Below are 230,686 nucleotides of genomic sequence, written 5' to 3' on the forward strand. Positions count from 1 at the left end.
CAACGTGAAGGTGGTCCAGGCCGGCCAGTTCGGCGGCACGCTGACCGTCCCCGGACTGCACAGCTACCAGAACTGAGCCCGTCCACAAGCCCGTTCGGGAGCCGCGAAGGAGCAGTGCCCCGCCGAGTACCCACTCGGCGGGGCACTGCTCTGTCCGGTGCGCAGTTGTCCACCAGGGAGGACGGATGATCGACTTCGCCTTCGAGCCGCGTGCCGACGACGACTCCTGGTCACCTGACTGGCGACCACCGTCCGCGGACCTGAACGCCTCGGACTTCTGTCTGCTGTACTTCAAGGCCGACCTGCGGCTGGTCGTCCACGGCGTGCAACTCGGCGTGCGGCTGCTGGGAGAACCCGTGGTCGACATCGCCCTGCTGCTGGACTACGCGGTGCGAGAGCTGGAGACCAGCGCTGACATCGCGGTCGAGGCCTCCGTCACCCAGCACGTCTACTCCTTCCACCGCGACGCGGGCACGGTCACTCTCACGACCGAGTGGCCTCCGGCCAAGGTCGAACTGAGCTGGGAGGAACTGCGCGGGCTCGTGGAGCGGGCGAAGGCGGAGGCCGTACGGCTGATCACCACCGCCCACCCCGCGCTGCGCGCCAACACCTGGCTCAGGGAAACGGTAGGAACACCCTCGGCCGCGTGAGCCGACTGCGGACGGACCGAGGGCGCCCCCTGTCGCAGGGGGCGCCCTCAGCGCCGTACAAGAGCCTTCAGCGGTACGTCAGTTGCCCTCGCCGCCGCCGAGGTGGTGGACGCGGAGCATGTTCGTGGTGCCGGCCACGCCGGGGGGCGAGCCGGCGGTGATGATGACGGTCTCGCCCGGGTTGAAGCGGTTGATCTTGGCGATCTCGCCGTCGACCATGTCGACCATCTCGTCCGTGCTGTTGACGAACGGCACCACGTGCGACTCCACGCCCCAGCTGAGCGTCAGCTGGTTGCGGGTGCTCTCGTCGGTCGTGAACGCGACGATCGGCTGCGAGGCGCGGTAGCGGGACAGCCGGCGGGCGGTGTCACCGGACTGCGTGAACGCCACCAGGGCCCGGCCGCCGAGGAAGTCGGCGATCTCGCACGCGGCACGCGCGATCGAACCACCCTGCGTCCGCGGCTTCTTGCCCGGCACGAGCGGCTGCAGGCCCTTGGAGAACAGCTCCTCCTCGGCCGCCTGGACGATCTTCGACATCGTCTGCACGGTCTCGATCGGGTAGGCGCCCACCGAGGACTCGGCGGACAGCATGACCGCGTCCGCGCCGTCCAGGATCGCGTTGGCCACGTCGGAGGCCTCGGCGCGCGTGGGGCGGGAGTTGGTGATCATCGACTCCATCATCTGGGTCGCCACGATCACCGGCTTGGCGTTGCGCCGGCACAGCTCCACCAGGCGCTTCTGCACCATCGGGACCTTCTCCAGCGGGTACTCGACGGCGAGGTCGCCACGGGCCACCATCACCGCGTCGAAGGCCGCGACCACGGCCTCCATGTTCTCGACCGCCTGCGGCTTCTCCACCTTGGCGATGACGGGGACCCGGCGGCCCTCCTCGTCCATCACCTTGTGGACGTCGTACACATCGCTCGCGTCGCGGACGAAGGACAGGGCGACCATGTCGCAGCCCATCCGCAGCGCGAAGCGCAGGTCCTCGACGTCCTTCTCGGACAGCGCGGGCACGTTGACCGCCGTGCCGGGCAGGTTGATGCCCTTGTGGTCGGAGATGACGCCGCCCTCGATGACGATCGTCTTCACGCGGGGGCCTTCGACGCTGAGGACCTTCAGCTCGACGTTGCCGTCGTTGATGAGGACCTGGTCGCCGCGGGAGACGTCACCGGGCAGGCCCTTGTACGTCGTACCGCAGATGGTCTTGTCGCCCGGGATGTCCTCGGTGGTGATGGTGAACTCGTCACCGCGCACCAGCTCGACGGGACCCTCCGCGAAGGTCTCCAGGCGGATCTTCGGGCCCTGCAGGTCGGCGAGGACGCCGATGGCACGGCCGGTCTCCTTGGCCGCGGCACGGACGCGGTCGTACCGCCCCTGGTGCTCGGCGTGGGTGCCGTGGCTGAAATTGAAACGGGCCACATTCATACCGGCCTCGATCAGCGAGACCAGTTGTTCGTGGGAGTCGACCGCGGGGCCGAGAGTACAGACGATTTTCGAACGGCGCATGGGACGATCCTATCGGTTTGTTTCGCTACGGAATATTCCGTCTGGCGGAAGATACAAATGGGCGGGCATGCGCTCAGGCGTTGTAATTTCCGACCAGTGCATAGGTCTGTGTCGCGATCTCCAATTCCTCGTCCGTCGGCACCACCGCGACCGCGACCCGCCCGGACGCCGACGAGATCAGCCGCGGCTCATCACTCCGTACGGCGTTCAGCGCCCCGTCGACCTCAAGCCCCAGCAGCTCCAGGCCCGCGACGGCGGCTTCCCGCACCGCGCCCGCGTTCTCCCCGACCCCCGCGGTGAAGGCGACCGCGTCCACCTTGCCGAGTACCGCGCAGTAGGCACCGATGTACTTCTTCAACCGGTGAATGTAGATGTCGAAGGCGAGTTCCGCCTGTTCGTCGCCCTCGTCGATCCGGCGCCGGATCTCCCGCATGTCGTTGTCCCCGCACAACCCGATCAGACCGCTCTTCTTGTTGAGAAGAGTGTCGATCTCATCGGTGGACATTCCGCCAACACGCATCAAATGGAAGATGACGGCCGGATCCAGGTCTCCCGACCGCGTCCCCATCACCAGCCCCTCCAACGGCGTCAGCCCCATGGACGTGTCCACACACCGCCCACCCCGCACGGCCGAGGCGGACGCCCCGTTCCCGAGGTGCAGCACGATGACATTGACGTCCTCGGGCGCCCTGCCGAGCAGCTTCGCCGTCGCCCGCGACACATACGCGTGCGAGGTCCCGTGGAACCCGTACCGCCGAATCCGGTACGCGTCGGCGGTCGCCACGTCGATCGCGTACCGCGCTGCCGACTCCGGCATCGTCGTGTGGAACGCCGTGTCGAACACGGCCACCTGCGGCAGATCGGGCCGCAACGCCATCGCGGTCCGGATCCCGACGAGGTTCGCCGGATTGTGCAACGGCGCGACGGGGATGAGCCGTTCGATCTCGGCGAGCACGGCGTCGTCGATGACGGTGGGCGCGGTGAAGCTCTGCCCACCGTGCACGACCCGATGCCCGATGGCGGCCAACTCCGGTGAGTCCAGGCCGAGTCCGTCTTTCGACAGCTCTTCGGCCACGGCCTTCAGGGCGGCCTCGTGATCGGGGATCGGGCCGGTGGACTCCCGTACGGCACCGGTCGTGACGCAGGTGTGCTTGAACCGGGAGGTCTCCTCGCCGATGCGCTCGACGAGTCCGAGCGCGAGGCGGCTGCTGTCCGCCATGTCGAGCAGCTGGTACTTCACCGACGAGGAGCCGGAGTTGAGGACGAGGACACGGGCCGGGGCGGGGGCGGGGCTCACTGGGGGGTTGCCTTCTCGGTCGGGGACTGCGCGGGGGCCTTGAGGTGTTGCGCCGGGGTCTTGGGGTGCTGTGCCTGGATCGCCGTGATGGCGACGGTGTTGACGATGTCCGAGACGAGGGCGCCCCGGGACAGGTCGTTGACCGGCTTGCGCAAGCCCTGCAACACCGGGCCGACGGCGATCGCGCCGGCCGAACGTTGCACGGCCTTGTAGGTGTTGTTGCCGGTGTTCAGGTCGGGGAAGATCAACACGCTTGCCTGACCGGCGACTTCGGACTCCGGCATCTTGGTGGCGGCGACGCTCGGCTCGACGGCGGCGTCGTACTGGATCGGCCCCTCGATGCGCAGGTCGGCCCGCCGCAGCCGGACCAGTTCGGTGGCCTCGCGCACCTTGTCGACGTCGGCGCCCGAGCCGGACGTACCGGTGGAGTACGACAGCATCGCGATCCGGGCCGCGACGCCGAACTGCTCGGCGGTGGCGGCCGATTGGATGGCGATGTCGGCCAACTGCTCGGCGTTCGGGTCGGGGTTGACGGCGCAGTCGCCGTACACCAGCACCTTGTCGGCGAGGCACATGAAGAAGACGGACGAGACGATGTCGGCGTCCGGCTTCGTCTTGATGATCTCGAAGGCGGGCCGGATGGTCGCGGCGGTGGAGTGCACGGCGCCGGAGACCATGCCGTCGGCGAGGCCCTCCTGCACCATCAGGGTCCCGAAGTAGTTCACGTCGGCGACGACGTCGTAGGCGAGTTCGACGGTCACGCCCTTGTGGGCGCGGAGCTTGGCGTACTTCTCGGCGAAGCGGTCGCGGAGTTCGGAGGTGGCCGGGTCGATCAACTGGGCCGCGGAGAGGTCGATGCCGAGGTCGGCGGCCCGCTTGCGGATCTGGTCCTCGGGGCCGAGCAGGGTCAACTCGCAGACACCGCGCCGCAGTAGGACCTCGGCGGCGTGCAGGACGCGGGGTTCGGTGCCCTCGGGGAGGACGATCCGGCGCTTGTCGGAGCGGGCCCGCTCCAGGAGCGTGTGCTCGAACATCATCGGGGTGAGCCGGTCGCTGCTCGGCGCCGAGACCCGCTTGAGCAGGTCGCTCGTGTCGACGTACCGCTCGAAGAGACCGAGCGCGGTCTCCGCCTTGCGCGGGGTGGCCGCGTTCAACTTCCCTTCCAGGGCGAAGAGTTCGCCGGCGGTGGGGAAGGAGTTCCCGGCCACCGAGACCACCGGGGTGCCGGGCGCGAGGCGGGCGGCGAGGGTGAGGATGCCGTGGCTGGGCACCTCGTTCAGGGTGAGCAGGACGCCGGCTATCGGCGGGGTGCCGGCACTGTGCGCGGCCAGCGCGCCGATGACGAGGTCGGCGCGGTCGCCCGGGGTGACGACGAGGCAGCCAGGGGTCAGCGCCTTGAGGAAGTTGGGCAGCATCGCCCCACCGAAGACGAAGTCGAGCGCGTCCCGGGCGAGCCCGGAGTCGTCCCCGAGGAGGACCTTGCCGCCGAGGGCGTGGGTGATCTGGGCGACGGTCGGCGCGGAGAGCGCGGGCTCGTCCGGTACGACGTAACAGGGCACCGGCAGCCGGGTGGTGAGCCGCTGGGCGATCTCGTCCCGGTCCTCGCGGGCGACCCGGTTGGTGACCATGGCGAGGACGTCGCAGCCGAGGCCGTCGTAGGCGCGATAGGCGTTGCGCGTCTCCGCGAGCACGGACTCGGCGGTCTGCTTGCGGCCGCCGACGACGGGGATCACGGAGGCGCCGAACTCGTTCGCGAGGCGGGCGTTGAGGGACAGCTCGTCCGGGAACTGGGTGTCCGCGTAGTCGGTACCCAGGACGAGGACGACGTCGTAGTCACGGGCGACGAGATGGAACCGGTCGACGAGCGTCGACACCAGTTCGTCCGTCCCCTGCTCGGCCTGGAGGGCGGAGGCCTCGTGGTAGTCCATGCCGTAGACGGTGGCCGGGTCCTGTGAGAGCCGGTAGCGCGCACGCAGCAGTTCGAACAGGCGATCGGGGCCGTCGTGGACGAGGGGTCGGAACACCCCCACCCGGTCGACCTGGCGGGTCAGGAGTTCCATGACCCCCAGCTCGACGACCTGACGGCCGTCGCCGCGGTCGATCCCGGTCACGTACACGCTGCGGGTCACGCGTGGTCTCCTCTTCCGGTTCCGGCAGATTCTGACGGTTTCCGGTTCTCGGGGCTTCTGGTTCTCAGGGTTTCTGGCTGCCCGTTTCGACGGTCATAAAAATCGCCCACCTGGGTGAGCGGAACCCTCTTGACAATACCTCCGGGGGTGGTTAAGGCGCCCGTCAGTCCGGTGGGAGCGGCGACGCCCTGGGGGACGTGAAACAATCGGGTCCGGCTCACCGGTCTCAACAGCGAGCAGGAGACACAGCACGATGCGCATCGGAGTTCTCACCGCAGGCGGCGACTGCCCCGGCCTGAACGCCGTGATCCGATCGGTCGTGCACCGAGCGGTCGACAACTACGGCGACGAGGTCATCGGCTTCGAGGACGGCTACGCCGGACTGCTCGAAGGCCACTACCGCAACCTCGACCTGGACGCGGTCAGCGGCATCCTCGCCCGCGGCGGCACGATCCTGGGCTCGTCCCGACTGGAGCGGGACCGCCTCCGCGAGGCCTGCGAGAACGCGCTGGACATCGCGCGCGACTTCGGGATCGACGCGCTGATCCCGATCGGCGGGGAGGGGACGCTGACGGCGGCGCGCATGCTGTCGGACGCCGGCCTGCCGGTCGTAGGAGTCCCCAAGACGATCGACAACGACATCTCGTCGACGGACCGCACATTCGGGTTCGACACGGCGGTCGGGGTCGCGACGGAGGCGATGGACCGCCTGAAGACGACGGCGGAGTCGCACCAGCGGGTGATGGTCGTCGAGGTCATGGGCCGGCACGCGGGCTGGATCGCGCTGGAGTCCGGGATGGCGGCGGGCGCGCACGGCATCTGCCTGCCCGAGCGCCCCTTCGACCCGGCCGACCTGGTCAAGATGGTCGAGGAACGCTTCGCTCGCGGCAAGAGGTTCGCCGTCGTGTGCGTGGCCGAGGGCGCGCACCCGGCCGAGGGTTCCATGGACTACAACAAGGGCGAGATCGACCAGTTCGGCCATGAGCGCTTCCAGGGCATCGGCACGGCGCTGGCCTACGAGTTGGAGCGCCGCCTCGGCAAGGAGGCCAAGCCGGTCATCCTCGGCCACATCCAGCGCGGCGGCGTACCGACCGCGTACGACCGGGTGTTGGCGACGCGCTTCGGCTGGCACGCGGTGGAGGCTGCGCACCAGGGGGAGTTCGGGCGGATGACCGCGCTGCGGGGGACGGACGTGGTGATGGTGCCGTTGGCTGAGGCGGTCACCGAGTTGAAGACGGTGCCGAAGGATCGGATGGACGAGGCGGAGTCGGTTTTCTAGGCTCCAACTCCTGGCTTCTGGCCGGGTTTTGGCGCCGGGGCACCGGGTGTTCAGTAGGTGCTCTTCTCGACCATGGACCAGAAACGGCTGATGATCTGGTCGAGGAAGTCCCGGCCGGCCTCGTTCGCGTCGACGGCGGAGTTGCCGCCGCCCCAGTTGAGGGTGGCGACCATCTGCGCCTGGTAGTCCTCGTGCAACTCCTGGAGGGAGTCCTCCAGGAGTCGCCGGTCCAGCGACACCATCTTGCCGATCTGCCGTACGTAGGCCTGCCAGCGGGTGGTCATGGCGCTGCGCAGAAGTTCCGCGAGGCGGGTGTCGCGGCCGGTGACGCTGATGAAGTCGGGCAGCGAGAGGTCGAGCAGATCGGCGAGCGCGGAGGACTGGCGCTCGGTGCCGCGCCACTGGTCGTGCTCCTCCATCCGTAGATACGCGAGGAGTTCGAGCCCGACGGCACGGGCGACGTCCTCCGGCGCGAGTCCCCGGGCGAGGCGGTGCTCACGCAGCGTGCGTGGCTTGCCGATGAGTTCGGCCGGGGAACACCACAACACACCGGACAGCGCGGTGAGTTCGGGACCGGAGGGCGCGGTGAGTCCTCGCTCCCAGGCGATGACCAGGTCAGGCGTGACGTAAGGGAGCCCGTACGAGGCACGCATGCCGTACGCGACGTGTTCGGGACCCATGTTGAGCGCGGTACGTAGCCGCCGGGCGGCGGGCGCGTCGAACGGCGGGGTGGGTGGCGTGGGCGGCGTGGACTGGCTGGGTTGAACTGGGGGTCGGCGCACGGGGCACAAGCTAGGGGCGCCGGAGTGCGGTTACTACGGTCTGTTCGGCCAGGATTACGGATTGTAGGAACGTACGGATTCGGTCGGGTGGCAGCCGTGGAGCGCGGCCGGGGTGGGGGAGATCGGTGACGCTGAGTGGTGGCGGCGAGGGGTGAGGGGTGGGCAGGGGGCGGGTGCCGGTCTATGAATATGCCTCCCTACCTTGCCATTTGCCGGTGCGGCGGACTTCGGGGGTCGTTCTGTCGGCGTCCTGTCGGCGTCGGGTGTGTGGGCGGGGATCGAAGGGGAGTGCGTTTGTGGTGGGGGTGGTGATCGGGTGTGGGGGGAAGTGGGGGGCGGCGCAAAGTCGTCGGTGGGTGGGTGGGGGGGGGGTGTTCGGTGGGCGGGGGCGGGTGGGTTGTTCAGGTGCGGGTTGCGGCTGCGGCCGCATCTAGCACCAGTCGCCAGGGGAACTCCTTGGGCCTGCCCTGCCCGGGCTGGTTCGGTACGAAGCCGCCCTCGCCGTACAGGAGTTGGACGCCCATGGCGCGCAACTCGGCTGCGCTGCGCTCGAATTGCCGGTGCTGTACGTAGGCCGAGTTGACGCAGGGCATCGCGATGATGGGGATGCGCTTGCCGATGCCTTCGGCGACGACACCGACCACGAAGTCGTGAGTGAGTCCCAGCGCCCATGAGTTGACCGTGTTGAAGGTCGCCGGTGCGAACGCGATGACGTCCGCCTTCGGCCAGACGTCCGGCTCGCCGGGCATCTTGTACTCGCTGCGGACGGGGTGGTCTGTCAGCCGGGCCAGTTCGCTGAGTTGGGGTTCGAGCCAGCGGGCTGCGGTGGGGGTGAGGCCTAGGCATACGTCGAAGTTGCGGGACTGGGCGTCCTTGATGACCTTGGCGATGTCGAGGGTGGGGGGTGCGGCGGAGGCGAAGAGGTAGAGGACAGGGTTGGTCGTGGTCATGGGAGCCATCCGATCACACACAACGGCCCCTGCTCGGGAGGGAGTCGGGACGGAAGCGCGCGCCTGAGTGGCCCGGCCTGGGTACTGTTCCGGTGGCCGCTCAGAACGGAGACCGGTATGCCCTCACTGGACGACAACCACACGGGCGCCCGTATCAGGGAACAGCGCAGACTGGCCCGACTCACCCAGCGCCAGCTCGCCGCTCGGCTGCCCTATTCCTACAGCCTCCTGAACCAGGTGGAATGCGCCGCCCGACCGGCCACGGCCGACTTCGTCGCCGCCGTCGCCCGCGTACTCCAGATCGACGTCACCGTGCTCACCGGGCAGCCGTACGTGACCGAGTTGCAGCGCGACCGGCTCGCCGAACTGGTACGGCCGATCCGGGAGTCCCTCGACCTCTACGACCTCGGCCCGAACCCGGATCTGACGGTCCGGTCGGCGGATCAGCTCATGGCTGGGGCCGATCACCTGTGCGCGGAGGTCCGGGCCACACGCCTGCGCAACGCGGCCCGCGAACTGCCGGGCCTGGTCGCCGAACTCACCCACAGCGCTTGGTCGACGCCCTCGACCGAAATGTGGCAGGCACTGGCCTCGACCTATCGCACGGCACACGACATCAGCGTGAAGCTCGGCTACTACGACCTCTCCTCGGTCGCCCTGGACCGTATGGCCTGGGCGGCGGAGCGCGCTTCCGACGCCTGCCTGGGCGCGGTGCGCCAGTACATGCGGGCGCTGGTCTACTTCCGTGAGGGGGAGTACGGGATCGGGCAGCGGCTGATCGCCTCGGGGCACACTGTGGTCGGCCAGGCTGCCAAGACCCGTGAGGCCTTGGCGGTCACCGGACAACTCCATCTCGGAGGCTCCGTCATTGCCGCGCGCGCTGACGACGAGGCAGGCGTCGGTCGGCACATCACCGAGGCCCACAGGATTGCGAAGCGCATCGGAGACGCTTCCGAGGTGCACTGGCTCAGTTTCGGGCCAGCCAACGTCGCCCTGCACAAGATGTCCGCCGCCGTCGAGATGCGGCGCTACGACGACGCACTCAAGCAGGCTCGGACGATCAGGCTGCCTTCGCAACTGGCGACTTCCCGCCGCGCGCACTTCCTGATCGACCAGGCACGCACCGAGATGGAGACCGGGCACACCGAGGCTGCCCTGAAGTCACTGGTCGAGGCGCGTCGTCTGGCTCCCGAACAGACTCGCTACCACCCGGCGGCCCGGGACACGATCACGGGTCTGGTGCACCTGTCCCGGCGGACGCCGGACACGCTCAGCCACATGGCGGCGTGGGCCGGCTTGTAGCCCGACTGCGATCCCAACGCTCACAGATCCGTGAGCGTTCCGCTCCGCTCGCAGCGTCACGATGTACTCACACCTGGTCAACGCCCTTGCTGTCGGACCTCGTTCGACGCGGGGTGCGCTTCGGCAGTCGAGCGAACGACTCCGGGGCCGGCCAACGCTGCTGAGGAGCGCCGACATGACGAACGGTACTGCCCTGCGAAAGCCGGAGGTCAAGATGACCATCCGGGTGTACTCGGTGAACGGCGACGGCATAGTCACCGAGGATCGGGGCGTCGTGAACATCCTGGAGGGGCAGGAGCTGCCGCTGGGCTCTGGCGTCCTGCCGTGCCGGTGCTACTGCTGCACGGCGCAGGGAGACCAGCTTGCCAAGCCTTCACGCCCGGAGGCGTCGCCTGACATCGCGCGCATGCGGGCCGACGCGGTCGAATTCCTCGACGTGTGCGTGCCGTTGCCACGCTACGAGGATGTGCAGAACGCCGCGGCCGACTGCCATCGCAACCTGCTGAAGCTGATCCCCGAAGTCGAGCAGCTCGCGGGACGCCTCCCGGATGACGACATCCCGGCCAAGGTCGCGGAGGCCGGAGTCGTAGAAGCCCGGCGCCGCCTCTACGAGATCGAGGCCGTGGGCCTGGACGGTGAGGTCAAGCGAGTCCAACGGTTGGCCCGTTCCGTCCTCGCACTCTGCGATCACCATGACTCTCTGACCGGCCTCACGATGTGCCTGGTCTGTGACGACCCGATCCAAGACGGCGAAGAATCCCAGCCGTACGACAAGGTCAGCTCCTCGGGCGGCGTGGCGAGGGCGGGACGTATCCATGCCAAGTGCGCCAACAGGCTGCTCCATCGCTGACGAAGATCTCCCCGCCCCCAACAGGGGCCCCATGGCAGCCGTTTCGGGTCAGGGCGGCGCCGAACCCAGGCTCCTCTCGTAAGAAGGGAACACCCGTGACCGCTACCCTCGACCACCCCGCAGGCACTCGTACCCGGGACCCGCAGCAACTCCTCAACGCCGTCGCCCCGCACATCACCGAACTGACCATGAACATCTTCGACTCGGGGATGAGCATCTGGGACCGCGAGACAGCCCTGCTGCTACGAGACCACACGATGGTCCGCGACATGGCCGAACGCATTCTGGGCAACGCCGTCATGTACGTGATGGGCTCCATCGAGAACCCGGACGTGCACCTCGGTGTCGGCAAGTTGGTCGACATCGGCGTGCACCAACTCATCCTCGACACGCACGACTGGTTCGGCATCTGCCGTCTGTACAACGGTGCCCGGTACAAGCACCATGCCCCGTTCATCCAGCGCCGCAACGACGGCCTGTGCCTGCGCACCGGAGACTTCCTGAAGAGCCAAGGCTGGCCCGTGGACGAGGAGTTGTGGGCCATCGACGGCACGGACTGCTCGCCGTGCGACGACAAGGTTCCGGACAGCCACTGACCGCCCGCTACAGTCGGCCCCCGTTCTCCCGTTCCCAGGGGAGAGCGGGGGCTCCAGCACCCCGACACGATGCAGAGGAACGACGCCGTGCCCGTACCCCACGACATCCCGGCCGAGACCGAACTGTGGGACGCCTACGCCGAGTCCGCGTTCAAGGGCGAGGCCGAGCCCTCGTTCTGCTGGACGCAGTACGCCGGTCACGGCCCCGGCCCCGAACTGCTCGGCGACCCGCGCAGCGTGCTGGAGATCGGGTGCGGAACCGGTCGTGCCCTCGCGTACCTTGCGGGGCGGGGTGTCAGCGCGCAGGGTGTCGACCTTTCGCGGGTCATGGTCGAGAAGGTGAGCGAGCGGTGGGGTGACACCGGCGCCGAGTTCGCGTGCGGTGAGGTCCTGGAGTACCTCGCCTCGTGCGATGACACGTACGACGCGGTCTACTCGATCTTCGGTGCGGCCTGGTTCGTCGACCCGGGGCGGCTGTTTCCGCTTGTACGGGCGCGGCTCAACCCGGGCGGTGTCTTCGTGTTCTCGCAACCGCCGGCGATCCCCGGTGCGTACGGGCCGCAGGGCATGTACAAGGGGGGCTTCGCGGGCAGGGCCATGTTCACGTACCGGTACAGCTATCGGCCTGCGGTTTGGGAACGGTTGCTGACTCGGGCCGGGTTCTCGTCGGTTGTGGCGGCCGTGCTTGATGCGCCTGAGCCTGGACATATTGGGACGTTGATTGTGCGCGGCGAGGCTTAGTGGCAGTCCGCGACGAACCGGACGGGTATGCGGGGCGCTTCTCTCGCCGGTTGGCGACGGCCTTCCGTGCGCGAAGGCAGACGGTGCTGCGGGTTCTGGGGTGCGTGGTGCGGGAGTGCGCGGTGGAGTGGGGGCTCGGGAGTTTTCGGGGGTGTGGGTTGGGAGGAGGTGACGCGGGGTGGGGTGGTGGTTATTGCTGCTGCTCGGCCCAGGTGCGGGCCTGGTCGGCTTCGGGGATGTCACCGGCTCGGGCGTAGGCGTCAGAGGCCTGGAGCCAGCAGTCCCGGGCGTCGGCGGGACGGCCGGCGCCCGCATGGACGAGGGCGAGGTTGTGGAGGACCCCGCCTGTCCCATACCAGTCCTCGAACTCCCGGTAGACCTCCAACGCCCGGCCGTACCCCTCGACCGCCTCCTCCGCCCTGCCAGCCGCCTCCAGGGCGACGCCGAGGTCGTTCCACGTGCCCGCCTCGCCGTGGCGGTCCCCGACGGCTTGGTACAGGTCAAGGGCCCGGGTGTGCGCCTTGATCGCCTCTTCCACCCGGCCCGCCTCCCCCAGAGCGATGCCGAGTCCGTGCCACGCGCGGGCCTCGCGGAGGCGGTTCCCTAGGCCCTGATGCAGGTCACGGGCCCGGGTGTGCGCCTCGATGGCCTCCTCCACCTGGCCCGCCTCCCGCAGGGCGATGCCGAGGTGGTCCCACGCGATGGCCTCGTCCGATCGGTCCCCAAAACGGCGAGAGCCCTCCACCGCGGCCTGGCCCACAACGACCCAGTCATCGAAGTACCGCCGCCACTCCAGGTATTCCCCCAGGCATACGGCCAGCCGCATCGCCCTCCCCGCGAACCGCTCCCGCTCCGCCCACCCCACCGCAGCCACCAAACCCGACCGCTCCCCGTCCAACCACCCCAACGCCTCCACCCGCCCCCCGAACCGCTCCGGCACCTCAACTCCCGGCAACCACCGCAACCAGTCATCAGCCGCATCCGCCCACCCGACATAGAAATCCAGCACCCGCCCCCGAGCCACCTCCCCCTCCTCCACCCACCCCACATCCCCCGCCACCACACCCACCCCAAACACCCGCACCAAGTCATGCAACCGCCACCGCACACCTCCGTCCGAACCCTCGTCAGCCCGAACCGGCGTCACAAGGCACGCAGCGGCCAGGTCCTCCAGGAGGCTCAAGGCGTCCTCCGTGTCGAGGTCGGCCAAGGCGGCCACCGCCTCCGTGCCGGTCTCCGCGCCCGGGGCGAGGGAGAGCAGGCGCAGCAGTCGGGCCTGGTCGGGTGGGAGTCGGCGGTACGACGTCTCCAGGACCGGGCGGAGGACGAGGGAGCGGCCGTACTGGTCGGTGCCGCGCGTGCCGTTGTCCAGGGCGGCCATCGCGTCCCCGGCTTCCTTGATCTCGGTCACCAGCGAGGCGATCCCGCGCGTACGGCGTCGGCGCAGCATCGCGGCGGCGATCTGGAGGGCGAGGGGCAAGTGGCCGCAGAGGGAGGCCAGTTCGCGGAGGGCGGCCGGTTCGCGGGACGGGCGGTCGTCGCGGTCGTCGGCGTCGTGGAGGGCGCGGGTGATGAGGGCGGCGGAGTCGTCGGGAGGGAGGGTCTCCAGGTCGATGAGGCGGACGCCGGTGAGGGAGTCCGGGCGGTCGCGGGAGGTGATCAGGACCCGGTGGCGGTCCGTGCCCGGCAGGAGGGGGAGGTACTGGGCCGGGTCCGAGGCGTTGTCCAGGATCAGCAGCATGCGGTGCCGGCGCTCGGCGAGGAGGCGGCGGTAGGCGTCGTACTGGCGTATGGCCGATGCGGGCAGGTCCGGGCCGCGTACCCCGAGTGCGTCCAGCAGCGCCAGGACCGCCTGGTCGGCGGTGACCGGATCGTCGTCGTAGCCCCGCAGGTCGACGAAGAGTGTCCCGCCGGGGAACCAGTCCCGTGCGCACGCCTGGTGTGCCGTCTCGACCGCCAGTGCCGTCTTGCCGATGCCGCCCATGCCCGTGACGGCGAAGATGAGGAGGGGGAGTTCGGGGGTGCCGTTCGGGGCGGGTTCGAGGTGGGGCAGCAGGCGGCCCAGTTCCGCCGAACGGCCTGTGAAGCCGAGGGGGCGGGACGGGAGTGTGGCGGTCGCTACCGGTACCGGGCCGTGGGCGGTGAACGGTCCCGCGGACTGGCTACCGTCCGGAGTTGTTGTCGGAGCGTCGGTCGACCGACTTGGCGGTGAAGGGGGAGTTGAAGGTGCTGCCTCGAAAGTCGAGGTGGTCTCCTCCGTACGTGGAGCCGCGAAAAGGACTCTCCCGGGGGTCGGGGTCCGCCTGGCCGGGGGCCACCGGCTTCGGGTCCAGTTCGTGGAGTACGGCGATGGCGGCTGCGGCGGCGTTCGCTGCGGCGCGGGGCTGGGAGCCCTCGGCGTCGGCGGTGGACTTCTCCGCGTTCGCCTTGTCGCTGATGCCCCGGATGATCAACGCGCCTGCCTGGCCGGCGAGGTGCACCGCGTGGGCGACGCCCGAGCTCTCCATCTCGATGGCGACCGCGTCGTTGTAGCCGGTGCGGATGCGGGCGGCGAGTTCGGAGTCGGAGTCCGCGAGGACCACGTCTCCGACCGCGATCGGCTTGAAGTGCGCCTTCCCGCGCAGGGCTTCCTTGGCCGCCTGCTCCAACTCGTGCGAGGCACGCCAGGCTTCCGGGCGGACCATGAATCCGTCGGGGGTCTGCTTGCCGCCCTGTACGGCGTACACCTTGGTCGCCACGACGACGTCGCCGAGGTTGATGTCGTCCTTCAGGCCGCCCGCGACTCCGACGAACAGCACCGCCTCGGGCTCCAGCCACGACAGCACGCGTTCCGTGAGTGTCGCCGCCGTCAGCGTTCCCTCGCCCATGTCGACCAGGGCGACGTACCAGGGGGTGCCGGAGAGCCTGCCCCGCCGGGCGCGGGTGCCGTAGCGGGGGTGCTTGAGTTTTTCGACGTCGGTGAGGTGCGTGAGGACCGCGTCGTATTCGAGCGGAAGCGCGGTGAGGATCGCTACGGTGGGTTTTGTCTCCGGCACGGGCTCAACGGTACTGCCAAGTGGGCTGGGGAGACCGGGTATTGGGGGGTGCGCGGTGAGTGGGTACGGCGGGGATCATCTCGACTTCCGGGGAGGGGAGTTCAAGGGATCCTTCACGGCGAAGGCGGAGTACCGCGAGCATGCGCCGGCGCCCAGCGCCCTCGACGCCCTACCCGCGCGGGCGGTTGGCTTCACCGGCCGGGAGCCCGAACTCCGGGAGCTGCTCGCCGCGTTCGACCCCGCAGACCCCTCCGAGTCCTGTGCCGCGCCGGAGGCCGTGGTCGTCGCGGCGGTCTCCGGGCTCGGCGGTATCGGCAAGACCGCGCTCGCCGTCGAGGCGGGGTACGAGGCGTGCGGGAGGGGCTGGTTCCCGGGTGGGGTGCTCTTCGTCGATCTGCACGGGTACGACGAGGAACCCGTCACCGCCGGACAGGCACTGGAGGCGCTGCTGCGGGCGCTGGGTACGGAGCCGGAGCACATCCCGGGCGGGGCGGATGCGCGGGCCGCGCTCTATCGGTCTGCTCTCGCCGCCCGAGCCTGCGAGCGGGGCGCGGTACTGATCCTGGCCGACAACGCGTCCTCGCCCGCCCAGGTACGGCCCCTGCTGCCTGGCGGAAAGGGGCACCGACTGCTGGTCACCTCCCGCGATCGACTGCCCCAACTGGGCGCCAGGCTACTGGCGTTGGGCGAACTGACGCCGGAGGAGTCGTACGACCTGCTGGACCGCGCCCTGCGGATCGCGCGCCCCCACGACAGCCGCGTCGCGGATGACCGGGAGGAGGCCGCGCTCCTCGCCGTCCTCTGCGGGCATCTGCCGCTGGCCCTCCAGGTCGCGGCGGCACTGCTGGTCGTGGACCTGGGCAAGCCGGTCGCCGAACTCACCGCTGAACTCGCCGCGTCCCGCGACCTGCTTGGCCACCTCAACGACGGCGAGCGCGACGTCCGAGCGGCCTTCGACCTGTCGTACCGACGCCTGACGCCCGAGCAGGCTCGCGTGCTGCGTCTCCTGGCCCTGGCGCCGGGGCCGGACGCGAGCGATGAGGTCGTCGCCGCGCTCGTCGGGGCGGATGCTCCTCCGGTCCGGGACCTTGAGGCCCTGGTTCGCGCACATCTCGTCGAGCGGGGGCGGGAGAGCGGGCGTCGGCGGTGGCGGTTGCATGACTTGGTGCGGGCGTTTGGGGTCGGTGTGGTCGCGGGGGATGCGGGGTGGGTGGAGGAGGGGGATGCGGCTCGGGGGCGGGTGCTGGACTTCTACTACGGGTGGGCGTGGGCGGCTGATGAGTGGTTGCGGTGGTTGCCGGGGAGTGAGGTGCCGGGGTGGTTTGGTGGGCGAGGGGAGGCTCTGGGGTGGCTGGATGGGGAGCGGTCGGGTTTGGTGGCGGCGGTGGGGTGGGCGGAGCGGGAGCGGTTCGCGGGTGCGGCGGTGTGGCTGGCCGCTTGCCTGGGTGAATACCTGGAGTGGCGGCGGTATTTCGATGACTCGGTCGCTGTGGGCCAGGCCGCAGTGGAGGGCGCTCGCCGTTTCGGGGATCGCTCGGAGCAGGCCATTGCGTGGAACAACCTCGGCGGTGCCCTGCAGGGAGCGGGCCGGGTAATGGAGGCGGTCGAGGCGCACACCCGGGCCCGTGACCTATACCAGGCCGTCGGGGACCGCCGCCGCGAGGCCGGTGCGTGGTGCAACCTCGGCCTCGCCCTGCTGGAGGCGGGCCGGGCGTCGGAGGGGGTCGAGGCCCTAACCCGGTCCCGAGACCTGTGCCAGGCTGTCGGAGACCGCAGCCGCGAGGCCATTGCGTGGCACAACCTCGGCATCGCCCTTCGGGTAGCGGGCCGGGTAGTGGAGGGGGTCGAGGCGCACACCCGGGCCCGTGACATGTACCGGGCTGTAGGAGACCGTCACGGCGAGGCCCGCGCGTGGCACGGTCTCGGCAGCGCTCTGGAGGAGATGGGCCGGGTGGAGGAGGCGGTTGAGGGGTATGGGCGGGCACTGGAGGTCTACCGGGAGTTCGAGGACTGGTACCGGGCGGGCCAGGTTCTCCACGACCTCGCCGTCGTCCACGAGGAGGCAGGCCGTCCCGCCGAGGCCCGTGCCTGCTGGCTCCAGTCCGCCGACGCCTTCACCCGAGCTGGTGACACCGCCGAAGCCGACCGGTCCCGCACCTGGGCCGAGGAGCAGCAAGAACCACCACCCACCCCACCCCTCACCCCTTAACAGCCCCACCCAAAGCAAACCCCCCGCCCAACCGCCGCGCCACCAGCACATACAACAAAATCACCGGCGTCGAATAAACAACCGAGAACGCCGCCAACTGCCCATAAGCCACCATCCCCCGGTTCCCGAAGAACTCGTTGATGCTCACGCTCGCCGGCATCTGATCCGGCGTCAGCAGCAGCATGAACGGGACGAAGAAGTTCCCCCACATCATCACGAACGAGAAGACGGTCACCACCGCCACCCCCGGCCCCATCAGCGGAAGAACGATCCGCACGAGTGACTGAAGCGACGACGCCCCGTCCGTCCAGGCCGCCTCCTCCAACTCCTTCGGTACGCCGTCCATGAAGTTCTTCATCAGCCAGATGCCGAAGGGGAGTTGGGACGCGGCGAAGAAGAAGATCGTGCCCTGCATGGTGTCGATCAGGTTCACCTGCACGAACAACGCGTACACCGGGACCATGATCGCCGTGATGGGAAGGCTCGTCGCGAAGAGGATCGTCAGGAGGAACGGGCGGTTCAGGCGTGACTGGAACCGTGACAACGGATACGCGGCCAAGGCCGAGCACACCACCGTCAGCAAGGTGCCGCTTCCGCACAGGATCAGGCTGTTGAGGAGAGGGGTGAAGGTGATGTCCGGTTTCAGGATCGCGTGGAAGTTGTCCAGGGTCAGGCCGTCGGGGGCCTTCACCTTCAGGTCCGCGTGCGGGTCGAGGGAGGAGAGGATCACCCAGAGCAGCGGCAGCGCGAACGTGGCCGCGACCACCAGCAGCCCCGCATCCGCCGCCAGGCGACGGCTCGTTCGGCGCGAGGAGCGCGAGGAGCGCGAGGAGCGGGAGGTGAGGGAGAAACGAGACGAGAGGGGGAGTGCCATGCGGTCAGACCTCCGTTCGCAGCAGGCGCAGGTACAGCACGGAGAAGAGCGAACCGACCAGGAGCAGCAGCAGGGCGACCGCCGTGCCGTAGCCGATCATGCTGTTCTGGAAGGCCTGTTCGTACATGAAGAGGGGGAGGGTCTGGCTCTTGTCGCCGGGGCCGCCCCGCGTCATCACCCAGATCAGGCCGAAGACGGAGAGGGTCTGGAGGGTGTTGAGCATGAGGTTCGTGCCGATCGAGCGGCGGATCATCGGGAGCGTGATGTGCCACATGCGGCGCCAGCCGCCCGCGCCGTCGACCTCCGCCGCTTCCGTGATCTCCTGGGGGATCTCGTTCAGGGCCGCTGAGTAGACCAGCATCGAGAACGCCGTTCCGCGCCAGACGTTCGCGAACGACACCGCCAGGATCGGGAGCGTGAACAGCCAGTTCTGGGACGGGAGATGGAGCCAGTCCAGGATGGCGTTCAGGGTGCCCTCGCGGCGGAAGAAGGCGTAGAGGAGGAAGCCCGCCACGACCTCCGGGAGTACCCATGCCGTGATCACGATCGCGCCCGTGAGCGTCCGGATCGGCTTGGACGCGCGCTGCATGAGGGTGGCGAGCGCCAGGCCGAGGGTGTTCTGGCCGACCAGGGACGACAACACCGTGAACACCAGCGTCAGCCATACCGCGTTGAGGAACTCCGCGTCCTTGAAGGCCGTACGGAAATTCTCGAAGCCTACGAAGGACGAGTGGGCCTGGCCGGTGAGTTGGAGGTCGGTGAAGGCGATGTAGGCGCAGTAGCCGATCGGGACGGCCAGGAAGAGGAGCAGGAGGATCAGGGCGGGGGAGAGGGGGAGGAGGTGGTGGGTGAGGATGCGGATGCGGGCTCGGGGGCGGGTGCTGGTGCCGTTGTGGGGGTGTTGCTGGTGGGGGGTCGGGCCCGGGGTGGTCTTCGGTGCGTCCGGGCCCGCCGCTTGCCGGGGTGCGGTGGTCACTTCTGGGTGACCTGGTTGTCCGTGGCCGACTTGAGCTCGTCGTCGTACGAACTCGCCGCCTTGTCCACCGACATGTCGCCCGTCGTCACACCCTCCATCGCCTCCTGGATGGCGGTGGAGACCTTCGGGTACGCCGGGTAGGCGGGGCGGTAGTGGGTGCTCGCGACCAGGTCCGTGAAGAACTTGATGCCGGGCTGGGCGGTGGCGTAGGCGGGGTCGGCGGCTACGTCTTTCCGTACGGAGATACCGGAGTTGGCGATGTACCACTTCTCCGCGTTCGCCTTCGTCTGCATCGTCTTGATGAAGTCGAAGGCGAGGTCCGGGTTGCCGGCCTTGGAGGGGATGGCCCAGGTCCAGCCGCCGGACATGCTCACCTTGCCGGGCGCCTGGCCGTTCTGCGTGGGCATGTACGCGAGCCCCAACTCCGTTGACCAGTCCGGCCATTCGTGCCCGCTGCCCTTCAACCAGGCCTGGGGCAGCCATGATCCGTCGAGTGCGATGCCGAGTTTGCCCTTGGGGAGCAGCTCACCGGCCACGTAGGTCTGGATGTTGGGGTCGAGGGCGTCGGACACGTCCGGGCCGAGCTTCTCCTTGTAGACCGTGTGGACGAAGGAGAGGGCGTCCTTGAAACCCTGGCCGCCGGCGATCCACTTCTTCGTCGACTTGTCGTAAAGGGGGTCCGTGGAACCGTCGTTGGTGCCGTAGAGCAACATCTCGAAGCCCTGCATGGTGGCGGCTTCGCCGGCCGGTTTGCCGGTGTAGACGTTGAGGGGGGTGACGTTCGGGACCTTCTGCTTGATCGTGCGGGCCGCGGCGAGGACGTCGTTCCAGGTCTTGGGTTGCCAATTCGCCGGTAGGCCGGCCTTCTTGAAGATTCCCTTGTCGAACCAGAGGCCTCGGGTGTCCGTGCCGTCCGGGACGCCGTACGTCTTCCCGTCCTCGGCCTTGGCGGCGGACTTCGCCGTGTCGATGAACTGGTTCCAGTCCGGCCACTTGGCGAGGTAGGAGTCGAGAGGCTTCAAGTACCCGGACGTGATGTCGCTGTTGATGAGGAACGTGTCCTCGTAGACCAGATCCGGGGCCGTCTTGGGGGAGCGGAGCATCTGCTGGAGCTTGGTGTAGTACTCCGAGTCCGGGGCCTTGATCGGGACGAGCTCGACCTTCTTGCCGGGGTACTGCTTCTCGAACTGCTTCTTGATGTCGGCGAGGTAGGTGTCCATCACCTTGATGGAGTTGTCCGTCGACTGCTTGAAGGAGATCTTGACGGTGTCCGGGCTGCTGCCGGATCCGCTGCTGCAGGCGGTGAGAGTCGTCGCGGCGAGGGAGAGGGCGGCGAGAGCAACTAGGGGTGTGAGTACGGCAGTTCGGTGGGGGCTGGCGGCGGTGGGGCGCACGGGCACGACCTCCTACGGGCTCACTGCGGTGTGGCCTGGGCGGATGGCTGCCCGGTGAAGGTAAGTGGAGTGGTCTAGTCAGGTCAATGAGTCTGCGTGGGATTGGGCGTAGGCAGCTTCGGTGGGGGCGTTGGCTCGGATGAAAGCGGCGGCGGATTGGAGGTAGGCGCTGCGGGCTTCGTTGGGTTGGTGGGCGGCCTTGTGGGCGCGGGCCAGGTTGCTGAGGGTTCGCGCCCTGCCGTACCAGTCGTCGAACTCCTCGCGGATCTCCAGGGACTTGCCGTACGCCTCGATTGCTTCCTCGATCCGGCCCGCCTCCCGAAGGGTGCTGCCGAGGTTGTTCCACGTGATGGCCTCGCTATGGCGGTCTCCGGAGACCTGGTGCAGGTTGAGGACGTGGGTATAGGTATCGATCGACTCTTCTGTCCGGCCTGCGTTGTGCAGGGCGTTGCCGAGGTTGTTCCAAGCCTTGGCCTCAAAGTGGTGGTGCCCAGCGCTCCTGAATAGGTCACGGGCCTGCGTGTGGGCCTCGATCGACTCTTCTGCCCGGCCCGCGCTCTGCAGGGCGTTGCCGAGGTTGTCCCATGCGATGGCTTCATGGAAGTGACCGACGGCTTGAAGCAGGTCACGGGCCTGTGTGTGGGCCTCGATCGACTCCTCTACTCGGCCCGTCTCCCGTAAAGCGATGCCGCGGTGATCCCACGCCCGGGCCTCGGCCACTCCATCGCCGGCATGGTGGGCGCCTTCTCGGGCAGCCTCCGCGATGGCGCTCAGGTCGTCGAAATACCGCCGCCAGTACAGGTACTCCACCAGGCAATCGGATAGCTGTACTGCCATGGACGCGAACTGCTCTCCCCGGGCCCACCCCACTGCTGCGACCAGCCCCGCCCGCTCCCCGTCAAACCAGCCCAACGCTTCCGCACGGTCCCCGAACCGCTGGGGCTCTGCCATACCAGGCAGCCACCGCAACCGATCATCAGCCGCATTCGCCCACAGGTAGTAGAACGCCAACACCCGCTCCCGCGCCGCCTCTCCCTCCTTCCGCAACTCGGCATTCCCCGCCACTACACTTGCCCCGAACGCCCGCACGAGGTCATGCACTCGCCACCGCACCGCGAAAGTTGTCCCAGCCGGGCTTCGCACAGGCATGACGAGATGAGTCGTCGCCAACTCTTCCAACAGGGAGAGCGCAGGCTCGAGTTCGAAGTCAGCCAGCGCGGCGACGGTCTCCGCCCCGGTTTCAGTCTCAGGAGCAAGACACAACAGCCGCAGCAGCCGCGCCTGTTCAGGCGCCAGTCGGCGATACGACGTCTCGAGCACAGGACGCAGGACCAGTGACCGGCCGTACAGGTCCGTCCCGGGGCTGCCGTTGTCGAGTACGACCGTTGGGTCCCCGGCCTTCCGGATCTCGGTTACCAGCGAAGCGACGTCACGTGGTTTGCGCACGCGCAGCATCCCGGCCGCGATCTGGAGAGCCAGTGGCAAGTGGCCGCACAGGTCGGCCAGTTCGCGCAGCGCATCTGGCTCCCGCTCTGGCCGTTTGTCCCGCTCGTCGGTGTCGTGCAAGGCACGGGTCACCAAGGTGACGGACTCCGCCGGGTCGAGCGTCTCAAGGTCGATGAGGCGTACCGAAAGGGCGTGGGGACGGTCCCGGGACGTGATCAGCACCCGGTGATGATCCGCCCCCGGCAGCAACGGCACGTACTGCGAAGGATCCGACGCGTTGTCCAGGATCAGCAGCATCCGCTCCCGCCGCTCGGCGAGAAGCCTCCGGTACAGGTCGTGCTGCCGCTCCGCAGTCGGCGGCAGATCCTGCCCCCGTACACCCAACGCGTCGAGCAACGCCAGTACCGCCTGATCAGCCGTGACCGGATCGTCGTCGTACCCGCGCAGGTCCACGAAGAGCGTCCCACCAGGGAACCAGCCCTGCGCCCGAGCCCGATGCGCCGCCTCCACCGCCAGCGCCGTCTTGCCGATGCCGCCCATGCCGGTGACGGCGAAGATGAGAAGCGGCAGGGTGGACGCGTCGTCCGTGTCGGGGGCCAAGTGCGGGAGCAGCCGGTCCAGTTCGGCCGAGCGCCCGGTGAACCCCAGCGGCCGTGGCGGCAGGGTCGCACTCGCCCGCGGAACCGGCCCGTGAGTGGTGCCCCTACCTCTGCCCCCGCCCGTCGACCCGCTTCCCGACGACGGGACCGTGAAAGGTCCCGCCCCGGAAGTCGATGTGGTCGCCACCGTAGGTCGCTCCGCCGCCACCCCGATGGGGCTCCTCCTCGGCGCCGGCGGAACCCTCGCGCGGCCGGTGCTTCCGCAGCAGCGCCACCGTCACCAACGCCGCCTGCTCGGCCGCCCGTTGCTGCGAACCCGAGGCATCGGCATCGTGCTTGGCGGCGTCAGCTCGATCGCTGATGCCACGGACGACCAGGGCATCCAACTGCCCGTTCAGATGGGCCGCTTGGAGAGCCCCCGAGCCCTCCATCTCGATCGCGCCGGCGTCGTTGTAGTTGCTGCGGATGAACCGGGCGATCTCGGACTTGGCGTCCGCCAGCACTACATCGCCCGTCGCAATCGGAACGAAGTGCGCACGGACATCCGGCATGTCCCGTACAGCGGACCGCGCCGCCTGCTCCAACGCGTGCGACCCCGGCAGAGCCTTCGGCCGGACCAGGAAACCCTCCGGCGTCTGCTTCCCGCCGTGGATCTCGTACACCTGCGTCCCCACGACGACGTCCCCGATCTCGACGTCGTCCTTCAGGCTGCCCGCGACCCCGACGAACAACACGGCTTGTGGACGCAGCCAGTTGATGAGCTGGGTGGTGAGCGAGGCCGCCCGGTCGGCGCCTACGCCCAGTTCACTCAGGGCAACATGCCATGGGGTGCCGGGGAGTTGGCCCCGTTCGGCGCGGGTTCCGTCGCGGTGGACGATTTCCTCTCGCTCCTCGACGTACGCGCGAACGGCGGCGTATTCGAGAGGGAGTGCGGTCAGGATCAGGACTGTGGGCTGCGGCTCCGGCACACTCATAAGGTACTGCGGGGGAAGGGAATCGAGTGCCGGAACAGGACGTGACGGTCGGGCAGTTGCTGCTCGCCGAGTACCAGAGCATCAAGGACGAGCAGAAGGCGCGGATCGGGTTCCGGGACAACCTGCTCTACGTCACGTTGGGCGTCGTCGCCGCCGTCATCGCCGCCGCCGCGCAGGCCAAGCAGGCGTCGATGCTGCTGGCGTTGCCGCCGGTGTGTGTCGTGCTCGGGTGGACGTATCTCGTGAACGACCAGAAGATCTCGGCGATCGGGGCGTACGTCCGCGACGAACTCGGGCCGGGGCTCGCGGCGTTGGCCCAACCGGGCGGTGGGTTCGAGGCGTTCGGGTGGGAGACCGCGCATCGGGGGGACCGGCGGCGCAGGTCTCGGAAGGCGGTTCAGGTCGCGGTTGATCTGACGGCGTTCTGCGTGGTGCCGCTGGCCGCGCTGGCGGTGTTCTGGGTGGATGCGGGGAGTGGACTGCTCGTTGCCATCTCGGGGGCGGAGGCGCTTGCCGTGGCTGGGCTGGCCTGGCAGGTCCTCTGGTACGCGAAGGCCGCGTGAATTCCCGTCCCAGCCCCTACCGTTGATGCACTGGGGGCAGGCGGCGTGAGCCTGGTACGGAACGGTGGGACGAGTGCATGAAAGCTGCGCTGTTGGAGGCTCTGTCCGCCGGGGCCGGTGGGGACGCGGGGCGTTGTGCGGTGGCGGAGCTGGCGCGGAAGTTGGGGCTCGATGGTGGGGCGTCTGCGCGCGAGATCGCCGAGGCGGCGAATGATCCCGCGTGGCGCGATGCCGTACGGGAGTGGGGTGAGGCTCTGGCTGAGCTGCTCTCCGCTGATCCGGATGGTGCTGCCGGTGCGGTTGCGCGGGCCATGGGGAGTGGGAGTGCAGCTTCCTGGTACGACGGGGACCACGCCGATTTCAGGGGCGGGGTGTTTCTGCGGGAGGTCGTCGGCGTACAGGTCGTGATTCAGCGGGGTGGCGCCGCCGTACCCGAGGCGTTGGCCGGGTTGCCGCCGAGGCCTGGTGGGTTCACCGGGCGGGAGGGCGAGACGGCGGCGTTGCTGCGGGCGCTGGACCCGGCGGTTACGTCGGCGGAATCACCGGCGGTACTCGTCGCCGCCGTGTCCGGTCTCGGTGGCATCGGCAAGACCGCGCTCGCTGTCGAGACCGCACATCTGGCGTGCGAGCGGGGCTGGTTTCCGGGCGGAGTCCTCTTCATCGACCTGCACGGATACGACCAGGAGCCGGTCACCGCGGACCGGGCGCTCCAGGCGTTGTTGCGTGCCCTCGGCATTCCGCCGGAACACATTCCCACCACGGCGGATGAACGCGTCGCGCTCTACCGTTCGACGCTGGCGGTGCGTGCGCAGGAGCGCGGTGCGGTGCTCGTCCTGGCCGACAACGCCTCGTCGCCGGATCAGGTGCGGCCTCTTCTGCCCGGTGACGCCCGGCACCACGTCCTGGTCACATCCCGGGACCGGTTGCCTCAACTGGGCGCGCGGCTCGTCCCGTTGGACCAGCTCACGCCGAAGGAGGCGTACGAACTCCTCGACCGTGCTCTGCGGATCGCCGACCCGGGCGACACACGGGTCGTCGACGACCCCGATGCCGCCGAGCAACTCGCTGCCCTCTGTGGACACTTGCCGCTGGCTCTACAGATCGCGGTCGCGTTGCTCGCGGAGGATCCGGGTCAGCCGGTGACCGAACTCGTCGCGGAACTGGGCGAGTCGCGTGATCGGCTCGGTCATCTCGACGACGGGGAGCGGAGTGTCCGTGCCGCCTTCGAACTCTCCTATCGTCGGCTGTCGCCCGAGCAGGCCCGGGTGTTGCGGTTGCTCGCCCTCGCGCCGGGGCCGGAGGTGAGTGACGAGGTCGTTGCCGTGCTGGTCGGGGTCGAGGCGCCTCCCGTGCGGGAGTTGAAGGCTCTGGCGCGGGGGCATCTCGTCGAGCGGGGGAGCGGGCGTGGTTGGTGGCGGTTGCACGACCTGGTGCGGGTGTTCGGGGTTGACGTGGGGTCGCGGGAGGAGGGGGACGTAGCGAGGGAACGGGTGTTGGGGTTCTATCTGCGGTATGCCGATCTGGCGGACGACCGGCTGAGGTGGCTGCCGGGGATGCCGGTTCCGGAGCGGTTCGGGGACCGGGCGCAGGCGTTGGCGTGGTTCGACGGGGAGCGGGCAGGCCTGGTCGCTGCGGTGGGGTGGGCGCGGGAGGAGCGGTTCGCGGACGATGCGGCGCGGCTGGCTACGTGTCTTGTCCAATACCTGGACTGGCGGCGGTATTTCGACGACATGGTTGCCGTGGCGGAGGCGGCGCGGCAGGGCGCCCACCGCGTCGGAGACGGGCTGGGCGAGGCAATGGTGTGGCACAACATGGGTGTCGCTCTATGGCGGGAGAACCGGGCAGAGGAGGCGATCGAGGCCCAGTCCCATGCCCGGGACCAGTTCCAGGCCATCGGAGACGGTCTGCGCGAAGCGATCGCGTGGAACAACCTCGGCCTCGCGCTAAGCCAGGGCGGCCGGTTACAAGAAGCGATCTTGGCCCACTCCCGCGCCCGCGACCTAAGCCGAACCGCCAACGACCGCCGCCGCGAGGCCACCGCGTTGACCAACATGGGCCTGGCTCTCGAAACGGTGGGCCGGACAGCGGAGGCGATCACGGCTCACACTCGCGCCCGCGACCTGTTCCGCGCTGTCGGTGACCGTCACAACGAGGGGCGGGTGTGGAACAGCATCGGCAAAAGCCTGGCCGACGATGGCCAGGTGGACGAAGCCATCGAGGCGTATCGCAGGTCACGGGAGATGTGCCGGGAGTTCGAGGACTCGTACGGCGAGGGACATGCCCTCTACAACCTGGCCCGTGTCCACAAGGCAGCCCACCGCCCCACCGAAGCCCGCACCCACTACCTCCAGGCCGCCGACGCCTACATCCGAGCCAACGCCCCCACCGAAACCGCCCAAGCCCGCACCCAGGCCGCAGCCCTAACCGACCCCCCACTCACCCCTTAACCCACCGATACTGCAACTCAGGCCGCCCCACAGTCCCGTACTGCGGACTACGCGCCGCTCGCCCCGCCTCAACCAAATGCTCCAAATACCGCCGGGCAGTAATCCGCGAGATCCCCACCGCCTCCGCAACCCCCGCCGCAGTAAGCCCCTCCCCACAATCCCGCAGAGCGACAGTCACCTTCTCCAACGTCGGCGCACTCAACCCTTTGGGCAACGCCGCAGGCGACGGCGCCCGCAACGCGGCCAACGCCCGGTCGACCTCGTCCTGACCGCTCGCCTCACCCGCCGCCGCATGGAACTCGGCATACCGCACCAGCCGATCCCGAAGCGTGGCGAACGTGAACGGCTTCAGCACGTACTGCACGACCCCCAGCGACACCCCCTCCCGCACCACGGCCAGATCCCGCGCCGAGGTCACCGCGATGACGTCGGCGTGATACCCGGCCGCCCGCAACGACCGAGCCAACTGCAAGCCATGCGCGTCCGGCAGATGCAGATCCAGCAGCAGCAAATCCACCTGCGTCCGCTCCAACGCCCGCCGCGCCTCCGCCCCCGTGTGCGCCTTGCCCACCGCCACGAACCCCGGCACCCGGCCCACGTACATCACGTGCGCGTCGGCGGCGACGGGATCGTCCTCCACGATCAGGACGCGGATCGGTTCGGCCGTACTCATGAGCTGCCACCTTTGGAAACAGAACCCTGGGACGAAGCCCGCGCCCGACCCGAACTCCCACTCGAATCCGAATCCGAATCCGAATCCGCACCCGAATCCGAACTCGCACCCGCACTCGCCCCAGAACCGGCCCCCGCGCCCGCCCCCACCCCCCACAAAGGCAACCGCACCTCGAACACCGCCCCGCCCCCCTCCGCCTCAGCCACCGTCAACGTCCCCTCATGCCGATTCACCGCCTGCCGCACCAACGCCAGCCCCAACCCCCGACCCCCGGGCCCGGCCGGCTTCGTCGAGAAGCCCCGCTGGAACACCGCCTCGGCGTGCGCCGGATCCACCCCCGAACCCGTATCCGCGACCCGCAGCACCAGCGCGGACCCGTCCGCCCCCGCCTCCGTGTACGCCGTCACCGTCACCCGCGCCCGCAGGCTCCCCTGAGCCGCGTCCACCGCGTTGTCGATCAGGTTGCCGAGGATCGTCACCAAGTCCCGCGCGGACAGCGAATCCGGCAGCAGACCGTCGTCCATGCTGCTGTCCTCGGACACCACCAACTCCACGCCCCGCTCGTTGGATTGGGCCGTCTTGCCGAGCAACAGGGCAGCCAGCACAGGTTCGTTGACCGCCGAAACGACCTGGTCGGTCAGCGTCTGGGCCAGCTCCAGCTCGGCCGTCGCGAAGTCCACCGCCTCCTCCGCGCGCCCCAGCTCGATCAGCGAGACGACCGTGTGCAGGCGGTTCGCCGCCTCGTGGGCCTGTGAGCGCAGCGCCTGCGTGAAGCCGCGCTCCGAGTCCAACTCGCCCATCAACGACTGGAGTTCGGTGACATCCCGGAGCGTCACCACCGTTCCGCGACGCTCACCGCCCGACACCGGCGAGGTGTTCACCACCAGTACCCGGGACGCCGTCAGATGGACCTCGTCCACCCGCTCCTCCGACGACAGCAGTGCGCCCGTCAGCGGAGCGGGCAGGCCGAGGCTCGCCACGGACCGTCCCACCACATCCCCCGTCACCCCGAGCAGTTCCCGCCCGCCGTCGTTCATCAGCGCCACCCGGTATTGACCGTCGAGCATCAGCAGCCCTTCGCGCACCGCGTGCAGCGCGGCCTGGTGGTAGTCGTGCATGTGGCTCAGCTCGGTCGCGTTCATGCCGTGGGTGTGGCGGCGGAGGCGGGCGTTGACTACGTACGTTCCTACGGCACCCAGTGCCAGGGCGCCGGCCGCCACCCCGATCAGCGCCGTGACCTGGTCCTGGACCCGCTGGGTGATCGCCTCGACCCGGATGCCGGCGCTGACCAGGCCGATGACCCGGGTGTGGCCGGTGTCGTAGACGGGGGTGACCGCGCGGACGGACGCGCCGAGGGTGCCGGTGTAGGTCTCGGTGAAGGAGTCGCCCTTCAGGGCGGGCTTGATGTGGCCGAGGAACTTCTTTCCGATCTGCTTCTTGTCCGGGTGCGTCCAGCGGATGCCCTGCGTGTTCATGATCGTGACGAAGTCGACCTGGGTGTCCCGCTGGACCTTCAGGGAGTACGACTCCAGGTGCGCGGTGGGGTTCGACGTACCGATCGCCGCGATCACCGACGGCGAGTCCGCGACCGAGCGCGCCACCGCCATCGCCTGGCGGCCGGCCGCGTCCTCGGCCTGGCTGCGGTCGCTGACGTAGGTGAACAGCGCGTACCCGGCGACGACGACCGCTATCAGCACGGCCTGCATGCCGAAGAGCTGGCCGGCGAGGCTGCGGGGGCGGGGGACGCGGGGAATGCGCATGGGATCAGTGTGCCTCCCCGTCTCTCCGCAGCTCACCCCTCTGATTCCCGTATCTACGCCCGGTGGGTCACGCATGAACTAATTGGCCTCTCCCGACTCCGTGGAGGGGGACTCTCCGACTCCGCGCCGCTGTCCGGCGCTCCTTCGAAGACTTCCTGCTTCAGGCACCGGCCGCCCGCCCGGAGACTCGCCGTGGACTTAATGAACGTAAGGGTGACCGCTCTCACAAGCCGGGAGATAGTCACCGCAACCCCCGGAAGCAGCCGCCTCCCGGACCGGCCCGCAGAGAGAGCTGTGTGGAGATCCCATACGGAGATCCACACGGAACTCCGTACGGAAATCCGCACGGAGATCGGCGCGGACCGCTTGAATTCCCCAAACCCCGGACGTGAGCCGCACTCGCAGCCAGGGTTCCGCCGGTCGTGAGCCGCACGCCGGATGATGCCGACGACGTCGTCAAGGAGGGCAGCCGTGGCCAGCACCCCCGCACCCGCACCTGCCGCACCCGCAGCACCGCCCGTGAAGCGGGACCGCACCCACTACCTCTACATCGCGGTGATCGTCGCGGTCGCCCTCGGCATCGCCGTCGGGTTCGCCGCGCCGGACTTCGCCAAGGAGCTCAAGCCGCTCGGTACCGGCTTCGTCGCGCTGATCAAGATGATGATCTCGCCGATCATCTTCTGCACGATCGTGCTCGGCGTCGGCTCGGTCCGGAAGGCCGCTCAGGTCGGCAAGGTCGGTGGGCTCGCGCTCGCCTACTTCATCGGGATGTCGTTCGTGGCGCTGGCCATCGGCCTGGTCGTCGGCAACATCATCCACCCGGGCAGCGGCATGCACCTGACCGAGGCCGTCAAGGGCGTCGGACACACGCAGGCCCAGGCCGCCGCCGAGGGCCCGGTCGACTTCCTGCTCGGGGTCATCCCGACCACCTTCGTGTCGGCGTTCACCGAGGGCCAGGTCCTCCAGACGCTGCTGATCGCGCTCCTCGCGGGCTTCGCGCTCCAGGCCATGGGCCGGACCGGTGAGCCGGTGCTGCGCGGTGTCGAGTACATCCAGAAGCTGGTCTTCCGCATCCTCGGCATGATCATGTGGGCCGCGCCCGTCGGTGCCTTCGGCGCCATGGCCGCCGTCATCGGCGAGACCGGCATGGACGCGCTCAAGGCGCTGGGCACGATCATGCTCGGTTTCTACGTCACCTGTTTCCTGTTCATCGTGGTCGTGCTCGGCACGCTGACCAAGCTGGTCGCCAAGGTCAGCCTCTTCCAGCTGCTGAAGTACCTCGGCCGTGAGTTCCTGCTGATCGTCTCCACCTCCTCCTCCGAGTCCGCGCTGCCGCGGCTCATCGCGAAGATGGAGCACCTGGGTGTCAGCCGCCCGGTCGTCGGCATCACCGTGCCGACCGGCTACTCCTTCAACCTCGACGGCACGATGATCTACCTGACGATGGCCTCGCTGTTCATCGCCGACGCGATGGACCAGCCGATGAGCATCGGCCAGCAGATCGGTCTGCTGCTCTTCATGATGGTCGCCTCCAAGGGCGCGGCCGGTGTCTCCGGCTCCGGTATCGCCGTACTCGCCAGTGGTCTCCAGTCGCACAAGCCCGCGCTGGTCGACGGCGTCGGCCTGATCATCGGCATCGACCGCTTCATGAGCGAGGCCCGCGCGGTCACCAACTTCGCCGGCAACGCCGTCGCCACGCTGCTCATCGGCACCTGGACCGGCGAGGTCGACAAGGAGCGGGTGGACCGGGTCCTCGCCGGTGAACTCCCCTTCGACGAGAAGACGTTGCTCGACGAGAAGGACGGCGACGACCACCTCGACGGCGTGCCCGAGCAGGGCGGCGAGAAGGAACTCGCCAAGGCCTGAGCGCTTCCTGCTCAAGCGTGGCGCCCGGGCCGACCTGAACACGGTCCGGACGCCCCACGCACTCCGGGCGGCTGGGTGTCCCCCCGTCGCTCAGCCGCCCGGTCCTTACAGGGACGTAGTAGGCCAGTCCTTACAGAGACGTAGTAGGGATGTACTAGCGTGCCGTGCCGTGCCGGAAACCTCCGGCGCCGCACGGCACGTTCACGTTGGGCAGGAGTCACGGGGGCCATGGGCATGAAGATCGACTGGGACCGGCGGCACTGCGCACGGCACGGGCACGCGACCTACGCGCCCGATGAGACGGCACTGCGGGAACGGCTGCGCGCCGAGACCGGGTTCGGGGAGGCCTGGCGCTGTCTGCGCTGCGGCGACTTCGTCCTCGGCGAACCGCACGGCTCGGGGCCCGCCGACCACGCCCCGCTGGTACCGCGCGGCAAGGTGCTGCGGGACCTGTTCATCCTGCGGTTCCTCGCCATCGAGCGGGCCGTGCGCGGGGTGTTCATCGTGCTGGTCGCCGCCGCCGTATGGAAGTTCAGCAACAGTCAGGACGCGGTACGCAAGCTCTTCGACGACTATCTGAACGTCTTCCGGCCCGTCTTCAAGCACTTCCACTACGACCTCGACCACTCGCCGATCGTCGGCACCATCCAGAAGACCTTCGGCTACAAGCACTCCACGCTGGTCCTGGTCGCCGTACTGCTGCTGGCGTACGCGCTGATCGAACTCGTCGAGGCCGGCGGGCTCTGGTACGCCAAGCGCTGGGCGGAATATCTGACGGTGGTCGCCACCGCCGCGTTCCTGCCGCTGGAGATCTACGAACTCACCGAACACATCAGCTGGTTGAAGATCGCCACCCTCGTCCTCAACATACTCGCCGTCCTCTACATCGCCCTGGCCAAGCGGCTGTTCGGGCTGCGCGGCGGGCGGAAGGCTTTCGACGAGGAGCGGGAGAGCGCGTCCCTGCTGGAGGTGGAGACCTCGGCCGGGGTCATGGTCTGACGTCCTGACGTCCGAGGGGATCCCGGTCTGTCACTCTGGTCCGAAACGTCGGAACCTGGGCACTACGGAGGCAGACATGGGCGAACCGGGCGGAGTGGAGTTCGTGAGCGAGGCCGAGTACGAGCGCAGATACGGCGCCGAACGCGAGGCCTCGCCCCTCTCGTTGCAGCAGATCAGCGAACTCTTCTACCAGTTCCTCGCCGCGGTCGCCCGTCCCAAGACCAAGGACTACGACCCCGCCCGCAACCTCACCGAACGCCTCCGCGCGCACCTCGGCACCGCCCCCGGCGACCGGCCCGTCGTCAAGGCCGCGTATCCGCCTTACGACCTCCCGAACGTGCAGCTCGCGCTGGAGAAGTGGTTCGCCGGGGACGGCCGCTCCTACGAACTCGTCGGCATGCGCGGCGCGCAGAACCGCACCGACCTCACCCTCGGCGACATCCTCGAAGCCGCCGACCGCCACGACCGGTTCACCATCGGCGCCGTCGACTACGCCCACCTTCCCATCTCCCCCGACGCCGAACTCGCCTGTGTCTCCTGCGGGTTCTACCTCGGCGTGGACGGCGAGGACCGGTTCGCGGTGCTGCTGCGCGGGCCGGCCGACGAGTACGGGCACAACAAGGTCGAGATCGAAGTCCTCGCGCAGGACAAGGAGTTCGCGGACCGGCTGCTCGCCGAGATCGACGTGCTCGTGCGGGAGCACAACATCTTCCGCGGCCAGGTGCTCTCCTTCGAGGGCTCCGAGTTCGGCCACGGCCTGGGCCCGTTCCGCTTCCACCGCCGCCCGACCCTGACCCGCGACGACATCGTGCTCCCCGAGGGCCTCCTGGAGCGCGTCGAACGCCAGGTCGTCGGCGTGGCCCGCCGCCGCGAACAACTCCGCGCCGCCGGCCAGCACCTGCGCCGCGGCCTCCTCCTCTACGGCCCGCCCGGCACCGGCAAGACCCACACGATCCGCTATCTCCTCTCCCACCTCCCGCAGTTCACGGTCGTCGTCCTCTCCGGCACCACCATCGAGGCGATCGGCCCCGCCTGCGCCCTGGCCCGGATGCTCCAGCCCGCGCTCGTCGTCCTGGAGGACTGCGACCTGATCGCCGAGGCCCGCGACCACGGCAGCGGCGAACAGCCCCTGCTCTTCCAGATCCTGAACGAGATGGACGGCTTGGGCGACGACGCCGACGTCGCCTTCCTCCTCACCACCAACCGCGCAGACCTCCTCGAACCGGCCCTGGTCCAGCGCCCCGGCCGTGTCGACCTCGCCGTGGAGATCCCCCTCCCGGACGCCCCGGGCCGCGCCCGCCTCCTCGGCCTCTACGGCACCGGCCTGGACCTCGACGAGGAGACCACCGCCGAGGTGGTGACCCGCACGGAGGGCACGACGGCGTCCTTCACGAAGGAGCTGGTACGCCGGTCCGTCCTCATCGCGGCCGAACGCGAGTCGGCACGCACGGAACCCGCCGACCTCCGCGCGGCCCTCGACGAACTCCTCTCGGACCAGGACCAGTTGACGCGCCGGTTGCTCGGGGTGTCGTCCCCGGCTACCGAACCGTCCCCGGCAGCCACTCCCGAGCCCGAGTGAAGGTGTAACCGAGCCGCGTGGCACGGGAGTTGTCCATCCCGTAGGAGCGGGCGAAGGAGAAGGGGGAGGTGGTCTCGCCCTCCTTCGCCGTCCTGAACACCACTCTCCCGGACGGGAGTCGGGCGGCGAGCGCCGCGCACAGGTCCTCGGTGGTCAGCGGGTCGTGGGAGGCCGCGTTGACCGGGCCGGTGAAGTCCTGGCCGGCCGTCCAGAAGAGGAAGTCGGCGATCTCGTCGACGTGGATGTACGTCGCCGGGTGGTTGGTGGCGGGGACGGCGATCGGCTCGCCGGTGCGGATGCGGTCGGTGTAGTGGTCCAGGCGGCCGGTGAAGTCGTCGGCGCCGCCCAGGACATGGGCCACGCGGACCGCCGTGTACGGGAACTCCGGCCCGGCCGCCGCGAGCACCGCCTCCGCCTGCCGCTTGCCCTCGCCGTAGTGCGCGTCTCGGAACTCGAGCTGGTCCCAGGGGAGTTGGAGATCCACGGTCACGTCGAGCGGATCGACGGCCCCCTCGCTCACGAGCGCGGGCGAGTCCTCGTACTCGTACACCTCGACCGTCGAGGTCATCACATAGCGGGCGGTGTGGCCGGTGAACACGCGGCGGGCGATCGCCGCCTGGCGCGGGGTGTAACAGACCTGGTCGACGACGACGTCGAAGGTGCGCGGGCCGAGTGCGGCGCGCAGCGCGTCCTCGTCGTCGCGGTCGGCGATCAGGTGCACCACCCCGGCGGGCGGCGCCGACGAACCCCGGTTGAGGACCGTGACCCGGTCCCCGGCGGTCAGCAGCCGCGCGATCAGCCGCTTGCCGAAGTAGCGGTTGCCGCCGATGACCAGGACGTTCCGTGCCTTTTCCATGACCATAATTCTTCGGGCGTACGAGCAGGATCTGAAGGGGGAGACATGGGAGTTCGGGCCACCGCACCGAAAGAACCACGGCATCCGCGAGCGACCGCCGACGAAACACCGGTGGCCTTCGACGGAGTGGACCGGCAGATCCTCCACCTCCTCCAGACCGACGGCCGGATCAAGCTCAGCGAGCTCGGACGACAGGTCCGGCTGAGCCCGGCGGCGGTCACCGAGCGGGTCCGACGACTGGAGGCGGCGGGCGTGATCAACGGCTACGGCGCCCATGTCGTCCCCGGCCGGCTCGGCTACGGCATCCAGGCGTTCATCCGGGTCGACCCGCACGGCGGCTACACCCTGAAGCATCCCCGCACCCTGGAGCTGATCGAGCGGCCCGAGATCACCGAGGTGCACCATGTCGTCGGCGAGGACTGCTGGATCCTCAAGGTCGCCGTCCGGGACACCGTCCACCTGGAGGCGGTCCTCGAAGCGGTCTCCGCCCTCGGGCGCACCACGACCTCGATCGTGCTGACCTCCCCGGTGGAGCGGAAACCGCTGTTGCCCTGACGCCGACGTCAAGGATTACCGTCGTGGACATGCGAATCGGCGAGCTGGCCGCGCGGGCCGGGACCACGACGCGGGCGTTGCGGTACTACGAGTCACGGGGGCTGCTGCCCGCGCGGCGCGGCGGCAACGGGTACCGGACGTACGACGAGGCTGATCTGAAGCTGCTGCGGCAGATCAGGACGTTGCAGGACTTCGGGTTCGACCTGGAGGAGACGCGGCCCTTTGTGGAGTGTCTGCGGGCCGGGCACCCGGAGGGCGACTCGTGCCCCGCGTCGCTCGCGGTCTACCGGCGCAAGCTGGCCGAACTGGACTCCCTGATCGGGGAGTTGCAGGCCGTGCGGGCGGAGATCGGGGTGCGGCTGGCGACGGTCGAGGAGCCACCACCGTTGTGCGAACTGGGAGGGCATGAACTGTGATCGACGTGACCCATGTAATGGACGTGACGGACGAGAATTTCACGGCGGAGGTGATCGGGGCCGAGTTGCCGGTGCTGGTGGAGTTCACGGCGGACTGGTGTCCTCCGTGCCGGCAGATGGCACCGGTGCTGCGCGCCCTTGCCACGGAGGAGGCCGATCGGCTGAAAGTGGTGCAGTTGAACGTCGATCAGAATCCGGAGATCACGAACGCCTACAAGGTTCTCTCGATGCCCACGTTCATGGTCTTCCGGGGCGGTGAGCCGGTGAAGGCCATGGTGGGGGCCCGGCCCAAGCGGCGGCTGCTGGAGGAGCTCTCCGACGTGCTCTGATCCCACCCGCATACGCAAAGAAATCCCCCGAGCAATTGCGCTCGGGGGATTTCTTTGCGTATATTCAATGGTTCGCGACTTCGCAGGAATTGAGTCGCAAAGAGGCTTAGTGAGCACAGTATATATGTCCGGGAGTGGAATTGTCAAACAGCGATGAAATTCACGGTGAGCAGGAATTCATCGACGGTCTGTACGCACGCGTGGACGCGCTGCGCGGCGCCACCGAGGACTCCGTCACGGACGCGCTCGGGCAGGGCAACACGCCCATGCAGGCCCGGCTGGAGCGGGACATCCTGGTCGCCGAGCGCTCGGGGCTGCTCGCCGCGCTGAACGCCGTGGACGGTTCGCTCTGCTTCGGCCGGATCGACCTGACCTCCGGCGTCAGCCACCACATCGGCCGTATCGGCATCCGCTCCGACGACGCCGACCTCACGCCGATCCTGATCGACTGGCGGGCCGACGTCGCCCGACCCTTCTACCTGGCCACCGGCCACACCCCGATGGACCTGCGCCGCCGTCGGCACCTCACCACCGACGGGCGCCGCGTCACCGCCCTGCACGACGAGATCCTCGACCTCGGCGACGCCACCCGCACCGGCCACGAGGACCCCAGCGGCGACGCCGTCCTGCTCGCCGCGCTCAACTCCGCGCGCACCGGCCGGATGAGCGACATCGTGCAGACCATCCAGGCCGAACAGGACGAGATCATCCGCGCGCCCCATCGCGGGGTGCTCGTCGTCGAGGGCGGGCCCGGCACCGGCAAGACCGCCGTCGCGCTGCACCGGGCCGCGTATCTCCTCTACGAACACCGGGAGTTGCTCGCGAAGCGGGCCGTCCTGATCGTCGGCCCGAACCCCGCGTTCCTCGGCTACATCGGCGAGGTGCTGCCGTCCCTCGGCGAGACCGGCGTGCTGCTGGCGACCGTCGGCGAGCTGTTCCCCGGCGTGAAGGCGACGGCGACCGACACCAGGGCGGCGGCGGCCGTCAAGGGGCGGGCGGACATGGCCGACGTCCTCGCCGCCGTCGTACGCGACTGGCAGTCGCTGCCCGACCCGGTCATCGCGATCGAGCACGACCGCGAGATCCTCATGCTCGACGACGGCCTGGTACGGGTGGCCCGCGACCGCGCCCGTGAAGCCCAACTCCCGCACAACGCGGCCCGGGAGCACTTCGAGGGCCACATCCTCAACACGCTCACCGAGATGGTCGCCGAACGCATCGGCACCGACCCCTTCGACGGCAGCAACCTGCTCGACCCCAGCGACATCACCCAGATCCGCGACGAACTCGCCGAGAACCCCGAAGTCTGGGCCGCCATCGACCAGTTGTGGCCGCGCCTGACCCCGCAGTACCTAGTCGCGGACTTCCTCGCCGACCCCGTGGGCTACGTCTCCGACGACGACGCGGACGCCATCCGCCGCCCGGTGACCCGCGCGTGGACCGTGGCGGACGTACCGCTGCTGGACGAGGCCGCGGAGCTGCTCGGGCGGGACGACCGGGTGCGGCGGGCGCGGGCGCAGCGCGAGCGCGAGGAGCAAGTGTCGTTCGCGCAGGGTGTGTTGGACGTGTCCTTCGCGTCCCGGACGTTCGAGTTCGAGGACAAGGAGGAGGGCGATCCCGAGGGTTCCGAGGTGCTGTCGGCGCACGACATCATCGACGCGGAGCGCTTCGCGGAGCGGCATGAGGAGGAGGATCACCGCAGCGCCGCGGAACGTGCGGCGGCTGACCGGACCTGGGCGTTCGGGCACATCATCGTCGACGAGGCGCAGGAACTCTCGCCGATGGCCTGGCGGTTGCTGATGCGGCGGAGTCCTACGCGGTCGATGACCCTGGTCGGAGACCCCGCGCAGACGGCGGAGGCGGCGGGTGTGGGGTCCTGGTCGGGGATCCTCGCCCCGTACGTCGAGGACCGCTTCGACCACCGTCGCCTCGGCGTCAACTACCGCACCCCCGCCGAGATCATGGACCTCGCGGCGGCGGTCGTCCGCGCGGAGAATCCTGACTTCGAGCCGCCTAGTTCGGTGCGAGCCACTGGCGTGCGGCCTTGGGTGCGGGCGACTGACGATCTGCCGGGGGCTGTTGCCAAGGCCGTGGGTGAACTTGCCCCTGCGGAGGGGCGGTTGGCGGTTATCGCGCCTCGGGATCTGCATCGGCGGTTGGCTGCGCGGCTGGACGGGGTGACGGCCGGCGCCGAGCCGGATCTGACGCGGAGTGTTGTGCTGCTTGATCCTCGGCAGGCCAAGGGGTTGGAGTTCGACTCGGTGTTGGTTGTCGAGCCGGGGCGGTACGGGACGAGTGATTTGTATGTGGCGTTGACTCGGGCTACGCAGAGGTTGGGGGTGTTGCATACGGGGTCGCTGCCGCTGAGCTTGGCGGGAGCGGGGACGGTGTGAGGGCGGCTGGTGTTGGTGGCCGGTGTTGGTGTGGGCGTTGCTGGGGGCTTCGCCCCCAGACCCCCGTCGGCCCTGAAGGGGCCTCGTCCTCAAACTCCCCCAGAGGGGGGACCCCCAACGGGCTGGATTTTGCCGGCCTGGGTCAGCAAGTGCCGGATGGGCTGGAATGTGGCGGCCGGGGTTGAAAAGGTCCCGACCGGCGCTGTGAAGGTGCCGGCCGGGAACTGGAGTTGTGGCTGTTACGCCGGGCGCAGCCAGACCGTCGCCAAGGGGGGCAATGTCAGGCGGATGCTCGTCGGGCGGCCGTGCCACGGTTGGGGTTCGGGCTTGATGGGGTCCGGGTTGGTGATGTCGCTGCCGCCGTAGCGGGCGGTGTCGGTGTTGAGGGTTTCGTGCCAGGCGGGGATGTCGTCGGGGGTGCCGAGGCGGTAGTCGTGGCGGACGACGGGGGAGAAGTTGCTGACGGCGAGGAGGGGGGAGCCGTCGGTGTCGTAGCGGAGGAAGGCGAAGACGTTGTCCTCTGAGGCGTCGCCGGTGATCCATTGGAAGCCGGAGGGGGATGTGTCGAGCTGCCAGAGGGCGGGGGTGTGGCGGTAGACCGTGTTGAGGTCGCGGACCAGGTCGCGTACGCCTCGGTGGTCGGCCTCGGCGCCGTAGGAGGGGTCCAGGAGCCACCAGTCGGGTCCGTTTGTCTCCGACCACTCCGCGCCCTGGGCGAACTCCTGGCCCATGAAGAGGAGTTGCTTGCCGGGGTGGGCCCACATGAAGGCGAGGTAGGCGCGGAGGCTGGCGCGTTGCTGCCACCAGTCGCCGGGCATCTTCGACACCAACGAGCGCTTGCCGTGGACCACTTCGTCGTGGGAGATGGGGAGGACGTAGTTCTCGCTGTAGGCGTAGACCATGGAGAACGTCATCTCGCCGTGGTGGTGTTTGCGGTGGACGGGCTCGTGCGACATGTAGTCGAGCGAGTCGTGCATCCAGCCCATGTTCCACTTCAACCCGAAGCCCAGGCCGCCGAATCCGCCGGGTCCGACGTGGTCCGTGGCGCGCGTGACGCCGTCCCAGGCGGTGGACTCCTCGGCGATCGTCACGACACCGGGCACCCTGCGGTACACGGTCGCGTTCATCTCCTGGAGGAAGGCGACCGCGTCGAGGTTCTCCCGGCCGCCGTGCTCGTTCGGGGTCCACTGGCCCGGCTCGCGTGAGTAGTCGAGGTAGAGCATCGAGGCGACCGCGTCCACGCGCAGGCCGTCGATGTGGAACTCCTCGCACCAGTAAACGGCGTTCGCCACAAGGAAGTTGCGGACCTCGCGGCGGCCGAAGTCGAATTCCAGGGTGCCCCAGTCGGGGTGCGCGGCCCGGAGCGGGTCCTCGTGCTCGTACAGGGGGCGGCCGTCGAACTCGGCCAACGCCCAGTCGTCGCGCGGGAAGTGGGCCGGGACCCAGTCCATGAGGACGCCGATACCGGCCTGGTGCAGGGCGTCTACCAGGAACTTGAAGTCGTCGGGGGTGCCGAGGCGGGAGGTCGGGGCGTAGAAGCCGGTGACCTGGTAGCCCCACGAGCCGCCGTACGGGTGCTCGGCGACCGGCATCATCTCGACGTGGGTGAAGCCCAAGTCCTTGACATAGGCGGGGAGTTGCTCGGCGAGCTGGCGGTATGTCAAACCCGGTCGCCAGGAGGCGAGATGGAGTTCGTAGATGGAGAGGGGCGCTTCGTGGGCGGGGAGTTCGACGCGCTGGGCGAGCCATTCCGCGTCGTTCCACTCGTAGTGCGAGGCGTGGACGATCGAGGAGGTGGCGGGCGGGACCTCGGTGCGCCGGGCCATCGGGTCGGCGCGCATCGTCTTCGACCCGTCGGGCCGGGTGATCTCGAACTTGTACAGCTCGCCCTCGCCGACGCCCGGCATGAACAGTTCCCAGACGCCGGTTCCGCCGAGTGAGCGCAGCGGGGCGCCCGTCCCGTCCCAGAAGTTGAAGCTACCGGCGAGGCGCACGCCCTGAGCGTCCGGCGCCCACACGGTGAACCGGGTGCCGGTGACCCCCTGATGCGTCATCGTCCGCGCCCCGAGCGCCTGCCACAACTCCTCGTGCCGGCCCTCACCGATCAGGTGGAGATCCAGATCGCCGAGCGCGGGGAGGAACCGGTACGCGTCCTCGACCTCCTGCACGGTGCCTTCGTAGGCCACGGCGAGCCGATACTCCGGCACGCCCTGGAGCGGGACCAGTCCTGAGAAGAACCCGTCCCCGTCGTCGTGCAACTCGGCCTTCAACTGCCCTGCAACGACGGTCACTCCGAGCGCGAACGGCCGAAACACCCGGAACGCCACTCCGCCGGGGACCAGGTGGGCGCCGAGGACGGAGTGGGGGGCGTGGTGGGTTCCGTGGAGGAGGCGGTCGCGGTCTGGGGCGTCCAGGGCGGGGGAGATGGTGATGGTGGGGGGAGTGGGTGGGGTCGGGTTGGAGGTGAGGGTGGGGGAGGTCGGTGGGGTGGGCTGTGTGGCGGACTCCGGGGCGTCGGCCGGGGCCACTGCGGTGGGCGGGGCCGAGGGGGTGGCCAACTGCGGGGTGGTGGCGGCCGCTGCCGGCGGAGCCGATGGGGGCGTGGGTGTAGTCGGCTTCGGTGCGTCGGCGGAGGCCGATGGTATGGGCGCGGTCGGTGCGGTGGCCGGCGTCGGTGGGGTGGTCGGCTCCGGGGCGTCGGTCGATACCGGCGGTGTGGCCGGAGTCGGAGTGGTCGGTGAGGTGGGCGGGGTCGGCGGTGTGGCCGGCTTCGGCTTCGGGGTGTCGGACGGGGTCGGCGGTACCGCCGGAGTCGGAGTGGTCGGTGAGGTGGGCGGGGTCGGCGGTGTGGTCGGCTTCGGCTTCGGGGTGTCGGACGGGGTCGGCAGTACCGCCGGAGTCGGAGTGGTCGGTGAGGTGGGCGGGGTCGGCGGTGTGGCCGGCTTCGGCTTCGGGGTGTCGGACGGGGCTGGCAGTACCGCCGGAGTCGGAGTGGTCGGTGAGGTGGGCGGGGTCGGCGGTGTGGCCGGCTTCGGCTCCGAGGTGGCGGCCGGAGTTGGCAGCACAGCCGGAGCGGTGGGCGAGGTCGAGGACGCGGTCGGCTCCGCGGCCTCGGTCGTCAGCGGCGGCGTGGCCGACTTCAGGGTGGGACCCGATCCCGGAGTGGCACCTGACTCCGAGGGGGCACCCGGCTCTGAGGTGGCACCCGGCTCTGAGGTGGGACCCGGTTCCGGGGCGGACGTGATGCCGGAAGTGGCATCAGCCTCCTCCGGTGTGGCAACGCCCTGGTCCGGTGCGGCGGCCACCCCTTCTCGTTCGGCAACCTCTGCCTCCGGCGCGGGAGAAGCCGCCCCGGAATCCATCCCCGAGTCCATCCCCGTGTCAGCGGTCACCGTCCGCCGCGTGGACTTCTCGTCAGCCGCGATCGTCTTCCTGGCCAGGCCTTTCTTCGCCGAGTTCTTCTTCCCGGCACCCTTCTTGGCGGCGACCTTCTTGGTCACGCCCTTCTTCGCTGCGACCTTCTTCGTCACGGTCTTCCTCGCGCCGCCCGTCTCCGCCACGACTTCTTCCGCCGAACCCGTCTCCGCCGGGACCTTCGCCGTTACCTTCGTCCTCTTCGCCGTACCCGTCTTGGCGGCGCCCGTCTTCGTCATGGCCTTCTCCGTCGCAGCTCTTGTCGCCGAGGTGTCTTCCGCCGAACCAGTCATCGCCACGGCGTTCTTCTTCGTCGCTTGCTCGGCCGCGGCCTTCTTGACCACGGCGTTCTTCGCCGCTGCCTTCGTTGCCGCGGCCTTCTTCGTACCGGCGTTCTTCTTCGTCGCCCTCTTGGCGGCGGCCTTTCCGGGCTCAGCCGTTTCACCTGGCGTGTTTTTCGGCGCCGTCCTCTTGGCCGAGGCCTTCCCAGGCTCAGCCTCTTCAGCCGGCGTGCTCTTCTTCGCCGCCTTGGCTCCGGCCTTTCCAGGCTCAGCCGTCTCAGTCGGCGTGTCCTTCGCCGCCGCCCTCTTGGCCCCGATCTTCACGGCGGCCTTTCCGGGCGCAGTCGTCTCAGCCGCCGCCTTCTTCGCCCTCTTCGCCCCTGCCGTCTTCGCAGCGGCGCTCTCCACCCCGCCGCCCTCCTTCTTCAGCGCCTTCTTCCCAGCAGCCCCCTTGCCCACCGTCCCCTCACCCGCACCCTTCCCCACAGCCCCCGCGACCTTCCTCACGCCGCCGCCCCCGCCCCCGTTCTCCTCAGGAGCCGTCGGCTGCACTGCCGTACCGCTCTTCTCCTCGGCCGGTTTCTTCCTCGGCTTCGGATCAGAACCGTTGGACGGGGGACGCGGGGTCACGGGCGGAGCCTCCTGGGCGGGATGAGGGCGGGATGCGGGCGGGGTGGGTCAGATGGTGGAGTCGGGGGCGGGGTCGGCCAGGCGGCGGACCGCTGACAAGGGGACCGGGAGCCAGTCGGGGCGATGGCGGGCCTCGTAGAGGACTTCGTAGATCGCCTTGTCCGTCTCGTACGCGCGGAGCAGGACCGGATCAGTACGCGGATCCACCCCCGTCACCTCCGCGTACCCCGAGCAGTACGCCGCCCGGCACAGGTCCGCCCAGCCCGGCACCGCCGGTGTCGTCGAGTGGGCCGCGTAGTCGAAGGAACGGAGCATCCCCGCGATGTCCCGCACCGGAGGCTGGGGCATACGGCGTTCCGCGAGGGGCCTGGACGGCTCGCCCTCGAAGTCGATCAGGGACCACTCCCCGGACGGCGAGTGCAGGCACTGGCCCAGGTGCAGGTCGCCGTGGATGCGTTGGGCGGTCCAGGTCTGGCCCTCCGCCGCCAAGTTCGCCAAGGCCGAGAACGCCGAGTGCAGGCCGGGGGCGTACGGGCGGAGGGCGGGGACCGCCTGTGCTGCCGCGTCCAGGCGCTCGGTCATGCCGTTCACCAGTTGTTCCAGTTGCGCGTGGCCCAGCGTCATCGTCGGCAGCGCTCGGGCCAAGGCCACGTGGACCTCCGCCGTCGCCCTGCCCAGCGACCTCGCCTCCGCGCCGAAGTCCTCGCCCTTGGACAACTCGCTCAACGCCAGTTCCCAGCCGTCGGCAGCGCCCTGCACGAACGGTTGGAGGACTCCCAGGACGTACGGCTCGTCGGCGAACTCCGCTCGTAGCCACGCCGTCGGGGCCGGCACCCGGGGGCAGCCCTCCAGGGCCAGCGCCAGCGGGAGTTCCAGGTCGGGGTTGGTGCCGGGGACGATTCGGCGCAGCAGCTTCAGGATGTACGTATCGCCGTAGACCACCGATGAGTTGGACTGTTCGGCGGTCATCAGGCGCGGGGTCAGGCCGGCGCCGATGTCCGGGGCGTCCGGGGCCCGTTCGAAGCGCAGCCCGCCGATGCGGGCCTGGGTGCGCAACGCCTCCAGGAGCACCTCGGCGGGCCGGGGGTCGTACAGGGCCTCGTACACCGTGTGACCGGCGAGCGGGCCGTCCTCCACATGTCCGATCAGCGCGGGCGCGAGCCGGGGTGGCAGCGCCTCGCGCACGCCTATGAGGAGCTGGTAGCAGTCGCCGGGGGCGGGGGACTGGTGAGCGCGGACCAGGAGGTGGTAGAGGCCCAGCGCGCCGTCCAGCGGGAGCAGCTCCGTCGCCGCCACCAGCGCGAAACCCGTGACGGGACGGCCCTTGCCCGCGAACCACCGTTGCCTCGGCAGCCACTCCCGCAGGAGGGGGTCGAGTGACGCGAGGAGGTCCGGACCGGGACCCGGACTGGTCCGGCCGGAGATTGTGACAGTTTCCGCCATGGTGTCACGTTCCTTTCCCCGGGGTGGTCGGGGTGTCACTGTTGCGTGCCCCCGGCGGGGCGGGGGAAACCGAAACCGCCCCGCCCCACCGGGATCCAGCACGGATCCGGCAGCGATCTAGGCGGCTTCCTTGCGGAGCCGGAACCAGTAGAAGCCGTGGCCCGCCAGCGTCAGCAAGTACGGCAGTTCGCCTACGGCCGGAAAGCGCACCCCGCCGAACAGTTCGACCGGATGCCTTCCATTGAACGCCCGCAGGTCCAGTTCCGTCGGCTGCGCGAACCGGGAGAAGTTGTTCACGCACAGGACGAGGTCGTCCTCGTACTCGCGCAGGAACGCGATCACCGCGGGATTCGACGACGGCAGTTCCCGGTACGAGCCGAGGCCGAACGCCAGGTTCTGCTTGCGGATCTCGATCATGCGGCGCGTCCAGTGCAGCAGCGAGGAGGGCGACGACATCGACGCCTCGACGTTGGTGACCTGGTAGCCGTAGACGGGGTCCATGATGGTCGGCAGCGACAGTCGGCCGGGGTCACAGGACGAAAAACCTGCGTTGCGATCCGGTGTCCACTGCATCGGCGTGCGGACGGCGTCGCGGTCGCCGAGCCAGATGTTGTCGCCCATGCCGATCTCGTCGCCGTAGTAGAGGATCGGCGAGCCGGGGAGCGACAGGAGCAGGGCCGTGAACAGCTCGATCTGGTTGCGGTCGTTGTCCAGGAGCGGGGCCAGGCGTCGCCGGATGCCGATGTTGGCGCGCATACGCGGGTCCTTCGCGTACTCCGCCCACATGTAGTCGCGTTCCTCGTCGGTGACCATCTCCAGGGTCAGCTCGTCGTGGTTGCGCAGGAAGATGCCCCACTGACAACTCGACGGGATCGCGGGGGTCTTGGCGAGGATCTCCGAGACCGGATACCTCGACTCCCTCCGGACCGCCATGAAGATGCGCGGCATGACCGGGAAGTGGAATGCCATGTGGCACTCGTCCCCGCCGCTCTGGTAGTCGCCGAAGTAGTCGACGACGTCCTCGGGCCACTGGTTCGCCTCCGCCAGCACCACCGTGTCGGGGTACTGGGCGTCGATCTCCTTGCGCACCCGACGGAGGAACTCGTGGGTTGCCGGAAGGTTTTCGCAGTTGGTGCCCTCGGCCGCGAACAGGTACGGGACCGCGTCCAGGCGGAAGCCGTCGATGCCCAGGTCCAGCCAGAACTTCAGCGCCGAGATGATCTCTTCCTGGACGGCCGGGTTCTCGTAGTTGAGGTCCGGCTGGTGGGAGAAGAAGCGGTGCCAGAAGTACTGCTTGCGGACCGGGTCGAAGGTCCAGTTGGAGGCTTCGGTGTCGACGAAGATGATGCGGGCGTCGGGGTACTGCTTGTCGTCGTCGGCCCACATGTAGTAGTCGCCGTACGGCCCGTCGGGGTCTTTTCGCGACTCCTGGAACCACGGGTGCTGGTCGCTGGTGTGGTTCATGACGAAGTCGATGATGACGCGCATGCCCCGCTGGTGGGCGGAGTCCACGAACTCCACGAAGTCCGCGAGATCGCCGAATTCGGGGAGTACGGCGGTGTAGTCCGAGACGTCGTAACCGCCGTCCCGCAGCGGGGATTTGAAGAACGGTGGCAGCCAGAGGCAGTCGACGCCGAGCCACTGGAGGTAGTCGAGTTTGGCGGTGATGCCCTTGAGGTCACCGATGCCGTCGCCGTTGCTGTCCTGGAAGGAGCGGACCAGGACCTCGTAGAAGACGGCGCGTTTGAACCACTCGGGGTCCCGGTCCTTGGCGGGAGTGTCCTCGAAGGTGTCCGGGACGGGCTCGTTGACGATCATATTGTGGGTGACCCTCCGATCTGCGGGGACGGTCGCAGGACGGTGAGGATGTGTGCGGGCCGGTTACCCGGTTCCAGGCGCACATAGTTGGCCCTGCCCCAGTGATAGGTCTCACCGGTGAGCTCGTCGCGCACCGGTACCGACTCGTGCCATTCCAGGCCGAGTTGCGGCATGTCCAACGAGACCGTGGCCTCCTGGGTGTGGTGCGGGTCGAGGTTGACGACCACCAGAACCGTGTTCGAACCGTTCCGCTTCGAGTACGCGATCACCGCCTCCTGATCCGTCTGATGGAAGTGGAGGTCACGCAGCTGCCGCAACGCCGGGCTGCGGCGCCGGATGTCGTTCAACTTGCCCAGCAATGGCGCGATGCTACGTCCTTCCCGCTCGGCCGACACCCAGTCGCGGGGACGGAGTTGGTACTTCTCGGAGTCCAGATACTCCTCGCTGCCGGGCCGCAACGGTGTGTTCTCGCACAACTCATACCCGCTGTACACCCCCCAGGTGGGAGAGAGGGTCGCCGCCAGTACCGCGCGCAGTTCGAAGGCCGGGCGACCGCCCTCCTGGAGGAACTCGTGCAGGATGTCCGGGGTGTTCACGAAGAAGTTCGGCCGCATGTAGGCAGCCGCCTCGCCCGACAACTCGCTGAGGTACTCGGTGAGTTCCTCCTTCGTGTTGCGCCAGGTGAAGTAGGTGTACGACTGCTGGAAGCCGATCTGCGCGAGGGTGGCCATCATCGCGGGACGGGTGAACGCCTCGGCCAGGAAGATGACGTCCGGGTCGGCGCCGTTGATCTCGGCGATGACCCGGTCCCAGAAGACGACGGGCTTGGTGTGCGGGTTGTCGACGCGGAAGATCCGCACCCCGTGGTCCATCCAGTGCCGCAGCACGCGCACGGTCTCCGCGATCAGGCCGTCCATGTCCCGGTCGAAGGCGATCGGGTAGATGTCCTGGTACTTCTTCGGCGGGTTCTCCGCGTACGCGATCGTCCCGTCGGGGCGGTGATGGAACCACTCCGGGTGCTTCTCCACCCAGGGGTGATCGGGGGAGCACTGGAGCGCGAAGTCCAGCGCGATCTCCATGCCCAGCTCGGCGCCCCGCGCGACGAACGCGTCGAAGTCCTCCAGCGTGCCCAGCTGCGGGTGGATCGCGTCGTGCCCGCCCTCCGGCGAGCCGATCGCCCACGGGACGCCGACGTCCTCACGCCCTGCCGAGAGGGTGTTGTTCGGGCCCTTGCGGAAGGTGCTCCCGATCGGATGGATCGGGGGCAGGTACACGACGTCGAAGCCCATCGCCGCGATGCCGGCCAGCCGTTTCGCCGCCGTACGGAAGGTGCCGTGGGGCTGGGCCGGAGTGCCCTCGGAGCGGGGGAAGAACTCGTACCAGGCGCCGTAGAGGGCCCGCTCCCGTTCGACGAGCAGCGACCTGGGCTCGGAGGTCGTGACCAGTTCCCGCAGCGGATACCGGGCCAGTACCCCGTCCACCTCGGGTGTCAGTGCGGCGGCGAGGCGGGACGCGGGTGGGCGGGTCTCGTCGCGGAGGGCGGTGACGGCGGTGCGGAGGACGGGGCGGAGGCCCTTGCCCTTCGGTACGCCGGGGATGGCGCGTTCGTACAGGCGCGCGCCCTCCTCCAGGACCAGCTCCGTGTCCATGCCGGCCGGGATCTTGATCCGGGCGTGGTGGCGCCAGGTGGCGACCGGGTCGCTCCAGGCCTCCACGGTGTAGGTCCACCGGCCCGGTTCGCCGGGTGTGACGGTGGCGCCCCAGCGGTCGGTGCCCGGGGCGAGCTCCCGCATCGGGGTCCAGGGGCCGGGGCGGCCCTCCGGGTCGTAGAGGACCGCATTGGCGGCGACCGCGTCGTGGCCCTCGCGGAAGACGATGGCCGAGACCTCGAACGCCTCGCCGGTCACCGCCTTGGCGGGCCGGTGGCCGTGCTGGACGACCGGCCGGACATCGAGGACGGGGATGCGTCCGATGCCGGGAGGTGTGCCGTCCGCGGAGGGTGGCTCCGGGGCGGGTGGTGCCGTGCCGGCGGGGCGCACGGGGGGCGTGGCCGTGCCGGGTGTCGGGGGTGGTGACGAGTGGTGCGTGGCGGGCATGACCGCTCCTGTCCGCGTCAACGTGGGTGTGGGCGGATGGATGTGGGGAGGTGGGTCCTGCGAAGAAGATCCCGTGGTCCGCTGGGGGGCGTACCGGTGGAGCCTTCCCACCCTATTCGGGTTAGCAATCCGGCAGGTTGCTAACTACTTACGCGCAGATCTCCACAGAAAGATCCGGCCCCGTCCAGGGCGAACGGGGCCGGAGCCGTCACTCCCGCACTACGACCGCGGTACTTGCAGAAGTTTGTCCGGCGAACCGGGCCCGGCGCCGGACACCTTCCCGGAAACCGCCCCCGCGACGAGCGCCCTGGACACCTGTGCCGGTGTGGCACGCGGGTGGCCGGCGAGATAGACCGCCGCCGCGCCGGCCGCGTGCGGGGACGCCATCGACGTACCGGAGAAGGTCGCCTTCGCCGTGTCGCTCGTGTACGACGCGGAGGTGATCGCGACGCCCGGGGCGAACAGGTCGACGGCCCGGCCGATGTTCGAGAAGGCGGCCCGTGCGTCGTTCCGGTCGGTGGCGCCGACCGTGATGGCCTCCTTCACGTCCGCGGGGGAGTACAGGCCGGCCTGTAGCCCGTCGTTGCCCGCCGCGACCGTGTACGTGACACCGGAGGCGATCGAATTGCGTACGGCCGCGTCCAGCTGGGCGTTGTGGTGGCCGCCCAGGCTGAGATTGGCGACCGCCGGTTTGTGCGCGTGCTGGGTGACCCAGTCGATGCCCGCGATGACCTGCGAGGTCGTACCGGCTCCTGCGTTGTCCAGGACCCGTACGCCGACGACCTTGGCCTTCTTGGCGACGCCGTACGTGGTGCCCGCGATCGTGCCGGCGACGTGGGTGCCGTGGCCGTTGCCGTCCTGGGCGGTGGTGTCGTTGTCGACGAAGTCCCAGCCGTAGCTCGCCCGGCCGCCGAAGTCCTTGTGGGTGATCCGGATGCCGGTGTCGATCACGTACACCGTCACCCCGCTGCCCCCGGACGTCGGCGAGGTGTAGCTCTTGCTCAGCGGCAGGCCCGGCTGGTCGAGCCGGTCCAGCCCCCAGGACGGCGGATTGCGCTGAACACGGTCGGCGGCGCTACGGCCGCCGCTGTCCAGGGTGATCCGGGTGTCCTGGGTGACGGAGACGACCTGCGCGTCCGCCGCGAGGCGCCTCGCCTGTCTCTCGTTCGCCTCGATGGCGTAGCCGTTGAGGGCCGTGCCGTAGGTGTGGCTTATTTTCGCTCCGTACTTCGCGGCCAGGTCCTTTCCGGCGGCCGACGGAGCCTTTGTTCCCCCCTTGAGTGTCACCAGGTAGCTACCGCTGACGGAGCCGGGTTCACCGGCGCCGAGTATGGTCCCCTCCGGTGCGGCGTGCGCGGGCAGGGTGATGGCCGAAAACACCACGACTGTGGTGACCGCGGTCAGACCCCCCACCCGGCGCAGACGCCGCGTGCGCGTCCGTGCCATGTCGAGTTTCCCCTCCTTCAACTCTCCACTGCGCAGCCTCTCGTGAGGCGCGAAGCACCACAAGGGCGCACGAGGGCGCCTTTTCAGTACATGCCGGTTCAACTTCTTCAGCGCAGGTCGGCAATGACTAGCCCGTTGGGGGTCCCCCTCTGGGGGAGTTTGAGGCGAGGCCCCTTCAGGGCCGACGGGGGTCTGGGGGCAGAGCCCCCAGCGAGGGCGACACCATCGCCGGTACCGTCATCACACACGACGACACACATAGCCGTGTGTCATCCAGCGAAGCGCCGAGGTGGAGCTGTGAAGGCGATCCGTCGATTCACCGTCCGTCCCGTTCTCCCCGAACCCCTCCGACCTCTCAGTGATCTGGCGCGCAATCTGCGCTGGTCCTGGCACGCCGACACGCGTGATCTCTTCCAGTCCGTCGATCCCGAGCGCTGGGCCGCCTCGGAACACGATCCCGTACGACTCCTCGGCAGCGTCTCCGCCGAGCGGCTCGCGGAGCTGGCCGAGGACAGCCGTTTCCTGCGCCGGCTCACCGAGGTCGCCGGTGACCTCGCCGACTACGTGGGCGGTGACCGCTGGTACCAGACCCACCCCGGTGAACTGCCCGCCGCCGTCGCCTACTTCTCACCGGAGTTCGGTGTCACGGCCGCCCTGCCCCAGTACTCCGGCGGCCTCGGCATCCTCGCCGGCGACCATCTCAAATCGGCCAGCGATCTCGGCGTACCGCTGATCGGCGTCGGACTCCTGTACCGGCACGGCTATTTCCGCCAGTCGTTGTCCCGGGACGGCTGGCAGCAGGAGCACTATCCCGTCCTCGATCCCAACGAACTCCCGGTGGCGTTGCTGCGGGAGGAGGACGGCTCCCCGGCCCAGGTCTCCCTGGCGCTGCCCGGCGGCCGTTCGCTGCGCGCCCGGATCTGGCTGGCACAGGTCGGCCGGGTGCCACTGCTGATGCTGGACTCGGACGTCGAGGAGAACGACGTCGGCGAGCGCGGCGTGACCGATGTCCTCTACGGCGGCGGCAGTGAACACCGGCTGCTCCAGGAGATGTTGCTCGGCATAGGGGGTGTGCGGGCGGTACGGACGTACTGTCGCCTCACCGGTCACCCCGAGCCCGAGGTGTTCCACACGAACGAGGGACACGCGGGCTTCCTCGGCCTGGAGCGGATCGCCGAACTCTGCGACGCGGGGCTGGACTTCGACGCGGGCCTGGAGGCGGTGCGGGCCGGCACGGTGTTCACCACGCACACCCCCGTCCCGGCCGGAATCGACCGTTTCGACCGGGAGTTGGTGGCCACCCACTTCGGTCCCGAGGCCGAACTCCCGCGCCTGGACGTCGGAAACATCCTGCGGCTGGGCATGGAGACCTACCCGGGCGGCGAGCCGAACCTGTTCAACATGGCCGTGATGGGCCTGCGGCTGGGTCAACGGGCCAATGGCGTCTCCCTGTTGCACGGTCAGGTCAGCCGCGAGATGTTCTCCGGTCTCTGGCCCGGGTTCGACGCCGAGGAGGTGCCGATCACCTCCGTGACCAACGGGGTGCACGCGCCGACCTGGGTGGCCCCCGAGGTGTTCCGGCTCGGGGCGCGGCAGATCGGCGCCCAGCGCACCGAGGACGCGCTGACGGTGGGTGGTTCGGACCGTTGGGACGCGGTCGCGGAGATCCCGGACCAGGACATCTGGGAGCTGCGCCGCGATCTGCGCGAGCAACTGGTGGTGGAGGTACGGGAACGGCTCCGCGTGTCCTGGCGGCAACGCGGCGCGGGATCGGCGGAGTTGGGGTGGATCGACGGTGTGCTCGACCCCGACGTCCTCACGATCGGGTTCGCGCGCCGCGTCCCGTCGTACAAACGCCTGACGTTGATGCTGCGCGACCGCGACCGGTTGATGGATCTGCTCCTGCACCCCGACCATCCGATCCAGATCGTGGTGGCGGGCAAGGCGCATCCGGCGGACGACGGGGGCAAGCGGCTGGTGCAGGAGTTGGTGAAGTTCGCGGACGATCCGCGCGTCCGGCACCGGATCGTGTTCCTGCCCGACTACGGCATGGCGATGGCGCAGAAGCTGTACCCCGGCTGCGACATCTGGCTCAACAACCCGCTGCGTCCGCTGGAGGCGTGCGGCACGAGCGGTATGAAGGCGGCGCTCAACGGCTGCCTCAACCTCTCTGTCCTGGACGGCTGGTGGGACGAGTGGTTCCAGCCCGACTTCGGCTGGGCCATTCCCACGGCGGACGGCACCGGCACGGATCCCGACCACCGGGACGACGTGGAGGCCGCGGCGCTCTACGACCTCCTGGAGCAGCGCGTCACCCCGCGCTTCTATGAGCGCGGCCAGGACGGGCTGCCGGACCGGTGGATCGAGATGGTCCGTCAGACGTTGACGTTGCTGGGGCCGAAGGTGCTGGCGGGGCGGATGGTCCGGGAGTACGTGGAGCGGCTGTACGCGCCGGCCGCGCATGCCCACCGGGCGATGACGCCGGACGCGGCGCGTGAACTGGCCGCGTGGAAGGGGCGGGTGCGCTCCGCTTGGCACGGGGTGACCGTCGACCACGTGGAGACATCTGCGGCTACGGCCACCGCGGAACTCGGTACGACGCTGAATCTCCGGGTGCGGGTGGGGCTGGGTGGGCTTGCTCCGGACGATGTGGAAGTGCAGGTGGTTTCGGGGCGGGTGGATCCGGAGGATCGGATCGGGGATGCGGTGACGGTCCCCTTGAAGCCGGCGGGTTCGGATGCGGAGGGGCACTGGCTGTACGAGGGGCCGCTTGCCCTTGATCGCACCGGGCCCTATGGGTATACGGTCCGGATTCTGCCTGCGCATCGACTGCTGGCGTCCGGTGCGGAGTTGGGGCTTGTGGCGGTGCCGTCGGAGGACGGGGTGGAGGGGGCCGGGGTGTTGATGAGGTAGTGGTAAGTCCGGTGCTTTGGCTGCGGGTCCGGTGGGGGCTGGTCGCGCAGTTCCCCGCGCCCCTAAAGGGCGCGTCCGCTAGCGCCGGACTTCCCCTGCCCCCTTTGCACCTCCGAAAAACCGGACATCGGCTGGTTCCCGCCTCACACCTCCGAATACGGTGCGCACATCTCCCGCAGCGTGCTGCCGATCTTTCGGGCGTACGCGTGTTGCAAGCCTCTCGTCGCCGGGCCGCCCAGGCGGGCGTACCACTTTGCGCCGCGGCTGAAGGCGGAGACCGTCAGCCAGACCGTGCCGTCGCCCGTGCGGTCGACCACGAAGGCTTCCTCGCCGCATTCGGGGTGGCCGGGGAGGGTGCCGTAGGCCCAGCCTGCTCTGCGGTGTTCCTCTACCGTCCAGACGATGCGGCAGGGGCCCTTGATGAGGCCGGCGAGGGTGACCGTTACGTCTACGCCGGGGGCCGCCTTTTCCGCGGTTGCCTCGATGCCTACGCCCATTTCGCGGTGCATTTCCCAGGTCAGGACCGCTTCGGCGGCTCGGCGGAAGACCTTCTCGCCCTCGCCGATCCGGGTGCGCACATACAGGGGGTGGAAGCCCGGGGGGCAGAAGCCGCGTTCGCGGGTCGCGCCGACGTCGTCGTACGTGAAGGACATGGAACCCAAGAGTAGGGCGGTACCCGGAATTGCCTTCGCTCCGGGTACCGCCCTAGTCACTTGGCTGTCAACTCGGCTGTCGTCAGCTGACGTTGACGGCCGACCAGGCTGCCGCCACCGCGTTGTACTCGGTGGAACCGGAGCCGTACAGCGCCGCCGCCGCCGAGAGGGTGCCGGTGCGGGCGCCCGCGTACTTGGTGGTCGACGTGAAGTACGTCGTCAGGGCCTTGTACCAGATCTGCAGCGCCTTGGCGCGGCCGATGCCGGTGACGGTGGAGCCGTTGGACGTGGGCGAGTTGTAGCTCACGCCGTTGATGGTCTTCGCGCCGCTGCCCTCGGACAGCAGGTAGAAGAAGTGGTTGGCGACACCCGACGAGTAGTGCACGTCGAGGTTGCCGACCGAGGAGGACCAGTAGTTGGCGGAGCCGCCGTCCTTGCTGGGCTGGTCCATGTAGCGCAGCGGGGTGCCGTCGCCGTTGATGTTGATCTTCTCGCCGATGAGGTAGTCACCGACGTCGGAGGAGTTCGCCGCGTAGAACTCGACGCCCGTGCCGAAGATGTCGGAGGTCGCCTCGTTCAGGCCGCCGGACTCGCCCGAGTAGTTCAGGCCCGCGGTGTTGGCGGTGACGCCGTGGCTCATCTCGTGGCCGGCCACGTCCAGCGAGGTGAGCGGGTGGGTGTTGCCCGAGCCGTCGCCGTACGTCATGCAGAAGCAGCTGTCGTCCCAGAACGCGTTCACGTACGAACTGCCGTAGTGCACGCGGGAGTAGGCGCCGACACCGTTGTTCTTGATGCCGCTGCGGCCGAAGGTGTTCTTGTAGAAGTCCCACGTCTCCTGGGCGCCGTAGGCGGCGTCCGCGGCGGCGGTCACGTCGGTGGTGGAGCTGGAGGCGGCGCCGGTGCCCCACGTGTTGGTGGTGTTGGTGAACAGGGTGCCGGTGCCGGACGTCCCGTGCTTCAGGTTGTACGTCTTGTGGCTGCCGCGCGTGGCGTCGGTCAGGCTGTACGTCGTGCCCGACAGGGTCGTGTCGAGGCTGACGGTGCCCGAGTACAGGGTCTTGCCGGTGCCGGTGGCGTTCTCGATGCCCTGGTACTCGAAGAGCTTCTTGCCGGTGGCCGCGTCGGTGATGACGTGCAGCTGGTTCGGGGTGCCGTCGTCCTGGAAGCCGCCGACGATCGTCTCGTAGGCGAGGACGGGGGTGCCGGAGCCGGCCCAGATGACCTTGCGAGCACCGTCGGCGGCGGTCTTGTCGGAGCCGGCGGCCTTGGCGATGGTCAGCGCCTGCTTCTCGGCCTTGGCGGTGGAGATCTTCGGCGTGACCGTGGCGACCTTGATGGTCGCCGAGTGCGCCTTGGTGACACCCTCGGTCTTGCCCGACGGCGCGGTGTGGACGACCAGGTCGCCACCGAGGACCGGGAGCCCCGCGTAGGTGCGCTCGTAGCGGGTGTGGACCGTGCCGTCGACGTCCTTGACGACGTCCTTGACGACCAGCTTCTCCTTGGTGCCGAGGCCTATCTGCTGGGCCGTCTCGGGCGCTGCGGCCTGCTTCTCCTGGACCAGCGCGGTGCGCGCGGAGTTGGAGAGGAGCTGCGGGGCGGCCGCGAGGGGGGCCGGCTTGGCGGCGGCGGGCTGGGCTGAGGCACCGGTGCTGACACCGGTGGCGAGCAGGGCGCCTGCGGCTACCGCGGTGGCGATGGCCAGGGTGGTGCGCTTGTGACGCGCGTAGAGGGGGGTCACGCAAGCTCCTCTGTGGGGGAGTCCGGACGGTGTGGGGTTACCGACCGGAGCGATTGTGAATTGGCTGTGCTGAAGCGGCGTGAGGGAAGAGTGGCATCAGGGGCGCGTACATGTCAGGACCCCCAAGTGATGTTGGCCGAAAATCGACTGTCCGGGAAACATTGCGGCCATGTAAACGCCCACAACAGGGCGCCGCCCCGGAGTTGAAACCCCGAGGCGGCGCTCAGTTCGTGCGGCCGGAAGTGGACGACTGGTTTTTACGGGAACGTAAGCTTCCAGCTGTTGATGTAGCCGGTGTCCTGTGCCGCCACGTCCTGGACCTTCAACTTCCAGACGCCGTTGGCGACTTCGGAGGACGCGTTGACCGTGTAGGTCGCCTGCACGTTGTCCGCCGAGTCGGACGAGCTGGAGTTCTTCAGGCGGTACGTCGACCCGTCCGGAGCGACCAGGTCGATCACCAGGTCACCGCGCCAGGTGTGCACGATGTCGACCGCGACAGCGAGGTTCGTCGGCGCGTTGCCCGTCCGCCCCGACACGGTCACCGAGGACGTGACTGCCGCCCCGTTGTCCGGAATCGACACGTCGGCCGTGTTCTCGAACGAGGTGCCGCCACCGCCGCCGCCACCGGAGCGCGCACCGACCGCGACGGCCGCCCACGCGTCCTGCACCGCCTTGTATTCGGCGCCCGTCGTGCCGTACAGCTCACCGGCCGCGGCGAGCGTCCCGGTGCGGGCCGCCGCGTAGTTGGTGGTGGACGTGAACTTCGTGGTGAGCGCGCGGTACCAGATCTGCAGCGCCTTGTCCCGGCCGATGCCGGTGACCGGAAGTCCGTCCGAGGTGGGCGAGTTGTAGCTGACGCCGTTGATGACCTTGGCGCCGCTGCCCTCGCTCAGCAGGTAGAAGAAGTGGTTGGCGATGCCCGACGAGTAGTGCACGTCGAGGTTGCCGACCCCCGAGTACCAACTGTCCGCGCTGCCGCCGTCCTTGCTCGGCTTGTCCATGTAACGCAGCGGCGTGCCGTCGCCGTTGATGTCGATCTTCTCGCCGATGAGGTAGTCGCCCACGTCGGTCGAGTTGTTGGCGTAGAACTCCACGCCGGTGCCGAAGATGTCGGAGGTCGCCTCGTTCAACCCGCCTGATTCACCGGAGTAGTTGAGCCCGGCGGTGTTGGAGGTGACGCCGTGGCTCATCTCGTGCCCCGCCACGTCGAGGGCCGTCAGCGGGTCCGCGTTGCCGGAACCGTCGCCGTACGTCATGCAGAAGCAGCTGTCGTCCCAGAACGCGTTGACGTACGAATTCCCGTAGTGCACACGGGAGTAGGCGCCGACACCGTTGTTCTTGATGCCGCTGCGGCCGAAGGTGTTCTTGTAGAAGTCCCAGGTCTCCGCCGCGCCGTAGTGCGCGTCGGCGCCGGCCGTCGCCGCGTTCGACGTGGTGCTGTTGCCCCAGGTGTTGCTGGTCTGCGAGAACAGCGTGCCGGTGCCGGACGTCCCGTGGTTCAGGTTGTACGTCTTGTGGCCGCCGCGGTCGCCGTCGGTCAGGTTGTAGTTGGAGCCCGACTGGGTCGTCGTCAGCGAGACCTGGCCGCTGTACTGGGTGTTGCCGACCCCGGTGGCGTTCTCGATGCCCTGGTACTCGTAGAGCTTCTTGCCGGTGGCCGCGTCGGTGATGACGTGGAGCTGGTTCGGGGTGCCGTCGTCCTGGAAGCCGCCGACGATGGTCTCGTAGGCGAGGACGGGCTTGCCGCTCGCCGCCCAGATCACCTTGCGGGCCGAGTCCGCGGCCGACTTGGTGGAGCCGAGGGCTTTGGCGCGGGAGACCGCCTGCTTCTCGGCGGCGGCGGTCGTGACGTCCGGGGTGAGGTCGGCGACCGCGATGGTGGCGTTGGTCGCCTTGATGACGCGCTCGGTGGCACCGGACTTGGCGGTGTCGACGACCAAGTCGCCACCCAGGACCGGGAGTCCGCCGTAGGTGCGCTCGTAGCGGGTGTGGACCGTGCCGTCGGCGTCCTTGACGACGTCACGGACGACGAGTGCCTCCTTGGCGCCGAGGCCGATGTCCTTGGCCGTCGAGGTCCGCGCCGACGAGGCGTCGCGGAGCAGCTCGGCGCGCTGCGAGGGGGAGAGCGAGAGGGCCGTGTGCGCCGGATTCCCCTTGCCCGCAAGGGGGTTGGCCGGAGCGGCGGAGGAGGTCGCGCCGGCCTGGACGGCTGCGGCGAGCAGAGCGGTGACGCCGGCTACGGCGACTATGTGGGAGGTGCGTCTGCGCGAGGAATTGCTTCTCAACACTGACTCCTTCAGGACGGTCGCGGATCGCGCGACCAGGGGAGATCACAGGGATCGCAGTGATCACAGGAGTGAAGCTGTGGGGTTGCTGTGAAGCGCCAGTGGGAAGAGTGGCAGCAGTCCGCGCTTTCTGTCAGGAGCGCGTCAGGAAGTTGGCCGGAATTCGTTCGTTGACCGGGTGTTCAAGTCCGTTATCCGGAGCGTCGCTTGACGCTTCTTCGACCGTGAGCGGGCGGGCTGTCGTCCGGCGCCTTCGTCCGTGAACTGCCCGACGGATGCCTACCAGGTCGTGAAAGCGAGCGTCATCGGATCGGGGCTTGTCTCGCCCATGAGGTAGCCGCTGCCCGTGTGCAGGAAGAACCGCCCGTCGTCGTACAGCATGGGCTCCTTGACATCGGTGCTGATCAACGAGTGCAGCGTGCTGTTGAGTGACAGCTCGTTGGGCATCTCCATCAACGTGGTGCTCTTGCCGGTGGCGGGGTCCAGGCGCAGGACCCGGGCGGGGGTGGTGGGTTCGGCCTCCTGCGCGGCGACGAGGGCCTTGCCTTCGGCGCGCACCGGAACGAGGGTCGAGTCGTCCGGGGCCGGGAAGCTGCGGATGGCCTTGCCGGTGGTCAGGTCGAAAGCGGTGATCCGGTTACCCGCGGAGTAGTTGTGGGGGTCGCTGCCGAGGTAGGCGGTGTCGCCGCTCACGACCGTGGCGCCGCAGCCGCCGGTCTCACCGCACCCCGCGACGTAGTCGTCGCCGAGCGGGATGGTGGATTGCACCTTGCCCTCGTCGGAGACGGTGACCAACTGGTCGGCGTCCAGGCCGTCGTCGTTCTGGAGCAGGCCGAGCACGAGCGGCTCACTGGACACCAGCCAGGCGCCCCTGGCCTTCGGCACCTCGTACCGCCACGTCGCCTTGCCGGTGCCCGGATCGCGCTCGCCGACGCGGAACTTCATGCCGGCGGAGGTCTTGCAGTAGGACAGGGTGAGGAGTTCCGCACCGCCGAGGTGCTCCTCCTGGGTACAGCCGTCGGCCGGGGCGGTCCACGCGGGGGCGCCGGTGGAGGTGTCGTAGGCGGCGGACCCGTCGGGCCAACCGGCCGCCGCGACGGTGTCGCTGATCGCGACGTTCAGCCCGAGCCCGAGGCTGACGCTCTCGTCGGTGATCGGCTTCTCCCACACCTTGACGCCCTTGTTCACGTCGATCACCGCGAACCGCGTGCAGCGACCCTTGACGGTGTCCTCGGTCTGGAACACGACGGCGACGAGACCGGCGGAGGTCACGTTGCGGGAGGCCCCGCAGAGCCCGCCGGAGAGCGGGACGGTCCAGGCACGCTTGCCGGTGGTCAGGTTGTAGCCGGTGACGGCCTGCTCGGCGCCGGTGGCGTAGACGCGGGAGGTGAGCCAGGCTCCGGGAGTCTGGATGTAGTCGCTGTCGCTCTTCGGCTTGGGCGGGTCCACGTTCAGGAACTCCCGGCCGTTGATGGTGGTCGGGGTGGGCGTGGGGGTCGGGGAGGTGGCGCTCGTCCTGCCGTCCGAGCGGGTGGAGTCGTCGTCGCGGAGCATGAGGACTGTGCCGGTGGCGAGGAGAGCCAGGACGGCGGCCACTGCGCACAGCACGAGCGGCAGGCGCCGTGTGCGGGTGGGCGGTTGCTGAGGCGGGGGCGGGAACTGGGGCTGGGCATAAGGATTCTGAGCGTGTGGCAGAGGGCCCGGCTGAGGGGGCTGGTAGGGGCCGTAGGACTGAGGGGGCTGATACGGCCCGGCCTGCTGGGGGTACGGGGGCGGCTGCGGAGGCCGGCCTTGCGAGGGAGGCGGCACTGGCGGCTGCGACATGGGGTGCTGTTCTCCTTCGCGCGGGCACATGGCTACGCGGGGCGCGCGACTCGGCGTGGCTGACGGGAACATGTTCGCAGGTGCGATCATCCCGACGCCACGAGGGTGGCCGGGTGCCGGCGCCCCAACTGCCGGACGGGGCCCCGTCTTTCAGCCCGTCCGGCGCTTGAGGACGAGGCCGTTCAGGCCGACCGGGGTCTGGGGGTGGAGCCCCCCAGGGACGGGACAGGAAGGGGCGGAGGGGGCGAGAACCGCCCGGCGTCAGCCACCCGACGCCCGCCCGTCCCCGTGCCACGAGTTCCACAGCGCCGCATAGGCGCCCCCCGCCGCCACCAGCTCCTCATGCGGCCCCAGTTCGGTCAGCAGGCCGTGTTCCATCACCGCGACCCGGTCCGCGTCGTGGGCGGTGTGCAGGCGGTGGGCGATGGCGATGACGGTGCGGCCCTCCAGTACGGCGGCCAGGGCACGCTCCGTGTGACGGGCGGTGGCCGGGTCGAGCAGGGCCGTCGCCTCGTCCAGGATCAAGGTGTGCGGGTCGGCCAACACCACGCGGGCCAGGGCGAGTTGCTGGGCCTGCGAGCCGTCCGTGGCCGAACCGCGGGGGCCCAGGCGGGTGTTCAGACCGTCCGGCAGGTCCCGGACCCACTCCTCCGCGCCGACCGCCGCCAGCGCCGCCCACAACTCCTCGTCCGTGGCGGTCGGTTCGGCGATCAGGAGGTTGTCGCGGACCGAGCCCAGGAAGACATGGTGCTCCTGGGTGACCAGTACCACCTGGCGGCGCAGTGTCTCCGGGGCAAGACCGGAGACCGGGACCCCGCCCACCGTCACCGTGCCCTCGGTCGGCGCGTCCACGCCCGCCAGCAGCCGGCTCAGCGTGGTCTTGCCGGCGCCCGACGGGCCGACCACCGCGAGCCGTTCGCCCGGCCGTACGGTCAGGTCGACGCCGTGCAGCACCTCGCCGCCGCGCTCGTAGGCGTACCGCACGCCCGTCACGTCGATGCGGTCGTCCGCCGGGGCCGGGCCGTCGTCGTCGCCCTCCGCGCGGGGCGCCCGGGCGAGTCCCTCCACGCGGGCGAACGAGGCGCCGCTGCTCTGGAGTTGCTCGATCCGCATCAGGATCTCGTCCAGCGGGTCGGTGAACTGCCGCAGATACAGCGCCGCCGCCACCACCGCGCCCAGGCCCACCTCCCCGCGCCCGTGCAGCCAGCCGCCGACGAACAGCACGCCCGCCACCGGGATCGTGTACGACACCTCGACCGCCGGGAAGAACACCGTCCGCAGGAACAGCGTGTACAGGCGGCTTCGCAGCGCCGTCCGCAGCGTGTCGCGGCTCGCGGTGACCCGTCGCTCCTGGAGCCGGAACGCCTCCACCGTGCGGGCCCCGGCCACGGTCGCCGTGAGGCTCTCGGCGACCTCCGAATTGGCCGCGCCCTCCGCGAGATAGCCGTCCCGGGCCCGGCGCAGATACCAGCGCAGCGCGAACCAGATCGGCGTCAGACCCAGCACCCCGAACAGCCCGAGCAGCGGGTCGAGCGCGAACACCGCGCCCATCACGAACAGCGCCTGCACCGAGCAGACCAGCAGTTCGGGTCCGACATCGCGCAGGGTCGTGCCCACGATCGCCACGTCCGCCGTGCCGCGCGCGGTCAGGTCACCCGTCCCGGCCCGCTCCACCACCGACGCGGGCAGCGCCAGCGCCCGGTCGACGAAGTCCTCCCGCACCCGCGCCAGCGTGCGCTCACCGAACCGGTACCCCACGTACCGCGCCCACCGCGCCAGCAGCAACTGGGCCAGCGCGCACGCCACAATGACGAGGGCCAGCCGGTCCACCGTGCTCACCCCGGCCCCGGCCCGCACCTCGTCCACGATCCGCCCGAGCAGCCAGGGCCCGACGAGCCCGGCCCCGGCGGCCAGCGCGTTCACCACCAGGACGACGGCGAACGCCCGCCGGTCCACCCGTACCAGCCGGAGCGCGGCCCGCCGTACGTCCGCCCGTTCCGCGACGGGCAGTTGACCCTTGGCCAAGGAGGACTGGGTCCCCTTGGCCGGCGAGGACTGCGTCACCGTACGACCTCTTCTTCTTCCGTGTCCCGGGCCACCAGCGCGCGGTAGCCGGGCTCGTAGTCCAGTAGCCCGCGGTGGGTGCCGCTGGCCGCGACCTTGCCGTCGACCAGGTAGTGCACGGTGTCCGCGTGGTCCAGGACCAGCGGGGACGTCGTGGTCACCACCGTCGTACGGCCCGTGCGCTCTTCGTGCAGCCGTCGCGCGACCGCCGCCTCCGTGTGCGCGTCGAGCGCCGAGGTCGGCTCCACCGCGAGCAGCACCTCCGGCTCGGCGAGCAACGCCCGTACCAGCCGCACCCGTTGACGCTGTCCCCCGGAGAGGCTGCGTCCCTGCGCGGCCACCGCCGAGTCGAGACCCTCCGGCAACCCCTGCACGATGTCGTCGGCGGCGGACGCGCGGACGGCCTTCGCCACCGCCTCCGCCGACCGCTCGTGACGCCCCGACACGACCTCCGTCAGCGGTCCGGCGAACAGGTCGGCCTCGTTGTCGGCGACCAGGATCCGCGCCCGCACCTGCTCCAGCGGAATCCCGTCGAGCCGCACCCCGCCCCAGGTCGCCAGTGACGGCGCGTACCGCCCGAGCCGGTCCACCACGGCCAACGTGTCGCCGGGCCGCGCCCCGACCAGCGCGGTCAGCCGCCCCGGCAGCACCCGCACCCCCGAGTCGGGATCGTGCAGGTCGGCCGGTTCGGCGGGAGCGGCCAACTCCCCCTTGTCCGGCGTGGGTTCGAGCCGCAGCAGCTCTACGACCCGCCGCGCGGCCACCACGCCCCGGCTCAACTCGTAGACCATCTGCACGAAGAACGCCACCGGGCCGATCAGCACCGCGACATAGCCGTAGACGGCGACCAACTCGCCGATGCTGAGCTGCCCTTGGGCCGCCAGCCGGGCCGCGAGCCAGGTCACCACGGCGAGGAACAGCGTCGGCAGCCCGACCCCGATCGCCTGCACCCAGCTCGCCACCGCGCCCACCCGGTAGCCCTGCGCGCGCAACCGCTGCGAGTCACCGCGGAACGCGTCCGCGAACAGCCCTTTGCCGCCAAGGCCGTTGAGGACGCGCAGGCCGCCCGCGAGGTCGCCGATGCGCGCGGTCAGCACGCTCTGCCGCTCCCGGTACTCCGTCTCCACGCTCTGCAACCGCAGCGTCAACGGCCCCGCGAGCAGCGCGATCACCGGCACGCCCAGCAGCACTACGGCGGCCAGCGGCGCCGAGATCGACAGCAGCACGCCCGCGACCACGCCGTAGACGACGAGGGCGCCGAAGCCGGGGCCGACGACGGTGAGGGACTGGGCGATCGTCCACACGTCGCCGACGCCGGTGGTGATCACCTCGCCGGCCTGCGCGCGTCGTGACAGCACGGCGCCGAGCCGGGCCGTCTGGCCGACGATCAGCTTGACCGTGCGGAAGTTGGCGTCGATCCGGACCCGGGTCATCGTGCGGTGCCGCATGATGCTCAGCCAGGAGTTGACCGCACCGACCACGAACAGCACGCCGGTCCACCAGGCCAGCGCGCCCATGTTCCCCGGCACCAGCCCGTCATCAACAGCCCGGGACATCAGATACGGCGCCGCTGCCATCAGCACCATCCACACACTCGACAGCAGTGCCCCGGACACCGCCCGCCCCGGCTGCCGCCGCACCAGCCACCACAGGAACCGCCAGCCGCCCCGGCAGTCGGGTGTCCCGGGATCCTCGTACGCGTCGATCATGTGCCTCCTTGCTCGGGCTGCCGGGCGCGCGCAGCCGTGAGCGATCCGGGGGTGGTTGGAGGCAACGAAGATTACCGAGCGTGAGCGCGGTTGCCCATCGAATATCGCGCGCCCACAGGCCAAGGGGCCGGCACGCGGGATACGCGTACCGGCCCCATCAGGTGTTCGTCCGTTCGTCCGCTCGTCCGCCGGGAGTTACCCCTGGGCGGCCCTACGGCGGCGCATCCACCACACGAGCACTCCGCCCGCCACGGCGAGGACGCCGGCGATGCCCGAGATCAGGCCGATCGGGGCGTCGTTGCCGGTGTGGGCGAGGTCCCCGCCGGGGTCGTTCGGTGCGGGTGTCGTGGGTGCCGGTGCCGGGGTACTCCCGCCGCCTCCGCCACTGTGGGTCGGGGTGGGTGTCGGCTTCCCGGTGTGGGTCGGGGTGGGTGTCGGGGTCGGGGTGGGCGAGGACGTGCCGGTGTCGTCGGCGGCCGTGTTCGCGCCGAGGAGCAACTGCCCCGTCGTGTCGGTGTTGTCGGTGAGGGTCTTCACACTGGTCTGCGTCTGCCGCGGCAAGTAGCGGTGCTGGGCGGTGAACTGGACCTTGCCGACGTTCTGCTTGGGCTGCTTGGAGAGGTCGACGCCGCCCACGATGTAGACCTGCACGGTGCCGTTCGCGTCGGGGACGTCGTAGGTGAACTCGCCGTGCGTGTAGATGTTCCGGTACTTCTGGAACAGTGCCTCGCGGGTCCAGTTCTGGTTGGGGGCGCGCAGCGGCCAGCGCGTGGCGTCGCCGCTGTTGATGATGGGGTGGTAGTCGGTGGGCGACTTGGCGTCCTGCTGGCGGATGTACTCGGCGGCGACGCGCGCGGTGTAGACGCGGCGCAGATCGGCGTACTGGGGCGCGGAGTTGATGGTCTTCTCCACCGCGGGCACGATCATCTGGTCGATGACCCGCTGGGCCGCCTTGGTCGTGGCCTCGTCCGGGGTGCAGATCGGCTCGCCGGGACCCTGGGTGACCGTGGTCTGCGCGGTCGACTTCAGGCGCAGCGGGGTGTCGAGGATGTAGATGCCGCCGTCCTGCTCACGGACCTGCGCGGTCTTCGGTTCGATCCAGTTGCGCAGACCGGGCATGCAGGGCTTGCCGTTCTCCTTGGGGAGAGCGGCCCAGTAGCGCTTGCCGAGGTCGGTGGCGGGGTCCATGGCCTTGTAGAAGTCGTGCTTCATCTGGAGATCGGCCTCCAGCAGCACCCGACCGGCGTCCGTCCTGCCGAACTTGGCGTCCATGATGCGGTCCGGCTCGTCGGGGTTGAGGTTGACCCAGAACTTGTCCGGGGTCAGCGCGAGCCAGGTGAAGAACGCGTCCGAGATCAGCTGGGAGTTGGCCTTGCCGCCCCAGCCGGACTGCTCGGTGGGGTCCTCCTTGGCGTCGAACGCGAAGTCGACGCCCTTGCCCTTGACCGGCTTGCCGACGTACTTCAGGTCCAGGGTGGAGAAGTCGACGCCGCCCGGACCGCGCGGCAGACCACCCGGGTTGGCGGCGTTCTTGGCGTTCAGGAAGTCCGCCATGGTCTTCGGCGTGGGCCGCGACTCCCGGATCAGATCGGTGAGCCCGCCGCGCGTCGAACCGGACTGGCCGGGCGGCTGCATCAGCCCGCTGGTAGCGCGCTGACCACCGCTCCTGGGCGCCAACTCCACCCGGTCGGAACGGTAGTTGTACTCGGTGACCCGGTCACCGGCCAACTGCCGCATGTTCCCCAGGAACTTCTTCGCGTCCGCCTTCTGCGGCTCGGCGAAGACATACTTGACCTTGCTGTCCTTCCAGGCCGAATCCTTGGCCCACGCCAGGTCCTTGGGCACCTGAGTGCGGTCCGGGCTGCCGTTGGACTTGATCTCCAGGATCTGCTTCGTGCGCGTGTTGTACGCGTCGAGCTTGCGCCGGTAGGTCTTGCCGGTGTCGGGGTCCTTGAACTCGACCTCCTTCTGGCAGATCCACTCCGGCCCGACCAGCCCGTGATCCTTGATCACCTTCCGCTCGAAGGCCTTGCCGCGCGGGTCGTTCCCGGAGTTCGGGAGGAACACGGAGTCCCGATAGTCAATGAAATTCGGGTACTTGTCCTTCTGCTGGAGCCACCTCCACCAGACCCGGTCGGGCTGCGACGCCGGAGCCCTGGTCAGCTCGGACAGCGCGGCCTGCTTCGCGGCGGACGGCGCCCCGAGCCCGTCCCACTCCTTGGCGGGATTGACGTACGCGTAGTCGTCCCACTGGGAGGTGGCGCGGGACGCGTCGAACTGCGGAAGTCCCGTGGTCGGGCGGGTGTTGCTCGGCAGGCCGTACAACTCGTCACAGCGCTTGCCCGGATCCAGCGGTCTCGGCGCGGCATCCGCCGCCGTGATGCCCGGAAGCCCGGTGAGCGCCATGACCGAGGCGCACGCGAGCGCGACGACCGACCGCCGCAGTGCGCGCAACCGCCGGTGGCGTATGGGTGTTTGCACGTGAAGTCCCCGTGGGGGCCCGTAGGCATGGGGTGTTCGCGGCACCAGGGGCCCCCGTGGTCGATGTGGCGCCGACGAACGGACCACACGCTAGACACGCCCATGTACATGCCGAAGCCGATCCGCGCTTCGGTGACCGGGTCAACTCGCCTTCTCCACAGGGTGTTCACAGGTTGGCGCGGGCTCGCGGCATACGCTCGGCGCCATGAGTCCCGTAGCTCCCGAAACCAGGGTGGACCCTCGTCACAGCGGACACGCGCATCTGGTCGTCGTCCAGCCGCCCTTCGCCCCTCCGCTACGGCCGGACGAGCGACCGTCCGTCATGGCGCATGACCCGGAGGCGGCGAGGGCGGCTGTGCTGTCGCTGTCGACGGTCGTGGGGATTCGCGGCGAGGAGGCTCCGTCGCGGCTGGGACATCCCGAAAACCCTGCGGATCGAGGGGAGTTGGATGTCGTACGGGCTGCTGCGTGGGGGGCCACGGTGAAGGTGACGGACCCGGCGCTCGTCGAGGACGGGGTGTTGTCCAGTGCGCTGGAGGACGAGTTCCGGGCCCAGAAGAAGAGGCATCCTGACGCCCGGATCGTCGCCGTCTGTGAACGGGACTTCGGGGCGGCCTACTTGAAGATTCTGGTCGCGGTGCCGGGGGCTCCTGATCTGACGGTCGAGGGCTTCGGCGAACTGGATGTCAGCGGTGACCTTCGGGCCACGCTGGCGGTTGCGGGCATCGACCCAGGTCAACTGGTGGACGATGACGAGGACTTCGTCGACTACGACGGGCTCCTGCATGTGCTGACCGGCGGCGCGCTGTCCGTCTACGTGGATGAGGAGCGTGTCGAGTCGACGTTCGTGGTCGACCGGAGTGAGGAGGGGGAAGCGGGGATAGGGGAGGTGTGGTTCTCCTAGGCGCCGCTGCTCTTGAGCGTGGTCATCGGTGAGCGGGTCAGGGTAGCGGCAGACCGGCCGGCACCGTGACCAGGCTCGGGGCCTCGTTGGAGGTTGATGTCCAAGGGCGAGCTAGGGTGGCCGTCATGCGATGGGGGGATCGTCCGGTCTGGATCCGGTGCACGGCGACCGTGTACGCGGTCGGATTCCTCGAAGGGACTGCAGCGCACGGGTACATGCTGGTGACGGGCGGACTCGACGCCTACGACTACGCGCCGGTACCCGTCCAACTGCTCTTCCACGTGCTCTTGTTGCTGGATCCACTGGTGGCGCTGATGATCATCCGTGCCCGCCCTGCTGGACCGTTGCTCGCTGCCGTGGTCATGCTCGCGGACGTGACCGGCAATGGGAGCGTCGCATGGAGCGCGGTCATGGCGCATCCCACCGCATTTCTGCGTCCCGTAGGACTGTTGCCGATCACGCTCTTCGGCATCTTCGTTCTGCTCACAGCGCTTCCGCTTCGCCGAGCTCTGACCGATCGAGTCCTCCGTGACCCTCACTCCTCTCCTGCTTGCTCTGCAACTTCCCCAGCGGGTGCGGGACTTGCTCCAGTGCGGCGGTCGCCGCCAGCCAGTCGGTGTTCTCGGTGTCCTCGGGGTGCAGGGCGCTGTGCAGGAAAGCCGTGGTGAGGTGCTGGAGCAGGGCGACGCGGGCCGGGTTTTCGTCCGTCGTCTCGGCTGCCTCGTAGCCGGGGATGCCGCCGAGTGAGTGCTCCGCACCGTAGAGGGTGAGCAGGGTCTTGTCGCCGGGGCTGTAGGTGTACGGGTCGGTGAACCAGTCCGGGCCGCGGGTGGAGAGCTGGGACTGGTCGTGGTCACCGGCGACGATCAGCGCCGGTGGGGTCATCGTGGCGAACGACGGCCTCATGAAAGGGAGTTGCTCCGCGGCGAACGGGGTCAGGTCGTCGCCCAGGCCGGTCAGGGCGAGGAGTACGCCCGCCTTCACGCGGGGGTCGGACAGGTCCTCGCCGGGTACGCCGTCGGGGTCGAGGACGCGGGCGCCCAGCAGTGTGCTCGCCGTCTGCGCTCCCCAGGAGTGGCCGGCCACGGCGACGCGGTCGTGGTCGACGCGTCCCGCGAGGCCGGGCACGGAGGCTTCCAGGACGTCGAGTTCGTCCAGTGCGCGCTTGAGGTCCTCGATGCGGATGCGCCAGATCTCCGGGAAGCGGGGGTCCTCGTGCGGGATGCCGAGCGTCCTGGAGTCGAGGTGGGTGGGCTGGACGACCACGAAGCCGTGGGCGGCCCAGTGGTCGGCCAGCGGGGCGTAGCCGTCCATCGACCAGCCGAAGCCGTGCGAGAAGACGATGACCGGTAGATCGTCGCCGGTCACGGGTGCGGAGACGCGGATCTGGAGGTCCTCGCCGCGACCTGGGGCGGGGAGGATCACCGGCTTCACGGAGACGATCGCCGGGTTCGAGTCGGACATGGGTGTGCTTCCGTTCTGGGGTTGTGCCCGGTGGGTCTCAGCGGCGGCGCAGGGTCGGGTCGAGGAGTGCGGGCGGGGTGTCGTTCTTCTCGTGGGCGGCGAGGTCGGTGCCGGGGGCGACGATCGTGTCGATCGCGTCGAGTACGTCGGCGGAGAGCACGGTGTCGGCGGCGGCGAGCTGGCTGTGCAGGTGGTCCAGGGTTCGCGGGCCGATCAGCGCGCTGGTCACGGCGGGGTGCGCGGTCACGAAACCGAGCGCGAGCTGGATCATCGTGAGTCCGGCCTCGTCGGCGACCTTGGCCAGCTGTTCGACGGCGTCGAGCTTGGCCCGGTTGGCGGGGACGGTGGTGTCGAAGCGCTGGGGCATGAACGCGGAGCGGCTGGTGGTGACCTCCCGGCCCTCGCGGATCGCGCCGGACAGCCAGCCCGAGGCGAGCGGGCTCCAGGCCAGGACGCCGAGCCCGTACTCCTCGGTCACCGGCAGGACGTGGGTCTCGATCCCGCGCTGGAGGATCGAGTAACTGGGCTGCTCGGTGACGAAACGGCCCAGGTGGTTCTCCCGGGCGGCCCACTGCGCCTGGACGATGCGATGTGCGGGGTAGGTCGAGGAGCCGAAGTAGCGGATCTTTCCGGCGCGTTGGAGGTCGGTCAGCGCGGAGAGGGTCTCCTCGTCGCTGGTGCGCGGGTCCCAGCGGTGGATCTGGTACAGGTCGACATGGTCGACGCCGAGCCTGCGCAGGCTGTTGTCCAGCTCGCTGACCAGCCAGCGGCGCGAGGCGCCCTGGTGGTTGCGCTCCTCGCCCATCGGCAGGCTCGCCTTCGTGGCCAGCACGATGTCGTCGCGGCGCCCGGCGATGGCTTTGCCGAGCAGCTCTTCGGACTCGCCGCCGCTGTACGCGTCCGCGGTGTCGATGAGATTGACCCCGCCCGCGAGAGCGGCGTCGACGATGGCGGTGACCTCCTCCTGCGTGGTCCGCCCGATCCTGCCGAAGTTCATGGCGCCGAGCGCGAGGGCGCTGACCTGTACGCCGGTGCGGCCGAGGGTGCGGTACTGCATGGCTGTGTCCTCCAGGATGCGTAAGTGGAACCCCGTTCCGGAAACGATACGGAACGGGGTTCCGCTTCGCAAGCGGGGAGGGGTGGGGGGCTGAGGTGCGTTGATGCCTTGCGGTGCGTCGTGGCTGGTCGCGCAGTTCCCCGCGCCCCTTTGGGGCGCGCTGTCGCGTACCAGCGCTTCCACGCCAGGCCGCACACCCCTGCCCGAAAACCCGCGGCGGGCCGACGTCTTTAGGGGCGCGGGGAACTGCGCGACCAGCCCCCACCGGCCGGCAGCCAAAAACCCACCCAACTCGCGGAGCGTGCTTACGCCAGGCTGTCCCGCCACGCCCGGTGCAGGTCCGCGAAGCGCCCGGTCCCCGCGATCAGGTCGGCCGGTGTGCCGTCCTCGACGACCCTGCCGTGTTCCATCACCAGCACCCGGTCCGCGATCTCGACCGTGGACAGCCGGTGTGCGATCACGACCGCCGTACGGCCGCGCAGGACCGTCGACATGGCGCGCTGCACGGCCTGTTCGCCGGGGACGTCCAGGGAGCTGGTCGCCTCGTCGAGGATGAGCACGGCCGGGTCGGCGAGCAACGCCCGTGCGAACGCCACGAGTTGGCGCTGACCGGCCGAGATACGGCCACCCCGCTTGCGTACGTCCGTGTCGTAGCCGTCGGGCAGCGCGCTGATGAAGTCGTGCGCGCCGATCGCCTTCGCGGCCCGCTCGATCTCCTCGCGCGGTGCGTCCGGGCGGCCGATCGCGATGTTCTCGGCGACCGTGCCGGAGAACAGGAACGCCTCCTGCGTCACCATCACCACCCCGCGCCGCAGTTCGGGCGCGGACAGCTCGCGCAGGTCGACGCCGTCGAGCAGCACCCGCCCGTCCGAGGGGTCGTAGAAGCGGGCCAGCAGCTTGGCCAGGGTGGACTTGCCCGCGCCTGTCGAGCCGACGACGGCGACCGTCTGGCCGGCGGGGAGGGTGAGGTCGAAGACGGGCAGCACCTCGCCGCCGGTGCGGTAGGCGAAGCGGACGCCGTCGAAGACGACCTCGCGGCCGGGTTGGTCCGTCTCAAGTTCCGGGAGTTGGACGGGTGTTGAGGGTTCGGGGACCGATGGGGTCTGGGCCAGCAGGCCCGCGATCTTCTCCAGGGAAGCCGCGGCCGACTGGTACGAGTTGAGGAACATGCCGAGGCGGTCGATCGGGTCGTAGAGTCGCCGTAGGTACAGGACCGCGGCTGCCAGCACGCCCAACTCCAGGGTGCCGTCCGCGACTCGGGTCGCACCCCAGAGCACGATCACCGCGACGGCCGTGTTGGCGACCAGGCGGGAGCCGGTGACGTAGCGGGCCATCTCCAACAGGGCGTCGCCGTTGGAGCGTTCGTGCTGTCGGTTGAGGACCCGGAAGTCGGCGTCGTTCACGTCCTCGCGGCGGAACGCGCGGACCGGGCGGATGCCGTTCATCGTCTCGACGAACTTCACGATCACGCGCGCGATCGCCGTGGAGCGGACCGCGTACACCCGTACCGCGCGCCGTTGGTAGACCCGTACCAGCAGGTACAACGGCACGAAGGACGCCACCGCGACCGCGCCGAGACCCAGGTCCAGCCAGAGCAGCATCGCCGAGATGTACACGAACGACAGGATGACCGTGATCAGTTCCTGGAGTCCCTCGCTGAGCAGTTCGCGCAGGGCCTCGATGTCCGTGGTGGAACGGGAGATGAGCCGGCCGGACGTGTACCGCTCGTGGAAGTCGATGCTGAGCGCCTGCGCGTGCCGGAAGATCCGGCCGCGCAGATCGAGCAGCACGTCCTGGTTGACGCGGGCGGAGGCGCCGATGAACGCGTACTGGAGTCCGCCGGAGATCAGCGCGCAGAGCAGGTAGCCCGCTCCTACGGCGATCAGCGGGCCGTGGTCGTCCTTCCGGAACGCCGGTACCGCGCGGTCGATGGCGTACGCCACGAGGAGCGGGCCCACCTGTACGGCCGCCTGCTGGAGCAGCAGGAGGAGGGTCGTGACGGTGACCCGTGCCTTCATGGGCGCGAGCAGGGAGCGCAGGAGGGTGGCGGTCGCGCCCGGGGGAGTGGGCAGGGTGTCGTGGTCGAAGGGGTCGACTGTGGCGGGCTTGTGCGGGTGCGGGGATTCGGGCTCGTGGTCGTCGCCGCCGGTGGTGGGGGCGGAGGTGGTCGCCGCGGTCATCGTTCGTCCCCCTGGTGCTCGGCGCCCGACATGAGGTGTGCGTACTCCGCGTTCGTCCGCAGGAGTTCCTGGTGGGTGCCGACCGCCGTGATGCGACCGTCGGACAGGAGGGCCACGCGGTCGGCGAGCAGCACCGTGGACGGGCGGTGGGCCACGATCAACGCGGTTGTGTCGGCGAGGACTTGGCGCAGCGCGGCTTCTACGGCGGCCTCGGTGTGGACGTCCAGTGCGGAGAGCGGGTCGTCGAGGACCAGGAAGCGGGGTTTGCCCACCACCGCCCTTGCCAGGGCGAGGCGTTGGCGTTGGCCGCCGGAGAGGCTCAGGCCCTGTTCGCCCACCTGGGTGTCTGTGCCCTGGGGCAACGCGTGCGTGAAGTCGGCCTGTGCGACTGCCAGTGCGCGCTCCAACTCCGCTTGTCCGGCGCCCTCTTCTGCCCCCATGAGTACGTTCTCCCCGACGCTGGCCGAGAACAACGTCGGTTCCTCGAAGGCCACGGCCACGAGGGCGCGCAGCGTTTCCCGGGGCATGGCGGTGATGTCCTTGCCGTCCAGTGTGATCTTGCCGGAGGTCACCTCGTGGAGGCGGGGGACGAGGGCGGTGAGGGTGGTTTTGCCGGTGCCTGTTGCGCCTACCAGGGCCATGGATTCGCCGGGTTTGATGTGCAGGTCTATGCGGTCGAGGGTGGGTGGGGAGTCAGGCGGGGCGTCTGGGTAGCGGAAGGAGACGGAGGAGAAACGGATGCCGTCGTTGTTGGGCGCGGGCCGGTGGGGGCTGGTCGCGCCGTTCCCCGCGCCCCTTTGGGGCGCCTCCGCCTCCGGTGATTCGTCCATTACCTCGAAATAGCGCTCCGTCGCCGTTGCCGCCTCCTGGCTCATCGCCAGCAGGAAGCCGATCGACTCCACCGGCCAGCGCAACGCGAGTGCCGTCGAAAGAAACGCCACCAACGTGCCCGCCGACAGCCCCCCGTCCGCGACCTGCACCGTCCCCACCACCAGCGCCGCCCCGAGCGCCAGCTCGGGCAGGGTGACGATGACGCCCCAGATCGTGGCGAGGAGCCGGGCCTTGCGGAGTTCGGTGCCGCGCAGGGTGCGGGACAGGTCGCGGAAGGCGCGGGCCTGGCTGCGGTGGCGGCCGAAGCCCTTGATGATGCGGATGCCGAGCACGCTCTCCTCGACGACCGTCGTCAGGTCGCCGACCTGGTCCTGGGCGAGGCGCGCCACATGCGCGTACCGCTGCTCGAAGATCACGCACATGACGATCACCGGCACGGCGGGCCCCAGGATCACCAGGCCCAGTGTCCAGTCCTGGAGCAGCATGATGATCACGCCCACCAGGATCGTCACGCCGTTGACCAGCAGGAACGTCAGGGGGAAGGCGAGGAACATGCGGAGCAGCATCAGGTCGGTCGTGCCCCGGGAGAGGAGCTGGCCCGAGGGCCATCGGTCGTGGAAGGACACCGGCAGGCGTTGCAGATGGCGGTACAGATCCGCCCGCATCTCCGCCTCGACCCGCGACAGCGGCCGGGCCACCAGCCATCGCCGCAGCCCGAACAAGACCGCCTCCGCGATCCCGAGCAGCAGCAGATACAGCGCCCCGAGCCACACGCCCGCCGTGTCCCGGTCGGCGACCGGCCCGTCCACCATCCACTTCAGGACGAGCGGGAACACCAGCCCCGTACACGACGCGACGACGGCGACCCCGGCCGCGGCGAACAGCCGTACCCGCACGGGGCGGACGTACGGCCACAGCCGTGCGAGCGTACGGACGGCGGATCGGTCGGGGTGGTTTTCGGCGGAGGCGGGTGTCGTGGTCATCACGGGCGAGCCTACGGACCACCACTGACAGTGCCCACCGAGTTTTGGCCGGACCCGGATCCGCCGTTGGTCCTACGACCTGGGTGTTCGAGGGTCGTAGCGGCACATCATGGGGAGTCGTAGTCGCGCATCAACCGATCGGTTGATGGCCGGTCGAGCGCGATGGCCGATGTGCCGGGACCGCCCCCGGCGGGACCCTCGGAACATGCCAGCCACACCAGTCATCGAAGTCAGCGCACTACGGAAGTCCTACGGCGGCCGGGCCGTCGTGGACGGGGTCTCGTTCGCCGTAGAGGAGGGCGAGATCTTCGGGATCCTCGGCCCGAACGGTGCCGGCAAGACCACCACCGTCGAGTGCGTCGAGGGCCTGCGGGTCCCCGACGCGGGCCGGGTCCGGGTCACCGGCCTCGACCCCGTCGCCGACCACGAAGAGGTCGCCCGGGTCCTCGGCGCCCAGCTCCAGGAGAGCGAGCTCCAGGCCAAGCTCACCGTCCGCGAGGCGCTGGAGCTGTACGCGTCCTTCTATCCGCACCCCGCCGACTGGCGGCCGCTGGCCGAACGCCTGGGCCTGACCGCCAAGTTGACCACCCGGTTCGCGAAGCTGTCCGGCGGGCAGAAGCAGCGCCTGTTCATCGCGCTCGCGCTGATCGGCAGCCCCCGGGTCGTCGTCCTCGACGAACTCACCACCGGCCTCGACCCGCGTGCCCGCCGTGACACCTGGCAGCTGATCGAGGACGTGCGGGCGAGCGGGGTCACCGTGCTGCTCGTCACGCACTTCATGGAGGAGGCGCAGCGGCTGTGCGACCGGATCGCCGTGATCGACAAGGGGCGGGTGGCCGCGCTCGACACCCCGGACGGGCTGATCCGGCGTTCGGCGGGCTCCACCGTCATCAGCTTCACGCCCTCCGCGGCACTGGACGACGGTGACCTGAACGCGCTCCCCGCGCTCACGTCCGTGACGCACAAGGACGGCCGGATCACGCTCTCCGGCTCGGACGAGACCGTCAACGCGGTCATCACGCTGCTCGCCCGTAACCACATCACCGCCCACCAACTCCGGGTCTCCGACGCCACGTTGGACGACGCGTTCCTGGACCTGACGGAGGTCACCGCATGAACACCGCAGTCCTGCGCACCGAGTTGAAGCTCTTCCGTCGCGAACCGGGCGCCCTCTTCTGGATCTTGCTCTTCCCCACCCTGCTGCTGGTGATCCTGGGCTCCATCCCGGGCTTCCGCCACCACGACGCCGGCCTCGGCGGCCTGCGCACCATCGACGTGTACGTCCCGGTCGCCGTCCTGCTCGGCATGATCGTCGGCGCGCTCCAGTCGATGCCGCAGAACCTCACCGGCTACCGCGAACGCGGCATCCTGCGCCGTATGTCCGCCACCCCGGCCCGCCCGACCGCCCTGCTCTCCGCGCAGATGGTGGTCTACGGAGCGGCGGCCCTCGTCTCCGCCCTGCTCGCGCTGATCGTCGGCCGCCTCGCCTTCGACGTACGCCTCCCGAAGCAGCCCGGCGGCTATCTCCTCGCCCTGCTCCTCGCGATCCTGGCCGCGCTCGCGCTGGGCGCGGTGGTCTCCGCGCTGTCCCGGACCACCAAGATCGCGGGTGCGATCGGGTCGGCGGTGTTCTTCCCGATGATGTTCTGCGCGGGCGTCTGGATCCCGGTGAACTCCATGCCGGACGTCATGGCCCGCATCGTCGGCTACACCCCGTTCGGCGCCGCCGCCGAGGCCCTGAACCGGGCGGCGGCCGGGAACTGGCCGGGCTGGGCCCACCTGGGCGTGCTGGTGGCGTGGACCGTGCTGCTCACGGCGGGCGCGTCCCGCTGGTTCCGCTGGGAGTAGGGGAGGCGGCCGTGCAGACTGGGGAGATGACCACCAGGGACCGCCAGATCGACCGGCGCTGGGAGCAGCTGCACACGTGGGGGCCGTACGGGCTGCTCGGGATCAGTGTCGTCCTCGCGGTCGCCTCCGCCGGTCTGTTCGACTACACCAGCGCCGAGTGGAGCACCGGCTGGGCCCTGGCCGGTGCCGCGCTCGTCCTTCAGGTGTGGTGGCATGCCACCCGTGTCCGTCGCCCCGGCCGCGGCCGGACCCCGTCGCGGACGGGCACGGTGTACTACGTCCTCCGCTGGGCCCTCGCCTTCGTCCTCACCTGGATCGACCCGTTCTTCGCCTTCTACGCCGCCTCCGGCTACATGGACGCCGACGAGCTGATCCCCGGCAGGAACCGGCAGCGACTCGCACTGGTCGCGAGCTCGGTCACCGTGGCCGGTGCGCAGGCCGGCGGGATGCCGTTCGGGAGCGCGGTCCAGTGGATCCTCTTCGTCGCACTCCTGGTTGCCATGTCCGCCCTGCAGTTGGCGGTCGCCCATCTGCAGGAGGCGGAGACCCGGCGCTCCCGCGAGCGCAGCGAGACCATCACCGAACTCGAACGCACCAACACCGCCCTGCAACAGGCCCTCGACGAGAACGCCGCCCTGCACGCCCAACTCCTCGTCCAGGCAAGGGAAGCCGGGGTCGCCGACGAGCGGAGGCGGCTGGCCGCCGAGATCCACGACACCATCGCCCAGGGGCTGACCGGCATCATCGCCCAGCTCCAAGTCGTGGCGAACGCACCCGACTTGGCGACCGCCCGCACCCACCTCGACCGTGCCTCCGACCTCGCCCGGCACAGCCTCGGCGAGGCCCGCCGCTCCGTGCAGAACCTCGCGCCCATCGCGCTGGAGAACGACGGACTGCCCGAGGCACTGAAGAACACGGTCGCCGAGTGGGGCGAACGCACCGGCGTCCGCGCCGAGTTCACCGTCACCGGCACCACCGAGCAACTCCACGACGAGGTCTCCGCGACCCTGCTGCGCATCGCCCAGGAGGCCCTGTCGAACGCGGCCCGGCACGCCCGCGCCACCCGCGTCGGCGTGACCCTCTCCTTCATGGGCGACGAGGTCATCCTCGACATCCGCGACGACGGCCAGGGCTTCGACCCGCTGGCCCTCCCCGACCGCACCCGCACCGGCGGCTTCGGGCTCGACGGCATGCGCGCCCGCGCCGAACGCATCGCCGGCTCCCTCACCATCGAGGCCGAGCCCGGTCACGGCACGGCCCTCTCGGCTCGCGTACCGTTGGTCCGCCATGAGTGACGAGTTGCTGATCTCCCTGCTGATCGTCGACGACCATCCCGTCGTACGGGACGGTCTGCGCGGCATGTTCGAGTCCGCGCCCGGATTCCGCGTCCTGGGCGAGGCGTCCAACGGCGTCGAGGCCGTGGAGCGGGCCGCCGACCTCGACCCCGACGTCATCCTGATGGACCTGCGGATGCCGGGCGGCGCGGGCGTCGACGCCATCCGCGAACTGACCCGCCGCGCCGCCCGCGCAAAGGTGCTGGTCCTGACGACGTACGACACCGACTCCGACACGCTCCCCGCGATCGAGGCGGGCGCGACGGGCTATCTGCTGAAGGACGCCCCGCGCGACGAACTCTTCACCGCCGTCCGCGCGGCCGCGGCAGGCCGCACGGTCCTCTCTCCGGCCGTCGCCTCCCGCCTGGTCTCCGCGGTCCGCAGCCCCCAGTCCCCGGGCAACGAACCGCTCTCCGCCCGCGAACGCGAGGTCCTCGCCCTGGTCGCCAAGGGCACCTCCAACCGCGAGATCGCCCGCGAACTCTTCATCAGCGAGGCGACCGTGAAGACCCATCTCACCCACCTGTACGGCAAGTTGGGCGTGAAGGACCGCGCGGCGGCGGTCGCGGTGGCGTACGACCGGGGGATTCTCGGCTGACGAGCAGGTCCTAGGCCGCCGGGTACGGCAGCAGGCCGCTCGCGATCTTCTCCCAGGCCGCCTTCAGCTCGGCGAGCAACTCCGGCTTGTCGGGGGCGAGATCGGCCTGTTCACGGATGTCGGCGCCGAGGTCGAAGAGGTGGTCGTCGCCGTCCTCGTCCTGGTAGTACTTCCAATCGCCGCGCCGCAGCGCCCGGTTGGCCCGCACCCGCCAGAACAGGTCCCGCTCGGGCGGCTGTTCGTCCTTCAGGAGATAGCCCGCGAGGCTCGTGCCGTCCAGCGGATACGCCGGGTCGGGGCGGGCGCCGGCCAGTTCCAGGAAGGTCGCCGTCCAGTCGGGGGAGAAGTTCGGCTCGTGGCTGACCTGGCCGGCGTCGATGCGGTGCGGCCAGCGCACGATCGTCGGGACCCGGATGCCGCCCTCCTGGAGCACGAACTTCTCGCCGCTCAACGGCCAGAGGTACGACCAGCGTTCACCGCCGTTGTCACTGGCGAAGTACACCAGCGTGTTCTCCTCCTGCCCGGACCGGCGCAGCGCGGCGAGCACCTCGCCGACGGCCGCGTCGAGGCTCTGCACCATCTCCGTGTACTTGGCGACCGAGCCGCCGTCGTACTGGTTGAGGGCGTCGCTGATCTCCAACTGGCTTGTCGCCGCCCGGATCTTCGCCGCGATCTCGGCACCCGTCTCGGCGTCGCCCTCCGCGAGCCAAGGCCAGTGCGGGGTGGTGAAGTTGAGGTTCAGCAGCCAGGGCTGGTCGTGCTTCCGGCCGACGTACTCCACCGCCCGCTCGGTCAGCACCTGGGTGTAGTAGCGCAGGTCCTTGTAGGTCGCGTCGCCCTCGTACAGGTCGTAGTCGCCGAGTTGGCCGAGCTTGGAGAAGTACTCCAGCACGCCCCCGTGGTTGCCGAAGAACTCGTCCCAACCCGACTTGGTGGGGCTGTAGTCGGGCAGCCAGCCGCAGTGCCACTTGCCGATGAGGGCGGTGGAGTAGCCCGCCTTCTTGAGGAGGGAGGCGAGGGTCGGGTGGCTGGGGTCGAGCCCCTGCGTCCTGTTGGCGATCGGCTCGGCCAATCCGCCCGGCGTACGGCCCGGATAGCGTCCGGTGTAGAGGCTGAACCGGGTCGGGGAGCAGGTCGCGGAGCCCGAGTACGCGTCGGTGAACCGCACCCCCTGCCGGGCCAGCCGGTCAAGGTTCGGTGTCTTGATGTGTGGGGCGCCGTAGGAGGAGAGGTCGGCCCAGCCGAGGTCGTCGCCGAGGATGACGAGGAGGTTGGGGCGCCTGCCGGGGGCGGCGGGGCGGGCCTTGAACGGGCGCTCGGCGGGGGCGGATTCGGCGGCGTCGGCGGTGGCGGCCGTACCGGCGACGGCGGTCACGGCACCGCCGCCGACGAGGCCGCCGAAGGCACGGCGGGATATCTCAGGCATGGGCAGCAGTCGACCAGTGGGCCCGATGTCCTGGCCAGGAGTACGACGTGGATTTCATCGGCCCGAAACGTTGCCCCAGCAGGGTTTCAGCCAACCCTCAGCAACAGCACAGCCCGCGCCGGCACCGTGATCGCCGCCCCCGCCCGATGCACCACCCCTGGCGCCTCCCCCTGCTCCTCCCGTGACGTGTCGACGACCACCTCGTACCGCTCCGCCCACGGCGGCCCCGGAAGTACGAAACTCACCGGCCGGTGACCCGCGTGCATAACCGCGAGGAAGCTGTCGTCGACGATCGGGGCGCCGCGTTCGTCGCGGCCGGGGATGTCCCGGCCGGAGAGATACATGCCGAGGGTGGCGGCGGGCGCGTACCAGTCCCGTTCCGTCATCTCCGTGCCGCGCGCGGTGAACCAGGCCAAGTCCCTTATGCCGTCCGCCGAATGGGCCCGCCCGGAGAAGAACGCCCGGCGGCGCAGCACCGGGTGGCGGTGGCGCAGCTCGATCAGCCGGGCGGTGAGGTCGGTCAGCGCCGCCCAGCCGGGGTCCTCCCGCAGCTCCCAGTCCACCCAACTGATCTCGTTGTCCTGGCAGTAGGCGTTGTTGCTGCCCCGCTGGGTCCGCCCCAGCTCGTCACCGGCGACCAGCATCGGCACCCCCGTGGAGAGGAGGAGGGTGGTGAGGAGGTTCCTCAACTGCCGTCGCCGCAGCGCTTTTACGCGCTCGTCGTCCGTCTCGCCCTCGACCCCGCAGTTCCAGGAGCGGTTGTCGTCGGTCCCGTCCCGATTGCCCTCGCCGTTGGCCTCGTTGTGCTTGCCCTCGTACGACACGAGGTCGCGGAGGGTGTAACCGTCGTGCGCGGTGATGAAGTTGACCGAGGCGTACGGGCGGCGGCCTCCCCACGCGTACAGGTCACTCGACCCCGACAGGCGGTACCCGAGGTCCCGTACGTCAGGCAGCGCACCGCGCCAGAAGTCCCGGACGGCGTTGCGGTAGCGGTCGTTCCACTCCGTCCACAAAGGCGGGAACGCGCCCACCTGGTAGCCGCCCGAGCCGACGTCCCACGGCTCGGCGATCAGCTTCACCCGTCGTAGCACCGGGTCCTGGGCGATCACCGCGAGGAACGGGGACAGCATGTCGACGTCGTGCATCGAGCGGGCCAACGCCGCCGCGAGGTCGAAGCGGAAGCCGTCGACGCCCATCTCGGTGACCCAGTAGCGCAGCGAGTCGGTGATGAGGCGGAGCACGTGCGGCTGGACGACGTGCAGGGTGTTGCCGCAGCCGGTGTAGTCCGTGTAACGGCGGGCGTCGCTCTGGAGGCGGTAGTAGCCGCGGTTGTCGATGCCCTTGAGCGACAGCATCGGCCCCAACTCGCCCGCTTCCGCGGTGTGGTTGTAGACCACGTCGAGGATGACCTCGATCCCGGCCTCGTGCAGGGCACGCACCATCCGCTTGAACTCGCCGACCTGTTGACCCGCCGTACCGGTCGCCGCGTAACCCGCGTGCGGGGCGAAGTAGCCGATGGAGTTGTAACCCCAGTAGTTCTTCAGCCCCTTGCGCAGCAGATGGTCCTCGTGCGCGAACTGGTGGACGGGCAGCAGCTCTACGGCCGTCACGCCCAGCTTCACCAGGTGCTCGATCGCCGCCGGGTGCGCCAACCCGGCGTAGGTGCCCCGGAGTTCCTCGGGTATGCCGGGGTGCAGCTTGGTGAAGCCGCCGACGTGGAGTTCGTAGATGACCGAGTCCGCCCACGGTGTCTTCGGGCGGCGGTCGTCCATCCACTCGTCGTCGGTGGTGTCGTCGTGGACGACGACGCCCTTCGGGACGAACGGCGCGGAGTCGCGGTCGTCGCGCACGGTGTCCGCGACCTGCTGCTGCGGCCAGTCACGGACGTGCGCGTACACCTCGGGCGGCAGCCCGAACTCGCCGTCCACCGCGCGGGCGTAGGGGTCGAGGAGCAGCTTCGCCGGGTTCCAGCGGGCGCCGGTCCACGGGTCCCAGCGGCCGTGCACCCTAAAGCCGTAGCGCTGTCCGGGCAGTACACCGGGCAGGAAGCCGTGCCAGATCTCGTGCGTCAGCTCGGTCAGCGGGGCCCGGGTCTCCACCCCGTCCGCGTCGAAGAGGCACAGCTCGACCGCCTCCGCACCCCCCGCCCACAGCGCGAAGTTGGTGCCCGCCACCCCGTCCGGGCCGACCCGGTACCGGGCCCCCAACGGCATCGGCGTCCCCGGCCACACGGGCACCGGCGGTCCCGTGTGCGGGGCGCCGTTCAGGACGGGCGCGGCACGTGGCGACGGCACGGCCTCCACCACGCGCTCCATCGGCACGTCGTCGTCGACGCGCCCCTCCTGCACGGCCTCCTGCTCGGCTGCGCTCGACACCGTCCGGCCTCCTGCGGCTCATGGAACGACGAGGTGAAGGGCGTACGGCGTCCCGGCCGCGCACGTCTGTCATGTCGTTCTCCCCACTGTTCTGCCCAGAGCTTGGGTCGCACTCACGTTTCCCCGGAGCGTGCCCGCTCGTTGGGCACCCCGTGAGGCATGCACAAGGGCGCGCGCGACGCGCAGGGTTCGCACTGGCCGCCGTACTGACATGGGCAGGACTGCTGGCCGGAGCCACCGGCTGTACTTCGGACGGCTCGGGCGGGGGCGGTATCGGCGAGATCTTCGGCAAGGCACCGTCGCCCGAGGATGTGATCCGGATCTCGCCCGACGACGCCGCCAAGGGCGTCAAACCGGACCAGCGACTCGTGGTCAAAGTGCCCAGTGGGCGGCTGGAGTCCGTCCAGGTCGTCAAGGCGCAGGACGCCCAGGACACCCCCGTCCCCGGCCACATCTCCGACGACGGACTGCGCTGGGAACCCGAGGACGGAAAGCTCGCGCTGGCCGCCGAGTACACCGTCGACGCGGTCGCCCTCGACGGCGACGGCCACCGCTCCGCCCGGCACACCACCTTCACGACCTACGTCCCCGACGAGCGGTTCATCGCCTACGTCACCCCGGAGAACCGCGCCACCGTCGGCACCGGGATAATCGTCTCCCTCGGCTTCAACCGGGAGATCGAGAACCGGGCCGCCGTGGAACGCGCGATCCACGTCACCGCGAAACCGGCCGTCGAGATCCGCCCGCACTGGTTCGGCAGGACCCGCGTCGACCTCCGCCCCGAGACCTACTGGAAACCCGGCACCCAGGTCACCGTCTCCCTCCGCCTGCGGGACGTCGAAGGCGCGAAGGGCGTCTACGGCCTCCAGTACAAGACGTTCTCCTTCACCGTCGGCCGCAGCCAGGTCTCCCTCGTCGACGCCGCCAGACACACCATGGAGGTGCGGCGCGACGGTGACCTGCTGGCCACCGTGCCGATCACGGCCGGTGCCCCCGGGAAGACCACGTACAACGGGAAAATGGTGGTCATGGAGATGCTGGAGGTGACCCGCATGAACAGCCGCACGGTCGGCTTCGGCGGCGAGTACGACATCCCGGACGTCCCGCACGCCATGAGGCTCACCGACTCCGGCACCTTCCTGCACGGCAACTACTGGGCGCCGACCGCCCCCGGACGCGTCAACGTCAGCCACGGGTGCGTGGGGTTGCGGGACGTCAAGGGCGGGAGCTCGGACAGCCCGGCCGGGTGGTTCTTCGACCGCAGCATCGTCGGGGACGTCGTCGAGGTCGTGCACAGCAACGACAAACAGGTGGCTCCGGACAACGGCCTCGGCGGGTGGAACATGGGTTGGAAGGAGTGGAAGGCGGGCAGTGCGGTGAAGTAACCCGAGTAGGGGCCGGGTCCCTGTGTCAGGCGGCAGTTGAAGTTGCGACCGAACGGTGACATTCACCTGACATGAAGCTCAAATCCTGACGGTTAATATGCGCGGACGTGCACGTCAGATGCGCGAAGGGGTGCGGGCCGGACCGGGCCCGGCGAGGGGAGAAAGTCTTGAACGTGCGACCGATATCGGGGGCGTCGGTTGACGCGCGCGGCCGGAGAAACAAGGGGCTGCTGGCGCTGATCATCGGCGTACTGCTGCTCGCCGTCACCGCGTGCGGCGGCGGCGGTGGCTCCGACTCCGGGTCCGGCGCGGGCGACAGCAAGGCCAAGGGGTCGGACACGGCCGAGACCAAGCAGTCGCAGGCGGTCGTCACCATCGCCCCGAAGAACGGCTCGAAGGCCGTCGACACCAGTGGTGCCCTCAAGATCAGTGCCGCGAAGGGCAAGTTGACCGAGGTCGAGGTCAAGGACGCCGACGGTGCGAAGGTCTCCGGCGCGATCACCGGCGGCGGCGCCAGCTGGACGCCGGCGACGCATCTCGCCGCTTCCACCAAGTACAGCGTGCACGCGGTCGCCAAGGACTCCGACGGCCGGGTCGCCGCCGAGGACTCCAGCTTCACCACGCTGACCCCGAAGAACACCTTCATCGGCGACTTCACCCCGGAGGACGGTTCGACGGTCGGCGTCGGAATGCCGTTCTCGATCAACTTCACCCGGGGCATCACGCACCCGGCCGACGTGAAGAAGGCCATCACCATCACGACCGTGCCGGCCGTCGACGTCGAGGGCCACTGGTTCGGCAACGACCGCCTCGACTTCCGCCCCGAGAACTACTGGAAGTCCGGCACCAAGGTCACCGTCAAGCTCAACCTCGACGGCGTCGAAGGCCGCCCCGGCGTCTACGGCAAGCAGGCCAAGACGGTCTCCTTCACCATCGGCCGCAACCAGGTCTCCGTGGTCGACGCCAAGAAGCACACCATGAAGGTCACCCAGGACGGCAGGACCATCAAGACCATCGCTGTCACGACCGGCAAGCCCGGCTACGACACCTGGAACGGCCAGATGGTCATGAGCCAGAAGCTCGAAGTGACCCGGATGAACGGCGAAACGGTCGGCTACGGCGGCGAGTACGACATCAAGGACGTCCCGCACGCCATCCGCCTCACCACCTCCGGCACCTTCATCCACGGCAACTACTGGGGCGGCGGCGCCTTCGGCAACTACAACGCCAGCCACGGCTGCGTCGGCCTGAGGGACGTCAAGGGCGGTTACAGCAGCAGCGTTCCGGCCGCCTGGTTCTACAACCACTCGATGATCGGCGACGTGGTCGTCGTCAAGCACTCCAACGACGAGACGGTGGCGCCGGACAACGGGCTCAACGGCTGGAACATGTCGTGGGCGAAGTGGAAGGCGTAAGCCTTACGGGAGTTGAGCTGGGCTGAGTCGACCTGACCTGCGGGTCCGGTGCTGTGACACACAGCACCGGGCCCGTTGTCGTTAGCGCGCGTTAACCTTCCCGCATGACCGTGAATCTCGAAGTCGCCGAGGGCGTCGGCACCATCCGCCTCGACCGCCCGCCCATGAACGCGCTGGACGTCGCCACCCAGGACCGCCTCAAGGAACTCGCCGAGGAGGCGTCACGTCGCGACGACGTGCGGGCGGTGGTGATCTACGGCGGGGAGAAGGTGTTCGCGGCGGGCGCGGACATCAAGGAGATGCAGCGGATGGACCATGCGGCGATGGTCGTGCGGTCGCGGGCGTTGCAGGAGTCGTTCACGGCGGTGGCGCGTATTCCGAAGCCGGTGGTCGCGGCGATCACGGGCTATGCGCTGGGCGGGGGTTGCGAGTTGGCGTTGTGCGCGGATTTCCGGATCGCCGCCGACAACGCGAAGTTGGGGCAGCCGGAGATTCTGCTCGGGTTGATTCCGGGGGCGGGTGGCACGCAGCGGTTGGCCCGGCTCATCGGTCCGTCGAAGGCGAAGGACCTGATCTTCACCGGTCGGATGGTCAAAGCGGACGAGGCGCTCGCGCTGGGGCTCGTCGATCGACTCGCCCCAGCCGCCGAGGTGTTCGGCGAGGCGCACGCGTGGGCGGCGAAGCTCGCGCAGGGTCCGGCGATCGCGTTGCGCGCGGCGAAGGAAGCGATCGACACCGGTCTGGAGACGGACATCGAGACCGGGCTCGCCGTCGAACGCACGTGGTTCGCGGGGCTGTTCGCGACCGAGGACCGTGAGCGCGGGATGCGCAGCTTCGTCGAAGAGGGCCCCGGCAAGGCGAAGTTCCAGTGAACCGGACGGTCGTAGTCGGAGTGAAACGGAGCGTCAAATCCCGTTCGGGCACTTGCAATTGACGTGATGTCTCATACGGGTACCTCGGCAGGGCGGTTTATGGGAACCTTAACTTGACCTTAAGCCTGCCTTGTCGAGGGAGCCTGTCGATTGCCGCCAACAGAGCCTTCACCGCAGGTCGGAGGGGCTGCGACAAGCCCTGAAATGACCCTGGCACATGCCAATCGGATGTCGCGGAACGGGGGCTTCCGGGGGGCGTATTCCTCCGGAACCGCCACGGAGCCCGTCCGGGGCCGCCATGATGGACGCATGGCGGGGCTGGAAGGTATCGGACAGCCGCGGGGACAAGGCCGTGCGACCGCGGCGCGCTGGTCGCCTGCGGTCGAGGACGAGCGGGCACTCAAGGCGATCGAACTGTTCGGCAATCCGACGGAGGCGGAAGTTCCGCTCCCGTCCCGCCCCGAGTCCGCCGGCACGGCCCGCCGACTCACCCAGATCGTCGTTCTGCGGCACTGGGGGCTCAGTCCGAAACTGACCGAGGATGCCGTCTTGCTTGTCTCGGAGCTTGTCGGAAATGCCGTACGGCACACCGGTGCGCGGGTGTTCGGGCTGCGGATGAAGCGGCGGCGGGGGTGGATCCGGGTCGAGGTTCGTGATCCCTCGCGTGGGTTGCCTTGTCTGATGCCGGTTCAGGAGATGGATCTGAGTGGGCGGGGGTTGTTCCTCGTCGACAAGCTTTCCGATCGGTGGGGCGTCGATCTGTTGCCGCGTGGGAAGACGACGTGGTTCGAGATGCGCGTCTCTGATCGTTGAGCGAGCTGTTGTGGGTGCCGGGACAGGTTGTTTGTTGTCTGCGGGCTCGCTGTGGCTGGTCGCGCAGTTCCCCGCGCCCCTTAGGGGGCCCCTGGACCGGAGTTGGTTGCGTTCGGTGGCGCGACCCGTGCTCGTCCCCCGAACGGGTTAATGCCCCGGTTTCTTACTCGGCGCCCCTTAAATGGGGCGGGTGACCACGACCGATCGCCGTACGGCGTTGCGTGCGGGTGCCGGGCTCGTCGCCGGGGGCGCTCTTGCCGCCGGATGTGCCACGACCGGCTCCACCGCACCCCCCGCCGCCCCCGCCAGCGGACCGACCTCGGCCGCCAAGGTGACGCCGCTCACCGCACCCGCCCCCCGCGCCTTCCCCCACCAGCCCGCGCAGATCACCCACGGACCCCGCGACCGCCCCCGGATCGCGCTCACCTTCCACGGCCAGGGCGACCCCGAGATCGCCACCGCCCTCCTCGCCGAGGCCGAGAAACACGGCGCCCATGTCACCGTCCTCGCGGTCGGGACCTGGCTCGACACCCACCCCGGGATGGCCCGCCGCATCCTCGACGGCGGCCACGACCTCGGCAACCACACCCAGCGGCACATCGCCGTCAACACCCTGTCCGAGGCCGACGCACTGGCCGAGATCACCGGCTGCGCCGACCGCCTCAAGCGGCTCACCTGCTCGATCGGCACCTGGTTCAGGCCCTCGCGTGCCCCGGCCGCCTCCCCGCTCGTCCAGCGCCTGGCCCACCGCGTGGGCTATCCGCACGTGCTGTCCTACGACGTCGACTCCCTCGACTTCACCGAGCCGGGCGCCCCCGCCGTCACCCGCAAGGTGCTCGCCGAGGTCCGCAACGGGTCGGTCGTGAGCATGCACTTCGGGTACGCCGACACGGTCGCCGCGCTCCCCGCCGTACTGCAAGAACTCGACCGCCGCGGACTGCGCGCGGTGACGACCACGGAGCTGCTGAGCTGATGCGACACATCCCCCTTGCCCGCGCCCTCGTCGCCGGGATCGCCCTCGCCGCCCTCGCCGGCTGCGGCTCGCAGGACCACGCCGACGAGGCCCTCGGCACCCAGGCCGCGCTCCAGCCACAGCAGCAGAAGAAGCCGCAGGTCGCGCGGGCGCTCCCCGGAATGCCACCGGTGCTCGACCCGGCCGACGTGTACGCGGCCGACCGCCCGGGCCAACTCTCCCCGGTCGTACGGGACTTCCCGTCGCGGGTCTACGTCCCCAACACCAACTCCAACACGGTCTCGGTGATCGACCCGAAGACGTACAAGGTCATCGAGACCATCCCGGTCGGCGCGCAGCCCCAACACGTCGTCCCCTCCTGGGACTTGAAGACGCTGTGGGTCAACAACGACCGGGGCAACACCCTCACCCCGATCGACCCGCGAACGGGCAAGGCGGGCAAGCCCGTTGACGTGCACGACCCGTACAACCTGTACTTCACGCCCAACGGCAGGTACGCGATCGTCATGGCCTCGCTGGACCGGCAGTTGGTGTTCCGGGACGCGCACACGATGAAGACGGTGAAGGCGGTCCACGTCGGCTGCTACGGGGTCAACCACGCCGACTTCTCGCCGGACGGGCGGTACTTCATCGTCTCCTGCGAGTTCAGCGGTGAGCTGCTCAAGGTCGACACCGAGAAGATGAAGGTCATCGGGCAGCAGAAGCTGCCGTTCCACGGTTCGATGCCGCAGGACGTCAAGATCTCGCCGGACGGCAAGAAGTTCTACATCGCCGACATGATGGCCAACGGCATGTGGGTCCTGAACGGCGACACCTTCGCCAAGCCGGACTTCCTGCCCACCGGCAAGGGCTGCCACGGCCTGTACATCAGCCGGGACTCACGCGAGATGTACATCTCCAACCGAGGCGAAGGCACCATCTCCCTCTTCGACTTCACGAAGAACAAGCTGACGAAGAAGTGGCACCTCCCCAACGGCGGCAGCCCCGACATGGGCGGCGTCTCGGCCGACGGCAAGGTCCTGTGGCTCTCCGGCCGCTACAACTCCGAGGTCTATGCCATCGACACCCGCACCGGCACCCAGCTCGCCCGCATCAAGGTCGGCGGGGGTCCACATGGGCTCGCGGTGTATCCGCAGCCGGGCCGCTACTCGCTGGGCCACACGGGCATCTTCCGCTGAGGCCGGCCGAAAACCGATCGAAAACCGGTCGGTTGGACACGCCCCCATACGGGTGATGATCCGCGACTCGTCGCCGCGGAACCGGGATCGTGCCCCGCATGATCACGATTCACCTGCGGCGACGAGTCGCTGCCGCCGCCCTGTCCCTCGCGGCCGTCTTCGCCACCACGGCCGCCACCGTCCCCACCCACACCCCGGCCAGGGTCGCCGCCGCCCCGGCCTGTCCCGTGGTCGCCGACCCCGCGATGGCCGCCGTCGACCAGCGCGTGGACATCAGCCGCATCACCCCGGACCCGGTCTGGCGCACCACCTGCGGCACCCTCTACCGCAGCGACAGCCGCGGCCCCGCGATCGTCTTCGACCAGGGCTTCGCCCCCAAGGACGTCGTCAACGGCCAGTACGACATCGAGCAGTACGTCCTCGTCAACCAGCCCTCGCCGTACGTCTCGACGACGTACGACCACGACCTGTACAAGACCTGGTACAAGTCGGGCTACAACTACTACATCGACGCCCCGGGCGGTGTGGACGTCAACAAGACCATCGGCGACACCCACAAGTGGGCCGACCAGGTCGAGGTCGCCTTCCCCGGCGGGATCCAGCGGCAGTACGTCATCGGCGTCTGCCCGGTCGACAAGAAGACCAAGGTCGAGATCATGAGCGACTGCGAGAGCAACCCGAACTACCGCCCGTGGCACTGACGCCCAGGGCGCGCTGTGCCGCCTATGTGGCGCTGAGCAGCACCGCCTCCGAACCCACCGGGCGGTAGCCCGCCGCCAGGAACGCCCGCATGGAGCGGGCGTTCCCCGGTGCGACCTGCGCCCACAGCGGCTCGTCGGTGAGGTGGCGGGCGGCGGCCACCAGGGCCCGCCCCAGCCCCCGGTGTCGTACGGTCTCGTCGATCTCGACGGAGACCTCGAGCCGGCCCCCGACCCCGCGGCCCAGCACCACCACACCGCCCTCCGTCGTCCACGCGCGCACGTCGTCGCGCCGGCCGCGGGCGTACACGATGCGCGGATGGTCGCCGTCCGTGATCTCCCGCAGGGGGAGCGGGGGTTCGCCCGGCAGCGGGGTGCCCACGAGCATCGCGTCGATCGTCTCCGCCCTGCGGCCCGTACGGTTGAGCAGGGCCATCAGGAACCACGGGTTCATCGGCGCCGCGAGCGCGTCGCACGGTACGGCGGCGAGGGTGGCGTGGACCCACTGCGGATCCTCGTCGATGAAGACGACCGCGTGCGCGGTGAAGGCGAGCACTCCCGCGTCCCGTCCGGACATCTGCGGTACGACGGTCACGTGACCGTCCGCCGGGGGGAGGTCGTCCCGGGCCACCGCATCGAGAATGTCCCGAAGAGTCTCCATCACCAAGCTCCTTGTTCTCTGCGCCGCTTGAGTCTCCACCCACTGGAAGGCCCACACTCACAGACATGATCGACGACGGCACCGGACTCCTCACCATCGGGGAGCTGGCCAGATCCACCGGACTGACCGTGCGCACCATCCGCTACTGGTCGGACGAGGGCGTGCTCACCCCGGTGACCCGCTCCGCGGGCGGCTATCGGCTCTACGACGCCGAGTGCGCGGCCCGTCTCGAACTGATCCGCACCCTGCGGGAGTTGGGCCTCGGTCTGGCCGACGTACGCAAGGTGCTGGCGGGGGAGACGACGATCGCGGAGGTGGCCGCCGCCCATGTGGTGGCGCTGGACGCACAGATCAAGTCGCTGCGGGTGACCCGTGCGGTGTTGTCGACCGTCGCGAGACGCGGTTCGACCGCGGAGGAGATGACGTTGATGAACAAGCTGGCACGGCTGTCGGCGGCCGAACGCAGGCGGATCATGGAGGAGTTCGTGGAGGAGCTGTTCCACGACCTCGACGCTGTGGATCCGTGCATCAAGGAGCGGATGCGCTCCATCGCGGTGGACCTGCCGGACGATCCGACCCCCGAACAGGTGGACGCCTGGGTGGAGTTGGCGGAGATGGTGCAGGACCCGGAGTTCCGGGCGCAGATGCGCAAGGCCGTCGAGTTCAACGCGTCGGACCAGGAGCGCGCCGCCGTCCGCGGCCGGTCCACCTGGTTCCCCATGCGGCTGGTGCAGCTGGGCGCGGAGGCCAGGGAGCGGGGGATCGACCCCGGGTCGCCGGAGGCGGAAGCGATCGTGCGGGAGGTGCTGGGCGACGGCGGTGACCCGGCCGTCGTACTCGAACGGATGGAGTCGGCGTCCAACGAACGGCTCGCCCGCTACCGGGAGTTGCTGGCCACGGTGAAGGGTGGTGGGCCCGCGGCGGCGCACCGGCCGGAGTTCGCGTGGGTGGTCGCCGCGCTGCGGGCTCGTGCGGCCGGTTAGTCTGGCCTCCGTCAACAGGCAGTAAAGCGTTACGAAGGGGCGGATCCGGTGGCGGACATCGAGGAAGCACGCAAGCATTTCCAGCGGATCGACACGGACGGTGACGGCTTCATCACCGCGGCCGAGTTCAAGACCGCCCTGGCCCAGGGAGGCGACTGGAACGTCACCGAGACGGTCGCCGAGGCCATCATCAAGAGCCGGGACCTCAACGGGGACAAGGTCCTGTCGTTCGACGAGTTCTGGGCCCACCTGAACAAGTGACCCGAGAGTGACCTCCGTCTGATCGGAAGGGGCGCCCGTCCTTTGGTGGACGGGCGCCCCTCTCGTTCACTCGTACGGGGGCGGACCCGGAATAGCCGATGGCCGCCCGAGGTTGAGGCCCACCAGAAGCATGCGTGTGCATGAATTCTGGATCGGCGAAGGGTCTGTCATGAAGATCGGCATCATCGGTGCGGGCAACATCGGCGGCAACCTCACCCGGCGGCTCACCGCGCTCGGGCACGACGTGTCCGTCGCCAACTCGCGCGGCCCGCAGACGCTCACCGCGCTGGCCGAGGAGACGGGCGCGACCCCGGTACTGGTCGAGGAGGCGGCGAACGGGGCCGAGGTCGTCGTGGTCACCATCCCGTTGAAGGCGGTCGCGAACCTGCCCAAGGGCTTCCTCGACGGCGCGGCGGCGAACGTCGCGGTCATCGACACCAACAACTACTACCCCGGGCGGGACGGCCGGATCGCCGCGATCCTCGACGAGGGCCTCACCGAGAGCCGCTGGGTCGCGCGGCAGATCGGCCACACCGTCATCAAGGCCTTCAACGGCACCTACGCCCAGGACATCCTCGACGCCCACCGCCCGGCCGGCGCCCCCGACCGCCTCGCCCTCCCGGTGGCCGGCGACGACGAGGCGGCGAAGCGTGTCGTCAGGGCCCTGATCGACGAACTCGGCTTCGACACCGTCGACTCGGGCACGCTCGACGAGTCCTGGCGGCAGCAGCCGGGGACGCCGGTGTACGGGCTGCGGGAGGGCGTGGACGCGATCACGAAGGGGCTGGCGGAGGCTTCGCCGGAGCGGACCGGGGACTTCAAGGGCTGAGGAGCATGGAGTGGGGCCGCGACCGCCCGTGACTCAGGCGCTCGCGGCCCACGTCTTCAACGCCGCCTTGCTCGCGAAGTCCGCCACGTCCTTGTCGTGCGGGTCGGACGTGTACTGGTGGAACTTCCAGTCCGCCTTGATGCGGGGCTTTCCTGCCGTGACGTAGTCGGCGATCCAGAGGCCGTCGCCCGTGTAGGACGTCTTGTCGATGGTGAGCCAGAAGTTGCGGTTCGTGTAGAGGATCACCCGGTTGTTCGGGCGGAGGGACTTCACCTTGCGGATGAAGCTGTCCTTCTCGGCGTTCGTGGCGTGGGTGCCGTCGCCTGTCGTTTCCCAGTCCACGGCCAGCAAGTCGCCTGCTTTTTCGGGGGCCTTGCTCACGAAGTACTCCGCCTGGGCCGTGATGTTGCCCGGCCAGAGGAAGTGGTAGAAACCGACGACCAGTCCCGCGGCACGGCCCGTTTTCGTCTGGGCGGTGAGTCTGGGGTTGACGTACGAATGGCCCTCCGTCGCCTTGATGAAGACGAAGGAGGAGCCGTCCGTGTCGTACGCGGTGGACTGGAACGCGCTTACGTCGATGCCATGCAACATGGGGGACTTGTGCCCCGTCCCCCGGATCCGGAACCTCAGCTTCTGGTAGCCACCGACGACAGCACCGACGCCGATTCCGCCGACCAGTCGGAAGTGATCACGCTTGCGTGATCCGCTGCCACTAGTGCCAATTTCGCGGCGACTTCCGCGTCCGTGGGGGCAGTTGAGGAGATCGCCGGGGCCACCGCGTACGCGTCCGTCATGATCAGGATGTAGTGGTTCGTGGAGTAGAACGAGGTGTCGTAGCCGTTGTTGACGTACGTCGCCGCGTCACCGTCGAAGAAGATGAACCACGGGCGGATCGACGTGTCGGAGGTCCAACGGGTCGCCCTGGGATCGCCGTTGGCCGCGCCCAGTACGGCCGGGAAGGCCTGCGCCTGGGCGATCGTGCCGGCCGCGTACAGGTCGCGCAGATGGTCGCCGTACTCCTGGTCCGTCCAGTAGCTGTCGAACGGGTTGGCCTGCTCGACCGTGCCCGGGATCAGTTCGAAGATGAACTTGCCCTTGAGGTCGTCGCGCGAGGGCCACGCGTTCGCCTTGGCCGCCGCGTCCAGCGTGGAGTACGAGGAGCCGAGCAGGTCGGCGGGCTTGTAGACGCTGCTGCCGAGCTTCTGTGAGACCAGGGTGTCGAAGGCGGTCGGGCCCAGGCCGATGGTCTGGTTGAAGCCCACCTTCATCTCCACCTTGATGATGACGGGAGCGTGGTCCGGGTGCAGGGTGTTCCAGGCGGCCATGTTGTCCAGGCAGCTGCCGAGGTCCTGGTTGCGGTCCTTGCTGTACAGGTCGGCGGGGGTGCTCGCGTACTCGCAGTTGTTGTCGTTGGCGAACAGGTCGCTGTGGCTGACCCGCCAGCGCTTGCTCAAACTGTCGACGTAGACGTCCAGTTCGAGCAGTGAGGCCCCGGAGTCCAACGCCTGCGCCCAGTACGTGTACTTGTCCTTCTCGTACGCGTTGTGCGTCCCGATCGTCGTCGTCTCGGAGAACTTCGCCGCCGCCGCGTGGGCGTTGCCCGCGGCCCCCGTCAGCAGCAGGGCCGTGGCACCGAGCAGCGCCGCCAGCCGTCTTATCGCCTTCATGAGTCTCAAGTCCCCTTCGCCGTGGCCTGGTTGGAGCCTTGTTGGCGGCAGCAGCGTAGAGGGGAGCGGTTACTGTCCGGTAGCCCCTGGAGGAACATCAGCTTCCGCACGGCTCGTTGCCGGTGCGGCCGTGATCCGGTCGGCCAGTTCGGAGACGCTGGTGAGGAGCTCGGCCGGTGGCCTGTCGAGGTCCAGGGCGTGGGCCGTGACGGTGATGCCCACGCGCCGGACGACGTGCTCCGTCGGTCCGTCCCGGGTCGTCGCCGCGTAGACGAGGTGGCCGTGCGGGAGGCCCAACGCCGTGCAGTAGCCGAGGAGTTGGTAGAGGTGCTCGGTGGGCGGCGCGGGGGAGTGCCGGAAGGCGTACTTGGCGTCCACGACCGAGACCGTACGGCCCGCGCGGTACCGGCCGGGCGGCCCCGCCGTCCTGCTCGGCGGCAGCAGCGAACCGGCGGCGCGCCGGGCCGCCCGGATCGCCGACGGGTTCGTCCCCTCCGTGCCCGAGGTGTGGGAGTACTACCGCGACGAGGTCGGCAAGTTGGGCCGCCCCTCCCCCGGGCACAGCCCGATCGGGCCGAACCGGGTGGTGGCCCTCGCCGAGGACCCCGACGAGGGCTGGGAGCGGATGGCGCCATTCTTCCTGCACGAGACCAACGCCTACGGCGAATGGCAGGCCCAGGACGACGTGGCCGCCCCCTTCCGCACGGCCGAGGGGCTGGCGGAGCTGCGGCGCGGCGACCAGTACCGGGTCCTCACACCCGAGCGGTGCGTGACCGAACTCAAGGCAGCGCCAACGCCGTTCACGCAATTCCATCCGCTGTGCGGGGGTATGCCGATGGATCTCGCGTGGTCGAGTCTGCGGCTGTTCGAGCGGGAGGTGCTGCCCGCGTTCGGATAGCGGGCCGCGCGCGGCACGTCTGGGAACTTCCTGGGAACCCGCGCCGGATGCGGTCCGCCCCACGTCCGTGACCTGCGCCCGGTCCGCGCCGACTCTCAGAAACCTCCCAGAACCTCTCCGGAACCCGGCAAACGCGTACGCCACCTTGTGCGGACGACGTCCCCGAAACGCTCCGGAGGGTCCCCGCGATGCCTGCCTCTACTACCTCTCCTGCCTCTCCTGCCTCTACGACCGCAAGGTCCCGTCCCGTTTCCCGTCCGGTGTCCGTCCCCAGGCCGGACGGTCCGGGCGCGAGCGCCCTCGAAGGGGCGGCGGCCGCGCTGTGCGGACTCGTCGCGATGGCCGCCGTGGCATGGCTCGCGCTGTGGCTGCTGGGGGCGGGCTCGGTCGGATCGCCGGTCACGATGGCAATGACCTTGGACGCCATGGCAGTTGGTGGGTCGGTGAGTGCCGGTTCGGTCAACTCCGCCAGCAGCACGGGCAGTTCGGGGGCGATGGGTTCGATACTGTCCGGTCTCTTCGGCGGGGGCGGGGGCGGCATGAGCCCCTCGATGAGCGGGGCGGCCTCGGTCATGCCGCTCGGGGTGACACTGGTCGGGTCTGTGGTGCTGTGGCTGGTGTTCTCCCGGCGGCTGCGTCAACGGCCGGTCACCGCACGCGAGTTGGGGGCCCGGGCGGCCGGTGCCGGGGCGGCTGCGCTGATCGCGTTCCTGCTGGTCGCCACCCTCGCGCACGGGACGATCACCATGCCCGCCTCCGTGATGAGCAAGGGGCTCGGCGGTGGACAGAGCGCCGGTGCGGGCGCCGGTGGCGGTGCGCTGGGCGGGATGTTCGGCGGCGGCGCTTCCTCGCAGGACACGACGATGTCGTACGACGTCCATGTCGGCTCGACCGTGTTCGGCGCGCTGGTGTGGGTGACCGTGGTGCTCGCGCTCGGGTGCCTGGTCGGCCGGCGGGTGCGAGTGCCGCTGGGCGGTGCGGTGGACCGGGTGCGGCCCGGGTGGGCACCGAGTCTCTCCGCCGTCGTACGCACCCTCCTGGTCCTGGCCGTAGTACCGATGGCGTTGGTCACGTTCGTCGGAGTGGTGGTCGGCGGGCGGTTCGGGACCGTGGCCGGTGGGGTGCTGCTGCTGGCGCCGAACGCGCTGGCGGTGCTGCTCACGCTGGGCGTGGGCACGCAGTGGACCGCCGCGACGCACCCCGTGCAGAGCCAGGGCGGCAACCCGCTCGCCTCGATCATGGGCGCCCTGGGCGGCGGACAGCAGAACACCGCGCAGCAGCAGCCCCGCACCGAGCACCTCAGGAGCCTGTCGGCGGGCGGCTGGCCGCTGTGGCTCGCGGCGCTCACGGTGACCGCCGTCATCCTTCTTACCTGCGCCTTCGTAGCCGCCCGGAACACAACTCCCGCGGATACCCGGCCGCTGCATCGCTACGACGGCCCGCTCGCCCGGCACCTCGGGACGGCCGAGCGGTTCGGGCTCGTCACGGCGGTCGTCCTGGGCTCGGCGGCCTGGCTGGCCGGGGCGTCCGGGAACCTCGGGGTGAGCATGTTCGGCAGTGAGATGGGCGGTACGCGGGCCGAGCTGACCGGCAGCGTGCTGTGGACGGTGCTGTTCGGGCTGCTGGCCGGCGGTGTGGCGGGCTTCCTGGGGAGCCTGGGGCGCACAGCGGACCTTTACGGAGGAATGACATCCCTCCGCCGTATCCTCGCGCGCAAGTCCCCGTCGGCCACGTCCTCGCACTCCCCGGCGCCGGGAACCGATCCCGGCACCCTGGAGGCACCCCTTGGCAACCGTTGAACGGGCCGGACCGCAGGTGTCCCGGCCCACCACCACCGACGTGAACCTGCTGGTCGTGGACGACGAGCCGACCGTACGGGAGCTGCTGTGCGCGGCGCTGCGGCACGCGGGTTTCACGGTCGCGTCGGCCGCCACCGGGCAGGAGGCCCTCGACGGGGCCCGTGCCGTGTCGCCGGATCTGGTGCTGCTGGACATCATGCTGCCCGACATGGACGGCTTCGAGGTGATCCGGCGACTGCGCGAGCAGCGCGGGGCGGCCTCCCGCTCCGGGCACATCCCGGTCGTGTTCCTCACCGCTCGTGACGCCACCCAGGACAAGATCGAGGGGCTGGTCCTGGGCGGCGACGACTACGTCACCAAGCCCTTCGACCTCCAGGAGCTGATCGCCCGGATCGGCGCGGTGCTGCGCCGCACCAGCGGCGACCCCTCGGCGCTGCTGCGGGTCGCCGACCTCGAACTCGACCCGGAGGGCGTCCAGACGACCCGCGCGGGCGAGCCGATACGCCTCTCGCCGACCGAGTTCCGGTTGCTGCACTACCTGATGGCCAACGCCGGGCGCACGGTCGGCAAGGCGCAGATCCTCGGGCGGGTGTGGGAGTACGACTTCGGCGGCGACACCGGGATCGTCGACACGTACATCAGCTATCTGCGCCGGAAGTTGGACAACGGCGGGCCGAAGCTGATCCACACCGTGCACGGTGTCGGGTACGTCCTGCGCGGGCCGCGGGCATGAGCACCCGCAACTGGCTGCGGCCGCGGGTCATTTGGGCGCGGGCCTCGCTGCGGAGCCGGGTGCTGCTGATCGCCGTGGTGCTGCTGACGGCCGGGTTCACCGCGTTCAGTCTCGTCACCGGCAACGCGCTGCGCTCGTATCTGGCGGACCGCGTCGACGCCCAACTCCGGGCCTCCGCCCAGGTGTTCGCCCTGCTCCCGTCGACCGTGGCCAAGACCGGGACCGGGGCCGGCACCGGCGGGAAACCGCCGCCCGGCCTCACCGACTTCAGCACCGAGGTGCTGGGCAACCCCGTCATCACGTACGTCACCAAGAACGGCACCGTCGAGAGCAGCATCGACTCGCTCGCCGGTGCCAAACGCACCGAGGGGGCTTCGGGACCCGACCTGCCCCGGCTGGACGCGTACGCCGTCGCCGCCCGCGCGGGCAAGCCGTTCACCGTGGCCGGCACCTCGGGCGAGACCCGGTGGCGGTCGATCGCCGTACCCCGGGTCGTCGGCGGCACGCTGCTGGGCGGCGGCGCGGCGGGCAGCGTGATCGTGTCGGCGCCGATGAGCCAGGTGGACGGCACGGTGGACCGGATGTGGCACATCTACGAGACCACCGGGCTCGGGCTGCTCATGGTGCTGGGTTTGGTCGGCTGGTTCGCGGTGCGTTCCGGGCTGCGCCCGCTGACCCGGATCGAGCAGACGGCCGCGGAGATCGCGGCCGGTGACCTGTCCCGCCGCGTGCCCGAACTCGCGGGCCCGCACACGGAGATGGGCCGCCTTGCCACCGCCCTGAACGGCATGCTGGCCCAGCTGGAGACCGCGTTCGCCGCCCGCGCGGAGTCCGAGGCGCGGATGACCCGCTTCGTCGCCGACGCCAGCCACGAGCTGCGCACCCCGCTGGCCGGCATCAAGGGCCTCACGGACCTGCATCGCATGGGCGCCCTCGCCGACCGGGAGGACATCGACGCCACGATGGCCCGCATCGCCCGGGAGTCGGACCGCCTCGCCCGGCTGGTGGCGGACATGCTGCTGCTGGCCCGCTTCGACGAGCACGGCCTGGGAACCACCGGCGAGCCGGGTCCGGCCCTCGAACTGGCCCCCACCGACCTGCGCACCCTCGCCGCCGACGCCCTGCACGACATACGGGCCCTGGACGCGACCCGCCCGGTCGCCCTCACCGGCCCGGACGGCGTCGGCGCCCCCGCCTCGGCGCCCGCCCTGGCCGACGAGGCCCGGCTGCGCCAGGTCGTGACCAACCTCGTCGGCAACGCGGTCGCCCACACCCCGCCCGGCACCGCGATCCGCATCGGGGTGGGCACGGTCGGCGAGGACGCGGTCCTGGAGGTGGCGGACGAGGGGCCGGGGCTCACCCCGGCCCAGACCGCCCACGTCTTCGAACGCTTCTACCGCGCCGACACGTCCCGTACGCGCGCCACCGGTGGCGCCGGGCTGGGGCTGGCCATCGTCGACTCCCTGGTCACCGCACACGCGGGGCGGGTGGAGATCGACTCGGCGCCCGGGCGCGGGGCGACCTTCAGAGTCCGGCTCCCGCTTCATGCCGAACTGCGGGCGCCGGCCGGTGTGTTGGGGTGAGCCCCGAGTGCTGAGCGCTGCGTGCCGCGTGCCGCGTGCCGCGTGCCGCGTGCCGCGTGCCGCGTGTTCGGTGAGGACCTCGGTGAGCTGGCGGGTGGTCTGCCGGGCGACGCGGGGTTCGGTGGCCGCGTAGCTCGTGTACGCGTTCAGCCCAGTGGCCAGGCCCCAGCCCATGCCGCGCGTCCAGGTGGCGTCGTCCACGCCGAGCGCGGCGCGGAAGAGCGGGCGGGTGGTGGCCGACAGCAAGGTGTACGCGACGACCAGATCGCAGGCGGGATCACCCATGCCCAGGCCGCCGAAGTCGATGACGGCGGAGATACGGCCGTCCACGGTGAGCAGATTGCCCGTGTGGAAGTCACCGTGACACCAGACCGGTTCGCGGTCCCAGGCGGGGGCGTCGAGCGCGTTGTCCCAGACCTCGGTCAGGGCGGCCCTGTCGAAGACTCCGGCCACGGCCTCGATCGCCGCCCGGGTCGACTGGTCGCGATCGGCCAACGGGGCGCGGTCCAGCTCGGGATGGGATCCGGGGAGCAGGGTCCCGGCGGCGGGGATCGCCTGCAACGCCCTTAGAAAGCAGGCCAGTTGACCGGCGGCCAGGTCGGGATCGGCGAGGCCGTCCACGCTCGCCGTCGTGCCGTCGAGCCAGCGGGTGACGGACCAGTGCCACGCGTAGCCGCGGCCGGGTGCGCCGAGTGCGAGCGGTTCCGGTACGGCGAGCGGCAGTTGGGGTGCGAGGAGGGGGAGCCAGGTGTGTTCCTTGGCGGCCTCGCCGTCCGCCCAGTCGCTCCGGGGCAGCCGTACGGACATGGTGTCGCCGAGCCGGTAGATGACGTGGTCCGAGCCGGCGGGTTCCAGGCGGCTCAAGGGGAGTCGGGTCCAGTCGGGAAACTGCTTGGCGAGCAGGCTGCGGACGAGGGTGGGGGTGGGGGTGGGGGCGGCTTCGATGGTCATTAATCCCTTTCCCGAGAGGCAGGTACCCGGTCAAGGTTGGCAGCAAGTGGTGCGCTGTGCCTGGCAATTACCGCTGGACCAGGCGCCCACCCCACCCCGCTCCCCGTGACATCCACACATCCACCGACCCGGCCCGCGAGACACCTCGCGGCGAGGAGCCGCACATGACGCACACGATCAGCGACGGTGTTCCCCCGCGGCTCGTCGCCACCGACCTCGACGGCACCGTCGTGCGCGAGGACGGGACTGTCTCCGCCCGCACCGTCGAGGCCTTCGCCCGAGTCCGGGACGCCGGCGCCGAGTTCGTGTTCGCCACCGGCCGCCCACCCCGTCTGATGGGTCCGATCGCCGACGCCTTCGGCGGGTCCGGGACGGCCATCTGCTCCAACGGGGCGTACCTCTACGACATGGCCACCCGCAGTGTCGTGGCGGAGCACGCCATCGACCCGCACACCCTCGCCGAGACCGTCCGGCGGCTTCGCGCGGCGATCCCGGGCATCGGCCTCGCCGTGGAGTACGCCACCGAACTCCACGGCGACGACCGCTACGAGGCCGGGGCGTGGGACGACGACATCACCGTCCGGCGCCCCGGCGAGGCCGGCCTGTGGAACCGTCCGGCGCCCAAACTGGTCGGCCGGCACCCGCACTTGACCGCCGACGAGCTGCTCGCCCTCGCCGCCCCCGCCCTGGGCGACCTGGTCACCGTGTACCACTCCAACGGCGAGCGCCTGGTCGAGGCGATCGCCGTGGGCGTGAGCAAGGCCCATGCGCTACGGCAGTTCGCGGCCGACCGTGGCATCACCGCCGCGGAGACGATGGCGTTCGGCGACATGCCCAACGACCTCCCGATGCTGGCCTGGGCGGGCATGTCGTACGCCGTCGCGGGCGCCCACCCGAGTGTTCTCGACGCGGTCGCCCACGTCACGCTCTCGCTGGACGAGGACGGGGTGGCGCGGGTGATCGAGCGTCACTTTCCGGGCGGGCGTCGGGTGAGCGCGCGGGCAACGGAGCATCGGTACTGAGGAGTTGGGGGAGCGGAGCCTCGGCCGGGGTGGGGATTAGTGCCGGTGCCGGTGTCGGCAGGAGGTGGTCCTCCCACCAGGACAGGCCCAGGACGGTGGCGAGCAGGACGAAGGGGGTCGAAGCCGGAACGATCAGCGCGTACATGTGTCCGCCTGTCGTGAAACACGTGCGAGGCGGCGGGCGGCAGAAGGGCGCCCGCACGGAGCGCGTCGCTGCCGCGTCACGAACCGGCACCGCCGCGCGAGATGCGCACCCGGGGTGCGCGAGAGAAAGTCGACGCTGCCGGGGACTGGGGCCGTACGGCACACGCTAACCCCCGCGACTCCCCCCGAACAGACGTCCGGTGGCCATCCGCTTCCGGCCGCTTACGGAAGGTGGCGTTGCGCTCGGGCCGTCTCCGCCGGACAGCCCTGCGTTCCAGTCGCCCCCGACCCGCGCCAACCAGCCCACCGCCGACGGCACCGGACGCCGAGAGGTTTCAACTCGGCGTTCCGGGCCACCCGTTGAACATGTCCAGACGCTACGGCGGAAGCCCCGCGGGGACGGTTATCTCCGTCATCGCGGACATCGCGGCACTGATCCTGATCCTGTGGATCGCTCTCTATCTGTTCGACGCCAACACCGCGAACAACTCGGTCGACTGGGTCCACAACGCGGCCAACTGGCTGTCGGGCTGGTCGCACAACCTGTTCACCATCCACTCGGCGGACTGGCGCACTGTCGTCAACTACGGCCTGCCCGCCCTCGTCTATCTCTTCATCGGCCACGCGGTGGCCACCGGTGTCAACCGGAGTTAGACCACCACTGGGCCTTCAACCGCCTTGCCGTCAGGCCGCCTCACCTCATGACCTTCGGGCCGCTGGGCCTCAAGGTTGTGCGGGTAGGCGGCCGACCGGTGCTGGAAGGAGAGGATCTTCGGGTTCTGGACGACACCGTCCCGGATCTCGATGGCCTTCCGGACCGTTACGTCGTCGTCCCAGGCGGTCGGTCCGCTCATGACCGTACGCAGATACGGCAGGAGCGCCTCGCTGATCTCCCACGTCGCGGAGTTCCACAGGTGGGACGGGCTGTGGTCGACGGCGTAGTAGTGGCAGCCCGGTCCGACCGTGGCCATCGGGTCGCCGAAGCCGCTCGGCCGGGCCCAGGCGAAGCCCATGCCCTCGTCGCAGGCCACGTCGATGAAGAAGGTCCCCGGCTGGAACAGCGCGAGTTCCTCGTTGTTGACGAACATCAGCGGCGCGTCGGTGTCCTGGAGCACGCAGTTGACGACGATGTCGAACCCGGCCAGGTACTGCGCGAGCGGCACGGGCCCGAGGCCGGTGACCGCCTGGAGGCGCGTCGGGTCGTCCTCCTGCTCCTCGAAGTGACCCATCACGACCGACGGCATCGGCGAGGCCACGGCCGCCGCGGCGCGCTGCGTGAGCACCGTGACGTCGGAGACGCCCATCGCGCCCAGGCCCGTGACCGCGCCGCGTGCGGTGGCGCCGAAGCTTATGACCACGGCCCGCAGCCGACGGCCGTAGCTCCCGGTCAGCCCGCCGAGCTGGAGGGCGTGCAGCACCGAGCAGTAACCGGCCAGCTCGTTGTTCTTGTGGAACACATGGACGCTGAAGGCGCCCGTGGACGTCCAGTGGTTCATGGCTTCCCAGGCGATCAGGGTCAGCCGTCGGTCGATGCCGAGCTGTGTCGTCTTCTCGTCCTGCACACAGTGCGGCCAGCCCCACAGCACCTGGCCCTCGCGCAGCTCGGCGAGGTCCTCGTGCATGGGCTTGGGCAGCAGCATGATGTCGCACTCCGCGACCAGGTCGTCACGGGAACGGAGGCCGCCGACGAGGGGGCGCAGCGCGTCGTCGGCGATGCCGAACCTTTCGCCGTAGCCCTGTTCGAGGAAGATCCGCTTTCGGATGTCCGGGGCGATCCGGTCGAGGTGGCGGGGGTGCAGCGGCAGACGGAACTCGTTCTCCTTGCGGGAGGAGTGCAGTACTCCGAGACTCATGAGGCTCATGTGGGGCGGCTCATTTCCGGCCGGACGCGATGCGCTCCGGCGTTGCCGTTCCCCGAGGGCGACGCCGAAACGGCTGACGGCGTGCGAGGTGCGCTCGGTAATCTCACGTTACTCCAGTCCGGAAAGGGCCGGATTCCGTCGTCGTCGCAGCGTGGGTCCCGAGCGTCCCGGCTGTCTGCTCCCCAAGGCGGGGCCGGAGCCGGTCCAGGACGAGGAGGAGGCGCCGGACGTCGACGAGGACGGCGAGGTGCGCCCCGACGACGCGTCGGACCTTCCGGTCGGTTCAGTGTTGTCCGGCAACCCCTCGAACGGGTGAGGGTCGTCCTCTGCGCGGCCTGTCCGCACCGGATCGTGACCGTGCCTCCCAGCGGCCCTCAGGGCAGCGCCTGAACCCCATCGAGTGTTTGGAGCGTCCGCGCGGCGGGGGGACCAAATGCCGCCCACCGAACGGAAGTTCGCGCTCGCCCGCGGCGGCGCCCCGCCCGCCGTCTTGATAGGAAGAACCCCGTGACCGACGCATGGGACGCGCACTACGCCGACGGCAACACCTTCAGCCCCCTCCGCGATGCCGAACGCGCGCTGCTCGCCGAGCACGCCCCGGCGCCCGACGGCGGCGGACACGCCCTGGACGTCGGCTGCGGACTGGGTGAACTCGCCCGCCACCTCGCCGAGTCGGGCTACGAGGTCGACGCCGTCGACTTCGCCCCCACCGCCCTCGCCCACGCCCGAGCCCAGAACGCGGCTACCGCAGCCACCGCGGCGGTGAACTACCACCTGCTCGACATCGAACGCGACAGCCTCGACGCCCTGCCCCACCCCGCCTACGACCTGATCACCTTCCGCCTCAGCTGGGCCTTCGTCCACGACCGCACCCGGGTGATGAACCGGCTGCGCGAGCGGCTGCGGCCGGGCGGTGTCGTCTGCGTGATCACGCCCGTCGCGGCGGACGTACCGGAAGGCAAGCGGTCCATCGCCCTGGACGACGAGGAGTTCGGCGCGCTGTGCGCGGGCTGGGCGAGGGCCGAACGGTACGACGCGGACGGGCTCGCGTTCGTCGTCCTGCGTGACCCCGCCCCCGCACCCTCCACCTTCGCGGGCAAGAAGCGCCCCTCACCGCACGCCCTCACCGGCGCCGGCGTCGTCGTCACCGACCCGGTGGGACGCATCCTGCTCGGCTGGTCGGTGCGCGGGGTCTGGGAGTTGCCCGGTGGCAAGAACGACGCCGGCGAGGGCTTTCTGACGGCGGGTGTACGGGAGTTGGCGGAGGAGACGGGGTTGAAAGCCGAGCCGGGTGGAGCGCGGCTCCTCGCCCTTCTGCTGGACTCCACGCACGACATGCCCCGGCTGACCGGCGCCGTCCGCGTCACCGCCTGGACCGGTCAACCCGCCGTCACCGAACCGCAGTTGATCCACCGCTGGGAGTGGCACGAGGTCGCCGACCTGCCCGCGCTGTCCCAGCCGCTGTTCACGCCGAGCGCGCAGGTCATCGACACGGTCTGGCCCGGCCTGCTGCCCGGCCTGCCGCCCGTCCACCGTTACCCGATCACCCCGGCCGCGACTCCCGAGCCCGCCCAACAGGCTGCCGAGGCAGCCCAGTTGAGGGAGGCGATGGCGGACCGGCTCGTCGCGGACGGCTGGGTGGACGCGGGCGGCGCGATCGACGCCGCGTTCCGACGCGTCCCGCGCCACCGCTTCCTGCCCGGCACCGCCCTGCCGGACGCCTACGACACACACCAGGCCCCGGTCACCAAACGCACCCCCGGCGCGACCGCCACCAGCAGCGTCTCCGCGCCCTGGGTACAGGCCGCCATGCTCCGCGACGCCGCGCTCCGCCCCGGCGACACCGTGCTCGAGATCGGCTCCGGCGGCTACAACGCGGCCCTCGTCCAGGAGGTCGTAGGCCCGCACGGCAGCGTGACGAGCATCGACATCGACCCCTACGTCACCGACCGCGCCCGCCGCTTCCTCGACGACACCGGCCACCACCGGGTCCGCGTCCACCTCGGCGACGGTGAACACGCCCCGGCTCAACTCGCCGCCCCCGACAGCGTGGACGCCGTCCTCGTCACCGTCGAGGCCCGCGACCTCCCGCCCTCCTGGACCGCTCAACTGGCCGACGGTGGACGGCTGGTGGTGCCGCTGCGCGTGCACGGCTACACCTGGTCCATCCCCTTCACCAAGCGCGCCGGACTGCTCACCGCGGACGCCTACACGGTGTGCGGGTTCGTCCCCCTCCAGGGCCCCGGCCACCGCGAGGACGCCGTCACCCGACTCCGCGGCGGCGAGGTGACCGTACGGTTCGCCGACGGCACCCCCGTCGACACCAGCCGCCTCGACGACGCCCTCGCCATGCCCCGCGTCGAACACTGGACCGGCATCACCATCCCCGGCGAGACGCCCTTCGACATGCTCCTGCTGTGGCTGGCGACCCACCTCGACGGCTTCGCCCGGCTCGCCGTCCCCGCGGACCACGACCCCAACATCCGTACGACGCCTGGTGGTTGGGACGCGGCCGCCGTCGTCCGGAACCACTCCCTGGCCCGCCTACTGACCCGGAGACTCCCCGAAGACGGCACGCCCCTTTGGGAGTTCGGCATCCACGCCTACGGCCCGCACGCCGACGACCTCGCCCAGGCCATGGCCCAGCAGGTCATCGCCTGGGACCGCGAGGCCCGCGACACCATCACCCCACGCCTGACGGTGAGTTCGGCCCAGGAGGCAGCACCGACAGCTCCGACAGCACCGGACGAGGACCCGGCCGTCATCACGAAACAGCACGTACGCCTGACCTTCGACTGGTCCGCGGCCCCTCCTCCTCGCGACCACGGCGGACCAGCGGGCCAGGACTCCTGAGCCGCTGCCCGGTCAGGCCCCCAGACCGGGCAGCGGCTCGGAGTCGTCCACGAAAACGCGCGCCACATCGGACAGCCGCCGGTTGTGCGCGCGGGCGTAGCCGCGCAGGGTGGTGAAGGCGCGTTCCATGTCGATGCCGAGGCGCTCGGCGAGTTTGCCCTTGGCCTGCTCGATCAGGACGCGGCTGTTCAGGGCGGTCTGGAGCTGCTCGTTGAGGATCGTGCTGCGGTGGCTGGAGCGCTGCTGGAGGAGGCTGATGGTGGCCACGTCGGCCAGTGCCTGGGCGACCAGGGTGCCCGCCGGGTCGAACGGGCCGGGGGCGGCCCGGAACAGGTTGAGGGCGCCGACGACCTCGTCCCGCAGCCGCATCGGCAGCGCCTGTACGGCGGTGAAGCCGCTGCGGTGGGCCGTCGTGACGAACCGCGGCCAGCGCTCGGCCTCCCGGGTCAGATCGGGGACGATCACGGGTGAGCCGGAGCGGAAGCACTCCAGGCAAGGGCCCTCGTCGTTCTGGAGCTGGAAGAGTTCCAGGAGCCGTACCTGTTCGTCGGAGGCCGCCATCACCCGCAGTTCGCCGTCGCGGTCCGCGAGCAGCACGCCCGCCGCGTCGGCTCCGAGCACGCCCACGCAGCGGTCGGTGAGCAGACGCAGGAAGTCGATCAGATCGAAGTCGGCGACCAGGTTGTCCGCCAGTTCGACGAAGGTCTTGGCCAGGAGCTGCTGATTCATCGTGTCACCTTCGTTGGGACTGGTTCCGCCGGGAGGGGGGCCGGAAGTGCGGTGGGTGCGCCGACCGGTGACGGGGCGTCAGGTGTCCTCGTCGCCCTGGTCCGACTCCGCGTGCGGGGAGAAACGGAGCCGGTGGGTCACGACGTCGGCGGCCACGTCGGCGAGCCGCCGCCCCCGCATATAGGCGTGCGCCCGCAGTCGTACGAAGGCCTCGTCGATGCCGATGCCGAGTTGGACGGTGAGGATGCCGGTGGCCTGGTCGATCTCCGCGCGGTATCCGTCCAGATCCTCGAAGCCCCGGTCCGCCGGGGCCGGCCCGCCCGTCGCGTCGATCCGGGCGTCGAGCAGGAGCAGTGTCGCGAGATCGGCGAACGCGAGGGCGTCGGCCAGTTGGTCCGGGTCCAGTACGGTCGGCACGTCGGCGTACAGGTCCAGGACCCCCGGGCTGATCGCCCCCACCTGGAGGGGGAGCGCGAAGACCGCGCGGGCCCCGGCTTCCAGCGCCGCGTCCGCGAACACGGCCCAGCGGTCCTGGAGTTGACCGGTGAGCAGGTCCGGCGTCAGGACGGCCGAACCGTCCAGGAACGCGTCCACGCACGGTCCCTCGCCCAACGTCAGTTGCAGTTCCTCCAGTTGCTCGCTGATGTCGTCGGTGCTGCACAGCGGATGGCTCGCCGCGGTGCGGGACATGGCGGACAGCCCGGCCCCGCCGACGGGGAGCGCGGCCACGGCCGCCGTGCACACGTCCAGCACACCGGCCCGCCCGCCGCGCCGTGCCGCCTGCTCGGCGACCAGCACCTGGATCCGGGCCGACCGGCCGCCGGACCTCATTCGCGGCACCGCGTCCAGAGGCTGTCCCGAACTCCCGTGAGCTGTACGGCAGTTGGTCTGAGGATGGGAAGCAGGGGAACCCGCCCCGACCGGGCGGTCACCGTGCGTCACCCGAGAGCACGGTGGCGAGCGGAACCGTCCGGTGTGGCGGGGTGTGCGCGGTGGGGTGCCGGGAACCCTCGGCAGGGGCCGGAGGACACCCCAACGGCGCCCCGAGGAGCAGGAATTGGGAGCCGGTGACGTCGAGGATCAGGCCCAGCGTCCGTGGCGGGTGATGGAGTCGCAGGGTCCCGCCGACCGCGGCGGCCGTCCGCGCCGCGTGGAGGAAGACGTTGAGGCCGCTGCAGTCGCAGAAGGTGACGGGGGTGAGGTCGACGTCGAGGGTACGGATGCCGTCGCGCAGGCACTGGGTCAGTACCGCGCGTACCAGCTGGGCCGATTCCAGGTCGATCTCGCCGACCAGGGTGATCAAGGCGCGTTTCCGTCGGTCATGGCGGTGGACGGTGAGGTGAGTGAGGGGCATGACGCCTCGGTTCGGAGGAGCATCCGGCAACGGGCGTGGTGGCACCGGGAGTTACGGTGCCCAGGGCGCGCTGCCGACAAGGGGGCGTACAGGGATGCGCCGGGTGACGGACGAAGAAGCCGCTCCCCGCGACCATCTGTGTCGAGCATCTGTGCCGAGCTACGACGAGCCGCCGGGGTCTGGGACGTCCTCACCGCAGCATAGTCCTCGTGGCGGTGCGCGGGCGGTCCTCGCAGGGAAGTGGTGGGCGCGGCACGGGAGTTGCCGCTGGGGGTGTCCTGGACGAGGACACCCCCAGCAGCCGTACGGCAGCCGTAGGAAACGGCTCGACGGTCAGTCGCGCAGGAAGTCCAGGACCTGCCGCACGAACAGCTCGTGGTGCTGGAAGAGCGCGCCGTGGCCGGAGTTGGGGTAGATGCTCAGCTCGGCGTCGGGCAGCTGGTCGGCGAGGTTGAACGAGCTGATCGTCGGGATCATGGTGTCGTCGTCGCCGTTGACCACCAGCACGGGCTGGAGGACGTTCGCGAGGCCGGCGCTGGAGCTGCTCTGCTCCCACTTGGCCAGGGCGGTCACCTGGGCGCCGATGGTCTCGTTGGTCACGGCGGTGTCGCGGTCCTGGGTCCGCTGGTCGAGGCGGCCGAGGAAGGCGTCGGCCGCGGCCTGGCTCGCCTCCGTGGGGGAGAAGAACAGGAAGTGCTTGGGGTGCTTGCCCTCGGTACCGGCGACCTCCATGGCGTTCTGCAGGATGGTGAGGGTGCCGGCGGGTCCCGCGTCGCCCGCGGGTGACGTGCCGGCCAGGACGATCCGCCGGACCAGGTCGGGGCGCCGCTGCACGAACTCCTGCGCGACCATGCCGCCCAGTGAGAAGCCCAGCAGGTCGACCGTCGTCAGCCCGAGGGCCGTGACGAAGGCGATCGCGTCGGCCGCCATGGCCTCGACGCTGTCGGGCGTGGTGCCGCCCGAGGCGCCGACCCCCCTGAGGTCGACCAGGATGACGCGGCGTGTGGCGGCCAGACCGTCGACGACGGCGGGGTCCCAGTCGTCGAGTACCGCGGTGAAGTGGTGCAGGAGCACCAGCGGGGTGCCGGTGGTGGGGCCGACCTCCCGGTAGGCGAAGGGGGTGCCGCCGATGTCGACGGTCCGGGTGACGGCTTCGTCGTGGGTCGTGGTCATGATCGTGCTCTCTTCCTGTGCGGGACTCCGCGTGGGGTTTCCGTGCGGGTCGCTGCGAGTTCCTGTGGAGGGCTTCGCGCTGGTGGCCGGGGGGCGAAGCCATGGCGTAGCGATCGTTATATAACGACTGCTACGCTACGATGTCGTAGACCGGAACGCAAGGCAGGTCGACGACCGGAACGCAGGGAAGGGCAGGCGAGGGCTCGCGATGCGGTACCCGAAGGACCACAAGAAGCAGGCCAGGGCGTCGATCCTGGCCGCGGCGGCGCGCACGCTGAAGGAGAAGGGGTTCCAGGGCATCGGGGTCGACGGCCTCGCCGCCTCTGCCCAGGTCACCTCGGGGGCCCTGTACTCGAACTTCGGCAGCAAGGAGGCGTTCCTGGAGCAGGTGGTCGACGCGCAACTCGGCGCCGAGTTCGCCGTCGTCGACGACCCCGACCCGGCCGAACGGCGGCGCCGGCTCGTGGAGTTCCTCGGCGTGTACCTCGGCGAGGACCATCGCGAGGACGTCGCCCACGGCTGCGTCATGCCGGCGCTCAGCGCGGACGTGTCCCGGGCGAGCGACTCCGTGCGCGAGGTGTACCAGCGGCGCATGCTCGACCTGGTCGCGCTCCTCGCCCCCGCCATGCAGGGCCCGCCGGAGGAGCGGGAGGGGCGGGCCTGGGCCGCGGTGGCGGCGATGGTGGGCGCGGTCACCATCGCGCGCGCACTGCCCGACGGGGATCAGGCCAGGAAGGTCCTCGACGCCGTACTCCACGCCACGACGCAGGCCGTCACGGACAACCCGGCCTGAACGCCGCCGAGTTGACGCTCAGCGGCCGGTGGTCGGCAGTGGGCGGTCGGTGCCGCTCACGGTGTTCCGTCGAACGCCTCGCGGAGTTCGGGCAGGAACGAGGCGAGGTGGTTCATCTCGGCCGCGCAGTGGTGCAGCAGCGCGACGCCGAGCGCCTGCAGGTCGGGTGGACCGGCGGGAGCGCGGCCGGCCGGGGGCTGGGCGACCGACGCGGGCGGCAGGTCCAGGTGCTGCGGGTAGTTGAGGAAGAACCGGCTGCGCATCTCCGCGCCGGAGTCGGTGGCGCGCACCTGGTGGACGATCCAGCCGAAGGCGGCGGGCGCGGTGCTCGGCCCGACCCGGGCGACGATGGCGGTGTCACCGGCCGGGATGTCGTCGAAGCCCATGCGTGAGGGGTCGACGAAGCGGATGGCGAGCGGCACCAGGTGACCGCCGACGTACTCATCGACGTAGGAGACGTTGCCGATGTAGCGCTGCCGGTCGGTGAGTCGGCGGTCGCCGCTGCGTGCCTGGCCGACCGCGCTGAACTGGTGGGCCTGCGGATGCCAGAGCTTGTAGCGGGCCGACTCGCAGCTGTGCCAGCCGAACCACCAGTCCCACATCTCACCGGTCACACCGGGCATGTCCGTCAGCACGGAGACCATGACCGTGCCGTCGTCCAGGACCGTCCAGCCGGTCTCCATCGGGTGGCGGCCGGGCCGGGTGAGCATCCGGACCGCGTCGGAGGGACCGTAGCCGTACTCGGTCGGGGCCATGCCCGCCAGCAGCGCCTCGTGCACATGGGGCTGCACCGGCAGGACGTCCTCGCGGAAGAACTTGGCGTACGGCCTGGCCAGGTCGGCCTCCCGGTAGCCCAGGTAGCGCGACTCGGACTGATAGGACGCGGGGACCGACGCGAGGTCCGCCGCACTCGTCTCGTAGGTGACCATTCTTGTACTGTACCGAATAGTACAGTTCTTGGCAGGGTGACGGAGTGGGACGACAGACAGGACGACCATGAAAGCTCTACCGGCGACCGAGCGCGGTCGGCGCACCCGTGCCGCGATCGTCGGCGCGGCGGCCGGGCTGATGCGTCAACACGGCCTGGCCGGGCCGTCGTTGGACGACGTACTGGCGGCCAGCGGCACGGGGAAATCGCAGTTCTACCACTACTTCGACAGCCGCAGAGAGCTGGCGGAAGCGGTGCTGCACCACCAGTTCGACCGCGTGATGGAGACCCAGTCGGCGCTACGGGATCCGGATCACGCCGACCTCGGGGCCTGGCGGGACCAGGTGGTCGCGGCGCACCGGGAGAGCGGGTACGGGATGTGCCCGCTCGGCGTGTTCGCCGGGCAAGTCGACGACGAGCCCGAACTGGGCGGAATCCTGGCGGAGTTGTTCGGCCGCTGGGAGGCGAGCCTCGCCGATCTGGTCGCCCGCGCCCGTGCCGAGGGCCGGGTGCGCGCGGACGCCGAACCCGAGGACGCGGGGCGCCTGCTGCTCGCCGCGTTGCAGGGCGGCGCCATGCTGGCGCACGTACACCGGCGGCCGACCGCGCTCGAACGCTCCCTCGACACCGCGATCGCGGCACTCATCCCTCGCTAGCGGGGCGCCCCGGCCGTACGCAGGTCCAGCACCGGCACGTCGGGCGGTGTGAAGCCGAAGACCTGGCCGTAGAAAGAGAGTTCGGTCTCCAGCGCGGCGACCATCGTGTCCCGGCGGCGGAACCCGTGGCCCTCTCCTTCGAAGAGGCGGTACGCGTGCGGGACGGCGGACGCGCCCGCGAGGAACTCCCGGCTCTGCGCGGGCGGGCAGATGGGGTCGTCGGCTCCTTGCAGCAGGAGGAAGGGCACCTTGATGTCCTGCGGGTGGGCGGCGGGGGAGCGGTCTCGGTAACGTGCCGCCGAATCGGCGGTGTTGGGGCCGATCAGGGACTCCAAGTAGTGCGACTCGAAGTCGTGGGATCCCCCTGCGGCCAGGACCTCCAGGTCCAGCACCGGGTAGAGCATGGTCGCGCAGGCATACACGTCCGTGGTGATCAGGGACGCCGCCGCGGTGAAACCACCGGCACTGCCGCCCCGGATCGCCAGCCGGGCGCGATCGGCCACGCCCTCGTCGATCAACTCCCGTGCCACAGCGGCGCAGTCCGCCACATCGACGACACCCCACTGCTCCCGCAACCGCTCGCGGTACGCACGCCCATAGCCGGGCGTACCGCCGTAGTTGACGTCGGCCACGCCGATGCCGCGCGAGGTGAAGTAGGCGATTTCGAGGTTCAGGGAGAGGGGTGCGCGCAGGCTCGGGCCGCCGTGCGCCCACACCACGTACGGCGCGGGATCGTCCGGCGACGGGCCGGTGTGGTCCGGGTGGCGTGGGGCGTAGACGTGGGCGTGCACCTCCCGGCCGTCCGGCCCCTTGAACACTCGTGCCACGGGCTCCGGCAAGTAGGACGGTTCCACGGAGGCCTGGTGCCGGTGTCCGACCACACGGGCGGTGAGCTGTCCGGCGGTGAGGGCGGTGGGTTGCCCGGCCGCGTCCGGCGTGCGTGTGTCGGCGTCCACCTCCACGACCTCGTACGACGTCTCGCGGCCGGCCGCGACCCCCGCGATCCGGGTCCCCGAGACGGCGAGATGCGGCAGCCACTCGGTCCGGTCGCCCGGCACGTCCACGAGGTCGCCGGTGACCGGGTCGAGGACGGACAGACGTTGCGCCCCTCGACCGTGGAGCACGGCGATCCGGCCGTCGGCCAAGGGCGCGAACCAGCGCAGGCCGAGACGTTGGGAGCCGGCGAACTCCTCCGCCGCTCGGTGCAGGGTGTGCGCGGCGCCGGTCTCGGGGTCGACGCGGTGGAGATTCCACCAGCCCGTACGTTCGCAGGCGACCAACAGCGTTCCGTCCGGCGCCCATTCAGCCTGGGCCACGGGGTCACCGGGCCCTCCGACCAACGTGCGGGCCCGCTGGAAACGTCCGTCGGCGTCGACATCGGCGATCCTCAACTCGGCCGCGTCCCACGGCATATGAGGGTGATCCCAGGCGAGCCACACGGCCCGTGAACCGTCGGGGGAGACGCGGGCACCGGACACGAACCGGTGCCGGTCGTCGCTCAACTCCCGTACGGCGGACCGGTCTTCGGCCGCGCTGCCGTCCAGCGGGACCTGCGCGATCAACCGGCGTACATCGCCCGGCCGTTCACCCGTGAACTCCTCCAGTACGCAACGGACCGTGCCGCGCGCCGGGTCGATCTCCGGCTCCGCCCAGCGCAGTCCGCCGCCGACGGGGGAGACCGGGGTCAGCGGCTGGGGTACGGCGCCTTCGGTGTCCGGGCGGTACAAGTACAGCCGCTGGTCAGGGAAGTTGGCGAACACGACGAGTACGCCGTGGTCGTCGGCGGCCGTCGCCCAGGGGCGTCCGCCGTACTCGATCACGCGGCTGCGGATGTTCCAGGGTTCGGGCAGGACGGTCTCGGCGTCGGCGGAGGCATCGGTGTCTGGATCGGTTTCGGCCTCGGTGTCCGGGCGCCGTTTGCGCATGAGGGCCGAGCGGCCGTCTTCCTGCGGGCGCGGTTCGATCCACCACAACTCCTCGCCCTGGAAGCCGAGACAGGAGGGTGCCGCGACCTGGCCCGCGGTCATTCCGCGTGACGCCAGGTCCGCTGTGATCGGCGAGGTCCAGGAGCCGTAGGGGACCGGGCTGGGTGTCACGTCTCGTCTCCATCAATGGGAAAGGGGATCTGTTGCGTCCGTGGCGGGTCAGACCAGCCCCGCGTAGTGCACGGTCAGGGCGATCTGGACCCGGTTGGTGTGTTCCAGCTTGGTGAGGATGTGGGAGACATGGGCCTTGACGGTGGCCACGCTCATGTACAGCTCGGCCGCGATCTCCGCGTTGGTCCTGCCCCGGCCGACGGCCACGGCGACCTCGCGTTCCCGGTCGCCCAGCCGGTCGAGGCGGATGCGGGCCTCGGCGGTCTCCGGCCGGCGCGGGACTGTCGTATCGCCGCCCTGGGTGACCCGGGCGATGAGCTGCTCGGTCACCGCGGGGGAGAGCACCGGCTCGCCCGCCTTCACCCGGCGTACCGCCGCGACGATCTCGGCGGGCGGGGTGTGCTTGAGCAGGAAACCGGCCGCGCCCGCGCGCAGCGCACCGAGGACCTGCTCGTCGTCCTTGAAGGTCGTCAGCATCACGACGGCCGGTGCGCCGGGCCGGGCCCGCAGCCGCTCGGTCGCCTCCAGGCCGTCCACGCCGGGCATCCGGATGTCCATCAGCACCAGGTCGGGGGCGTGCTCGTCGACCAGGGCGAGCACCTCGTCGCCGTCCGCCGCCTCGGCCACGACCTCGATGTCGTCGGCGCCGCCGAGCATCAGCCGGAGTCCTGAGCGGACCAGTGGGTCGTCGTCGACGAGCAGCACACGGATCATGCGGGCCAGGGTAGCCAGGCCCGCAGCGCGTACTCCGCTCCGTCCTCGCCGTGACTGAACCGGCCGCCCGCCAGCGCGACGCGCTCCGCGAGGCCGATCAGCCCCTGCCCGGACCCCGGTACGCCGTCGCGCGGGCCACCTGGTCCGGTCGGATGGGCGGGATCGGCCGGATTGGTCAGCTCCAGGGTGAGACCGTCGCCGGGGCCGCCCGCCACCGTGATCCTGACCGGCGTACCGGGGGCGTGCTTCCTGGCGTTCGTCAGCCCTTCCTGCACGAACCGGTAGGCGGCGAGCCCGGCGATACCCGTAGGACCGCCACCGTTGCCCGACCGGGTGCCGCCCATGTCGAGGTCGACCTTCATACCGGCGTCCCGCGACTCCCTGACCAGGTCGGGCACCTCGGCGAGCCCGGTCCGCGCGGGCCGGGTCGCGGTGCTGCCGTCCGCGACGGGACCCCCGGCCGGCGACCGCAGCACCCGCAGCACCACCTGGAGATCCTCCAGCGCCTGGTGCGAGCTCTCCCGGATCACGGCGGCGGCCCGGGTGGTCTCCCGCACGGACGCGCCGGCGTTGAACTCCAGCGCCCCCGCGTGGACGCTCAGCAGCGACAGCCGGTGGGCCAGCACATCGTGCATCTCCCGCGCGATGTCCTCCCGCGCCTCCCGCTGAGCGCGCTGGGCACGCAACACTGCCTCCGCCTCCGCCCGTTCGGTGCGCTCGCTGAGCGAACGGACGAACAGGCCCCAGCCGACCGCGGCGGCGATCAGGACACCCAGGATCACCGCGTTGGCGAGCGGCACCCCGGAGACGTAGGGACTGCTCAGAAAATGGACGGGGATCGGCAGCAGTGCCAGCGAGGCGATGGTCAGGATCGTGCGCGGGGGCCGGAGGACGGCGACGGTGAAGAGCGCCACGATCAGAGGCACCACGGCCGGGGTGACGGTCGCGGCGACGATCGCCACGACGGCGACCGCGGTCGGCCACCGCCTGCGCCACCACAGCGCACCTACGGCGAGCAGGGAGACCGGGTTCAGCGCCCAGGTGAAGCCGAGCAGCAACGGCGACGAGAACACCAGCCGGCCGAACGGCCAGGTACCGGAACCCAGCCCCGGGCTCAGCGCCAGATCACCCCTGACCTGCACCAGGGAGAGGGCGGCGGACAGCACAAGGGCCAGCACGACAATGCCGAGGTCGATGGTCTTCTCACGCCGGTAACCGCTCACAAGCGACAAATGTAGAGGGGCTCTCGACGGGGGCCGTACAGACTTTGGTCTAGAGACTTTGGTCGTACGACGAGGTCGGAGCACCGACTTTGAGCCGAAGCCCCCCATGGACCGCCGCTCCTAGCGTTCCGGGAGTCACATCGGATCCCTCATGGAAGGCCCGGCCTTGAAGAAGAACCTCCTCCTGCTGTCCGGAGCGCTGCTGGCGCTCTGCGGCGGGGTGCCACTCGCCCAGCGGCTCTACGACCGCCTCACGCTCTGGGGTTTCGGCGTACCCGGCTACGGCCCGTCGCTGATCAAGGCGGCGCTGCTGCTCGCCGGGGTCGCGACACTGGTCCTCGCCGCACGGGTGCGGCAGCACAATGACTGATCCGGCAGAGCGCCCGGCGCTGGAAGCGGTCGGGCTGGGCAGGCGCTACCGGCGTGGGTGGGCGCTGCGGGACTGCTCGTTCCGGCTGCCGGCCGGCCGGATCTGCGCGCTGGTCGGCCCGAACGGCGCCGGCAAGACGACCCTGCTGTCGCTGGCCGCCGGTCTGCTGGAACCGAGCACCGGCACCATCCGGCTGGGCGGACACCCGGCCCGGTCCGCCGAGGCCCGGCAGCACACCGCGTTCCTCAGCCAGGAGAAGGCGCTCTATCCGCGCTTCCGGGTCTCCGACACGCTGCGTATCGGCCGCGAGCTGAACCCGACCTGGCACCAGGAGACCGCCGAGCGGATCATCTCCGTCGGCGACATCCCGATGGACGCCCGGGTCGGCACCCTGTCCGGCGGCCAGCGCACCCGGGTGGCCTTCGCGCTGGCCCTGGGGAAGCGCCCCCGGCTGCTCCTGCTCGACGAACCGATGGCCGACCTGGACCCGCTGGTCCGGCGCCAGATGACGGACCTGCTCATGTCCGAGGCCGCCCAGCACGGTTCGACCGTCGTGATGTCCTCGCACCTGGTCTCCGAACTCGAAGGCGCCTGCGACTTCCTGGTCCTGATCGACAACGGCACGGTCAAACTCGCCGGCGACGTGGCCGAACTCATCGGCGCCCACCGGACGGTCTCCGCCCCCGACGCACAGGCGGCCCGACTGGCCAAGCTCCCCGGCCAGGTGACCGTCGAAACCCGCAGCACGGGCGGTCGTACGACGGCACTGATCCGCCCGAGGGGCCCACTCCCGGCGGACCACACCCCGGCCCTGCCGAGCCTGGAGGAACTGCTCCTGGCCCACCTGCGAACAGCCGACGCACCCCCGCTGATCACGTCCACGGCACGCGCCGGCGCGCATCGCGAGGTGACGGTGTGAGCGGCTCCGTGACCACCAACTACCCTTCGCTCACGCCCAGTTCGGGGCTACAGTCAGGACTACGACGACGGCTACGGCTCCGCGGGCTGACCTGGCTGGTCTGGCGGCAGAACCGGCTGGCGTTCTGGATCGGCATCGGCGCCGCGCTCGCCGTAGCGGCGTACGCGATCGTGCGCCACCAGGAGATGACGACCGCCATCGCCGAGGGCCACCTCGACGCCTGCCGGGGCACCACCGTCCCGGCCGGCGACTGCTCCCACAAGCTCAACTCCTTCGGGCAGACGTACCAGTTCCCGATGCGCCGCCCCCTCCAGGCCATGCTCGCGCTGCCGTTGGTCTTCGGCGTCTTCCTCGGCGGCCCCCAACTGGCACAGGAGTTGGAGTCCGGCACGTATCGGACCGTGTGCACGCAGTCGGTCACGCAACTGCGCTGGTTCGCGGCCAAGTTGCTGGTCCCCGTCGTCCTCACGACTCTGATCAGCGGGACCATCGCCGCCGCGATGACCTGGTGGTGGCAGCCGGCGGGTTCGCTGCTGGGCGGCTGGTTCCCCTGGTGGCAGTGGTATCCGTACGACGGCATCGGCCCCGTCGTGGTCGGCCTGTCCGTCCTCTCCCTGCTCATCGGCGTGACCGCGGGCCTCATCCTGCGCCGCACGGTCCTGGCGATGGGCGCGACGGTGGTCGTGAGCGCGGCGGCGATGTACGTACTCGAGTCCGTCCGCGGCCACCTCCTGCCCACCACCCTGGCCACGGTCCAGCACCCGACCGGCACGGCGGCCCCGTCGAACGCGTGGGTCCTCTCCGAGGGCGCGGCCGACGCGACCGGTCGCCGCGTACCGGATCTGCCGAGCTGCTACGCGGCCGACGACTACACCAAGTGCCTTGTCCAGCACGGCAGTACGGGCCGCTGGGCGGAGTTCCATCCGTCGTCCCAGCTGTGGCCGTTGCAGTGGGCGGAGACGGGACTGTGCGTGTTGCTGGCGGCGGCGCTCGCGGGGCTGTGCGTGTGGTGGATCCGCCACCGCTCGGCCTGACCCGCCCCGAAAAGGCCGAGGAGAGAAAGAGGTGTGTTGAGTGGGGCGAGGTGATGGCCGGTAGTTTCGATGGTCGGACTGGTAGACGGAACTCGACGTCGACGGATTTCGCGGACTGGGATACGGACCAGGTCACCGAGGTCGGCCAACTCCTCACCCGATGAGCCTTTTCAGCGCGGCCCCATCCCCCGGCGGCGTTCCAGGACGGAGACGACCATGGTGTCGGCCACTCCTGTGCCCCCCACGGGGACGGCAACCCCGGTGAGCCCAGGGTGTGTGCCGAGCGCCTACTCCGTGCGAAGCGCCGTCGCCGTACGGGCCTTGGCCGCCCAGCCGGCCGGGAGCAGTGCCCCCAGCACGGCTATCGCGACGCCGGCCAGCCCCAGCAGCACCAATTGGGGAGCGTCGTACACATCGATGATCGACGGCGGCAGATCGGTGCCCGCCGCGTGCCCCATCACCGGCAGCACGAAGCCGTGCAGTGCGAACCCGAGAGGTACCCCGATCAGTCCGCCGAGCACACCGATCCCGGCCACCGAGGCGAGAACGAGGCTCACGGTCTGCCGCGGTGACATACCGAGTGCCTTGCAGACGCCCAGGTCGTGGACTCGTTCGCGGGTGTCGAGGACGACGGAGTTGAGCACACCGAGGCCTGCCACGGAGACCAGCATGAGGGTGAGCAGCACCGCGATCGCGTCCATGATGAGGATCGTGTTCTCCTGCTGCGAGGAGGAGTTGGCCATGACGTCGCCGCCCATCGGCTCCACCACCGCGCGGAGCTGCTCGGCGTACGCGGCGGGGGAGACGCCCGGCTTCACCTCGATCTGGAAGACCTGGGGCTTGGCCCCGGCGAAACTGGCGAGGTCCGCGTGGATCGACAGGCCGTCGTTCGAGGTGTCGAAGGCCTCGCCGACGATCTTCAGGGTCTGGGTGTCCTTCCCGAGGGTCACCCGGACCGTGTCGCCGATCTTGGTGTCGGTCCGTTCCAGGAAATTCGTGGGTACGACGGCCTGGCCCGCACCGGTGATCCAGTGCCCGGAGATCATCTCGTAGCTGCCGGGACGTGAATCGCCCTGGTAGAGGGTGGCCTGGACCGAGCCGGAGATCCCCACCACGGTGACATCGTCCTCGGCCATGCCGTAGTACGAGGCGGTGCCGGCCTGCGCCTCGATGGCGGCGCGGACCTTCGCCGGGTCGGCGGACGGAGGACTGGCACTTCCTGCCTTGGGGTTCATGTGGCGGACTCCGCCTCCGGCGCCACCCGGGACGGTCGGCCCGCCGACGATGGCGGTGACCGCCGCGCGGTCCTCGGGATCCGATGCGCTGCCGACCGCGTTCAGGGACGAGGTCAGTCCCACCGCGAAGGTCGCCGCGACCGTGCCGAAGGCCACCGCGAGCAGCATCGCGGCCGTACGGACCGGATGCGCGAAGGGACTGGCGAGGCCGTAGGTCACCGCCCGCGGCAGCGGCAGCCGCCCGGCCGCCCGGTGCGCCCACTGGCCGCGCCCCGTGCGGGGTGCCCGGCCGATCGCGATGGCCTCGACCGTGCGCAGCCGCCCGGCCCGCAGCGCGGGGACCAGCGCCGCGATCCCGACGACCAGCAGCGTGACGGCCGGCACGACGACGTCCACCCACCAGGCCACCGTCAGCGAGGCGGTGCCGTACACCTGCTCGGTGTCCTCCAGCAGCGGAACGGCCAGCACATTGCCCAGCACGACCCCGAGGGCGATACCGGCGCCGGCCGGGATCAGCGCCTGGGCCACATAGGCCCGCACGACCTCGCTCGGGGTGAAGCCGATGGCCTTGAGGATGCCGATCCTGCGCAGACTGGTGCCGACCGCGCCGCTGATCACGGTGCTGATGATGATCACGGACATCACGATGCCGAGGACGCCGAAGGCCACCATGAACGGGATGGTCGCCGCCGCGCCCGTGTCGGCGGCACGCTTGGTGTCCAGGTAGGACTCGGTGCCCAGCAGGGCCCCGGACGGTACGGCGGCGATGAGCTTCTCGCGGTCGGCGGAGATCTGCGCCTTGGTTCCCGCGGAGTCGAAGCGGTAGAGCATCTGACGCGTGACCGGTGTGTCCTTCGGGGCCAGCGCGCCGACCTGCCCCGGGGTCGTCCAGGCATCGGCGGTCTTGCCGGCCGACACCGCGAAGCCGACGATCTTCAGGGTCGGGCTGTCGGCGGCATTCGATGCCTTCAGGGTGGAACCGACCTCAAGCAAGGGGCTTTTGAAGGAGGCGGAGAGAACGACCTCGCCCGGCTTCGCGGCCCACCGGCCGGACTGCAGGTCCAGGTCGTCCACGTCGCCGTGCGGACCGGACCGCCCGACCAGACTCAAGGCCGGCAGGTGCCCGCCGTCCGAATCGACCGGGCTGATGGTCGTCGACGGATACGGCCCCGCGCTCGCGGTGACGCCGGCCAGCCGCTTCGTCGCCTCCAGTTGCGCCGCACTCACCTTGGCCGGATCGAACTGCGCGGTGACATGGGGACCGTGCTGCTTCGCGAAGGCGTGGTCGAAGGGGGCGTTCGAGACGACGATGAGCGACCCGGCGATCACGGCCGCGGCGACCGCCATCATGGTGGCCACGGCGATCACCACCGTCTGCACCCGGCGCCGTCCCACCCCGGAGCGCACGACCCGGCCGAGCGCGCCGGTGCCGAAGGGGCTCATCGGGCGGCCTCCACATGCGTGTTGAAGGGGCTCATCGGACGGCCTCCGCACGCGTGTCGAGGGAGAGATGGCCGTCGACCAGCTGAATGGTGCGGCTCGCGCACGCCTCCGCCAGCGCCATGTCGTGGGTGACCAGGACGAGGGTCTGCCCGCCGCGGTGCAGCTCCATCAGCAGCTCCCGTACGTCGTGGCCCGAGGCGGTGTCGAGCGCGCCGGTCGGTTCGTCGGCGAGCAGCAGCGCCGGCCGGTTGACCAGTGCCCGGGCGACCGCGACCCGCTGGCGCTCGCCGCCGGACAGCCGGCCCGGGTAGGCGCGGGCGTGCCTGGTCATGCCCAGCAGTTCCATGAGCTCGTCGGCGCGGGCCGCCGCCTTGCGCCGCGGGGTCCCGGCCAGCTGGGCGGGCAGCTGGATGTTGTCGGCGACGGTGAGGTCGTCGAGCAGATTGAAGAACTGGAAGACCATGCCGATCCGGTCGCGGCGGAACCGGGCCAGCGCGTGCTCGCTCAGCTGGTCGATCCGCTGCCCGGCCACGGTCACGGCGCCTTCGGTCGGCTTGTCGAGGCCGGCGACCAGGTTCAGCAGCGTGGACTTGCCGCTGCCGGAGGGACCGGTCACGGCAAGCGCCTCGCCCTGGGCGACGCTGAGGTCCAGGCGTCCCAGTGCGGGCGCACCGGCGCTGTCGTAGCGCTTCGCCACGCCCGCCAGTTCGATCACGTGAGTCATGGGTGTGGTCCGTCCTTGTGGTCGGGAAGTCGGGAAGTCGGGAAGTCGGGAGGTCGGGAGGTCGCGAGGGAGTTGTCTGTGTCGGCTCAGCGAAGGTAGGGCCGTGGTCCTGTGGGGCGCGTCGGCCGCGGCACCGACATCCGGGCCTCCCTGCGAAGGAGGTGCCTGCGGCCTCATCCCTGCGAAGTACGCCTGAGGGACGGCGATTTGGCCGCGCAGGAGGACGCGGAAGGAGGTGCGGGGACCGCACAATGAGCCGGTGGAGACGGAGGGACGGCAAGGCTGGCGTCGGCAACTGCGCGACGCGCTGCGGTCGGAGGCGGAGGACGCCCCGCGGTCGCGGCGGGCCGTGCGCGCCGATGTGGTGCTGGCGGTCCTGCTGACCGTTCTCGCGCTGGTCGTGGCGTCGCGCTATCCCGGCGACGGGCCGGTTCGGGTCAGCTCGAAGGCCGAGTCCGGGTATGCCCGCGACGGGGTGTCGGTCCCGCGCCCGCCCACGCCCCCCGTACCGGGTGCGCGGGTCGCGGAGGGCGAACCCTCCTCCCCGGCCTGGCCGTTGGTCGTCCTGTCCGCGCTGCCGCTGGCGGCCCGGCGCAGGTATCCGCTGGCCACGTTCGGGGTGGTGGTGGGCGCGGCGGTGGTCATCGGCGACGCCGCCTCCTGGATCAACGTGCTGACCTGCGTCATCGGCGCCTACAGCGCGATCATGTACAGCCGTTACCGGGCGCGGGCGACGGCCGGTCTTGTCGTCGCCGCCGTGCTGGCCGGCCTCGCGTTCCAGGACACGGATCCGGTGTTCCCGGGCTGGTCGAGCCCAGCGGTCGTGCTGCTGGTCGCCGGGGTGCTGGCCAGCACCGTCCGCTTCTGGCAGCGGCGGCTGGCGGCCAGCCGGGACCGGTACACACGGTTGCAGCAGGTCCAGGAGGAGAGCATGCGCCGGGCCGTCGAGGAGGAGCGGGCCCGGATCGCCGCCGAACTGCACGACGTCGTGACCCACAATGTGAGCGTGATGGTCATCCAGGCGGGCGCGGCACGCAAGGTGATGGACGCGGCGCCGGAGCGGTCGAAGCAGGCCCTGCTGGCGGTCGAGGCCGGAGGCCGGGCCGCGATGGCCGAACTGCGGCATGTGATGGGCCTGTTGGCCGCCCCGGACACCGGCCGCCCCGACAGCCCCGCCGACGGCCTCGAACCGCAGCCCGGCCTCGGGCAGCTCGACGCCCTGATCGAGCGGGTACGTGGAGCCGGGACGCCGGTCGGCGTCGCGATGTCGCTGCCGCCCGACCCGCTGCCGCCCGGGGTGGACCTCGCGGCCTACCGCGTCGTACAGGAGGCACTGACCAACACCATCAAGCACGCGCCCGGCGCCGACGCCTCCGTCACCGTCGGATACACCGGAGACTCACTGGAGATCGAGATCACCGACACCGGAGCCGCCCGCGACACCCCTCGGGCGGACGGCAACGGCCGCGGGCTGATCGGGCTGCGGGAACGGCTGGCGGTCTACGGCGGCGAACTCACGGCCGGTCCTATCCTCGCCGGCGGCTACCGCATCAAGGCCCGAGTCCCGTGGCGGACGGCGTGAACCGGCCGGCGCTGCGCGCCGTCATCGCCGACGACCAGGCCCTCGTACGCACCGGCTTCGGAATGATCCTCGCCGCGGACGGCATCGAGGTGACGGCCGAGGCGGCGAACGGAGCCGAGGCACTCGCCGCGGTCCGGCGCACCCGGCCCGACGTCGTGCTCATGGACATCCGGATGCCGCAGATGGACGGCATCGAAGCGACCAGACGGATCCTCGCCGACGGGCCGGACGGCACCAAGGTCATCATCCTGACCACTTACGACCTCGACCACTACGTCTACGCCGCGCTCACCGCCGGAGCCAGCGGCTTCCTGCTCAAGGACGTCAGCCCCGAGCATCTCGTCGCCGCCGTACGCCTGGTGCAGTCCGGCGACGCCCTGCTCGCGCCCGCGATCACCCGCCGCCTGATCGAACGCTTCGCCCAGCGCGAGGAGGAACGCCCGACCGGTCTCCACCGCGACCTGTCCGGCCTGACCCCACGCGAACTGGAGGTGCTCCGCCTGCTCGCGACGGGCCTGAGCAACGCCGAACTCGCGGACCGCCTGCTCCTCAGCCCGACCACGATCAAGACCCACATCGGCCGCATCCTGTCCAAGCTGGAGCTGCGCGACCGCGTCCAGGCCGTCGTCCTCGCGTACGAGACGGGACTTGTCGCCCCGGGAGGCGGGGGTTCCTGAAGGACATCTGCGATCAAGAACGCGCTGGTCAGGGTCTACCTTCTCAGCATTCGATGATGTTCACCGCCAGCCCCCCGCGCGCCGTCTCCTTGTACTTCACGCTCATGTCCGCCCCCGTCTCCTTCATCGTCTTGATGACCTTGTCGAGGGACACCTTGTGCGACCCGTCCCCCCGCATCGCCATCCGCGCCGCGGTCACCGCCTTCACCGCGGCCATGCCGTTGCGTTCGATGCAGGGGATCTGGACGAGCCCGCCGACGGGGTCGCACGTGAGGCCGAGATTGTGTTCCATGCCGATCTCGGCCGCGTTCTCGACCTGTTCCGGGGAGCCGCCGAGGACTTCCGCCAGCGCGCCCGCCGCCATCGAACACGCCGACCCGACCTCGCCCTGGCAGCCGACCTCGGCGCCGGAAATGGAGGCGTTCTCCTTGAAGAGCATGCCGATCGCGCCGGCCGAGAGCATGAAGCGGACCACGCCCTCCTCGTCGGCGCCCGGCACGAAGTTGATGTAGTAGTGCAGGACCGCCGGGATGATGCCGGCCGCGCCGTTCGTCGGGGCCGTCACCACGCGGCCGCCCGCCGCGTTCTCCTCGTTCACCGCCATCGCGTAGAGCGTGATCCACTCCATCGCGTGCGCCAACGGGTCACCCTCCGCGCGGAGTTGGCGTGCCGACATGGCCGCCCTGCGCCGGACCCGGAGGCCGCCCGGCAGGATGCCCTCCCGCGACATGCCCCGCGAGACACACGCCCGCATCACGCCCCAGATCTCCAGCAGCCCGGCCCGGATCTCCTCCTCCGTGCGCCAGGCGCGCTCGTTCTCCAGCATCAGCGCGGAGATCGACAGGCCCGTCTCCTGCGTCAGCCGCAGCAACTCGTCGCCCGTGCGGAACGGGTACTTGAGGACCGTGTCGTCCAGCTTGATCCGGTCGGCGCCCACCGCCTCCTCGTCGACGACGAAACCGCCGCCCACCGAGTAGTACGTCTTCGACAACAGCTCCTCGCCGGCCGCGTCGTACGCCCACAGCGTCATGCCGTTCGCGTGGTACGGGAGGGTTTTTCGGCGGTGCAGTTTCAGGTCGTTGTCGAAGGAGAACGGGATCTCGTGTTCCCCCAGCAGCCGGATGCGCCCGGCCTCCTTGATCTGCTCGACCCGCTCGTCCGCCTTCTCCACGTCCACCGTGCGCGGCGACTCGCCCTCCAGGCCGAGCAGCACCGCCTTGGGGGTGCCGTGCCCGTGACCGGTCGCGCCGAGGGAGCCGTAGAGCTCGGTACGGACGGAGGCGACGGAGTCCAGCAGGTCCTCGTTGCGCAGCCGGCGCGCGAACATGCGGGCCGCCCGCAGCGGGCCGACCGTGTGGGAGCTGGACGGGCCGATGCCGATCGAGAACAGGTCGAAGACCGAGATGGCCACGGTGACTCCTCAGAACGCAAGACGTGCGGGGTGGTGCAAGGGGTGGGACACCGGCGCGCACCTCCCAGTGTGCGCCGGTGTCCCCGAGGGGCTACAGCCCGGGATACAGCGGGTACTTCTCCGCCAGCGCCGTGACACGGGCCTTCAGACCCGCCACGTCGGCCTCCCCGAAGGGAGATGGCGCCTTCAGCGTTTCCGCGATGACATCCGCGACCTCGGCGAAGTCCTCGGCCGTGAAGCCGCGGGTCGCCAGCGCCGGCGTACCGATGCGCAGGCCGGACGTCACCATCGGGGGCCGCGGGTCGTTCGGGACGGCGTTGCGGTTGACCGTGATGCCGACCTCGTGGAGCCGGTCCTCGGCCTGCTGACCGTCCAACTCGGAGTTCCGCAGGTCGACCAGGACCAGGTGCACGTCCGTACCACCGGACAGCACGTCGACCCCTACGGCCTTCACGTCGTCCCGCACCAGGCGCTCGGCCAGCAGCCGCGCACCCTCCACGGTACGCCGCTGCCGCTCCTTGAAGTCCTCGCCGGCCGCGACCTTGAAGGAGACCGCCTTCGCGGCGATCACATGCTCCAGCGGACCACCCTGGAAGCCGGGGAAGACGGACGAGTTGAGCTTCTTCGCGAAGGACTGCTTGGCGAGGATGATGCCGCCGCGCGGGCCGCCCAGCGTCTTGTGGGTCGTGGACGTGACGACATCCGCGTAGGGGACGGGGTTCGGGTGCAGACCCGCGGCGACCAGGCCCGCGAAGTGCGCCATGTCGACCCACAGGAAGGCCTCGACCTCGTCCGCGATGCGGCGGAACTCGGCGAAGTCCAGCTGACGCGGGTACGCCGACCAGCCCGCGATGATGACCTTCGGGCGGTGCTCCTTGGCGAGCTTCTCCAGCTCGGCCATGTCGACCAGACCGGTCGTCGGGTCCACGTGGTACGCGACCACGTTGAACTGCTTGCCGGAGAAGTTCAGCCGCATCCCGTGGGTCAGGTGACCGCCGTGCGCCAGGTCCAGGCCGAGGATCGTGTCGCCGGGCTGGGCCAGCGCGAACAGTGCGGCCTGGTTCGCGGAGGCGCCCGAGTGCGGCTGCACATTGGCGTACTCGGCGCCGAACAGCTCCTTGACCCGGTCGATCGCGATCTGCTCGGCCACGTCGACGTACTCGCAGCCGCCGTAGTAACGACGGCCCGGGTACCCCTCCGCGTACTTGTTGGTGAGGACCGAGCCCTGCGCCTCCATGACCGCGACCGGAGCGAAGTTCTCCGAGGCGATCATCTCCAGCGTGGACTGCTGCCGGCGCAGCTCGGCGTCGACGGCCGCGGCGATGTCAGGGTCGAGCTCGTGCAGGGGCGTGTTCAGTACAGACATGTGGGTGTACGACTCCTCAGCCGGCGGAAAACGCGGTGTACTCGTCGGCGGAGAGCAGGTCGCCCGGCTCCTCCGCGACACGCACCTTGAACAGCCAACCCCCCTCGAAGGGCGCCGAGTTCACCAGCGACGGGTCGTTCACGACGTCCTCGTTGATCTCGGTGACCTCGCCGCCGACGGGCGAGTACAGGTCGGACACCGACTTGGTCGACTCCAGCTCACCGCAGGACTCGCCCGCGGTCACCGTGGAGCCGACGTCGGGGAGCTGGGCGTAGACGACATCGCCGAGCGCGTTGGCCGCGAACTCGGTGATGCCGACCGTCGAGACGCCGTCCTCGGCGACCGACAGCCACTCGTGCTCCTTGCTGTAGCGCAGCTGCTGGGGGTTGCTCATGGCCTGAATTCTCCTGTACGCGGGGGAGTGCTGATGAATGGGGGACTACGCAGGACATCGGCATGCAGGGGCGATCCGCCCCGGGTCACAGACGTGACGCTACGACGACTGTCACTTCTCGCGCTTGTAGAACGGCAGCGCCACGACCTCGTACGGCTCGTGACTGCCCCGGATGTCCACGCCGACACCGGTCGTACCCGGCGCCGAGTGCGCGGCGTCGACGTACGCCATGGCGATCGGCTTGCCCAGCGTGGGGGAGGGGGCGCCGGAGGTGACCTCACCGATCACCTGGCCGTCGGCGACGACGGGGTACCCGGCGCGCGGGACCCGGCGGCCCTCGGCGACGAGCCCGACCAGGACGCGCGGCGGCTGCGAGGCGGCGCGTTCGGCGGCGGCCTCCAGGGCGCCGCGCCCGACGAAGTCGCCCTCCTTCTCGAACTTCACGACCCGGCCGAGCCCGGCGTCGAACGGAGTGAGGGAGGTCGACAGCTCATGCCCGTACAGCGGCATCCCGGCCTCCAGACGCAGGGTGTCGCGGCACGACAGCCCGCACGGGATCAGCCCGACCGACGCCCCGGCCTCGGTCAGCGCCAGCCACAGCTTCTCCGCGTCACCGGGGGAGACGAACAGCTCGAAGCCGTCCTCGCCGGTGTAGCCGGTGCGGGCGATCAGCGCGGGGACGCCCGCGACCGTGCCGGGCAGACCGGCGTAGTACTTCAGGCCGTCGAGGTCGGCGTCGGTGAGCGACTTGAGGATGCCGGGGGACTCTGGACCCTGGACGGCGAGCAGGGCGTACGCGTCACGGTCGTCGCGGACGAGCGCGTCGAAGCCCACGGCACGCTCGACGAGTGCGTCCAGCACGACCTGGGCGTTGGAGGCGTTGGCCACCACCATGTAGGTAGAAGATGCAGCTTCCGTCTCGGCCAGCCGGTAGACGATCAGGTCGTCCAGGATGCCGCCGTCGGCCCGGCAGATCATGGTGTAGCGGGCGCGGCCGAGGCCCACGGAGGCGATGTTGCCGACGAGGGCGTAGTTGAGGAGCTGGGCGGCCTGCGGTCCGGTGACGGTGATCTCGCCCATGTGGGAGAGGTCGAAGAGGCCGGCCTTCGTGCGGACGGCGAGGTGCTCGTCGCGCTCCGAGCCGTAGCGCAGCGGCATGTCCCAGCCGGCGAAGTCGGTCATCGTCGCACCGAGCGAGCGGTGCAGCGCGTCGAGCGCGGTGCGGCGCGTCTCAGGGGTGGCGGTACTGCTCATCGGTCGGTCTCCCAAGGCATGACGGCGAGGTCGTTCCTCCCCATCTGTCATCGGGACCTGAGAGGTTCGCCATGACCGCACGCGGGACATGGGTTGCACCTTGGGTGGGACCACCGTCGCCGGCGGTCCGCTTTTCAGATGTGCCTCGCCCGCGCGGTAACGGGGCCTGAGAGATTCAAGGGAGGGACTTGCTCCTTCGGCGCCCCAGGTGACGTACGACTGGGGACTCTCCCGCGCGGATTCAAGCGGCCGGTATGCAGTTAGGCGGGCACATCATCGCACAGGCTTTGTAACAGGCCTGTGGCCGGACGCGAACGGAACCGCGAGACACCGTGCATTACCTTCTCTTTACGTTCAGTGGGGAGAACCTTTCCTGACCCCGCAGGGAGGACGATCACGGTGACAAGGACCACGGTGTACGCCACGACCTCGGCTGCAGCGCTGCCCAAGCAGCCCTCGGCCCCGGCCAGAGAGGCATGCCCGGCACGCCCGGTACCGACGGTCCGTGATCTCCGCGAGCGCGCCGGCCACAGCCCGCACGGACTCCGCTTCGGCCCCCGTGACCTGGTCGTCGTCACCGGCCTGCCCGGCAGCGGCAAGTCCACGCTGATGCGCCGCGCGGTGACGGGCGGCAACGGGATCGGCGTCGACAGCCAGGACACCCGGGACCGCTGGGACGCGCGTGTGTCCCGCATGTCCGGCCTCCTCCCGTACGCGATCTACCGCCCCCTGGTCCGCCTCGCCCACTACGCGGGCCTGCACCGCACCCTGCGTTCCGCGTCCGGAGCCGTCGTGCACGACTGCGGTACGCAGACCTGGGTGCGCGGCTGGCTGGCCCGGGCCGCCGGGCGCCGGGGCGGCACACTGCACATGGTGTTCCTCGACGTCACCCCGGACACCGCGCTCGACGGTCAGCGCGAGCGAGGCCGCGGAGTCTCGCGCTACGCGTTCCTGCGCCACCGGAGGGCCGCCGCCCGTCTGCTGCGCGTGGTGGAGCGCGGTGAACTGCCGCACGGAGTGGGCTCGGCGGTCCTCCTGGACCGGGACGCGGCGGACGTGCTGCGCCGGATCGACTTCGCCGACTGAGCCGCTAGCCTTTTCAGCCACAGCAGGGTTACAGCAGGCGGTTTGACCAGCAGGCGGTAGGTAGATGGACTTCCCGGCGGACTTCCCCGGACAGGCGTACCCCCACCCGCATCCGCACGGCGGATGGCCGGGCAACGAGCTGGAGGAGGTGCTCTCGGCGTCCCTCGGCATGCCCTCGGCCGGCGGCCGGATCGTCGAGGTGCTCGGCCGCAGCTTCGTCTGGGTCCCGCTCCCCAGCGGCGGCGGCCCGCAGAGCGGCCCGCTGGACCTGCCGACGCTGGACATCGAGGGGCAGGCGTTCGTCCCGGTCTTCAGCTCCGAGGAACAATTCCGTCAGGTCGTCGGCTCGCATCTGTCGTTCACGATCGCGCCGGCGGTGGAGTTCGCGCGCGGGCTGCCCCCGCAGGTCGGCCTCGCGGTGAACCCGGGCGGCGTGGTCGGCGTCCCGCTCCCGCCCCTCGCGGTGGCCGAGCTGTGCCGCATCGGCCGCACCGCCCTCGACGGCCCCACCAGCGGCGGCCGCGTCCGCCTCTTCGAACCCGACTGGCAGGACGACCCGGTCGACTTCCTCGCCGCCGCCTCCACCGAGTTCGCCGCGATCGGCGTGGTCGCCACGGCCCGCCGCTGCCTCGCCGCCATCGAGACGGCGGCCCCGGTCATGTTCGTAGGCGTAGAACTGACCAACTGGGACGGCGACTTGAGAGCGGCCCCGATGGAGGCCCTGGCGAGAGCGCTGGGCCAGGTCACGGTTCAGTGGCAGGTCAACCTGGTCCTCCTCGACGTAACCCAGGACCCGGTGGCGGACTGGATGAGGCAGACAGTGCGCCCCTTCTATACGCAGGGTCACTAGAAAGCGCCCCAAGGGCTACCCCCTCAGGGGCGCGGGGCTGTGCCGATTTGCGGCTCCGCCGCGTGGGCGCGACAAGCCACGACGCACCCGCACTCGCCAACGCACACCAGGCCCCAACCCACTGGGCGCTTAAGCTGGTTCCAACGCAGGGCAACTAACCAGAAGGAGCGGTACTCGTGAGCGCCAGCGACACCGCGACCGGCCAGGTCGAGCACATGCTGCGCCAGGTGACGCCCGGGCGCTACGACGCCTACGAGGCACTCCTCCGCGCCCTCGCGACCCCCCACTCCGGCCAGATCTGGATGCTCCTGTGGCACGGCCAGTCCGGCTCCCCGGACGCCCAGTACGGAAACATGCAGGTCGACAAGTACGGCTACGCCCCCTGCGTCACCTCCGCCCAGGAACTGTCGGCGAGCGGCTGGAACCGCTCGTACGAGGTGGTCGACGGCCTGGACGTGGCCCGCACCCTCTACCCCGACCACTTCGGCCTCTGGCTCAACCCGCACGCGCCCGGCGGCGGCGTCGGCATTCCCTGGCTCGACCTCCGCCGTATCGCCACCGGCCTGGAGCGCCAACCGGCAGGGCCCCTGCGCCTGTCGGAACCGGGCATCGAGATCCCCCAGTTCTACGGCCTCCTCACGCAGAACGCCCACCGCACCCCGGCGGTCCGCGCGCTGCGCCGCGCCTGGGTGCAGCCCGCGCTCGGAGCGCCGTATCTCGCGATCGGTCTGGACGTCTACGACACCAGCCCGCCCGCCGTGGACTCGGTGCGCGGCATGATGCAGCAGTCGATCGGCGCGGTCCCGGACGGGCTGCCGGTGTCGACCGTGGCGATGTCCGACGAGTACGACCCGGTCGCGCTCTGGCTGCGGGCGAACGCCCGCCCGTTCTACGACCGTGAGGCCCACGCGGCACCCGTTCAGGCGGGCGGGTACGGCTACCCACCCGTCCGTGGTGGATACTGACCCGGCGAGTCCTCTTCTCCGCTTCTCCGCAGGATTTACGTCTACGACACATTTCTTCGCGCGTAGATAGCGGCGAGATGTGCAAAATGGCGCCGATTTGGCGTTCTGTCCCAAGTGCCCTGCGTCCGGGGGGCGTTACCCCGTGTCCGTATAACGGAACCCTCCTGACCGCATCACGTTTGCGCATCCATTCACCGCCAAGTCTGGCAACAGATCACCAAAGCGTTGAAGACTCCCGCACCAGGGGCCGTGTGCCCCGATGTACGACGGACTGATCACGCCGCCACAGCGGCAAGTGTGGGCCGGCTACCGCCGGTTGAGAGGGGTCCCTGCCAGATGACGGCACCATTGCACGAGCCGACTGCGGATACGGCCCCCAGCGCGGCCGAGGAAGCGGCGGTAGTGAGCGCCGGGGCGAAGTCGGTACAGGGGCGTTCCCTGGGCCGCATCGCCTGGGAGCGCTTGAAGCGGGACAAGCTCGCTCTGACGGGCGGCATCGTCGTGCTCGTCCTCATCCTGCTCGCCCTGCTCGCGCCGGTCATCACCCACCTGCTCGGGCAGGACCCCGACGCGTACAACGAGAACCTGATCGACCCGCTGTTCGGCACCCCCAAGGGGTCGCTGGGCGGCATCAGCGGCGACCACCTGCTGGGCGTGGAACCGGTCAACGGCCGCGACATCTTCGCCCGCATCCTCTACGGCGCCCGCGTCTCGCTCCTGGTGGGCTTCCTGTCCGCCCTGGTCGCCGTCGTCCTCGGTACCATCCTGGGAATCCTGGCCGGCTTCTTCGGCGGCTGGGTCGACTCGCTCGTCAGCCGCGTGATGGACGGCCTGCTGGCCTTCCCGCAGCTGCTGTTCACGATCGCCCTGGTCTCCGTCATGCCGAACGACATGCTGGGCCTGTCCGGGTCCAACGTGCGGGTGTTCGTGATGATCCTGGTCATCGGCTTCTTCGGCTGGCCCTACATCGGTCGCGTGGTGCGCGGCCAGACGCTCTCGATGCGTGAGCGCGAGTACGTCGAGGCCGCCCGATCGCTGGGCGCCGGGCGGTTCTACATCCTGTTCAAGGAGCTGCTGCCCAACCTGGTCGCGCCGATCATCGTGTACACGACGATGATGATCCCGACCAACATCCTCACCGAGGCCGCGCTGAGCTTCCTGGGCGTGGGCGTCAAGCCGCCCACGTCGTCCTGGGGACAGATGCTGTCGAGCGCCATCGACTACTACGAGTCCGACCCCATGTACATGGTGGTCCCGGGTGTGGCGATCTTCATCACCGTCCTGGCCTTCAACCTGTTCGGAGACGGCGTGCGGGATGCGCTGGACCCGAAGGCATCCCGCTGAACATCCGTACCACTCTCATCTGTCCCGTGGCACCAGCACGGGGTCTCTCATCTAGTCCGGAGGATCCGAGATCGTGACTACCCAACGCACTCCAGGGCGGCGCAAGAAGGCATTCGCCGCCGCTGCTGCGGTCGCCGCACTGCTGACCACGGCGGCGTGCGGCGGCGGCAGCGACGACAACAACGGTTCGAAGACCGGTGCCGCCGGCTTCGACGCCGCCAACAACAAGGTCGCCCAGGCCTCCCTGGTCAAGAAGGGCGGCACGCTGAAGTTCGGCGGTGCCCAGGACGCCGACTCGTGGGACACCACGCGTGGCTACTACGGCTTCATGTGGGACTTCGCGCGCTACTACAGCCGCCAGCTGGTCACGGGCAAGACGGAGCCGGGCAAGGCCGGCGCCGAGCTCACCCCGGACCTCGCCACCGGTCTCGCCAAGGTCACCGACGGCGGCAAGACCTACACGTACACCCTGCGTGACGGCGTCACGTGGGAGGACGGCAAGGCGATCACGTCCAAGGACGTGAAGTACGGCATCGAGCGCGTGTGGGCGCAGGACGTGCTGTCCGGCGGCCCGACGTACCTCAAGGACTTCCTGGACCCCAAGGGCGAGTACAAGGGTCCCTACAAGGACACGTCCAAGGACAAGCTCGGCCTGAAGTCGATCACCACGCCGAACGACAAGACGATCGTCTTCCACCTCCCCGAGGCCAACTCGGACTTCCAGGAGGTGCTGGGTCTGGTCTCGGCCTCCCCGGTCCGCCAGGACATGGACACCAAGTCCAAGTACGGCCTGAAGCCGTTCTCCTCCGGCCCGTACAAGTTCGCGTCGTACAGCCCCGGCAAGAGCCTGACGCTGGTGCGCAACACGAACTGGAAGCAGTCCTCGGACCCGGTCCGCAAGGCGTACCCGGACAAGATCACCGTCCAGTTCTTCTCGGACGCCAACCAGCTGGACCAGCGCCTGCTCAACGGTGACCTGGACCTGGACATCAACCAGACCGGCATGTCCCCGCAGGGCCGCACCACCGCCCTGAAGGAGCACAAGGCCAACCTGGACAACCCGGTCTCGGGTTACATCCGCTACGCGACCTTCCCGCAGAGCGTGGCGCCGTTCAACAACGTCGAGTGCCGCAAGGCCGTCATCCTCGGCGCGGACCACGTCTCGCTGCAGACCGCGCGCGGTGGCCCGATCGCCGGTGGTGACATCGGCACCAACATGCTCCCGCCGTCCGTCCCGGGCGCCGAGGGCCAGAAGTACGACCCGTACAAGATCGCCGGTGCCAACAAGAACGGCAACATCGCCGAGGCCAAGGCGGCGCTGAAGGCGTGCGGCAAGCCGAACGGCTTCTCCACCACGATCGCGGTGCGCAACAACAAGCCGGTCGAGGTCGCCACGGCGCAGTCCCTGCAGGCGTCGCTGAAGAAGATCGGCATCAACGCGCAGATCGACCAGTTCGACGGTTCGCAGACCAGCGGCATCATCGGCAGCCCTTCGAACGTGAAGAAGAAGGGCTACGGCATCATCATCATGGGTTGGGGTGCCGACTTCCCGACCGTCCAGGGCTTCGGTCTGCCGCTGTGGGACAGCAAGTACATCCTGCCCAGCGGTAACAACAACTTCGCCCTGATCAACGACAAGACCATCGACGGTCTGTTCGACAAGTTCGTCACCACGCTGGACGCGTCGGGCAAGACCCAGATCTCGACCGAGATCAACCACAAGGTCATGGAGGGCGCGTACTACCTGCCCTTCACCTTCGAGAAGTTCATCAACTGGCGCAGCGACAACCTCGCGAACGTCTACACGACGGACAACTACAGCGGTACGTACGACTTCGTCAATCTCGGCCTGAAGAACCCGAAGAAGTAAACCGGCACACCCGCCGTACGGCACGAAAGGCAGGTGAAGGCCGGCGCGGCGTGGTCGCGGGCCATCGGACAATCTCCGGTGGCCCGCGGCCCCGCAGCGGGCCGTAAGCTGTGCTCGCTTATCTCATCAGGCGGCTGTTCGCCGCCGCAGTGATGCTCGTGGTCATCGTCATGGTGGTCTTCGGCATCTTCTTCCTCGTCCCCAAGTGGGCGGGCGTCGACATCGCCGCGAGCTTCGTGGGCAAGCAGGCCGACCCGGCATCCGTCGAGGCCGTACGGGAGAAGCTGGGCCTGAGCGACCCGATCTACTCCCAGGTCTGGGAGTTCTTCAAGGGCATCTTCGCCGGTCGCACCTACTCCGGCGGCGGCGACGTCACGCACTGCGCCGCGCCCTGCTTCGGCTACTCCTTCCGCAGCGAGCAGGCCGTCTGGCCGGTGCTCACCTCCGCGTTCCCGGTGACCCTGGGGCTCGCGCTCGGTGCCGCCGTGCTGTGGCTGGTCTTCGGTGTCGCGGCGGGTGTGCTCTCCGCGCTCAAGCGGGGCACCCTCTGGGACCGCGGCGCGATGGTCATCGCCCTCTCCGGTGTCTCCCTCCCCATCTACTTCACCGGCATGCTCAGCCTGGCGATCTTCACCTTCGGGCTGCACTGGCTGGACGCCCAGTACGTGCCGCTCGACCAGAGCATCGGCGGCTACTTCGGCGGCATGATCCTGCCCTGGATCACCCTCGCCTTCCTGTACGCGGCGATGTACGCCCGGATCACCCGCGCCACCATGCTGGAGATCCTCGGCGAGGACTACATCCGCACCGCCCGCGCCAAGGGCCTCACGGAGCCGGTCGTCATCGGCAAGCACGCCATGCGCTCCACGATGACCCCGCTCCTGACCATGCTCGGCATGGACCTCGGCGCCCTCATCGGCGGCGCCATCCTGACCGAGTCGACGTTCAACCTGCCCGGCCTCGGCCGACAGGTGCTCACTGCCATCAAGAACCAGGACCTGCCCATCATCCTGGGCGTCACCCTGATCACTTCTCTCGCGGTGCTTCTCGCCAACCTCGTGGTGGACATCCTGTACGCCGTGATCGACCCCCGAGTGAGGCTCTCATGACGGAACTCAGCAAGAGCGGGGCCGCCGTGGGCGAACCCACGGAGGCCTCTCCCGCCCCGACCGCCTTCCTCGAGGTGCGCGACCTCAAGGTGCACTTCCCCACGGACGACGGCCTGGTCAAGTCCGTCGACGGGCTCAGCTTCGCGCTGGAGAAGGGCAAGACCCTCGGCATCGTGGGCGAGTCCGGCTCCGGCAAGTCGGTGACCTCGCTCGGCATCATGGGCCTGCACACCGCCGGCCAGTACGGCAAGCGCAAGGCGCAGATCTCCGGCGAGATCTGGCTGGACGGCACCGAGCTGCTGACCGCCGACCCCGACCACGTGCGCAAGCTGCGCGGCCGGCAGATGGCGATGATCTTCCAGGACCCGCTCTCCGCGCTGCACCCGTACTACACGATCGGCGCGCAGATCGTGGAGGCGTACCGGATCCACCACGACGTCGACAAGAAGACCGCCAAGCGTCGCGCGGTCGAGATGCTCGACCGGGTGGGCATCCCGCAGCCGGACAAGCGCGTGGACAGCTACCCGCACGAGTTCTCCGGCGGTATGCGCCAGCGCGCGATGATCGCCATGTCGCTGGTCAACAACCCCGAGCTGCTGATCGCGGACGAGCCGACGACCGCCCTGGACGTGACCGTCCAGGCGCAGATCCTCGACCTCATCCGGGACCTGCAGAAGGAGTTCGGCTCCGCGGTCATCGTCATCACCCACGACCTGGGCGTCGTCGCCGAGCTGGCCGACGACATCCTGGTGATGTACGGCGGCCGGTGCGTCGAGCGCGGTCCGGCCGAGGACGTGTTCTACGAACCCCGACACCCCTACACTTGGGGCCTGTTGGGCTCGATGCCCCGGCTCGACCGTGAGCAGCAGGAGCGGCTGATCCCGGTCAAGGGCTCCCCGCCCTCGCTGATCAACATCCCGTCCGGCTGTGCCTTCAACCCGCGGTGCCCCTACGCCGACGTCCCGAAGGACAACGTCACCCGTACGGTCCGTCCCGAGCTGACCGAGGTCGGCAGCCGGCACTGGGCCGCCTGCCACCTGGGCGCGGAGCAGCGGGAGCGTATCTGGATCGAAGAGATTGCGCCGAAGCTGTGAGCGAGAAACCCAAGGACACAGCAGTGAGCATCCCTGTGCAGAGCGAAGGCAGCGTGGCCACCAAGGGCGGTGTCGCCCCCGGCGAGACCCTGCTGAAGGTGACCGGGCTGCAGAAGCACTTCCCGATCAAGAAGGGCCTGCTGCAACGGCAGGTCGGCGCCGTGCACGCGGTCGACGGACTCGACTTCGAGGTCAAGGCCGGCGAGACGCTGGGCGTCGTGGGCGAGTCGGGCTGCGGCAAGTCGACGATGGGCCGGCTGATCACCCGGCTGCTGGAGCCGACGGGCGGCACCGTCGAGTTCCAGGGCAAGGACATCACGCACCTCGGCGTGGGCGGCATGCGTCCGCTGCGCCGCGACATGCAGATGATCTTCCAGGACCCGTACTCGTCGCTGAACCCGCGCCACACCATCGGCACGATCGTCGGTGCTCCCTTCAAGCTCCAGGGCGTCAGCCCCGAGGGCGGTATCAAGAAGGAAGTGCAGCGGCTGCTGGAGGTGGTCGGGCTCAACCCCGAGCACTACAACCGCTATCCGCACGAGTTCTCCGGCGGTCAGCGCCAGCGCATCGGCATCGCCCGCGCGCTCGCGCTCAACCCGAAGCTGGTCGTGGCCGACGAGCCGGTCTCCGCGCTCGACGTGTCGATCCAGGCGCAGGTGGTGAACCTGCTGGACGACCTCCAGCAGGAGCTCGGCCTGACGTACGTGATCATCGCGCACGACCTCTCGGTGGTCCGGCACGTCTCGGACCGGATCGCGGTGATGTACCTCGGCAAGATCGTCGAACTCGCCGACCGCGAGCTGCTGTACAAGGCGCCGATGCACCCGTACACCAAGGCGCTGATGTCGGCGGTGCCGATCCCGGACCCGCGGCGGAAGAACGCGAAGAGCGACCGCATCCTGCTCCAGGGCGATGTGCCCTCGCCGATCTCCCCGCCCAGCGGCTGCCGTTTCCACACCCGGTGCTGGAAGGCGACCCAGATCTGCACGACGACCGAGCCGCCGCTCCTGGAGCTGGCTCCCGGTCAGCAGGTCGCCTGCCATCACCCGGAGAACTTCGCGGACCAGGCCCCGCAGGACACGGTCCTGCTGACGGCCGCGAAGGAGGCCGAGAAGCTGCTCGGCGAGACGGCGCTCCAGGAGTCGGCGGAGACGTCGGCGGCGGTGGCAGCGACGCTGTCCGCCGAGGCCACCGAGCCCTCCGACTCCGCGGAAGCGGAACCGGAAGCGGGCGCAGAGGCAGCAGCGGACGCAGAAGTAGAAGCGGACGACCAGGAGTCGACCGACAAGCAGAACTGATCACTTCGGATATCGACGCGAAGACCCCCCGCAGTAGCTGCGGGGGGTCTTCGCGTCCAGGGCGAGAGGCGGCCGGGGCTACCCCCAGACCAGCAGCCGCCACGCCACGGAAGGCCGTACCGCGATCCGCATCACCCGGTCGCTCTTCGTGCCGGTGAATCCGGTGGTGTATGCCGCCGTCGCGTTGCAGCCGGCCACCTCGATGACGGAACCGCCGGATCCGTCGGTCACCTTCGCATCGCCGGGCCCCAGGCAGATCAGCCGTACCGTGAGATACGCGTCCGCCTTCCCCAAGGGCACGTCGATCCGCTGAGTACCCTGCCCGCTCCGGGCCACCACCAACTTCCCTGCCGGAACAGGGGACTTGAGGGATTCCAGCGTCGGCAACCGCACTTCAGCGGCCGGCGAGGCGGACACTGTCCTGTCCGGCGCCGTTCGGTGCGCGGACGACCCCGTGTCGCCGCAGCCCGCCACGGATATCAACGCCGCGGAAAGTACGGCAACGCGGGCGGCGTATTGCGAGAAACGACCTGCGGCGACGGAAATCATCCCTTGCTGCTCCAGAAAGCGGGAATGTGGTACGGGAGTTTCGCGACCCCGTGCCGCGTGACCACCCACTTGCAATTCGCGCCGTAGTGTCCGTAACTCCAATTCACCGTGTCCCGGTCGGCACCGGCGTGGAGATATCCCTTCCGCCAGGACGCCGGTACCTTCCAGCTGTCCGAGTAGGAGACCGATGCCGTCATCGTGAGCGCGATGGAGGCGGTCACGGATTCCTTGGCCTTGGCGACGATGATGCCCTCCTCGCCGGAGACCGTACCGCTGATGGTGCCGGTGATCGAGGTCCCGGCGGTCAGGGTGATGCCGAGGGTGTGCCCACCTGGCGCACTGGACGGGGGCACCATCCCGATCCGCGCGGATTTCGGGGTACCGAAGTCGTACACCGAGCCCGTGCCGCAATTGTTGGGGCGATTCGTTGTGGACGTGGCGGCCTGCGCCGTGGTCGTTCCCACGGCGACCAGAGCGAGCATTGCCGCACCGACGGTCATGGTTCTCGCGTATTGCGTCAAGACACTGGTCCCTCATTGAGGAATGGGGGAGACCCGTCAACCACCCCGTGTGGTGACTCCCCCGTAAGCGTGAAGTTAGTTGATGAGTCGGACGGTGCAATAGGCAGTTTGCGATCTCCTTGCCATCACTTTGTCGGCAACCTCAAATGAACCTCAAATGAGCCTCAAATTGAATTCTGGCCGGAGTGGGCGACGTGGTGGAGCCAACTGCCCAGTAGCACATGACAAGTTGGTAAAGTCATGTACATGACGCATGGGAGTGGGGCAGAGTCCGGCGTGTCCGACTGATCGGAAACACGCACCGAAGGGACGACTCCATGGCACTCTCCCGTTCGGCACGTCTGGGGGCCCTCGCGACCGCGGCGGCCTCTTTTCTTGTCATCGCCGCTTCCTCCGCCCCCACCCCCGGCGCCGACGGCATCGGTGACTCCTACTTCCCCCAACTCGGCAACGGCGGCTTCGACGCCCGGCACTACACCCTCGACGTCGCCTACAACCCCGACACCGACCGCCTCGACGGCCGTACGACACTCACCGCCCGCGCCACCCAGAACCTCTCCTCCTTCGACCTCGACCTCCAGAAGCTGGAGGTCACGAGGGTCCAAGTGAACGGAAGACCGGCCCAGTTCACCCGCACCGGCGACGAACTGCGCATCACCCCGCGGGACTCGCTCCGCAAGGGCCGGGACTTCACGGTCACCGTCACCTACGGCGGAGTGCCCGAACCCCTCAACGGCCCCATCGTCTTCGGCTCCGACTACGGCTGGATGAAGACGACCGACGGAGTCTTCGTCGCCTGCGAACCCAACGCGGCCTCCACCTGGTTCCCGTCCAGCGACCACCCCTCCGACAAGGCCACCTACGACATCCGTATCAAGGCCCCCAAGGGGCTCACCGGAGTCTCGAACGGCCGGCTCGTCTCGACGTACGACAAGGGCGGCTCGACGTACACCCACTGGCGGGAGTCGAAGCCCATGGCGACCTATCTCGCCACCGCCACCATCGGGAAGTTCGACGTGCAGACGGGGACGACCCCCGGCGGCACCCCGATCTACGTCGCCATCGACCCCGTCCTCGCCAACAGCAACAGCGTCGACGTGTACGCCGTGACGGCCGCCGCCACCGACTACTGGTCGCAGGTCTTCGGGCCGTATCCCTTCGAGGAGACCGGCGCGATCGTCGACGACATGCCGGAGGCCGGGTTCTCGCTGGAGGTGCAGAGCAAGCCCGCCTACTCGGCCGTGCGCAGCGAGTCGACGATCGTGCACGAGCTGGCCCACCAGTGGTTCGGCGACTCCGTGTCGGTCGCGCACTGGAAGGACATCTGGCTCAACGAGGGCTTCGCGACCTACGCCCAGTGGCTGTGGACCGAGCACCAGGGCACCCGCACCGCGCACGACTCGTTCCTGGCCGGCTACAACTCCCGTCCCGCCGACAGCTCCTTCTGGCAGACCGTCGTAGCCGATCCGCAGCGGGACACCATGTTCGCCTCGGCCGTCTACCAGCGCGGCGCGATGACCCTCCAGATGCTCCGCGAACGCATCGGCGACACCGCGTTCTTCAAGCTGCTGCCCGCCTGGACGAAACTCCACCGCTACGGCAACGCGAGCACCGCCGAGTTCATCAAGCTCGCCGAGAAGATCAGCGGCCGGCAACTCGACGACCTGTTCCAGACCTGGCTGTACACGCCAGGGAAACCGACCCTGTAACCCTTGGTTTGAAAGGGAGGCGCCCTTCTGTAGGTAACAATGTGGGGTGCTTCAGCAACTGTTCAGCCCCTCCGTCCAGCACACGCTCGACCTCGTCGGCATCTTCGTGTTCGCCATCTCCGGCGCGCTGCTGGCCGTCCGCAAGAACTTCGACGTGTTCGGCATCGCCGTGCTCGCCGAGGTCACCGCGCTGGGCGGAGGGGTCTTCCGGGACCTCGTCATCGGGGCGGTCCCCCCGGCCGCCTTCACGGACCTGGGGTACTTCCTCACTCCGTTCCTCGCCGCCCTGCTCGTCTTCTTCCTCCACCCGCAGGTGGAGCGCATCCAGTTCGGGGTCAACGTCTTCGACGCGGCCGGCCTCGGCCTGTTCTGCGTCACCGGCACGGTGAAGGCGTACGACTACGGGCTCGGCCTGACCTCCTCGGTGGCCCTCGGCCTCGGGTCCGCCGTCGGCGGCGGTGTGCTGCGGGACGTGCTGGCCAACGAGACCCCGTCCCTGCTGCGTTGGGACCGCGACCTGTACGCGGTCCCTGCGATCGTCGGCGCCACCATGGTCGCCGTGTGCATCCGCTACGACGCGCTGGGCCCGTTCACCAGTGGGCTCGCGGTGGTCACCGCTTTCGTGTTGCGCCTGCTCGCGATGCGGTACCACTGGCGAGCTCCGCGTGCGTGGAACCGGAGGTCGACCGTCCGTGAGGAGTAGTGGTGGACCCGGTCTTCGCGTGCGGATGGTTCTTGCCCATCTCCAGCGTCAGCCAGCGGAACACCGCCTTCACCTGCGGCCGCCACAGCGCCATCGTGTGCCCGCCGTCGCTGCGCGGCAGGAACACCACGTGCACGGTCGTCGGCGCCTCGGCGACGGACGCCAGGGCCGTGCCCGCCTCGTAGCCGTCGCCGGACTCGCCGGAGATGTACAGGGCGATCGGCGGCGGGGTCTTCTTCTCCTTCAGCAGCAGGTACGGGTTGTTCGCGGCGCGCAGCGCCGGGCTGGCCGCGGCGAGTGAATTGCGTTCACCGATCGGGTCGTTGTAGCCGGACATGCCCACGGCCGCGCGGTAGCGGTCCGGGTGGGCGACGGCGAGCTTGACCGCGCAGTGCGCGCCGGCCGAGTAGCCGGCCACCGCCCAGCCCGAAGGGGCGGGCTGGGCGCGGAAGTTGTCCATGACCATCTTCGGTACGTCGACGCTCAGCCAGGTGTCGGCGTTGACCGTGCCGGTGATGTTGGCGCAGCCGGTGTCGACGCCGGCCAGCAGGTTGGTGCGCGGCGCGACCAGGATGAAGGGCGCGACCCGCCCGCTCTTCATCAGCGGCATCAGCTGCTCGTTGGCGTGCAGCGACCCGAACCAGGCCTTCGCCGAACCGGGATAGCCCGGCAGCAGTTCCACCACCGGGAACTTGTGGTGCCGGTAGGCGGGCTCCTTGTACTGCGGCGGCAGCCACACGTACACCTCGGCGTTGACGCCGGAGACCTGGCCCTTGAGCTGGGTGACCTCCACCCCGCCGGCCGCGCGCATGCCGGCGCCCTCGGCGGGGGAGAAGGCCTGCTTCACCTTGGGCAACCGTTTCAGCGAGATGTTGCCGGTGCCGTTCTTGCCGAGATTGGCGGCCTGCTGGACGTGGTTGCCGGTGCCGAGAAGGTCGGCCCAGTTGTCGTAGAGGTTGTTCTGGTTGTTGACCATGACGAAGACCAAGGTGACGGCGGTCGCCTGGGCGAACAGCAGCATCAGGGCCCGTGCCGCCACGCGGACGGCCTTGGGGCCGCGCATCCGTGACCACAGCACGAGCGGCAGTATGAGGGCGACGACCGTCAGCACGACGGCGGTGTAGAGGAACGAGGTCCCGGTGAGGCTCATGTCCCCCAAGAGGGGGATCACCGGCCGGGGGTCACGGACGAGTCCGGACACTTACCAAGAAATTGCCGGTTCCTCACCCGGGAGTCCGGTGGTTTAATGCGCCCGCAACAACAAAGCTACCGCTTAGTAATGGACTGTTGTACGGTTCACCCATGGGAGAAGCAGCAACCGCACCGGCGGCCGTACGGGCCACGATCGGCGACAGCGAGTTCGACCGCGACACGGCGGTCACCCGCCGCGCGCCAGGCGTCTACGACATCGACCTCTCGGGCGGCTGGACGATCATCAGCGCCGTCAACGGCGGCTACCTCCTCGCGGTCCTGGGCCGAGCCCTGGCGGACGCGCTCCCGCACAGCGACCCGTTCACGATCTCCGCGCACTACCTGACCGCGTCCCAGCCGGGCCCGGCGGTCATCCGCACGGATACGGTCCGCACCGGCCGCACCCTCTCCACCGGCCAGGCGTCCCTCTTCCAGTACGACGAAGAGGGCGCGGAGGTGGAACGCATCCGGGTCCTGGCCTCCTACGGCAACTTGGACACCCTCCCGGACGACGTCCGCACGACGGCGAAGCCCCCAGCTTTCCCGCCCATGGACCAGTGCTTCGGCCCGCAGGACGGTCCCGCTCCCGTCTCCGGCAGCTCGGCGATCGCCGACCGCCTGATGCTCAAGCTGGACCCGTCCACCCTCGGCTGGGCCCTGGGCGCCCCCTCCGGCAAGGGCGAGATGCGCTCCTGGTTCGGCCTGGCGGACGGCCGGGACGCGGACCCGCTCTCCTTGCTCCTCGCGGTGGACGCGCTCCCGCCGACCGCCTTCGAGATCGGCCTCAAGGGTTGGGTTCCCACGGTGGAACTCACGGTCCACGTCCGCGCCCGCCCCGCACCAGGACCGTTGCGGGTGTCGATCACCACCCGCAACCTGGCCGGCGGCTTCCTTGAGGAGGACGCGGAGGTCTGGGACAGCGAGGATCGACTGGTCGCGCAGTCACGGCAGTTGGCGCGGGCGAGGCTCAGTTGACCGGCTTTCGTCCCAGCCAGGCCGCCAACTGGCCGTAGGCGTCGGCCCCTTCGGGTGCCGCCTGTGCCGTGGCGAAGGGGGTGTCAGCGTCCCGTTCGGCGTCGGGGAGGACCCGGCGGGCGATGGCGAGGGCGAACTCGGCGAGTTCCGGGTCGAGTTGGACGGGGTGGCCCAAGGCCTCCGAGAGGTCCCAGGCGTGGGTGACGTTCTCCATGACGTAGCCCGAGAGCGCGATCCGGCCCGATGCCTCCCCCCACGGGACCCGGACCGGCGCGTCCAGCCGGGCGTCGTCCGCCCAGGCGGCGCGGACCCGGGCGCGGGCCTCGTCGTACGCGGCCGTCCAGCCCTTGTCGTCGACGCCGTCCACGAAGGGGTGGACGGCCATGCCGTCGCCGCCCTCACCGACCGTCGCGATGCGGTGGGTGCCGCCGACGAGATGGCTCAGCAGGGTCCGTACGTCGAACTCCGCGCAGGGGGTCGGACCGTCCAGCTGCTCCGGGCGTACCGTCCTGATCAGGGCGGCGGCCTGCTCGGTGGCGCGGGTGTACAGGGGGCGGGGGTCGTTCGCGTTGGTGTTCATGGCGGTGATGGTGGATCCATAACCTGACAGTTTCCGTCAACATTTGTGCCGGGTTTCCGGGAGGCGGATGCTGGAGCCGTGAAGGCCGACCGTCTCCTCTCGATCCTGTTGCTCCTGCAGACCCGGGGGCGGGTCCCCGCGCATGAACTCGCCGACCGGCTGGAGGTGTCGGTGCGGACCATCTACCGGGACGTCGAGGCGTTGTCGGCCTCGGGGGTGCCGGTGTACGCCGAGCGCGGGCGGCACGGCGGGATCGAGCTGCTCGCCGGGTTCCGTACGGACGTCACGGGACTGACCGCCGACGAGTCGCGCGCCCTGTTCATCCTGGCCGCGCAGGGAGCGCACGCCGCACTCGGCCTCGACGCCGCGCTCGGTTCCGCGCTGCGCAAGGTGATGGCCGCGCTGCCGGCCCCGTACCGGCCGGCCGCCGAGGTGACCTCCCGGCGCATCCTCGTCGACGCCACGCGGTGGAAGGGCGGGCCCCAACCCGCCGTGGATCTGGACGTGTTGCAGGACGCGGTCTTCGCCGATCGGCGGCTGCGGCTGCGTTATCGGCACAGTGGGGCGAGGGAGCCGAGCACCTACACCGTCGATCCCTACGGTCTCGTCTCCAAGGCCGGTGTCTGGTACCTCGTCGCCGACCGCCGCGCGCGGCCTCGCCTCTTCCGTGTCGACCGTGTGCACTCCGCCGGCCTCCTGCCCGATCCGGTGAAGCGTCGCCCTGGTGTCGAACTCGCCGACGCCTGGGAGGAGTTGCGCCGCCAGGTCGAGGAGCGCCCCGGCGGACTCGACGTCACCGTCCGCGTCCGCCGCTCCCACCTCGACATGTTCCTGCGCCTCAACGCCTCCTCGCTCGCCGAACTCCCCGCACCCGACAGCGCCGTTGACGGCGAGGGCGACTGGGCGACGGTGCGGCTGTCGTACGGCGTCGTCCGCGAGGCGCGTCAACTGCTCCAGTTCGCCGACGCGTTGGAGGTCGTATCACCGCCGGAGGCACGCGCGGAGGTGGCCGCGGCGGCTGCTTCTGTCACGGAGCTGTACCAGCGAGTAGGCGCGGCCCGATCGTGAAGTAGCAGGTCAGGGCGGTCTCTTGGGCTTCCCTTTACTCCGTGCACAGGGTGGGGACAGGGCGCCGACAACGAAGCCCTAAGCGACGTTGGTTGAGTTCCCGTCACAAGACATCCTCATCGTTTTTGGAGTTGTTTCTCATGAAGCGTGCGCGTCTCCTCCCCGCAGTGGCCCTGCTGGCGCTCTCGCCCCTGGCCCTGGCGGCCTGCGGGTCGAGCGACTCGTCGTCGTCCTCCGGCAGCGGCAACTCCGGTTCCACGCAGTCCTGTTCGGCGGCCTCCGGCATGCCCACCGGCAACGCCACGGCACGGCCCAGCGGCGCCCCGTCCGGCGCGCCCACGGGCGCCGCGGCCTCGGGCGCGCCGACGGGCAAGCCGACCGGCAACGCCTCCGGCATGCCGACCGGTGGCCCCGGCGGGGGCGGCGGACAGGGCGGCCAGGGCGGCGGCCCCGGCGGCGGGTGCGGCGGCGGCCCGGGCGGCGGCCAGATGAGCGGGGCCCCGCAGCAGGGCTGACCGCGGCTCCCGCACGACAGGGGCGGCACGCTCGTACACCGGGCGTGCCGCCCCTGTCGTATGCCTGTCGCTGTCGTACGCCTTTTCCGATGTGGCGTCAGCCGAGCCAGTGGCGGCGGCCGACGCTGATCAACCGCATCTGGCGCGTGGCCAGTTGGGTCACCCGCTCGCGCTCCTCGGCCGGTGCCTCCTGGGCCTCCAGGAACAGCGAGGACGTGACGAGCATCTGGTCGACATAGAGATGCGCCAGCATCAGCAGGTCGTCCTCGCGCCAGCCCCGCGACTCCGGGTCCTTGGCGAGTTCGGCCTTCACCTCCTCGGCGAACCGGGCGAGTTGCTCCCGGATGGCCTCCCGTACGGGCTGCACCCCGCCGTGCCGCTCGCGCGCGAGGAAGCGGACATGGGCCGGGTACGCGTCCACGTGATGGGCGATCAACTGGACGGCGCGCTCGATGCGTTGGTCGCTGTCCGCCGGGGCCACGGTCTGCCGGATCATCGGATGCAGGCTGCCCAGCGCCTCCTCCACGAGCGCGACCCCGAGGTCGGCCGTGGAGCGGAAGTGCCGGTAGAAGGCGGTCGGCGCGACGCCCACCGCGCGGGTGACCTCGCGCAGGCCCAGACTGCTCAGGCTCTGCTCCTCCAGCAGCCCCAACGCGGCGTCCAGCAACGCCTGTCGGGTCTTCTGCTTCTGTACCTGCCGGATGCCGAGGGTGTGACTCATGTCATCCAGTTAACAACTGTTCTCCGTAATTGGAAAGTCGCCGGACGCGCTAGAATCAAGTTCAGTGAACAAGTGTTACTACAACCGTTCACCGAAACGTAACGAGAGTCGTCCCGGACGTGCCGGTCGGCTCGGAGGGGGATTCATCCCATGCTGTTCCTCGTCGTAGCGCTCCTGCTGTTCGGCGTCGTGGTGGGCACCGTGGCCCACGCGCCGCTCGCCTTCACCGCCGTCGCCGCCACCGTCATCGCCGTCTGGCTGGGCATCTTCGCGCTCCGCGAGCGGCACGGCCGTCGCAGCCGTACGACCGCCAACTGACCTGCTGCGGCCGCCTGTTGACCGCCGCCCGACCCACCGTCCACCCGATCATCGGGAGCCGAACCACCATGCAACTCACCGCACCGGCAACCAGCGGCACCACCACCGACAACAACAACGCCGCCGTCAAGCCCACCGGCCGTCGTGACGCCGACGGCATGGCCGTCGCGTCCTTCATCCTCGGCCTCGTCGGCCTGCTCGTGCTCAATGTGTTCCTGGGCCCGATCGCCATCGCCCTGGCCGGCGTGGCGCTGTGGCGCGGTACCGCCCGTCGCGGCCGGGCCTTCCTCGGCCTCGGGCTCGGCATCGCCGATCTGCTGGTCCTCGTCGCCTTCATGCAACTGGACAGCACCGTCTCCTGGAGCTTCTAGGAGACCGGCCGGATCCCGCCAGGCCTGCCCGCCCCTCCGGGGTGCCCACCGGGGCCCGTAGAATCGGCGTCACCATGGCATACCTCGACCACGCCGCGACCACCCCGATGCTTCCCGAGGCAGTCGAGGCGATGACGGCCCACCTGAGCATCACGGGCAACGCCTCCTCCCTCCACGCTTCCGGCCGCAAGGCCCGCCGTACGGTCGAGGAGTCCCGGGAAAGCCTCGCCGAAGCGCTCGGCGCCCGCCCCAGCGAGGTCGTGTTCACCTCCGGCGGCACCGAGGCCGACAACCTCGCGGTGAAGGGCCTGTACTGGTCCCGCCGCGACGCCGACCCGGCCCGCACCCGGGTTTTGGCCAGCCCCGTCGAGCACCACGCCGTCCTGGACGCCGTCCACTGGCTGGGCGAGCACGAGGGCGCCACCGTCGAGTACCTCCCGGTCGACTCCTACGGCCGGGTCCACCCCGAGGTGCTGCGCGAGGCGATCGCCCGCAACCCCGACGACGTCGCCCTGGCGACCGTGATGTGGGCCAACAACGAGATCGGGACCGTCCTGCCGGTCCGTGAACTGGCCGCGGTGGCAAAGGAGTTCGGGGTCCCGCTGCACGCCGACGCGGTGCAGGCCTTCGGCCAGGTCCCGGTCGACTTCGCCGCCTCCGGGCTCGCCGCGGCGACCGTCTCCGGCCACAAGATCGGCGGCCCCTACGGCATCGGCGCGCTGCTGCTGGGCCGTGAGTACACCCCCGTACCCGTCCTGCACGGCGGCGGCCAGGAACGCCATGTCCGCTCCGGCACCCTCGACGTCCCCGCGATCGCCTCCTTCGCGGTCGCCGGCCGGCTCGCCGCCGAACAGCGCGAATGGTTCGCCCGCGAGATCGGCGCCCTGCGCGACGACCTCGTCACGGCCGTCCGTGCGGCGGTCCCGGACGCGATCCTCGGCGGCGACCCGGTGGACCGGCTGCCGGCCAACGCCCACTTCACGTTCCCCGGTTGCGAGGGCGACTCGCTCCTGCTCCTGCTGGACGCCCAGGGCATCGAGTGCTCCACGGGTTCGGCCTGCACGGCGGGCGTCGCCCAGCCCAGCCATGTCCTGCTCGCCACCGGCACCGATCCTGACCTGGCCCGCGGCACCCTGCGCTTCTCCCTCGGCCACACCTCCACGGAGGCCGACGTGGAGGCCGTCGCGAAAGCGATCGGCCCGGCGGTGGAACGAGCGCGCGCCGCCGGGCTGACCTGAGAGCACCTGCTCCCTCTAACTCTCCGTCACCATGAGGGAGGCCATCATGCCCTCGTCCTCGTGCTGCAGCAGATGGCAGTGGAGCATGTACATATAGGTGTCGTCGGAGAAGTCCGTGAACTCCATGGCGATCTGGATCGAGCCGCCGCCGACCACTTCGTAGGTGTCGTACCAGCCGAGTTGGACCCCGGTGGGATCCTCGCCGTTGACGGAGATCAGCTGGTACGGCACGTCGTGCAGGTGGAACGAGTGTTCCAGCTGGGTGGAGTTCGCGATCGTCCAGATCTCCTTCGAGCCGACCGTCGTGCTGATCATCGCCATCGCGGCCATGGACGTGCCCGCCGACCCGTTGATCAGCATGGTGGCGCCGTTCTGGCCCAGGGTGATCGTCCGGGCGGTGAAGTCGCTCGTGTCGTACCGGTCGATGGTGTTGAGGGTGCTGGGCAGGTCGTCCGGGGTGTCGGTGCCGCTGGCCGTGATCGCGAGGACGTCGTACGTGCCGCTGCCGCCGCGGATCCAGCCGGTGGTGATCACGGCCTGGAGGGTGGCGTCCGCGGTGAGGTCCATCGTGAACTCGGCACGGGCGCCGGCCACCAGGCGGATCGTGGTCACGTCGGTGGCCTCGGTCAGATAGCCCTGGTCGGTGCTGATCTGCGTGAGGGTGCCGCCGTCGCTGCGCTGGATCACGATGATGTCGGACGGCGAGGCGTTCAGGGCGCGGAACCGGGTCCGGGTCTTGGTGGCGGTGAAACCGAGCGTGGTGGAGTCCACGTTGGTTCCGTTGAGCAGCAGGGGGAAGGCGGTGGTGCTCAGTCGGTAGCCGGCCGCGTCGTACTTGATGTCCCCGTCGGTGTCCACGGCGAGGGACTGGAAGATGAGCGGGACGTCGTCGACGCCGTAGTCGCTGGGCAGCGCGGCGGACGCGTCCGTGGAGTCCTCGACGATGATCATCCCGGCGAGGCCGTGCACGGCCTGCTTGGCGGTGGTGCCCAGGGCGTGCGGGTGGTACCAGAGCGTGGTGGCCGGGTCCTTGACCGTGAACGTGGGCGCCCAGGTCGTGCCGTCGGCGAAGGCGACCTGCGGGCCGCCGTCCATCTTCGCGGGCACGTGGGCGCCGTGGAAGTGGACGGTGGTGTCCTCGCCCAGGCTGTTGGTGATGTTCAGCAGAACCGTGTCGCCGTTGGTCCACTTCATGGTGGGGCCGAGGAACGCCTGGTTGTAGCCCATCGTGTCGCTGGTGACGCCGCTCAGCACCTCGGCGGTGCCGGTCTTGGCCTCCAGCGTGAAGGTCGTGACGCTGTCGGTGGTGGTGCCCTCGAGGAGGTCCGGGATGACAAGGGTGCTGTCCGCCGCGGACGCCTTGCTCTTCGCCGCGCCGTTCAGCAGGGAGAAGGCCCCCCCGGCCGCGGCGACCGCCGCGATACCGGTCCCGGCCATTCCGCCGAGGAACTTGCGGCGGTGCAGACCCTTGCCCCGGGCCGCGCTGTCCTTGCCGTGTTCGCGCTTCTCGGCGGTGGATTTGCGGTGGTTGCCCTTGGCGTCTGTGTTCTCTTCGGACGCGGGCTCGCTGGTGTGTGTCATGGAGCGAGAGATTTGACCTAAGGGCTGTGTAAAGACTGGGGAGTTGTTAGCAGTGAGCAGGGCGAGCTGTGAAAGCTAAGCCTGCACGTCGCCTCCACAACTCTCCTTGCCCGCAAGGTGAGTTGGTGTACCCCAGGTCACATCCGGAGCGAGGGACGCATCGGACACGGCCGTGACTGAAACGACTCATAGCCAAAGCCGAATGTGACCTGGGTCACGATGCTGTCCGGTGTGCCCGTGTTACGAGTGTCATGTACCGGTCCCAGTCCCAGTACCGCCCGGGGTCCGTGTGATCCGTCCCCGGCACCTCCACATGCCCGATGATGTGCTCCCGGTCGACGGGGATTCCGTAGCGTCGGCATATCTCCGCTGTCAGCCGCGCGGAGTTCGTGTACATCACGTCCGTGAACGACGACTTCCGCTCCACGAAGCCCTCGTGCTCGATGCCGACACTGCGCTCGTTGTACGACCGGTTGCCCGCGTGGAAGGCCACGTCCAGCTCGCGGATCATCTGTGTGATGTCCCCGCGCTGCCGGACGATGTAGTGCGCGGCGGCCTGGTGCCCGGGGTCCTGGAAGGCCTTCACCGCACTCTCGTAACTGCCCTGCGTGACATGGATGACCACCCGGTCTATCGCGTAGTCGTCCGGCCGGTCCGCCCGCCGGTAGTTCGCCGAGGACGCCGCCACCCACGTGGCCCCCGGGAAATCGACCGCCCCCGGAGTCCGCGGCTTCTCCACCCCCGGCACCCGCCACCACAACCGCGACAACTCGTCCCGCGCCAACACCGCGGTCCCTACGGCGGCCACGGCGCCGCCGATGAGCAGCGCACGCCGGCCGGGGTGCCGCCCGGTGCCGCCCGGCGGCTTCTCCTCGGTGCCCGGCGGCTTCGCCGTCCGGTCGTCCTGATCGCTCTGTGTCTCCCCCATGTGATCGTCAACGGATACTCGCGGGCCCCGGTTCCCGTCGACCCGTACTCTGGAAGGGTTATGACTGAGACCTCCGTGCAGCGCCCCCGTCCTCTTCGCGTCCTCGCCGCCATGTCCGGTGGCGTCGACTCCGCCGTCGCCGCCGCCCGCGCCGCGGAAGCCGGCCACGACGTGACCGGCGTCCACCTCGCGCTCTCCGCCAACCCTCAATCGTTCCGCACGGGCGCGCGGGGCTGTTGCACCATCGAGGACTCGCGCGACGCCCGCCGCGCGGCCGACGTCATCGGCATCCCCTTCTACGTGTGGGACCTCGCCGACCGCTTCCGCGAGGACGTCGTCGAGGACTTCGTCGCCGAGTACGAGGCCGGCCGCACCCCGAACCCATGCCTGCGCTGCAACGAGAAGATCAAGTTCGCCGCGCTCCTCGACAAGGCCCTCGCCCTCGGCTTCGACGCGGTCTGCACCGGCCACTACGCCCAGGTGATCGTGAACGAGGACGGCACCCGCGAACTGCACCGCGCCTCCGACATGGCGAAGGACCAGTCCTACGTCCTCGGTGTCCTGGACGAGCGGCAGCTCGCGCACGCGCTGTTCCCGCTCGGCGACACCGTGACGACGAAGGACGAGATCCGCGCGGAGGCCGAGCGGCGCGGCCTCGCGGTCGCCAAGAAGCCCGACTCGCACGACATCTGCTTCATCGCCGACGGCGACACCCAGGGCTTCCTCGCGAACCGCCTGGGCAAGGCCGAGGGCGACATCGTCGACGAGTCCGGCTCCGTCATCGGCTCGCACGAGGGCGCGTACGGCTTCACCATCGGCCAGCGCAAGGGCCTGCGCATCGGCACCCCGGCCGCCGACGGCAAGCCGCGCTACGTCCTGGACATCTCCCCGGTCGACAACACCGTGACGGTCGGCCCGGCCGCCGCCCTGGACGTCAGTGGCCTCACCGCCGTCAAGCCCCGCTGGTGCGGCACGGCACCCGCCGGCCCCGGCACCTACACCGCCCAGCTCCGCGCCCACGGCGGCGAGACCGAGGTCACCGCCGAACTCGTCGACGGCACCCTGGAGGTCTCGTTCAGGGAGCCGGTACGGGGTGTGGCCCCCGGGCAGGCCATCGTGCTGTACGACGACACGCGGGTGGTGGGGTCGGCGACGATCGCTACGACCACGCGCGCGGCGACGGCGATGGCCTGACCCGGCCTGTACGGGCCCGTTCTCGGTCGATCGGTCACAGCGCTTTCGGTCGACCGGTCACAACACTTCTACTTCGTAGAAGCACAGGTGGTCCTTGATCTGCGCCACGTCCGGCTTGGGGTCGGGGTACGCCCAGACCAGGTCGGGCGCGTCCGGGACGGACCAGTAGGACGCGTCGCCCTTGAAGGGGCAGTGGGTGTGGGTCTCGGAAGGGGCCAGGAGGTCGAGGCGGACGTCCTCCGGGGGGAGGTAGTACCGCACCGGGGAGCCGGTCTCCTTCAGGATCAGGGGCCGGTCGCTCTCCGCCAGCACCTGGTCGCCGTGGACGACGCGTACGCGCTGGTCGCCCTGCTCGATCGTGATCGTGTGTCCTTGAGCCATACCGGAAAAGCACTCGCAGGCCCCCGGTTCTTCCCGCGTACGGTGACGACATGAAGATCTGTGTCTTTCTCTCCGCCGCCGACCTGGACGAGCGCTACACGCACCCCGCGCGGGAGTTCGCCGAACTGCTCGGCAAGGGCGGGCACACGCTCGTGTGGGGCGGTTCGGAGTCCGGGCTGATGAAGGTGGTCGCCGACGGCGTACAGGCCGCCGGTGGACGGCTGGTGGGCGTCTCGGTGACCTTCCTGGCGGCGTCGGCACGCGTGGGCGCCGACGAGATGGTGATCGCGTCCGACCTCGCCGAACGCAAGAGGCTGCTCCTGGAGAAGTCCGACGCCGTGGTCATCATGGTGGGCGGCACCGGGACGCTGGACGAGGCCACGGAGATCCTGGAACTGAAGAAGCACGGCCACACCGACAAGCCGGTCGTCCTGCTCAACACCGCGGGCTTCTACGACGGCCTGAAGACCCAGTTCCGGCGCATGGAGGACGAGGGGTTCCTGCCCGTCCCGCTCACCGACCTGGTGTTCTTCGCGGAGGAGCCGGTGGGGGCGCTGGCCTACCTGGAGGAGTCCTTCGGTACCCGCTGATGCGAGCATGGCGGGCATGGCTACACATGTGATCACCGGGGCCGGTTCCGGCATCGGCGCGGCCGTCGCCCGCCGACTGCACGCGCGCGGGGACGAACTCGTGCTCCACGCGCGCGACGCGGGCCGCGCGAAGGAACTGGCTGCGGAGTACCCCGGGGCACGCACCCTGGTGGGAGACCTCGCGGACCCCGACAAACTCAGCTGGGCGTTCTCCCACCAGAGCCTGCCCGACCGGGTGGACACGCTCCTGCACATCGCCGGGGTCGTCGACCTCGGCCCGGTGGGCGAGCTGACCCCGAAGACCTGGCGCCACCAGCTCAACGTCAACCTGATCGCCCCCGCCGAACTGACCCGCCACTTCCTGCCCCAACTGCGGCTGTCCGGCGGCCACGTGCTCTTCGTGAACTCCGGCGCGGGCCTGCGGGCGAGCGCCGACTGGTCCGCGTACGCCGCGTCCAAGCACGGTCTGAAGGCCCTGGCTGACTCGTTGCGCCACGAGGAGCACGACAACGGCGTCCGCGTGACCTCCGTCTACCCCGGCCGCACCGCCAGCCCCATGCAGGCCAAGGTCCACCAACAGGAGGGCAAACAGTACGACCCCGCCCAGTGGATCGACCCCGAGTCGGTCGCGACGACGATCCTCATGGCGATCGACTTGCCGGGGGACGCGGAGGTCAACGACCTGACGGTGCGGCCGGGACGGTGAGCGGGGCGAACGGTGCGGAGATCCTGGGCTGGCTCGACGAGGTCTGGGCGCGCACGGCAGCCGCGGTCGTCCTCGAAGGTGGCGACAACGGAGGGCCGCTCGCCGAACGCGGACTCCTTGGTGAGGTGTTCGACGCCGAGGATCTCGCGGGGCTGCGCTCTCTCACCACGACCGGCACGTTCGCGGACGACATCTGCCGCTGCCACGGCCGAGCGACCATCGCCCTGCTCGACGCCGACGGCGAGTTCATCGGGAGCGGCAGCGTGCACGGCGGGACGGATGTCTCCTGGGAGCGCGGCCGTTTCCACAACAACCTGGAGGTCGCGGATCCGGAGCGGTTGGCCGGGTTCCTGGAGCGGCACGCGTCCGGGAAGCGTTGAAGCGCCGGTCGTTTCTCAGCCCGTCCGGCATTTGAGGACGAGGCCGTTCAGGCCGAAGCGGGGTCTGGGGGCGCAGCCCCCAGGGGCGCCGCCACACCCCCGGAGGGTTCCGTAGTCTTCCGGGGTGAGCAACAACAGCCAGTTCAGCTTCGGTCCCGCCACCGGTGTCGGTTCCCTCCCCGGCACCGACGCCCGCGAGGCCGCGAAGACCGCGACCGGGGCCTTCGAGGACTTTCCGTTCCTGCCCGAACTGCCCGCCCGGGGACCCGGCGCGGACATGATCGGCCGGACCGCCGGGCTGCTCGTCGAGGTGTACGCGCGTGTGGAGCCCAGCGGTTGGCGGATCGGGGACCGGCCGGGGCGGGACACGAAGCGGGCGTGGGCATGGCTGGGGGAGGACCTCGACGCGTTCGAGGAGTTCACCCAGGGGTATGAGGGGCCGCTCAAGGTGCAGGCCGTGGGGCCCTGGACGCTCGCCGCCAGTCTGGAGTTGAGGAACGGCGAGGCCGTACTCTCCGACCCCGGCGCCTGCCGCGACCTCGCCGGCTCGCTCGCCGAGGGCCTGCGCAACCACCTCGCCGAGGTCCAACGCCGCGTCCCCGGCGCCCAGATCGTGCTCCAGCTCGACGAGCCGTCCCTGATCGGCGTCCTGCGCGGACACGTCAGGTCCGCCAGCGGCTACCGCACCTACCGGGCCGTGGACCGCCAACTCGTCGAGAGCACGCTCCGCGAGGTCGTCGGGGTGCACACGAACGGCCCGGTCGTCGTCCACTCCTGCGCACCGGACGTGCCGTTCGCCCTGCTGCGCCGGGCGGGCGCCGCGGGGGTCTCCTTCGACTTCTCGCTCCTCACCGAGCGTGACGACGACGTGATCGGCGAAGCGGTCGAGGCCGGCACCCGGCTCTTCGCCGGTGTCGTGCCGGGCACGGACTCCGCATTGTCAGACCCTGCCGGTAGCGTCATGGGTGTCAGGACGCTGTGGCGCAGGCTGGGGCTGCGACCGGGACTTCTCGCGGAGGCGGTCACGATCACCCCGGCGTGCGGACTCGCGGGGGCTTCTCCCGAGTACGCGCGCCGTGCCCTCGCCCACTGCGTCCGGGCGGCGAGATCCCTCGCGGACAACCCTGAGTGACGGAAGGACAACACGGTGGCCGGCGACAGGCAAGCGGAGACGACGGTGCCCGCAGAGGCACGGGAGAAGCACGCGCAGCTCGCTGAGCAGATCGAGGAGCACCGCTTCCGGTACTACGTGAACGACGCCCCGGTCGTCAGCGACGCGGACTTCGACAGACTCCTGCGCTCCCTGGAGGCGTTGGAGGAGGAGTACCCGGAGCTGCGCACGCCGGACTCGCCGACCCAGAAGGTCGCGGGGGCGTACGAGACGGAGTTCACCTCCGTCGTCCACCGCTCCCGCATGCTCTCCCTGGACAACGCCTTCGACGACCTGGAGCTGGCGGCCTGGGCCGAGCGCGTCCACAAGGACGTGGGCGCCTCCGACCACCACTTCCTGTGCGAGCTGAAGGTTGACGGCCTCGCCGTCAACCTGACGTATGAGCACGGCCGTCTCACGCGCGCGGCGACCCGCGGTGACGGTCGTACGGGCGAGGACATCACGCCCAACGTGCGGACGATCGCGGACATCCCGGACCGGCTGACCGGCGACCGCGTGCCCGACCTGGTGGAGATCCGCGGCGAGGTCTACTTCCCGATGGAGAAGTTCGAGGAGCTGAACGCCCGGCTGGTCGAGGCCGGTGACAAGCCCTTCGCCAACCCCCGTAACGCGGCGGCGGGTTCACTGCGCCAGAAGGACCCGCGCGTCACCGCCACCCGCCCCCTGCACATGGTCGTGCACGGCATCGGCGCCCTGGAGGGCTTCGACCCCCTCACCCGCCTCTCCGAGGCCTACGACCTGCTGAAGACCTGGGGCCTGCCGACCTCCTCGTACAACAGGGTGGTCGACGACCTCGACGGCGTACGGGAGTTCATCCGGTACTACGGCGAGAACCGCCACTCCGTGGCGCACGAGATCGACGGCGTCGTCGTCAAGCTCGACGAGATCCCCCTCCAGGGACGGCTCGGCTCCACCTCCCGCGCCCCGCGCTGGGCGATCGCGTGGAAGTACGCGCCCGAGGAGGTCAACACCAAGCTGGTCAACATCCGCGTGGGCGTGGGCCGTACGGGCCGGGTCACGCCGTACGCGCAGGTCGAGCCGGTGACGGTGGCCGGCTCGGAGGTCGAGTTCGCGACCCTGCACAACCAGGAGGTCGTCAAGGCCAAGGGCGTCCTCATCGGCGACACGGTGGTGCTGCGCAAGGCCGGTGACGTCATCCCGGAGATCCTCGGCCCGGTCGCCGACCTGCGCGACGGCAGCGAGCGGGAGTTCGTGATGCCGGCCGAGTGCCCCGAGTGCGGGACGCCGCTGCGGCCGATGAAGGAGGGCGACATCGACCTCCGCTGCCCGAATGCCCGTACCTGCCCTGCCCAGTTGAGGGAGCGCCTCTTCTACCTCGCGGGCCGCAAGGCGCTCGACATCGACCACTTCGGCTATGTCTCGGCCGCCGCCCTCACCAAGCCCCTGGAGCCCGCGGACCCGCCGCTGCGCGACGAGGGCGACCTGTTCGGCCTGACCATCGAGCAGTTGCTGCCCATCAAGGCGTACGTCCTCGACCAGGACAGCGGGCTGCCCAAGCGGGACCCGAAGACCGGCGAGGAGAAGATCGCGACGGTCTTCGCCAACCAGCAGGGCGAGCCCAAGAAGAACGCGCTCGCGATGCTGGAGACCATCGCCGCCGCCAAGGACCGCCCGCTCGCCCGCATCCTCACCGGCCTGTCGATCCGTCATGTCGGCCCGGTCGCGGCCGAGGCGCTGGCCCGTGAGTTCCGCTCGATCGAGCGGATCGAGCAGGCCACCGAGGAGGAGCTGGCGAACACCGATGGCGTCGGCGCGATCATCGCCGCCTCCCTCAAGGAGTGGTTCGCCGAGGACTGGCACCAGGAGATCCTCCGCAAGTGGCGGGCCGCCGGGGTCCGGATGGAGGAGGAGGGTTCCGCCGAGGACGAGGGCCCGCGCCCGCTCGAAGGGCTCACCGTCGTCGTCACCGGCACTCTCGAGCACTTCACGCGGGACGGGGCGAAGGACGCCCTGCAGAGCCGGGGAGCGAAAGTGACCGGTTCTGTTTCGAAGAAGACGTCTTTCGTCGTCGTAGGTGACAATCCTGGTTCGAAGTACGACAAGGCGATGCAGGTCAAGGTGCCTGTTCTCAACGAGGACGGCTTCACCGTCCTGTTGGAACAGGGACCCGAGGCGGCCGCCGAAGTCGCGCTTCCGGTCGAGGAGTAGCGAGGAGCAGCGGTTGAAGGCCACCCGATCGGCGCATACCAGATGCATACGGGTGGCCGGGTCGCATTCGGGCAACCGTCTACGACCGCTGCCCGTGGAAGCCTTCTGCGGCCTACTGTTGAGGTGTGCACCTGCCGTGCCCAGCTGCGGTTGGGGCAACCTCCTGCTCTTGGTGAGCAGGGGGAGTGGTTTTCCAAACGCGGTGCCGTTGACGGAAGTAGGGCAGCGGACCGCGTGGCGTGGGCACCGCCGGCTGTGAGAGGGACGGGAATGGAACCGACCGAGAGCGCCCCCCCGGACTCACTCCTGCGCCGGCTCACCGGCGCCTGGCGGGGGAGTCGTTGGGGAGCGCGCCCCGTGGAGCGTCCGGGCAGCACCCAGCCGCGCGCCACCGGACAGTACTCCACACCGGACGCGCGCCACGACGCACCACTCTCCGCCGCCCACGCCTCCGGACTGTCGGGCGGTGAATCCGGACGGCACCTGACCTGGCCCGCGCTGCCCACGGCGGTCGTGGTCGCGGCCGGGTTCGTCCTCGGCGCCGGCTTCTTCCGGGCGTTCACCGGCGACCACGCGCTCTTCCCGTCCGGCACGGTCGGCTGGTCGCTCGCCGTCCTCACCGGCATCATCGTCGGCCACCTCGTCGCCCTCGGCCGCGCCCGCTGGTGGGGCGGCACCGGCTCGGGCGCCGCCCTCACCCTCGGCGTCCTGCTGCTCTACGGCTGGGTCGCCGCCGGCATGGTCAGTCTCACCGTCGTCGTCCTGGTCGGCATAGCCAGGCGCAACCGCTGGCGCCAGGGCCTGGTGCACGGCGCGGTCGACATCCTCGGCATCGCCGCCGGAGCGCTCGTGCTGGGCGCGTTCGGCCGGGTGCCGTCCGTCGAGAAGCCGTGGAACCCGGACACCTGGACGGTCTACACCGCCCCGGAAGTCGTGCTGGTCGCCCTCGCCTATCTCGCCGTGACCCGCACCCTGCTCTGGTATCTGCACGCCCCGCGCCACGGCGGACTGCCCACCGTCGCCCGCACCGCCCTGCACAGACAGGGACTGGTCGCGGTCGCCCTGCTCGGCATCGCCCCGCTGATCTGCGTGGTCGCCGTGGCCCAGCCGGTCCTGCTGCCCCTCTTCTCGATCCCGCTGATCGCCCTCGACTCCACCCTGTGGATGGCCCGCGCCCGGGCCGAGGAACAGCTGCGCGATCCGCTGACCGGGCTGCCCAACCGGCAGTGGCTGTTGGAGCGCATCTGGACCGCCCTGGACGACGCCGAGCGCATCGGCGCCAAGGCCGCGCTCATGCTGATCGACCTCGACCGGTTCCGGTCGGTCAACGACACGTTGGGTCATCTGGCCGGAGACAGGCTGCTGTTGCAGATAGCCGACCGGCTGCGGGTGGCGCTGCCGCGCGGGGCGGAGGCCGCGCGGCTCGGCGGTGACGAGTTCGCCGTCCTGCTGCCCGTCGCCGACTCCACGACGTCCGCGACCCGGGTCGCCCGCAACCTCGTCGCCGCGCTCAGCTCCCCGCTCGACCTCGACGGGCTCACCCTCGTCCTGGAGGCCAGCGCGGGCGTCGCCGTCTTCCCCGACCACGCCCTCGACGCCGAGGGCCTGCTGCGCCGGGCGGACGTCGCGATGTACCAGGCGAAGCGGGACCGTACGGGCGTAGAGGTCTACGAGTCCAAGCGGGACTCCAACACCCCTGACCGGCTGGGCCTGTTGGGGGATCTGCGGCGGGCGCTCGACGCGCACGAGGTGCAGGTGCACTACCAGCCCAAGGTGCGCTTCGACGGTCAGGTCGCGGGCCTGGAGGCGCTGGTGCGGTGGGTGCATCCGGAGCGCGGGAAGGTGCCGCCGGACGAGTTCATAGCGATCGCCGAGTCGTCCGGGTTGATGCCCCACCTGACGGAGTACGTCCTCGACACGGCGCTCGCGCAGGTCGCCCGGTGGCGGGCGCAGGGACTGTTCGTGCCGGTCGCGGTGAACGTCTCCCCGCGCGATGTGCACACCCCCGGCTTCGCGGGCTCGGTCGCCGCGCGCCTCGCCCGGCACGGGGTCCCGCCGGGCTCGCTTCAACTGGAGATCACGGAACACGTCCTCCTGGAGGACCCGCAGCGCGCCGCGGACACCCTCAACGGGCTGACCGGGCACGGCGTGAAGATGTCCCTCGACGACTTCGGGACGGGGTACTCGTCCCTGGTGCATCTACGGCGGCTGCCGGTCAGTGAGTTGAAGATCGACCGGTCGTTCGTGGCGCGGCTCGCGGTGGACACGGAGGATGCGGAGATCGTTCGGTGCACCGTTGATCTCGCGCATTCCCTTGGGCTGCTCGTCGTGGCTGAGGGGGTTGAGGACGACGAGACGTGGGAGCGGTTGCGGGATCTGGGGTGTGACGCGGTTCAGGGGTGGCTTGTTGCTGCGGCGATGCCGCCGGAGGACATGACGGCTTGGTTGCGGGCGCGGGGGTCTCGGGGGTGGCAGCGGCCGCGGGCTGCTCTGCCGGCTGCCGCCGCGGATGATCCGGGGCGGATCGGCTGACCTTCTGCGCCTAAGGGGGAGGGGGCTTCGGTCGGTTCGCGGCTGACGGGTTCGCTGTGGCTGGTCGCGCCCACGCGGCGGAGCCGCAAATCGACACAGCCCCGCGCCCCTTGGGGGTTGCCCTCGGCCCTGTTGTGAAGTGGGCGATTAGCAGTCCTAGCCAAGGCCGGGCGGAAACCGTTTAACGGCTATGGCCCCCCGCCCCATAGGATTGGCCCCAAACCACACACACTCACCCCAGAGGAACGCTGCATGCCTGGCATCACGCGCGAGGAGGTCGCCCACCTCGCCCGGCTGGCGCGTCTGGAGCTGAAGCCCGAAGAGCTTGAGCACTTCGCGGGACAGCTGGATGACATCATCGGCGCGGTCGCCCGCGTCAGCGAGGTCGCCGACCAAGACGTACCGCCGACCTCCCACCCGCTGCCGCTGACGAACGTCATGCGCGCGGACGAGGTCCGTCCCTCGCTCACCCCCGAGCAGGCGCTCTCCGGCGCCCCGGCCCAGGAGCAGCAGCGTTTCAAGGTGCCGCAGATCCTGGGGGAGGACTAATCACCATGACGGACCACAGCAGCATCATCCGGCTCACCGCAGCCGAGACCGCCGCGAACATCGCGTCCGGCGTGCTCACGGCCGTCGAGGTCACCGAGGCCCACCTCGCCCGGATCGAGGAGGTCGACGCGAAGGTGCACGCCTTCCTGCACGTCGACCGCGAGGGCGCCCTCGCGCAGGCCCGCGCCGTCGACGCGAAGCGGGCCAGGGGCGAGCAGCTCGGGCCGCTGGCCGGTGTCCCGCTCGCGCTCAAGGACATCTTCACCACCGAGGGCATCCCGACCACGGTCGGCTCCAAGATCCTCGAGGGCTGGATCCCGCCGTACGACGCGACCGTCACCAAGCGGCTGAAGGCCGCCGACGTGGTCATCCTCGGCAAGACCAACATGGACGAGTTCGCCATGGGGTCGAGTACGGAAAACAGCGCTTACGGGCCTACCGGCAACCCCTGGGACCTCACCAAGATCCCCGGTGGCTCCGGCGGTGGCTCCTCCGCCGCGCTCGCCTCCTTCCAGGCGCCGCTCGCGATCGGTACCGACACCGGCGGTTCCATCCGCCAGCCGGCCGCCGTCACCGGCACGGTCGGCGTCAAGCCGACGTACGGCGCGGTCTCCCGCTACGGCATGGTCGCGTTCTCGTCCTCCCTCGACCAGGGCGGGCCCTGCGCCCGTACGGTCCTGGACGCGGCGCTCCTGCACGAGGTCATCGCCGGGCACGACCCGCTGGACTCCACGTCCATCGACGCCCCGGTCCCGCCGGTCGTCGAGGCCGCCCGCAACGGCAGCGTGCAGGGCATGCGCGTCGGCGTCGTCAAGCAGTTCCGCGGCGAGGGCTACCAGACCGGCGTCATCCAGCGCTTCGACGAGGCTGTGGCCGTACTGAAGGAACTGGGCGCGGAGATCGTCGAGTTGGACTGCCCGTCCTTCGACCTCGCCCTGTCGGCGTACTACCTGATCGCGCCCTCCGAGTGTTCGTCGAACCTGGCCCGTTTCGACGGCCTGCGCTACGGCCTCCGTGTCGGCGACGACGGCACCCACTCGGCCGAAGAGGTCACCTCGATCACCCGTGAGGCGGGCTTCGGCCCCGAGGTGAAGCGCCGCATCATGCTCGGGACGTACGCCCTGTCGAGTGGCTACTACGACGCGTACTACGGCAGCGCCCAGAAGGTCCGTACGCTCATCACCCGCGACTTCGAGAAGTCGTTCGAGAGCGTCGACGTGATCGTGTCGCCCACGACGCCGACCACCGCCTTCCCGATCGGCGAGCGCGCCGACGACCCGATGGCGATGTACCTCGCGGACCTGTGCACCATCCCGACCAACCTGGCGGGCAACTCGGCCATGTCGCTGCCCTGCGGTCTCGCGCCGGAGGACGGTCTCCCGGTCGGGCTGCAGATCATCGCCCCGGCGCTGAAGGACGACCGGCTTTACAAGGTCGGCGCCGCCGTCGAGGCCGCCTTCGTGGAAAAGTGGGGCCACCCGCTGCTTGAGGAGGCACCGTCGCTGTGAGCAATGCACTGTCGAAGGCCAAGGGCTTCAAGAAGTCCAAGTCCGGCACGTATGTGTCGATGGCCACCACCGCGTTCGGCGCGCTGGGTGTCGCCAAGCAGATCAAGAAGGCGCGCACCGAGCACGACACGCTCCGTCTGATCGACGCCACGGTGTCCGCCGTCGCGCTCGTCACCGGCTTCGCCATCCTGTACCGCGAGCTGAAGCGGCTGGGCGACGACGACGTCCTGCTGGGCTGAGAGGGAAGTTTTCACCGTGACCACCACGACCGACGAGTTGGTGTCGTACGAGGACGCCCTGGCGACCTACGACCCCGTCATGGGCCTCGAAGTCCACGTCGAACTCGGTACCAAGACCAAGATGTTCTGCGGCTGTTCGACCGAGCTGGGCGCCGAGCCCAACTCGCAGACCTGCCCCACCTGCCTCGGCATGCCCGGCGCGCTCCCGGTCGTCAACGCGATCGGCGTCGAGTCCGCGATCAGGATCGGCCTCGCGCTGAACTGCGAGATCGCCGAGTGGTGCCGGTTCGCCCGGAAGAACTACTTCTACCCGGACATGCCGAAGAACTTCCAGACCTCCCAGTACGACGAGCCGATCGCCTTCAACGGCTATCTGGACGTCCAGCTGGAGGACGGCGAGACCTTCCGGGTGCAGATCGAGCGCGCCCACATGGAGGAGGACACCGGCAAGTCGCTGCACGTCGGTGGCGCGACGGGCCGTATCCACGGCGCCTCGCACTCGCTGCTCGACTACAACCGCGCCGGCATCCCGCTCATCGAGATCGTCACCAAGCCGATCGAGGGTGCGGGCGAGCGTGCTCCCGAGGTCGCGAAGGCGTACGTCGCGGAGCTGCGCGAGCTGATCCGGGCGCTCGGTGTGTCCGAGGCGCGGATGGAGCAGGGGCAGATGCGCTGTGACGTCAACCTGTCGCTGCGCCCGCACGGCCGCGAGAAGTTCGGCACGCGCAGTGAGACCAAGAACGTCAACTCGCTGCGTTCCGTGGAGCGTGCCGCCCGTTTCGAGATCCAGCGCCATGCCGCGGTGCTGAACTCCGGCGGCACGATCATCCAGGAGACCCGCCACTTCCACGAGGACACCGGGTCCACGACCTCGGGCCGCGTGAAGGAGGAGGCGGAGGACTACCGCTACTTCCCGGAGCCGGACCTGGTTCCGGTGGCCCCCTCGCGCGAGTGGGTCGAGGAGATCCGCGCCGAGCTGCCCGAGCAGCCGCTGGCCCGCCGCAACCGGCTCAGCGAGGAGTGGGGGATCACCGCGTTCGACATGCAGTCGATCCTCAACGCCGGTGCCATCGACCCGATCGTCGCCACGATCGACGCCGGTGCCGACTCGTCCTCCGCGCGCAAGTGGTGGATGGGTGAACTCGCCCGCAGCGCCAACGAGTCCGGCAAGGCGCTCGACGAGCTGCCCATCACGCCGGAGCAGGTCGCCCGGGTCACCGCCCTGGTCACCGCCGGCGACCTGAACGACAAGTTGGCCCGCCAGGTCATCGAGGGCGTCCTCGCCGGCGAGGGCACCCCGGACGAGGTCGTCGAGAAGCGCGGCCTGAAGGTCGTCTCCGACGACGGCGCCCTCACCACCGCCGTCCAGGAGGCCATCACCGGCAACCCGGGCATCGCCGACAAGATCCGCGGCGGCAAGGTGGCAGCGGCCGGCGCACTGGTCGGAGCGGTCATGAAGGCCACCCGCGGCCAGGCCGACGCGGCCCGCGTCAAGGAGCTCATCCTGGAGCAACTGGGCGTCAGCGAAGGCTGATACGGCCGTAGGAATTCAGCCGTAGGACATCAACAGCCCCGGGGGGATGCATCGGTTGCGATGCATCCCCCCCCAGGTGTGTCACTTCACAGTCGGCGCCCCACGACACGTGTGAAGCCGATCAGATGGTCCACGTCGGCGTTCACCAGTTCCGCCGACGTGCGCGCCATGTCCGCCATGAACTCGCTCGGGCTCTCCTCGGCGCACACCTCGCTCCACAACAGCCAGTCGCGCCATCCGTCGGGCAGCCAGTCGGCCGTCTCGACCTCCACTGCCTTGCCGCGTGTCCAGTGCCTGCGCCACCAGGCGGGGGAGTGGAAGGCCCAGAAGCCCGGGTCCCCTTCCCAGTACCGCTTCAGGTGCTCCGGCGGTTCGGCGCCCGGCAGTTCCTCCCGCAGCGCGGGCATCACGACACCGATCCGGCCCCCCGGCTTCAACAACCGTGTCAGCGTGGGCAGATAGAGGTCGGCGGTGCCGAAGTACTGATAGGCGTCGATGGACACGATCGCGTCGAACGTGCCGTCCCCGAAGGGGAGAGCGTGTGCCTCCACGTGGAGGGGGAGCACCTGGTCGGTGACGCCCGCCTCGGTGATCCGTACGGCGTTCTCCTCGGGCTTCACCCACAGGTCGGCGGCGGTGACCTGGACGTCGTACTCCTTGGCGAGGAAGACCGAGGTCATGGCGCGTCCGCAGCCCAGGTCGAGTACGCGCGCGCCGGGCCGCAGGCTGTCCAGGCCGAGCGCCGGGGCCAGCCATTCCAGCAGCCACAGGGCATGCGGGCCCATCTGGTTCTCGATGGTCCAGCGAGGGTCGTAGCCGTTGCTGCGCGGATAGCGGGGGTGGGTCAGGCGGGCGGTCAGGTCGGTGTTCGGCATCGGTGAACGGTGTCCTCCGGTTCTGCGTAGGTTCCTATGAGGAAGCAACGAGATTGTGGAGGACGTCGGTTGGCCGCGCACCAGGTTTCTCAGGTGGAGGCGCTACGCTCGCCCGCCATGGACGGACGCGGAGATTCCGAGATATCCGAATTGCAGGACTTCGGGGATCCGGCACTGGACGCGCGGCGGGCCCGCTGGACGGCCGCGCTGACCGGTGCCGTGCTGGCCCTCGCGGGGGTGGCCGCGGCGGTGCTCCGGGCGAGTGGATCCGGGCCGGTGGTTGTTCCGGCCGCCTATGCCCTCGGCGCCGCGGTGTGTGCGCTCGCGTCGGTGCTCGGGTCCAGGGGCCGTACCAGAAGGGCGCTTTGGCTGTTGGTGGTCGGGGCGATGGTGATGGCGCTGGGGGACCAGTTCGACTGAGCCGGGTGCCCTGACAGAGTTGCCGTTACTGTCCTGTGATCTGGCTCCCACTCCCGTGATTCGGCGCACGAACGCCGTAAACGATCATTTTCTGCTGCAAGAGTGGGCCACACATTGCTCATGCGTTCTTTGCGGGCTGTTCATCCCTTGAACCTGTATTCCCGGTCAAAGATCCACAATTCGCCATCCCCGGGAGCACGTTCGTGGCAGCCCTTGCACGCTGGTGTGTTCGGCACCGCCTGGTCGCCGTCCTCTTGTGGCTCCTCGCGTTCGGCGGGGTCACCGCGGCCGCCGCCGTCGCCGGTTCGGCGTACTCGAACGACTACGAGGCACCCGGCACCGAGTCGGGGCGCGCAACTCAACTCCTCCAGGAGGGGTTTCCCGGTCTCGGCGGCGACAGCGACACCGTTGTCTGGCGCACTTCGCCCGGTTCCGTCCGCGCCACCGATGTGGAACAGACCATGACCGGCGTTCTCGACAAGATCGCCGACCTGCCCGGAGTCGCCTCCGTCGTCAGTCCGTACGACGGGCAGGGCACCGGCCGGATCAGCGCCGACGGGCGGACCGCCTACGCCACCGTCACCTTCGCGCACCAGGCCGAGGACATCGACAAGTCCCAGGCGCAGGCGGTCGTGAGCGCTGCCAAGGCCGTCGAGACCGACGGGCTTCAGGTGGAGTCGGGCGGCAGCGCCATCGCGCTCACCGAGGCGTCGAGCGGGCACACCGCCGAGATCGTCGGGGTCGCCGTCGCCGCGCTCGTCCTGTTCCTCGCCTTCGGGTCGCTCGCCGCCTCACTCCTGCCCATCGGCACCGCCCTGCTGAGCGTCGGCACCGCGTACGCGGCGATCGTGCTGCTCGGGCACGCCATGACCGTCGCCGACTTCGCGCCCATGCTCGGCATGCTGATCGGGCTCGGCGTCGGCATCGACTACGCCCTGTTCATCGTGACCCGGCACCGGCGCGGGCTGAAACGCGGGCTGTCCGTCACCGAGGCGGTCACCAATGCGGTCGTCACCACCGGGCGCGCGGTCGTCTTCGCGGGCGCCACCGTGTGCATCGCCCTGCTCGGGATGCTGATCCTGCGGCTCGGTTTCCTCAACGGGGTCGCGATCGCCGCCTCGTTGACCGTGGTGCTCACCGTCGCGGCCTCCGTGACGCTTCTCCCGGCCCTGCTGTCCTTCATCGGCCCCCGCGCCCTCAGCCGCCGCGAACGGCGCCGACTGGCCGAGCACGGGCCCCAGCCGGAGCTGCCCACCGGCCTCGCCGCCCGCTGGTCCGCGTTCGTCGAGCGCCACCCCAAACTGCTCGGCACCCTGGCCCTGGTCGTCATCACCGTCCTCGCGCTGCCCACCCTCGCCCTTCACCTCGGCACCTCCGACCAGGGCAACGACCCCAAGTCGTCGACCACGCGGCAGGCCTACGACCTCCTCGCCGGCGGCTTCGGGCCCGGCGTCAACGGCCCCCTCACCCTCGTCACCAAGATCGACAGTGCCGAGGACAAGCTCACCCTCGACAACCTCGACGCCACCCTCCGCACCACCGAGGGCGTCGCCTCCGTGACCCCGGTGACCTACGACGCCGGCGGCTCCACCGGGTACTTCAGCGTCGTACCGGACTCGGCACCGCAGTCACAGAAGACCAGCGACCTCGTCGACCGGCTGCGCACCGAGGTGCTGCCGCGGGCCGAGACGGGCACCTCGCTCGACATCCACGTCGGCGGGGTGACGGCGAGCTACGACGACTTCGCCGAGGTGATCGTCGGCAAGCTCCCGCTGTTCGTCGGGGTCGTCATCTCGCTCGGCTGTGTGCTGCTCCTGCTCGCCTTCCGCTCGGTCGGCATCCCGCTCAAGGCCGCCGCGATGAACGTCGCCGCCGTGGCCGCCGCCTTCGGGGTCGTCGTCGCGATCTTCCAGTGGGGGTGGGGGAGCGAGTTCCTCGGCCTGGGACGCGCCGGGCCGATAGAGCCCTTCCTCCCCGTGATCATGGTGTCGGTCCTCTTCGGGCTCTCGATGGACTACCAGGTCTTCCTGGTGAGCCGGATGTACGAGGAATGGCTGGAAACCGGCGACAACCGCCGCGCCGTCCGCGTCGGCCTCGCGGAGACCAGCCGCGTGATCAACTCCGCCGCGGTCATCATGATCTCCGTCTTCCTCGCCTTCGTGCTCAGCGGCGACCGCGTGATCGCCATGTTCGGCATCGCGCTCGCGTCCGCCGTAGCCCTGGACGCCTTCGTACTGCGCACCCTCCTGGTCCCCGCCCTCATGCACCTGCTCGGCGGCGCCAACTGGTGGCTGCCCCGGGGCCTCGACCGCGTCCTGCCCCGCATCAGCATCGAGCCCCCCGAGTGCCGCGCCGCCCATGAGAGGCTGGCCGCCGCGACGGACGCCGAGGTGGCGGACGTCCTGGCGAAGGAGCGGGAACAGGATGTACGCGATATCCCTGGGTGACGACGGAGCCGAACTGCGTCCCCTGGAGCCGTGGCACGCCGAGGAGTTCCTCGCGCACCTGGACCGCGGCCGGGAGTTCATCGGCCAGTACATCGCCTTCGGGTCCAAGGAGACGGACGTCGACTCCGCGCGGGCCATGCTCCAGCGCTACGCCGACCTGCGGGCCGCCGACAGCGCGTCCCTGCACGGCATCTGGCTGGACGGCAAGCTCGTCGGCGGGGTCCTCTTCCTGAACTTCCACGCCGACCAGGGCAACTGCGAGGTCGGCTGCTGGCTGGAACCCGCCGGTGCGGGCCACGGACTGATCACCCGCGCGATACGGATTCTCATCGACTTCGCGATCGAGCAGCGCGGCATCCACCGCGTCGAATGGCATGCCGCTGCGGGCAATGAGAAGAGCCTGAATGTTGCCCGCCGCATGGGCATGACCAGGGACGCGGTCCTCCGCGAATCACACCCCCACAAGGGCGTACGGCATGACATAGAGGTGTGGTCCGTGCTCGCCCCCGAGTGGCGCGAGGCACGCGCGCGTGCGCAACACGGCGATCTTTAAGGAACTTCTCATACTTCACCCCTACCGTGCGCACCATGGGTACCAAGACTGTTGACGAGGCCGCGAACGAGGCCCCCGAGGTGAAGAGCGACGCGGAGTCCGTCGACGTCACCAAGACCGATGTCACCAAGACCGACGAGGAAGTGACCGAGCCGGACACCGCGAGCACAGAGGCCGAAGCCGCCGAGGCCGTCGAGGACGAGGACGACCTCTCCGAGGAGGAGTACGCGGCCGAGCTCGCGAAGCTCCAGCTGGAGGAGCCGGAAGGCCCCTCCGGAGTCGGCCAGGGCGCCGCCGCCGTGGTCTCCGCCGCGCTCGGCTTCATCTCGCTCTCCGGCGGCTGGATCGGCTCCGTCGCCGCCGCCCGCGAGACCCTCAAGGGCCAGCTCCACACCGCCTCCACCGCGAGTGTCGCCACCCAGATCAAGGAGGTCTACGGCGACGCCTGGCACACCACCGCGCTGTGGGCCGGCATCTTCGCCCTGGTCGGCGCCCTCGTGGGTGTCGCGGCGCTGGTCCGCCCCGCGTTCGGTGCTCCCGGCAAGCCGCAGGCCACCTGGATCAAGTCGGTCGCCTGGGCGGGCGTCGCGCTGGGTGTCGTAGGCCTGCTCCTGGCCGTCCTCAAGTACACCGACGTCCTGCTCAGCCTGCCGTCGGCCACCTGAGTCAGCCGCAGTTCACCAGGGGGCTCAGGCGGCTCCGTAAGCACCTTACGGAGCCGCCTGAGCCCCCTTACGCATGTCTAAGGCCCGCCCGGCCCCGCAAGATGCGGAACTCTCCCGATGTGGCGGACCCCCCTTGGAGACGAAGGTTGAGGCATCGCAGAAAGCGAAGCCCGAAACCGCACTCCACCAAGGGACTTGAGATGTACGAGTACGAACTCCACCAGATCCGCTCCGCCGAACTCCGCCAGCAGGCCGCGAACGAGCGGCTGGCTCGGGAGGCCGTGCGCGGCGCCCGTGCCGCCCGCCGCGAGCAGTCCCGCCAGGCCGCCGAGGGGGAGGTGCACACCGGAGGCCCCCGCAGGCACCTGTTCGCCCGCGCGTCGTGACCGTTAGGGCCCGGGAAGACGGCCGTACGGCGCAGGACAACGGCCGTACGGCGCCTGCCCGGCAGGCCGGCGGGGCGCTCCTCCCCGCGGCCGTCCGCCCGAAAACCGGTGCCGCGTTGTCAGACCCGCGTGACATGCTCGCGAGTGTGGAGACCAGGTCCGTCAGTCCGGTCTTCGTCGGTCGCGCCGACGAACTGGACACGCTGAACGATGCGCTCGCCCGCGCCGCCGCGGGCGAGCCGCAGGCGTTGCTGCTGGGCGGCGAGGCCGGTGTCGGCAAGACCCGGCTGGTCGAGGAGTTCGCCACCGCGGCCTGCCGCCGGGGCGCGGTCGTGGCGCTCGGCGGCTGTGTCGAGATCGGCGCGGACGGACTGCCCTTCGCCCCCTTCTCCACCGCCCTGCGCGCGCTGCGCCGCGAACTGCCCGACGCGCTGTCCGCCGCGGCCGCCGGCCAGGAGGAGGAACTCGCCCGGCTGCTCCCGGAGTTGGCGGAGACAGCCACTCTTCACCGGGCCGGACGGCACGACGAGGAGGGCATGGCCCGCCTCTTCGAGCTCACCGCGCGCCTCCTGGAGCGCGTCGCCGCCGACCGCACGGTGATCGTCGCCCTGGAGGACCTGCACTGGGCCGACGCCTCCACCCGCCACCTCCTCGCCTACCTCTTCCGCACCCTGCGCACCGGCCGCCTCCTCGTCCTCGCCACCTACCGCGCCGACGACATCCACCGCCGCCACCCGCTGCGCCCCCTGCTCGCCGAACTCGACCGGCTCCGCACGGTCCGCCGGATCGAACTCGGCCGCTTCAACCGGCAGGAAGTGGGTCGCCAGATCGCCGGCATCCGCGCCGCCGAACCGGACCCCGCCCAGGTCGACGAGATCTTCGAACGCTCCGACGGCAACGCCTTCTTCGTCGAGGAACTCGCCGTCGCCGCCCACGACGGCTGCCGCTCCAACCTCACCGACTCGCTGCGCGACCTGCTCCTCGTCCGGGTCGAGTCACTGCCCGAGAGCGCCCAGCGGGTCGCCCGGATCGTCGCCGAGGGCGGCTCCACCGTCGAGTACCGGCTGCTCGCCGCCGTCGCCCGGCTGTCCGAGGACGACCTCATCGAGGCGCTGCGGTCCGCCGTCGGCGCCAACATCCTCCAGGCGGCGCCCGGCGACGACGGCTACCGCTTCCGCCACTCCCTGGTCCGCGAGGCCGTCGGCGACGACCTGCTGCCCGGCGAGCGCTCCCGCCTCAACCGCCGCTACGCCGAAGCCCTGGAGGCCGACCCGACGCTCGTCCCCGCCGACCAGCGCGTCATGCGCCTGGCGAGCTACTGGTACCACGCCCACGATCCCGCCAAGGCCCTCCCCGCCGTCCTGGACGCCTCCGTCGCGGCCCGCGGCCGACACGCCCACTCCGAGCAACTACGGCTCCTGGAGCGGGCGATGGAGCTCTGGGACACCGCCCCCGAGGCCGTACGCGCGAGCCTGCGTCCCGTGGACTACGCCGAGGTCTACCCTCCCTGCGGCTGCGACCCGGAGACCGCGCCCCTGGGCTACCTCGACCTGATGGCGGAGGCCGCCGTCGCCGGACGGCTGAGCGGGGAGCGCGAGCGCGCCCTGAAGATCACCAAGCGGGCCCTGCACCTCATCAATGACGAGGAGGACCCGCTGCGGGCCGCCTGGTTCTGGGTGCAGCGCTCCACCCTGATGCGGCACCAGGCCCGCGGCGACGGCTGGTCGGAACTCGCCGCCGCCCAGGAGCTGGTCCGCGGACTGCCGCCCTCCGAAGTGCACGCGGAGGTGCTCGCCAAGGTCGCCGGCTGGTCCATGGTCCATGTCCCGGGACCCGACGCCTATGTGGCCGCCGAGCGCGCGGTCGAGTACGCGCGCATGGTGGGCGCCCGCGAGATCGAGATGGACGCCCGCCTCACCCTGGCCGGCCTCATGGTCGCCTCAGGCGACGTCGAGGGGGGCCTCGCCGAACTGGTCGAGGTGAACGAACGGACAGTCGCCGAGGGCATCTCCATCGTCGCCGGCCGCAGCTATGTGAACCTGCCGTCCTCCCTCCAGACGGTCGGCCGCTCCCGGGAAGCCGTGTCGATCCTGGAGACGGGGATCGCCTTCGCCAAGAAGTTCGGCCAGTTCGACAAAGAGGCCTGGATCTGGGGAAACCTCGCCGAATCCCTGTTCACCCTGGGCCGCTGGGACGAGGCCGCCGAGGCGGCGTCCAAGTCGGAGCGCGTGGGCCAGAGCGCCCAACCCCGCGGCTTCCACGCCCGGCTCCGCGCCGAACTCGCGCTCGCCCGGGGCGATGTGGCCGAGGCCCGGCGCCAACTGGCCGCGGCCCGCGAGCACTTCGGCACCCATGACGTCGCCCCGCAGCACCATCTGCCCCTGGAGCGGATCGAACTCCAGGTCGCCGCCACCGAAGGCCGCTTCCTGGACGCGCGAGCCACTCTCGAACTCGTCCTGGACTGCGGCTTCCGGCCCGGCACACAGTTCGAGGCCTGGCCGCTGCTGGTCACCGCGGCCATCGCCGAGACCCGGACCCTCGGCGTGCCCGTCGCGGACCCCGGCCGCCCCAAGATCCTCGACCGCATCCGGGAGGCCGCCAAGCCGGTCCCCTCCAACGTCCCCGTCTGGCAGGCCCACGAACGCTGGCTGCGCGCCGAACTGCGGCACGCCGAGGGCCGGGCCACCCCGGACGACTGGTCCGAGGCGGTCGCCGCCTTCGAATGCCTCGACCGCCCCTACGACCTCGCCCGCGTCCGGTATCGCCTGGCCGAGGCGCTGCTGTCCGACCCGGACGGGGGTGACGACGAGCGGGACCGCGCCACGGAACTGCTTCGCCTCTCCGCCGCCGTCGCCGACCACCTCGGCGCCCGCCCACTCGCCGACGCCGTCGCGCTGCTCGCCCAGCGGGCCCGGCTGACGCTCACGAAGGTCCCGGCGCGCAGAGCGGCCCCCGCCGACCCCGCCGATCCCACTGATCCCGTCCAGGCGCTCGGCCTCACCAGTCGAGAGCGGGACGTGCTGCGCCTGGTCTCCGCCGGCCGCACCAACCGGCAGATCGCCGAGGAACTCTTCATCTCCCCGAAGACCGCGAGCGTCCACGTCTCGAACATCCTCGGCAAGCTCGGCGTCTCGGGCCGGGGAGAGGCGGCGGCCGTCGCCCACCGGCTGGAGCTGTTCCCGCCCGACCCGCTCACCGTGCGCTCCGCGCGATGAGTCGTACGCTGTAGGGGACCGGCACAGGGGAGGCGCCGTGTTCAACATGTTCGAGGAGTTGTTCTCACCGGGCCGCAAGCACACCCAGGACGAGGCCAACCGGCTGGAGCTGACCAGGGTCGACGTCGCCGACGGAGACCCGGGGCGCGGGCCGATAGACCTGGAGTCCGGGAGGGTGGTCGTACGGTTGCGGGGCGGGGAGGCGGATGCGGATGAGGACGGTGAGTCCGACGCGGATGCCGATTCCGAGTCCGCCGCCGACGCCGACGTTCAGTCCGATTCCGGCGCTGACGCCGAGTCCCACTCCGACGTTGAGTCCGACGTCGACGTCGACGTCGACGCCGACGTAGACGCTGAGCCCGCTGCCGCTGCCGCTGGCGGTGCCGAGTTCGACATCGACGCCGATGTTGAGTCCGGCTCCGATCTCGAGTCAGACGCTGAGTCCGACGCGGATGTCGATCCCGAGTCCGACTCAGGCGTTGAGTCCGACTCCGACGCTGAGTCCGGCTCCGATTCCGTGTCCGACGTCGCCCCCGGCTCCGCTCCGTCCCCTGGACCTACGTCACCTGAAGCTCCAGAATCCGGTCGTCCCCCGACTTAGGCGTGCCCCGGCCGTCCGTGTTGCTGGTCACGAGCCACAGCTTGTCGTCGCCGGCCGACACCACCGTGCGCAGTCGGCCGTACTCGCCGGTGAGGAAGGCCTGTGGGGCGGCGGACGCCTTCGTGCCGTCCATTGGGATGCGCCACAGGCGCTGGCCCTTGAGCCCCGCCATCCATATGGAGCCCTCGGCGTAGGCGATGCCGCTGGGGGAGGCGTCGTCGGTGTGCCACTGGGTGATCGGGCTGTGGTACTTCGGGTTGTCGGTCTTGCCTTCGGCGTCCGGCCAGCCGTAGTCGTCGCCGGGCTTGATCGCGTTCAGTTCGTCCCAGGTGTCCTGGCCGAACTCCGAGGCGAACAGCCGCTGCTTGGAGTCCCAGGCGAGGCCCTGCACATTGCGGTGGCCGTAGGTGTACACCGGCGAGTTCGGGAACGGGTTGCCCGGCGCCGGGTCGCCCTCCGGGGTGAGTCGCAGGATCTTGCCGCCGAGGGATTTCTTGTCCTGGGCCAGGCCTCGCTGACCGCTCTCGCCGGTGCCCGCGTACAACATGCCGTCGGGGCCGAAGGCGATGCGGCCGCCGTTGTGGATGTAGCCCTTGGGGATGCCCTTGAAGATCGTGTCGGGGGCGCCCAGCTGCTCACCGGCCGGCTTCTTCTCGTCGTACAGCGTGCGGACGATGCGGTTGTCCGAGGCCGAGGTGAAGTAGGCGTAGATCATGTGGTCCGAGGCGTAGTCGGGGGAGAGGGCGATGCCGAGGAGGCCGCCCTCGCCGGCCGGGGAGACCCCGGACACCGTGCCCAACTCGGTCTTCTTGCCGGTCTTCTCGTCGATCCGGGTGATCGTGCCGTCGTCACGCGAGGACACGAGCAGGTTCCCGTCGGGCAGCGGGGCGAGGCCCCAGGGCGTCTTCAGACCCTCGGTGACCGTGCGCAGCACCTTCACCGTGCCCTTGGCGGGCGGGGTCTGCTCGGCGGCCTGTGCGGAGGGCGAGGATCCGGTCGCCGTACCGGAGCTGCCGGACGACGAGCTGTGGACGCCGTCCGGGATACCTTCCCCGCCGGAGGAGCAGCCTGCCGCCAGCAGGAGTGCGGTCACGGCCAGGGTGGCCGACACGACTCGACGTTGCACGATCAGGTCCCTTCGACGGGCGGGTACTCACCAGTGGATACGGCAAGCTCTTACAGCGGGCTCACGGCCGCCCCCTGCGGCTGGTTCTACTTTTCATACACCGCTCACCCCGCCCGAGTTCCCGATCACCGCGCACCGACGCACGATCGAGCCGTTGCCTTCGCGCGACCGAGCCGACGGCCAGTACCGGAGCGGGCACGGCGGTCAGCCTCAGCGCCCCGCAGGCAGCACGGTGGTCGGTCTCAAGAGGCCGGGTGTCGGCCGCGCCGCCGATCCCAAGGCCTCGTGGTTGGCCGCATCGTCGGCCTCAACGCCCCGCGAACCGGCCGTGCAGCCGGTCCCAAGGCCTGGCAAGTGCGCTGCGCCGCCAGCCTCAACACGCGCGAACCGGCCACACCGCCAGTACCCAGCGCCCCGCGAGCCGGTCGCGTGGTCGGTCTGAAGGCCGCGCGAGTCGGCCGTGCTGTTAGTCCCAAGGTTCGGCGAGTGGGCCGCGCCGCCGATCCCAAGGCCCCGCGAACCGGCCACACCGCCAGCCCCAACACCCCGTACCCCCCGTCAATCCCAAGACCCCAGCGCCGCAGGCAACTCCGCCACCTCGCTGAGATCCTCCGCCGTCAACCGCACCCCCGCCGCCCCCGCGTTCTCCCTAACCCACCGCTCCTGCTTGGCCCCCGGTACCGCCACCACATGCGCCCCCTGCGTCAGCACCCACGCCAGAGCCACCTGGGCCGGGGTCACCTCCGGGCCGTGGCGGCGGGCCACGCGGCGTAGGCCGGCGATGATCGGCTGGTTCGCGGCGGTCATCTCGGCGGTGAAGCGAGGGTGGCGGGCGCGTAGGTCGTCCGGTTCGAAGCCCTCGCCCGGGGTCAGGGTGCCGGTCAGGAAGCCGTTGCCCAGGGGCATCGCCGCGAGGAAGCCGACGCCTCGTGCCGTACACCAGGGCAATAGCGCGTCCAGGGCTTCCGGGGACCACACCGACAACTCGGCCTGTACCGCTGTGACCGGGAACACCTGTTGTACGCGCTGGAGTTGGCGGATCGTTCCGTCATGGAGGCGTGCACCGGGGCGGCGGGCGGCGCGGGCGCCTACCGCGCACATGCCCAACGCCCGTACTTTTCCGGCCTGTACGAGGTCCGCCATCGCACCCCACGTCTCCTCGACGGGGACCTCGGGGTCGGCGCGGTGCAGTTGGTAGAGGTCGATGACGTCCGTCTGGAGGCGGCGCAGTGAGGCGTCGCACGCGCGTTTCACGTAGCCGGGGCGGCCGTTGGCCACGATGTGCTGTTCGCCGACCAGGAGGCCGACCTTGGTCGACACGAACGCGTCCGCGCGCCGCTCCTTCAACACCCGCCCCAACAACAGCTCGTTGGTGAAGGGGCCGTACATGTCGGCGGTGTCCAGAAGCGTCACGCCCAGATCGAGCGCCCGGTGCACGGCCCTGACCGACTCCTCGCCCCGGCGCCGCGACCCGCTGTACGCCCAACTCATTGGCATGCAGCCGAGTCCGACGGCCCCCATCGCGAGCGCCCCCGCACCGATCGTCCTGCGCTCCACGTGCTCGTGACCCTCCCTCTCCTGGCCCACAAACCTAACCTCTGCACGCGCGCGTGCCTGACATAGCCTCCTGACCATGACGACCATTGACGTGTGGCTGCCCATTCCGCCGGAGGAGATCGAAGGGCTCCCCGACGGGCCCAACTACCTTTTCTGGGACGGGGGTGAGGACCTTCCCGCGGACCCGGGCGCCTGTGCCTTCTATGTCGTGCCGTATATGAAGAGCAGCGAGGTCGGCCTGCGGCCGCTGCCGGAGATGGGCTCCGTGCAGGTCGTACAGACGCTGTCGGCCGGCATCGACCATGTGCAGCCGGGGCTCAAGTACCTGCGCTCCGGCGTGCAGTTGTGCAATGCGCGCGGAGTGCACGAGGCGAGCACCGGTGAGTTGGCCCTGGCCCTCGTTCTCGCCTCGCTGCGTGGGATCCCCGACTTCGTGCGGGCGCAGGACAAGGGGGAGTGGGGCGGTGGATTCCACCCCGCGCTCGCCGACCGGTCCGTCCTCATCGTCGGCTACGGGGCGATCGGTTCCGCCATCGAGGACCGGCTCACTCCCTTCGAGCTCGCGCGGGTGGCGCGGGTGGCGCGCTCCGCGCGTACCACCGCGCGCGGGCCGGTGCATCCGCTCGCCGGACTGCCCGCCCTGCTCCCGGAAGCGGACGTCGTCATCCTCTCCACGCCCCTGAACGAGACGACCCGTCACCTGGTCGACGCCGAGTTCCTGGCCCGGATGAAGGACGGGGCGCTGCTGGTCAACGTGGCCCGCGGCCCCGTGGTCGACACCAAGGCGCTGCTCGCGGAGCTCGAAAGCGGCCGTATCACCGCCGCGTTGGACGTCACCGACCCCGAACCGCTGCCCCAGGGACACCCGTTGTGGCACGCGCCCGGCGTGCTGATCAGTCCCCATGTCGGCGGGCCCACCTCGGCGTTCCTGCCGCGTGCGAAGCGCCTGGTTGTCGACCAGTTGGGACGATTCGTGAACCGGCAGCCGTTGCGCAACGTGATCCTTACGACAGGCGAAACGGGGAACTAGCCACAACAGGGCGGTAATCCGCTTTCGGCACCCTCCGCAACCTTCCGGAAGCGGGGCGTGCACGCATCCTCGCTGGTCGTCACGGAGCGTAGAGGAACTATGTCCCTGAGTGACGAGTCTGGTGTATCGTCCCGGCAGGGGCTGCGCCGCGCACCGTTCGGCGCCGGGGTTGGACATTTCAGACTGTGAGGGGGGCGACGGGCGATGCACGGCCTATGGACGAGCGATCCGACGCGGCGGGGCCGCCGGCGGCGACCCTGGCGCACCGCCGCGCGCAGCCGCGGCCAGCACGCCAACCACGCCAGCCACGCCGACCATTGCGGTCATGGCGGCCGCGGCGGGCAGCACGGCAACCACAGTCATCACCACCGCAGGCCCAACAGCCGCCGCAGGCACGCTCATCCAGCGCACCGGGGCCCGCGGGACCCGGGAGCGACGCGGACCGGGAGGGCACGGTGAGTTCGCCACCGTCTCCGACGACCACCCTCAACGGGGCGCTCCGGGACCGGACTTCGCCGGGAGCGCGGCAGCCACGACCGCCGGGAACGAGCGGCGTGTGGAGCCTGGTCCAGCAACTCGTCCTGGCCCTGGTGTGCGCGGGATACGCCGTCGGTTCCGCGCTCGACTGGGGGTCCGCCCAACTCGCCCTGATCATGGGCGACTTCGGGCTCAGCGCGGCAGCCGGTACCGCCGCCGTCTCGTGCTTCCTCTACGCGCGAAGCCGCCGTATCCGCTTTCGACCCGCCTGGCTGCTGTTCTCGCTCTCCTCGGCGATGGCGGCACTGGGCAACGGGGTCTGGGGGTGGTACGAGGTCGTGCTGGAGCGACAGGTGCCCAGCCCCAGTTTCGCCGATCTGTTCTTCCTGTGCTTCGCGCCGCCCGCCATCGTCGGGCTCCTCGTCCTCGCCAAAAGGCCGGTCACGAAAGCCGGTTGGGTCTGTCTGGCGCTGGACGCCTGGCTGATCGGGGGCTCGCTGCTCACGCTGTCCTGGAGCCTCGCGCTGGCCCAGGCCGCCAAGTTCGACGGGCCGAGCGTGGCCCACACCGCGTTGTCGCTGGCGTACCCGCTGCTCGACATCGCGCTGGTCAGCATGGTGCTCGCGCTGCACTTCCGGCGCTCCTCGGTCAACCGCACCGCGGTGAACACCGCGATCGGCGCACTCGCCCTGACCGTGATGTGCGACGCCCTGTTCACCTCGCCGCTGCTCCACAACAACTACCACTCGGGCCAGTTGCTCGACGCGGGCTGGTTCGCCGGCTCCCTGCTCCTCGCGTACGCGCCCTGGGCCGCGCCCCGGCACACCCAGCCCGAGGACGAGCGGCACACGCGCGTGGTGCACGAGCACCGGCCCGGGCAGCGCGCCGGCGTCCAGCACCAGGCCTCCGCGCCGGGCGCCGATCAAGGACGGTATCCGGCCACCCGGCCCATCGCCGGTTCGCTGGCCGCGCTCACCCCGTATCTCGCCGCCGCCGTCTGCACGTTGGGGATTCTCTACAACGTGCTCAACGGCCGCAGCCCCGACCGCGTGGTGCTCATCACCGCGGGCTGCGTGGTCCTCGCCCTCGTGGTGCGCCAGGGCATCATGCTGCTCGACAACATCACCCTCACCCAGGAGCTGGCGCAGAAGGAGAACCACTTCCGCTCCCTGGTGCAGGGTTCCAGCGACGTCATCATGATCGCCGCCCCGAACGGCATCCTCCGCTATGTCTCCCCGGCCGCCGCCGGTGTCTACGGCAAGGCCGCGGAGGAGCTGGTCGGGACCGAACTGGCCTCGCTGATCCACCCCGAGGACCTCGGCTGCGTGGTGCACGAGGTGCGCCGCTTCCTCACCGCCAGCCCCTTCGAGGAGTCCACCACCCGCATCGAGTGCCGCTTCCGCTCCGGCGACGACGGCTGGCTGAATGTCGAGTCGACCGTCAACCGGCACCACGGCGGCCTGATCTTCAACAGCCGGGACGTCACCGAACGGGTGCGCCTCCAGGCGCAGTTGCAGCACAACGCCGAGCACGACCCGCTCACCGACCTGCCCAACCGCGCGCTGTTCACCAAGCGCGTCCAGCAGGCCCTCTCCGGCCGCCGCTCCACCGACCGCGGCACGGCCGTCCTCTTCATCGACCTCGACGGCTTCAAGGCCGTCAACGACACCATCGGCCACCAGGCCGGCGACGAACTCCTCATCCAGGCCGCCCGCAGACTGGACGGCGCGGTCCGGCACGGCGACACCGCGTCCCGGCTCGGCGGCGACGAGTTCGCGGCCCTGATCGTCGGCGACGGCACCCGGGACCGCGCCGCCCGCGAGCGGCACATCATGGAGCTCGCCGACCGCCTGCGCGTCACCCTGTCCCAGCCGTACCTCATCGACGGCAACGATGTCCGCGTCGCCGCCTCCATCGGCGTCGCCTTCGCCGAACCGGGCCTGGGCGCGGGGGAGTTGCTGCGCAACGCGGACCTCGCGATGTACCGCGCCAAGGGCGCCGGCAAGGGCCGCGTCGAGCTGTACGCCCCGCAGATGCAGCAGGACGTCGTACGGAAGGCGGAACTGGCCACGCGGCTGCGGGCCGCGCTGCACGACGGGGAGTTCGCGCTGCTGCACCAGCCCGTGGTGTCGCTGGTGGACGGCCGGATCGCGTCGGTGTCCACGCAGGCGCGCTGGCGGTCCTCGCAAGGGGTGCTGTTCACGCCGGCCGAGTTCCTGCGGGTGGCCGAGGACAGCGACAAGACCGCCGAGCTGGGGCGCTGGATGCTGGAGGAGGCCGTGGAGCAGGCCGCCGAGCGCACGGCGACCGGGCTCGCCGTGTCCGTGGCCGTGCGGATAAGTGCCCGGCGGCTGCTGGACAAGTCGATGCCGCTCGGCTCGATCGAGGCGTTGCTGACCCGGCACGGGCTGCCGTCCGGTGCGCTGGTGATCGAGCTGTCCGACACCGATCCGAGGGTCTCCCTGGACGAGCTGGAGCGCCGTCTGACCGCGCTGCGGCGCCTCGGCGTCCGGATCGCCCTCGACGGCTTCGGGAGCGGCTACGCGGCCATCACGGCGCTCCGGCGGCTCCCCGTCGACGTACTGAAACTGGACCGCAGTCTGGTCGAGGGCGTCGTCGAGTCCGCGCGGCTGCACAAGATCACCAGCGGGCTGCTGCGGATCGCCTGCGATCTCGGGCTCCAGTCCGTGGCCGACGGGGTCGATCTGCCGGAGCAGGTGGTCGCCCTGCGCGCGATGGGCTGTACGCACGGGCAGGGCATGGCCTTCTCCGCACCGCTGGACGAGTACCGGCTGCGCAGGGCCCTCGCGCGCGGTCACTATCCGGTGCCGCACGGCCCGGCAGAGCCCGCGTTCGCGGGGGGCGCCCTGGGGGTGTACACCAGTGGTGTGCCCGCGGTTTTCGGTGGCGGAACGGCCCTCCGTTCACATAATGAGACTCCCGTCCCACCCACTTGACAGTGGATGCGTGCCGGGGGGAGGGTCAATGCCATGCGCACCCGAATTCTCGTACTTGGAAAGCGCGTCGGCTGACGCTGGTGACCTCCGGACGGACCCGGAACTCCCAGCGACCGCACCCGGCGCGCTCCCCTCGCTTGCCTCACGGCACGAGGGGTTTTTTGTTGCACAGGAACCAGTCGTGCAGCAGCAGAAACCCGCACAAACCTCGCATAAACCCTCAGCATCGAGAAGAGAATGACGATGACCGAGCAGGCCACCGGGGCCCATCCGCAGCCGCGGCCCCGATCCGGAGGACAGCAGTCCGCCCCCGAGCACGTCACGGGCGCGCAGTCCCTCATCCGCTCTCTCGAGGAAGTCGGGGCCGACACGGTATTCGGCATCCCCGGCGGTGCGATCCTTCCGGCGTACGACCCGCTGATGGACTCGACGCGGGTGCGTCACGTGCTGGTCCGGCACGAGCAGGGCGCGGGCCACGCGGCCACCGGTTACGCGCAGGCCACCGGCAAGGTCGGCGTCTGCATGGCGACCTCGGGGCCCGGTGCCACCAACCTGGTGACCCCGATCGCCGACGCGCACATGGACTCGGTGCCGCTCGTGGCGATCACCGGGCAGGTCGCGTCCAAGGCGATCGGTACGGACGCCTTCCAGGAGGCGGACATCGTCGGCATCACGATGCCGGTCACCAAGCACAACTTCCTGGTCACCAAGGCCGAGGACATCCCGCGCGTCATCGCGCAGGCCTTCCACATCGCCTCCACCGGCCGGCCCGGCCCGGTGCTGGTCGACATCGCGAAGGACGCCCTCCAGGCGAAGACCACCTTCTCCTGGCCGCCGGTCATGGACCTGCCCGGCTACCGCCCGGTGACCAAGCCGCACGCCAAGCAGATCCGCGAGGCCGCGAAGCTCATCACCGCCGCGAAGCGGCCCGTCCTCTACGTCGGCGGCGGTGTCCTCAAGGCACACGCCACCGCCGAGCTGAAGGTCCTCGCAGAACTCACCGGAGCGCCCGTCACCACCACCCTGATGGCGCTCGGCGCATTCCCCGACAGTCACGAGCTGCACGTGGGAATGCCGGGCATGCACGGTGCGGTCACCGCCGTCACCGCGCTGCAGAAGGCCGACCTGATCGTCGCCCTCGGAGCCCGTTTCGACGACCGTGTCACCGGCAAGCTGGACAGCTTCGCGCCCTTCGCGAAGATCGTCCACGCCGACATCGACCCGGCCGAGATCGGCAAGAACCGCGCCGCCGACGTGCCGATCGTCGGGGACGCCCGCGAGGTCATCGCCGACCTCGTCCAGGCCGTCCAGAAGGAGCACAGCGACGGTCACACCGGCGACTACAGCGCCTGGTGGAAGGACCTCAACCGCTGGCGCGAGACGTACCCGCTCGGCTACGAGCAGCCCGACAACGGCTCGCTCTCCCCGCAGCAGGTCATCGAGCGCATCGGCCAACTCGCCCCGGAGAACACCATCTTCGCGGCGGGCGTCGGCCAGCACCAGATGTGGGCCGCGCACTACATCCAGTACGAGAAGCCCGCGACCTGGCTCAACTCCGGCGGCGCCGGGACCATGGGCTACGCGGTCCCGGCCGCGATGGGCGCCAAGGCCGGGGCGCCGGACCAGACGGTCTGGGCGATCGACGGCGACGGCTGCTTCCAGATGACCAACCAGGAGCTGACCACCTGCTCCCTGAACAACATCCCGATCAAGGTCGCCATCATCAACAACGGCGCCCTCGGCATGGTCCGCCAGTGGCAGACCCTGTTCTACAACCAGCGCTACTCCAACACCGTGCTGCACAGCGGCCCGGAGGCCGACGGCAAGCAGCCGAGCGCCGGCACGCGCATCCCCGACTTCGTCAAGTTGTCGGAGGCGATGGGCTGTTACGCGATCCGCTGCGAGTCCCCCGACGACCTGGACAAGGTCATCGAGGAGGCGAACTCGATCAACGACCGCCCCGTCGTGATCGACTTCATCGTCCACGAGGACGCCATGGTGTGGCCGATGGTCGCCGCCGGCACCTCGAACGACGAGGTCATGTTCGCCCGGGACGTCCGCCCCGACTTCGGCGACAACGAAGACGACTGAGCGAGAGAGACGAAAGAGAAATGTCCAAGCACACGCTCTCCGTCCTGGTGGAGAACAAGCCCGGTGTCCTCGCCCGGATCACCGCCCTGTTCTCCCGGCGCGGCTTCAACATCGACTCCCTCGCCGTCGGCGTCACCGAACACCCCGACATCTCCCGCATCACGATCGTGGTGAACGTGATCGAGGCACTCCCGCTCGAACAGGTCACCAAGCAGCTCAACAAGCTCGTCAACGTGCTGAAGATCGTCGAACTGGAAGCGGGTTCCGCGGTTCAGCGCGAACTCGTTCTGGTGAAGGTGCGCGCCGACAACGAGACGCGCTCCCAGATCGTCGAGATCGTCCAGCTGTTCCGCGCCAAGACGGTCGACGTCTCCCCGGAGGCCGTCACCGTCGAGGCCACCGGCTCCAGCGACAAGCTGTCCGCCATGCTCAAGATGCTGGAGCCGTACGGCATCAAGGAGCTGGTCCAGTCCGGCACGATCGCGATCGGCCGCGGCGCCCGCTCCATCACCGACCGCTCGCTGCGCGCGCTCGACCGGTCCGCGTAACCCTCGTAGAGGATTCATCTACGACCGGAATGCGGGCGGCCGACAGCAGCCGGCCGCCCGCATTCCGAGACCCGGAAACTTCCCTCACCCCCGCCGTCATACGGTGGGACGCAACACCTGCACTCCAAGGAGAGAACCCAAAGTGGCCGAGCTGTTCTACGACGCCGACGCCGACCTGTCCATCATCCAGGGCCGCAAGGTCGCGGTCATCGGCTACGGCAGCCAGGGCCACGCCCACGCGCTGTCGCTCCGTGACTCCGGCGTCGACGTGCGCGTCGGTCTGCACGAGGGCTCCAAGTCCAAGGCGAAGGCCGAGGAGCAGGGCCTGCGCGTGGTGACGCCCTCCGAGGCCGCCGCCGAGGCCGACGTCATCATGATCCTCGTGCCGGACCCGATCCAGGCCCAGGTCTACGAGGAGTCCATCAAGGACAACCTCAAGGACGGCGACGCGCTGTTCTTCGGCCACGGCCTGAACATCCGCTTCGACTTCATCAAGCCCCCGGCCGGCGTCGACGTCTGCATGGTCGCCCCCAAGGGCCCGGGCCACCTCGTCCGTCGCCAGTACGAGGAGGGCCGCGGCGTTCCGTGTATCGCGGCCGTCGAGCAGGACGCGACCGGCAACGGCTTCGCGCTCGCGCTGTCGTACGCGAAGGGCATCGGCGGCACCCGCGCCGGCGTCATCAAGACGACCTTCACCGAGGAGACCGAGACCGACCTGTTCGGTGAGCAGGCTGTTCTCTGCGGTGGTACGGCCGCGCTGGTCAAGGCCGGTTTCGAGACGCTGACCGAGGCTGGTTACCAGCCCGAGATCGCGTACTTCGAGTGCCTGCACGAGCTGAAGCTCATCGTCGACCTCATGTACGAGGGCGGCCTGGAGAAGATGCGCTGGTCGATCTCCGAGACCGCCGAGTGGGGCGACTACGTCACCGGCCCGCGGATCATCACGGACGAGACCAAGGCCACGATGAAGCAGGTCCTCGCCGAGATCCAGGACGGCACCTTCGCCCGTGAGTGGATGGCCGAGTACCACGGTGGCCTGAAGAAGTACAACGAGTACAAGCAGAAGGACGCCGACTCCCTGCTGGAGAGCACCGGCAAGCAGCTCCGCAAGCTGATGAGCTGGGTCGACGAAGAGGCGTAAGTCCTGAGGCCGAGGGGCCGGAGCGAGCGCTCCGGCCCCTTTGTCCAACCCGTCCAGCCTCGGACGGGTGATCCTTCCGCAGAGGCGTAAGACGACTGTCGGAGCGCCACTACACTGCCGTACTAATACGCGTCAGGCCCACAGCGTCGTGCGTCTCCACGCGGCCCCATAGCGACACCGAGGAATGGCAGGCACTCCCCCGCGCCGCCCGGCACGCACTCTCGCCGCACCGGCCGAAGGCCCTAGTAGCTCCGCTACGAGAACCTTCGGCCGGCACACCGAGAGCACGCACCGAACGACGCGGGAGCGCACCCGACATTCCCCGGCGCCGCTGCCTCCACCGCCTGCGGCCGTCGGGACGGCCGTCCGCACGCAATGGACTTGTGAGGACTCACGTGAGCTCGAAACCTGTCGTACTCATCGCTGAAGAGCTGTCGCCCGCGACGGTGGACGCCCTCGGCCCGGACTTCGAGATCCGGCACTGCAACGGCGCCGACCGGGGCGAGCTGCTCCCCGCGATCGCCGACGTGGACGCGATCCTGATCCGCTCGGCCACCAAGGTCGACGCCGAAGCGGTCGCCGCCGCACGGAAGTTGAAGGTCGTCGCACGAGCCGGCGTCGGCCTCGACAACGTCGACGTCTCCGCCGCCACCAAGGCCGGCGTGATGGTCGTCAACGCCCCCACCTCGAACATCGTCACCGCCGCCGAGCTGGCCTGCGGTCTGCTGCTGGCGACCGCACGCCACATCCCGCAGGCCAACGCCGCGCTGAAGAACGGTGAGTGGAAGCGCAGCAAGTACACGGGCGTGGAGCTGGCCGAGAAGACCCTGGGTGTTGTGGGTCTGGGGCGTATCGGTGCCCTCGTGGCGCAGCGCATGTCCGCTTTCGGGATGAAGGTCGTGGCCTACGACCCTTACATTCAGCCCGCGCGGGCGGCCCAGATGGGCGTCAAGATCCTGTCGCTGGACGAGCTGCTCGAAGTCTCCGACTTCATCACCGTGCACCTGCCCAAGACCCCGGAGACGGTCGGTCTGATCGGCGACGAGGCGCTGCGCAAGGTCAAGCCGACCGTGCGCATCGTCAACGCCGCGCGCGGCGGGATCGTCGACGAGGCGGCGCTGTACTCCGCGCTCAAGGAGGGCCGCGTCGCCGGTGCCGGCCTCGACGTGTACGCGAAGGAGCCCTGCACGGACTCCCCGCTGTTCGAGTTCGACCAGGTCGTCTCCACCCCGCACCTCGGCGCCTCCACGGACGAGGCACAGGAGAAGGCCGGCGTCTCCGTCGCCAGGTCGGTACGCCTCGCCCTCGCCGGTGAACTCGTCCCCGACGCGGTCAACGTCCAGGGCGGCGTCATCGCCGAGGACGTCAAGCCGGGCCTGCCCCTCGCCGAGAAGCTCGGCCGCATCTTCACCGCCCTCGCGGGCGAGGTCGCGGTCCGGCTCGACGTCGAGGTCTACGGCGAGATCACCCAGCACGACGTCAAGGTGCTCGAACTCTCCGCGCTCAAGGGCGTGTTCGAGGACGTCGTCGCCGAGACGGTGTCGTACGTCAACGCTCCGCTGTTCGCGCAGGAGCGGGGTGTCGAGGTACGGCTGACGACCAGCTCGGAGTCCGCCGACCACCGCAACGTCGTGACCGTGCGCGGCACGCTCGGCAGCGGCGAGGAGGTCTCGGTGTCCGGGACGCTCGCCGGTCCCAAGAACCTGCAGAAGATCGTCGCGGTCGGGGACTACGACGTCGACCTCGCGCTCGCCGACCACATGGTGGTGCTGCGCTACGAGGACCGGCCGGGTGTCGTCGGCACGGTCGGCCGTGTCTTCGGCGAGGCCGGGATCAACATCGCCGGGATGCAGGTGTCGCGGTCGGTGGCGGGCGGCGAGGCGCTGGCCGTGCTGACCGTTGACGACACGGTGGCTGCGAATGTCCTGGCGGAGGTGGCCGAGGAGATCGGCGCGACGTCCGCCCGCTCGGTGAACCTGGTCTGAGGCTGAGGTGGTGCTGGGGGCTGCGCCCCCAGACCCCCATCGGCCCTGAAGGGGCCTCGTCCTCAAACGCCGGACGGGCTGGAAATAGCAGGCCTGCGTTGAAAGGGCGCCGGACGGGCTGAGTTTGGCCGACCGGGTTGATACGTGAACGCCGGGTGGGTTGAGGAGAGAATCCTCAACCCACCCGGCGTTTCTGTGTAGTTGGGGGTCACACCTCCGCCTTCTGCGGCTCTGCCGCGACCGGCTCGGGTGTCTTCACCTGGATGCCCCGCAGGGTCCGCGCCGCCGCGAACGCCGCCCCCAGCAGCAGCACCGCCCCGGCGATCGCCGCCCCGTGCATGCCGTCGGTGAAGGCCTCCCGGGCGGTCGCGGTCAGGGCGTCTCCCGTGCGCCCCGGTAGCTGCCGGGCGACGGCCAGGGCGCCGCCGAGGGTCTCGTGGGCCGGGGCGGGGGCCGAGGCCGGGATGCCGTGGCGGTAGATCGCCGTACCGATGGAGCCCAGGACGGCCATGCCCAGGGCGCCGCCGAACTCCGCGCCCGTCTCCATCAGGGAGGACGCGACGCCCGCCTTCTCCACCGGGGCGCTGCCCATCGCGAGGTCCATGATCTGGGACATCACCATGACGATCCCGGAGGCGAGGACGCCGGCGGCGGCCAGGACCAGCCAGAGGGAGTCAGTGTCGGCCAGGGTCAGCATGCCGTAGCCGCCGGAGGCGAGGGTGAAGCCGGCCGCGACGACGTGGGCGCGGTCGACTCCCTTCTGGACGAGGGTCGTTGCCAGCGGGGCTGCCACGCCGACCAGGGCCGAGGGGAGCAGTGCCCACAGCGCCGCCTCCATCGAACTCTTGCCGAGCACCGACTGCACGTACTGCGTGGTGAAGAAGGCCGAGCCCATGATCCCGAAGGTGGAGACCAGGTTCATGACGACGGCGGGGCCGAAGCCGCGGGCCCGGAAGAGGGCCGGGTCGATCATCGGGGAGGCGGTGGTGCGCTGGCGGTGGACGAACAGGGACGCGAAGAGCAGGCCGACGGTGATCGAGACCACGTACTGCGCGTGCCAGCCCTCCGAGGTGATCTCCTTGAGGCCGTAGATCACCGGCAGGACGCCGGCCAGGGACAGCGGGACGCTCGGCCAGTCGAAGCGGCCGGGGGCGGGGTTCTTGGACTCGGGGAGCAGGAACGGGCCGATGAGCAGGAGCAGGGCCATCGCGGGAAGGTTGATGAGGAAGACCGAGCCCCACCAGAAGTACTGGACGAGGACGCCGCTGAGTACCGAGCCGAGCGCGACGCCCGCGGTCATCACGCCGGACCACAGACCGATCGCCTTCGCGCGCTGGCCGGGGTCGGTGAACATCGTGCGCAGCAGCGCCATCGTCGAGGGCATCAGGGTCGCGCCGCCGATGCCGAGGACCGCGCGGGCGGCGATCAGGGTCTCGGCGCTGTCCGCGTAGGCCGCGATGAACGAGGCGGTGCCGAAGGCCGCGGCGCCGATCAGGAGGAGCCGGCGGCGGCCGATGCGGTCGCCGATCGAGCCCATCGTCATCAGCAGGCCGGCCAGGACGAAGGCGTAGATGTCGAAGATCCACAGTTGCTGGGTGCCGCTGGGCTCCAGGTCCGCGCTGATCGCCGGGATGGCGAAGTAGAGGACGGAGGCGTCCATCGAGACGAGGAGCAGGGGCAGCATCAGGACGCCGAGGGCGGTCCATTCGCGGTGCCCGGCAAGGGAGTTGGGGGTGCCCGGGGGGTTCGGTGAGTGCTTCGGATTCGTCATGACAGTGAATGTACGCACGTATTAAACGTCTGTCTAGAACGACTGTATAAGTCATCCGTCTGGGACGGCTGTATGGAACTGGCGGTACGGTGGGAGGCATGGGACACCGTGAGGATCTGCTCGAAGGCGCGAAGCGCTGCCTGCTGGAGAAGGGGTTCGCGCGGACCACTGCGCGCGACATCGTCAAGGAGTCGGGGACCAACCTCGCGTCGATCGGCTATCACTACGGCTCGAAGGACGCGTTGCTCGCGCAGGCGTACGTGTCACTGGTGGACGGCATGTCCTTCGAGTGGGGAGACGGGCTCGAAGGGGCGCCGGGCTCGCTGGAGCGGTTCAGGGAGGTGTGGTCGAACATCGTCGCCTCGCTCCGCGAGCCGGGCTCGATGTGGCGGCTCAGCGGGGAGATCATGGCGATGGGCGACCAACTGCCGGAGGTTCGCGACCAGTTGTCGCTCGCGCAGCGCGAGGGTGGCCGAGGGCTGGTGTCGCTGCTCATGGGCGTGCCGGAGGAGGAGGTGTCGGACGAGACCGCCGACACACTCGGCTCGTTCTACATGATCGTGATGTCCGGCCTCATCATGCAGTGGACCTTCGACCCGAAGGCCGCGCCCGACGCGGGGCAGCTCACCGAGGGTCTGCGGCAGGTGCTGGAGGGTGTGCGGAAGGCGGAGTGACCTGCCGGTCCCGTATCGCAGGTGCCACCGCCGCCAGCATCAGCAAGGCCGTCAGCGCGAACGCCCACGGGTAGCCGGTCAGGCCTGCCGCGATGCCGAAGCCCGCCGCGCCTACGCCCATTCCGCCGTCGTAGGCCAGGTTCCACAGGGCGCTGACGGTGCCGTACGAGGCGGCGGAGACGCGGGTGTACATCACGGCCAGCGTGGCGTTCTGGGTGATGCCGAAGCCGGCGCCGAACAGGGCGGTGCCCGCAACTACCGCTACAGGGTTGGCAGTTGGGGCTATGACGAGGACGCCTGTCGCCGACAGGAGCAGGCCGGGGAAGACGAGCCGCGCGCTGCCGTGCCGGTCGCCGTGGCGGCCCGCGAGCCAGCGGGTCAGGGTCGAGGCGGCGGTCTGCATGAACAGCGCCACCGCGACGACTCCGGCCGACGCCGACGGGACGGCCAGCGGCAGGAAGGTGACCACGATGCCGGCGGCGGTGGCGGTGGCCGCGAAGACCACAACTGGCCGCAGCAGGGCGCCTGTTCGCAGCCCGCGTACGACACCGAGCGGTCGCTCGGAACTGTCCGCTCGGTCCGATCGCTCCGCCCGGTCCGGCAGTCCGAGGACGAAGGCGATCGCGGCCAGTGCGGCGAGGCCGCCGCTGACGGCGACCGGCCCGTAGCCCACGCGCCCGGCCAGCCACAGGCCCAGCGGCAGCGCGACCAGGGACGGCACCCCGGACACCACACCCACCAACGCGAGTCCCTCGCCCCGTCGTTCGTCCGGGATCAGCGACGCGGTCAGTGCCCCGCCCGCGACGATCGTCAGCGCGAAACCGAGCCCCCGTACGAAGCACACGGCGACGATCCACACGGCCTGCCCGGAGACGGTCAGTACCAACGCCGGTGCCCCGAGCAGGAACAGCCCGGTGATCAGGGTCAGTCGATACCCGAAGCGCGCGACCAGCCGAGGCGTGCCCAACTCCCCGAGCACCGTCGCCAGCATCAACGAACCCGTCGCGAGGCCGGCCGCGCCTCCGCCGCCGCGCTCTGCCGCATACGCCGGTACGACTGACAGCAGCAGGAAGAAACTGAGACTGGCGCCGACCATGCTGACGAAACGGAGGAGGAGGGGGCGGGTGAGGAGCGGGGGTGGGGGCCGCACGTTCGAAGTGGCCTCGGGGGAGGGGGGTTTGGGGCGCGGCCCGGTCGTCATGGCATCGACAGTAGGGTCCCGGCGTGGCGTCGGTCAGCTCTAATTCCGGGCCACTGGACTGGATTGGTTGGCCTGTGCTGTCAGGGCCGCGCAGGCGGAGTTGGACTTGGGCGGTCGGTCACGTCGGGGTGCCCTCCCACATCACCCATGGGCGTTCGATCAGTTCGGCGTAGCTGGTGTGCCCGGGATGCTCGCGGAGGTGGGTGAAGGCCCAAGTCTGGGGTTGCGGAAGGTGCGGCGGATTGGGACCGTCACAGCAGCTCACCCCGGCTTCTGGCGTTCGCGCGGGCGGTCTCGGCGCGCAGGCGTTGTTCGGGGGTGGGGGGTCGTACGTCCTCGGGGGACACCGTCCATTCCGTCCCGCCGGTGACCCTGCGCAGGGACCACGCGCCGCACCACTCGCCGCGGAACTCCCCGATCCGGCCCTGCGCGTCCACAACGAGCGTGCCGAGAGGCGGAATTGGCGGATTCGGTGAAATCGGCGGAGGGGGCTCGGATCTCACGGGTACGTTCTCGTCGGGCACGGCCGCTCCTCTCCGTAGCGCTTCCACTACTCAGGGGGTTCAGCGTGACGGTCGGCCGGGAAGCATTCAACTTCTCGGACCAGGACGAAAGGTTGGTGAAAGTCCTTTGAACCGAAGGGAATTGGATCCCGACAGCTCACCCCAGGCGGCGTTCGGCGCACGTTTGCGCAGGGCACGGGAGGAACGCGGCTGGACGCAGGAGAAGTTGGCCGAGGAGATGGGGTACTCCAGTACGCACATCTCGTCGGTCGAAGTCGGGCGCAAACTTCCTACCTTGCGTCTCGCGCGGAGTGCCGACGCGGCGTTGGGCACCGGTGACATCTTCGAACGCGCCTGGCGCAAGGTGCGGCATGCCGGACTCCTCGAAGGGTTCCCGCAGTTCATCGACCACGAGGCGCAGGCGGCGGAGATCCGGCTGTACGAGGTCGGTGTCGTCCCCGGTCTGCTCCAGACGCCGGACTACGCGGCCGTCCTCGCGCAGGGCGTCGTCAGGCGCGGAGCCATCACGGAAGATCAGGCCGAGGAACGTGTCACGCTCGTCGCGGAACGGCAGGCCACGCTGGTGAGGACCCCTGCACCGTTGGTATTCGTCGTGTTGGACGAGAGCTGTCTGCGTCGCCCTGTCGGTGAACCCGCCGTCATGAACGGCCAGTTGGACCGGTTGCTTGAGTTCGCCGAGCTGCCGAACACCGTGCTCCAGGTCGCCCCGTTCGCGATGGGCGAGCGACGGCCGTTCACTCTGCCGGTGTCGCTGCTGACGCTGCCGGACCGCTCGCTGGTGTCCTACGCGGAGTCCGCCCACCGGGGCCATCTCGAACGGGAAAGCGCGTTCGTACTGCCGATCCTCACGTCCTACCATCAACTACAGGCCCAGGCCTGCTCGCAGGCTGAATCCGTGGCCATGATCAGCCAGTTACGAAAGGGCACCCCGTGACGACCGAAACCCCACAGTGGTTCACCTCCTCCTACAGCGAGAACGGCGGTCAGTGCATCGAGGTCGCCACGAACCTCGTCGCCTCGCGTGGTGTGGTCCCCGTCCGCGACTCAAAGAACCCTGGCGGTCCGGTTCTCGACCTCCCTGCCGGGGCCTTCTCCTCCTTCGTGACGAGCCTGAAGGCCGCCGACGCCCGCCGGTGAGGACCCTCTTCGTGGAAGTGTGACACTTTGCCGGAAAGTGTCACACTTCTGCACCCTACCTACCCACCCGGAGGGCGATGTCAGTGCCGCCTGCCATAGTGCGGCCGTGGACGACGAGACCTTCTGGAACCTGATCGAGAGCTGCCGACGGCGGACGCCCGACCCTGACGAGCGAGTGGTGTGGCTGTCCGGGCACTTGGCGCGCTGTGCCGAGCCGGAGATCGTGGAGTTCCAGATATGCCTGGGCCGGGTGCTGAACCCCACGTTCACCTGGGAGTTGTGGGCCGCGGCGGATCGGATCATGGGCTGGTGCTCCGACGACAGCTTCTTCTACTTCCAACTCTGGCTGGTCGGGTTGGGGCGGGACGCGTTCGAGCGGGTGGCCCGTGATCCGGACGCGCTGGCCGAACTTCCGGAGGTCGTACGGCTGGTGGGGCGGGAGCCGGAGGCCTGGGACGAGGAGGAGTGGCTCGTGTGGGAGGAGTTGGACTACGCGGCGCTCCGGGCCTTCACGCAGGTGACGGGTAGGAGCGAGCACGACTTCTACGGTGTCGTCGACGCTCAACGGGGCGATGACTACGGGTCGTTGGACCCGGCCGGTGAACGTTGGGACGCGAGTGACGATGCGGAGGCGGAGCGGCGGCTGCCCCGGCTCAGCGGGATGTTCCCCGTGGCGTAGGAACGACACCGGGACGGCCGTAGGAGACGTGACGCCCGCACCTCCACCCGCCTCTACGGCACGTCCGCTTGCGACGGCGCGCACGCCCCCTCATCCGCCGGGGGCGTACCCCGTCACCCGCACGGGCGGCATCAACGCCGTTCGCCCGTATGGCCGCTGCGGGTGGTTCCGGGCCTCCTCCATGATCGCCGTGCAAGCAGGCACCGCACGCAGCGAGGAGCAGGCAGTGAACGTACGGAAGAAGATCAGCATGCTGGCCATGGCGGGCGCGCTGGCGCTGGGGATGGCTTCGGCGCAGTCGCCGGCGAGCGCGACCTCGGGTGCCACCACGGTGAAGTCCGTGAGGGCCGAGTGCGGTGTGCGTTCCGATGCCCGGCTGTACTGCGGTAACAAGGCCGGGGCGAAGGGGTACGCGGACCGGTCCTATCGTTCCGCGAACCGGGGGCAGTTGAACGGGACCTTCAGTTTGTTCCAGTGCTGGGGTCACGGCGACCCGCACCCGGGCGGCAACGACATCTGGTACTGGACCCAGCTCGACAACGGCGCCTGGGGCAACGTCCCCGCGGTCGACGTCTCGACCGGGCAGGACCCGGCGCCCGGTCTACGGCAGTGCTGAAGTCCCTTACCGACAAGCTGTTTCCGGGGCACCGATGACGTGATGGATCGCGGACGCGGCGTCGACGGTGATGTGTGTGGGGCGGAATGCCGTCTCGGTCCATGTGCGGCCGTTCGACACCCACACACTGCACGCGTCCACGCCCACCGCGCCCCCGATGTCGGCGGGTGCCGAGTCGCCGATGAGCCACGACGAGTGAAGGGGCTGCCCGGCCTTGGCCGCAGCTGCGTGGAAGATCTCCGGGGCGGGCTTCTTGTGGCCGACCGACTCGGAGATCACCCAGCCGTGGACGAGCTTGTCCAGTCCGGTGTTCCGGATCTTCAACTCCTGTTGTGAGACACGGCCGTTGGTGACGATCACGCATGTCCAGCCCGCCGCGACGGCCTTCGTGAGGGCGTCGCGGGTGGGCTCGTCCAGGGTGACGTGGTCGGCGGCGCCCCGGTCGAGGAAGGTGTGGATCGCGTCGGCGGGGACGGTCCCGTCGTAGCGCTCGGTCATGGTCCTCGCGAGGGCCTGCCTCGGGGTGTAGCCGCTGGCGTCTGCCGCCATCAGCCAGGTGAGGTCGTCCGGCGGTAGGCCGTGTGCGGACAGGAACTCCCGCACCGCCTTCCCGAACGCGGCGTCACGGTCGACCAGGGTGTTGTCCAGGTCCAGCATCAGCAGCGGCATGCCGGACAGTGGATCATCATCTGCCCGGCGATGCCTGCGACTTGGGCCCCCTGTGGCAGCCCCCTAGGACATCACCGAGTTCCAGTACCGGAACCACTCGTGCATCGACGGGCGATCCGACGGCTGGTCCGACAGGGCGCGGCGCAGGAGGTGGAGGCCGGTCTGGTTCAGGGTGCCCTGGAGGTCCGTGGGGTCGCGGCTGACGCTGCCCATCTCTCGGCCGACCAGGGTACGCAGGACGTAGAGACCGTATTTGTAGCGGTCGGAGGCCTTGCTCTGGACCGAGCCGGCCTCCGGCTGTGCCCAGTCGGCGACGTGGAGTTGGGGGAGTGGGGAGACGCTGCCGGTCGCGCGGACGGCGTCGCAGTCCACGACTACCAGGCCGCAACCGCCCCCAGGATCCGACCAGTAGAGGACATTGCGCTGGTTGAGGTCGCCGTAGACGACGCCGATGCCGTGCAACAGGCCCAGGACGACGGCCAGTTCGCGGCAGAGCGCGCCGCGCTGGCCGAGCCTGGCCGGGACGATGCCGGCGTCCTTGTTGTCCTCCGGCGGGGCCATCAGATGCTGGACATCGCGCGGGCGGCGCACGATCTCGCCGTTGGAACGCTGGAAGGAGTGGAAGTAGCGGTCGGGGATGCGGCGCATCACGATGCCGCAGGCTCTGGAACCGTCCTGGACCAGGCGGACGGGCCACATGGTCCGTTCGTCGAGGATCTGCCGTTGTTTCGGCGTGAGGCGTTCGCGCAGGGCGACGATGGCCAGCATGGGTTCGGCGAAGCCGTCCGGCAGGGACTGGTGGTACTCCTTGTAGACCAACGGGCCGGGGCAGTCCGGGAGTTCGAGGTCCGGGACGGCGTACACCAGGGCCTGGCCGCCCCGGTCGAGCGGCTCCATGGTGCCGATCTTGTCCCTGGTCAGGACCAGGTGGTCACGGCTGGAGAACATCATGAGGACCAGATCCCCACGACGGTACGGTCGTCCGTGAAGGTGGAGCGCTGGTAGTCCACCTGCGCGGCGAACGCGTGCGGCTCCGGCGGCCGTCGCCACGCGGAGTGCAGGGCGGCGCCCACCTCGCCGCTGCCGTCGCCCAGGGCGTCGCCGACCCCGTCCGTCATCAGTACGACCGCCTCGTCCGCCGCCAGCGTGAACATCGCCCGGTGCCAGGACTCCCGGCCCAGCAGCGGCAGCGCGGCCGTGGCGCCGGTGACGACCTTCTTGCCGCCGTCCGCCTTGAGTTCGGTGAGCGGCAGCCAGCCCTTTGCGTCGCTCAGCGTCCAGGCGGTGACATCGCCCACCCACAACAGCAGTGCCTCCCGGCCGACTTCGGTTCCGGCGCCGACCGGTACCACCGCGTACACCACGGCCGCCGAGGCCAGCTGCGCCACCGCGCCCAGCGCCAGCACACCGGTCTCCCCGGTCTCCCGGGCCAGCGAGTGATGGACCGCGCGGACCACCGCTTTGGCGCTGTCGCGCAGCACGGACTCGCAGTCCAGCTCCTCGGGCGCGACGCCCGCCCGGAGTTGGGTCGCCAGGGCATGGCAGCCGGTCTCGGCCGCCGCCTCCGCCGCGAGATGCGACAACGCGCCCTGGGACACCCCGTCGGCGACCGCCGCGACGAGCCAGTCGTCGGTGCCGTAGAGGCAGTAGTCGTCCTGCCGTGGTGTGCCGCCGTGTCGGTGGCCGTCGCCGCGTGTGCTGGCGGCCCGTACGGTCAGCGTGCCGTGCCGCGCCCCGTCGAACACGGTGTCCGGCTTGCGCCAGCCGGGGCAGACGGGCACCGGGAAGTTCCCGTACTCGGCGTGCGGCTCGGCCGGGAGGGCGAGCCGGGGCAGCACCTCCTCGTGCGAGCCGGGGTCGCCGATCCGGAAGGTGCAGGGGGTGAGGTCTTCGGGGGCGGTATCGCCGATGTCGCCGACGTCATCGATACCGTCCACGCCTTCCACGCCGTCGATGCTCTTCGCGGTCATCCGGTGTCTCCTCAGTCCTTCCAGGGGATGTCCTCGTCCATGGGGACGGGGATCACCGCCTCGGTCTGGAAGTCGCGGTCGAGGACGAAGCCGTCGGCGCCCTCTTCGGTGCCCTTGGCCGAGGCCAGGACGCTCTGGATCAGCACCTGGGTGGTCTCCTTGATGGCGTCCGCGGCGGTGTGCCCCTCCGCCACCGTGTAGGCGTGGAACCGGTCCTTGGGGTGGACCAGTTCGGCCAGCGTCGTCGGATTGGTCTCGCCGACCCCGAACGGGACGACGTTCGGCCGGTTCGGGCCGGTCACCAGCGTGTCGAACTCCCGGTGCCACACGTCGTCGGCGTCGGTCGGCTCCCCGTCGGTGATGAAGAAGATCGCCGGCCGGTGGAACGAGAAGTCGTCGGCCCGCAGTTGCTCGGTGTCCGTCTCGATCAGCTCGCGTACGAGGCGGAAGGCGGCCGCGTACGAGGTCGCCCCGTCGGCGGTCAGCAACGGCGGCTTCTGCACATCGCGCAGATCGCTGAGCGGCACCCGCAGATCGGCCCGGGACGAGAACTCGACCAGGCTGAAGCGGATCTTGTCACGCAGGGTGGGGTTCTCCCGCAGCAGGTCGCACAGGGTCGGAATGATGTTGCCGACGGCGTCGATCGGCTCGCCGGACATGGACAGAGAGGTGTCGACGACCACGTAGAACGGCAGCAGAATGGCCTTCGCGGGCATGGTGTCTCCCGGGGTTCAGGGTTGATGGACTGGGGTGCCGAACTGTGCGAGCAGGGCCGTGAAGACCGTCGCCTGCACGTACGGCGGCCTGCCGGGTACGACGTAGCCGGGGATGACGGCGTACTGGACCAGGGACTGGCTGGACGCGGTCTGCCACAACTGGTGCTTCTCGGGCGAGTAGACGCTGTTGGGCAGCACCTCGAAGTCCCAGCGGAAGGCGGTTCCCGTCTCCGCGATCGCGGCGCGCAGGGCGTTCACCTTCGCGCACAGGGGTTCCGCGAGCGGTACGACCTGCTTCTCGACCTCAGGACCGGCGCTCTCGACGAACTTCTTGAACACAGTGCGCACTTCGCTGTTCATGGCCGGCAGAGCGCCGAACAGCACCCGGCACAGCCGTCGGGTGAGGGTCATGCGCCGCCACTGCGTGTCGATCTCCTGGGCGCTCGGGCAGCAGGCCTCCACCTGCATACAGGTGGGCAGCACTTCGAGCTGCACCAGATTCTTGAAGTCGGCGGCCAGGGCGTGGTGCCGTTCCTCGGCCGCGCCGCTCAGCTCCTCCCGGAGCTGGTTGTGGAGTTGCAGCAACTGATTGAGCCGCGCGTCCTGTTCGCGCAGCTCGGCGCGCAACTGGCCGATGTTCTCCTGCCGTTGCTGCGAGAGTTGACGCAACTGGTCCGCGTACACGCCGAATCTGTGGCCTATGTCCCCGAGGTACTGGGCCATCGCACCCGCGACATCCTGCGGCTGCTCCCCGTCGGGACGTGTCTGATACATCGTCATCTCGCCGCCTCACGAACCGGTGTCGGGATTGAAGGACAGGGCCGTCCGCAGGGTGTGGCCGGTGTGGACGTTGCGGGACGTCACCTGGATCTCCGTACCGCCGAAGCACATGGAGATGTCCACCTTCCGGTCGTCGATCGGCAGCCGCATGGCGCTGCCCAGGTCGACCGTGACCGTGCCGAGGACACGCACGTCCGGGCCGGTGCAGTAGCGAGGGTCCTTCTCGGTGGTCGCCAGCAGGTCGTAACTCATGTCGGACTGGTCCCTGCGGATCGGCACCAGCTCGTTGCTGACGGTCTGGTCGATGTCCACGGAGTCGCCGTTGCGCACGAACACCAGGAACCGGTCCCGGCACCTGAAGATCCCGCGGTCGTCCACGAATCGCAGCCGCGCGGGGTCCACGTCCGGCTCGAAGGGCAGGCTGCAACTGATGCCGTAGGTGAGTTCCACCGTGCGCGAGGAGACGACGCTGGGCTGGTACGTGTAGTGGACCGCCCCGGCCAGCACCGCCCGCGCCGGGTCCGGCGGGATCAGCAGCTCCACCGCGGAGCCGTACCGCTTCTGCAGGAAGGCCGTCAACTGGCTGCGCAGATAAGGTGATTGGGCGAAACCGCCGACCAGGACGATCCGGATGCCCGCCGTGCGGTCGCCCAGCAGGTTGCGCATGTCGACGATCCGCTCGGCGACGAGGTTGGTGAGCGGCCGGACCACTCCGTCGAACAGCTTGTCCGCGTCGGCGGAGTCCACGAGCACGTGGAAGTCCTGGCCGCCCTGCATCCGCGCCAGCCGCTGCAACCCGCCCCGGCTGTGCAGCAGTTGGTAGATCTTCCCCGGGATGGTGATCGACAGGGGCGTGTCCCGGCCGATGTCGTGCTGCCGCTTCGCGCCCTCGAAGGCGTCCAGCATCTCTTGCAGGGCGTCCGGCGCGTGCTGCTCGATGTGGTCGAGGAGTTCGGCCCCGAACCGCGGCTTCACCACCCCGGTCAGAAACCGCTCGTTGATGTACGACGACCCGAGGTCGCCGCCCGCCGTATGCCCCAACTGGGCCAGCCTGCCGCCGGGTTCGGGGCGGTAGGCGGCGATGTCCACGGTGCCGCCGCCGCAGTCCACCACCATGATCGGCAGCTCGGCCGCGCCGGCCGGGGTCCGCGCGAAGGCGTGGATGGCCGCCGCCTCCGGCTCGGTGATCAGCAGCAGCCGGTCCGGTGTCGCCGGGAACCCGGCGCGCTCGGCTGCCTTGCGCATGGCGTTGCGCTGGTACTCCGTCCACATCGCGGGGACGGTGAGGCACCAGCGGATCTCGTCCTCCCGGTACCCGCCGTCCGTGATGTGCTGGACGGCCACCTCCCGCAGCCGCCGCAGATAGGCCGCGATCAGCGGCAGGGCCTTCTGGGGTGTGCCGTTGAGGTGTCCGTTCGCCGGTGTGTCACCGGCGCGCAGCCACATCTTGAAACCCTGGACCAGCCGGAGGTCCCCGGCGCCGGAGCGCATCCCGGCGTTCGACAGCGCGCGCCGCGCGGAGTACCCCCAGTCGATCACCTTGTCCTGGCCGTCCAGGAGCAGCGCGGTGAGGTTCTTCGGGTACACGACCGGCTGGTCCTGCCACTGGTCGAAGTAGTAGATCTTCCGGTCGGCCTCGTCGTTGACCGAGTCGACGGGACACCAGGCGAAACCGGACCCATGCGTTCCGAAGTCGACGGCCGCCACTACCCTGATCGTCAAAATCTCCCCCTGAGCCCGTCGACGCGCCGCCCACGACCCCCGTCGGACGTGGTGGCGCGCATGCGTGTGCACAAGGGAGATGCCGGGTCCGGCCCCAGACGGACCACGGCACGCTTCAGTACTCGCGTGACTACTAACTCCCCCGCTCACGCTGCCTGTTGGGCGTGCGAAGAGCGTTGCACAAGATCGCCTTTTTCGGACAGGGTGATGAGTTCAAATACGCATACGGCCGGTGGCGCTGCGTAGTTGACGTCATCCCTTCGTGACCCGTCCGCCCCGCGCAGGGCGCGATCGTCACAGGCGGTGACTCTTCAGCGTCATGTGCAGCAGCAGCCGGTCCTCGCCGTCGTCCAGATCCAGCCCCGTCAACTGCTCCACCCGGGACAGCCGGTAGTACAGCGTCTGCCGGTGGATCCCCAACTCGGCCGCGGTACGCCCCGCTTGGCCCGCCCGGTCGAGGTACACCTCGGCGGTACGGGCGAGTTCATGGTGCGCGGGGGAGAGCAGCGGCGCCACGACCGGATCGTGCGCGGCCTCCGGCGGCAGCGCGGCCAGCAGCCGGTACGGCCCGATCTCCGCCCACTCGACCACCGCCCCGAACCGCGGCTCCGCCAGCCCCGCCCGACACGCGGCCGTGGCCTCCTGCCAGGCGACACCGAGATCGGTGAGACCGGTGCGGGGGGCGCCGATACCGGCGACGGGGGCGCGTCCGTCGGCCGGTGGCTGCGAGGTGCCGCCGGGTCCCGCCCCCCGCACATCCCCCAGCACCCGCGCCGCCGCACTCGCCGCCGGTGTCCGTACGTCCGTAGTGCGCAGCCGGACCAGCACCGCCAGGCTCTGCTGCCCGGCCGCGCCCCACGGCACCGTGCACAGCGCGGTCGCGTGCGGCACCGTACGCGCGGAGGGGGCGTCGTCCGGGTCGGCGGACGGCCAGGGGGCGACGCAGACCACCGCGTGCGGGCCGTCGCCGCGTGGGCCCAGGGCCGTGCGGAGGGCGGCCACCGCCATGTCCCGCTGCCAGCCGCGCTCGGCGGTGAGGACCTCCCGCAGCTCACGGGTGAGGTCGGCGCCCGCCTGGGCCTCGTCCGCGAGGAGCGCGCCGATCCGGGCCGCCACTTCCATCGCCGCGTCCAGCTGGGCAACGGCGGGGCCGGGATCGTCGTCGTCCAGGAGCCAGACGTAGCCGAGGACGACACCCCGATGGCGTACGGGGAGGCAGATACGGCCGCGGTAGACCCCCGCCTCGGGGGTCGGCGGGATGCGGACCGGGCCGGTGGCGCGCGTGATGCCGAAGCCCTCGAACCAGGTGCGGATCGCCGCCGTGGAGCGCCGGGTCAGGATCGAGCGGGTGCGGACCGGGTCCAGCGCGGACGGGTCCAGGTCGCCCTCACCGTCGTAGGCCCCGAAGGCGATCAGCTCGAAGTCGCGGTTCTCCAGGGTCGCGGGGGCGCCGAGGAGCTCCGAGATCTCGTCCACGAGCTCCTGGTAGTCGCCTCTGGAATCGGATGTCACCCGGGCATTCTCCCGCATTCCCGCGCCGCCTTCATACATCTGTCTGAGATCTGCGGCACGGATGCGTGACAGCTGTCGATGGTCGACGATCGGAGACAACCCTAGGTTTCACGGTGGTTCCCGTATGTCCGACTGCTTGGAGGTACCCCCGTGCTGGGTCCCGTGATTCTCGCCGCCTCGCGCAGCGATCAGATGCGTCGGCTGATCTCGGCGGCGCCTGTGACCAAGCAGGTCGTCGACCGCTTCATCCCCGGCGAGACCGTGGACGAGATCGTGCCGATCGTCCAGGACCTCACCGCCAAGGGCCTTGAGCTGACGATGGACGTCGTCGGCGAGGACATCACCACCCCGGACCAGGCCGCCGCCGCCCGCGACGCCTATCTCCAACTCGTCGACCGGCTCAAGGAGTTGGAGCTGGGAACCCGGGCCGAGATGTCCATCAAGCTGTCCATGTTCGGCCAGGCGCTGGACGGCGGCCACGAGCTGGCCCTCGCCAACGTCAGGCCCGTCGTCGAGGCCGCCGCCGCCATCGGTACGACCGTCACGCTCGACGCCGAGGACCACACCACCCTCGACTCGATGTTCGCGATCCACGAGGAACTGCGGAAGGACTTCCCGCAGACCGGCTGCGTCATCCAGGCCTACCTCTTCCGCACCGAGTCCGACGCCCGCCGCCTCGCCGAGGCCGGCAGCCGCGTCCGGCTCGTGAAGGGCGCGTACAAGGAGCCCGCCGAGGTCGCCTACCAGCAGAAACACGAGATCGACAAGGCGTACGTCCGGATCCTGCGCATCCTGATGGAGGGAACGGGGTACCCGATGATCGGCTCCCACGACCCGCGCCTGATCTCCATCGGCCAGGAACTCGCCCGCCGCGCGGGCCGCAAGCCCGACGAGTACGAGTTCCAGATGCTCTACGGGATCCGCAGCGACGAGCACCTGCGGCTCGCCGCCGAGGGTCACCGGATGCGCGTCTACACGGCCTACGGCACGGACTGGTACGGATACTTCATGCGCCGCTTGGCGGAGAAGCCGGCCAACCTCCTCTTCTTCGCACGGTCGACCCTCACCAAGGGCTGACCGAGGCCGACCGAGGCCGACCAGGGATTGACCCCAACACCCGCTCACGTACAAGGAGTTACGGATCTCATGGACGCTGTGACCCAGGTCCCCACCCCCGTCAACGAGCCGGTGCACGGCTACGCGCCCGGCTCTCCCGAGCGGGCCCGTCTTGAGGTCAAGCTCAAGGAACTGGCCGAGAACCCGATCGACCTGCCGATGACCATCGGCGGCGAGCGGCGACTGGGCGGCGGCGAGCGCGTCGACGTCGTACAGCCGCACAACCACAAGGCCCGCATCGGCACGTACGCCAACGCCACCCAGGACGACGCCCAGGACGCGATCGACGCGGCCCTCGCCGCCGCGCCCGCCTGGCGCGCGATGTCCTTCGACGACCGCGCCGCGATCATCCTGCGCGCGGCCGAACTCCTCTCCGGCCCCTGGCGCGAGACCCTCGCCGCGTCCACCATGCTCGGCCAGTCGAAGACCGCCCAGCAGGCCGAGATCGACTGCCCCTGCGAGCTCGTCGACTTCTGGCGCTTCAACGTCAAGTACGCCCGCGACCTGCTCGCCGAGCAGCCTCCGGCGAACTCCGCGGGCGTCTGGAACCGCCTCGACCACCGCCCGCTCGAAGGCTTCGTCTACGCGATCACGCCGTTCAACTTCACGGCGATCGCGGGCAACCTGCCGACGGCCCCGGCGCTCATGGGCAATGTCGTCGTCTGGAAGCCGTCGCCGACGCAGACCCACTCCGCCGTCCTGCTCATGCAGCTGCTGGAGGAGGCGGGTCTCCCCAAGGGCGTCATCAACCTCGTCACCGGCGACGGCATCGAGGTCTCGAAGGTCGCCCTGGAGCACCGCGACCTGGCCGCCATCCACTTCACCGGGTCGACCAAGACCTTCCAGTACCTGTGGAAGACGGTCGGCAACAACATCGAGAAGTACCGCTCGTACCCGCGTCTGGTCGGCGAGACCGGCGGCAAGGACTTCGTCGTCGCCCACCCGAGCGCGGACCGCGCCGTGTTGAAGACGGCGCTGACCCGGGGCTCCTTCGAGTACCAGGGCCAGAAGTGCTCCGCGAGCTCCCGCGCGTACATCCCGGCGTCGATCTGGAACTCCGGTTTCAAGGAGGAATTCGCCGCCGAGGTCGACCACTTGACGATGGGTGACGTCACCGACCTGTCGAACTTCATCGGCGCGGTCATCGACGAGCGCTCCTTCGCCAAGAACAAGGCGGCGATCGACCGCGCGAAGGCGGACCCCAACTGCACGATCGTCGCGGGCGGTTCGTACGACGACTCGGTCGGCTACTTCGTCCGCCCGACGGTCGTGGAGTGCAGCGACCCGACCAACGAGGTCTTCACGACGGAGTACTTCGGCCCGTTCCTCGCGGTCCACGTCTACGAGGACGAGAACTACGACGAGATGCTGACCCAGATGGAGTCGGTGTCCGACTACGCCCTCACCGGCGCGGTCATCGCCAACGACCGTGCGGCGGCGGCCTACACGATGGAGAAGCTCCGCTACGCGGCCGGCAACTTCTACATCAACGACAAGTCCACCGGCGCGGTAGTCGGCCAGCAGCCCTTCGGCGGCGGCCGCTCCTCCGGCACCAACGACAAGGCCGGCGCCCCGCAGAACCTGATGCGCTGGACCCTGACCCGCGCCATCAAGGAGACCCTGGTGGCGCCGACGGACTACACGTACCCGCACATGGGCTGAGCGTCTGCCGGGAGTCGGGATGTGCGGCATGCTTGCGTCGCGCATCCCGGCTGCCGTCCTGTACCTCTACACGAGGGGGTTCTCCAGATGAGCGCGGAAAACGACGATCCGTCAGTGATCCTCTTCGATCTCGGCAACGTCCTTTTCTGCGACCCCTGGGAGTCGCTGCTACTGACCCCGGGGGCAGGGCTCGCGGACCGGTGGGGACTCGACCCCTCGTTCGTAGAGAGAATCGGCCGGCGGCTCTGGAACTGGTTCAGTGTGCGGGAATCGGAGGAGGCACAGTACTGGCAGGCGCTGTCTCTGGAACTGGACCGAGTCATCCCTCCGGAGCTGATCGCGGAACTGGAGGGGGAGTTGCTGGTGGCGAACCCGGTGGCCCATGAGTTCCTTGCCGCCGCCTCCGAAGGGGGAGCTCGCCCGGTGGGCATCGCCTCGAACAACACCACCTTCTGGTACGCGAAGCAGGCAGAGCGGCTCGGTCTTGGCCGGTGGGTCGATCCCGGACTGGTCTTCCTGTCCTGTCGTCTGGGAGTTACCAAAGGCACTTCGGGACGTGGGCTCCTGGACGTCGTCGCGGAGCGCACCAGTCCGCCGGCGACCCTGCTGGTGGAGGACCGCCCGGCCAATCTGGCCCGTGCTCGATCGCTGGGCTTCCGCGCGGTCCCCTACGCTTTCATGGACTCGGCCGGTGTGTCGTCGGCGGAGTTGCTGGACACAATCACTGGGTGACTGACCCGCCATCACCGTCAACGCCTGCTCCACGCAAGGCCGCTGTTCGTAGGCCGCCGCCCAGTCCTGCGGGTTCACCGGCGCTGACGGCGCTGCTCGCCGAATACAACTCGCTGCGTACGGAGAGCCTGCAGGCCATCAGTAACCGCATCCAGATCATGAACTTCGCGTTCACCTCCCTCGCCGTCGTTCTCGCCGCGATGTTCAGCTCCGACCTGCCCCGGGGCATCCTGATTCCCGCCTGTCTGGTCTTCGTCCCCGGTGCCTCGAAGGCGAGCCTGCTGATTTGGCTGGGCGAGTACCACCGTTCCCAACGGGCGGGCCGGGGCGTCGCGATGGTCGAGCGTCAGATCAACGGGGTCCTGGGGGAAGGGGAGTTGCTCGGCTGGGAGTCCCGGCTCATCGCGTCTGGCACCCACATGGGCTACCCGTACATCGCCACGGTCGTGTTCATACTGAGCACGGGCGTTCTCGGCGAGAGCCTCGGCGGCTACTTCCTGGCCGAACGCCTGGCATCCGGCCCGGGTCTCCTGGGTGACTGCCTCGTCGCCGGAGCCGTGTTCCTGTACGCCGTCCTTTCCGAGGCGCTCTTCCTGCGCTTCTTCCTCCGCCGATGGCGCGCGATCCGTAGCGCGACCCACAGTGCCTAGGGACACCTCCATGACCCGTACGCGGAACGACGACACGGTTACGGCGGACGACGGAGTACGGCTGTGGGCCTCCCGGACCGGCCGTGGCACACCCGGCACCACACCCCTGGTGCTGTGCCACGGCGGGCCCGGGCTGTGGGACATGTTCGAGGACGTGGCCGGGATGCTCGACGACCGGGCCACGGTGGTCCGTTGGGACCAGCGCGGCTGCGGGCGATCCGATCCGTGCGCGGGGCCGTGGACCACCGACCGGTTCGTGGCCGATCTCGACGCCGTACGAAGACACTTCGCGCTGGAGCGGACCGTGCTGCTCGGCCACTCCTGGGGCGCGTCGCTCGCCCTGAACTACGCCCTCGCCCACCCGGATCGGGTCGCCGCGCTGATCTACGTCAGCGGCACCGGCATCGGTCCGGACGCCGACTGGCACGGCGCCTACGAGGCGAACCTCGTCGCACGCCTCGGCGAAGATCCCCAACGGCTCGCCCGTTGGCGGGAGTTGCCCGGCGAGAGCCGTGAACGGGCGGTGCTCCAATGGTCGGCCGACTTCGCTGACCGCGAGCGGGCCGTCGAGCACGCGGAGCGGATGGCCGACCCCTGGTTTCCGATCAACTTCCCCTGCAACAAAGCCCTGAACGCCGAGGCGAGACAGACCACCGGCACCCCCGCCCTGTACGCCGCCTGCCAGGCCCTCGACCTGCCGGTGCTCATCGTCGACGGGGAGCGGGACATCCGGCCCCGGTCGGCCGTCGACTCGCTGGAGCGGGCACTGCCCCGCGTGCGCCGCGTGACCCTGCCGAACGCCGGGCACCTCCCCTGGGTCGAGGACCCGCACGGATTTCGCGATGCGGTGATGACGGTGATGACGGCAGCGCTCTGAGCCCCCGTCTCCGATACTGACCCCGTGACCATCCGTATGCGCACCGTCCACACGGCCGACCTCACCCCGGCCGACCTCCGCGCCGCCCGCGAACTGCTCGACGCGGCCTTCGGCGGCGACCTCACCGACCAGGACTGGGAACACGGCCTCGGCGGCGTCCACGCGCTGCTCGCCGACGACACCGGGCTCCTCCTCGCGCACGGCTCGGTCGTGATGCGCCGGGTGCGGTATCGGGGGCGCTGGCTGCGGGTCGGGTACGTGGAGGGGGTCGGGGTGCGGCCCGACGCCCGGCGGAAGGGGTACGGGGGGCTGGTCATGGCCGAGCTGGAGCGGATCGTCGATCACGCCTACGACGTCGGGTTGCTCGGGGCCAGTGACGACGGGGCCCGGCTCTACACCGTGCGCGGCTGGCGGCTGTGGGGCGGGAAGATCTCCGCCCTCGGGCCGGACGGGATCGTCCATCTGCCCGAGGAGGAGGACAGCACGTACGTCAGACCCGCGCTCGGCGGGCCGCTCGACCTCGGCGCCGACCTCCTCTTCGACTGGCGTGACGGGGACGTGCTCTGACGATCCGTCACGCTGCCGCCCGTACCAGGATCTTGCCCGTGTTCCCGCCCCGCAGCATCGACAGGAACGCCTCCACGATCAGCTCGAAGCCGTCCACCACCGTCTCGTCCAGGGCCAGCGTCCCGGCGCGCAGCCGCGGTACGGCGAACTCGTACAAGTCCTCCTGCGCGTCCCGGTGGTCGCGCACCAGGAAGCCCTCGATGCGCAGGCTCTTCTCCACGACATCGGCGTGGTTGAAGAGCACGGGCGGCGCGTCCGGGGTGTTGTACTGGCCGACCGTGCCGATGCGCACCACTCGCCCGCGTTCGCGCAACGCGCCCACCGCGGCGGCGAGTTGGTCGCCCCCGACGTTGTCGACGAACAGGTCGATGCCGTCGGGGGCAGCTTCGGCGAGGAGTTCGGCCACGGGGGCGGTGCGGTAGTCGAAGGCCGCGTCGTAACCCACGTGCCCCGTCAGGTACTTGACCTTCTCAGCCGATCCCGCGCTGCCGATCAGCCGGCCCGCCCCCAGCAGCTTCGCGAAGCGTCCTGTCGCCGTGCCGACTCCGCCCGCCGCCGCGGACACGAACACGTCGTCGCCCTCGCGGAGTCGAGCGATCCGGGTGAGGCCGACGTACGCCGTCAGACCGGTGCCGCCGAGCACGCTCAGGTAGGCGGACAGGGGCACCCCGTCGTGGTGGGGGAGCCGGCGGACCTCCTCGGGCCGCAGGACCGAGTGGGTGCGCCAGCCCTCGCGGTGGAAGACGATCTCGCCCTCGGGCAGTGACGGGTCGCGGGAGGCGACGATCCGGCCGAGGGCGCGGCCCTCCAGCGGGGCGTTCAACTCGAAGTCGCCGTCCATCATTTCGCGGTGGTAGGGGTCGACGGACCAGTAGAGGTTCTCGACCAGGGCGGTGCCCGGAGCCGGTTCCGGAACGGGTGACTCCACGAAGCGGAAATGGGCGGGCGTGGGGAAGCCGGTCGGGCGGGACGTCTGGTGCACGGTGAGCGCGATGTCGGACTTGGTCATGGGACGGGACCGTAGGCAGGAATGCGGGGGTCGGGGAGAGGGTTGCGCTCATGGAACGAGTCGGTCCATGAATCATCCTCATAGCAGCAGGTGGGAGACCCCGAGTGCAGTCTGTCGATCTTGCGCCGCAGGAGCTCAGGACCCTGGTCGCGGTGGCCGACGAGGGTGGTTTCTCGGCCGCCGGTGCCCGGCTCGGGAGCACCCAGTCCGCCGTCTCGCACGCGGTGCGCGGCATCGAACGGAAGCTGGGCGTCGTGCTGTTCGAGCGCGGGCGGTACGGTGCCCGGCCCACGCCCGCCGGTGCGCGGGCCGTCGCGCACGCACGCCGTGTGCTGCGGATGCTGGAGGTGATGGTCGCCGAGACGCGGGGCGTCCAGGCGGCCGTGGTCGGTGGGCCGTTGCGCATCGCCGCCTTCCGGAGCGCGGCCCTGCATCTGCTGCCGCCGGTGCTGGAGCGCCTCGCCGTCTCCCACCCCGGGATCGAGCCGACCGTGCGGGTGGTCCGCGAGATCGGGCCCGGCACCGCCGGCGAGGTGGCCGAGGGGCGCGCGGACCTCGGTATCGCGACCGTCGGCACCGGTCAGCCGGTCCCGCCGGGGCTGGTGGGCGACGTACTCCTGGAAGAGCCGTACGCGCTGGTGCACCCGGCCGGTCACCCGGCGCCGCGCTCGCTGCCGCTGGTCGACTGGGCCGAGAACTGCTCCTCGTACACCCGCGCCTGGTGGGCCGCGCAGGACTGGATCCCGGCGGCGACGGTGCGCGCCGAGGACGACGGGGCGGTGCTCTCCATGGTGGGCAGCGGTTTCGGCATGGCCATCATGCCCAGGCTCTCCCTCACCGGGGCGCCGCCCTCGGTCGAGGTCACCGATCTCGGGGTGCGGCGGCCGACGCGGAAGGTCGGCTATGTGACCACTCCCGAACTGGCGGCGACGACGGCCGTCAGGGCCCTCGTCCGCGAACTCCGGGCCGGAAGGAAACCGCAGGTCAGCGCCGTGTGACTCGTTTCACCGTCTCAGATAGTAGGAAGTCCGAGTAATTGTGGAGACAGATGCACGGTCCTGTCCTAGCTTTGTAGGAGCCGAACGTCTCGCTAGACCAAGCGAATGGCGGTCGTGAGCCGGACACCGTGCAGGCAACCCCTGTGGTCCGTCGCTCCCCGTCTCTCTGGGGGCACCTCCCACGCCCATTAGGCAGTGGGGGAGTCTCGTAACCCCCTTCAGTACTCCAGGAATTATCGAAGGAGTCGGTTCCCCATGGCCGAGACGACCGCCCGCCGCCGAGTCCGCCACGTGCCCCGCACGAGCGAGTCGGAGCGCAAGAACGCCGCCGCTGCCCTCCAGCGCGCCCTCGACCGCCGGGACAACGGCGGAGAGACCGGCCACTGAGCCGACGTAACGCCTTGAAGTCTTAGAGCACGCCCACAAGCCGGGAGCCGCGCCCGCACGGGGTGCGGCGCGGTCTCAGTGACCGCGCCGCACCTCGAAGTGGTCGATGCGCTTGCCGTCCCCGTCCAGGGCCGAGACCTTGAGCCGGGGCGTACTGCCGCTCTCCGCCTCCACCGAGAGGAGGGAGAAACCCCGGTAGCGCACCCGCGACCACTCCACCGTCTCCGCCTTGGTGTGCTGCCCCTTCGCCCACTGCACGGTGTCGACCGTCCCGTGCCGCGTGACGTGCCCCTCGTAGCTCTCCTTGACGCCCGCCGGGAAGCCGTACAGATCGCGCCCGCCGCCGCCCGCCGTGACGTAGACGATCCCGTCCTTCGTCGGATCGGTGGACGCGCCGATCGGTACCGCCCTGCCGACCGCGTTGTCCCTGATCGCGTCGGTCCGCTCGTAGACGTGGTTGTGCCCGTTGATCACCAGGTCCACCTGGTGCTTCGCGAACAGCGGCAGCCACTCGGTCCGTACCCCGCCGTCGGATGCGTGCTGCGAGGTCGAGTAGGCGCAGTGGTGGAAGAAGACGACGACGAAATCGACCCCCTTCGCCGCCCGCAGCTCACGCAGCCTGCCGTCCAGCCACTTCGTCTGCTTCCCGTCCGTGTAACCGAGGTTGGCGGTGATCTCGTACGACACGTCGTTCGCGTCCAGCGCCACGATGCCGACGTTGCCGTAGACGAAGGAGTACACGCCCGGCGCGTGCGACGGGTCGAAGCCGTTCTCCGGGAGGGACCAGCGGGCGAGCTGGCCGCCGTAGCCGTCGGGGGAGTACCAGGCCTCCATGTCGTGGTTCCCGGTCGTCACCATCCACGGGACGGACCGGGAGACGGGCTCGTTCTGCTTGAGGAACAGGTCCCAGTACGTCGGGTCGTAGCCGTCGGTCGTCTTGCCCTGGCCGTTGGTGTCGGCATAGCAGATGTCGCCCGCGTGGAGGTGGAAGGCGGGGTCCTCGCGCAGGATCACGTGGTCGTTGGCGGCGGCCGCGTTGCTCACGCCCTGGTCGCCGAAGGCCGTGAACACGAACTTCTCGGGGTTCGCCGGTGCCGTACGGAACGAGCCGATCGTCGGGCGGTGTGCCGGTGCCGTCGGGTCGTAGCCCTCGTGGCCGACGCCGTAGTAGTACGTCGTGCCGGGGCGGAGGTTGGTGAGCGCCGCGTGGACGTAGTACTGCTCGACGGCCGGGCGGACGCCGGTCAGTCCGGGGGTGTGCAGGTCGCGTACCTCGGCGGTGATCCGGCGGCTCAGGTCGTCCGGCCTTGTCCCGACGCGCACGTACGGCTTCCTGACCGCGAACGGCACCTGCCAGGAGATCCGCATCTCCGTCTTCGGGTCGGCGCCGAAGGCGAGATGGCGGCCGAAGGGGGTGACGACGGCGCCGGGCACCTTCGACGTGGCGGGGGCATTCGTCTTTACGGCGGCTGCCTTCTGGTCGCTGGTTCCTGTGCCACCGGCCGCGCACCCCGTCAGCAGCCCGCCCGCCGCCACCGCGCCCGCCGTCACCAGGGTGCGGCGCCTGGTCAGCTTCGTGCGCAGGTACTCGTACTGCTCGGCCATGCTCATCCGGGCCGCGAGGTGTTCCGGGATGCCGCAGTCGGGTGTCTCCATGTCGATGAAGCTCCCCCAGAAGTCCAACGGCCTCCCGGCAATGGGGTGAACACCGGTCGAACGGCCGACATCGGCGCCCGAGAACCATCCGTACCCGTCCGCACCCGTCCGCATCATGGACACCCGGTGTCATCCCATGGGACGCGGAGTACGGTGTCGGGCATGTCTCGCAGCATCGATCTCGCAGTGATCCCGGGTGACGGCATCGGTCAGGAAGTCGTGGCCGAAGGTCTCAAAGTCCTCTCCGCCGTCCTTCCGCAGGATGTGAAGCTGGAGACCAAGGAGTTCGACTTCGGCGCCCGGCGCTACCACGCCACCGGTGAGACCCTCACCGACGCCGACCTGGCCGCGCTGAAGCCGCACGACGCGATCCTGCTGGGCGCGATCGGTGACCCGAGTGTTCCGTCCGGGGTGCTGGAGCGCGGCTTCCTGCTGAAGCTCCGGTTCGCCTTCGACCACCACGTGAACCTGCGGCCGAGCAAGCTGCTTCCGGGTGTGGCGACCCCCCTCGCCGGTGAGCCGGAGATCGACTTCGTCGTGGTCCGTGAGGGCACCGAGGGCCCGTACACCGGCAACGGCGGCACGATCCGCAAGGGCACCGAGCACGAGGTCGCCACCGAGGTCTCCGTCAACACGGCCTTCGGTGTCGAGCGCGTCGTCCGTGACGCCTTCGCCCGCGCCCAGGCCCGCCCGCGCAAGAAGCTCACGCTGGTCCACAAGAACAACGTGCTGACCTTCGCGGGCCACCTGTGGACGAACGTCTTCAACAAGGTCGCGGCCGAGTTCCCCGAGGTCACCACCGACTACATCCACGTGGACGCGGCGACGATCTACCTCGTCACCGACCCGGCCCGCTTCGACGTGATCGTCACCGACAACCTCTTCGGCGACATCATCACCGACCTCGCCGCGGCCGTCTCCGGCGGCATCGGCGTCGCCGCGAGCGGGAACATCAACCCGTCCGGCGAGTTCCCCTCGATGTTCGAGCCCGTGCACGGCTCGGCCCCGGACATCGCGGGCCAGGGCAAGGCCGACCCCACCGCCACGGTCCTGTCCGTCGCCCTCCTGCTGCGCCACCTCGGCTACGAGCCCGAGGCCGTCCGCATCGAGGAAGCCGTCTCCGCCGACCTCGCGGACCGCACCGGCAAGCCCGCCCGCAGCACCACCGAGATCGGCGACGCGCTCGCCGTACGAGTAGCCGGCTGACCCCGCCGCCACTCGAAAAACTCTCGCAGTATTTCGAAGCCGCCGGGTCGCATATGCACCCGGCGGCTTTTCTTACGTCCCCGCCGGGTGCCACCATCATCCCTGGGTCGCATTCACGCCGTTTTCGTCCACGGTCCTCCCCGCGCGATAATCGAACGCGGAGCCGCGGAATGAGGGAATGCTCGGACGTCCTAACACTGGCCACTGGCAGTCGAGGGGCGTGAGCGCGGCCCGTCACACACAACCGGTGAAGGACAACCACTCATGACGACGCCCACGATCGAGCTCAAGCCCTCGGCCTCGCCACTTTCCGCCGCCGAGCGCGACGCGATTCTGGCGAACCCCGGGTTCGGCCGCCACTTCACCGATCACATGGTGACGATCAAGTGGACCGAGGGCCGCGGCTGGCACGACGGCCAGCTCGTGCCGTACGGCCCGCTCTCCCTCGACCCCGCGAACATGACGCTGCACTACGCGCAGGAGATCTTCGAGGGCCTCAAGGCCTACCGGCAGGCCGACGGCTCCGTCGCCACCTTCCGCCCCGAGAAGAACGCCCGCCGCTTCCAGACCTCCGCCCGCCGCCTCGGCATGCCCGAGCTGCCGGTCGAGACGTTCATCGAGGCCTGTGACGTGCTGGTCCAGCAGGACCGCGACTGGGTCCCGGCGCACGGCGGCGAGGAGTCCCTGTACCTGCGCCCGTTCATGATCGCGACCGAGGTCGGCCTGGGCGTGAAGCCCGCCAACGAGTACCTCTTCCTCGTCATCGCCTCCCCGGCCGGCGCCTACTTCCCCGGCGGCGTGAAGCCCGTCTCCATCTGGGTCTCCGAGGACCACGTCCGCGCCGTCCCCGGCGGCATGGGCGACGCCAAGACCGGCGGCAACTACGCCGCGTCCCTCCTCGCCCAGGCCGAGGCCGCCGAGCAGGGCTGCGCCCAGGTCTGCTACCTCGACGCGGTCGAGCGCAAGTGGGTCGAGGAACTCGGCGGCATGAACCTGTACTTCGTGTACGGCAACAAGATCGTCACCCCCACTCTCACCGGCTCGATCCTGGAGGGCGTCACCCGCGACTCCCTCCTCACCCTCGCCCGCGACCTCGGCTACGAGCCGGAGGAGGGCCGGATCTCCATCGACCAGTGGCAGCGCGACTCGGAGAACGGCACGCTGACGGAGGTCTTCGCCTGCGGTACGGCCGCGGTCATCACCCCGGTCGGCACGGTCAAGCGCACCGGCGCCGAGTGGCACCAGTCCGACGGCGAGCCCGGCGAGGTCACCCTGAACCTCCGCGCGGCCCTCCTCGACATCCAGCGCGGCGACGCCGTGGACAAGCACGGCTGGATGCACCAGCTCGGCTAGACACGACTGCTCACCTCGGCGGCCGTCGCGGACCCGGTGTTCGCGGCGGCCTTCGTCGTCAACAGGACGAACGTCAGCCCGCCCACCACCCCCGACAGCAGGAAACTGCAGTCCACCCCGCCGGTGAGCGACAACAACGGCCCCTCGTACGACGGCAACGACACCGCCAGCAGACCGACCCCCGCGCCCACCGCCCAGGAGATCACCGCCGGGACGTTCCAGCCCGCGCGGTACCAGTAGATCCCGCCCCGGGAACGGCGGTTGAACACTTGCAAGGCATCCGCGTCGTACATCCCGCCGCACCGCACGAAGCCGATCAGCGTGATGACCGCCCACGGCGTCCCGATCGCCGTCAGGAGCAGCACGAAGGACGTCATCGCCGACTGCGCGTTCCAGGCGTAGTGCCCGACGAAGACGCACACCGTGGCGACGATCGCGACCGTGCAGGTCGCCCGCGCCCGGGACGCGCGCGGCAGGATCGCGTCCAGGTCCAGGCCCATGGAGTAGAGCATCAGCCCGGCGTTGCCCACCGACCCCGCCGAGGCGGCGAGCAGCAGCGGGACCAGGTACCAGGTGGGCGACGCCGACACCAGCGGGCCCGCGTAGTCGAGAGCCGCCCGCGCTCCGAACGCCGTGAACGTGCCGAAGAGTTGGGGGACGAGGAGACCGGCGATCAGCCCGAGCCAGGTCGCGTGCAGGACCCGGCGTGAGGAGTGGCGGGCCGGTGAGATGTAGCGCGTGTAGTCGCCGAGGAGGGTGATGAACGCGATCGGCCCGGACAGTCCCGCCGCCACCGTCGCCAGACACCACGTCGGCCAGAACCCGCCCAGCAGATACCCGCCCGCCTCCGGCAGCGCGCCGGTCGTGAAGTGCGGGGCGTACGCGACCACGCCCAGGATCAGCAGTGCCGTCATGCCGACCGACAGCACCCGGGACATCGCGAGCAGCACCCGGTAGCCGTAGACCGCGCCCGCGACGGTCGCCCCGGCGAGCAGCGCGTACACGACGGCGTACGACGCCCCGCCCGCCGGCAGCCCGAACAGCCGCCCCAGCACACCCACCATCACATCGCCGCCGATCCACACCGTCAGCGCGGTGTAGCCGAGGGCGAGCAGCAGCCCCACGACCGAGCCGACCAGTCGGCCCCGCACCCCGAACTGGGCGCCGGACGACGTCGACAGGTTGGTCGCGGTGCGCAGCGAGACCAGCGCCAGCGGTGCCGTGAACACCGTCCCGACCACTGTGCCCGCGACGATCGACGACACGGAGGCCCACCAGCCGAGGCCGAACGACGGTGGCAGCCAGCCGAAGATGATCACGCCGAGACAGAGGTTGGAACCGAGCAGGATCGACACCAGATCACGCGGACCGCTGGTGCGTTCCTTGTCCGGGATGGTGTCGACTCCGCGCTGTTCGATCGGCATGGTGGGCCACCTTTTTCTTAGAGTGACGTTCAATGTGAACCGAAGGGTGGTCGCGCGTCAACCATTCCGGATAGGGGTTTCACGGTTTAGAGTGATGCTCTAAAGGAGGGATACGGGATGCGACTGACCCCCACGGAACGCGACCGGCTGCTGCTGTTCTCGGCCGCCGAACTGGCCCGCGCCCGCAAGGCGCGCGGCCTGCGGCTCAACGTGCCGGAGGCCACCGCGCTCATCGCGGACACGGTGTGCGAGGCGGCCCGGGACGGGAGGCGGCTGGCTGAGGCCATCGAGCGCGCCCGTTCCGTCCTCGGTCCCGACGACGTCCTGCCGGGTGTCGCCGACATCGTCACCGAGGTGCACGTCGAGGCGGTCTTCGACGACGGTTCGCGGCTCGCGGTGGTCTCGGACCCGATCGGCGGGGGACTGGCGGCCGATGCCCCGGGCGCGCTCCTCCCCGGCCCCGCGCACGCCGAACCCGAGGCCGTCGTCCGCGTCACGGTCACCAACACCGCGACCGTCCCCGTCTCGGTGACCTCCCACTTCCACTTCTTCGAGGCCAACCCGCGCCTCGACTTCCCCCGCGCCGAGGCCTACGGCATGCGGCTCGCCGTACCCGCCGGATCATCCGTCCGCTTCGGCCCGGGCGAGAGCGCCGAGGTCGGCCTGCTGCCGATCGGCGGCGAGCGGATCGCGATCGGTTTCGCGGGCCTCGTCGACGGCCCGCTGGACGCGCCGGGCGCGAAGGCGGAGGCGCTGCGCCGGGCAACTGCCTGCGGTTACCTGGGAGTTGAGCTGTGAACCCGTACGAGTACGCCGCCACCCACGGCCCCCGCGCCGGCGACCGCGTCCGCCTCGGCGACTCCGGCCTGACCATCCGCGTCGAGTCCGACGCGCAGCGCTACGGCGACGAGTTCCTCGCCGGGTTCGGCAAGACGGCCCGTGACGGACTGCACCTCAAGGCCGCCGCCGTGCGCGAGACGTGTGACGTCGTGATCAGCAATGTCGTCGTGATCGACGCCGTACAGGGCATCCGGAAAGTGTCCATCGGGATCAGGGAAGGGCGGATCTGCTCCATCGGACGGGCCGGTAACCCCGACACCCTGGACGGGGTGGACGTGGTCGTCGGCACCGGTACCTCGATCGTGTCCGGCGAGGGGCTGATCGCCACCGCGGGCGCGGTCGACACCCACGTGCACCTGCTCTCGCCGCGCATCATGGAGGCGTCGCTCGCCTCCGGGGTGACCACGATCATCGGGCAGGAGTTCGGCCCGGTCTGGGGCGTCGGCGTCAACTCGCCCTGGGCGCTGCGCCACGCGTTCAACGCCTTCGACGCCTGGCCGGTCAACATCGGCTTCCTGGGCCGGGGTTCGTCGTCCTCGGACGCCCCGTTGGTCGAGGCACTGGCGGAGGGCGGCGCGTCCGGATTCAAGGTGCACGAGGACATGGGCGCCCACACCCGCGCGCTGGACACCGCGTTGCGGGTCGCCGAGGAGTACGACGTCCAAGTCGCCCTGCACAGCGACGGGTTGAACGAGTGCCTGTCGGTGGAGGACACCCTGCGGGTGCTGGAGGGTCGGACGATCCACGCCTTCCATATCGAGGGCTGCGGCGGCGGACATGTGCCGAACGTCCTGAAAATGGCGGGAGTTGCCAACGTCATCGGCTCCTCCACCAACCCCACCCTCCCCTTCGGCCGGGACGCGGTAGCCGAGCACTACGGCATGATCGTCTCCGTCCACGACCTGAAGACCGACCTGCCCGGCGACGCCGCCATGGCCCGCGACCGCATCCGCGCCGGGACGATGGGCGCCGAGGACGTGCTGCACGACCTGGGCGCGATCGGCATCACCTCGTCGGACGCGCAGGGCATGGGCCGGGCCGGTGAGACCGTGCGCCGTACGTTCGCGATGGCCGGGAAGATGAAGGCCGAACTGGGCGCCCCGGACGTCGGCCACGACAACGACCGCGTCCTGCGCTACATCGCCAAGCTGACCATCAACCCCGCGATCGCCCACGGACTTTCGCACGAGGTCGGCTCCATCGAGGTCGGCAAGCTCGCGGACATCGTGCTGTGGCGCCCCGAGTACTTCGGCGCGAAACCGCAGCTGGTGCTGAAGTCCGGCTTCCCGGCCTACGGCGTGGTCGGCGACCCCAACGCGGCGACCGACACCTGCGAACCCCTGGTCCTGGGCCCGCAGTTCGGCGCGCACGGCTCGACGCCCGCCGACATCTCCGTGGCCTTCGTGGCCCAGGCCGCCCTGGACCAGGGCAACGACGCGATGCCGACTCGGCGCCGACGCGTGGCAGTTCGCGGCACGCGGGGCATCGGGCCCGCCGACCTGCGGCTCAACTCCCGTACGGGAGCGGTCGATGTGGACCAGCGGACCGGGCTGGTCACCCTCGACGGCGAACCGATCCGCTCCGAACCGGCTGAGTCCGTCGCCCTCAACCGCCTCTACTTTCTGTGACACTTTCGCGAAAAGTGTCACACTTTTTGAAAGGTACCTCCCCATGCCCGCTGCCTCCGACGGCTTCCGGATGCCCGCCGAATGGACCCCGCACGAGCGCACCTGGATGGCCTGGCCCGGGCCCAACCCGACCTTCACCAACGCCGAGGAACTGGCCGAGGCCCGCGCCGCCTGGGCCTCCGTCGCCCGTGCCGTGCGCCGCTTCGAACCGGTGACGATGGTGCACGGGCCGGGGCAGGGCGAGTCGGCGCGCGAGCTGCTCGGACCGGACGTCGAGCTGGTCGAGCGGGAGCTGGACGACGCGTGGATGCGGGACATCGGCCCGACCTTCGTCACCGACGACAACGGCCAACTGGCCGCCGTGGACTGGACGTTCAACGGCTGGGGCGCGCAGAGCTGGGCCCGCTGGGAGCACGACTCCAAGATCGCCCGCCATGTCGCCGACCTGGCCGGGGCACCGGCGCTGAGCAGCAGCCTCGTCAACGAGGGCGGCGCGATCCACGTCGACGGCGAGGGCACGGTGCTGCTCACCGAGACGGTCCAGCTCGGCGCCGGCCGCAACCCCGGCTGGACGCGCGAGCAGGTCGAGACGGAGATCCACGCCAAGCTCGGCACCACAAAGGCCATCTGGCTCCCGCACGGCCTCACCGGCGACTACGGCGTCTACGGCACGCAGGGCCACGTCGACATCGTCGCGGCCTTCGCCGGGCCCGGCACCGTACTGGTCCACAGCCAGCGCGACCCGGCCCACCCGGATCACGCCCGCTCGCAGGAGTACCTCGCCCTGCTCCGCGCCGAGACCGACGCGAAGGGTCGCCCCCTGGAGGTCGTGGAGGTCCCGGCCCCGACCGTCCTCAAGGACGAGGACGGCGACTGGGTCGACTACTCCTACATCAACCACTACCTCTGCAACGGCGGGGTCGTGCTCTGCGCCTTCGACGACCCGGGCGACGAGATCGCGGCCGGTATCTTCCGCCGCCTCTTCCCCGAGCGGACGGTGACACTGGTGGACGCCCGTACGATCTTCGCGGGCGGTGGAGGCATCCACTGCATCACCCAGCAACAGCCGAAGATCTAGGGACCCAGCGGGAGGGAGTCGGACGATGGCCGGTGCGCGGAAGAACGCGCCGCCGCGCGAGGACGTACTCGCCGCAGCCATGCGCATGATCGCCGAACGCGGTCTGGAGCAGCTCACCATGGCGGCGCTCGGCCGCGAGGTCGGCATGAGCAGCGGGCACCTCCTCTACTACTTCCACTCCAAGGACGAACTCCTGCTCCAGGCCCTGGAATGGAGCGAGGGCAGGCTGGGCGCCGAGCGCGGCCGCCTGCTCACCCGCAGCACGGCCACGGCCCGCGAGCGCGTCGACGCGTACGTCGACCTGTACGTCCCGGACGGGCACCGCGACCCGCACTGGACCCTGTGGCTGGAGGTCTGGAACCGCTCGCAGAACGCCGATGACGAGGCCCGTGACCGGCAGGCCGCCATCGAGGGCGTCTGGCACCGCGACCTGGTCGCGGTGATCGCGGAGGGTGTGTCACGGGGGGAGTTCCGGCGCGTCGACCCGGACCGTTTCGCCGCCCGGCTCCGCGCTCTCCTCGACGGTTTCTCCATCCATGTGGCGATCGGGCTGCGGGGCACGGACCGGACGCAAGTTCTCGGCCATGTACGGGAGTTCATCGACGAGGGGCTCCTCGCGGACGCGTGACCTTCCGTCCCGGTTGTACGCAATAAGGCCGATTGACCGTATGGCCGATGCTGCGTTTGCCTCAAGGGGAGCCCTCGGCGCAAGGGCCCGGGGGAAGACAAGGTTTCGGGGGGAACCATGTTCATGTCCGCACGCATCACCGTCGGTCTCGCCGCCGGCGTCGTGCTCGCCTGCACTGCGGTGACCGCGACCGCCGCACCGCACACGCCCAGCGTCGAGCGGGTCAGCACCGGCACGCACCACACCCAGGCCGACGGCGCCTCCGCCGCGCCGGCGATCAGCGCGAACGGCCGCTATGTGGCGTTCACTTCGGCCGCGACCAACCTCGTCCCCGGCGACCGGAACGGCGTCGCCGACGTCTTCCTCCGCGATCTGCGCACCGGTCGTACCCAGCGCGTCGCCGAGGGTCCGGCGAGTGCCCCCGCGCTGAGCGGGGACGGCCGCTACGTCGTCTTCGCCACGGCGGCCCCGCTCGCGAAGAGTGACGACAACGGTGTCGACGACGTCTACCTCCTCGACCGCCGCACCCACCGCACCGAGCGGGTCAGCACCGGCCACCCGACCGCGGCGAACGTCCACATGATGCCCGCGATCAGCGCGAACGGCCGGATGGTCGCGTACGTGACCTCGGCCCCGGACGCCGCTCCGGGCGACACGAACGGCCGGGACGACGTCGTGGTCCACGACCGCGGGACAGGCCGGAACCAGCTGGTCCAGTACACGACTTCCGGTGTCCTGGCCGACGCGGACGCCCTGTTCCCCGCCCTCAGCGCGGACGGCCGGTACGTCACCTTCGACACCCCGGCCCTGCTCGATCCCGAGCACGCGGACGTCTCCAAGACGAGGCTCGTGTACCTGCGCGACCTGCGCACCCAGACCACGGAACTGATCAGCCGGCCGAACAGGTACGCCTACAAGCAGTACGCGGACGCCTCGTCGATCAGCGGGAGCGGGCGGTCGGTGGCGTTCGAGTCCAGCCTCTACTACCTGGTGCCCGACGACACCAACAAGGCCACCGACATCTTCGTGTACGACCGGACGGCACAGACCACCGTCCGGGTCAGCACCGCCGCCGACGGCACCCAGGCCGACGGCGCGAGCGGCGACGTGAGCCTGAGCGCCAACGGCCGCTACGCGGCGTTCAGTTCGAGCGCCACGAACCTCGTCCCGGGGGACACGAACGGCGTCGCCGACATCTTCGTCAAGGACCTGCGCACCGGGGCGATCCGCCAGCTGACCGGTGGTGCCGACGGAGCCTCCAGTGTCGTCGCCCTCGACGCCGACGGTCGTACCGCAGCGTTCTCCTCCGCGGCCACGAACCTCGTCCCGCGCGACACCAACAGGGTCCCGGACGTGTTCATCCACCGGCACTGAACGACCGACCACCATCAACAGGGGGAACAGATCGTGGACATCAGAGCACGGGCCGCACTGGCCACCGCCCTCGTCACCGCCGCGGTGACCCTGGCGGGAACGACGGCGAGCGCCGCACCCGAGATCCCTTACACCGAGCGCGCCAGCCTCTCCACGAGCGACGGGCAACTGACCGACGCGTCGTTCGGGGCGGCCGCGACGGACGACGGTGTCGTGTTCACCACGAACGCGGCCGTGGACAGCGGGGACACCAACGGCCAGTCCGACGTCTTCTTCCGCAGCTCGACCGGGACGCACGCGGTCAGTTACGCGGCGAAGCCCGGCGACGTCATGGCCGACGGCCCCTCCTACGAGCCGTCGGCCTGTTCCACCGGCCGCATGATCGCCTTCGTCTCCCAGGCTGCCGACCTGACGACGATTCCACGCCAGGACCACGAACCGCTGATCTATGTGCGCAATCGCAGCGTCGGCAAGATCAGCCCGTTGCCGCGCAGTTATCAGGGAGTGCCGTTCACGTCGATGGGCGGTCCGGCGATCAGCTTCGACTGCCAGTGGGTCGCGTTCGTGGCCACGCTGCCCTCCACGCCCGACCACGTGGAGCAGGCGCGCGTCTACCGCTACCGCGTCTACGACGGCTCGATCGCGCCGGTCAGCCAGGTCTCCGAGGACGGCTCACGCGCCGCGGGCCGGCCCTCGATCAGCGCCGACGGCCGCCACATCGCCTACCAGTATTCGATCCCGCACCCGGGAGGCCCCGCCAACGACAGCGACATCTACGTACGTGACATGGAGACCGGGACCCTGGAGAAGGCGTCCGTGGCGCGGAACGGGGGAGCGGCGAACCGCGAGTCCACCGGACCGTCGATCAGCGCGGACGGCCGCCGGGTGGCCTTCGACTCCTACGCGTCGAACCTCGCGCACGGGGACACCAACGGCAGCGCCAACGTGTTCGTCCGCGACCTCGACACGGGCCGCACGCACCTGATCAAGGGCCAGGGCAGGGGCGCCTTCACCTACGGGGCCTCGCTCAGCGCGGACGGGCTCCGGGTCGCCTACGAGTCCGGACGACTGGCCCGTCCGGACGGGCCGCGCCAGGTCTGGCTCGCGGACCTGACGGCCGGTACCGCACAGCTCGTCAGCGCGAACGCGCGGGGCGGCCCGGGTGACGGGTCCTCGACGGACCCCTCCGTCCAGCCGGACGGACTGGCCGTCGCCTTCGCGTCGTATGCCGATGACCTGGTGCCTGACGACACCAACGGCACGCTCGACGTGTTCGTACGGCACCTGAGTTGATCAACCGGCTGTTCGCATCATGAGACGGACGGTGAGCACGGACGCGGGGTGTGCCAAACTGCGTCCGTGTTCTCGTTCGCCACGATTATTGGCAGCAGGCGCGCCGGTCCGCAGTGACCGCCTCGTACGACCAGGTACGGGCGGCCACCGTCGTCACTCGACCCGCGCGCAGACCTCTCGCACCCGCGAGGGGTTTTTCGCTTTTCTGGCCCACCTTCAGCCGGGAAAGCAGTGCGAGGGATCATTGAGGGACGGTGGAGCCGGTCATTCCGGTACAGACCGAGATTCAGATCCTCAGGAGCCAGAGACCATGACGGAAACCAGCGAACTCGACGATTCGTTCCACGTCTTCGACACGACCCTGCGTGACGGCGCGCAGCGGGAGGGCATCAACCTCACCGTCGCGGACAAGCTGGCCATCGCACGGCACCTGGACGACTTCGGCGTCGGCTTCATCGAGGGCGGCTGGCCCGGCGCCAACCCGCGGGACACCGAGTTCTTCGCCCGCGCCAAGCAGGAGATCGACTTCAAGCACGCCCAGCTGGTCGCGTTCGGCGCCACCCGGCGAGCAAAGGCCAAGGCGAGCGAGGACCCGCAGGTCAAGGCGCTCCTGGACGCCGGCACCGAGGTCATCTGCCTCGTCGCGAAGTCCCACGACCGCCATGTCGAGCTGGCCCTGCGCACCACCCTCGACGAGAACCTGGAGATGGTCCGCGACACCGTCTCCCACCTCGTCGCCCAGGGCCGCCGCGTCTTCGTCGACTGCGAGCACTTCTTCGACGGCTATCGCGCCAACCCCGAGTACGCGAAGGCGGTCGTACGGTCCGCCGCCGAGGCCGGCGCCTCCGTCGTCATCCTCTGCGACACCAACGGCGGGATGCTCCCGGCGCAGATCCAGGCGGTCGTCTCCACCGTCCTCGCCGACACCGGCGCCCGGCTCGGCATCCACACCCAGGACGACACGGGCTGCGCGGTCGCCAACACCCTCGCCGCCGTCGACGCGGGCGCGACCCACGTCCAGTGCACGGCGAACGGCTACGGCGAGCGCGTCGGCAACGCCAACCTCTTCCCCGTCGTGGCGGCCCTGGAGCTGAAGTACGGCAAGAAGGTCCTCCCCGACGGCAAGCTCCGCGAGATGACCCGCATCTCGCACGCCATCGCCGAGGTCGTGAACCTCACCCCGTCCACGCACCAGCCCTACGTAGGCGTCTCGGCCTTCGCCCACAAGGCGGGCCTGCACGCCTCCGCGATCAAGGTCGACCCGGACCTGTACCAGCACATCGACCCCGAGCAGGTCGGCAACACCATGCGGATGCTGGTCTCCGACATGGCCGGCCGCGCGTCGATCGAACTCAAGGGCAAGGAACTCGGCGTCGACATCAGCGGCGACCGCGAACTGGTCGGCCGGGTGGTGGACCGCGTCAAGGAACGCGAGCTCAAGGGCTACACGTACGAGGCGGCGGACGCGTCCTTCGAACTCCTCCTCCGCGCCGAGGCGGAGGGCAAGGCCCGCTCCTACTTCGAGGTCGAGTCCTGGCGCGCGATCGTCGAGGACCGCCCCGACGGCACCCACGCCAACGAGGCCACGGTCAAGCTCTTCGCCAAGGGCGAGCGCATCGTCGCCACCGCCGAGGGCAACGGCCCGGTCCACGCCCTCGACAGCACCCTGCGCGTAGCCCTGGAGAAGATCTACCCCCAGCTAGCCAAGCTGGAGCTGGTCGACTACAAGGTCCGCATCCTGGAGGGCAAGCACGGCACGTCCTCCACGACCCGCGTCCTGATCGCCACGTCCGACGGCTCGGCGGAGTGGTCGACGGTAGGCGTCGCGGAGAACGTCATCGCCGCGTCCTGGCAGGCGCTGGCGGACGCGTACACGTACGGCTTGCTGCGCGCGGGCGTCGAGCCGGCCGAGTAGGCGATCCAGAGGTTCAGCAGGAGTCCTCGGCGAGCTTCTCGAACTGGCCGAGGCTCATGACCTTGCCGTCGGCCCAGACCTGGCCGGGTTCGAGGGCAGTGATCTGCTCGGTGGTGAACTCCACGATCCCGTTGTACGAGTCACCGGTGATGTAGTGCCCGAAGACCAGCGTGTACGTGTGCTTCGGCAGGAGCCGCTGCTCGCCCCGGTGCCGGGCCCGCCAGGCCGCCGGCGGCGAGAACAGCGGGAACTCGGCGTCCCCGCTCAGCTTCTCCTTCCGCACATCCCACCCCGTGGTGACCGGCCCACCCTGAGCGCTCGCGGCCGACCCGTCGAGCGACGGCGACTGGTAACTGTCGTCCCCGCACGGCCGGATGAGCGCGTACGGCACCCCGTCCGCCCCGAGCCGTATCCCGGCCAGCGGCAGATCGACGGCAGCGCACCCGCTGAGCAGCAGACACCCCGCCACCGCACCCGCAACCGCCGCCGCACACCGACGACCCCGCGCCCGGCTCAGCACTTGTCGTCCACAAGGTCGTCGAAGTCGTCCCGGCTCATCGCGCGGTCGTCGGCCCAGACCTGGCCGGGGTGCAGCGACGTGAGGTCCTTCGCGGTGAAGTAGAGATCGCCGGTGTACTGGACGCCGCCGCCCTCGAACACCTTGAACGTCAGGGAGTAGGTGCGGCCGGGCGCCAGCTTCTGCGGCCCGGTCGCCTCGGTCCGCCACGAGCGGGGCGGCTCGAAGAGCGGGAACGTCGTCGTGCCGAAGGGCTCCAGCGGGGGCCCTACCAGGGGTGTCCGCCAGCCGGTGCCCAAGCTTGGGCTCTCCGCGCTTGGGCTCACCGCTGTCTCGCTCGTCGGGTCGACCATTTCCTCCTCGGTCCAACTGCCGAGGTCGATGTCCCCCGCGCGGTCGTGACCGCACGGCTTCACCAGCACGACCGGCTGTCCGTCCGTGCCCAACCAGGCCGCCGCCAATGGGAGTTGCGCGGGACTGCACGCGCTCAGTAACCCCACCCCGGCCGCCACACCCACAACCGCCCCCACGACACGTTTCATGTCCCGCCCCCCGTCGAGGGCGGGACATGACCCGCCCCGCCTACTGCAGATGCCACTTCTGGTTGGCAGCCCCCGAGCACGTCCAGATCTGCGCCCGAGTCCCGTTCGTAGACGTATTGCCCGTCACATCAAGGCACTTGTTGGCCGCCGTATTCACCACATCACCGGTGGTCGCGTTGTACGACCACTGTTGCGCGGCGGTTCCGTTGCAGTCGTACAACTGCACCTTGGCCCCGTCAGCCGTCGAAGCCGACGTCACGTCAAGGCACTTGCCGAGCGAGCGCACCGTGCCGTCGGTGCCCACGGTCCACTGCTGGGCGGTCGAGCCGTTGCAGTCGTAGAGCTGGACGGCCGTGCCGTTGGTGGTCGAACCCCCGGCCACGTCGAGGCACTTGCTCGCGAGGCCGACGAACGCGCCGGTCTGGCTGCCGCCGCCGGACTGCGTGCCCGCCCAGGTGAACGTCGCGGACGTCTTGCCGGGGAGGGAGTAAGTCGCGTGCTGGCCACCCCAGTTGATGGTCACCGTCTTCGCCGTGGACGCGTCGTTGTACGCGATCAGCGCCTTCGAGCCGTCCGGGTTGCGCCACGCCACGTTCGGCACGTTCGTGGACGCGGTGGAAGCGATCCGCTGGGCGCCCGGCCGTACGAACTTCGTCAGCTGGCCCATCGTGTAGTACTCGACGGTGTAGTCCACGGTCCCGCTCGCGCCGTCACCGTTGTGCACGGTGATCAGGCCGGTGCAGGTGCCGCAACCGCCGTTGTGCGGGCCCATGTTCTGGTCCACGGCCAACGACCACTTGGTCACCGACTTCGCCCAGTTGCGGGTGTAGTCGATGATGTTGTTCATGTCCTCGCGCTGCTGGTTGGCGATCCAGGTGCCGCCGGAGTGCTCGGTGCCGAAGGCGTCCAGCGTCGGGTACTGGTTGTGGACGGTGGTCTGCTTGGCGATGTCACCGCCGTAGCCGTGCCAGGCGATCCCGCCGAAGTTGGGGTTCGAGCGGACGGCCGCGTCGTCCACGGTCGCCGCCGCGTACGAGTCGTAGACGTCCCAGTTCCAGTCGTGCGCCAGCACCTTCGTCGTCAGGCCGGACGCGTTGAGCTTCGGCAGCAGCTCACTCTTGGTGAAGTACGCGAGCCCGGACGCGTTCCAGCTCATCGACGGGTAGCCGGAGCAACACGTCGGCTCGTTCTGGACGGTCACGTACGAGACCGGAACGCCCTGATCCTTGTACGCCTGGAGGTACTTGACGAAGTAGTTGGCGTAGGCGCCGTAGTCCTCGGACTTCAGCCAACCCCCGTTGAGGGAACCGCTGTCCTTCATCCACGCCGGCGCCGTCCATGGCGAGGCCATGACAGTCAGAGACGGGTTCAGTGAGAGCGCCTGCTTGGTGAGCGGCACGACATCGGCCAGGTCGTGCGCGATCGAGAAGGAGTTGAGGTTCGGGTCGGTCTGACCGGCCGCCACGTCGTCGTACGAGTAGCCGTACCGCGCCAGGTCGGAGGCGCCCATCGGGTTGCGCAGGAACGACAGGCCGATCCCGTCGGTCGGCGAGAACAGCTTGGTCATCGTCGCGTTCCGCGTCGCCGTCGACAGCGCGCCGCTGCTGTTCATCAGCCAGGCCGCCGTGTCCGTGAAGGACGCGCCGCCCCCGGTGAAGGTCTGGTAGCGAGTGTTCTCGTCGACGGTGATGTTCTCGCCGGTGCCACCCGTCCCGGACGAGAAGGCGAACGGCGTCTGGGCCTGGAGGCCGCGGGTGACATGGCGTCCGGCGGCGTCGTCGGTGGTGGTGAGCCAGGCCGTGACCTGTTCACCGGCAGCGTGCGCGGGGGGTACGGCCGCGGTGAAGCCGGCCACGGAGAGCAGTCCGGCGAGCAGCAGCCGGGCCGTGCGGGGGGTTCTCCTGGACATGGATGCGTTAGCCCTTCCTGACGAGATGTCTTGACGGGTCTGCGGGCCGTTAGTTAACTCACGGCGTGATCTAAGTCATGAGTGAACTGTGCGAACCCAGAGTGAACCAGAGCTCCAGAGCCGAGGGAAGGTCCATGCCAAGAACCGCCCTGCTCGTTTCCACCGCCCTGTGCGCCGCGCTGCTGTCACCGGCCGCCGTCTCCCAGGCGGCCGCCGCCGCCGATCCGGCCCCCACCCCCGTCGACCGCTTCGAGGGCGAGGTGCCCTTCGCGAGCCAGCCCGCCGAGGGCATCTTCACCTGGGGCGGTGACACCGACGACCCGCCCCAACTCGCCCTGACCGCGAGACCGGACGCCCCCGAGGGCGAACACGTACTCTCCGGCACCTACGACATCAGCGGCTACGGCGGCTTCACCCACGACTACGCCGCGACCGCGCCCGCCCACGACTGGTCGGCGCACCAGGGCATCCGGTTCTGGTGGGACGGCCAGAACACCGGCAAGGCCACCAACTTCGAGATCAAGGACGGCGGCGCGAACGGCGAGGCCTCCGAGCTGTGGACGACATCCTTCACGGACGACTTCACCGGCTGGAAGCAGATCGAGATCCCGTTCACCAACTTCGTCTACCGCACGGACTACCAGCCCGTAGGCGGCATCGACCACGTCCTCGGCCTGACCCAGATGTGGGGCTACGCGGTCACGCTCCCGGCCGGCGTCAAGAGCCAATTCGCCATGGACGACGTCGAGTTGTACGGCAAGGCCGACCAGTCCCTGCGCGCCTCCGTGACCACCGACGCGGCCGTCTACCCGGTCAAGGAGGGCGGTACGGCCACGGTCAAGGTCACCGTCGCCACCACCGGCGCCGTCCCGCTGGACGACCCGGTGACCGTCGCCTACGCGCCGGACGGCGGCACCGCCACCTCCGGCAAGGACTACACCCCGGTCTCCGGCACCCTCACCTTCCCGGCGGGCACCGTGTCCGGCACCACCCAGACCGTCAAGGTCCGCACGCTGAAGGACAGGTCGGCAGAGAACGCCGAGACGATCCCGCTCAAGCTCACGGTCACCGGCGCCAAGGCCCCGGCCGAGAACCCGCAGGTCGTCGTCGACGCGCACGGACTGCCGTACCTGGACAGCAAGTTGCCCATCAAGAAGCGCGTCGCCGACCTCGTCAAGCGCATGTCGCTGGAGGAGAAGGCCGGGCAGATGACCCAGGCCGAGCGCGGCGGTGTGGGCACCGGCGCCGACGTCGCCACCTACGACCTCGGCTCCCTGCTCTCCGGCGGCGGCTCGACCCCGACGCCCAACACGGCAGCGGCCTGGGCGCAGATGATCGACTCGTTCCAACTCCGGGCGCAGGCAACGCGGTTCCAGATCCCGCTGATCTACGGCGTCGACGCGGTGCACGGCCACAACAACCTGGCCGGTGCCACGATCATGCCGCACAACATCGGCATCGGCGCCACCCGCGACCCCCAACTCGCCGAGAAAACAGGCGCGGTGACGGCCAGTGAGGTCCGCGCGACCGGCGTCCCGTGGGACTTCGCACCCTGCCTCTGCGTCACCCGTGACGAACGCTGGGGCCGCTCCTACGAGTCCTTCGGTGAGGACCCGGCGCTCGTGCAGTCCATGGAGACGATGATCCAGGGTCTCCAAGGCGCCGCGAACGGCAAGCAGTTGAAGGACGACGACAAGGTCCTCGCCACCGCCAAGCACTTCGTCGGCGACGGCGGCACCGCGTACGGCTCCTCCACGACGGGCACGTACACGATCGACCAGGGCGTCACCACGGTCACCCGGCAGCAGCTGGAAGCCATCCATCTCGCCCCCTACCAGACGGCCGTCGACCGGGGCATCGGCACGGTCATGCCGTCCTACTCCTCGCTCGACATCGTCGGCGACGGCCTGGGCCCGGTGAAGATGCACGCCCGTGCCGACATGATCAACGGCGTCCTCAAGAACCGGATGGGCTTCGACGGCTTCGTCATCAGCGACTGGAACGCCATCGACCAACTCCCCGGCGACTACGCGTCCCACGTCAGCACCTCGGTCAACGCGGGCGTCGACATGATGATGGTCCCGTACAGCTACAAGGACTTCAGCTCGACGCTGATCGCCGAGGTGAAGGCGGGCCACGTCACCGAGAAGCGGATCGACGACGCCGTATCGCGCATCCTCACCCAGAAGTTCAAGCTCGGCCTCTTCGAGAAGCCGTACGCCGACACGAGCAACGCCTCGAAGATCGGCTCGACTTCGCACCGGGCCGTGGCGCGGCAGGCGGCGGCCGAGTCGCAGGTGCTGCTGAAGAACGCGAACAACGTCCTCCCGCTGAAGAAGTCGCAGAAGGTCTACGTCGCCGGTTCCAACGCCGACGACCTCGGCAACCAGACCGGTGGCTGGACCATCACCTGGCAGGGCGCGTCCGGCACCAACACCACCGGCACGACGATCCTCCAGGGGATGAAGAACGCCGGCGGGAATGTCACCTACTCCAAGGACGCGTCCGCTTCGACCAGCGGTTATGACGTGGGCGTGGTCGTCGTCGGCGAGACCCCGTACGCCGAGGGCATCGGCGATGTCGGCAACGGCAACGACCTGACGTTGACCCCCGCCGACCAGGCAGCCGTGGACAAGGTGTGCGCGGCGATGAAGTGCGCGGTGCTGATCGTCTCCGGGCGCCCGCAGTTGATCGGGGATCAACTCCCCAAGATCGACGCCGTGGTGGCCTCCTGGCTGCCCGGCACGGAGGGCGACGGCGTGGCCGACGTGCTCTACGGCAAGCGGTCCTTCACCGGCCAACTCCCGGTCACCTGGCCGAAGTCGGAGGCCCAGCTCCCGATCAACGTCGGTGACACGTCGTACGATCCGCAGTTCCCGTACGGCTGGGGACTGACGACGCTGACGAAGGCGCCGACGGGTGGCACGGCCACCCTGAAGGCGCTGGTGGCCGCCGCGGGGAAGACCCGGTCGTCGGCGACCGGCAAGGCGCTCGTCACCAAGGCGCGGCTGATCGTGCAGGCGAAGGTGGGCCAGAACGTCACGGCGGCGGTGTCGAAGCCGTTCGCCGACGCGGACCATCTGCTGCTGACCGGCAAGTACGCGGCGGCCGTGAAGAAGCTGGAGGAGGCGTACCGGGCGGCGTAGGTCCTGCCCGATGACTCACCGCACCCCCCGCGGCCTCAACGGCGCGGGGGGTGCGGTGAGTTGGTGTCGGCGGGCAGTTCCACCGTGACGCGGAGCCCACCGTCCGGGCGCGGGGTCAGCGTGAGGGTGCCGTCGTGTGCGCCGGTGATGGTCTTCACGATCGCCAGGCCGAGGCCGACTCCCTCGTGGTCGGTACGGACGCGCTCGGTGCCGCGCTGGAACGGCTCGGTGAGGGTCGAGACCTGGTGGGCGGTGAGCGGGTCGCCGGTGTTCTCGACCGTGAGGACGACGGTCCTGGCGCGGACGGCGGTGGTCACCCACACGGTGCCCCGCTCGGGCAGGTTGTGGACGATCGCGTTCTGCACGAGGTTCGTGGTCAGTTGGAGCAGAAGCGTCTGCGAACCGTGCGTGGGGGTGATGTCGCCGCCGGTCTCGACGGTGACGCCGTGTTTCTCGGCGAGCGGGAGGAGCGTCTCGGTGGCCTCTTCCGCAAGGAGGGAGAGGTCGACGGGTGCGCGGGTGAAGGACCGCTGGTTGGCGCGGCTGAGCAGGAGCAGGGCCTCGGTGGCGTCGATCGCCCGGGTGTTGACGGTGTGCAGGCGGTCGATGATCTGGCCGGTGTCGTGGTCCGGGTCGGCGCGGGCCAGGTCGAGCAGGGACTTCGAGATCGCCAGCGGGGTGCGCAGCTCGTGGGAGGCGTTGGCCGCGAACCGCTGCTGTTCGGCGACGTGGGCTTCGAGCCGGGCGAGCATCGCGTCGAAGGCGTCGGCGAGTTCGCGGAACTCGTCCTTGCGGCCCGGCAGTTGGATGCGGTGGGACAGCGAGCCGTCCGTGGCCATCCGGGTGGCGTCCGTGATGCGGGTCAGCGGGGCGAGCATGCGGCCGGCGAGGATCCACCCTCCGACCAGGCCGAACACCAGCAGGAACCCCAGGGCGACGGCGGCGACCGGAGCGAAGGCGCGCAGCACGGACAGGGTGTAGTCGGGCTGGATGATGAGCCCGATGTGGGGCACCCGCGTCAGGAACAACCACGCGGCGGCGAGCAGCAGGACACCGGCGAGCATGAGGAATCCGACGTAGCTGAGGGTGAGTTTGAGACGGACGCTCAACCCGGGTGCCCTATCCACGGTCTTCCCCGTGGGCTCCGTCGTCTCCGGCCTCGGGTCGCGCGTCGATGCGATAGCCGACACCCGGCACGGTGGCGATGATCCAGGGCTCGCCGAGCCGCTTGCGCAGCGCCGAGACGGTGATGCGCACGGCGTTGGTGAACGGATCGGCGTTCTCGTCCCAGGCCCGCTCCAGGAGTTCCTCCGCGCTGACGACACCGCCCTCGGCGGCGACGAGGACGTCGAGCACCGCGAACTGCTTCCTGGTCAACGCGACATAGCGGCCGTCCCGGTAGACCTCCCGGCGGAACGGATCGACCCGCAGGCCCGCCAACTCCCGTACGGGCGGCCTGTTGTGGGCGCGTCTGCGGTCCAACGCCCGGAGCCGGAGCGCGAGTTCCTGGAGTTCGAAGGGCTTCGTCAGATAGTCGTCGGCGCCGAGTTCGAACCCGGTGGTCTTGTCGTCGAGACGGTCGGCGGCCGTGAGCATGAGGATCGGCATACCGCTCCCGGAGGCGACGATACGGCGCGCGACCTCGTCGCCGGAGGGACCGGGGATATCGCGGTCGAGGACGGCGATGTCGTACCTGTTGACGCTCAGCAGCTCCAGCGCGGTGTTGCCGTCACCGGCGATATCGGCCGCGATCGCCGCGAGACGCAGACCGTCGCGGATGGCCTCCGCGAGATAGGGCTCGTCCTCGACGATCAGAACACGCATACGTTTGATGCTGGAAGTCGACACATGTCGTTGATGCTAGAAGTCGGCACCTATCGTCCGCGTATCGAAAACCCGATACGCGCCGACAACACCGGGCGGCCTTTGCTGACGTGGTGATGATCCCCCGGATTCCCCTCGCCCCCTGGAAGCGCGGCCCGGTGTTCGCCGTGCTGGCCCTGCTGCTGGGTCTGCTCATGCTGCTGCACGCCCAGGTCCCGACCTTCGCGGGCATCGGCAGCCTGGTGGAGAACCTCCTGCCGTGGCTCGGCGTGTTCGTCCCGGTGCTGCTGGCCGGGGCGGTATGGCGCCGCTCCGCCTCGGCGACGGTCGCCCTGCTGCTGCCGGTCACGGTGTGGCTGAGCCTCTTCGGCGGGCTGCTCGTCGACAAGTCCCACCCGGGCGGCGACCTCACCGTGGCCAGCCACAACGTCAGCGCCGACAACCCCGACCCGACCGGCACCGCCCGCCAACTCGCCGCCTCCGGCGCGGACTTGCTGGCCCTGGAGGAGCTGACCCCGCAGGCCATGGGCACGTACGAGAAGGGGTTGGCGAAGGCGTACCCGTACCACGCGGTGCGGGGTACGGTCGGCCTGTGGAGCAAGCTGCCGCTGTCGGACACCCGGCCGGTGAATGTCGTACGGGGTGATGTCGGGCCGCTGGCGAAGACCAAGCCGGCCGACGCCCCGAAGGAACCGACCCGGGCACTGCGCACCACGGTGACCACGGACCTCGGGCCGCTCGCGGTCTACGTGGCGCACCTCGGGTCGGTCCGGTTGATGCCCAGTGACGGCTTCTGGACGGACTCGCGCGACTTCGGCGCCCGCACGCTGGGCAAGGCGGTCGCCGCCGAGCCGAACAAGCGGGTGGTACTCCTCGGCGACCTGAACGGCACCACGGACGACCGCGCCTTCCACACCCTCACCGCACGCCTGAGCTCGGCCCAGGAAACGGCAGGGAACGGCTTCGGCTTCACCTGGCCGGCGTCCTTCCCGATCGCGCGCATCGACCAGATTCTGGTACGGGGGGTGGAGGCGCGGAGCGCATGGGTGTTGCCCGGGACCGGCAGTGACCATCTGCCGGTGGCGGCCCGGATCAGCTGGTGAGCACCGGCCAAAGGGACCGACCTCGGGTAGCGTCGAGTCATGAAGGCCGTGATCCGGACCCGAAGCCTCCCGGGGCTACCGCTGGGGCTGCTGCTGGCCCTGCTGCTCGCCGCCCTGACCATGGCGTCCCCGGCCGCCGCGGACACCGGCGTCTCGACGATCGGCGACGCCCTGCGCAAGAGCCCGGTCTACGTCGACCCGTCGGCGAACGGCCAGCTGTCCACGGCGGACGCGGATGCCCTGACCAAGCGGATCAAGGACGCCGACAAGCCGGTGTTCGTCGCGGTCCTCCCCGCCGACTACCCGACGGCGGACCTCTTCACCAACCTCCGCACCGCCACCGGCATCACCGGCCTCTACGCGATCCGCCTCGGCGACCGTTTCGACGCCCGCGCCGACTCCCGGGTGCTGTCGAACGCGGCCGTGAAGAACCTGGTCAGCAGCGTCCAGGGCGAGGACGCGAAGACCCAGCTCACCGACTTCACGAACCGCGCGCTCGCCAGCATGGGCGGCTCCGCGCCCGCGTCCTGGGGCGGCTCGTCGGACGGTGGCGGGGGAGTCTCCGGTACGGCGCTGATCGTCGCGGGCGGGGTACTGGTGGCCGGTGGCGCGGGGGCGTACACCCTCGTGCGCCGCGGCCGTCGCCGCCGCGAGGAGGAGCAGCGCGCCGCGCTCGACAAGCTGCGGGTCGTCGTCGACGAGGACATCACGGCCTTCGGCGAGGAACTGGACCGCCTCGAATTCCACCCGGCCGAACCCGGCGCCGACGACGCGATGCGCGCCGACTACGAACGCGCCCTCGATGCCTACGAACAGGCGAAGTCGTACATGGCGGCGGCCACGAAACCCGAGGACGTCCGCTCGGTCACCCAGGCTCTGGAGGACGGCCGTTTCTCGCTCGCCCAACTCGCCGCCCGCCGCGAGGGCCGCCCGCTCCCCGAGCGCCGCGCCCCCTGCTTCTTCGACCCCCGCCACGGCCCCTCGGTCGCCGACGCCACCTGGACCCCGTCCGGCGGCGCACCCCGCGAGGTCCCGGTCTGCGCGGCCGACCAGGCCCGCCTCGCGGACGGCCGGGACCCGATGATCCGCGAGGTCGACACCGACTACGGCCGCCGCCCGTACTGGGACGCCGGCCCGGCCTACGGCCCCTGGGCAGGCGGCTACTTCGGCGGCGGCCTCCTCCCCGGCCTCCTCGTCGGCACGGTCCTCGGCAGCATGATGTCCACCCCGTCCTACGCCTCCGACTACGGCACGGGCTACGGCGACTTCGGCAGCGGCGGCTACGACGGAGGTGACGTCTCCGGCGCGAACTTCGACTCCGACGACTTCGGCGGAGGCTTCGGCGGCGGGGGAGGGGACTTCGGAGGCGGCGGGGACGGCGGCGGTGGAGGGGACTTCGGCGGCGGTTTCTGAAGGAGCGGTAGGGGGCGAGAAAACACGGGCCCGGCGCACATGTGGCATGTGGCGCCGGACCCGCGGAAGAAGGACGTACGTCAGAGCGAAGCCGCCGCCGACGCGATCGCGGAGGCGAACGTGGACACCTCGCTGTACACGCCGGGCGCGTTCGCGCGGGCGCACCCTATGCCCCAGCTGACGATGCCGACCTGGATCCAGGCGTTGGCGCTGTCCCGGCGGAACATCGGACCACCGGAGTCACCCTGACAGGTGTCGACCCCACCGGCCGTGTACCCGGCACAGATCTCGTCACTGGCGACGAGCCCGCTGTACCCGCTGTAGGTCCGGCAGGTGGCGTCACTGACGAACGGCACGGTGGCCTTGCGCAGATACCGCTGCTGGGCCCCGCCCTCACTGGCCGAACCCCACCCGGCGATGGTGAAGGTCCCGGTGTTGTACTGCGTGGTCGTGGCGATCTTCAGCGTCGGCACGGTGGTGATGGGCGAGGCGAGCTTGATGAGCGCCCAGTCCTTGCCGTTGCCGTTGTACCCCGGCGCCCGGTACACGTACGTCGACTTGACCTGGACCCGCCCGGTGGTGGACTGCAGGTCCACCACACCCGCGGTGGCGGTGATGCTGGTGTTGGCGCCGGTCCCGCTCACACAGTGCGCGGCGGTCAGCACGATCTGCGGGGTGTAGAGCGCACCACCACAGCCCATCGAGAGCCGGACCATGAACGGGAACTCGCCCTGCGTGGCGGTGGTTCCGCCGACGACGGGCGTGGGGGCGGCCTGTGC

General features: G+C 69.9%; 195 protein-coding genes, 2 pseudogenes and 1 riboswitch (2 of these 198 cut by a window edge). Of the genes and pseudogenes, 114 read left to right on the forward strand and 83 right to left on the reverse strand.

The features are described from left to right. On the forward strand, positions 1-76 hold the 3' end of the coding sequence (locus tag OG588_RS34490; protein WP_405950646.1) for a hypothetical protein. The gene continues 1,247 nt to the left of window position 1, outside the view; 76 of the gene's 1,323 nt are visible here — the last part of the coding sequence; its start codon lies beyond the left edge, outside the window; it ends in the stop codon at positions 74-76. Positions 77-185: 109 nt separating this feature from the next. Next, positions 186-650: a hypothetical protein gene (locus OG588_RS34495; protein ID WP_405950647.1), complete on the forward strand. Its 465-nt coding sequence runs from the start codon at positions 186-188 to the stop codon at positions 648-650. Between the two features lie 78 nt (positions 651-728). On the opposite strand, the gene pyk is transcribed toward OG588_RS34495, so the two are convergent. The 3 genes from pyk to pta form a co-directional block, all read right to left on the reverse strand. After that, the gene (pyk, locus tag OG588_RS34500; protein WP_405950648.1) at positions 729-2,159 is read right to left on the reverse strand and encodes a pyruvate kinase; all 1,431 of its coding nucleotides are present in this window, start codon (positions 2,157-2,159) and stop codon (positions 729-731) included. A 73-nt stretch (positions 2,160-2,232) separates the two neighbouring features. Then, on the reverse strand, positions 2,233-3,456 hold the full coding sequence (locus tag OG588_RS34505; protein WP_405950649.1) for an acetate kinase: 1,224 nt from the start codon (positions 3,454-3,456) through the stop codon (positions 2,233-2,235). Beyond that, entirely contained in the window at positions 3,453-5,585 is a 2,133-nt protein-coding gene (gene pta / locus OG588_RS34510; protein ID WP_405950650.1) for a phosphate acetyltransferase, read from the reverse strand. Before pta ends, OG588_RS34505 begins: the two co-directional genes overlap by 4 nt. A gap of 253 nt (positions 5,586-5,838) precedes the next feature. Here pta and OG588_RS34515 point away from each other — a divergent pair, with 253 nt between their 5' ends. Next, entirely contained in the window at positions 5,839-6,864 is a 1,026-nt protein-coding gene (locus OG588_RS34515) for an ATP-dependent 6-phosphofructokinase (protein ID WP_019060782.1), read from the forward strand. 50 nt (positions 6,865-6,914) lie between these two features. On the opposite strand, the gene OG588_RS34520 is transcribed toward OG588_RS34515, so the two are convergent. Both OG588_RS34520 and OG588_RS34525 read right to left on the reverse strand, forming a co-directional pair. Further along, entirely contained in the window at positions 6,915-7,544 is a 630-nt protein-coding gene (locus OG588_RS34520) for an XRE family transcriptional regulator (RefSeq protein WP_405953280.1), read from the reverse strand. A 503-nt stretch (positions 7,545-8,047) separates the two neighbouring features. Next, positions 8,048-8,596, reverse strand: a complete 549-nt coding sequence (locus OG588_RS34525) for a flavoprotein (protein ID WP_405950651.1) — start codon at positions 8,594-8,596, stop codon at positions 8,048-8,050. 117 nt (positions 8,597-8,713) lie between these two features. Between OG588_RS34525 and OG588_RS34530 the strand changes: the two genes are divergently transcribed. The 4 genes from OG588_RS34530 to OG588_RS34545 all read left to right on the forward strand — a co-directional run bounded on the left by OG588_RS34530 (position 8,714) and on the right by OG588_RS34545 (position 12,085). Further along, on the forward strand, positions 8,714-9,898 hold the full coding sequence (locus tag OG588_RS34530) for a helix-turn-helix domain-containing protein (RefSeq protein ID WP_405950652.1): 1,185 nt from the start codon (positions 8,714-8,716) through the stop codon (positions 9,896-9,898). A 175-nt stretch (positions 9,899-10,073) separates the two neighbouring features. Further along, on the forward strand, positions 10,074-10,748 hold the full coding sequence (locus tag OG588_RS34535) for a DUF6415 family natural product biosynthesis protein (protein ID WP_405950653.1): 675 nt from the start codon (positions 10,074-10,076) through the stop codon (positions 10,746-10,748). 95 nt (positions 10,749-10,843) lie between these two features. After that, positions 10,844-11,344, forward strand: coding sequence for a hypothetical protein (locus OG588_RS34540; protein WP_405950654.1), 501 nt, complete (start codon positions 10,844-10,846; stop codon positions 11,342-11,344). A gap of 87 nt (positions 11,345-11,431) precedes the next feature. Then, the gene (locus tag OG588_RS34545) at positions 11,432-12,085 is read left to right on the forward strand and encodes a class I SAM-dependent methyltransferase (protein ID WP_405950655.1); all 654 of its coding nucleotides are present in this window, start codon (positions 11,432-11,434) and stop codon (positions 12,083-12,085) included. Positions 12,086-12,275: 190 nt separating this feature from the next. Here OG588_RS34545 and OG588_RS34550 read toward each other — a convergent pair whose 3' ends face one another. Together OG588_RS34550 and OG588_RS34555 are read right to left on the reverse strand one after the other, a co-directional pair. Further along, entirely contained in the window at positions 12,276-14,069 is a 1,794-nt protein-coding gene (locus tag OG588_RS34550) for a tetratricopeptide repeat protein (RefSeq protein ID WP_405950656.1), read from the reverse strand. A gap of 178 nt (positions 14,070-14,247) precedes the next feature. Further along, positions 14,248-15,120: a nucleosidase gene (locus OG588_RS34555; protein WP_405950657.1), complete on the reverse strand. Its 873-nt coding sequence runs from the start codon at positions 15,118-15,120 to the stop codon at positions 14,248-14,250. A 55-nt stretch (positions 15,121-15,175) separates the two neighbouring features. On the opposite strand from OG588_RS34555, the gene OG588_RS34560 reads away from it, so the two are divergent. Next, complete coding sequence (locus OG588_RS34560) at positions 15,176-17,329, forward strand: tetratricopeptide repeat protein (RefSeq protein ID WP_405950658.1); 2,154 nt, start codon at positions 15,176-15,178, stop codon at positions 17,327-17,329. Here the strand turns inward: OG588_RS34560 and OG588_RS34565 are convergent. The 5 genes from OG588_RS34565 to OG588_RS34585 form a co-directional block, all read right to left on the reverse strand. After that, complete coding sequence (locus OG588_RS34565) at positions 17,319-18,203, reverse strand: carbohydrate ABC transporter permease (RefSeq protein WP_405950659.1); 885 nt, start codon at positions 18,201-18,203, stop codon at positions 17,319-17,321. The genes OG588_RS34560 and OG588_RS34565 overlap by 11 nt on opposite strands. Before the next feature lie 4 nt (positions 18,204-18,207). After that, entirely contained in the window at positions 18,208-19,179 is a 972-nt protein-coding gene (locus OG588_RS34570) for a carbohydrate ABC transporter permease (protein ID WP_405950660.1), read from the reverse strand. After that, positions 19,176-20,579, reverse strand: coding sequence for an extracellular solute-binding protein (locus OG588_RS34575; RefSeq protein ID WP_405950661.1), 1,404 nt, complete (start codon positions 20,577-20,579; stop codon positions 19,176-19,178). The genes OG588_RS34570 and OG588_RS34575 overlap by 4 nt, the downstream gene beginning before the upstream one ends. Before the next feature lie 72 nt (positions 20,580-20,651). Then, positions 20,652-22,559, reverse strand: coding sequence for a tetratricopeptide repeat protein (locus tag OG588_RS34580; RefSeq protein WP_405953281.1), 1,908 nt, complete (start codon positions 22,557-22,559; stop codon positions 20,652-20,654). A 163-nt stretch (positions 22,560-22,722) separates the two neighbouring features. Continuing rightward, positions 22,723-23,586, reverse strand: a complete 864-nt coding sequence (locus OG588_RS34585) for a nucleosidase (RefSeq protein WP_405950662.1) — start codon at positions 23,584-23,586, stop codon at positions 22,723-22,725. A 32-nt stretch (positions 23,587-23,618) separates the two neighbouring features. Here OG588_RS34585 and OG588_RS34590 point away from each other — a divergent pair, with 32 nt between their 5' ends. Next, the gene (locus tag OG588_RS34590; protein ID WP_405950663.1) at positions 23,619-24,155 is read left to right on the forward strand and encodes a hypothetical protein; all 537 of its coding nucleotides are present in this window, start codon (positions 23,619-23,621) and stop codon (positions 24,153-24,155) included. A gap of 77 nt (positions 24,156-24,232) precedes the next feature. Further along, on the forward strand, positions 24,233-26,602 hold the full coding sequence (locus OG588_RS34595; RefSeq protein ID WP_405950664.1) for an ATP-binding protein: 2,370 nt from the start codon (positions 24,233-24,235) through the stop codon (positions 26,600-26,602). Here the strand turns inward: OG588_RS34595 and OG588_RS34600 are convergent. Next, positions 26,592-27,275 (reverse strand): response regulator, encoded by a 684-nt coding sequence (locus OG588_RS34600; RefSeq protein ID WP_019060799.1) that lies wholly within the window; start codon positions 27,273-27,275, stop codon positions 26,592-26,594. The two genes, OG588_RS34595 and OG588_RS34600, sit on opposite strands and share 11 nt — an antisense overlap. Then, complete coding sequence (locus OG588_RS34605; protein WP_405950665.1) at positions 27,272-29,035, reverse strand: ATP-binding protein; 1,764 nt, start codon at positions 29,033-29,035, stop codon at positions 27,272-27,274. Before OG588_RS34605 ends, OG588_RS34600 begins: the two co-directional genes overlap by 4 nt. A gap of 438 nt (positions 29,036-29,473) precedes the next feature. Here OG588_RS34605 and OG588_RS34610 point away from each other — a divergent pair, with 438 nt between their 5' ends. From OG588_RS34610 to OG588_RS34620, 3 genes are all read left to right on the forward strand, one after another. Continuing rightward, complete coding sequence (locus OG588_RS34610) at positions 29,474-30,901, forward strand: cation:dicarboxylate symporter family transporter (RefSeq protein ID WP_405950666.1); 1,428 nt, start codon at positions 29,474-29,476, stop codon at positions 30,899-30,901. A 234-nt stretch (positions 30,902-31,135) separates the two neighbouring features. Further along, complete coding sequence (locus tag OG588_RS34615; protein ID WP_405953282.1) at positions 31,136-31,900, forward strand: DUF2127 domain-containing protein; 765 nt, start codon at positions 31,136-31,138, stop codon at positions 31,898-31,900. 76 nt (positions 31,901-31,976) lie between these two features. Then, on the forward strand, positions 31,977-33,479 hold the full coding sequence (locus OG588_RS34620) for an AAA family ATPase (protein ID WP_405950667.1): 1,503 nt from the start codon (positions 31,977-31,979) through the stop codon (positions 33,477-33,479). Here OG588_RS34620 and OG588_RS34625 read toward each other — a convergent pair. Next, the gene (locus OG588_RS34625; protein ID WP_405950668.1) at positions 33,439-34,341 is read right to left on the reverse strand and encodes an NAD-dependent epimerase/dehydratase family protein; all 903 of its coding nucleotides are present in this window, start codon (positions 34,339-34,341) and stop codon (positions 33,439-33,441) included. The genes OG588_RS34620 and OG588_RS34625 overlap by 41 nt on opposite strands. 39 nt (positions 34,342-34,380) lie before the next feature. On the opposite strand from OG588_RS34625, the gene OG588_RS34630 reads away from it, so the two are divergent. The 4 genes from OG588_RS34630 (at position 34,381) to OG588_RS34645 (ending at position 38,028) form a co-directional block, all read left to right on the forward strand. After that, positions 34,381-34,890 (forward strand): Lrp/AsnC family transcriptional regulator, encoded by a 510-nt coding sequence (locus OG588_RS34630; protein WP_405950669.1) that lies wholly within the window; start codon positions 34,381-34,383, stop codon positions 34,888-34,890. Between the two features lie 29 nt (positions 34,891-34,919). Beyond that, a complete protein-coding gene (locus OG588_RS34635) occupies positions 34,920-35,306 on the forward strand; it encodes a MerR family transcriptional regulator (protein WP_019060807.1) in 387 nt (128 codons plus the stop codon). 17 nt (positions 35,307-35,323) lie between these two features. Continuing rightward, entirely contained in the window at positions 35,324-35,635 is a 312-nt protein-coding gene (gene trxA / locus OG588_RS34640; protein ID WP_405953283.1) for a thioredoxin, read from the forward strand. 158 nt (positions 35,636-35,793) lie between these two features. Next, complete coding sequence (locus tag OG588_RS34645) at positions 35,794-38,028, forward strand: HelD family protein (protein ID WP_405953284.1); 2,235 nt, start codon at positions 35,794-35,796, stop codon at positions 38,026-38,028. A gap of 239 nt (positions 38,029-38,267) precedes the next feature. Here the strand turns inward: OG588_RS34645 and glgB are convergent, their stop codons facing one another. Further along, the gene (glgB, locus tag OG588_RS34650; protein WP_405950670.1) at positions 38,268-40,586 is read right to left on the reverse strand and encodes a 1,4-alpha-glucan branching enzyme; all 2,319 of its coding nucleotides are present in this window, start codon (positions 40,584-40,586) and stop codon (positions 38,268-38,270) included. An 85-nt stretch (positions 40,587-40,671) separates the two neighbouring features. Between glgB and OG588_RS34655 the strand changes: the two genes are divergently transcribed. Next, complete coding sequence (locus tag OG588_RS34655; protein WP_405950671.1) at positions 40,672-42,378, forward strand: hypothetical protein; 1,707 nt, start codon at positions 40,672-40,674, stop codon at positions 42,376-42,378. 23 nt (positions 42,379-42,401) lie between these two features. Here the strand turns inward: OG588_RS34655 and OG588_RS34660 are convergent, their stop codons facing one another. From OG588_RS34660 to OG588_RS34675, 4 genes are all read right to left on the reverse strand, one after another. Continuing rightward, positions 42,402-43,796 (reverse strand): maltokinase N-terminal cap-like domain-containing protein, encoded by a 1,395-nt coding sequence (locus OG588_RS34660; protein ID WP_405950672.1) that lies wholly within the window; start codon positions 43,794-43,796, stop codon positions 42,402-42,404. A gap of 117 nt (positions 43,797-43,913) precedes the next feature. Beyond that, positions 43,914-45,614 (reverse strand): maltose alpha-D-glucosyltransferase, encoded by a 1,701-nt coding sequence (gene treS, locus OG588_RS34665; RefSeq protein ID WP_384155858.1) that lies wholly within the window; start codon positions 45,612-45,614, stop codon positions 43,914-43,916. Further along, positions 45,611-47,710 carry an alpha-1,4-glucan--maltose-1-phosphate maltosyltransferase gene (locus OG588_RS34670; RefSeq protein ID WP_405950673.1) on the reverse strand — a complete coding sequence of 700 codons (2,100 nt, stop codon included), beginning with the start codon at positions 47,708-47,710 and terminating at the stop codon, positions 45,611-45,613. The genes treS and OG588_RS34670 overlap by 4 nt, the downstream gene beginning before the upstream one ends. A gap of 219 nt (positions 47,711-47,929) precedes the next feature. Next, on the reverse strand, positions 47,930-49,156 hold the full coding sequence (locus OG588_RS34675; protein ID WP_405950674.1) for a S8 family peptidase: 1,227 nt from the start codon (positions 49,154-49,156) through the stop codon (positions 47,930-47,932). Positions 49,157-49,453: 297 nt separating this feature from the next. Here OG588_RS34675 and OG588_RS34680 point away from each other — a divergent pair, with 297 nt between their 5' ends. Beyond that, positions 49,454-52,069 carry a glycosyltransferase family 1 protein gene (locus tag OG588_RS34680; RefSeq protein WP_405950675.1) on the forward strand — a complete coding sequence of 872 codons (2,616 nt, stop codon included), beginning with the start codon at positions 49,454-49,456 and terminating at the stop codon, positions 52,067-52,069. Positions 52,070-52,212: 143 nt separating this feature from the next. Here OG588_RS34680 and OG588_RS34685 read toward each other — a convergent pair whose 3' ends face one another. From OG588_RS34685 to OG588_RS34715, 7 genes are all read right to left on the reverse strand, one after another. Beyond that, on the reverse strand, positions 52,213-52,722 hold the full coding sequence (locus OG588_RS34685) for a DUF1990 family protein (protein WP_398852418.1): 510 nt from the start codon (positions 52,720-52,722) through the stop codon (positions 52,213-52,215). Positions 52,723-52,804: 82 nt separating this feature from the next. Beyond that, positions 52,805-54,460 carry a M4 family metallopeptidase gene (locus OG588_RS34690; protein WP_405950676.1) on the reverse strand — a complete coding sequence of 552 codons (1,656 nt, stop codon included), beginning with the start codon at positions 54,458-54,460 and terminating at the stop codon, positions 52,805-52,807. 257 nt (positions 54,461-54,717) lie between these two features. Beyond that, a complete protein-coding gene (locus OG588_RS34695; protein ID WP_405950677.1) occupies positions 54,718-56,745 on the reverse strand; it encodes a M4 family metallopeptidase in 2,028 nt (675 codons plus the stop codon). A 279-nt stretch (positions 56,746-57,024) separates the two neighbouring features. Continuing rightward, positions 57,025-58,341 carry a PQQ-binding-like beta-propeller repeat protein gene (locus OG588_RS34700; protein ID WP_405950678.1) on the reverse strand — a complete coding sequence of 439 codons (1,317 nt, stop codon included), beginning with the start codon at positions 58,339-58,341 and terminating at the stop codon, positions 57,025-57,027. A gap of 489 nt (positions 58,342-58,830) precedes the next feature. Further along, a complete protein-coding gene (locus OG588_RS34705) occupies positions 58,831-60,594 on the reverse strand; it encodes an ABC transporter ATP-binding protein (RefSeq protein WP_405953285.1) in 1,764 nt (587 codons plus the stop codon). 35 nt (positions 60,595-60,629) lie between these two features. Then, on the reverse strand, positions 60,630-62,342 hold the full coding sequence (locus OG588_RS34710) for an ABC transporter ATP-binding protein (protein WP_405950679.1): 1,713 nt from the start codon (positions 62,340-62,342) through the stop codon (positions 60,630-60,632). 195 nt (positions 62,343-62,537) lie between these two features. Next, positions 62,538-64,823 carry a hypothetical protein gene (locus OG588_RS34715; protein WP_405950680.1) on the reverse strand — a complete coding sequence of 762 codons (2,286 nt, stop codon included), beginning with the start codon at positions 64,821-64,823 and terminating at the stop codon, positions 62,538-62,540. 205 nt (positions 64,824-65,028) lie between these two features. Here OG588_RS34715 and OG588_RS34720 point away from each other — a divergent pair, with 205 nt between their 5' ends. After that, complete coding sequence (locus OG588_RS34720; RefSeq protein WP_405950681.1) at positions 65,029-65,727, forward strand: DUF6333 family protein; 699 nt, start codon at positions 65,029-65,031, stop codon at positions 65,725-65,727. A gap of 483 nt (positions 65,728-66,210) precedes the next feature. Here the strand turns inward: OG588_RS34720 and OG588_RS34725 are convergent, their stop codons facing one another. From OG588_RS34725 to OG588_RS34740, 4 genes are all read right to left on the reverse strand, one after another. Further along, positions 66,211-67,191, reverse strand: a complete 981-nt coding sequence (locus OG588_RS34725; protein ID WP_405950682.1) for an alpha/beta hydrolase family protein — start codon at positions 67,189-67,191, stop codon at positions 66,211-66,213. Between the two features lie 37 nt (positions 67,192-67,228). Beyond that, positions 67,229-68,248 carry an aldo/keto reductase gene (locus OG588_RS34730; RefSeq protein ID WP_405950683.1) on the reverse strand — a complete coding sequence of 340 codons (1,020 nt, stop codon included), beginning with the start codon at positions 68,246-68,248 and terminating at the stop codon, positions 67,229-67,231. Between the two features lie 305 nt (positions 68,249-68,553). Further along, positions 68,554-70,428 (reverse strand): ABC transporter ATP-binding protein, encoded by a 1,875-nt coding sequence (locus OG588_RS34735; protein WP_405950684.1) that lies wholly within the window; start codon positions 70,426-70,428, stop codon positions 68,554-68,556. Beyond that, positions 70,425-72,242, reverse strand: coding sequence for an ABC transporter ATP-binding protein (locus OG588_RS34740; protein ID WP_405950685.1), 1,818 nt, complete (start codon positions 72,240-72,242; stop codon positions 70,425-70,427). The genes OG588_RS34735 and OG588_RS34740 overlap by 4 nt, the downstream gene beginning before the upstream one ends. Positions 72,243-72,447: 205 nt before the next feature. On the opposite strand from OG588_RS34740, the gene OG588_RS34745 reads away from it, so the two are divergent. The 4 genes from OG588_RS34745 to OG588_RS34760 are packed head-to-tail and all read left to right on the forward strand — an operon-like array spanning position 72,448 to position 76,022. Further along, a complete protein-coding gene (locus OG588_RS34745) occupies positions 72,448-73,359 on the forward strand; it encodes an ATP-binding cassette domain-containing protein (RefSeq protein WP_405950686.1) in 912 nt (303 codons plus the stop codon). Further along, complete coding sequence (locus tag OG588_RS34750; RefSeq protein WP_405950687.1) at positions 73,356-74,090, forward strand: ABC transporter permease; 735 nt, start codon at positions 73,356-73,358, stop codon at positions 74,088-74,090. Before OG588_RS34745 ends, OG588_RS34750 begins: the two co-directional genes overlap by 4 nt. Before the next feature lie 26 nt (positions 74,091-74,116). Then, positions 74,117-75,385, forward strand: a complete 1,269-nt coding sequence (locus tag OG588_RS34755) for a sensor histidine kinase (RefSeq protein ID WP_405950688.1) — start codon at positions 74,117-74,119, stop codon at positions 75,383-75,385. Next, positions 75,378-76,022, forward strand: a complete 645-nt coding sequence (locus tag OG588_RS34760; RefSeq protein ID WP_405950689.1) for a response regulator — start codon at positions 75,378-75,380, stop codon at positions 76,020-76,022. The genes OG588_RS34755 and OG588_RS34760 overlap by 8 nt, the downstream gene beginning before the upstream one ends. A 10-nt stretch (positions 76,023-76,032) precedes the next feature. On the opposite strand, the gene OG588_RS34765 is transcribed toward OG588_RS34760, so the two are convergent. Further along, entirely contained in the window at positions 76,033-77,448 is a 1,416-nt protein-coding gene (locus OG588_RS34765; protein WP_405950690.1) for a sulfatase, read from the reverse strand. A gap of 86 nt (positions 77,449-77,534) precedes the next feature. Continuing rightward, positions 77,535-79,823 carry a glycogen debranching protein GlgX gene (gene glgX / locus OG588_RS34770; RefSeq protein ID WP_405950691.1) on the reverse strand — a complete coding sequence of 763 codons (2,289 nt, stop codon included), beginning with the start codon at positions 79,821-79,823 and terminating at the stop codon, positions 77,535-77,537. A 152-nt stretch (positions 79,824-79,975) separates the two neighbouring features. On the opposite strand from glgX, the gene OG588_RS34775 reads away from it, so the two are divergent. The 7 genes from OG588_RS34775 (at position 79,976) to OG588_RS34805 (ending at position 87,160) form a co-directional block, all read left to right on the forward strand. Continuing rightward, entirely contained in the window at positions 79,976-81,208 is a 1,233-nt protein-coding gene (locus OG588_RS34775) for an Ig-like domain-containing protein (RefSeq protein ID WP_405950692.1), read from the forward strand. 167 nt (positions 81,209-81,375) lie between these two features. After that, positions 81,376-82,623 (forward strand): Ig-like domain-containing protein, encoded by a 1,248-nt coding sequence (locus tag OG588_RS34780; protein WP_405950693.1) that lies wholly within the window; start codon positions 81,376-81,378, stop codon positions 82,621-82,623. A gap of 104 nt (positions 82,624-82,727) precedes the next feature. Next, positions 82,728-83,495, forward strand: a complete 768-nt coding sequence (locus tag OG588_RS34785; RefSeq protein WP_405950694.1) for an enoyl-CoA hydratase/isomerase family protein — start codon at positions 82,728-82,730, stop codon at positions 83,493-83,495. 309 nt (positions 83,496-83,804) lie between these two features. Continuing rightward, complete coding sequence (locus OG588_RS34790) at positions 83,805-84,308, forward strand: ATP-binding protein (protein WP_366098090.1); 504 nt, start codon at positions 83,805-83,807, stop codon at positions 84,306-84,308. 181 nt (positions 84,309-84,489) lie between these two features. After that, complete coding sequence (locus OG588_RS34795; protein WP_405950695.1) at positions 84,490-85,281, forward strand: polysaccharide deacetylase family protein; 792 nt, start codon at positions 84,490-84,492, stop codon at positions 85,279-85,281. After that, entirely contained in the window at positions 85,281-86,459 is a 1,179-nt protein-coding gene (locus tag OG588_RS34800; RefSeq protein ID WP_405950696.1) for a beta-propeller fold lactonase family protein, read from the forward strand. Before OG588_RS34795 ends, OG588_RS34800 begins: the two co-directional genes overlap by 1 nt. Positions 86,460-86,557: 98 nt before the next feature. After that, a complete protein-coding gene (locus tag OG588_RS34805; protein ID WP_405950697.1) occupies positions 86,558-87,160 on the forward strand; it encodes an ADP-ribosyltransferase in 603 nt (200 codons plus the stop codon). 22 nt (positions 87,161-87,182) lie between these two features. On the opposite strand, the gene OG588_RS34810 is transcribed toward OG588_RS34805, so the two are convergent. After that, a complete protein-coding gene (locus tag OG588_RS34810; protein ID WP_405950698.1) occupies positions 87,183-87,818 on the reverse strand; it encodes a GNAT family N-acetyltransferase in 636 nt (211 codons plus the stop codon). A 65-nt stretch (positions 87,819-87,883) separates the two neighbouring features. On the opposite strand from OG588_RS34810, the gene OG588_RS34815 reads away from it, so the two are divergent. From OG588_RS34815 to OG588_RS34825, 3 genes are all read left to right on the forward strand, one after another. Continuing rightward, on the forward strand, positions 87,884-88,801 hold the full coding sequence (locus tag OG588_RS34815) for a MerR family transcriptional regulator (protein WP_405950699.1): 918 nt from the start codon (positions 87,884-87,886) through the stop codon (positions 88,799-88,801). A 48-nt stretch (positions 88,802-88,849) separates the two neighbouring features. After that, the gene (locus tag OG588_RS34820) at positions 88,850-89,062 is read left to right on the forward strand and encodes an EF-hand domain-containing protein (RefSeq protein WP_019060883.1); all 213 of its coding nucleotides are present in this window, start codon (positions 88,850-88,852) and stop codon (positions 89,060-89,062) included. Between the two features lie 169 nt (positions 89,063-89,231). Next, complete coding sequence (locus tag OG588_RS34825; RefSeq protein WP_405950700.1) at positions 89,232-89,891, forward strand: NADPH-dependent F420 reductase; 660 nt, start codon at positions 89,232-89,234, stop codon at positions 89,889-89,891. Positions 89,892-89,924: 33 nt separating this feature from the next. Here the strand turns inward: OG588_RS34825 and OG588_RS34830 are convergent, their stop codons facing one another. From OG588_RS34830 to OG588_RS34840, 3 genes are all read right to left on the reverse strand, one after another. Beyond that, a complete protein-coding gene (locus tag OG588_RS34830; RefSeq protein WP_405950701.1) occupies positions 89,925-90,482 on the reverse strand; it encodes a glycoside hydrolase family 25 protein in 558 nt (185 codons plus the stop codon). Between the two features lie 35 nt (positions 90,483-90,517). Then, complete coding sequence (locus tag OG588_RS34835; protein ID WP_405950702.1) at positions 90,518-91,558, reverse strand: phosphatidylinositol-specific phospholipase C domain-containing protein; 1,041 nt, start codon at positions 91,556-91,558, stop codon at positions 90,518-90,520. 69 nt (positions 91,559-91,627) lie between these two features. Beyond that, complete coding sequence (locus OG588_RS34840; RefSeq protein ID WP_405950703.1) at positions 91,628-91,936, reverse strand: hypothetical protein; 309 nt, start codon at positions 91,934-91,936, stop codon at positions 91,628-91,630. Here OG588_RS34840 and OG588_RS34845 point away from each other — a divergent pair. The 4 genes from OG588_RS34845 (at position 91,926) to OG588_RS34860 (ending at position 96,571) form a co-directional block, all read left to right on the forward strand. Continuing rightward, positions 91,926-92,456, forward strand: coding sequence for an LLM class flavin-dependent oxidoreductase (locus OG588_RS34845; RefSeq protein ID WP_405950704.1), 531 nt, complete (start codon positions 91,926-91,928; stop codon positions 92,454-92,456). The genes OG588_RS34840 and OG588_RS34845 overlap by 11 nt on opposite strands. Positions 92,457-92,716: 260 nt before the next feature. Further along, positions 92,717-94,255, forward strand: coding sequence for a streptophobe family protein (locus OG588_RS34850; RefSeq protein WP_405950705.1), 1,539 nt, complete (start codon positions 92,717-92,719; stop codon positions 94,253-94,255). Continuing rightward, entirely contained in the window at positions 94,242-94,988 is a 747-nt protein-coding gene (locus OG588_RS34855; RefSeq protein WP_405950706.1) for a response regulator transcription factor, read from the forward strand. The genes OG588_RS34850 and OG588_RS34855 overlap by 14 nt, the downstream gene beginning before the upstream one ends. Beyond that, a complete protein-coding gene (locus OG588_RS34860; protein WP_405950707.1) occupies positions 94,985-96,571 on the forward strand; it encodes an ATP-binding protein in 1,587 nt (528 codons plus the stop codon). The genes OG588_RS34855 and OG588_RS34860 overlap by 4 nt, the downstream gene beginning before the upstream one ends. 231 nt (positions 96,572-96,802) lie before the next feature. On the opposite strand, the pseudogene OG588_RS34865 reads toward OG588_RS34860, so the two are convergent. Next, positions 96,803-97,522: pseudogene (locus OG588_RS34865) on the reverse strand (aminoglycoside phosphotransferase family protein); the annotation flags it as partial. A 164-nt stretch (positions 97,523-97,686) separates the two neighbouring features. Here OG588_RS34865 and OG588_RS34870 point away from each other — a divergent pair. Continuing rightward, positions 97,687-98,544, forward strand: coding sequence for an HAD family hydrolase (locus OG588_RS34870; RefSeq protein WP_405950708.1), 858 nt, complete (start codon positions 97,687-97,689; stop codon positions 98,542-98,544). A gap of 510 nt (positions 98,545-99,054) precedes the next feature. Continuing rightward, the gene (locus OG588_RS34875) at positions 99,055-99,342 is read left to right on the forward strand and encodes a hypothetical protein (protein ID WP_327401180.1); all 288 of its coding nucleotides are present in this window, start codon (positions 99,055-99,057) and stop codon (positions 99,340-99,342) included. Here the strand turns inward: OG588_RS34875 and OG588_RS34880 are convergent. Continuing rightward, positions 99,339-100,550: a N(5)-(carboxyethyl)ornithine synthase gene (locus OG588_RS34880; RefSeq protein ID WP_405950709.1), complete on the reverse strand. Its 1,212-nt coding sequence runs from the start codon at positions 100,548-100,550 to the stop codon at positions 99,339-99,341. The two genes, OG588_RS34875 and OG588_RS34880, sit on opposite strands and share 4 nt — an antisense overlap. A gap of 151 nt (positions 100,551-100,701) precedes the next feature. Between OG588_RS34880 and OG588_RS34885 the strand changes: the two genes are divergently transcribed. Further along, on the forward strand, positions 100,702-100,866 hold the full coding sequence (locus tag OG588_RS34885; RefSeq protein ID WP_405950710.1) for a hypothetical protein: 165 nt from the start codon (positions 100,702-100,704) through the stop codon (positions 100,864-100,866). Positions 100,867-101,057: 191 nt separating this feature from the next. Next, positions 101,058-103,403 (forward strand): methyltransferase, FxLD system, encoded by a 2,346-nt coding sequence (fxlM, locus tag OG588_RS34890; protein ID WP_405950711.1) that lies wholly within the window; start codon positions 101,058-101,060, stop codon positions 103,401-103,403. A gap of 12 nt (positions 103,404-103,415) precedes the next feature. Here the strand turns inward: fxlM and OG588_RS34895 are convergent, their stop codons facing one another. From OG588_RS34895 to OG588_RS34910, 4 genes are all read right to left on the reverse strand, one after another. Then, positions 103,416-104,132 (reverse strand): GAF and ANTAR domain-containing protein, encoded by a 717-nt coding sequence (locus tag OG588_RS34895; RefSeq protein ID WP_405950712.1) that lies wholly within the window; start codon positions 104,130-104,132, stop codon positions 103,416-103,418. A gap of 78 nt (positions 104,133-104,210) precedes the next feature. Beyond that, positions 104,211-104,963, reverse strand: a complete 753-nt coding sequence (locus OG588_RS34900) for an ANTAR domain-containing protein (protein ID WP_405950713.1) — start codon at positions 104,961-104,963, stop codon at positions 104,211-104,213. Positions 104,964-105,060: 97 nt separating this feature from the next. Next, entirely contained in the window at positions 105,061-105,486 is a 426-nt protein-coding gene (locus OG588_RS34905) for an STAS domain-containing protein (protein ID WP_405950714.1), read from the reverse strand. Positions 105,487-105,819: 333 nt separating this feature from the next. After that, positions 105,820-106,659, reverse strand: coding sequence for an alpha/beta fold hydrolase (locus OG588_RS34910; protein ID WP_405950715.1), 840 nt, complete (start codon positions 106,657-106,659; stop codon positions 105,820-105,822). 208 nt (positions 106,660-106,867) lie between these two features. On the opposite strand from OG588_RS34910, the gene OG588_RS34915 reads away from it, so the two are divergent. Further along, positions 106,868-107,452, forward strand: a complete 585-nt coding sequence (locus OG588_RS34915; protein ID WP_405950716.1) for a TetR/AcrR family transcriptional regulator — start codon at positions 106,868-106,870, stop codon at positions 107,450-107,452. A gap of 56 nt (positions 107,453-107,508) precedes the next feature. Here OG588_RS34915 and OG588_RS34920 read toward each other — a convergent pair whose 3' ends face one another. Continuing rightward, positions 107,509-108,381, reverse strand: coding sequence for a DAPG hydrolase family protein (locus OG588_RS34920; protein WP_405950717.1), 873 nt, complete (start codon positions 108,379-108,381; stop codon positions 107,509-107,511). A gap of 67 nt (positions 108,382-108,448) precedes the next feature. Here OG588_RS34920 and OG588_RS34925 point away from each other — a divergent pair, with 67 nt between their 5' ends. After that, complete coding sequence (locus tag OG588_RS34925; RefSeq protein WP_405950718.1) at positions 108,449-109,036, forward strand: TetR family transcriptional regulator C-terminal domain-containing protein; 588 nt, start codon at positions 108,449-108,451, stop codon at positions 109,034-109,036. Here the strand turns inward: OG588_RS34925 and OG588_RS34930 are convergent. Genes OG588_RS34930 through OG588_RS34940 form a run of 3 tightly spaced genes read right to left on the reverse strand, consistent with a single transcriptional unit; the run spans position 109,033 to position 113,069 of the window. Next, a complete protein-coding gene (locus tag OG588_RS34930) occupies positions 109,033-111,132 on the reverse strand; it encodes a prolyl oligopeptidase family serine peptidase (RefSeq protein ID WP_405950719.1) in 2,100 nt (699 codons plus the stop codon). The genes OG588_RS34925 and OG588_RS34930 overlap by 4 nt on opposite strands. 48 nt (positions 111,133-111,180) lie before the next feature. Further along, positions 111,181-111,846 carry a response regulator gene (locus OG588_RS34935; protein ID WP_405950720.1) on the reverse strand — a complete coding sequence of 222 codons (666 nt, stop codon included), beginning with the start codon at positions 111,844-111,846 and terminating at the stop codon, positions 111,181-111,183. After that, the gene (locus tag OG588_RS34940; protein WP_405950721.1) at positions 111,843-113,069 is read right to left on the reverse strand and encodes a sensor histidine kinase; all 1,227 of its coding nucleotides are present in this window, start codon (positions 113,067-113,069) and stop codon (positions 111,843-111,845) included. Before OG588_RS34940 ends, OG588_RS34935 begins: the two co-directional genes overlap by 4 nt. A gap of 166 nt (positions 113,070-113,235) precedes the next feature. On the opposite strand from OG588_RS34940, the gene OG588_RS34945 reads away from it, so the two are divergent. Genes OG588_RS34945 through OG588_RS34955 form a run of 3 tightly spaced genes read left to right on the forward strand, consistent with a single transcriptional unit; the run spans position 113,236 to position 115,392 of the window. After that, positions 113,236-113,439, forward strand: coding sequence for a hypothetical protein (locus tag OG588_RS34945; RefSeq protein WP_405950722.1), 204 nt, complete (start codon positions 113,236-113,238; stop codon positions 113,437-113,439). Further along, entirely contained in the window at positions 113,432-114,358 is a 927-nt protein-coding gene (locus OG588_RS34950) for an ABC transporter ATP-binding protein (protein WP_405950723.1), read from the forward strand. The genes OG588_RS34945 and OG588_RS34950 overlap by 8 nt, the downstream gene beginning before the upstream one ends. Further along, positions 114,355-115,392 carry an ABC transporter permease gene (locus tag OG588_RS34955; protein ID WP_405950724.1) on the forward strand — a complete coding sequence of 346 codons (1,038 nt, stop codon included), beginning with the start codon at positions 114,355-114,357 and terminating at the stop codon, positions 115,390-115,392. The genes OG588_RS34950 and OG588_RS34955 overlap by 4 nt, the downstream gene beginning before the upstream one ends. Before the next feature lie 287 nt (positions 115,393-115,679). Here OG588_RS34955 and OG588_RS34960 read toward each other — a convergent pair whose 3' ends face one another. Both OG588_RS34960 and OG588_RS34965 read right to left on the reverse strand, forming a co-directional pair. After that, entirely contained in the window at positions 115,680-118,070 is a 2,391-nt protein-coding gene (locus OG588_RS34960) for an ABC transporter permease (RefSeq protein WP_405950725.1), read from the reverse strand. A 31-nt stretch (positions 118,071-118,101) separates the two neighbouring features. After that, on the reverse strand, positions 118,102-118,794 hold the full coding sequence (locus OG588_RS34965) for an ABC transporter ATP-binding protein (RefSeq protein WP_405950726.1): 693 nt from the start codon (positions 118,792-118,794) through the stop codon (positions 118,102-118,104). 259 nt (positions 118,795-119,053) lie between these two features. On the opposite strand from OG588_RS34965, the gene OG588_RS34970 reads away from it, so the two are divergent. Continuing rightward, positions 119,054-120,376: a sensor histidine kinase gene (locus tag OG588_RS34970; protein WP_405950727.1), complete on the forward strand. Its 1,323-nt coding sequence runs from the start codon at positions 119,054-119,056 to the stop codon at positions 120,374-120,376. Continuing rightward, positions 120,361-121,053: a response regulator gene (locus tag OG588_RS34975; protein WP_405950728.1), complete on the forward strand. Its 693-nt coding sequence runs from the start codon at positions 120,361-120,363 to the stop codon at positions 121,051-121,053. The genes OG588_RS34970 and OG588_RS34975 overlap by 16 nt, the downstream gene beginning before the upstream one ends. Before the next feature lie 43 nt (positions 121,054-121,096). Here the strand turns inward: OG588_RS34975 and OG588_RS34980 are convergent, their stop codons facing one another. The 4 genes from OG588_RS34980 to gcvT all read right to left on the reverse strand — a co-directional run bounded on the left by OG588_RS34980 (position 121,097) and on the right by gcvT (position 125,478). Continuing rightward, complete coding sequence (locus tag OG588_RS34980) at positions 121,097-122,464, reverse strand: L-serine ammonia-lyase (RefSeq protein WP_405950729.1); 1,368 nt, start codon at positions 122,462-122,464, stop codon at positions 121,097-121,099. Between the two features lie 91 nt (positions 122,465-122,555). Then, positions 122,556-123,830, reverse strand: coding sequence for a serine hydroxymethyltransferase (glyA, locus tag OG588_RS34985; RefSeq protein WP_405950730.1), 1,275 nt, complete (start codon positions 123,828-123,830; stop codon positions 122,556-122,558). A gap of 16 nt (positions 123,831-123,846) precedes the next feature. After that, the gene (gcvH, locus tag OG588_RS34990; RefSeq protein ID WP_019058529.1) at positions 123,847-124,224 is read right to left on the reverse strand and encodes a glycine cleavage system protein GcvH; all 378 of its coding nucleotides are present in this window, start codon (positions 124,222-124,224) and stop codon (positions 123,847-123,849) included. Between the two features lie 111 nt (positions 124,225-124,335). After that, the gene (gene gcvT, locus OG588_RS34995) at positions 124,336-125,478 is read right to left on the reverse strand and encodes a glycine cleavage system aminomethyltransferase GcvT (protein ID WP_405950731.1); all 1,143 of its coding nucleotides are present in this window, start codon (positions 125,476-125,478) and stop codon (positions 124,336-124,338) included. Positions 125,479-125,622: 144 nt separating this feature from the next. Next, positions 125,623-125,722, reverse strand: a riboswitch (glycine riboswitch). 149 nt (positions 125,723-125,871) lie between these two features. Here gcvT and OG588_RS35000 point away from each other — a divergent pair. The 8 genes from OG588_RS35000 (at position 125,872) to OG588_RS35035 (ending at position 135,094) form a co-directional block, all read left to right on the forward strand. Then, the gene (locus tag OG588_RS35000; RefSeq protein WP_405953286.1) at positions 125,872-126,564 is read left to right on the forward strand and encodes an AAA family ATPase; all 693 of its coding nucleotides are present in this window, start codon (positions 125,872-125,874) and stop codon (positions 126,562-126,564) included. A gap of 64 nt (positions 126,565-126,628) precedes the next feature. Further along, entirely contained in the window at positions 126,629-127,414 is a 786-nt protein-coding gene (locus OG588_RS35005) for an enhanced serine sensitivity protein SseB (RefSeq protein WP_405950732.1), read from the forward strand. Between the two features lie 176 nt (positions 127,415-127,590). Then, positions 127,591-128,379, forward strand: a complete 789-nt coding sequence (locus tag OG588_RS35010; RefSeq protein ID WP_405950733.1) for an enhanced serine sensitivity protein SseB C-terminal domain-containing protein — start codon at positions 127,591-127,593, stop codon at positions 128,377-128,379. 336 nt (positions 128,380-128,715) lie between these two features. Further along, the gene (locus tag OG588_RS35015; protein ID WP_405950734.1) at positions 128,716-129,723 is read left to right on the forward strand and encodes an ABC transporter permease; all 1,008 of its coding nucleotides are present in this window, start codon (positions 128,716-128,718) and stop codon (positions 129,721-129,723) included. Between the two features lie 73 nt (positions 129,724-129,796). Continuing rightward, positions 129,797-131,593: an ABC transporter substrate-binding protein gene (locus tag OG588_RS35020; protein ID WP_405950735.1), complete on the forward strand. Its 1,797-nt coding sequence runs from the start codon at positions 129,797-129,799 to the stop codon at positions 131,591-131,593. 110 nt (positions 131,594-131,703) lie between these two features. Then, positions 131,704-132,702, forward strand: a complete 999-nt coding sequence (locus OG588_RS35025; RefSeq protein WP_405950736.1) for an ABC transporter permease — start codon at positions 131,704-131,706, stop codon at positions 132,700-132,702. Further along, entirely contained in the window at positions 132,699-133,796 is a 1,098-nt protein-coding gene (locus tag OG588_RS35030) for an ABC transporter ATP-binding protein (RefSeq protein ID WP_405950737.1), read from the forward strand. The genes OG588_RS35025 and OG588_RS35030 overlap by 4 nt, the downstream gene beginning before the upstream one ends. Positions 133,797-133,819: 23 nt before the next feature. Next, complete coding sequence (locus OG588_RS35035; protein ID WP_405950738.1) at positions 133,820-135,094, forward strand: ABC transporter ATP-binding protein; 1,275 nt, start codon at positions 133,820-133,822, stop codon at positions 135,092-135,094. A gap of 78 nt (positions 135,095-135,172) precedes the next feature. Here OG588_RS35035 and OG588_RS35040 read toward each other — a convergent pair whose 3' ends face one another. Together OG588_RS35040 and OG588_RS35045 are read right to left on the reverse strand one after the other, a co-directional pair. Beyond that, a complete protein-coding gene (locus OG588_RS35040; RefSeq protein WP_405950739.1) occupies positions 135,173-135,511 on the reverse strand; it encodes a hypothetical protein in 339 nt (112 codons plus the stop codon). Positions 135,512-135,639: 128 nt separating this feature from the next. Next, a complete protein-coding gene (locus OG588_RS35045; protein ID WP_405950740.1) occupies positions 135,640-136,143 on the reverse strand; it encodes a hypothetical protein in 504 nt (167 codons plus the stop codon). 338 nt (positions 136,144-136,481) lie between these two features. Between OG588_RS35045 and OG588_RS35050 the strand changes: the two genes are divergently transcribed. Together OG588_RS35050 and OG588_RS35055 are read left to right on the forward strand one after the other, a co-directional pair. After that, positions 136,482-137,873 carry a M1 family metallopeptidase gene (locus OG588_RS35050; protein ID WP_405950741.1) on the forward strand — a complete coding sequence of 464 codons (1,392 nt, stop codon included), beginning with the start codon at positions 136,482-136,484 and terminating at the stop codon, positions 137,871-137,873. A 46-nt stretch (positions 137,874-137,919) separates the two neighbouring features. After that, the gene (locus OG588_RS35055; protein ID WP_019058540.1) at positions 137,920-138,576 is read left to right on the forward strand and encodes a trimeric intracellular cation channel family protein; all 657 of its coding nucleotides are present in this window, start codon (positions 137,920-137,922) and stop codon (positions 138,574-138,576) included. On the opposite strand, the gene OG588_RS35060 is transcribed toward OG588_RS35055, so the two are convergent. After that, positions 138,485-139,726 carry an alpha/beta hydrolase gene (locus OG588_RS35060; protein WP_405950742.1) on the reverse strand — a complete coding sequence of 414 codons (1,242 nt, stop codon included), beginning with the start codon at positions 139,724-139,726 and terminating at the stop codon, positions 138,485-138,487. The two genes, OG588_RS35055 and OG588_RS35060, sit on opposite strands and share 92 nt — an antisense overlap. A gap of 152 nt (positions 139,727-139,878) precedes the next feature. Here OG588_RS35060 and OG588_RS35065 point away from each other — a divergent pair, with 152 nt between their 5' ends. Further along, positions 139,879-140,742: a thioesterase family protein gene (locus OG588_RS35065; RefSeq protein WP_405950743.1), complete on the forward strand. Its 864-nt coding sequence runs from the start codon at positions 139,879-139,881 to the stop codon at positions 140,740-140,742. On the opposite strand, the gene OG588_RS35070 is transcribed toward OG588_RS35065, so the two are convergent. Continuing rightward, positions 140,735-141,322 (reverse strand): TIGR03086 family metal-binding protein, encoded by a 588-nt coding sequence (locus tag OG588_RS35070; protein WP_405950744.1) that lies wholly within the window; start codon positions 141,320-141,322, stop codon positions 140,735-140,737. The genes OG588_RS35065 and OG588_RS35070 overlap by 8 nt on opposite strands. Positions 141,323-141,400: 78 nt before the next feature. On the opposite strand from OG588_RS35070, the gene OG588_RS35075 reads away from it, so the two are divergent. Beyond that, the gene (locus OG588_RS35075) at positions 141,401-142,390 is read left to right on the forward strand and encodes a helix-turn-helix transcriptional regulator (protein ID WP_405950745.1); all 990 of its coding nucleotides are present in this window, start codon (positions 141,401-141,403) and stop codon (positions 142,388-142,390) included. A gap of 140 nt (positions 142,391-142,530) precedes the next feature. Beyond that, the gene (locus OG588_RS35080; RefSeq protein WP_405950746.1) at positions 142,531-142,905 is read left to right on the forward strand and encodes a hypothetical protein; all 375 of its coding nucleotides are present in this window, start codon (positions 142,531-142,533) and stop codon (positions 142,903-142,905) included. A gap of 97 nt (positions 142,906-143,002) precedes the next feature. On the opposite strand, the gene OG588_RS35085 is transcribed toward OG588_RS35080, so the two are convergent. Beyond that, positions 143,003-143,626, reverse strand: coding sequence for a TetR family transcriptional regulator (locus OG588_RS35085; RefSeq protein ID WP_405950747.1), 624 nt, complete (start codon positions 143,624-143,626; stop codon positions 143,003-143,005). Positions 143,627-143,776: 150 nt separating this feature from the next. Between OG588_RS35085 and OG588_RS35090 the strand changes: the two genes are divergently transcribed. The 3 genes from OG588_RS35090 to OG588_RS35100 all read left to right on the forward strand — a co-directional run bounded on the left by OG588_RS35090 (position 143,777) and on the right by OG588_RS35100 (position 145,553). Next, positions 143,777-143,944 carry a hypothetical protein gene (locus OG588_RS35090; RefSeq protein ID WP_365306810.1) on the forward strand — a complete coding sequence of 56 codons (168 nt, stop codon included), beginning with the start codon at positions 143,777-143,779 and terminating at the stop codon, positions 143,942-143,944. Between the two features lie 68 nt (positions 143,945-144,012). After that, positions 144,013-144,315 (forward strand): DUF4190 domain-containing protein, encoded by a 303-nt coding sequence (locus OG588_RS35095; RefSeq protein ID WP_405950748.1) that lies wholly within the window; start codon positions 144,013-144,015, stop codon positions 144,313-144,315. Positions 144,316-144,389: 74 nt separating this feature from the next. Further along, positions 144,390-145,553: a cysteine desulfurase family protein gene (locus OG588_RS35100; RefSeq protein ID WP_405950749.1), complete on the forward strand. Its 1,164-nt coding sequence runs from the start codon at positions 144,390-144,392 to the stop codon at positions 145,551-145,553. 15 nt (positions 145,554-145,568) lie between these two features. Here OG588_RS35100 and OG588_RS35105 read toward each other — a convergent pair whose 3' ends face one another. Both OG588_RS35105 and OG588_RS35110 read right to left on the reverse strand, forming a co-directional pair. Continuing rightward, positions 145,569-147,134, reverse strand: a complete 1,566-nt coding sequence (locus tag OG588_RS35105) for a multicopper oxidase family protein (protein WP_405950750.1) — start codon at positions 147,132-147,134, stop codon at positions 145,569-145,571. A 214-nt stretch (positions 147,135-147,348) separates the two neighbouring features. Further along, positions 147,349-148,062: an N-acetylmuramoyl-L-alanine amidase gene (locus tag OG588_RS35110; protein ID WP_405950751.1), complete on the reverse strand. Its 714-nt coding sequence runs from the start codon at positions 148,060-148,062 to the stop codon at positions 147,349-147,351. A gap of 60 nt (positions 148,063-148,122) precedes the next feature. Between OG588_RS35110 and mnmA the strand changes: the two genes are divergently transcribed. Then, the gene (gene mnmA / locus OG588_RS35115) at positions 148,123-149,256 is read left to right on the forward strand and encodes a tRNA 2-thiouridine(34) synthase MnmA (protein ID WP_405950752.1); all 1,134 of its coding nucleotides are present in this window, start codon (positions 148,123-148,125) and stop codon (positions 149,254-149,256) included. Positions 149,257-149,313: 57 nt separating this feature from the next. Here mnmA and OG588_RS35120 read toward each other — a convergent pair whose 3' ends face one another. Next, positions 149,314-149,637, reverse strand: a complete 324-nt coding sequence (locus OG588_RS35120; protein ID WP_405950753.1) for a DUF427 domain-containing protein — start codon at positions 149,635-149,637, stop codon at positions 149,314-149,316. A gap of 50 nt (positions 149,638-149,687) precedes the next feature. Here OG588_RS35120 and OG588_RS35125 point away from each other — a divergent pair, with 50 nt between their 5' ends. The 10 genes from OG588_RS35125 to gatB all read left to right on the forward strand — a co-directional run bounded on the left by OG588_RS35125 (position 149,688) and on the right by gatB (position 161,015). Next, entirely contained in the window at positions 149,688-150,227 is a 540-nt protein-coding gene (locus OG588_RS35125) for a TIGR00730 family Rossman fold protein (RefSeq protein WP_405950754.1), read from the forward strand. Positions 150,228-150,234: 7 nt separating this feature from the next. Then, positions 150,235-150,933 carry an SDR family oxidoreductase gene (locus OG588_RS35130; protein WP_360076578.1) on the forward strand — a complete coding sequence of 233 codons (699 nt, stop codon included), beginning with the start codon at positions 150,235-150,237 and terminating at the stop codon, positions 150,931-150,933. Beyond that, positions 150,930-151,313 carry a hypothetical protein gene (locus OG588_RS35135; protein WP_405950755.1) on the forward strand — a complete coding sequence of 128 codons (384 nt, stop codon included), beginning with the start codon at positions 150,930-150,932 and terminating at the stop codon, positions 151,311-151,313. The genes OG588_RS35130 and OG588_RS35135 overlap by 4 nt, the downstream gene beginning before the upstream one ends. Positions 151,314-151,437: 124 nt before the next feature. Then, positions 151,438-152,445 carry a methionine synthase gene (locus tag OG588_RS35140; protein WP_405950756.1) on the forward strand — a complete coding sequence of 336 codons (1,008 nt, stop codon included), beginning with the start codon at positions 151,438-151,440 and terminating at the stop codon, positions 152,443-152,445. 15 nt (positions 152,446-152,460) lie between these two features. After that, positions 152,461-154,653, forward strand: coding sequence for an NAD-dependent DNA ligase LigA (ligA, locus tag OG588_RS35145; RefSeq protein WP_405950757.1), 2,193 nt, complete (start codon positions 152,461-152,463; stop codon positions 154,651-154,653). A gap of 270 nt (positions 154,654-154,923) precedes the next feature. Then, positions 154,924-157,185 (forward strand): putative bifunctional diguanylate cyclase/phosphodiesterase, encoded by a 2,262-nt coding sequence (locus tag OG588_RS35150; protein WP_405950758.1) that lies wholly within the window; start codon positions 154,924-154,926, stop codon positions 157,183-157,185. 252 nt (positions 157,186-157,437) lie between these two features. After that, entirely contained in the window at positions 157,438-157,734 is a 297-nt protein-coding gene (gene gatC, locus OG588_RS35155; protein ID WP_007384860.1) for an Asp-tRNA(Asn)/Glu-tRNA(Gln) amidotransferase subunit GatC, read from the forward strand. Between the two features lie 5 nt (positions 157,735-157,739). Further along, the gene (gene gatA / locus OG588_RS35160) at positions 157,740-159,242 is read left to right on the forward strand and encodes an Asp-tRNA(Asn)/Glu-tRNA(Gln) amidotransferase subunit GatA (RefSeq protein ID WP_405950759.1); all 1,503 of its coding nucleotides are present in this window, start codon (positions 157,740-157,742) and stop codon (positions 159,240-159,242) included. Next, positions 159,239-159,481, forward strand: a complete 243-nt coding sequence (locus OG588_RS35165) for a hypothetical protein (protein WP_019058562.1) — start codon at positions 159,239-159,241, stop codon at positions 159,479-159,481. The genes gatA and OG588_RS35165 overlap by 4 nt, the downstream gene beginning before the upstream one ends. A 16-nt stretch (positions 159,482-159,497) precedes the next feature. Further along, complete coding sequence (gene gatB, locus OG588_RS35170) at positions 159,498-161,015, forward strand: Asp-tRNA(Asn)/Glu-tRNA(Gln) amidotransferase subunit GatB (protein WP_405950760.1); 1,518 nt, start codon at positions 159,498-159,500, stop codon at positions 161,013-161,015. An 86-nt stretch (positions 161,016-161,101) separates the two neighbouring features. Here gatB and OG588_RS35175 read toward each other — a convergent pair whose 3' ends face one another. Beyond that, positions 161,102-161,890, reverse strand: a complete 789-nt coding sequence (locus OG588_RS35175; protein WP_405950761.1) for a methyltransferase domain-containing protein — start codon at positions 161,888-161,890, stop codon at positions 161,102-161,104. Between the two features lie 117 nt (positions 161,891-162,007). Here OG588_RS35175 and OG588_RS35180 point away from each other — a divergent pair, with 117 nt between their 5' ends. The 7 genes and pseudogenes from OG588_RS35180 to OG588_RS35210 form a co-directional block, all read left to right on the forward strand. Continuing rightward, positions 162,008-162,310 (forward strand): hypothetical protein, encoded by a 303-nt coding sequence (locus OG588_RS35180; protein WP_405950762.1) that lies wholly within the window; start codon positions 162,008-162,010, stop codon positions 162,308-162,310. A 203-nt stretch (positions 162,311-162,513) separates the two neighbouring features. After that, on the forward strand, positions 162,514-164,757 hold the full coding sequence (locus OG588_RS35185; RefSeq protein ID WP_405950763.1) for an MMPL family transporter: 2,244 nt from the start codon (positions 162,514-162,516) through the stop codon (positions 164,755-164,757). Further along, on the forward strand, positions 164,735-165,310 hold the full coding sequence (locus OG588_RS35190) for a GNAT family N-acetyltransferase (protein ID WP_266862631.1): 576 nt from the start codon (positions 164,735-164,737) through the stop codon (positions 165,308-165,310). The genes OG588_RS35185 and OG588_RS35190 overlap by 23 nt, the downstream gene beginning before the upstream one ends. A 35-nt stretch (positions 165,311-165,345) precedes the next feature. Continuing rightward, entirely contained in the window at positions 165,346-165,975 is a 630-nt protein-coding gene (locus tag OG588_RS35195; protein WP_405950764.1) for a hypothetical protein, read from the forward strand. Between the two features lie 200 nt (positions 165,976-166,175). After that, positions 166,176-166,361: a hypothetical protein gene (locus OG588_RS35200; protein WP_405950765.1), complete on the forward strand. Its 186-nt coding sequence runs from the start codon at positions 166,176-166,178 to the stop codon at positions 166,359-166,361. A gap of 134 nt (positions 166,362-166,495) precedes the next feature. Beyond that, positions 166,496-169,576: an AAA family ATPase gene (locus OG588_RS35205; protein WP_405953287.1), complete on the forward strand. Its 3,081-nt coding sequence runs from the start codon at positions 166,496-166,498 to the stop codon at positions 169,574-169,576. A 37-nt stretch (positions 169,577-169,613) separates the two neighbouring features. After that, a pseudogene (locus OG588_RS35210) lies at positions 169,614-169,767 on the forward strand (DUF6191 domain-containing protein); the annotation flags it as partial. A gap of 366 nt (positions 169,768-170,133) precedes the next feature. On the opposite strand, the gene OG588_RS35215 reads toward OG588_RS35210, so the two are convergent. Together OG588_RS35215 and OG588_RS35220 are read right to left on the reverse strand one after the other, a co-directional pair. After that, positions 170,134-171,288: a PQQ-dependent sugar dehydrogenase gene (locus OG588_RS35215; protein WP_405953288.1), complete on the reverse strand. Its 1,155-nt coding sequence runs from the start codon at positions 171,286-171,288 to the stop codon at positions 170,134-170,136. A 573-nt stretch (positions 171,289-171,861) separates the two neighbouring features. Beyond that, positions 171,862-172,860 carry an aldo/keto reductase gene (locus tag OG588_RS35220; RefSeq protein ID WP_405950766.1) on the reverse strand — a complete coding sequence of 333 codons (999 nt, stop codon included), beginning with the start codon at positions 172,858-172,860 and terminating at the stop codon, positions 171,862-171,864. A gap of 76 nt (positions 172,861-172,936) precedes the next feature. Here OG588_RS35220 and OG588_RS35225 point away from each other — a divergent pair, with 76 nt between their 5' ends. The 6 genes from OG588_RS35225 to serA all read left to right on the forward strand — a co-directional run bounded on the left by OG588_RS35225 (position 172,937) and on the right by serA (position 183,089). Beyond that, positions 172,937-173,890 carry a 2-hydroxyacid dehydrogenase gene (locus tag OG588_RS35225; protein ID WP_405950767.1) on the forward strand — a complete coding sequence of 318 codons (954 nt, stop codon included), beginning with the start codon at positions 172,937-172,939 and terminating at the stop codon, positions 173,888-173,890. 455 nt (positions 173,891-174,345) lie between these two features. Then, complete coding sequence (locus OG588_RS35230; RefSeq protein ID WP_405950768.1) at positions 174,346-177,324, forward strand: putative bifunctional diguanylate cyclase/phosphodiesterase; 2,979 nt, start codon at positions 174,346-174,348, stop codon at positions 177,322-177,324. A 237-nt stretch (positions 177,325-177,561) separates the two neighbouring features. Next, positions 177,562-179,415 (forward strand): acetolactate synthase large subunit, encoded by a 1,854-nt coding sequence (locus OG588_RS35235; RefSeq protein WP_405950769.1) that lies wholly within the window; start codon positions 177,562-177,564, stop codon positions 179,413-179,415. Between the two features lie 20 nt (positions 179,416-179,435). Continuing rightward, positions 179,436-179,963 (forward strand): acetolactate synthase small subunit, encoded by a 528-nt coding sequence (gene ilvN, locus OG588_RS35240; protein WP_019058577.1) that lies wholly within the window; start codon positions 179,436-179,438, stop codon positions 179,961-179,963. 142 nt (positions 179,964-180,105) lie between these two features. After that, positions 180,106-181,104 carry a ketol-acid reductoisomerase gene (gene ilvC, locus OG588_RS35245; RefSeq protein WP_019058578.1) on the forward strand — a complete coding sequence of 333 codons (999 nt, stop codon included), beginning with the start codon at positions 180,106-180,108 and terminating at the stop codon, positions 181,102-181,104. Between the two features lie 395 nt (positions 181,105-181,499). Further along, on the forward strand, positions 181,500-183,089 hold the full coding sequence (gene serA / locus OG588_RS35250) for a phosphoglycerate dehydrogenase (protein ID WP_266862638.1): 1,590 nt from the start codon (positions 181,500-181,502) through the stop codon (positions 183,087-183,089). A gap of 208 nt (positions 183,090-183,297) precedes the next feature. On the opposite strand, the gene OG588_RS35255 is transcribed toward serA, so the two are convergent. Continuing rightward, a complete protein-coding gene (locus tag OG588_RS35255) occupies positions 183,298-184,860 on the reverse strand; it encodes an MFS transporter (protein ID WP_405950770.1) in 1,563 nt (520 codons plus the stop codon). A gap of 98 nt (positions 184,861-184,958) precedes the next feature. Between OG588_RS35255 and OG588_RS35260 the strand changes: the two genes are divergently transcribed. Next, positions 184,959-185,534 (forward strand): TetR/AcrR family transcriptional regulator, encoded by a 576-nt coding sequence (locus OG588_RS35260; RefSeq protein ID WP_405950771.1) that lies wholly within the window; start codon positions 184,959-184,961, stop codon positions 185,532-185,534. Here the strand turns inward: OG588_RS35260 and OG588_RS35265 are convergent. Together OG588_RS35265 and OG588_RS35270 are read right to left on the reverse strand one after the other, a co-directional pair. Further along, the gene (locus tag OG588_RS35265) at positions 185,485-186,735 is read right to left on the reverse strand and encodes an MFS transporter (protein WP_405950772.1); all 1,251 of its coding nucleotides are present in this window, start codon (positions 186,733-186,735) and stop codon (positions 185,485-185,487) included. The two genes, OG588_RS35260 and OG588_RS35265, sit on opposite strands and share 50 nt — an antisense overlap. 251 nt (positions 186,736-186,986) lie before the next feature. Next, positions 186,987-187,172: a hypothetical protein gene (locus OG588_RS35270; RefSeq protein ID WP_019058584.1), complete on the reverse strand. Its 186-nt coding sequence runs from the start codon at positions 187,170-187,172 to the stop codon at positions 186,987-186,989. Positions 187,173-187,365: 193 nt separating this feature from the next. On the opposite strand from OG588_RS35270, the gene OG588_RS35275 reads away from it, so the two are divergent. The 4 genes from OG588_RS35275 to OG588_RS35290 all read left to right on the forward strand — a co-directional run bounded on the left by OG588_RS35275 (position 187,366) and on the right by OG588_RS35290 (position 189,691). Next, positions 187,366-188,193 carry a Scr1 family TA system antitoxin-like transcriptional regulator gene (locus OG588_RS35275; RefSeq protein ID WP_405950773.1) on the forward strand — a complete coding sequence of 276 codons (828 nt, stop codon included), beginning with the start codon at positions 187,366-187,368 and terminating at the stop codon, positions 188,191-188,193. Beyond that, positions 188,190-188,396 carry a DUF397 domain-containing protein gene (locus tag OG588_RS35280; protein ID WP_405950774.1) on the forward strand — a complete coding sequence of 69 codons (207 nt, stop codon included), beginning with the start codon at positions 188,190-188,192 and terminating at the stop codon, positions 188,394-188,396. The genes OG588_RS35275 and OG588_RS35280 overlap by 4 nt, the downstream gene beginning before the upstream one ends. Positions 188,397-188,502: 106 nt before the next feature. Then, positions 188,503-189,075 carry a DUF4240 domain-containing protein gene (locus OG588_RS35285; protein ID WP_405950775.1) on the forward strand — a complete coding sequence of 191 codons (573 nt, stop codon included), beginning with the start codon at positions 188,503-188,505 and terminating at the stop codon, positions 189,073-189,075. Between the two features lie 226 nt (positions 189,076-189,301). After that, complete coding sequence (locus tag OG588_RS35290) at positions 189,302-189,691, forward strand: hypothetical protein (protein WP_405950776.1); 390 nt, start codon at positions 189,302-189,304, stop codon at positions 189,689-189,691. A 6-nt stretch (positions 189,692-189,697) separates the two neighbouring features. On the opposite strand, the gene OG588_RS35295 is transcribed toward OG588_RS35290, so the two are convergent. From OG588_RS35295 to OG588_RS35325, 7 genes are all read right to left on the reverse strand, one after another. Continuing rightward, a complete protein-coding gene (locus OG588_RS35295) occupies positions 189,698-190,360 on the reverse strand; it encodes an HAD family hydrolase (RefSeq protein WP_405950777.1) in 663 nt (220 codons plus the stop codon). 63 nt (positions 190,361-190,423) lie between these two features. Further along, the gene (locus tag OG588_RS35300) at positions 190,424-191,311 is read right to left on the reverse strand and encodes a hypothetical protein (RefSeq protein WP_405950778.1); all 888 of its coding nucleotides are present in this window, start codon (positions 191,309-191,311) and stop codon (positions 190,424-190,426) included. Further along, positions 191,308-192,330, reverse strand: coding sequence for a protein phosphatase 2C domain-containing protein (locus tag OG588_RS35305; protein ID WP_405950779.1), 1,023 nt, complete (start codon positions 192,328-192,330; stop codon positions 191,308-191,310). The genes OG588_RS35300 and OG588_RS35305 overlap by 4 nt, the downstream gene beginning before the upstream one ends. Positions 192,331-192,341: 11 nt before the next feature. After that, entirely contained in the window at positions 192,342-193,046 is a 705-nt protein-coding gene (locus OG588_RS35310; RefSeq protein ID WP_405950780.1) for a vWA domain-containing protein, read from the reverse strand. Between the two features lie 15 nt (positions 193,047-193,061). Further along, positions 193,062-193,826, reverse strand: a complete 765-nt coding sequence (locus OG588_RS35315; protein ID WP_405950781.1) for a hypothetical protein — start codon at positions 193,824-193,826, stop codon at positions 193,062-193,064. A 9-nt stretch (positions 193,827-193,835) separates the two neighbouring features. Beyond that, positions 193,836-195,548: an Hsp70 family protein gene (locus OG588_RS35320; protein WP_405950782.1), complete on the reverse strand. Its 1,713-nt coding sequence runs from the start codon at positions 195,546-195,548 to the stop codon at positions 193,836-193,838. Between the two features lie 294 nt (positions 195,549-195,842). After that, positions 195,843-197,078, reverse strand: coding sequence for a PucR family transcriptional regulator (locus tag OG588_RS35325; protein ID WP_405950783.1), 1,236 nt, complete (start codon positions 197,076-197,078; stop codon positions 195,843-195,845). 132 nt (positions 197,079-197,210) lie between these two features. On the opposite strand from OG588_RS35325, the gene OG588_RS35330 reads away from it, so the two are divergent. From OG588_RS35330 to OG588_RS35355, 6 genes are all read left to right on the forward strand, one after another. Next, positions 197,211-198,137, forward strand: coding sequence for a proline dehydrogenase family protein (locus OG588_RS35330; protein WP_405950784.1), 927 nt, complete (start codon positions 197,211-197,213; stop codon positions 198,135-198,137). Positions 198,138-198,206: 69 nt separating this feature from the next. Continuing rightward, entirely contained in the window at positions 198,207-199,838 is a 1,632-nt protein-coding gene (gene pruA / locus OG588_RS35335; RefSeq protein WP_266862650.1) for an L-glutamate gamma-semialdehyde dehydrogenase, read from the forward strand. Positions 199,839-199,925: 87 nt separating this feature from the next. Continuing rightward, on the forward strand, positions 199,926-200,570 hold the full coding sequence (locus OG588_RS35340; RefSeq protein WP_405950785.1) for an HAD family hydrolase: 645 nt from the start codon (positions 199,926-199,928) through the stop codon (positions 200,568-200,570). Beyond that, a complete protein-coding gene (locus tag OG588_RS35345; protein WP_405950786.1) occupies positions 200,567-201,220 on the forward strand; it encodes a hypothetical protein in 654 nt (217 codons plus the stop codon). The genes OG588_RS35340 and OG588_RS35345 overlap by 4 nt, the downstream gene beginning before the upstream one ends. A 10-nt stretch (positions 201,221-201,230) precedes the next feature. Next, a complete protein-coding gene (locus OG588_RS35350) occupies positions 201,231-202,097 on the forward strand; it encodes an alpha/beta fold hydrolase (RefSeq protein ID WP_405950787.1) in 867 nt (288 codons plus the stop codon). Between the two features lie 24 nt (positions 202,098-202,121). Continuing rightward, positions 202,122-202,664 (forward strand): GNAT family N-acetyltransferase, encoded by a 543-nt coding sequence (locus OG588_RS35355; protein WP_405950788.1) that lies wholly within the window; start codon positions 202,122-202,124, stop codon positions 202,662-202,664. 7 nt (positions 202,665-202,671) lie between these two features. Here the strand turns inward: OG588_RS35355 and OG588_RS35360 are convergent, their stop codons facing one another. Continuing rightward, complete coding sequence (locus OG588_RS35360; protein ID WP_405950789.1) at positions 202,672-203,673, reverse strand: NADP-dependent oxidoreductase; 1,002 nt, start codon at positions 203,671-203,673, stop codon at positions 202,672-202,674. A gap of 104 nt (positions 203,674-203,777) precedes the next feature. Between OG588_RS35360 and OG588_RS35365 the strand changes: the two genes are divergently transcribed. Both OG588_RS35365 and OG588_RS35370 read left to right on the forward strand, forming a co-directional pair. Continuing rightward, positions 203,778-204,671: a LysR family transcriptional regulator gene (locus OG588_RS35365; protein ID WP_405950790.1), complete on the forward strand. Its 894-nt coding sequence runs from the start codon at positions 203,778-203,780 to the stop codon at positions 204,669-204,671. Between the two features lie 255 nt (positions 204,672-204,926). Beyond that, positions 204,927-205,058: a hypothetical protein gene (locus OG588_RS35370; protein WP_266862654.1), complete on the forward strand. Its 132-nt coding sequence runs from the start codon at positions 204,927-204,929 to the stop codon at positions 205,056-205,058. 75 nt (positions 205,059-205,133) lie between these two features. Here the strand turns inward: OG588_RS35370 and OG588_RS35375 are convergent, their stop codons facing one another. Next, positions 205,134-206,714, reverse strand: a complete 1,581-nt coding sequence (locus OG588_RS35375; protein WP_405950791.1) for a purple acid phosphatase family protein — start codon at positions 206,712-206,714, stop codon at positions 205,134-205,136. A 162-nt stretch (positions 206,715-206,876) separates the two neighbouring features. Here OG588_RS35375 and OG588_RS35380 point away from each other — a divergent pair, with 162 nt between their 5' ends. Beyond that, positions 206,877-207,920 carry a 3-isopropylmalate dehydrogenase gene (locus OG588_RS35380; RefSeq protein WP_405950792.1) on the forward strand — a complete coding sequence of 348 codons (1,044 nt, stop codon included), beginning with the start codon at positions 206,877-206,879 and terminating at the stop codon, positions 207,918-207,920. Between the two features lie 264 nt (positions 207,921-208,184). After that, complete coding sequence (locus tag OG588_RS35385; protein ID WP_405950793.1) at positions 208,185-209,273, forward strand: branched-chain amino acid aminotransferase; 1,089 nt, start codon at positions 208,185-208,187, stop codon at positions 209,271-209,273. Here the strand turns inward: OG588_RS35385 and OG588_RS35390 are convergent. Continuing rightward, the gene (locus tag OG588_RS35390; RefSeq protein WP_405950794.1) at positions 209,270-210,697 is read right to left on the reverse strand and encodes a cytosine permease; all 1,428 of its coding nucleotides are present in this window, start codon (positions 210,695-210,697) and stop codon (positions 209,270-209,272) included. The two genes, OG588_RS35385 and OG588_RS35390, sit on opposite strands and share 4 nt — an antisense overlap. Positions 210,698-210,814: 117 nt before the next feature. On the opposite strand from OG588_RS35390, the gene ureA reads away from it, so the two are divergent. The 7 genes from ureA (at position 210,815) to cimA (ending at position 219,453) form a co-directional block, all read left to right on the forward strand. After that, complete coding sequence (gene ureA / locus OG588_RS35395; RefSeq protein ID WP_360080029.1) at positions 210,815-211,495, forward strand: urease subunit gamma; 681 nt, start codon at positions 210,815-210,817, stop codon at positions 211,493-211,495. Then, complete coding sequence (locus OG588_RS35400) at positions 211,492-213,165, forward strand: urease subunit alpha (protein WP_405950795.1); 1,674 nt, start codon at positions 211,492-211,494, stop codon at positions 213,163-213,165. Before ureA ends, OG588_RS35400 begins: the two co-directional genes overlap by 4 nt. A gap of 43 nt (positions 213,166-213,208) precedes the next feature. Next, positions 213,209-214,243: an agmatine/peptidylarginine deiminase gene (locus OG588_RS35405; protein ID WP_405950796.1), complete on the forward strand. Its 1,035-nt coding sequence runs from the start codon at positions 213,209-213,211 to the stop codon at positions 214,241-214,243. Between the two features lie 25 nt (positions 214,244-214,268). After that, positions 214,269-214,871: a TetR/AcrR family transcriptional regulator gene (locus OG588_RS35410; protein ID WP_405950797.1), complete on the forward strand. Its 603-nt coding sequence runs from the start codon at positions 214,269-214,271 to the stop codon at positions 214,869-214,871. Positions 214,872-214,994: 123 nt separating this feature from the next. Continuing rightward, positions 214,995-216,245, forward strand: a complete 1,251-nt coding sequence (locus OG588_RS35415) for a TolB family protein (RefSeq protein ID WP_405950798.1) — start codon at positions 214,995-214,997, stop codon at positions 216,243-216,245. Between the two features lie 33 nt (positions 216,246-216,278). Further along, entirely contained in the window at positions 216,279-217,538 is a 1,260-nt protein-coding gene (locus OG588_RS35420) for a hypothetical protein (protein WP_405950799.1), read from the forward strand. A 310-nt stretch (positions 217,539-217,848) separates the two neighbouring features. Next, positions 217,849-219,453 carry a citramalate synthase gene (gene cimA, locus OG588_RS35425; protein ID WP_405950800.1) on the forward strand — a complete coding sequence of 535 codons (1,605 nt, stop codon included), beginning with the start codon at positions 217,849-217,851 and terminating at the stop codon, positions 219,451-219,453. 13 nt (positions 219,454-219,466) lie between these two features. Here cimA and OG588_RS35430 read toward each other — a convergent pair whose 3' ends face one another. Genes OG588_RS35430 through OG588_RS35440 form a run of 3 tightly spaced genes read right to left on the reverse strand, consistent with a single transcriptional unit; the run spans position 219,467 to position 222,421 of the window. Then, entirely contained in the window at positions 219,467-219,922 is a 456-nt protein-coding gene (locus tag OG588_RS35430; RefSeq protein WP_405950801.1) for a hypothetical protein, read from the reverse strand. Positions 219,923-219,966: 44 nt separating this feature from the next. Beyond that, positions 219,967-220,512, reverse strand: a complete 546-nt coding sequence (locus tag OG588_RS35435; RefSeq protein ID WP_405950802.1) for a hypothetical protein — start codon at positions 220,510-220,512, stop codon at positions 219,967-219,969. Between the two features lie 40 nt (positions 220,513-220,552). Then, positions 220,553-222,421, reverse strand: coding sequence for a ricin-type beta-trefoil lectin domain protein (locus tag OG588_RS35440; protein ID WP_405950803.1), 1,869 nt, complete (start codon positions 222,419-222,421; stop codon positions 220,553-220,555). Positions 222,422-222,555: 134 nt separating this feature from the next. Between OG588_RS35440 and OG588_RS35445 the strand changes: the two genes are divergently transcribed. Then, positions 222,556-225,567 carry a glycoside hydrolase family 3 protein gene (locus OG588_RS35445; RefSeq protein ID WP_405950804.1) on the forward strand — a complete coding sequence of 1,004 codons (3,012 nt, stop codon included), beginning with the start codon at positions 222,556-222,558 and terminating at the stop codon, positions 225,565-225,567. A gap of 35 nt (positions 225,568-225,602) precedes the next feature. On the opposite strand, the gene OG588_RS35450 is transcribed toward OG588_RS35445, so the two are convergent. Further along, the gene (locus OG588_RS35450) at positions 225,603-226,676 is read right to left on the reverse strand and encodes a sensor histidine kinase (RefSeq protein WP_405950805.1); all 1,074 of its coding nucleotides are present in this window, start codon (positions 226,674-226,676) and stop codon (positions 225,603-225,605) included. Between the two features lie 10 nt (positions 226,677-226,686). Next, on the reverse strand, positions 226,687-227,391 hold the full coding sequence (locus OG588_RS35455; RefSeq protein WP_405950806.1) for a response regulator transcription factor: 705 nt from the start codon (positions 227,389-227,391) through the stop codon (positions 226,687-226,689). 116 nt (positions 227,392-227,507) lie between these two features. On the opposite strand from OG588_RS35455, the gene OG588_RS35460 reads away from it, so the two are divergent. Both OG588_RS35460 and OG588_RS35465 read left to right on the forward strand, forming a co-directional pair. Beyond that, positions 227,508-228,494: an endonuclease/exonuclease/phosphatase family protein gene (locus tag OG588_RS35460; protein ID WP_405953289.1), complete on the forward strand. Its 987-nt coding sequence runs from the start codon at positions 227,508-227,510 to the stop codon at positions 228,492-228,494. A 39-nt stretch (positions 228,495-228,533) separates the two neighbouring features. Then, positions 228,534-229,907, forward strand: coding sequence for a hypothetical protein (locus tag OG588_RS35465; protein ID WP_405950807.1), 1,374 nt, complete (start codon positions 228,534-228,536; stop codon positions 229,905-229,907). An 80-nt stretch (positions 229,908-229,987) separates the two neighbouring features. Here the strand turns inward: OG588_RS35465 and OG588_RS35470 are convergent, their stop codons facing one another. Next, positions 229,988-230,686, reverse strand: partial view of a S1 family peptidase gene (locus OG588_RS35470; RefSeq protein WP_405953290.1) — the 3' portion only. The gene runs 87 nt beyond the window's last position; 699 of the gene's 786 nt are visible here — the last part of the coding sequence; the start codon falls outside the window, past its right edge; its stop codon occupies positions 229,988-229,990.

Origin of the sequence: Streptomyces prunicolor, assembly GCF_045162825.1 — a bacterium.
Classification (GTDB): Bacteria; Actinomycetota; Actinomycetes; order Streptomycetales; family Streptomycetaceae; genus Streptomyces; species Streptomyces prunicolor.

Coding starts and splice junctions, on each gene's coding strand:
- OG588_RS34495 (WP_405950647.1), top strand. CDS start 186: ATGATCGACTTCGCCTTCGAGCCGCGTGCCGACGACGACTCCTGGTCA.
- pyk (WP_405950648.1), bottom strand. CDS start 2,159: ATGCGCCGTTCGAAAATCGTCTGTACTCTCGGCCCCGCGGTCGACTCC.
- OG588_RS34515 (WP_019060782.1), top strand. CDS start 5,839: ATGCGCATCGGAGTTCTCACCGCAGGCGGCGACTGCCCCGGCCTGAAC.
- OG588_RS34520 (WP_405953280.1), bottom strand. CDS start 7,544: ATGGGTCCCGAACACGTCGCGTACGGCATGCGTGCCTCGTACGGGCTC.
- OG588_RS34525 (WP_405950651.1), bottom strand. CDS start 8,596: ATGACCACGACCAACCCTGTCCTCTACCTCTTCGCCTCCGCCGCACCC.
- OG588_RS34530 (WP_405950652.1), top strand. CDS start 8,714: ATGCCCTCACTGGACGACAACCACACGGGCGCCCGTATCAGGGAACAG.
- OG588_RS34535 (WP_405950653.1), top strand. CDS start 10,074: ATGACGAACGGTACTGCCCTGCGAAAGCCGGAGGTCAAGATGACCATC.
- OG588_RS34550 (WP_405950656.1), bottom strand. CDS start 14,069: ATGGGCGGCATCGGCAAGACGGCACTGGCGGTCGAGACGGCACACCAG.
- OG588_RS34565 (WP_405950659.1), bottom strand. CDS start 18,203: ATGGCACTCCCCCTCTCGTCTCGTTTCTCCCTCACCTCCCGCTCCTCG.
- OG588_RS34580 (WP_405953281.1), bottom strand. CDS start 22,559: ATGGGCGGCATCGGCAAGACGGCGCTGGCGGTGGAGGCGGCGCATCGG.
- OG588_RS34595 (WP_405950664.1), top strand. CDS start 24,233: ATGAAAGCTGCGCTGTTGGAGGCTCTGTCCGCCGGGGCCGGTGGGGAC.
- OG588_RS34600 (WP_019060799.1), bottom strand. CDS start 27,275: ATGAGTACGGCCGAACCGATCCGCGTCCTGATCGTGGAGGACGATCCC.
- OG588_RS34605 (WP_405950665.1), bottom strand. CDS start 29,035: ATGCGCATTCCCCGCGTCCCCCGCCCCCGCAGCCTCGCCGGCCAGCTC.
- OG588_RS34610 (WP_405950666.1), top strand. CDS start 29,474: ATGATGCCGACGACGTCGTCAAGGAGGGCAGCCGTGGCCAGCACCCCC.
- OG588_RS34615 (WP_405953282.1), top strand. CDS start 31,136: ATGAAGATCGACTGGGACCGGCGGCACTGCGCACGGCACGGGCACGCG.
- OG588_RS34620 (WP_405950667.1), top strand. CDS start 31,977: ATGGGCGAACCGGGCGGAGTGGAGTTCGTGAGCGAGGCCGAGTACGAG.
- OG588_RS34625 (WP_405950668.1), bottom strand. CDS start 34,341: ATGGTCATGGAAAAGGCACGGAACGTCCTGGTCATCGGCGGCAACCGC.
- OG588_RS34630 (WP_405950669.1), top strand. CDS start 34,381: ATGGGAGTTCGGGCCACCGCACCGAAAGAACCACGGCATCCGCGAGCG.
- OG588_RS34635 (WP_019060807.1), top strand. CDS start 34,920: ATGCGAATCGGCGAGCTGGCCGCGCGGGCCGGGACCACGACGCGGGCG.
- trxA (WP_405953283.1), top strand. CDS start 35,324: ATGGACGTGACGGACGAGAATTTCACGGCGGAGGTGATCGGGGCCGAG.
- OG588_RS34655 (WP_405950671.1), top strand. CDS start 40,672: ATGGGCGCGGTCGGTGCGGTGGCCGGCGTCGGTGGGGTGGTCGGCTCC.
- OG588_RS34660 (WP_405950672.1), bottom strand. CDS start 43,796: ATGGCGGAAACTGTCACAATCTCCGGCCGGACCAGTCCGGGTCCCGGT.
- treS (WP_384155858.1), bottom strand. CDS start 45,614: ATGATCGTCAACGAGCCCGTCCCGGACACCTTCGAGGACACTCCCGCC.
- OG588_RS34670 (WP_405950673.1), bottom strand. CDS start 47,710: ATGCCCGCCACGCACCACTCGTCACCACCCCCGACACCCGGCACGGCC.
- OG588_RS34675 (WP_405950674.1), bottom strand. CDS start 49,156: ATGGCACGGACGCGCACGCGGCGTCTGCGCCGGGTGGGGGGTCTGACC.
- OG588_RS34685 (WP_398852418.1), bottom strand. CDS start 52,722: ATGTCCTTCACGTACGACGACGTCGGCGCGACCCGCGAACGCGGCTTC.
- OG588_RS34710 (WP_405950679.1), bottom strand. CDS start 62,342: ATGATCGACGCGTACGAGGATCCCGGGACACCCGACTGCCGGGGCGGC.
- OG588_RS34720 (WP_405950681.1), top strand. CDS start 65,029: ATGAGTCCCGTAGCTCCCGAAACCAGGGTGGACCCTCGTCACAGCGGA.
- OG588_RS34725 (WP_405950682.1), bottom strand. CDS start 67,191: ATGTCCGACTCGAACCCGGCGATCGTCTCCGTGAAGCCGGTGATCCTC.
- OG588_RS34730 (WP_405950683.1), bottom strand. CDS start 68,248: ATGCAGTACCGCACCCTCGGCCGCACCGGCGTACAGGTCAGCGCCCTC.
- OG588_RS34735 (WP_405950684.1), bottom strand. CDS start 70,428: ATGACCGCGGCGACCACCTCCGCCCCCACCACCGGCGGCGACGACCAC.
- OG588_RS34740 (WP_405950685.1), bottom strand. CDS start 72,242: ATGACCACGACACCCGCCTCCGCCGAAAACCACCCCGACCGATCCGCC.
- OG588_RS34745 (WP_405950686.1), top strand. CDS start 72,448: ATGCCAGCCACACCAGTCATCGAAGTCAGCGCACTACGGAAGTCCTAC.
- OG588_RS34750 (WP_405950687.1), top strand. CDS start 73,356: ATGAACACCGCAGTCCTGCGCACCGAGTTGAAGCTCTTCCGTCGCGAA.
- OG588_RS34755 (WP_405950688.1), top strand. CDS start 74,117: ATGACCACCAGGGACCGCCAGATCGACCGGCGCTGGGAGCAGCTGCAC.
- OG588_RS34760 (WP_405950689.1), top strand. CDS start 75,378: ATGAGTGACGAGTTGCTGATCTCCCTGCTGATCGTCGACGACCATCCC.
- OG588_RS34765 (WP_405950690.1), bottom strand. CDS start 77,448: ATGCCTGAGATATCCCGCCGTGCCTTCGGCGGCCTCGTCGGCGGCGGT.
- OG588_RS34785 (WP_405950694.1), top strand. CDS start 82,728: ATGACCGTGAATCTCGAAGTCGCCGAGGGCGTCGGCACCATCCGCCTC.
- OG588_RS34790 (WP_366098090.1), top strand. CDS start 83,805: ATGGCGGGGCTGGAAGGTATCGGACAGCCGCGGGGACAAGGCCGTGCG.
- OG588_RS34795 (WP_405950695.1), top strand. CDS start 84,490: ATGGGGCGGGTGACCACGACCGATCGCCGTACGGCGTTGCGTGCGGGT.
- OG588_RS34800 (WP_405950696.1), top strand. CDS start 85,281: ATGCGACACATCCCCCTTGCCCGCGCCCTCGTCGCCGGGATCGCCCTC.
- OG588_RS34805 (WP_405950697.1), top strand. CDS start 86,558: ATGATCACGATTCACCTGCGGCGACGAGTCGCTGCCGCCGCCCTGTCC.
- OG588_RS34810 (WP_405950698.1), bottom strand. CDS start 87,818: ATGGAGACTCTTCGGGACATTCTCGATGCGGTGGCCCGGGACGACCTC.
- OG588_RS34815 (WP_405950699.1), top strand. CDS start 87,884: ATGATCGACGACGGCACCGGACTCCTCACCATCGGGGAGCTGGCCAGA.
- OG588_RS34825 (WP_405950700.1), top strand. CDS start 89,232: ATGAAGATCGGCATCATCGGTGCGGGCAACATCGGCGGCAACCTCACC.
- OG588_RS34830 (WP_405950701.1), bottom strand. CDS start 90,482: ATGTTGCATGGCATCGACGTAAGCGCGTTCCAGTCCACCGCGTACGAC.
- OG588_RS34835 (WP_405950702.1), bottom strand. CDS start 91,558: ATGAAGGCGATAAGACGGCTGGCGGCGCTGCTCGGTGCCACGGCCCTG.
- OG588_RS34860 (WP_405950707.1), top strand. CDS start 94,985: ATGAGCACCCGCAACTGGCTGCGGCCGCGGGTCATTTGGGCGCGGGCC.
- OG588_RS34870 (WP_405950708.1), top strand. CDS start 97,687: ATGACGCACACGATCAGCGACGGTGTTCCCCCGCGGCTCGTCGCCACC.
- OG588_RS34875 (WP_327401180.1), top strand. CDS start 99,055: ATGTCCAGACGCTACGGCGGAAGCCCCGCGGGGACGGTTATCTCCGTC.
- OG588_RS34880 (WP_405950709.1), bottom strand. CDS start 100,550: ATGAGCCTCATGAGTCTCGGAGTACTGCACTCCTCCCGCAAGGAGAAC.
- OG588_RS34895 (WP_405950712.1), bottom strand. CDS start 104,132: ATGAATCAGCAGCTCCTGGCCAAGACCTTCGTCGAACTGGCGGACAAC.
- OG588_RS34900 (WP_405950713.1), bottom strand. CDS start 104,963: ATGAGGTCCGGCGGCCGGTCGGCCCGGATCCAGGTGCTGGTCGCCGAG.
- OG588_RS34905 (WP_405950714.1), bottom strand. CDS start 105,486: ATGCCCCTCACTCACCTCACCGTCCACCGCCATGACCGACGGAAACGC.
- OG588_RS34910 (WP_405950715.1), bottom strand. CDS start 106,659: ATGACCACGACCCACGACGAAGCCGTCACCCGGACCGTCGACATCGGC.
- OG588_RS34915 (WP_405950716.1), top strand. CDS start 106,868: ATGCGGTACCCGAAGGACCACAAGAAGCAGGCCAGGGCGTCGATCCTG.
- OG588_RS34920 (WP_405950717.1), bottom strand. CDS start 108,381: ATGGTCACCTACGAGACGAGTGCGGCGGACCTCGCGTCGGTCCCCGCG.
- OG588_RS34925 (WP_405950718.1), top strand. CDS start 108,449: ATGAAAGCTCTACCGGCGACCGAGCGCGGTCGGCGCACCCGTGCCGCG.
- OG588_RS34935 (WP_405950720.1), bottom strand. CDS start 111,846: ATGATCCGTGTGCTGCTCGTCGACGACGACCCACTGGTCCGCTCAGGA.
- OG588_RS34950 (WP_405950723.1), top strand. CDS start 113,432: ATGACTGATCCGGCAGAGCGCCCGGCGCTGGAAGCGGTCGGGCTGGGC.
- OG588_RS34960 (WP_405950725.1), bottom strand. CDS start 118,070: ATGAGCCCCTTCGGCACCGGCGCGCTCGGCCGGGTCGTGCGCTCCGGG.
- OG588_RS34965 (WP_405950726.1), bottom strand. CDS start 118,794: ATGACTCACGTGATCGAACTGGCGGGCGTGGCGAAGCGCTACGACAGC.
- glyA (WP_405950730.1), bottom strand. CDS start 123,830: ATGTCTGTACTGAACACGCCCCTGCACGAGCTCGACCCTGACATCGCC.
- gcvH (WP_019058529.1), bottom strand. CDS start 124,224: ATGAGCAACCCCCAGCAGCTGCGCTACAGCAAGGAGCACGAGTGGCTG.
- gcvT (WP_405950731.1), bottom strand. CDS start 125,478: ATGAGCAGTACCGCCACCCCTGAGACGCGCCGCACCGCGCTCGACGCG.
- OG588_RS35005 (WP_405950732.1), top strand. CDS start 126,629: ATGGACTTCCCGGCGGACTTCCCCGGACAGGCGTACCCCCACCCGCAT.
- OG588_RS35015 (WP_405950734.1), top strand. CDS start 128,716: ATGACGGCACCATTGCACGAGCCGACTGCGGATACGGCCCCCAGCGCG.
- OG588_RS35030 (WP_405950737.1), top strand. CDS start 132,699: ATGACGGAACTCAGCAAGAGCGGGGCCGCCGTGGGCGAACCCACGGAG.
- OG588_RS35045 (WP_405950740.1), bottom strand. CDS start 136,143: ATGACCGTCGGTGCGGCAATGCTCGCTCTGGTCGCCGTGGGAACGACC.
- OG588_RS35050 (WP_405950741.1), top strand. CDS start 136,482: ATGGCACTCTCCCGTTCGGCACGTCTGGGGGCCCTCGCGACCGCGGCG.
- OG588_RS35060 (WP_405950742.1), bottom strand. CDS start 139,726: ATGAGCCTCACCGGGACCTCGTTCCTCTACACCGCCGTCGTGCTGACG.
- OG588_RS35065 (WP_405950743.1), top strand. CDS start 139,879: ATGGGAGAAGCAGCAACCGCACCGGCGGCCGTACGGGCCACGATCGGC.
- OG588_RS35070 (WP_405950744.1), bottom strand. CDS start 141,322: ATGAACACCAACGCGAACGACCCCCGCCCCCTGTACACCCGCGCCACC.
- OG588_RS35080 (WP_405950746.1), top strand. CDS start 142,531: ATGAAGCGTGCGCGTCTCCTCCCCGCAGTGGCCCTGCTGGCGCTCTCG.
- OG588_RS35085 (WP_405950747.1), bottom strand. CDS start 143,626: ATGAGTCACACCCTCGGCATCCGGCAGGTACAGAAGCAGAAGACCCGA.
- OG588_RS35090 (WP_365306810.1), top strand. CDS start 143,777: ATGCTGTTCCTCGTCGTAGCGCTCCTGCTGTTCGGCGTCGTGGTGGGC.
- OG588_RS35095 (WP_405950748.1), top strand. CDS start 144,013: ATGCAACTCACCGCACCGGCAACCAGCGGCACCACCACCGACAACAAC.
- OG588_RS35100 (WP_405950749.1), top strand. CDS start 144,390: ATGGCATACCTCGACCACGCCGCGACCACCCCGATGCTTCCCGAGGCA.
- OG588_RS35105 (WP_405950750.1), bottom strand. CDS start 147,134: ATGACACACACCAGCGAGCCCGCGTCCGAAGAGAACACAGACGCCAAG.
- OG588_RS35110 (WP_405950751.1), bottom strand. CDS start 148,062: ATGGGGGAGACACAGAGCGATCAGGACGACCGGACGGCGAAGCCGCCG.
- mnmA (WP_405950752.1), top strand. CDS start 148,123: ATGACTGAGACCTCCGTGCAGCGCCCCCGTCCTCTTCGCGTCCTCGCC.
- OG588_RS35120 (WP_405950753.1), bottom strand. CDS start 149,637: ATGGCTCAAGGACACACGATCACGATCGAGCAGGGCGACCAGCGCGTA.
- OG588_RS35125 (WP_405950754.1), top strand. CDS start 149,688: ATGAAGATCTGTGTCTTTCTCTCCGCCGCCGACCTGGACGAGCGCTAC.
- OG588_RS35130 (WP_360076578.1), top strand. CDS start 150,235: ATGGCGGGCATGGCTACACATGTGATCACCGGGGCCGGTTCCGGCATC.
- OG588_RS35150 (WP_405950758.1), top strand. CDS start 154,924: ATGGAACCGACCGAGAGCGCCCCCCCGGACTCACTCCTGCGCCGGCTC.
- gatC (WP_007384860.1), top strand. CDS start 157,438: ATGCCTGGCATCACGCGCGAGGAGGTCGCCCACCTCGCCCGGCTGGCG.
- gatA (WP_405950759.1), top strand. CDS start 157,740: ATGACGGACCACAGCAGCATCATCCGGCTCACCGCAGCCGAGACCGCC.
- OG588_RS35175 (WP_405950761.1), bottom strand. CDS start 161,890: ATGCCGAACACCGACCTGACCGCCCGCCTGACCCACCCCCGCTATCCG.
- OG588_RS35180 (WP_405950762.1), top strand. CDS start 162,008: ATGGACGGACGCGGAGATTCCGAGATATCCGAATTGCAGGACTTCGGG.
- OG588_RS35190 (WP_266862631.1), top strand. CDS start 164,735: ATGTACGCGATATCCCTGGGTGACGACGGAGCCGAACTGCGTCCCCTG.
- OG588_RS35195 (WP_405950764.1), top strand. CDS start 165,346: ATGGGTACCAAGACTGTTGACGAGGCCGCGAACGAGGCCCCCGAGGTG.
- OG588_RS35200 (WP_405950765.1), top strand. CDS start 166,176: ATGTACGAGTACGAACTCCACCAGATCCGCTCCGCCGAACTCCGCCAG.
- OG588_RS35205 (WP_405953287.1), top strand. CDS start 166,496: ATGCTCGCGAGTGTGGAGACCAGGTCCGTCAGTCCGGTCTTCGTCGGT.
- OG588_RS35225 (WP_405950767.1), top strand. CDS start 172,937: ATGACGACCATTGACGTGTGGCTGCCCATTCCGCCGGAGGAGATCGAA.
- OG588_RS35235 (WP_405950769.1), top strand. CDS start 177,562: ATGACGATGACCGAGCAGGCCACCGGGGCCCATCCGCAGCCGCGGCCC.
- ilvN (WP_019058577.1), top strand. CDS start 179,436: ATGTCCAAGCACACGCTCTCCGTCCTGGTGGAGAACAAGCCCGGTGTC.
- OG588_RS35255 (WP_405950770.1), bottom strand. CDS start 184,860: ATGACGAATCCGAAGCACTCACCGAACCCCCCGGGCACCCCCAACTCC.
- OG588_RS35260 (WP_405950771.1), top strand. CDS start 184,959: ATGGGACACCGTGAGGATCTGCTCGAAGGCGCGAAGCGCTGCCTGCTG.
- OG588_RS35265 (WP_405950772.1), bottom strand. CDS start 186,735: ATGACGACCGGGCCGCGCCCCAAACCCCCCTCCCCCGAGGCCACTTCG.
- OG588_RS35295 (WP_405950777.1), bottom strand. CDS start 190,360: ATGCCGCTGCTGATGCTGGACCTGGACAACACCCTGGTCGACCGTGAC.
- OG588_RS35300 (WP_405950778.1), bottom strand. CDS start 191,311: ATGATGTTCTCCAGCCGTGACCACCTGGTCCTGACCAGGGACAAGATC.
- OG588_RS35305 (WP_405950779.1), bottom strand. CDS start 192,330: ATGACCGCGAAGAGCATCGACGGCGTGGAAGGCGTGGACGGTATCGAT.
- OG588_RS35310 (WP_405950780.1), bottom strand. CDS start 193,046: ATGCCCGCGAAGGCCATTCTGCTGCCGTTCTACGTGGTCGTCGACACC.
- OG588_RS35315 (WP_405950781.1), bottom strand. CDS start 193,826: ATGACGATGTATCAGACACGTCCCGACGGGGAGCAGCCGCAGGATGTC.
- OG588_RS35325 (WP_405950783.1), bottom strand. CDS start 197,078: ATGCGGGAGAATGCCCGGGTGACATCCGATTCCAGAGGCGACTACCAG.
- pruA (WP_266862650.1), top strand. CDS start 198,207: ATGGACGCTGTGACCCAGGTCCCCACCCCCGTCAACGAGCCGGTGCAC.
- OG588_RS35340 (WP_405950785.1), top strand. CDS start 199,926: ATGAGCGCGGAAAACGACGATCCGTCAGTGATCCTCTTCGATCTCGGC.
- OG588_RS35350 (WP_405950787.1), top strand. CDS start 201,231: ATGACCCGTACGCGGAACGACGACACGGTTACGGCGGACGACGGAGTA.
- OG588_RS35360 (WP_405950789.1), bottom strand. CDS start 203,673: ATGACCAAGTCCGACATCGCGCTCACCGTGCACCAGACGTCCCGCCCG.
- OG588_RS35370 (WP_266862654.1), top strand. CDS start 204,927: ATGGCCGAGACGACCGCCCGCCGCCGAGTCCGCCACGTGCCCCGCACG.
- OG588_RS35375 (WP_405950791.1), bottom strand. CDS start 206,714: ATGGAGACACCCGACTGCGGCATCCCGGAACACCTCGCGGCCCGGATG.
- OG588_RS35380 (WP_405950792.1), top strand. CDS start 206,877: ATGTCTCGCAGCATCGATCTCGCAGTGATCCCGGGTGACGGCATCGGT.
- OG588_RS35385 (WP_405950793.1), top strand. CDS start 208,185: ATGACGACGCCCACGATCGAGCTCAAGCCCTCGGCCTCGCCACTTTCC.
- OG588_RS35390 (WP_405950794.1), bottom strand. CDS start 210,697: ATGCCGATCGAACAGCGCGGAGTCGACACCATCCCGGACAAGGAACGC.
- ureA (WP_360080029.1), top strand. CDS start 210,815: ATGCGACTGACCCCCACGGAACGCGACCGGCTGCTGCTGTTCTCGGCC.
- OG588_RS35405 (WP_405950796.1), top strand. CDS start 213,209: ATGCCCGCTGCCTCCGACGGCTTCCGGATGCCCGCCGAATGGACCCCG.
- OG588_RS35410 (WP_405950797.1), top strand. CDS start 214,269: ATGGCCGGTGCGCGGAAGAACGCGCCGCCGCGCGAGGACGTACTCGCC.
- OG588_RS35415 (WP_405950798.1), top strand. CDS start 214,995: ATGTCCGCACGCATCACCGTCGGTCTCGCCGCCGGCGTCGTGCTCGCC.
- cimA (WP_405950800.1), top strand. CDS start 217,849: ATGACGGAAACCAGCGAACTCGACGATTCGTTCCACGTCTTCGACACG.
- OG588_RS35435 (WP_405950802.1), bottom strand. CDS start 220,512: ATGAAACGTGTCGTGGGGGCGGTTGTGGGTGTGGCGGCCGGGGTGGGG.
- OG588_RS35440 (WP_405950803.1), bottom strand. CDS start 222,421: ATGTCCAGGAGAACCCCCCGCACGGCCCGGCTGCTGCTCGCCGGACTG.
- OG588_RS35445 (WP_405950804.1), top strand. CDS start 222,556: ATGCCAAGAACCGCCCTGCTCGTTTCCACCGCCCTGTGCGCCGCGCTG.
- OG588_RS35455 (WP_405950806.1), bottom strand. CDS start 227,391: ATGCGTGTTCTGATCGTCGAGGACGAGCCCTATCTCGCGGAGGCCATC.
- OG588_RS35460 (WP_405953289.1), top strand. CDS start 227,508: ATGATCCCCCGGATTCCCCTCGCCCCCTGGAAGCGCGGCCCGGTGTTC.
- OG588_RS35465 (WP_405950807.1), top strand. CDS start 228,534: ATGAAGGCCGTGATCCGGACCCGAAGCCTCCCGGGGCTACCGCTGGGG.